This is a genomic window from Nostoc sp. (assembly GCF_036917815.1).
GTDB lineage: Bacteria > Cyanobacteriota > Cyanobacteriia > Cyanobacteriales > Nostocaceae > Nostoc.
The window spans coordinates 115,344-286,431 of the sequence record NZ_JBALEK010000035.1; the positions used below are offsets into that span (position 1 = coordinate 115,344).

Below are 171,088 nucleotides of genomic sequence, written 5' to 3' on the forward strand. Positions count from 1 at the left end.
GTCAGTAAACATCGCCGACAAATTGCCAATATCACCAATACCCGTTTGCACATCCCCTAAAGCGGAACGTAACTGATATATATCATCACTTCCTGTCAAGGCAGTTTTTACCTTGGCATACTGATTGGCAATATTTGCACCTAAAGAAGGTTTCTCACTCAGTTGCTGGAGATAGGTTTCTAGTTTTTCAATGTGGCGTTGTTTATTCCCAATCATCTCTTGAAAGAGTGATTTGACTTCGCTATCTGATTCTTTTTCCAAGTACTTATCCAATGCTTCCAGTGAATAACGTTCACCAGTCAGGGCAGTATTTAAACCTCTGCTAATATCACCTTTAGTTGAGCCGCCCCAAGCATCAGCTAGTTTCCACCATTCAGCAGTTGTATCTTTTTCATTTGGTAATGCAGCATCTTTGCCACCATAACCCAAACGACTCAAAATCGCTGTGGTGAAAATTGCCAAGTCTCCCGGTTCACGAGATGTAATCAAATTGCCATCAACTACCACCGGCTCATCTAAATAATTTCCACCGGCATTGGTGATGTCTTTGGCAATAGCGCTAAAACCAGTGACTTGTTTACCTTTGAGCAAGTCGCCTTCAATCAAAACTTGTGGTCCGTGGCAAACCGCAGCTACCAATTTTCCTTGTTGTATAGCCTCTTGTACAAAACGTACTGTATTGCGGTTGCGTCGCATTTTGTCGGGAGCCATACCACCGGGAATTATCACGGCATCAAATTCGGCTGCGATCGCTTCTGTCGTAGTAGCATCAGCTTGGATGCTAAGTTTGCCGCGTTTACCCTTATATTTTTCATTCATTCGGGAACCCAGGACTACTACCTCTATTCCGGCTTGTTTTAGTCCATTATAAGGAACTGTAAATTCTGCATCCTCTACTGCTTGTTCAATGAGGATGGCGACTTTTTTATTCCTGGGATGATTGTTATTGTCAGTCATAGATGGTATTACCTATTTATTTCTAGTATTTAACTAGCTAGAATATTTATCGATTAGGAGAGTTAAACAGCCAAGCTTTTTCTTTTTGACTAATAAAAAATAGTTATGAGTGAAAAGTTAGATCCTGAATCATTTCGGCTTGATAACTCCTAACTCATAACTAAAAAATTCTAACTACAAGTTGCTTGACCATGAATTTATACTTATAATGCTATGGTGCGATCGCTAGTTTAGCTTCGTTCCCAGGGGATAGATTATTTTCTCAGCTATACATCTCTAGTTAGACAAATTGGGGACGGGAAAACGTTATTGTGAGAATGCACAAAAGGACTAATATCATGGCAAAAAAAAACCCTAGTGACGAAATTAAAACCAATGATTTGCCACAAGAAATTACCGAATCTTACGGTACTGGTGTGAAAGACTTGCCAGGGTATAATATTGGTGGGCGCTCAATAGAAGCAGAAACAGACGAGTATACAGAAACTAGTCCTGAACTCACTGGTGGGGATGTTGATGCTTATTGGCAAGATGCAGATGCAGTTGGTGATGAAGCTGTTGGTGGTAGTGTTTCCACTCCCGACCAAAATGTAACTGAGGAGCTAGAAGCAGCAGTGGGGCTAGAAATGGCTGATTCTGAGTTTCTCCATACCAACGATATTTTAGAGGATCGTGATGGCGATCGCTGGGAGTTAGATCCAAAGTCTTCTGAAGATTATCAAAATCGGCGAGAATAAGCTCATTAACAATTGTACATTCACAAATCAGATATCGCTGTTCATCAATTTAGCTCTAAACATCGTTGTTAGGTATAAAATCAGTGGCAGGGGTTGTTGTTCTGGTGCGAGGCGTTTCCATTTTCCTTGCAATCGTCCATCGAAGCAGGGACGATTAGCCACCTGAGTCAAGCCATTTAAATTTGCCACTTGTTCTATAGCGGTTATTCTTTGGATGCAATCAGAGTAGATGTGTATAATTGAGCAATCAATTCCTCAGTAGGGGCAATTCATGAATTGCCCCTACGGTTGGTTGATGTAGGGGTAATTCATGAATTACCCCTACATCAAATTTTGATCAACGTATAATTAAATTCTGTCAATATCTAATGAAAAATCTGGGCGGTAATATTAAAAGTCTGCGTAATTTTATGCGGAAAGATCCGGGTGTGTCTGGTGATGGACAACGGATTGAACAGTTGGGCTGGTTGCTGTTTCTGAAAATTTTGGATGCTAGCGATCGCGACAAATCATTTTCATGCAATTATAGTTATTGAAAAATCTGGGAATTTAGCAGAGATTTATGAAAATTTAGATATCAATGATGAAAAAGAGCGTAGGAAGATGATTTTACCTAAAGTGGTAGGGCGATTTAAAATGTTAGCTGCTAAGGCTATTAATCAGAGCCGTGAAGTTGAAGGATCGTTTTGGCAACGTAATTATTATGAGCATATTATTCGTAGTGAGGAAGATTGTCAAAAAATCCGAGAGTATATTATCAATAATCCGATGCGATGGGAACTGGATGAAAATCATCCGTCTCTCGTTAAAATTAAGAAAAATAATCTTAAATCACGCACACAACCATCGTAGGGGCAATTCGTGAATTGCCCCTACGATGATAGCGATAAAAGCAATTAATTAATGAAAAAATATTCTAAAAAAACAATTGGTGAACTCTGTGATATTCAAAAAGGTGAAACAGGAATTGTCAGCGCAATCCCTGGGGAATATCCTCTTGTAACAACGGGAAAAGAGCGAAAAACATCGGCAACTTATCAATTTGATACCAAAGCCGTCTGCATTCCTCTTGTCTCTTCAAGCGGCCACGGAAAAAAAAGTCTTAATTATGTTCATTATCAGGAAGGTAAATTTGCTCTAGGAACAATTTTAGCTGCAATTATTCCAAAGAATAATACGGATATTTCTGCTGCTTTTTTACATCAATATTTATTGTTTTATAAAAATATAAAAATAGTTCCTTTAATGAGAGGTGCTGCTAATGTATCTCTTGCAGGAAAGGATATTGCAAAAATAGAAGTTCCAATTCCTCCCATTAATGAGCAAAAAGACTTTATTTTTTTGTTTAATAAACTTAAGAAATTTAATGACCTACTAATTCAAGAGTTCGATAGTCAAGAGAAATATATTTCTCAACTGAAACAGGCGATTTTGCAAGAAGCGATCGCAGGGCAACTCACGGCAGAATGGCGCGATCGCAATCCAATGCAACAGGGCAACCCAGATACCGATGCAGCCGCACTCCTAGCCAAAATAAAAGCTGAAAAACAACAATTAATTGCTAACGGAAAACTCAGAAAAGAAAAACCACTCCCCAAAATCTCACCCGATGAAGTCCCCTTTTGTGTACCTGATAATTGGGTTTGGTGTCGCTTGGGAGAGATTATCAAAGAAAACCCTAGAAATGGATATTCCCCTAAAGCTGTATCCTATCCAACTAGCGTTAAAACCTTAAAACTGGGTGCTACTACATGGGGTAAATTTAATCCAGATGAATATAAATATATTGATGAAGAGATTCCATCTGATTCTATTTTTTGGCTAAAAAAGAACGATATCTTAATTCAGAGAAGCAATTCGCTTGATTATGTTGGAGTAAGCGCTATTTATGATGGAGAAGATAATCAATTTATCTATCCTGATCTGATGATAAAAGTTCAGATGATGCAATATTTATCAATTAAATTTTCTTATCTATTATTATCATCTTCAATGACAAGAAAATATTTTAGAAATCTTGCGAAAGGCGCTCAAAAAAGTATGCCTAAAATAACTCAAGGTGTGGTTTTAAATACTTTATTTCCCCTTCCACCCCTTGCTGAACAAAAAGCGATCGTTGAACAAGTCGATTATCTGATGAAAATAATTGACCAACTGGAAGAACAAATCAAACACCGGAAAAAACTTGCAGAAGAACTCATGCAAACCGTCCTCCGTGAAGCCTTTGAATAACCTTCCACCTGTAGGGGCAATTCATGAATTGCCCCTACATTGATAGGCGTTCAGCTAAATCAACAAGCTATTAAAATTCAAATTGACTGGCAAGTTTTGTTATACCGATTAGCTCAATTAGACAAGTTGATTCAAAGCTTGATAGCGACCTAGCGCCAGCAAAGGAAAGTATTGTTGATAGAGATGATATTTGAGATAAAAATGGCAAGGGAAGCCAGTACCAGTAAAGTCCGCCTCAAACCAAGTACCATCCGGCTGTTGAGTTGTCACTAGGTAGTTAATTCCCCGTTCAATGGCATCAAGAACTAATTTACCACTAGCTTCACCTGCTGCTATCAACCCTATTATTGCCCAAGCAGTTTGAGATGCAGTACTATTTCCTTTTCCTTTGAGACTAGGATCATCATAGCTGCGGCAAGTCTCACCCCAACCACCGTCTGGGTTTTGACATCCCACTAACCAAGCGGCTCCCCGTTCTATACTGAGTTGATGCTTTTGAGGATCAATTAACGCCAAGGCTGACAAAACGCCACTGGTGCCGTAGATATAATTTACACCCCAACGACCAAACCAACAGCCTTCGGTTTCTTGTTCACGCAGAAGATAAGTTAGCGATCGCTCCAAATTACCACTATCAATTGACAAATCACAAGCACCCAGCATTTCTAGCACCCTAGCCGTAACATCTGCGGTGTTTGGATCAATCATGGCTTTCAAGTCCCCATAAGGAATCGAGTTAAGCCAATCTTGATCGTTATCCAAATCAAAAGCAGCCCACCCGCCTGGTTTACATTGCATAGATGCAATCCAGTTTAACCCACGAGCGATCGCAGCTTGCTTGATTTTCTCATTCGGAAGTTTCGCCAAATGTAGAGCCATCACCACCACCGCCGAGTCGTCTACGTCGGGATAAAAGCGATTGTCAAATTCAAAAGCCCAAGCCCCTGGTTTACCTTGGCGATTTTTGACAGCCCAATCTCCGTAGTCTAAAATTTGTTTTTGCAGCAACCATTCTCCAGCCTTTACCACAGCCGGATCATCTGGTGCAAAGCCAGATTCTACCAAAGCACGTATCGCCCAAGCTGTATCCCAGACAGGTGAAACACAGGGCTGTACTCGGTAGCTATCCTCGCTTTCAATGACAAAGTTATCAATTGCTTGCAAACCTCGTTCCACAATCGGATCGCTTCGGTCATAATCCAGACACCGCAAAGCCAGCATGGAATTTAGCATCGCCGGAATAATGCCGCCCCAGTCACCTGTAGCTTCTTGGCGCTCTAAAATCCACTTTTCGGCGGCTTTGATGCCTTCTTCACGAAAAGGTACTAAATTCAGATTTTCTGCCAGCTTGAACCCCCGATCGAGGGTGAGGAATAAATCTGTCCAATCGCCACTTTGGGGCAATTCCCACCGGACTCGATCAACACCTTCAAGGTATAGCTCATCTAAGTTGATAGCTGAGTCGGTGAGAAAAACAGGTTTGCGATCGCATACAATCAGTAATGGTACTGTACTGGAACGTGCCCAGCTAGACATCTCGTAAATATTGACAGGGAAAGCATTTGGCAACAGCATTACCCAAGCTGGTAGTGAGGGAATACCGCGCCAGTTGTAGCAGCCAATCAAGGCTAAGTGCAACTTGGTAAAAATCCGAGTTTTGCTGATTCCACCCCGTCGGAGAATAAAAGCTTGCGCCCGAATCATGTCCGGATCGGTTGCTGGTACACCTAGAAGTCTCAGCGCCATGTAAGCTTCAACCGAAGTGCTAATTTCTCCGCCATCACCATAGTAAAGTTCCCAGCCGCCATGCTGCCGTTGCTGTTGACGCAAATATGCTTCAACCTTGTGTAAAGGTCTGGTTTGGTCTGTTCCCCAAATTTTATGCAGCAGGACGACTTCAGCAGTGATGGTGACATTAGACTCTAACTCTGCCCACCAGTAACCTACGGGATTTTGAATCGAAAGCAAATATTGTTGGCTAGCGGCGATCGCTGTTGCGAGTTGATTGACTTCTACCCTGTCTTGTGTTTGCATCAAATACTATTTAACCTCAACACCCACTTATAAACACGGTAATACAATGAGTGAAAAAAATTTTTCCTCAATCAGTAGACATAGTATTCTGTCTGAGTCACTGAAAATTTGCAATAGGTCAGCCCCTTCGTAGGAATTAAAAATTAAATTCTTTTATTTTGAATTTTGAATTTTGAATTGGAGCAAAGCGACGGTCATGGATGTAATTGTATTAGGATTGATGCTCTTATCCTTGACAATTTGGTTAGGATTACTGTGTTTTAGGGGTCAGTTTTGGCAGTTAGACCAACAATTAGAGATTGGAGAAACTCCGCTAAAATCTTTGCCTGTGGTTTGTGCGGTAGTTCCAGCGCGTAACGAAGCTGAATTGCTACCAACCACCTTGCGATCGCTCCTACTTCAAGATTATCCTGGTTCTTTCAATGTCTTTTTGGTAGACGATCGCAGCACAGACCAGACAGCAAATTTTGCCGAAGGGGTTGCACACGCTGTCGGTAAACCCCAGCAATTGCATATTATCTCAGGTGAATCACTGCCTCTTGGTTGGTCTGGTAAACTTTGGGCAGTTGAGCAAGGTATAAAGAGCGCTAGTAAATTTGCACCTGACTATTTTTTGCTGACTGATGCAGATATCGAACACGATCCTGGTAATCTTCGCCGACTCGTAGCCAAAGCTGTGCAGGAAGATTTAGACATGGTTTCTGTAATGGTGCGACTTAGATGTGAAAGCTTTTGGGAAAAACTTTTGATTCCAGCTTTCGTCTTTTTCTTCCAAAAACTCTATCCTTTTCGCTGGGTGAATAATCCCAACAATCCCACAGCCGCCGCCGCCGGGGGATCTATTCTAATCGCCCGTGAAGCTTTAGAGCGAATCGGCGGTATTCAAGTCATCCGTCAAGCCTTAATCGACGATTGCGCCCTAGCTCAAGCTGTTAAGAGGAGTGGGGGAGTGGGGGATAAGGGGACAAGCCCAATCCCCAGTCAAGGGCGTATCTGGCTAGGATTGAGTACTTTAACTCTGAGTCTGCGTCCCTATGATTCCCTGGCGACGATTTGGGATATGGTTGCTCGTAGTGCCTATACCCAACTTAATTATTCTCGATTACTACTATTGGGGACTTTGGTGGGAATGCCTCTGATTTATCTAGTTCCACCGATGGGTGTGATTTTGGGCTTAGTTTGGGGTAATTGGACGATGTCTGGCGACAAGACGCATTACGTCTACGCACTTACAGGTTTATTAGGATGGTTATTAATGACCTTGGCTTACTACCCGACGATCCGCTTTTATAAATGTTCTCCTTGGTTAGCTTTTAGTTTACCTGCGATCGCCTTTATCTATACGCTGATGACTCTAGACTCAGCCCTACGTCACTGGCAAGGACGCGGCGGTGCTTGGAAAGGAAGAGTTTATCCCAACCCAGATAATTTCTAGTTAGAATAAAATTAAATTTCAAAATTCGGTAGTGCTAATCTAAAATTAAAGTAAGCCTAAAGTGGTTGATTAAAAGAGCTATGCCAACCGCAACACCAACAATTAATCCTGTTACTGTCCCTACAAAGCTGCCTTTTCTGGAGTCAATTTGTTGGCAGACTGCCGATGTGTATCGGTTTACTTCAGAACAAATGCTGAGTCGCTATGAGCGTGGTTGGCAATATCGCAACCTATTTAATAATCTTGAAGGTGAAGAACTCAATTTTCTTCAAGAACTTGCCAGACGCTATAAATCCTGGTTGCAAGTTTGTTTATGACCTTCAGGTTAGAACACCATAATCAAATTCTCACAGTTCTTGAACAGTTCTCAGACTGCGATCGCCAATACCTCAAGCATCAATTGAGAAGGCTGAAAAAGCATATCAGGTTATGCGCCCTTTGAAAAGAGCGATCGCACGCTTTCAGGAAAGACCAGATTACAGGGAGAAATGCTTTCTTGGTCTGCAAGTTGAGCAAGCTCAGATACCAAAAATTATCGACGGTATTGATTTACTCTCTACAGATTTAGGTTTATCTCACACTCCAAGGGCTTTTCGAGAACAACATGATATCCTTGCTGATTTAGAAACACAAATTAAAAAACAAGAAGATTCTTAAACGATTTATCCTCCATATCCAATGCCCAATGCCCAATACTTCTCTTCTTAGGCTGCGCCAACGGCAACTCTTGGAGACGCTACGCGTAGCAAGATCCCCGGAGGGGTACGCTCAGTACAAGTGCCCAATGCCCAATGCCCCTAAATCCTTGAAGCTGTTTCTTTAGTACTCGCAGTACCAACAGGCAATGGTTGAGCGGCTTTCAATACTGCATCCAGCAACCCTGGAAACAGCACCTCTAAATCTTCACGCCGTAGTATGTTAATATGATGTGTCCCTTCTTTGCGCGTCAAGACTATCCCCGACTCCCGCAAAATCTTAAAATGATTGGACATGGTGGATTTAGCGATCGCAAAATCAAATCTGGCACAGCATTGTTCCCCCTCAGTCGCCAGCAACCGCACAATCTCTAGCCGCACTGGATCGCCCAATGCATACAAAACTCCCGCTAAAGAAATATTTTTTCTATCTGGATGATAAATAAATCTCATACTTGCATTATCTCATCAGGTGGCATATATTTTTATTATTCGATATTATCGAATTATAGAATTAAATCAGGAAGGCAATTTATGTCATCCATTACAAATGTCACAGAAGCAACATTCAAGCAAGAAGTCTTGGAAAGTGCAATTCCGGTTTTAGTGGACTTTTGGGCACCGTGGTGTGGTCCTTGCCGGATGGTCGGTCCAGTGGTCGATGAAGTTGCTGCTGAATACGAAGGACAGGTGAAATTTGTGAAGTTGAACACAGATCAAAATCCTACTGTCGCCAGCCACTATGGAATTCGCAGCATTCCGACACTAATGGTTTTTAAGGGAGGTCGGCAGGTCGATACTGTCGTCGGCGCAGTTCCAAAAACTACCTTGAATAAGACCTTAGCACAGCATCTTTAATTTGAGTGGTGGGGACTGGGGACTGGGGATTGGGGACTGGGGATTGGAGATTGGGGACTGGGGACTGGGGATTAGGGAGAGACTTCTTCAATATTCTTTGTCCTCCTGATCCCTGCAAAGTCATGAGCGCCGAAAGTCGGCGCTCAGACTTTTCTCCTTGTCCCAGTACCTAGTACCTAGTCCCCAGTACCTAGTCCCCAGTCCCCTGCTCATTCTGTTTCAACTAACGGGGAAATAGTGAAATGGACTTGAAATTACATGGTAAATCCGCGTTGGTGAGTGGCTCTACCGCAGGTATTGGTTTAGCGATCGCTCTTGGGTTAGCTCAAGAGGGTGCATCAGTAATTGTCAACGGTCGATCTGAAGAAAGAGTAGCCCAAGCGATCGCTAAAATTCAGCAAAATACACCCGACGCGAAAGTTTCTGGTGTTGTTGCTGACGCAGCCACAGCATCAGGGATAGAACAACTTTTTCAAAAAGTTCCTCACGTTGATATTCTCATAAACAATGTCGGTATTTATGAGCCAAAAACCTTCTTTGATATTACCGATGAAGACTGGTTAAACATCTTTGAGGTTAACGTCCTCAGTGGAGTCCGTTTGAGTCGGCAATATCTGCAAAAGCAGCTAGAGCAAAACTGGGGGCGGATAATTTTTATCTCCAGTGAATCTGCGATTCAGATCCCAGTGGAAATGATTCACTACGGCACAACTAAGACAGCGCAGCTTGCCATTGCCCGAGGACTAGCAGAAATGACTGTGGGGACTGGAGTTACAGTAAACTCTGTCCTCCCAGGGCCAACCCGTTCAGAAGGCGTTGAAGAGTTTATCACCAAGCTGGCGCAGGAACGTGGTATTAGTCCAACAGAAGTTGAGGCTGAATTTTTTCAAAATGTGCGTCCAAGTTCCTTGATTAAACGTTTTGCAACTAATGAAGAAGTAGCAGCGATCGTAGTTTATCTTTCTAGTCCCGTAGCTTCAGCAACTAATGGTGCAGCTTTGCGGGTAGATGGTGGCGTTATTCGGTCGATTGTTTAGTAGACATAGGAGTGAAAAAGAATTGTTTTGACGTAGCACTGCTACGTCTCTAGAAGGGTTCTGGGTAACGCATATTTAATTTCACCAGATGTCTAGTTAATACCCTTTGTGTGGGACTGGGGAAAAGGAGAACAACCATACCCAATGCCCCATACTTCTCTTCTTAGGCTGCGCCAACGACTGCGCTCAGTACAAGTGCCCAATACCCAATGACTAAAATAATTTGGAGATAAAACCAATGACTACTGATATCAACTTATTCTCTTCTTATCAATTAGGGAATCTGGAATTACCTAACCGGATAGTGATGGCGCCCTTAACCCGAAATCGGGCAGGTAAGGGAAACGTACCATACGAACTTAATGCTACTTACTACGCTCAACGTGCTTCCGCCGGATTGATTATTTCCGAAGCAACACAGGTAACTCCTGAAGGACAGGGCTATCCCGCTACACCAGGAATTCATTCACCAGAACAGGTGGAGGGATGGAAGTTAGTAACCGATGCCGTACATCAGCAGGGAGGAAGAATTTTTCTGCAACTATGGCACGTAGGCAGGATTTCCCACCCTGATTTACAACCCAATGGAGCTTTACCTGTGGCACCTTCTGCTATTGCTCCGAAAGGTGAAGCTTCAACTTATGAGGGGCCAAAACCCTTTGTAACTCCCCGTGCTTTAGAAACTTCAGAAATACCGCAGATCGTCGAACAATACCGTCAAGGAGCGGCAAATGCTCTAGCAGCCGGGTTTGATGGCGTGGAAATTCACTCAGCTAATGGTTATCTAATAGATCAGTTTCTTCGGGATGGTACTAATCAACGTACAGATAAATATGGGGGTGACATTGAAAATCGTGCCCGATTCCTGTTGGAGGTGACAGAGGCGGTAACTAGTGTGTGGGATTCTAACCGAGTCGGAGTACGTTTTTCTCCTAGTGGGACTTTTAACGATATCCGTGACTCCAACCCCTTGGAAACATTCGGTTATGCAGCTCAAGCGTTGAACCAGTTTAATTTGGCATATCTACATATTTATGAGGCAACAGAGGCAGACATTAGACATGGTGGGGTAATTGTACCCACTAGTCATATACGCGATCGCTTTACAGGTACACTCATCGTCAATGGTGGTTATACTCATGAAAAAGGCGATGCTGTATTGGCAAAAAAAGCAGCAGATTTAGTTGCCTTTGGCACATTATTTATATCAAATCCCGATTTACCCAGACGCTTGGCTTTAAATGCACCACTAAATGAAGCAAATCAAGCAACCTTTTATGGTGGCGGTGAAGAAGGATATACAGACTATCCATTTTTGTCGGCTGCTAATTCCTATGGCGATCGCTAATCTGCTCTAATGGATTCACTGGCGATTACTCCACACATGAAGTTACTTGCTTGAAATAGGCACTGCGAGTAATTCAGTGGTAGGGATGGCGATGGAAGATTGAACAACTTTTTGCCACACTCAAAACAGCTTTCCTTGAGTTTAGAAGCAACTCAGTTAGAGTCTAGTGTTGCTATCCAACGCCTAACAATCCTTGCTTTGTCCATCCTGATTTTCTACAGTTAGAGCATCTATCGTATATCTAATTTAAAAATTGCGATCGCAACTAGGATTTTTGAGTCTAGGGAATGTCAAAATAATCCTAGATAATTTTTAAGCAACTAGGTGATCATCTTCTAATGACTCATTCCACTGATATCGCCACTTTAGCTCGTTGGATGGCAGCTGACTTTAGCAATCAAGAACAAGCTTTTGAAAATCCGCCTTTTTATGCCCATATCCGCGTCTGTATCCGTCCCCTTCCCTTAGAATTGTTCTCAGGGGTAAGTTTGTTTCTGGAGCAAGCGTATGATTTTATGCTCAATCAACCCTACCGAATGCGGGTAATGAAGTTGATTCAGACAGAAAACCACATTGCTATTGAACACTACACCGTTAAAGAAGAACAAAAATTTTACGGCGCATCTCGTGAACCCGAACGACTCAAAGAGTTGTCTGTTGAGCAATTGGAAAAAATGCCAGGTTGCAACATGATTGTAGAGTGGACAGGTAATAGCTTCAAAGGCAGAGTTGAACCTGGTAAAGGCTGCATAGTGGTTCGTGACGGCAAAAATACTTATCTGGATAACGAATTTGAGATTGACGCTAAAGAATTTTTTAGCCTCGACAGGGGAAGGGATTTAGACACCGATGAACGTCTTTGGGGTTCTATCGCCGGCCCGTTTCACTTTGTGCGTTGGAGTAATTTTGCCGATGAAGTCAAAGTGTAACAAGTGAGGAGTTAGGAGTTAGGAATGAGAAATTAAAACTCATAACTCTCATTAATCTGCTAAGAGTTGTTTGTAGCATCAAGTCAGCTTGCGATCAGAATTTTCTAGCGATCGCCTCAAGACTAGCAGAAACATCCAGTTAACCTACTATCTCTACCTCAGAATCCTATGCTATCATGGTTAAACTAGCATTCTATGGCTACTGAATGCCTACTAAGACATCTTAGGAAGATTAAAGTAGTTCAGGAAATCTTGCTGTGGCGGCATAGCCAAGTGGTAAGGCAGAGGTCTGCAAAACCTCCACCCCCGGTTCAAATCCGGGTACCGCCTTCTAAGAAATATAAGCACTACAGGGTTTTCAAGCCCTTTTTTATTGGGCGTTAAAGGCTTGTTTTCAAAGCCTTCAGAGATTTTTGGGGTTATTTTGGGTAAAGAACTGGGGTAAAAATGTAAGGTAGAGGTTTTTACCCCAATAGGTATTTCTGGGGTAAAACTGGGGTAAAGTGGAAAGATAAAGGTCTTTACCCCAGTTAATTACCCTTATGGAATCTCAAAAATCTCAAAGTATTGCCCGTCGGGGTTCAGTGCAGATTAAGAACTCTAACGGCAGTCTCCAATTAGTTTTTTCTCATCCTATTGTTACGCCGACGGGAGAGCTAAAAACCAAGCGTTTCTACCTTTCGACAAGGCACTACAATACAACTTTAGGAAGACATCAAGCATCGACTTTAGCGGCAACAATTCAGAGAGATATTGAGTATGGAGAGTTTGATGCCAGTTTAGCTAAGTACAAACCAGCAGTTTCATTAAGCACTGTTAGCCCGATTACGCCCATTAGTTCTTCAGTGAACCCCCAATATGACTTGGGAGAATTATGGGAAAAATACACTGAGTTTAAAAAACCACAGGTTAGTCCTTCTACTTACGCTGTTGATTATCGAAAGTATCGCAATCACATCGCCAGTTTCCCAAACAAAACATTGGATGATGCGATCGCAATTCGAGATTATCTGATTGCAAATCTCAGTGCTAATGCGGCTAAACGTACTTTGACAAACATAAATGCTTGCTGTGATTGGGCACTTAAAAGCCAGTTGATTACATCAAATCCCTTCCAGGGTATGGCAAAAGATATTCAGATACCGAAGTCAGAATCAGCAGAATATGAAATCAATCCATTTACTAAGGAAGAACGGGACAGGATAATTCAAGTATTTGAGGAGAGCAAACTCTACAGCTACTATGCTCCTTTAGTAAAATTATTATTTTTTACTGGGTGCAGACCATCAGAAGCGATCGCTCTACAATGGAAGCATATCAGTGATAGATACATTACTTTTGAGCAAGCAATTACCATCAGTACTAAAGGGTTAGCTCTGAAAGATGGATTAAAAACCCAAAGCCAAAGACGTTTTCCGATTAATAATCAGCAATGTGAAATTTTAGACTCTATCAAGCCAGAGAATTGTAACCCGGATGATTTTATCTTTAGAAGCAAGAAAGGCGGCATAGTAGACTTTGGAGATTTTCTCAATCATGCCTGGAAAGGTTACAAAAATCACCGTGGTACACATATAGATGGAATCGTAACTAAACTTGTAAAACAGGGTGTAGTCAGCGAATATCGCAAACCTTACCAATGCAGACACACTTTTATTACCCTTTGCCTAGAAGCTGATATTGATGCGAAGGATGTAGGAAGGTGGGTTGGTAACTCTCCAGAAATTATTTACAAGCATTACGCAGGTAATAAACGTAACCTACAGGTGCCAGAACTATAAATTTGTTGAATTAAAATATAGGCGATCGCCAGTCAGTAAGTCAAAAATTGCTAGTTCTTCTTCAGTGAGATTTTTTGCGATCGCTCTTTTATCTTCAACACCCAATTCTTGAGCAAAGTTAATCAAATCATTGAAGAATATCTGCACGTTGCGTGAGTCAGCATTGTATCGATCGCTGAAGGTGGTAGTGGTGGTGCTACACTGATCTCCATGATGATCGCTATTATGGCAGACTGCTCACAGCCCCAAGAACGGGGTGAAAGTTTTTGCTATATGCATACTCATTGAAAAACTTAAAAGTTAGGAGTGAAGAATTTAAACTCTTCACTCCTAACTTCCAAAAACGGGCGAGGAGGGATTCGAACCCCCGACACCGTGGTCCGTAGCCACGTGCTCTAGTCCACTGAGCTACACGCCCTCACCGACAATCTATATTAACACCTTCTAACCAAATGACGCAAGATAATTTTTCATCTAATTTTGACAACTTAACCCATCTAGATCATCAAGGACAGGCACAGATGGTAGATGTGTCTGATAAAGCACCCACCATTCGCCAAGCAGTAGCCGCCGCCAATGTGCGGATGCTGCCAGCAACCTTCGCTGCCATTCAAGCCGGAAATGTGCCAAAAGGGGATGTGTTGGCAACTGCAAGATTAGCTGGGATTATGGCAGCCAAGCAAACAGCTACTTTAATTCCTCTGTGTCATCCGTTGCCTTTGCAAAAAATCGCAGTCGAGATTATACCCGACACGCAACTACCTGGTTATCAAATTCAAGCCACAGTCAAAACCAAAGCTGAAACTGGTGTAGAGATGGAAGCCTTAACTGCCGTTTCTGTGGCTGCCCTGACTTTATACGATATGGCAAAAGCCTTAGAAAAGTCGATTCAAATTGAATCAATTCGTTTAATAAGTAAGAGTGGCGGGAAATCAGGAGATTATTAACAATTCAAAATTCCAGACATTTTCCGACTCTTATTTAGGCCACTCCTCACTCCCCAAGGGAATTGAAGAGTTTAATTTAACATTTGTAATAATTAGGGAAATAAACTCTCAATTGCGATTAACTTATGACTCCAGATGAGATTGAAACAGCTATGCTTGCAGCCTTTAATCGTTGTGATACCGCAAGCTGTCCTCTCACTGACACGCAAAAGCAGATATTACTGCAAGTTATAGAGCAAATTCAGGGAAATTCTACCTCTGGGATGTCAAATATTGCTAATCCCTTAGACGAACTTACCCCAGAGGAGTTAGAAGCGTTTTTACAATTTGTTAAGGATGAAGAACAACGCAACCGCACTTGGAAAGTGCAATTACTCAACGACTGGTTGCTGGAAAATGACTCGGGAACGGTACAATTTATTCGCCAACGCTATGGTTTACAGTGGCTCAATCGTGTTGAGTCATGTCATTTTGATAAGTATTCTTATTTTGAGGATGCACTAAAGTTAAGAGTAGGCGATCGCATTGAAGTTTCCAATGCATTATGGGAATGGGTGCAAGAAGATGGACCTTGTAAGCGGGAATGGTTTCCCTGTATGGTGATTAAGGTCGAGGAAATTAGCGATGTCTACGATGGGCTACGCCTACGCGATGATTTCTCTACTAATTGTGTTGTCCGCTTCTTCAACGGCGCTGAGTATGAAATTCAAGGCATCTATGAATGGAATCGCTATAACTGGCGCTGGCCTCAGAAGTACGTGTGATTACTTAACCTTTAGGTTGAAATAAAGTAATTTTCTACGCATCTAATAAATATTTCTACACCCATTGTCAAGGCGGTTTCGTCAAAATCAAATCGGGGATGATGATGGGGATACGCTAAGTCTGGGGAAATTACAGCGTGATCGCGTTGTACAATTGCTTGAGCACGAAGCCCAGGTAAGGAAGTTACTAAACGGGGTATACGAGGTAAATTTAATTTAAGTTAATAGGGATACTTAACATAATCTTTTCAATTTATAAAGGTTTTCGAGATTTGTAAAACAAATTAAACAGGGTAAAAAAACAGCTAATTTACACCTACTCAATTAATTCAAAAACTTCTCCACACATCTCACAAATATTTCCACACCCATTGCCAAGGCGGTTTCGTCAAAATCAAAGCGGGGGTGATGATGGGGATATGCTAAGTCTTTCGCGGGGTTAGCAGAACCTAAAAAGAAATAGCAACCAGGAACCTCTTGCAAGAAGAATGACATATCTTCAGCAGCCATAGTTTGGCATTCTGGCACAATACCCATTGGAGTTTCTACCACTTCTTCTGCTACAGTTCGCACCAATTCCGCCATTTTAATATCATTAATAACTGGTGGATAAAGTGACCAATATTCTAAGTCATAACTCGCACCATAACTCTGACAAGTTCCAGCAATAATCTGCTCGACACGCTCCTTGAAAAAACCTTTCAAACTAGGATTAAAATACCTGACAGTCGCACTCATTCTCGCTGTATCAGCAATCACATTCCGCTTGGTTCCCCCATGAAGTTCGCCCACCGTCACCACTGCTGAATCAATGGGATTAACATTCCGAGCGACAATGGTTTGCAGAGCATTCACAATTTGGGCAGCAACTACCACAGAGTCAACAGTTTGATGGGGTAGTGCGCCGTGTCCACCTTTGCCCAAAACTGTGCAGTTAAAGCATTCCACAGCTGCCATCAGCGCCCCAGCCCGGACACCCACTGTTCCTAAAGGCAAATTATTCCACAAGTGCAAACCAATAATCGCGTCAACATCAGGATTTTTCAGGACACCAGCTTCAATCATCGGCTTTGCGCCTCCTGGTGATTCTTCGGCTGGCTGAAAGATAATTTTCACCGTACCGGAGAAGTCTTGGCGATGCTGCTGGAGATAATAAGCCGTACCTAAAGCGATCGCTGTATGTCCATCATGTCCACAAGCATGCATCACTCCATCATGCTGGGATTTGTACGGCACTTCGTTGAGTTCTTGGATTGGCAAAGCATCCATATCTGCCCGAATCGCTAAAACTTTGTCATTGGGGAGTTTGTTACCTTTGATGGTGGCAACTATGCCAGTGTGGGCAATACCAATTTGATGCTCAATTCCCCATTCTTGCAGCTTTTGTGAGACCAACTCAGCCGTCAGTTTTTCTTGAAAACCCAACTCTGGTTGTTGATGCAATCGCCGCCGCCACTCTACTAATTGTGGTTGCAATGAGCGGATCGCTAGTCGGATGCGAGATAGATCAACAGAAGAGGAATTGGGAAAGGTAGAAACCATTATAAAGACAAACTAGTTTAAGTACAGCTAACGCAAGTTTATTTTCCCAGTTTATCTTCAGGAATGGGGAAGAATCAGCATCAGAATCTTTTTAGCGACTTCCAACAAATAAATTATCCAATCTTGTGGGGCGGGGAAGTGCGAGTGGAAAACACTATTTTTTCTTCGGCTGGCTTTTCTAAGAAATTTTCGGATAGTAATTTGGTCAAAGCATCAGGGTGTAATTGCCAGTTTAATAATCCCGATAACCCCATGACCAAGCCAAATATAGTTGGAACTAAGGCGGCGTAGAACAACCATTTTTTCTGAGATAGAGATGTAATGGCAAATAACGAGACAGAGAGCGATAAGCAGGCATCAGCTAAATCAAACTGGTCGTCATGGTAATTAAGCTGATCGTAGGTTGTTTGATCTTTTTCGGCAGCTACCTTCTGTTCCTGCTTTTTCTGGTCTTCTTTGTCAGCAATGAGTTGATAAGCGGCAATCTGTTTTTCATAGTCAGCCTTCACAGCAGCAGGTTGAGAAAGAGATTGCAATTTGAGTTGCACCACATTTGATTTGGCTATTTCTTCACGAATATTACGAGCCTGGTATAACGCCCAATCGTCAATTTTATTTGCTTGAGCTTGCTGCATTGCCTGAACCAGATTATCGTCTTTAACTTTACAGATGCCCATAAAGGTTGCTATCAATGCAACCGCAATTGCCACACCACTATTTAGACGACTTTTGCGTTTTTCGCGGTTAGCTGGCGTTTCGGGTTCCTCGTTGTCATCCTCAAGCAGGTCAATTGGGTTTATGTCCATATCGATTTGGGGACTGGGGACTGGGGACTGGGGACTGGGCAAGAATGGGGACTGAATCCACATACTTATCTTAAGAGTCCCCATTCCCTAGTTCAATTCTGCAACCAACCAGCCGTCACCGCAACTATCAAAAATACACCCATCGCCAAGCGGTAGAAAATAAAAATCAAGGTACTGTGTTCTTCCAGGTAGCGTAGAAGTCCCCAAATTGCTAGAAAAGCGGAAATGCTGGCGGAGATTAAGCCCACCAATAAAGTCAACCAACCAGCTGCACTCAGTCCTGCTTTGGTAAGAGTGTGGAGTTCTACGGCACCTGCCAAAATGACGGCTGGTAAGCCCAGCAAAAAAGAAAATCGGGCTGATGTCTCCCGTTTCATGCCCAAAAATAATCCAGCAGTGAGGGTGGAACCAGAGCGAGAAACGCCAGGTATCAGGGCAAAAGCTTGAGCAACCCCTACCCAGATGCCATCCCAGAGGGTGAGGTTGTCGAAAGTGCGATCGCGTCCTCCACGTTTTTCGGCGATCGCCAGCAATCCTGACATAATAATTGAAGCTGCACCAATCACTACTAACCCTCGTATTGGTGAGTTGCAGGCGTTAAGAATTGGTTTGAGTAGCACACCAGCTACAGCAATGGGTAAGGTTCCTACCAATAAACCTAACATCAGTTGCAAAGAACTAGATTGATAGTCTTGCCCGCTAATTGCTCTAACTGTCTCTCCGGTTAATTTTTTTAAGTCTTGCCAAAAATAGACTAAAACAGCCGTCAAGCTAGCTAACTGCATTGCTGCTGAAAAAGCAGATCCCGGATCTTTGAGTCCCAGTAGAGTTGGCACTATCCGCAAATGAGCAGTACTGCTAATTGGCAGTAGTTCTGTAATTCCCTGAACGATGCCTAAAATAATCACGTCAATCCAGCTAAGGTTAGCAAAGTCTAGATTCACTTCACTACCGTTGCCACAGACTGCACTCGCCACCGCAAAAGAAAGCATCATCATCTCAGGCGTAAATAATTTACTTTTAATCAAATACCGACAAATTAACTTATGCCAGTGACGTTTCTGTGACTAAGACATGGCACTTGGATGACAATCAAAATAAAGGAGGCAGGAGGCAAGTCTGAGTGGTTCACCTACTCATGTTTTGCACAGACGAAAGCTGCTATTGAAGTGGTGCTTTAGTCCCAAAGACGAAATAAGGCAGGTAAATCCTGCCTTGTGTGTCACTAGAGTTAGTTAATTCATCTTTCCTTACCATTGCACGTCTTGTTGACAAAGCTATTACCGAGTTATGTCAAAACTGTGACTGCACCAGTTTTAAAGGCGGCTTGGGCGATCGCGACAAAATGCCCAATGCCCACTTGCCCTGAGCGGAGCCGTACCACTTCGTGGAAGCAAGCTACGCGTAGCGTCTCGTAGAGAAGGGATGCCCAATGCCCAATTCACAGTGTCAGTGTCAGTGTTTCCCAATCCAAATCTGATGCTATTTGAGCAAGTTTATCTAAATCAGTTAGGTTATCTAAATAGGGTAAGCAGCCTAAAACTGGCGTGTTAGTAAGTGATTGAATCAATTGCGGTGGTGTCCAGTCAGCTATTTCTGCATCCGTTCGGGGTTGTACGCAGTTCAGCACAATGCCTTTGAGATTGACGCGCGATTGTCTAGCTAATGCTACGTTCGCCACTGCTTGAGCGATCGCACCTAATCTCACTGGCACTACCAATACCGTTGGTAATCGCCATTCCCCCGCCAAATCAGCTACCGTTAATTCCTCAGTTATGGGCGAACCTAACCCTCCTAAAGCTTCTACAAGGACAAAATCACGATGCGATCGCAACTTCGACAAAGCTTGCCAAACCACTGCTAAATCTACTCGGCGATTTTCTCGTGCTGCGGCTATGGGAGGAGCCAGAGGTGCTTGAAAATACAAAGGTGTAATTTCTTCAGCAGATTGCTCAAGGGCAAATAGCTTTTGATACCATTCGCGATCGCCAATCCCCGATTGAATCGGTTTCATGATTCCCCAGCTACGCTGCGGGTAATATTTTTGCCAATAGGCTGCTAAAGCTGTAGTTAAAACAGTTTTACCAGCTTCGGTATCAGTTCCAGTAATCAGTAGTGTGTCTAACATTAATTTCTTTGGCCAGTAAATGGTTGTGTTCCATCAACCGGCGGAAAAGTTGGCCTTTCACCAGTGGTGGGAATTGGCAGAGGTGTTTCTGTGGGAATTGGCAGGGGTGTTTCTGTGGGAATTGGCAGAGGTGTTTCTGTGGGAATTGGTAGAGGTGTTTCTGTGGGAATTGGCAGAGGTGTTTCTGTGGGAATTGGTAGAGGTGTTTCTGTGGGAATTGGTAGAGGTGTTTCTAATCCAACATTGAGATTGTAATTGCTTTGGGCAACTCCTGGAGACAGACTTAACTGTATAGTGTATCTACCAGTAACCAACAATGTGCCTTGATAAGATGTAACTTGTTGGGCAGTAGTATCAATTGGTTGTCCATTGGGACTTAAGACTGTTAACAAAATGTTGCTTCTTGGGTCAAGAAACGTGCTTAATTTAGCACCTCCCTGTCCAAAAAAGCTGTACTGGATGATTTGATTTGCTTTGATGGTATCTCTAACGGTGGTTGGGTTAGATGGTGTCAGCTTGAGACGCTTAGTAGATACAACAGGTTGATTGTTAGTCGGCGTGGGTGTGGGCGTGAATGTAGTACCACCAGAAATCACTGGTGAAGGGAAATTTTGGGGAAGCGTTTCAGCTGGTGCTGTTTTCGGCTGACTGCGGATGGAACTTACCAGTGCCCAAGAACCAAATCCCGCTACAATCACGACAGCAGTGCCAATTGCTGCGATCGCTAACGGATTATCCAAAACTGAGCTAGTGAGACTTGGTGGAATCACCGGATTGGGTTTCTGAGGCGAAGCTGGTGGTGTTACGACGTCAGGACGGCGACCAACAGCCATTGTCTGCAAATTGGACACATTTAGTTGAGGAAGACTGGGTTCCTCTAAAGGTTTTAGTGCTTGAGATACACTAGCAGCACTTTGATAGCGATCGCTCGGTAGATGATTCAACATTCGATTCAAAACTTGGGCAAATCGCGGATTCACCCTTACCCACCGTTGCCAATTCCAAGTTAGTTGGTTTTCATCAAATAGATCCCTTGGTTCTTTACCAGTCAGCAAAACTATTGCTGTCACCGCTAATGCATACAAATCACTACTAGGGTAAGCCCCCCCTGTTTGCATTTGTTCACTCGGAGAGTAGCCTAATTTTCCCACGGTGGTTTCTGGCATTGCCCTCTCTGGCGATCGTAAACGCGTCGCCAGTTCCTTTACCACCCCAAAGTCAATTAACACAGGTTTAGCGTCACTATCTCGCAAAATAATATTTTCTGGCGAGATATCTCGGTGAATAATCCCTCGACTGTGAATATGTTCTAAAACAGGCAACAACAACTCTATCAGCTGCAATACTTCAGCCTCCGTGAAGGCTTGACCAACAGCTTGACGTTCAGCCAGCAGAGTTCGGTACGTCTGACCTGCAACGTAGTCCTCCACCAAAAATAAGCGTTGCTCTTGCTCAAATCTTTCCCGGAATTTAGGAACTTGTGGGTGTTCGATTTGATATAAAATTGCAGCTTCTCGGTGAAAAAGCTCTTGTGCCTTCTCCCAAGCCAAAGCCTCTGTTGCTGTTGAAATCAACTCCTTGATCGCGCAAAGTTCGTTAAAGCGCCTCTGGTCTTCTGCAAGATAAGTTCTACCAAATCCTCCTTGTCCGAGAATTTGAATTATGCGGTAACGGTTTTGCAAGACAGTGCCAACTGTAATGGGTGGTTGCATGATCCATTGATTGAGTTTAGTAGCAACTGAGAACGAAGTCACCCACAAAGATTCAGTCCAAGAGGCGACGGACAGTTACCTGCGGCAATATTCTACTATACCCAACAAGCACATTCCCACCAGAGGAAGGTTATTTTCTACTGGATAACTTCAGAGTGACCAATCCCCAACTCAATTTTTCTTCCTAGGAAAACGATAGATTTTGAAATATGGAAAACTAACTTCAGAATCCAGGTTATACAAATCACTCATCTGTTTTTCAATCAATCCCTTGGGAAATAGATGTTCACGATTAACTACAATAAAAACTATATCCGCATTATTTGTTAATTTTTCAATTTTTTCGCCCAAACTTCCATTAGTAATCCCCTTTCTTAACTGATTACCCAAATCTCTTCCATCCCGAGTTAGAGTGTCACCGTAGTAGCTAAATAATCTGGGATTCGCAAATAAATATACAGATTGCGTAGAAGGAGAACGATTTTTGATCATGTACTGGACAGCAGAGCGATAGTCATCTTTCCGATAGTCGTCATTGAAGTAGTAGTTATAAAGAGAATAAATATTCAGAACTATCAGAGATATGACAGCGATTTGAGCAAACTGAGAAACTCCATAGCGCTTTGAGCTAATACCAGGTCTTTGACTGAAAGCGGATGGGATAAGTATGGCAAGTGGTAACCAAAGATAATAAGAGTGACGCGGTACCCAATTTAATTTGGTGACTATAGCTAAGAGCAATCCTAGTAAAAATGCCATGACAATAACAGAAGCAAAGAAGTAATCAGGATGCTGATCTCTGTTATTTTTTTTGTGTCTCAATAATACTTTTATTAAAGCCAGAACAATTACAGTACTAACAATCACCAATAAAAGTATCTGAGGCCAGTAACGAAGCACAACCTGTACTTTATCATCGCCGCGCAACTGCTCCGTTGAAGGACCATAAGTTGTCCCCACTAAAATTCCGTTTAACACAAAAATAATATTTTGAATTATGGGGAATCCCAAGCGAGAAATTGGAACGCTTTCCGGATCAGTTGCTCCAGGTAAAGTGAGGAGATATAAAATTGGCGGCAAAGATAAAAATCCAGCAGGAATCCACCATTGCAGCCATTGCCTTAAATTTCTATAGATGAAGATCTGAGAGAGGCATAAAGCTACAGTGGAAAATAAAAAGTTAATATTAGCAAAAATTCCTATGGCAGTAAAAATACTGAATAGCCATTTTGAAATACCTTGATTACCTTCATCTTTAACTAATACCGCACTGAAGAAATATAGTTGAAGTGAACCTATAAACATTGCTAATGCATAAATTCTGGCCTCTTGGCTGTAGTAAACACAAAAAGAACTGAATGTCACGATTAGCAGAGACCACAAAGCGTGCTTTTTTCCATATATCCGCAAAGCAGTAAAGAATATAAGGATTGTTGAGCCAATTCCTAAAATAGCAGAGAGTGAGCGAAGGGCAAATTCACTTTCACCAAATACCTGACGCCACAAAAACAGAACTATAAAATACAGTGGTTGAAATTTATCACTATTTCCTATGTGTCTAACTCTCGAAATGCTCTCTTGAAGTGTCGAGACATCAGAATTAGTTAAGCTCAAACCCTCATCATACCAAAGACTCTGGTTTGAAAGCATAAAAAAGCGGAGGAAAACACCCAAAAAAATAACTATTAAAACAGAGATATAATATCTCGACGATCTCTGATTTATGATTTTAATCATAATTTTATTTCCTCTGCATGACACCATAGAAATTACTGGGGCATACCTTCTTTCATACCCACTTGTGGGACAATGAATCAGGCAAATGCTTCAGAAGCACGTAATGAGTTAAAGCTAGTCTATTAATGATGCTAGGATAAGGCGTTTTATATCCTAGCACTTTTAATTACATAACTTAAATATTCTTGAAATACTAGTTAATGTTTACTTAAAGCGATCGCACAGATACCGCTCAACATCAAACCCGCTCCTAACCATTGGGAAATTAAGACTTTCTCTCTCAAAAATACAGCACCAGTGATCATTGTCAGTGTAATTGTTAATCCAATCACTACTGGATAGGCAACTGATAAATTCAGCTTCCCTAAAACTACCACGTAAAAAACCGTACTCAGACCATAAGTACAAATTCCTCCCAATAAATAGATATTTAAGGGATTTTGTCCTGCTCCTAGTTTCAATAGATTTTGAGCCAGTGTATTTAACCCCACTGTGATTAAAATCAGCAAGCTAAAAACTATCTGGTTATTCATAGTGAAAATTTACTCAATTTAGAAGGTGATATTTTTTGATCAAAAGAGCAACTTATAAGAAACTCTCATAGCCAGCGTTATCGTCAAAATCCCAAATTTCTGCTCCAGATGGATAAGCTATTTGCACCCATTTGCCAGCAAGTTTTTCCCACCATCGGGGTGGGTGCGGTAGGGTAGCAACTTGCATGAAGCCACATCCAGAAAGTAGTGCTCCCACAAAATCAGTATGTAAACTATCACCAATGACGAGTATGTGTTTTGCTGGTAAACGCATATAGGCTATTGCTTTACGAAATGCCGGAGGAAAGGGTTTTTTAGCTGGACTCAGCGCTGGAATATCAAGACGATGAGACCAATATTTGACGCGATAACGACGTTTCCCATTTGAGAGGATAAAAAATTGCAATCCGGCTAACTTTGCTTGTCTAATCCAATCTTCTACATAAGGAGATAGGTAACGATCGTCTTCAGAAATAATAGTGTTATCTAAATCAAGAATGATTCCTTTAACACCAGAAATCTTGATTTTCTCAATTTTTATTTCAGCTAGTGTATGGATACGTCGCGGAAGCCTATAGAGTTTCTCTTTAGATAGCAAATTTGGGCCACCTCATCAAAAAAGTTTTGAAATTTTTCATCTGCAAAGTCCCGAATTTCTGCCATGAGGCTAGTACAAGAAGGCAAAAGTAAAAAGAAAGAATGCTTATTTTGTAGGCTTTCTGGCTATTTAAAATGGTTGCTTTATTTCCGCCGTGTCGTACTAGGCTATCAACGAGATTTATTTTATCAGCCCTTGATGTTTGAGCAACAGAATAGCGAAGCAAGTTAACACCCAACCAATGACAGTTAACAGAATGGGCACATCTTTCAATAAAACTTCTTCTGGTCGTTCGCTGCGTCCACCTTGCTCAATAATTTCGTCACTGTAACTGGCAATCTCTTCAGGGTCACTCAGCAATTGATAGCGAAAAATTCCATACAAAACAAACGGCAAAGTCAGTAACATCCAGGAAGTGGAGGCGCCATGTAGATAGGGACCAGCACTCCAAAGAGAATATGCGACAACCGTACCAGTAGTCACAACATTTTCCATTCGACCCAGTAGAGGCAAGGAATAGTATTTGAGGACAGAGCGAGGCTTGTTGCCTTTTACTTTTGCTAACCGCAGTTCTGCTTTCCGCTTTTCAATTCCCAAGAATAGCGCCAGCATTGCAGTACACATTAAAAACCAAGATGATAAAGTAATACTGGTAGCAGCAGCACCAGCATAAGCTCGGAGAACAAATCCGGTAGCGATCGCCCCAATATCTAAAATCACCATCCGTTTCAGTCGCAGATTATACGCGACCTGCAACAGGGCGTATGCAGTTATGGCTGCACCCAACCGGGGCGATCGCAACCACGCAATCATCAGAGCGCCACCCAACAGCGCCAATGCCATCACCGTAGCAACACGGATGCTAACTAATCCAGCAGCAATTGGCCGTTTACACTTGACAGGGTGCTGACGGTCAGATTCAACATCTACGATGTCATTGATTAAGTAGAAGCCACTTGATGCACAGCAAAATAATCCAAATGCTAAGAGGCTACCTAGCAGAGATTGCAGATTGATGCTAAATGCAAAAAGTGGTGCTGCAAACACCACCAAGTTTTTTGTCCATTGTCGCGGCCGCATAGCAGCTAAGTAGTACCCCGACTTCTTAGAACTAGTTGCTATGGCAGTTAAAGATTTTTCTACTACAGAGGTACGTCGAGAGTCCATAAGTATGCCTACCGCTTCTATGTCTCAGCAGAAATTTAGATATTCAACAACTTTTACGGATTTAATTAAAAATTTTCTAGTAAAAATACTTAAAAGTCTTTACCTAGATGATGTTACCCCTATTAAGTATTTTTTAGGTATCAAAAAGAATATTTTTATTCAATCTTCATTTAAGCTTTATCCAATCTTTATCTAAAAACTTGCTCACCTATGGACAAATTGTGTTTGCTGGTAGAGTCTTCTAAGTTGTATAATTTTCATTTTTGTCCATGCGTAAGATATGGAATAATAAGCTACTACTTGAATACGTAGTCAAGGGTGCTATACTGTATGGGAACAAACTTTAATCTCACTTAAGTTGTAAATGATTTACTGTCAGCTATAAATGAGGTAGTTAGAAGAAGCAATCTATCACACCAATCTTTGAGAGATTGGGGTTATAGACCTCAAACCAACAAACTTGAACTATAGATATAGTGGACGGACTTGATATCGGTTAAGCTATCAATGGTTTGCCTGCCAAGAAAATTAGAGAGTTAGCGAATGATAATTTTATGGGAAAATGTTTAAATTTTGTATGGAAGCTTCAACAAAACTCACAGATGTTTTTTTAGGCGATTTCTCGGTTAAATCTATTAAATCTCTAATGATAATATTGCTATGAATGCACATAGAGGATCTGCTGTGCTCAGTTCTGCAACTTTCAAGGTGCAACCATCTGCAACAGGGCTGAACGAGAATCATCGCCTGCGGCTGTTTTCTGGCTCTGCCAATATACAACTGTCTCAAGAAGTCGCTCGTTATCTGGGCATGGACTTGGGGCCAATGATTCGTAAAAGATTTGCGGATGGAGAGCTTTACGTTCAAATCCAAGAATCGATTCGGGGTTGTGATGTCTATTTAATCCAGCCATGTTGTCAACCCGTGAACGATCATTTGATGGAATTATTGATTATGGTTGACGCCTGTCGTCGGGCTTCGGCACGACAGGTGACGGCAGTAATTCCCTATTATGGTTATGCGCGTGCCGATCGCAAAACAGCAGGACGAGAGTCAATAACCGCCAAGCTGGTTGCTAACTTAATCACCAAAGCAGGTGCCAACCGCGTTCTCGCAATGGATTTGCACTCGGCTCAAATTCAAGGCTATTTCGATATACCTTTTGACCATGTTTACGGTTCACCAGTATTGCTAGATTATCTAGCAAGCAAACAACTGCCAGACCTTGTAGTTGTTTCCCCCGATGTTGGTGGTGTAGCACGAGCTAGGGCATTTGCCAAAAAACTGGGTGATGCTCCACTAGCGATCATTGACAAACGTCGTCAGGCACATAATGTTGCAGAAGTGTTAAATGTCATCGGCGACGTTAAAGGTAAAACGGCAGTATTAGTGGATGATATGATCGACACTGGAGGCACGATCGCAGAAGGAGCGCGATTACTGCGTGAAGAAGGAGCGCGTCAGGTATACGCCTGTGCAACTCATGCGGTGTTCTCTCCACCAGCAATGGAGCGGTTATCCACTGGCTTGTTTGAAGAAGTCATTGTCACCAATACAATTCCCATACCAGAAAACAATCGCTTTCCCCAACTAGTGGTGCTGTCAGTAGCTAATCTCTTAGGAGAAACTATCTGGCGGATTCATGAAGATACTTCAGTTAGTAGTATGTTCCGCTAGACTGGAATTTGCGTTATAAGCCTAAAAAACCCACGCTGACCCTTTGATCGGGTACGGTGTGGGTTTTTAATTATTCACGCCGCTCTACTTAATCACTAGAAGCTATAGCCTAATCCGGCTTGGAAACTGACGGCATCAGCACCACTATTTCTGTAGGCGTCAATGCCCCATTTAGTATCGCCATAAGCAATGACATGGTTGCTAACTTCTGATTCAATACCAAGGGTGACTACAGGTGCATTCTGATTGCCCAATGGGGTTTTTTGACCTTCCTCAGTTACAAAAGAATAACCACCACCGAAGTAAACGTTAGTATTTTTGGCGATGGGGGCATCGTAAGTCACTATGGGCATAATTGCAGCAGCATCACCACCATACAGCGCAGAACCCCGTAATGAAAGAGGTGTCTTAGGAACGGCGTAACGTCCTTGGATATTACCACCAATTTGGGCTTCATCGTTTCCTTGTCCGCCACTGGTTGCACCAACAGCAATACCAGCACCAATATAGTCAGCGTTTGTGCCAGCTGTTTGAGCAGATGCAATGCCGGCTGAAAGGACAATGGAAGCAACAGCAAGTACAGAGGCAGCTAATTTTGTAAGTTTCATAGAATTAATTCTCACTAGAGTTAAGTAAAATCAATGTTCTCTAGTACTAGAATCTCTTTTTTTACAAAATGTCACCTCGCGCTCCTGGTTCCCCCAAGTGGCTGAATTATTTCTCACCCGGTTGGGTGTACCAAGTGAAAAATTCAAATGACAATTATTTCTTCAAAAACCTTTGACTGAGACGAGATATAAAAATATTCACCTCTGGTATTTTCAGCCAAGAAGCGATCGCAGCAAACACCGCAAGCCCCACGAAGCCAGATACACACAATTCCAACACCAGAATCAGTAAACCTTCTTTACCTAAGAATTGCTGAGAAATAACCAATGTCCCATAACTTGCAACCCCAGTGACAATGCTACCAGCAGCCAAACCCAAAATCGGCAAACTCCACTCCCGCCAAGGTAAACCATTGAGTTTGCGATCGAGCAACCATAACAGCATTAACATTGAACTGCAATTTACACCCACTGTCGCCAACACCAAACCGGGAGCGCCAAAAGGTTTCACGAAAAACCAATCTAATATGATGTTGAGCAAGATGTTAAAAATACTGATGCGAAAAGGTGTCTGTCCATCGCCCAAGGCATAAAATACCCGCACTAAAACATCACGCCCCAAATAGACAAACATCCCAATTCCATAAGAGACTAGCAATGATGAAACTAGCTCTGTGGCTTCTGGCTTGAAAGCACCGCGCTCATATACCACCTGCACAATGGGTACAGATAGCGCTACCATCAGCGCCCCTAGCGGTAGCATGGTAAAGGCTGTGAGTAGGAGTCCTTGGCGAATGCGCGATTTTAGCTCTGGCCAATTTTCGGGGCCGGCTAGTTTGGCAAAGATCGGTAATAGGGGCAGCAAAATAATATTAGAAATAATCCCCAAGGGAGTTTGGACTAATAGATTGGCATAGTTAAATCCTGCTGCCGCACCAGGAATCGGACTAGCAAAATAAAGGTCAGTGGCAACATTAATTGGCATCATTCCAGAAGAAACTGTTGCCGGAGTCATAATTCTAATTACTTCTTGAACGCCTGGGGATTTAAAATCAAACCGTAGGCGTAATGTGCCCAATCCTAACCGCCACTGGACAATTAACTGCACTAACCACTGGAGAACGGCTCCCGCTAAAGTTCCCCAAGCTAATACCATTCCACCAATTAAAGCGTATTCCGGTTTAATAATATCTTTGCCCAGTTGCATAGCCAAGATTCCCAGACCGGCAACAACGGTAATACTGGATAATAAAGGACTAATGGAGAGTAACCAATATTGATTGGCTGTATTGAGAGTACCGAAGCCAATGCCAATTAATCCGGCAAATAAAGCCATTGGTGCCATAATGCGGAGTTGTTGAATAGCGATCGCTCTGGTTGTCGGCTCCAAACCATGACCAACTAGATCAACGATCGCATCCGCAAATAAAATTTGAGCCACTGTCACCAATAACAGCGATCCCGCTACCAGCGTTGTCACGGTTTCTACTAGAGGAGCCGCTTCTTCTCGCCGCCGCTTGGCTAAAACACTGACAACTGCACTGTGTAATGGTCCATTTACACCACCAAGTAAGATCAATAGAAAGCCAGGGATAATATAGGCGTAACTATAGGCAGTGGCAGCAGCACCAACACCAAAAGCGGCAGCGATCGCTTGCTGCCGCACTAAACCGAAGATTTTACTAATTAATGTGGCTGCGGCAACAATGCCAGCAATTCCAGCGAAAGAACGAGAGGGTTTTTGGTCTTGTTGTGTCACGAATAATACCCGACAACTCTTGCAGAGTGCATACTTTTAAACATTTAACCTGAAATTCCCCACTCTGTCAGGTAATTTTTGATAAATTAGTCATTTTAAATGCATTCGCTAAGGGTGAAGGCGAAGCGATCGCTCTCTGAGATTGCTATGATACAGCGAATTACAAGTTGCGTCATTACGAATTACCTTAGCATCAGGCTTTATCGTGTCCGCGTACCCTTATGGAATTGCAAGAAATAAATTATTCATCTTGTGGGGTGGGCATCCTGCCTGCCCTGAAGATGGGACGGGTGGGAACACCCATCCCACAAGAAAATTTGGGATGTTTTTTTATTTGTGATATCATCTCCTGCTGATTACTTATTAAACCCGAAGAACCCCACCCCGCCAAAGCTACGCTTTGTCTCCCCTCCCGAAGAGCGGGGAGGGGTGCAATGACTGTGGGAATCATAACTATTTCAGGACTTACGCAAACAATAGCTATAACCCTGATTTTGAGGTAGGGGCAATTCATGAATTGCCCCTACAGCGTGCAGTTTTGCGTAAGTCCTATATTTATACGGACATGATATGAGTCCCTTACAGGGAAGCAAGCTAGGCGCAGCGTTTAATAGAGAGCGTCATTACGAATTACGAATTAGTTAAATTACAATATCCGCAGCAAACTTCCGCAAATTTTCCTGTCGCCACTGAGCATCGTTTTTGCGATTTGTCTGCAACTCCAAAACCCGAACTCCCTTACTTGGAAGTGGGTTTAATCTTTGCTGTAATTGTTCCCAAGAAGTAATTAATTCATGCTCCACATTATAAGTCGCGCACAACTGAGCAAAATCAATATCTTGGGGAGTGCCAAAAAACTCTTCAAATGGCGGCTCAAATTTGGCGATGGGTAACATTTCAAAAATGCCACCACCATTATTGTTAATTAATACAATTGTCAGATGCCCAACAAACTTATTGCGGATTAAAAAACCATTGGTGTCATGTAACAGAGACAAATCTCCTGTTAACATCACACTACTTTGCTGGCGATGGGCAATTCCTAAAGCTGTGGATAATGTGCCATCTATGCCATTTGCACCCCGGTTAAAGTGCGATCGCACTCTTAAATTATTCGGTTTCCAGAAATATTCCACATCCCGCACGGGCATACTATTGGCAATAAACAGAGGCGTTTCTGGCGGTAAAATCTGAGAAATTAACCAAGCGGCTTTACTCTCAATGATTTCATCTATTTTCCCCATAGTCTGGTCAACAATTAACCTAACCTTAGCTTCCGCATCACACCATTTCTTTCCATAGTCGGAGGATAAAGATAAATTTATCTCCTCTACTTTGATGTCTTCTACAGATATCCGTAAATGTGTTGTTCTTCCGTGCAAAGGATCAAGGTTTTGGTCACTGGGATCAATTACCCAGCGTCGCGGTTGGGTTGCATCTATCCAGGTACGCAATTCTTTACTAGTAGGCATTTCTCCCACCTGAATCACCATTTCGGGCGCTAACTGCTTTGCTAGTTGCTGGTTTCGCAAAATCAGGTCATAGGTGGAAATCAAATAGGGGTTGAGTTCAGCATAATTTCTGACTGGGGAAAGTCCCTCTGCTAGCACAGGCCATTTGAGAGTTTGGGAAAGGTGCGCGATCGCTCTACAATATTCCTGTGGTTGCTGTGGTTGGGCAACACCTGCGATAATTACGCCGCGATCGCATTCTTTCCAATCTTTGGGCATTGGGCATTGGGCATGGGGTATGGGGTATGGGTTAGCTATTCCTGCAAAGAAGTCTTTTAGGTGAAATTGTAGAGACGCTAAATTTAGTGTCTCTCCATCAGGAACAGGCGCTAAGGGATCGCGAAAGGGAATATTCAAATGTACTGGCCCCTTTGTCGGAGTTTGCGCTCTTTCCCAACTATGAATTACCACTTGTCGCAGATAAGCAAGCATTCCCAAATCAGCAGAGGGTAAGGCTAACTCTGTTTGCCAATTTGGGTAGTTTCCATATAATCTCAATTGATCTACAGTTTGCCCAGAATGACAATCTCGCAATTCTGGCGGTCTATCGGTGGTTAATATCAACAGTGGTACGCGACTATATGAGGCTTCAATGACTGCTGAATAAAAATTTGCTCCTGCTGTCCCAGAGGTGCAAACAACTACTACAGGGCGTCCGGTTACTTTCCCTTGTCCCAAGGCAAAAAAGGCGGCGGAACGTTCATCGAGAATGGAAATCGCTTCAATGTCAGGTACTTGTTGAGCAAAGGCGACTGCTAAGGGCGTAGAGCGCGATCCCGGACAAATGATCGCACAAGTCAATCCCAACCCCTTTAGCGTCTCTGTTAAAATATAACCCCAAAGTTGATTAATGTTCCTATAAGCGATCGGCATTAAATCAAACATAGCTATAAAACAATCGTGAACCACCACACACCAACCGCGCTTGTAGTATATAGGACTTACGCAAAACTACACGCGCTCAGGGGCAATTCATGAATTGCCCCTACCTAAGAATCAGAGTTTCAGCTATTGTTTGCGTAAGTCCTGGTATAGTGTAGGCTCTGCCAATTCATCGGGAATCTCCAAGATAACTCCGTAGTCCTATTGGTGTTAAATTCCATCCTTTCATTAGGAGTCATAGTTCCCAAGACCCAAACCTTTTATCCTGAGCGTAGTCGTTCGCGGAGCGTCTCGCAGAGAAGGGTTCTCTTGCAACCTGTACCTATTATCTTGGTTTTCGCTGACGGACTTGATGCTCAAGATGTACAATTCTACCAGAAAAAGAGTTCGTTTCCTCTCAAACTTTTATGGACTGCATTTATTTAACGGGAATTCGCTGCTATGGCTACACTGGGTATCTACAAGAAGAACAGGTGCTAGGACAATGGTTTGAGGTGGATGTCAAGTTATGGTTGGATATCTCCACAGCGGCCAAGACTGACGCGATCGAAAACACTGTAGATTATCGCAGTGTTATTAGCTTGATACAACATCTGGTCAAAACGTCTAAATTTGCTTTACTGGAGAAATTGGTAACAACGATCGCAGATTCTATCCTCCAAGAATGCGATCGTGTAATACAAGTGCAAGTCATTCTGAGCAAACCTGCCGCACCTATTCCAGATTTTGGTGGCAAAATTAGCATTGAACTGATTAAAAGTAAGTCTAATCTCTAAAATACAAAACGTGTTTTTTTCAATACCTATAAGCTAGCAAAGAGAGGCGGTTTAGGTAGAGCGTGGCAGTATCTCACAAAGAGAATCTTTCCTGCCATTGCCCCCAGCACCGGCTCGTTATCAAAAAACTAAAAAATCCTGTGATCTGCTGATGAGCATTTGACTTGCATATTTTCAGATCACAAGATTTGTGATTAAGTATTAACCAGAAGCGATAAATAGTTCTAAGTAATATCATCTCTCACCATTAACAATTTAATACAATTTCAGACCGAAATTTAGACTCTAACTGAAACAAAAAATATTTGAAAAGAAAGTGATATTAAACTTTTTAATTCGATAATGATTAATTTCTAGTTGTAATTTAGGCAATATTTATTTTTTATACACATACATAATATCTGACTTTTCACGCTATGTGGAAAAGCTAACGATTGACCTAACCCCCTAAACCGTTTCCCTACTAGCGTTGGGGGAAAATTCAAAGTCTCTCTCCTAAAAGGAGAAAGAAATAGAAGTGAGGTTTTCCAGATACCGTGAAAAGTCAGACAGAAGAGACGCTAGATTATTTTCTTTAAGTTAAATGAAAGTAGTATACTGCGTTTTTATCAACTTTTGTTCTTGATTAATTTTTACACAAGTACTATACTTGTTATTTATGCTTCGCTGAAAAAAAAATCATTGCATATTTTTGAAAATTAATTTTTGATTGCTCGTAATTACATGGTACTTTGTACTTGATGTTAATGGCATGATATTAACTGGATGAACTCATCAGAATTAGCTTTGATAAGTATATAAACTATCGGAGGTTACTAACATGATGCTATTTGATAGTTAGTCAGTTTTATATTAATTAATAAAACAGGGTATTTAGGGATTGTTTATGATAAGATAATGACCTTTAGGTTGAGTTAATACTCAGAACCAAAATCTGAACCTTAGCAAACAATTTATCATCAGATGTTCACCCGAAAAATCCTAGTTGTTGAGGATGAAAAAATCCTAGCCTCAAATATTAGAAGCAGTTTACAAAAATTAGGTTATTACGTTTCAGAAATAACTAATTCTGGTGAAGAGGCAATAAAAAAGGTAGCAGAAACTCATCCAAATTTAGTATTGATTAATATCTGTCTAGCTGGGGAAATTGACGGTATAGATGTAGCGGATATTATCCAGAATCACTTCCATGTGCCTGTAGTATATCTAACAGAGTATTCGGAATCTAAAAAATTGCAAAAAAATCAGCTAAGTGAGCCTTTTAGTTACATAGTCAAACCATTTATTGAAAGTGATTTACATTTTGCGATTGAAATGTCTTTGCACAAACATCAGAGCAAAAAGATGTTGATGTTACACGAAGAAAAAGAAAGGCTGAGGGCAATTATTAACAGTATGGGCTGTGGAGTGATTGTGACATCGGCAAATGGTTGTATTCAAATGATGAATCCCATAGCAGAACTAATCACTGGTTGGAAGCAAAGTGAAGCGTTAGGTAAAAATTTAGTAGAAGTGGTTAAATTAGTTGACAAAGATATAGGAGAAACAATTGGAAATTTAGCCACTTATGTAATCGAAGCAGGTGAAGTTGTAAACTTACCGGAAAACTGTATACTAATTACCAAAGATGGCAAAGAAATAGCCCTTGGGGATAATGTTGCACCCATCCGCGATCAAAATGGCCATATTACTGGCGCAGTTCTAGTTTTTCAAGACATCACCAAACGCAAGCAGACAGAGGCACAACTGATCCACAATGCTTTTTATGATGGGATGACAGCATTACCAAATCGGGTTTTATTTTTAGATCGTCTCAGACAAACCATTGAACGTAGCAAACGCAAAAGCGATTATTATTTTGCAGTTTTATTTTTAGATTTAGATGGCTTCAAAGAGATTAACGATCGCTTCGGGCATGGAATCGGGGATGATTTTTTAGTAGCGATCGCTAGACGCTTAGAGTCATGCTTACGTGGTTGGGATACTGTAGCACGATTTGGTGGTGACGAGTTTACTATTCTCTTGGAGGATATTAAAGATATTACCGACGCTACCAATGTTGCCAAACGTATTCAAGACTCCTTAGGATTGACACTAAACCTCAATGGGTATCAATTATCTACTACAGCTAGCATTGGTATTACTTGGAATTTTAGTAATTCTAATTATGATGAGCCTGCAACTGTGTTGCGCGATGCTGATATTGCTATGTACCGAGCTAAACGGCAGGGAAAAGCTACTTATACCATATTTAGTTAATTAGCCCCAGAAGTCAGTCATGGAAAAAACCGAAAAACAGAAAATGCTTGCAGGCGAATTGTATCTGGCGGAAGATCCAGAATTAGCTGCCGAAAATAAGCGAGCTAGCCGTCTGTTGCGAAGTTACAATTCTACAACCGAAGAACAGCAAGAACAACGGCAGCAAATTTTGCAAGAGTTATTTGGAAAGATCGGTGAGAAAATATTCATTGTGCCACCTTTTCACTGTGACTATGGCAGTAATATTTTCGCTGGCGACAGATTGTATATGAACTATGGCTGTGTAATTTTAGACTGCAATACAGTTCACATTGGCGAAAATGTCTTGTGCGCTCCTTATGTGCAAATTTATACGGCTTATCATCCTACAGAGCCAGAAATTCGTCTTTCTGGTAGAGAATTAGCCGCCCCAATTAACATTGGTAATAATGTCTGGATTGGTGGTAGTGCAATTATTTGTCCAGGTGTAACTATTGGTGATAATACAACCATTGGTGCTGGCAGTGTAGTTGTCAAAGATATACCTGAGAATGTTGTCGCTGTTGGTAATCCCTGCCGCGTCATTCGGTATTTATCCTAGAATTTAACGTGTCGCGGAAGTCCCCACCCTCAGCCGTAGGCAGGGTGGGGTAGTTCACAACTTGTAATCTCTAGCAATCCAATAGAGCCAGTCTGCGATCGCATCTTGAGTTTCACCGTCAGCATCAATAGCTGCTATTTCCGATAATTTTGCAGAATATACATCTTCATCCTTACCATTAATGTAAGCCACTTCTACAAGCATATCTTTTAAACATTCATCATCTGGGGCCATTCCCAGCACTTCGACTTGCTTCTCTTCGGTAGAAGCTGATTTTCGTCCCTTCTTAGTCCATTTAGCCAGAAAGGGAAAATTCAGAGTCTCTTCGAGGTAGTAGTACCAACCCATAGCCCGTTCTTCTTTGTCTTCAGCATCTATAATGATCTCTGTTTTAATGCGATGCTCTCGGTTTTCGTCGGGTTCAACACTAGGCATAAGATAACGCTTTGCGTATAATACATTTTGTTGACCAAGCCCCTTCGGGGCGGGAACAGGGAAGAGGGAACTCTTAACAGTGCAAGAATTAGCCCCGTTCGCGCAGCGTCTTTGCCAGGAGAAGATTTAGGGTACAGAGCAACTAAATTTATTTATGAAAGAAATAAAAACATTTTTTAAGGGGACGCGTAGCGCAAGAAAAAATACGTCCTTGTACAAATCCCCTAATTTTAATTATGGGGATTTCCCTGTTCCCTGTTGCCCGTTCCCTGTTCCCTTTTAAACTCTCCTGACTTTTTGTAAACTACCCACACTTACCTTCGGGTAAGTGTGGGTAGTTTACAGATTAAACAAGTCTCAAATCAGGATAATTTGCCAACACATCATCAGATGTCAGGGTATCATTCTCAGCTTGGGGAGTCCAAAGAACTTCAATTGCCAGAAGCTTGTCGCTAGGGATACTACCAATTTGCCGCAAAGCTTGACGCAAATCATCAGCGCTGTTAATCGCTGTGGGGATTTGAAACTTACCTAGTGTCGCCGCTAGCAAGGTGACAATAATGTATTCACCAGGGCCTTCGGTAAATAGGCGGGTGGGGTTGTCGAGTTCACCAGCCGGTGGTAAGGCATCTTTAGCAAGGGCTGCTTTTAGCTGGTTGTTGACATTAGAAAGAGTTTCTTCGCTAAACTTGCTGCGTTCTGCCAGTGACAGCCGATTAAACTGACCTTCTGCTGAATTTAAACTGGCTTGTTGAGTGCCACCACCTGCATATACAAAGTATTCGGGATGGCGGAGTAAAGCGAGGCTGGCTTCTTGGAGAACTTCTGCTCTGCCTTCTGGGGTGTTAGTATCAGCAGTTTCAGCAATGTGGTTGAGTTCATTTTGCAATTCCCGGGCTTGAGCTAACAAACCTACTTGCAAGCGAGTTACCGAAACCGGAGAGTTGCTGCTGTAATCTGCTTCTTCAGTTTCACCGCTAGAGACGCGGCGGAAGGTTTGCAATAAGAAATTAGCGATCGCCAAGAAGATTAAGATGGTAAATATACCACCAAATCCTCCCCCAATACCCCAGAAGGGAATTAGGAAGGGAAAGCCAAAGCCACCACCAAAGCCACCACCAAAACCACCACCAGGGTAGTATCCGCCCCCACCACCAGGAGGTGCATAAGTGCGGGTGGAAGGCGCTCTAAAGGAGCCACCACCAATACGACCCCCACTGCGGGCTGCTAATGCTCCATCGGCATGACCAAGAGCCAAAGCTAACACCAGGCTTAGGGCTAAGAAGGTTTTTAACAGAGGTTTGATGGTTTGTTGTAGTTTTTTATGCATAATACAATCGCTTGGAAAACAGAAATTATTTATGATTTATCCCCATGCTCTTAAGAGTCTTACGGTATGTCACTAAGACCAGCCCGTAACAGCAAGTTTGTAGCCTTAATTTTTAGAGGCTACATATTCAATTTACCGCGTCTTATCTTGGGTAGACAGCGATCGCAGGGGGGATTTCTCGACTGGGGAACCGTACCTGAAGACACGTTCACGATCGCAGAAATTTGCGATGTCTACGACGGGCTATTAGGCATCGCCCAATTGTTGCGACATCTTGAAATAGCACTTTCAGACTACAGTTTTGAATTATACAGACTATTTAGATTTTTAGTGATTATTTTGACTAATTTTTTTAATCCAGTGCTGAGTAAAAAACATGACTTACCCAAACAATAGCCGAAATCATGATTTTCAGATGTAGGAGCAATACCCTACGGGAAGCCGCTTTGCGTCTACATGAATTGCCCCTACATTATCACTTTTAAATACATCTAGTATACGTATATTTACGTCTAGATAGCAGCCTAATAAATGTCCATAATGCCTATCAATCAAACCATATAGACACCATATAGCTACCAAACACTTACCCAGTTTTTTGGCATTTTGGCACAACAGCCTAGAGTATTTAGGATATTCTTTGTATTGAAGTAGCTAAATTTCATAATTTTCACCACAGTTGTTCACTGAGCAATTTGGCTATAAGTACTAGCTTTTATTTATTGTTCATCATGCACATAAATTCTCAAGTAGTGAGAAATTGACAGCAAAAATCAAATCAATACAATTAAAAAAAACAATCTTTTTGGTCAATCTTCTAAAATCGGCTGTAAATTTGTCCACCACATTCGTTTTAAAAGAAATAAAATAATAATTAGTGGCTTTGAAAGTAATCCTAATTGCAAATAAATTAAAAATTATTTGAAATCTAGTCATCAACTTTATTATGGAACATATTTCTCAACTAACAGCCGAAATCAGAGACAAAGCTGTATACCCAGATATCCTAGTCATATCCCGGATCTTCCTACCGAAAGAAGCTGTAATTGGGGAATATATGTACAATCGCTGTCTCCAAGATCCAGAACGAGTGATTGTGCTGGCGGCTAGTTGCTCAGGAGATCAAGTATTTGATCGAGGTCAACAGTTTCCGATATATCGCTGGTTTTATCCTACATACTGGCATAGTAGCTTTTTAGGAAATATCCTAAAGCCTTTGGTCAATATCGTCTGCTCATTTGTACTAGCAATTAAACTCTATTTTCGCTATCACTACCGTTATATAGAATGGGGTCACGGCTATGATTTTCCTTCACTGTTGCTATTGAGCTATTTGTTACCTATTCGCTTTTTTATCTATCTGCACGGCAATGATCTTCTTTGTAGTTTACACAATCCTGTGCTGCGATCGCTATTTAGATTAACACTTCATAGAGCTGAAGGCATTGTTTGTAACAGTTCTTATACAAGAGACTATCTCCGAACCGCTTTGCGATTAGATACTCCTATCCACGTTATTAACCCAGTAATTAGACCAGAAAAATTTGGTAATAATCTAGCGAGTCCCAGTAGCCTTGATGATTTACGTGTTCGCATGCGTCAGACGTACAACATTCCCGAATCAGCAATAGTTATTCTCTCCATCGGCAGCTTAGTAAAACATCAAGGTTTCGACCGAGTAATTGATAACATCCCACTATTGCTAACTTTTGGGGTCGATGTCCACTATATAGTTTGCGGAGAAGGGTCAAGTGAATCGGAACTGAAATCTCTGGCCCATCGTTTGCGGGTAGATAAGCGTGTACACTTTGCCGGATATGTGCCAGAGCGAGAACTGGCAGGTTATTATGCAGCCTGTGATATATTTGCCATGCTGACTTTATTAGATACTAAAGCTAATAGTGTGGAAGGTTTTGGTGTAGTTTATTTAGAAGCAAGTTACTTTGGGAAGCCTGTAATTGCGCCTCGTTTGGGCGGTGTTCTAGACACAGTTCAGCATGAAGAAAATGGCATACTAGTTAATCCCAATTCTGGTTATGAAGTGTTTCAAGCTTTCAATCGGTTGTGCAAAGATCAGCAACTACGTGACCAACTTGGCCGCAAAGGTAAAGAATTAGCCAAGCGTAGAACCCTTCACAGATCGCTTTACAAATCAGAAGGCAGGAACGCGATTTGATGACAATTAGGAGTTAGGAATTATAGCAATCTTAAGTCAATGTGAGTTCGACAAGTCTTAGTCTTATTTTACCTCTCCCCCAGCCCCTCTCCGATGCGGAGAGGGGAGCAAGAAGCTGAACTTTTCGTTGCTCCTCCCTTTCTGTTTCGGAGAGGGAGGCTGATCGAACTCACGTTAGGGACTTCCAAATAAAAAAATGTCCTAAAAACTGACCCAAAAGCCTCTCTATTTCTCCTCTCTCTGTGTTCTCTGTGTCTGGAGTGGTTCGTTTCTTTGGATAATTTATTTCTTGGAAGTCCCTTAAGTCATGCTTGAACTAACCACCACCGACAATAGTGACAACTTCTAAGCGATCGCCTGTTTGAACTTTTGTTTCCGGCCAAAACTGGCGGTGTAAAATTTCGCCGTTATATTCTACAACCACTAAGCGGGGGCTAAAACCCAACTGTTGGAGTAAGTCGGGTAAAGAAGTTTGAAACGAACAGCTATGGGTTTCCCCATTTACCTGAATCGTAATCTCATTAGACATAATATGTGGGGCGTGGGGCATGGGGCACTTGTACTGAGCGCAGTCGTTGGCGCAGCCTAAGAAGAGAAGTATGGGGCATGGAGCATTGGGCATGGGGCATTGGTTATTTACTAATGACTAATGACTAATGACTAATGACTCTTTTAAAGTTCTGGTTTAATGCGATTGAGTTGGGAGAGCAGATATTGCGTCACGAGGGTAGGCTGTTCGGCTTGCATGAGCGATCGCACCACCGCTACACGTTCGCCTCCGGCATCGATCACATCATTAATATTATTGGCATCTATTCCCCCAATGGCAAACCAGGGAATTGAGCAGTTTTTGGCAGCATAGCTGACATATTCTAGTCCTGTTGCTGCTTTACCTACTTTCGTGGGAGTTTCATAAACTGGACCTACGCCAATATAATCTACACCTTGAGCAATTGCTCCTTGCATTTCTTCTTTATTTGTGGTAGAAAGACCGATCAAACGCTGGGAACCGAGTAATTGCCGAGCAATGGCAATAGGCATATCTTGTTGTCCTAGATGCACTCCATCGGCATCCACAGCTAAAGCTAAATCCACGCGATCGTTAACAATGAATAAAGCGCCGTAGATGTGGCATAATTGCCGTAATTTTCTCGCTTGTTCCAGACGCAAAGAATCATCACTGGTTTTGTCGCGGTATTGTAGAAGCGTTAATCCCCCTTTTAGTGCCGCTTCGACATTGTTCAACAAAGTTTCACTAGGGGAAGTAACAAAATACAAACGCGATCGCCACAACAATTGATGGCGCTGATGACCCATTAAACTACTTTCTAAGGTATAAACCTGATAGCGCATCTGCTTACAAGCTTTAGCCATATTTGGCTCATAAAGCTTGCTGTATTCTTCCAACACCCGTAATGCTTCTTCTATCCGGCAAAAGTTAGCTTGCAACACCGATTTGATACTAGCTCGTTGTTCTTCCTGAGGATGGGTTAACTCAGTTCCCGGATCGCCTGGTGTATCTCGCGCCGCCCGTAATTCCGAGGTATGCCACTTAGCTACCTCTTGTCGCAAGCGCTTACATTCCAGAGCTAACTGGGCATTATTCAACCCAAATCGACACCATTCCTCAACAATTCGCAAGCCCTCACGAGCGCGGTCTAAATTGGCATCTAAAATGCGGTAGACAACTTGCTGTATTTGCTCTTTCTGGCTGTATGGCTCGACCATTACAACAACCCCGTTAGCGCTTTCATCGAAGTGTGAATTATCATATATCCTAGTAACCATAGTTAATTAATTTGCTTTTTTTTACTCAATTTTTGCTAAATCTACGCAAAACAACGTAGTAGCCAGGGTTATAGTCAATTATCCCATGTTCTTATAGACAGCGATCGGGGTAGTTTGAGGCTACAGTTTAGCAGTAAGTTTAGTCAAGTATTTTAGGGTAAACGACAAGCTGACAAATCACCAGATGTCTAATGTGACGTAGCAGTGCTACATCTCTACAAGGGTTCTGGATAACGCATATTTAATTTCACTCATATATCTATTAGATATTATGAGTGAAAATGACGTAGGTACAATTTATCAATTGTGCCTACCAAGAATTTTAGGCAACACATAATTAATTTCTGGAGATGTCTAATATCATTTATTACTATGTATTAAACATCGCCAATCGGTAAATATGTGAGTAATATTATCGACATAATGGTTTCTCAGGTTTGAGTCAGCTATCACACCAGAGCAACTGTCCGAAAATATGTGAGTAATATTATCGACATAATGGTTTCTCAGAGTATAAGAATTTATTATTGCTTCTAAGGAGTCGTGTTAAATATGATTTTCCCTCGTGTGTTTACTGAGTACCCTAAATTAGATGTTCTGCTCACAAAGCTGAAGTTTCTGAAATCAGCAAGGCTTTTATTTTTTAGTTTTTCAGTATTATCTTTTACCGTATGCGTAGGAGTGGCAAGTATGGCGTTCCTGGGTAGCGCGTTAGCGCAGCTCGCCATTGGCGTTGGCGTTAGCGTCTCTGAAAGAGAAGCCTCTCGTAGAGAAGTCATCGCTCAGATTCCATTGACACCAGATTCAGCACCTCTGGGTGAGAAAACACTCTCTCAGGTTAACGTGCTATTTGTCAACCCAAATGTCGGAGATGACAGCAAAGGCAATGGCAGCGAATCCGCTCCGATGAAAACAATTACCAAAGCATTGCGATTAGCGAACGCCAATACTGTAATTATGCTCTCCACGGGCACTTATAGCGCCGATACAGGGGAGGAATTTCCCTTAATGCTGAAACCGGGTGTTTCAATTCAAGGCAACCCTAGCAATCAAGGTAAGGACATTATCATTCAAGGAGGTGGAGATTATCTGAGTCGCAGCTTTGCTGGTCAAAACGTTGCCATTGTGGGAGCAAATCAAGCCTTGCTCTCTGGAGTAACGGTGACTAACTCGAACCCCCGTGGTTACGGTTTATGGATTGAATCTAGCAATCCGGTAATCACGGAAAATACATTTACTGGTAGTACCCAAGATGGGATTTCTGTCAGTGGGAATGCTGTACCCACCATTAGTAAGAATTACTTTGATCGCAATGGAGCCAATGGCATCACAATTGCTGGTAACTCTAGTCCCCAAGTGAAAGAAAATGTCTTTCACCAAACGGGTTTTGGGATTAATATTGCCCAAAATGCGGCTCCTGTAATCATCAGCAATCAAATTCAGAACAATAGATCGGGAATTGTGGTACAAGCAAACGCCCGCCCGATTTTACGGAATAATTCTATTCAAGATAATAAAGAAGATGGTTTAGTTGCGATCGCTCAAGCAATGCCAGATTTGGGTACTGCATCGGAACCTGGGGGTAATCAATTTCAAAATAATGCCCGCTACGACATTAACGCCAGCGCTGCAAAACAGGTGATTTCTGCTGCTGGTAACAACTTAGTGAGCGATCGCATCACTGGCAAAGTAGATATTAACCAGACAACAGCACTAGCAACACCAAATTCTCAACCTGTTCCCAACAATGTCTTACGAGAAATACCAGCAAACGGGGAAATCACCTTCTCGGCTCCCGAAATCTCTGAAACTACCAATCAGCAAACCAGCAACAGCATTTCAGTAAATAATCCTGTTCCTACACGCTTAAACAGTAAATTACTACCATTAGTCCCAGCCAATGTACCACTTTCCCCGCCTATATCCAATCAACAACCACCCACCTCTGGAGTCGCCGGTTTTCCTACTCCTAGCAGCTTGTCAGGTAGACTCCCAACTGATACTCAAGTTGCAACTTCCAGTCCAACACAGCCGCCTGGTACACCAGAGTTAAATTATGTGCGGATTGATCCTAATACCATTGAGTTTACTAACCCTGAGTATCCATCCAATTCAGTTGCACAGCCACCAGTTCCAAGGATGAGGGAGCAAACACAGCAGCCATTACCAATACTAGAAAGTGCTGCCCCAGGTGCTTCAGCACTTTTACCACTTCCCAATCAGAATATCCCTATTGCCAATACTCGCAATATCCGAACAAGTTCTGCAAGTATTCCATATCGTGGTAACTCTGCGACACAATTTGGTATCCGTTATCGCGTGGTAGTCCCACTGTTCACTGATAAGGATCGAGATTTAGTGCGATTCATCGCTCCTGATGCGTTTCCCACAGTTTGGCAAGGTCAAAGAGTTATGCAAGCAGGAGTATTTAGCAGTGAATATAACGCTAAAGAAATGCTCAAAACACTCTCTAGCAAGGGTTTAAGAGCCATTATGGAGCCGTTGAATTAATTGGGCATTGGGCACTTGTACTGAGCGCAGTCGTTGGCGCAGCCTAAGAAGAGAAGTATGGGGCATGGGGCATTGGGCATGAGTCAATAATTCTCCCTCATCTCCCTAATTTCCCTGATCTTTCCTATTCCTGAAAAACCCTATCCCGGCTTATGATCCAAACGGGTGGCTTGCTCTAGGGCGGCTTTTTCTTTGGCTCGGCGGGCATAAGGTTGTAATTGAGTGCGATCGCAAGCGGTGAAAATACTCAGGTTTTCCAAGGCTATCCCCCGCATTAACATTTCTACGCGCCAGGTTTGTTGCGCCTGGGCGATCGCTGGCGTTTGTCCTTGGGGAGTTAACAAGCCCTCACTCCATACTTGCCAACGTGTCTCAAGCTCTGACTCCGAGAGGGGTTTACCTGTTTCATTCAGAAACATGGCTGTTTGAGTATCTTTACGACTTTTTAGCCATTTTATTAAGGGATTATTAGTAAAAGAACCGTAGCGTTTACCCAAAATCCACTGATTCAGAGGCACTTGACGGACAAATCCGGGGATTGTGATTTGCAGGAAGTGCCCTTGAGTATCGTAGATTTGGTGCGATCGCTCCAAGCTAATTATTTCTGTAGCAGATAACCCAGCTCCAAATAACACATAAGCTAAGGCATAATCTCGAATTCCCAACTTCCGGGCTTGTTGCAGAATTTCGTTAACTAAACTAGCTGGTAAATCAGCTACTTCTGTGGTATTAAAGCCTCCTTGTAAGCAGTTTGTTGCTGATTCTGCTGAGGATGACATGGCTCCATGTAAAAACAACTCCACCAAATTTTCCAGAAAATCATCCCGATCTTCCCAAAGTTCGTGAAATTCGCTGGTAAACTCAATTACGGCATATCCCAAAATCATTCCATTCAGCAAACTGGCTAATTTTTCTGCGGGTAAATAGGTGTTTAAGTGTCCTTGCTGGATTACAGTAGCTAAATACCGAGCTACATAGCGGTTTGCCTCTGTTACTCCCCTGCCTAGGGCGCGGCGATTTTCTGCCGGAAATTGGTCGGCTTCACCGACCACAGACCGGACGAACTCTGGCACTCGTTCTAATGCGTGTAAGCTATCACTTGCATAATCTTTAAGAGCTTGGTAGACATTGCCGGGAGGCGTTGCTCGTCGCACCAGCGACTCACCTAAATTCTTGAAGGCTGTAGACTCTTCCAATACAGCCAAAAGCAGTCCATGCTTATTGCCAAAATTCCGAAATAGAGTCACTTCGTTGACTTCGGCTTTTTCAGCAATTTGGCGGGTTGTAGTGGCGCTGACTCCGTGAGCAGAAAACAACTCAAGTGCAGCTTGAATCAGGCGTTGACGAGTTGAAAGCAGTTGAGATGACATAGAAAAATGCAAGTGGCACTTGCACGGAAATTAGAGTTCTGCTAGCATAGCAAATGTAAGTGATACTTGCTTTCCTCTACTGTAACGAACTGCTGTACAGGTCAGGTAAATCCCTGTGGGATTGTGCCCAAGAAAAAACAAATCGCTTTATTATCCATCAACAGGAATTTTTATGACCGCAAATTTTGGGGCGATCGCCCCTGAGAGAGGCAACTCACCTCAACTCAGTTGGACAAATGTGGTATTTTTTGCTGCATTTCATGCCTTAGCACTTCTGGCTCCTTGGTTTTTCTCCTGGCCAGCATTAGGTTTGCTAGTGTTTCTCCACTGGTTATTCGGAAGCATTGGTATTTGCCTGGGATATCACCGACTACTGAGCCATAAGAGTTTCCAAGTTCCTAAGTGGTTAGAGTATGCGATCGCCCTCATTGGAGCGCTGGCTTTGCAAGGCGGGCCAATTTTTTGGGTAGGTGGACACCGCCAGCATCACGCCCACACAGAAGATATTGACTTAGATCCCTACTCTGCCCAAAGAGGATTTTGGTGGAGCCACATACTATGGATTTTCTACCCACGTCCAGAATTTTTTGACTACGAAACCTATAAAAAATATGCCCCTGACTTAGCAAGACAACCCTTTTATTGCTGGCTGGATCGCTACTTCTTGCTGTTGCAAATACCCTTCGGCTTGCTGCTATATGCTTTAGGAGGATGGTCTTTTGTATTTTACGGAGTGTTTCTCAGATGTGTCTTGCTTTGGCACTCAACCTGGTTTGTGAACTCAGCATCACACCTGTGGGGTTATCGCACCTTTGATGCTAATGATGGCGCTCGTAATCTTTGGTGGGTATCCCTCGTCACTTATGGAGAAGGATGGCACAACAACCATCACACTTATCCCCACATGGCGAAATCTGGGTTGTCTTGGTGGGAAATTGATGTTACTTGGTGGAGCATCCTACTTTTGCAGACTTTGGGTTTAGCCAAAAAAGTTGTCTCACGCCCTCCTCAAGGTGCAACTCACGGCTAAATTGCAACTCAACATTTATGAATTTGTCAGGCCGACTGCTGATTTGGCGTCGGCTTACTAATTTTTATCAGAAAAATGGGTTTAAAACCGCGTGCTTCTAGCACGGCTTTATATTTACTAGAGACACGATCTCCGTTTTGTAGACAAGTTTGTTAAGGTTTAATCATGTATGCCATCAAACGAGAATTAAAACTGAATAAAGTTGAAACCTCCTTGATGCGTGGCAATGCTGGGTTTAAGCGATTTGTCTACAACTTTGGGTTGGACTTGCTCACTGCTTCTTGGAGTCTTGAAAATGTGAAAGCGTCTGACTCCAAAAGAATTGATGCCATCAATCACAAGTTAGCTAATGCTATAAGTAATAACTGTTTTTACGAAATCCGTCGTCAGTTTATTTATAAGCAAGCTCATTATGGAACAAAGGTAGAACTTGTAGATAGATGGTATCCAAGTTCTAAAACTTGTTCTAAGTGTAATTCTATCCAAGACATGAAGTTATAGCAGTTCCCATTCAGATGCAGTACAACGTTACATCACGAGGTGTAGGGGCACGGCAATGCCGTGCCCCTACGGGTGTACCTCACGTAAACGATAACTGCTATATCAGACCGAATATTTAATTGTAAAGTTTGTCAGCATTCTCAAGATCGTGATGAAAATGCTTCTATCAATCTTGAGAATGCTCCTAAAAATAAAGTACGGTTGGCTTGACCGAAACTTAACGCCTGTGGACTGTTGTAGCCGACTACCTTGGATGAAGCAGGAAGCAGACCCTCTAGGAATACTTATTTCTAGTTGAATGGTGAGACTTGAATAAGTTTAGCCAAGTTTTGTAGAGCAGATTGAAGGTATGTTTGGGTTAAGTGATTTGAAGCAGACGCGAGTTTATCAAGAAGGCAAGCAAGAAGGAGCGCGTGAAGAAAAGTTTAGAATGATACCTTTGTTATTGAGATTGGGATTGAGTTTTGAAGAAACAGCGAAAAAGCTAGGTTTGAGTTTAGAGGAGGTTCAGCAAGAAATGCAAAAACAGCCTCCAAGTCAGGATATATAGCGGTTCTCAGTTGAGTTAGTCCCCAACTCCCTCCCCGCTCTTCGAGAGGGGACTATGATGTACCTTATATAATTAGGAAACGCTACATAACCTACAATTAGCACTACTCGCAGATACCCCTAAATATTCCTCCTAATTTTCCATTCGCACAAGTTTTAATTTTTTCTATGATTTCGCTCTCTCCCATTCTTCAAGCTAGACTTTCCCAACCCTTAAAAATTGGCTCCTTGGAGGTAAAAAGTCGGGTTCTCCAGTCGCCTCTATCTGGGGTGACGGATCTGGTGTTTCGCCGTCTCGTGCGTCGCTATGCGCCAGATTCGATGATGTATACCGAAATGGTGAATGCTACGGGGTTGCATTATGTCAAGCAATTACCCAAAATCATGGAGGTAGATCCCAATGAACGCCCAATTAGTGTTCAACTATTTGATTGTCGTCCAGATTTCCTGGCAGAAGCAGCAATAAAAGCAGTTGCCGAAGGTGCTGATACTGTTGATATTAATATGGGTTGTCCTGTTAATAAAATCACTAAAAATGGTGGCGGTTCTTCGTTGTTGCGGCAACCGGAAGTGGCAGAAGCAATTGTGCGGGAAGTGGTAAAAGCTGTTGATGTCCCTGTGACAGTCAAAACCCGTATTGGCTGGAATGACAATGAAATTACCATTCTCGACTTTGCCAAGCGGATGGAAGATGCCGGGGCAAAAATGATCACAGTACACGGACGCACTCGCGCCCAAGGGTACAATGGCAATGCTCGTTGGGAATGGATTACCCGTGTAAAAGAAGTGCTTTCTATCCCAGTGATTGGGAATGGAGATATTTTTTCTGTTGAAGCGGCGGTGAGATGTTTAGAACAAACTGGCGCTGATGGTGTTATGTGTTCCCGTGGAACTTTGGGTTATCCATTTTTGGTGGGAGAAATTGATCACTTCCTGAAAACTGGGGAGATATTGCCGCCACCAACCCCAATTGGACGTTTGGAATGTGCAAGAGATCATTTACAAGCATTGTGGGAATATAAAGGCGATCGCGGTGTTCGTCAAGCCCGTAAGCACATGACTTGGTATGCTAAGGGTTTCGTTGGTGCTGCCGAACTTCGAGGACAGCTAAGTTTGGTTGAAAAAGTAGATCAAGGTTTGGCAATGATTGACCAAGCAATTGAAAAACTAGCTAATGGTTATGAATTAGAGGAAGAAGCCCAAGGTAGTTTGGTGATGCTGTGACGTGGTTAGCTTTTCAAAAGTATTACTGGGTTTTATAGCATTTCCCAAGCTAGTAAGGTACACCCGTAGGGGCACGGCAGTGCCGTGCCCCTACACCTTGCGATATAATGTTGTACCTCATCTGAATGGGAACAGCTATAGTGTAGCAGTAGACGAATTGTTGGGTTGATTCATGCGATCGCAAAACTGTTTCAATCCCTAATAGGGATTTTGGTTAATTGCAATATATTACAATCAGTAAGCTATTTTCGCTTATTCCCGTTTCAATCCCTAATAGGGATTTTGGTTAATTGCAATCTTTATTGAGATAATCTTCAATTGCTTTTATGTCGTTTCAATCCCTAATAGGGATTTTGGTTAATTGCAATTCGGGCTATCCACGCCGTGGTGTACAAATCGGAGAAAGGTTTCAATCCCTAATAGGGATTTTGGTTAATTGCAATTCAAATCCCGCTCTTTTTTTGCGAACTCTTCAGCAGTTTCAATCCCTAATAGGGATTTTGGTTAATTGCAATGCTATTGCTGTCTAGATTGTGGTAGTATTGAAGGTTTCAATCCCTAATAGGGATTTTGGTTAATTGCAATTTAGCCCGTTATGGACGGTGACAGCAAACGTCATGTTTCAATCCCTAATAGGGATTTTGGTTAATTGCAATAAATATGGTTGGCTTGCTCATTGTATAGATAATCGTTTCAATCCCTAATAGGGATTTTGGTTAATTGCAATACAATCATAAATTACCTCAGAATATAAATATAGAGTTTCAATCCCTAATAGGGATTTTGGTTAATTGCAATCCACCATTTACTGGTGGGCAGTGTCCAATTGGTTATGTTTCAATCCCTAATAGGGATTTTGGTTAATTGCAATCATAAGTAACGCTCTGAATAGCATTAGACGCATACGTTTCAATCCCTAATAGGGATTTTGGTTAATTGCAATTCTCTCACATCTCACATGAAGGGAATTTACTACGTTTCAATCCCTAATAGGGATTTTGGTTAATTGCAATACAGCTTAATTCCGCGATCGTGTCTTCGGGCGTACAAAGTTTCAATCCCTAATAGGGATTTTGGTTAATTGCAATTCACTGCATACCCGCTCATTGGGAGCTATCGGGGTTTCAATCCCTAATAGGGATTTTGGTTAATTGCAATAAGGGCAACTGAAATAGCCGCTAACGCGATTGGAGTTTCAATCCCTAATAGGGATTTTGGTTAATTGCAATGTTGTGGCCATGGCTGTGGCTCCCACATTGGGCACTGCTGTTTCAATCCCTAATAGGGATTTTGGTTAATTGCAATGTGAAAGTCGAGATGAGTGATGAAATTTACTTGGAGGTTTCAATCCCTAATAGGGATTTTGGTTAATTGCAATGGCCGAGAGAAATTAATCCCAGACTTAAAACGATTCGTTTCAATCCCTAATAGGGATTTTGGTTAATTGCAATTCAAACAAACGGTACAACTGAGATTGTGCCAGTAGTACGTTTCAATCCCTAATAGGGATTTTGGTTAATTGCAATGAAGTAGGGTCAGAACGTGATCTTCTCTCCTCTCCGTTTCAATCCCTAATAGGGATTTTGGTTAATTGCAATATTACCCGATCCACCAACGGCTCCGTTTTCGGGTGGTTTCAATCCCTAATAGGGATTTTGGTTAATTGCAATGGTTGGTTATTTTCATCAGCTAGATTTATGATTGGTTTCAATCCCTAATAGGGATTTTGGTTAATTGCAATAATTCGACTTTCACGGCACAGACAAAATTTTCAAAGTTTCAATCCCTAATAGGGATTTTGGTTAATTGCAATGCAAGCCCAGCCTGAGGGGTGTTGATTGGAGTTGTTTCAATCCCTAATAGGGATTTTGGTTAATTGCAATTTTATAATATGCCTCAGCCAGCTAAATTATTCTATGATTGGAGTTGTTTCAATCCCTAATAGGGATTTTGGTTAATTGCAATAGCTTGGTCGTTCATCAATTTAATTTCCCAATCAGATGTTTCAATCCCTAATAGGGATTTTGGTTAATTGCAATTTGTCGGTGGGATCATACGCAAAACCTTGGGTGAGTTTCAATCCCTAATAGGGATTTTGGTTAATTGCAATTCAAGGATGCAGAACTCAAGGTCGCCGTTACAGGTTTCAATCCCTAATAGGGATTTTGGTTAATTGCAATCTAATACAGATGTACTAGAAGCTAAAGTTTTGTTTCAATCCCTAATAGGGATTTTGGTTAATTGCAATACAATTGATGGACTCCCTCAACCATCTCAATTAGCTAAAGTTTTGTTTCAATCCCTAATAGGGATTTTGGTTAATTGCAATAAATCTCGCCGACCGGGAACAGGCGATACTCGATGTTTCAATCCCTAATAGGGATTTTGGTTAATTGCAATCAGCATATAAGCTGAGTTAAGAATAATAGCTATCCGTTTCAATCCCTAATAGGGATTTTGGTTAATTGCAATGTAGCCACGGCGGCCGACGGATCAACCCCAATTGTTTCAATCCCTAATAGGGATTTTGGTTAATTGCAATAGCATAGTAATAACAGGATAACCGGGTGCAGGATTGTTTCAATCCCTAATAGGGATTTTGGTTAATTGCAATTAGTTGTGCCAGTTACCATTCCAAGAGAAATAAGAGTTTCAATCCCTAATAGGGATTTTGGTTAATTGCAATTGTGGTGCATTTTTAGCGCGGTAAGTATCGAGCCTTTGTTTCAATCCCTAATAGGGATTTTGGTTAATTGCAATTTGATTGCCAGTGTACAATACGTTCCTTAATTCGTATTGTTTCAATCCCTAATAGGGATTTTGGTTAATTGCAATGTTTCGTTTGAGTTTTTCACTAATAGTTTTGCTGTGTTTCAATCCCTAATAGGGATTTTGGTTAATTGCAATCAGCAAAAAGAAAATACTGGTTAGGAAGGTTTTTGAAAGTTTCAATCCCTAATAGGGATTTTGGTTAATTGCAATTCAAAATCATAAGCGGTTACAGAAATTAATCTGTGTTTCAATCCCTAATAGGGATTTTGGTTAATTGCAATTTTCATGAATCTGTTGGAGCGTCAAATCTGGCATTGGTTTCAATCCCTAATAGGGATTTTGGTTAATTGCAATACAATATCGCAGTAGAGTACGGGCGGTGGTTGCGTTTCAATCCCTAATAGGGATTTTGGTTAATTGCAATCGCTGGCTTCTGAAAGCGCTGCTGTATTTGGTTTTCAAGGTGCAGTTGCGCGAGTAAGTGAATCATAACACAGGGAATAGTGATAGCACAAGATGTAAATCGCTGAAAGCCAGTCTCTGTAAGGTGCGCGGATGGTTTTAGAGTACGAAAACCCTGAAAGTCTTATACAGATGGAGCGTAGAGCCTTTTTTGCCTCTTCTCATTTTGTACACCTACCCATCCGCGCATAAGGCAAGAAAATTAGCCTAATTAGCGATCGCTACCACCATTAAAATAAGCGATCGCCTGACACTTGCACACCTTAATGTACCAAATCAGGGAACACCTCTTGTACAGCCGGATGGACTAAGTGATGATTCCGCACATTCACACCCTTAGCTAAGGCTGGGTTAACTTCCAGTGCCATAATTCCCAAATTCGCCAACTGGACAACATAAGGTAATGTACTGTTATTGAGTGCCTGAGTTGCTGTCCAAGGTACCGCTCCTGGCATATTAGGAACGCCATAATGCACTACGCCCTCTTCAAGGTATACCGGATTTGTGTGGGATGTGGCGTGTAAGGTTTCTATGCAACCGCCTTGATCAACGGCTACATCAACTATTACCGAACCAGGACGCATTTGTTTAACCAATTCGCGGGATACTAATATTGGTGCCCTGCGTCCCAGTACTAAAACTGCACCGATAAGCAAATCAGCTTCAATGACTGCAACTTCAATATGGGCTGAGTTGCTATAAAGCAATTCGACTCTAGAGCCAAAGAGGGTTTCTAAGTAAGATAAGCGATCGACACTCACATCTAAAATCTGGACGATCGCACCCACGCCCACAGCAATTTTAGCTGCTTCTGTGCCGACAACGCCGCCACCTAAAATTACTACTTTACCTGGTTTGACTCCAGGGACACCGCCCAAAAGCACACCTCTACCACCTTGCTGACGTTCTAGGAATCTCGCCCCAAATTGTACTGCAAGGCGACCGGCAATAACGCTCATGGGGGTGAGCAAGGGTAATTTGTTAGCGCCAGGTTGTTCTACAGTTTCGTAAGCGATCGCAGTTGTGCCACAATCAATTAAATGTTCTGTCAATTTGCGATCGGCTGCTAAATGTAAATAAGTAAATAATATCTGCCCCTTCTGCAAAAACTTATACTCAGATGTCAGTGGCTCTTTGACTTTAACAACCAATTCCCGATTCCAAGCCGTTTCTGATGTCGGGACAATTTCGGCTCCAGCACTTCTGTAGTCGTCATCTGAGAATCCAGCACCATTACCTGCTTGCGTCTGGACAAAGATGCTATGACCATTTTCCCGCAGCACCCGCACACTAGAAGGACTTAAACCGACCCGAAACTCTTGATCCTTATTTTCCTTGGGAACGCCGATTTCCATATATCGCCTCTGATAATTAATTTTTTTGTTTAACTGTAGCCTGCCAATCTCAAGCTTGCTACTTTCGTCTTCTTAGTTCCGTATTAGAGATAGCTAATCTTGTTCATTACCTCTAAACGACGTTCATTTATCTGTGAACTAGACCAGGGTGCTTCGGTTAAAAAGTGGTGTAATTGATGGTATTCCACTCAGATGGCGTTTTCTGCCATCTGAGATAGGTTTTTTCTCTCGCTTTCCCCCAATAATCCCCCTAAATAATGCCTAAACCCTCTTTTTTGGGCTTTATGAGTAAATGCTTCATCAAACCGTTGACACCATTTCTCAAAACACAGGGGCATGGCTGCGGGGGTTGTCTCTTTCATTGGGTGTTACTTCGACGTGAAAGCTATACTAGGATAGTATTATACTCTGTTTTTACCTTTTATTTTGTTTAAGTCCCACTAACAAAATCGCATTGCTCCCAGTTAGTGGACTGGCTCTCTAGGGAACTATAACTACAAATCAGGTTAAGGAAGTTGTAGTGATGAGAGTTGTACCCTTTCTATTGATATTAACAACTGGGTTCTTCACTTCGGGAATGCTGTTACCAGCAACGGCTCAGGTGAGATCCGATGGGACTACCAACACCATTGTCAACAAAAGTGGTAATAATTTTAATATTATTAACGGTATAAATCAAGGTAATAATTTATTTCACAGTTTCAGTAATTTCTCTGTGCCTACTGGCGGTTCGGCGACTTTTGATTTAACCAACACGCCAAATATTACAACCATATTTAGTCGAGTTACTGGTGGAAATGTTTCCAATATTAACGGATTAATTCAAACTCTCAACGGTAATAATGCTGTAAGTTTGTTCTTAATGAATCCTGCAGGGATTGTATTTGGTAAAGATGCCAGTTTAAATATTAGCGGCTCATTTGTGGGAACAACGGCGAATAGTATTAAATTTTTCGATGGGACAGAGTTTAGTGCTGTGAATGCAAATGCCAAACCCTTGTTAACGATGAGTGTGCCGATTGGGTTACAGATGGGACAGAATGCAGCACCGATGCAAGTGCAAAGCAATCTTACTGCAGGACTTGACCTGAGTTTGGAAGCCGGTCGCCTAGACTTGCAAGGGCAATTGGTAGCGGGGAGAGATATTACCCTCAAAGCCCAGAATACCGTGCAGATTCGGGATACCGTCACAACTCCATTCCTGGCTCAAGCAGGGAGAAACTTAACGATTCAGGGGAATCAGAGCATTGATATCCTGGCATTGAACCAGCCCAACGCGGCACTTCAGAGTCGGGGCAATTTGAGTTTGATCAGCAACGGTAATATTTCTGGCGATGCCCATTTTCTCAGTGGTGGTAATGTGTTATTTCAAACTTTGACTGGCGCTCCAGGTAAATTTGTCAGTCAGTTTGATCCAGTAATTTATGCCAATGGCGATGTAGTATTTGGTGACTACATGGGAGCGGCATTGAAAGTGGAGGCGACAGGGAGCATTGAGGGCGGGAATATTACCATTGTCAGACCCGATGCCACCATTCCCGTCAGCGATCCCGATTTTATAACTTTAACCACTCAGCCTGCGGTGATTTTGCGGGCAGGTGTGCCATCAATAGCTACATCAAATTTGCCACAACTGGGAGTAGGTGATATCAATACTAATTTCACGACGGGGACGGTGGCAGGGCTTCCTCCAGGCAGCATTAGTATTAGCAAGATCAACACGTCCAATGCAACGGGGCAAAATGGTGGTTCAATTACTCTAACTGCCCAGGGTGATATTACAACGGAATCTTTGAATTCGTCGTCGTCGTCGATTTTTGGCAATAGTGGGAATGGAGGAGCTATTACAGTTTCCACAACTAACGGTAATCTTTCTGTCAATACCGGTGTATTGTCAGCAGCAACTTCCATCTTTGGCAATAGTGGGAATGGAGGAGCCATTACACTTTCCACAACTAATGGCAATCTTTCTCTCAATGGCGGTGTATCTTCAATAACCTATTCTCTCTTTGGTCAATCATCTGGGAATGGAGGAGCCATTACACTTTCCACAACTAACGGTAATCTTTCTCTCAATGGTGGCGTATATTCAGACGCATTTTCTGTCTCTGGTAAATCTGGGAATGGAGGAGCCATCACACTTTCCACAAATAATGGCAATCTCTCCAACCAGGGTGATATTTATTCCCCTTCTTTCACAACAACAGGGAATACGGGAAATGGAGGAGCCATTACACTTTCCACAAATAATGGCAATCTCTCCAACCAGGGTGATATTTATTCCCAGTCTTTCACAATAACAGGGAATAGTGGGAATGGCGGCGATATCTCCCTTTCCACAAATAATGGTAGCCTCTCTAACCACGGCGATTTGTATTCCTTCTCCTTCTCAAAAACAACAGGAAATAGTGGGAATGGAGGCAATATCGCCTTTTCCACAAATAATGGCAATCTCTCCAACCAGGCCGATTTGTATTCCTTCTCCACCTCAAAAGTAGGGAATAGTGGGAATGGCGGCGATATCTCCCTGGCTGCCCAAAACGGCAGTATCCTTGGCAAAGCTAGCAGCTTGTATACTTTTTCAATTGCGCCCCAAGGAACCGCAAGCGATGGCGGATCTGTAACATTAGATGCTCAAAACCAGATATCTGGACTAACACTACTAACAACATCCTCTTCTGCTAAGGCGGGAGATGTGTCAATTGTGGGGCGAGGAGATCTGGCGATCGCTGATACCACCATCCTGACTAGTAAGCAAGTCACCGTTAACACACCATTCACGGGAGAGATCCCCATTACGGTGGATGGCACAGGGCGATCAGGGGATGTCAACATCAGCAGCGCGGGCAATCTCACCCTCAGCAACAGTTCCATTCAAAGCGACACCAAAGGCAACGACCCCGCAGGCAACGTCACCCTCACCAGTCCCGGATTGATTCGCTTTGACAACAGCCAAATTGCCAGTAGCACCAGCAATATAGGACAAGCCGGAGACATCAACATCAATGCCCCCAGTGTCAGCGTCACCGACAACGCCAAAATTTCCGCCGCCACCCAAGGCAGTGGCAGGGGCGGCAATATTAGCATCACCACCGGGCAATTAACCCTGCAAGATGGGGTGGAACTGACGGCATCCTCCTCTGGCAGCGGTAGAGCAGGCAATCTAATTATCGCCGCAGATGAGGTGACACTGAATCAGGGGTCAAGGGTGACTTCTAATACCTCTAGCAGTGGAGCGGCGGGAGAGGTGAAGCTGACAATACCGAATGGTTCACTGTCACTGCTCAATGGTTCCGAAATCTCTACATCTACTCAAGGCACCGGCGATGCTGGTAACGTGGGTATCACCGCCAATACTGTGACTGTCCAAGGAAGTAAAATTAGTAGCCAATCCTCTGGTAGCGGTAACAGTGGTTTGTTAGATTTAACCACGTCCCAACTGACATTAGCAGACAATGCCGAACTTTCCACAGCATCATCAGGGAGCGGTAAAGCGGGGAACATCAGCGTCCAAGCCCAACAAGTCACTCTTGGTAATGGCTCACAAATCACTAGTCGCAGTCAAGGTACTGGTGATGGTGGCACGATTCAAGTAGAGGCTGGCTCCCTGCTGTTAAATGGCGGTGCCCAAATCAACGCTCAAACCACCTCTGGCAATGGCGGTAACCTCATACTCTCCCTTGGGGATATGCTCCAGTTGTGGAATCAGAGTTTACTTTCTGCCGCAGCTGGGGGCAATGGCAATGGTGGTAATATTACCATTAGCAGTCCCTTCATTATTGGTTTAGGTAATAGTGATATAGTTGCTAATGCCTTTCAAGGTAATGGTGGCAATATCGAAATTACCACCAATGGTATCTTTGGGTTGAAATACCGCGATCACCTGACGAACGATAACGATATCACCGCTAGTTCCCAGTTTGGTGTCAACGGCACTGTGCAAATTAATCACATCGGTGTTGACCCCACCTCTGGCTCAGTGGAATTGCCAGTGAATGTTACCGATCCGTCACAGCAAATTGCCAGTGGTTGTGCTGCCAATCAAGGCAGTAGTTTTGTGGCTACAGGAAGGGGTGGGATACCCCAAAATCCAACACAGCAAATTGGGAGCGATGTCTACGACGGGCTACGCCTACGCCCTTGGTCTGATGTCCGTGATATCTCTGCATACCGCACAACACAAGCCTTACAAGCACAAATACCCAAATCTCCAGAGGTACTTGTGCAAGCTACTGGTTGGCGACGTAATGCTGATGGCAAAATCGAGATATTTGCAGATAAATCTCCTCTTCTGGTGCAACAACCATTAACTTGTGCTGCTGTGATCAAAAGTTAATATATCATCAATCATCCCCTATCCGTGAGAGGTTAAGGTAATTGCACTTTTGTCAAGAGGGTGCAGGAAAAGGCGATAAATCCAGCTTGGAGACTGGCTTTCGGAGATATTTAACCACGCCTAAGTCTTGATTCTCTGGGGCAGCGAAGTACTTAATCGGGTCATCCGCAATGCCATAGTCATAAGCGACACTAAAATGGTACAAACCGCGAAATATCATCTCCAAAGAAATGCGGTCAAATGGCAGAGATAATTCGTCTGCAACAGCATCTCCCAAGTCAACCAAAACAGCATAAAATAACCAAGTAGCCCAGACTTGTAACTTCACACCATTAATAGAACCAGTCCACAAATAAGATAGCCCCAGTAAGCGTTTTACTGCGTAAAAAGCTTCTTCAACTCTCCATCTTCGGCGATATAAATCTGCAACGACATAGGGAGGTAATATTTGGGGGTCGAGGACAGAAGTAATGTCAGAATAGCTAGTTTCACCAATTTCTGTTCTCAGTTTCTCAATTCAATCTGAGTAGCCCAAACTCTTACCCTTGACTATTGCCCCAGTATTTATACAATATATAAAGAATAGTAACAATTTATTAAAAGAGCGATTGTATAGCTCCCGACTAGGAAGCTTTTGCTGAATTTATCAAGTCATCTTGGCATTCAAGCACTGCAATCAGCTCACAAGCTACCCTGACTTCTCACGTCATCTGGAAAATTCAAAGTCTCTCTCCTTTTAGGAGAGAGAAATAGAAGTGAGGTTTTCCTTCCAGGTATAGAGTGAAAAGTCAGATAAGCTACGTAAGTGTTCGGTAAAAGAACGAGTATATTCCTTTAACTTTTACCGCTTATACCTGCTTGGCGTGACTTCTACCAGAAGTCTCATATCAAATCCCGTTTGCCGAAAAAAGGTTTCTGAAAAAATGACACAAACACAACCAACAATTACACCTAAACTAGAAGAGCCGAAGTTTGGCTTTAACGAATATGCCGAACGCTTGAATGGTCGAGCCGCAATGATTGGCTTCGCTTTGATGCTGGTGATTGAATATGTCACCAATCAAGGGGTGCTATCATGGCTGGGTCTGAAGTAGTGCCAGCAATAAGCACAAGGTGGAAGTTCTAAGCTAGTAGTTAAAAGAGTTTCAACCAGCTGGAACAACCAGTTGGTTTTGACTTCAATAATTAATAGGGAAGTACCTCACTCTAGATACAATTAAACTTATTCATAAATTCTTGCCCTAGAATGTAAGCAAGAGAGGAATCAAAATACCTATTAGTGATTGAAATATCATAGACTTGCAACTAGTAAGCTAAAAAACATCTAATTTGCATAATCGAATTCAATATAACTCTTGTGGGGTGGGCATCTTACCATTGGTGTCAACTTAGAGCTAGGGCGAATAGAATTCGCGGCTATACAAACTCTCGTCCGCCTACGCGGACTAAGAAAAATTAATGTTTTTAACCCGCGCAGGTGGGTTTCGTCTGTGTAGACAAGCCAGTGCGTTGGGCGGCTCCGCCGACTTGAAGCACCTGGCGCGCGGTTTCTAACCGCCCTTTTCACGTTAACTTGACACTAATGGCATCTTACCCACCCAGTATATGCAGTTTAAATGTGGAACAGCTTATATGCAAGGCAATTAATGATTAAACTTACTCCCTTACTAAAGAAAATCATAATTAGTGTCAGCCTTGGATGAGAAAGGCAAATTAGGGGTAAGGTATTCTTGGTAAATATACACAAAAGGTGAACTGGAACCAACCAAGCTGTGATGAATGCTGTATTACCTCGTTTTTTGAAGTCAACCTACCGAAAAGAGCCAATAATCAGTGTGTTGATGACGATGGGCGTTATGGATGCCCTGATTGGCGGATTGAATGATAGCTGGTCGTTGTTAGCTTTTGGTTTGGGAACCACAGGGATAACGCTAGGCTTTAAGTTGTGGCGTTTCCAGCAACGTCGTCCTCTCCCAGAGGAGCCTGTGGTGCAACATTATTTGCCCTCTCGTTCTTCTACTGCGCCTTTACCAATGTTAAGCGTTTCTAAGAGAAAACCACCTCTTTAGGATATGCAGAGTTATTACTTAAATAACTCTGTAAAATTTATCAAAACACCGTAATACCCCATCCCTCTACAGGGTGGGGATTGCAAGTTACGATTGACGATTACATCTGTAACCAATTTTTGCCGTAGGCAACATAGGGAACAGATGTATGAGGAATGAGCTATTTTTTAGCAGGTAACGCGAGGGTTTTAATATAATCTCTAAGGATTTCAGCCATAGATAGCTGTTTCTTCTCCGAGTATTCCTTGATAATTTGATTTGGTTAACTGGATCTATAATCTATAAAAGTGAGGAAAAAGAGTGAGTAGTAAGGGAAGAGGTAGCGGTAATTTTCTGCGCCCATATATTCTCCTGGCATTTATGGCAGCAGTCGCCCTTCCGGTGACTATCTGGGAAGGGTTTTCTATTCATCAAGCTCATGCTGCCACTGAATTAACGCCAGACTCCCAAGCTACCACCAGCTTTGCTAATGCCCAACTACTTTACACACTCAGAGGACATGACGGAACCGTTAAATCCCTCGCTTTCAGTCCAGATAGCAAAATTCTGGTGAGTGGAGGTGCAGAAAACGAGGGTATAATTCGCCTATGGAATCCAACAAACGGCAAAAGGTTGGGAAGTATTAATAAAGCACACAAAACAGCCGTAGAATCTTTAGTGATTTCGCCAGATGGTCAAACCCTCGCTAGCTGTAGTGATGACAACACGATTAACCTCTGGAGCCTGAAAAATTTCAAATTTACCCGCTCTTTTGTCGGACATACCAGTAACGTATTATCTTTAGCGGTATCTCCTGATAGTAAAGTTCTAGTCAGTGGAGGTTTGGATGGGATTCGTCTCTGGGATTTGCTACAGCAACGCCCTCTAGGGATTCTGGTGGGTTTTGATAATTTGATTTATACCCTGGCCATTAGTCCTGATGGACAGACTTTGGCTAGTGGTGATGATAAGGGTGTAATCAAGTTGTGGAATTTGAGTACTGGTAAATTAATCAGTGAATTTGTCGCTCATTCTAATGCTGTTAGTGCTGTCATATTTACACCAGATGGAGAAACTTTAGTTACTGCTAGCCGCGATCGCACCATCAAACAATGGAATATTAATACTAGAGAATTAGTCCGCACCCTTACAGGACATAATAACTGGGTAAATGCGATCGCCATTAATCCCGATGGACAAACCCTTGCTAGTGCCGGCAGAGATGGGATTAAATTGTGGAATTTAACTACAGGTGAGTTAATCAAGACACTGAGTGGACATACAGACTGGGTAAGTGCGATCGCTTTTAGTCCAAATGGTAAAATTCTTGCCAGTGGTGGATTTGATCAACAAATCAAGATTTGGGGCATTCCACTAAAACGTAAGTAATAGCGGTAGCTCATGGGTTTTCCCACGCGCTCGTTAGCGAGTAGCGTGTCGCAGACAAGACTTGCTAATGCTCCGCTAGTGTTAAGAGAGAAGAGGGCGCAGCCTAGTACGACACGGCGTAAATAAAGCAACCATTTTAAATAGCCAGAAAGCCTACAAAATAAGCATTCTTTCTTTTTACTTTTGCCTTCTTGTACTAGGCTGTTGTAGTGACTACCGCCCAGGTTTCCAGCCTGATGGTGATTTTTAGATTGTTTGCTAAAATTTGGTTTTGCATTTTCAGAGTTGTTATAGTAAAAAATCAACCAAGGCTCAGATCAAATTTTGCCAGAACTAGCCAAAATCAATGATGGTATCAACCAAAAGCGATGTCTACGACGGTCACTGAGCGCAGCCGTACCACTTCGTGGAAGCAAGCTACGCGAAGCGTCTCGTAGAGAAGTGCGGGCTACGCCTACACCAAATGTTGCATAACTGTGAATACTTGATGAAAATACAGCCAAGCTAATATCTGATCCAGAAAATTACTGTCAGTATAAACATAGGTAATTTCCAAATCATCTATGCAGCTACTTGCCCTCTAGACCGGAACAATTTCTGAACTTAGACAATCTTAGAAATGGTCATCGTCAGTAAATGCACTCAGGCAAAAGTCAATATCTCCTCTGAAGCAAAGGTTTCAACGGTGAAACGCTATTTGAAACGTCAAATAACTTGCTACTTAAATGATGTTTAATTTTCCCGAACTGTTTTTGATCCCCATTTCGATAGAATGACTAGGCAGAACCCTAAAACTCAAAACCGCTTTTGACTGCGACGCCCATGAATCAATTGAACAATGGTTTTACGCTATTTCTAAGTCTGCTAGTCGAGGCGATGCCTTTTTTGCTTCTTGGGGTTTTATTCTCCAGTTTGCTGCTGTTTTTTGTTGATGAGCGCAAATTAGTAGAAAGAATGCCCAAAAATCCCCTATTGGGTGCTTTAGTTGGTAGTATGATCGGCTTTTTATTTCCGGTGTGTGAGTGCGGGAATGTACCGGTAGCGCGGCGGTTCCTGATTCAGGGAGTACCCACACCTGTTGCAATTGGTTTTTTGCTAGCAGCACCCACAATTAACCCGGTGGTAATTTGGTCAACTTGGACAGCATTTCGAGATCAGCCAGAAATAGTGGTCTTACGAGTGGTATTTTCTCTAGTAATTGCCACAATTATCGGGTACGTTTTCAGTTTTCAAAAGGACTTAAATCCTATAGTCCAACCTGCGATCGCTCGTTATATGAAGTTTAATCCACCCACGCTCTCTGAAACCAAACGCCGTGGTAAGCGTTCCCAAGTAGAAGAGGAAGCAGCGATACCAAATATCTTGCAATCGGGGACTTATATCTTAGGAGGAAAAACAGGTGCGCCTCTGCGAATAGATGCTAATTTGGTACCGCCTACCTCAATGTCTACTTCCAATAAACCCCTTGCAGATAAACTGCGCCTAGTTGTGGATAATAGCATCCAAGAATTCCGAGAACTGGGCGGAATCATGATTTTAGGAAGTGCGATCGCTGCGGCTATTCAAATCCTCGCTCCCCGTGAATTAATTCTCAGTTTGGGTGCTGGGCCGATTACCTCAATTGTCGTCATGCTGATATTAGCAGTGGTGGTGTCAATTTGTTCTACAGTGGATTCTTTTTTCGCCCTATCTTTTGCCTCAACCTTTAGCAGTGGTTCATTGTTGGCATTTCTGGTGTTTGGGCCAATGATTGACATCAAAGGCATTGGTTTGATGTTATCGATTTTTAAACCGAAAACGGTTTTTTACTTATTTGCTTTAGCAGCACAATTAACATTTGTATTCACCCTTTTCCTGAACTTGCACGTCCTTTAAAAAATTAGTCATTTGTCATTTGTTAATGACCAATGACCAATGCTCAATGCCTAATGAATAACAAAAATCCCAAATCTAAAATCCCAAATCTGTTACTCCCTTGGCTGGATGCTATCGCAATTACAGCTTGGGGCACTTTGATGTTGAGATATTGGCTAACTAACAAGCTGAACCTGTTGATTCACCCAAATTATATTTGGTTCGTAGTGGTGACTGGTATCAGCTTGATCGTTATTGGTTTCTCGAAGATGCAGGAACTTTGGCAACGCCGTCGCCGTGATGTGACGCCAAATGCCCAGCATATTAGTTTATTTCCCCCTGGTTGGGGCAGTACTTTGTTGTTGACCACAGCAATTCTAGGTTTTATCATTACACCTCAAGTTTTTGCTAGTGACAAAGCACTACAAAGGGGTGTGACGACTGATTTATTGGGAAGTACGCGTGTCAAACCCCAATCCTTTCGGGCTACTGTTCGTCCAGAAGAGCGATCGCTTGTAGACTGGGTACGCACCGTCAATGTCTATCCAGAGCCGGATACATACAAAGGTCAAAAAGTCAAGGTGCAGGGATTTGTCATCCACCCGCCAGATATCGGAAAAGAATATTTGTTCTTAGCACGATTTATCTTAACTTGCTGTGCAGCAGATGCTTACCCTGTGGGATTGCCCGTCAAACTACAAAATAATCAAGAGACTTACTCTGCTGACACTTGGCTGGAAGTACAAGGACAAATGGTAACAGAAAATTTGGCTGGTAAACGCCAACTTACCATTGCCGCTACCTCTCTCAAAAAGATTCCTCAACCGGAGAATCCTTATAGTTATTAGTCATTAGCCCAATGCCCAATACTTCGGCTTCTCTACGAGACGCTACGCGAACGCTCAGTACAAGTGCCCAATACTTCGGCTTCTCTACGAGACGCTACGCGAACGCTCAGTACAAGTTCCCAATACTTCGACTTCTCTACGAGACGCTACGCGAACGCTCAGTACAAGTGCCCAATACTTCGGCTTCTCTACGAGACGCTACGCGAACGCTCAGTACAAGTGCCCAATGCCCCATAATCAATGAGTAAATTTAAAGCATTTATCCAACCACTGGATCGTATAGCGATCGCACTAATGCTACTGCTGAGTCTGCTGATTGGGTTAATCATCTTGCAAGGTGATGTGGTGACTGCCCGTGTCCGGGAATTTACCTGGCAAAATCAACAAATTGGGGCAGAAGATAACTCTTTCACCCTCACCTTCAGCCGCCCAATGGAAATCAAAAGCGTCGAGGATAACTTGAAAATCGAGCCACCTCTAGCAGGTAAATTCAGTTGGGCAGGGCGGCGGATGGTTTATACACTGGTGACACCAGCACCTTATGGTACGAATTATAAAGTGCAGTTACAGGGAGCCAAAGATAAGTTTGCCCAGCAAGAGGGCAACAATCGAGTCATACAGCCCTTTACAGGTAGCTTTCGTACACGCGATCGCGTCATCCTTTACATCGGAACCAATCAAGAAGAACAGGGGCGTTTAGTTCTTTACAACTTGACCCAAGAGCAAAAAAGGATACTTACCCCCAAAGACTTAGTAGTAATAGATTTTGAGTCATTTCCTGATGGGGAGAAAATTTTATTTTCTGCCCGCGCCGCAAACAATCAAGACTTACTTTCCGCCCAACTGTACACAGTGACAACGGGCGTTTCTGGTAAATCTGGACAAAAAGCAGAATCAGAAGGCAAAGTTGACTTGACTTTAGATAGTAAAGATTATCAAAACCTGAAATTTGACTTATCACCTGATGGGCAAACTATTGTCATCCAGCGCGGAAACAAAAATAATCCTGGCGACTTTGGGCTGTGGTTTATGCCAGCAACCAGTGACGCTTCAGGAGAAAAACCTGCCCTGAAACGTCTAAAAAGCCAACCGGGGGGAGACTTTATGATCACCCCAGATAGTAAAGCCGTAGCAGTTGCCCAAGGACAGGGAGCCGCAATTTTACCACTGCAAGGTGATGCGAGTAAACCCCTAGATTTTCTGCCGCAGTTTGGTTTGGTACAGGCTTTTTCCAAAGATGGCTCTCAAGCAGCGATGGTCAAGTTTAATACAGATTACACGCGAGATTTGTTTTTAGTGACAAACCAAGGTGTGCAGAAACAACTATTAAAAACAACAGGCTCAATTCTCAGTTGCCAATTTGACATCGCCTCACCCACCCTCTACTGCTTGCTGACACAGCTAGTATCCAAGGAACAATACATAGAACAGCCTTATCTGGTGGCAATTGATCTGAAAACTGGGCAACAGAAACCACTGCTAGTACTGCCTCCTGCTCAACGAAATGTGCAAATGAGTTTATCATCTGACGGTTTGGGCTTGTTATTTGACCAAGTAGTACCGCAGACAAACCCCCCAGCGTCATTACCCACAAATACTTTGAAAACTGATGATGGAGATACGATCGCTACTAGTAGCTTGTGGTTAATGCCTCTGTTACCCATCGCCGACGCTGCAACTGTTGAAATTAGACCAGAACAACTCCCCTTAGCCGGATTTCATCCTCGTTGGCTACCTTGAGAGCATAATTCCTAAGTCGATTTCGGAAGGTTAGCTAAGGTATCGCCACCAAAACTGGAGTTGAACTCAATGGAGTTCAGTTCCATCCTTACGGAGGAGATAGCGATCGCTAATCAACTTTAAAACTACTCTACCTATTTCTGGATGACTTTTCTCAATGACTGGTTGCACAATAACACCTTCCATAATGCAATCGGGACTGACTATACTATTGGCATTATTGAACTGAGACACCGCTTCCCAAGTGTAAGCGCCGATATAAAGCACAGGTACTCTCGGCAAAGCAAATTCCTCGCAAAAAGCCACAAAATCGTTGTAATTGAGAAAATAACTGCCGCGACGCACAGCAAATATAGCAATTCCAATGTTGCCATTATTTAAGCCATATTTGATATCTTGTACGCCGTAGATTTCTCCAAAAATCTGAGTTCTTGGCGGAAGTTTCTGGAAAGCTTCGTTTTCGTTGTAAGCACGAATATAAACTAATTTTTTGTTGACTTCGCTGTTTTTCCAGAAGTAATTATGACTGCCAATTTTAGTTATGCCATCAGCATCAACTAAGACAGTGAAGTTAGTTCCGTGCAACTTCTCTGTTACAACAACTTCCTCACCTTCAATTAGGATATTTTTGTAACGTTTTAGGTTTTCGGGACTGGGGAATTTGTAATGTCCAATAAAATTTTCTACTTCCCCACTCATCCCTTGAGGAATTGGATACTCATACTTTGTTACACCAAAATACTCGGTATAGTCGTCTCCGACATTTCCCATAAAGTTATTACCAACGGGAATAAGCAAACCCTCAGAAAAAATTCCGCGAAGTTTGGCAGCACGCAGTTTTTTTGAGTAGTAGTTACGAATACCAAACTCATCCAAAAAGTTTTCTGGAATCACACTATCAATAGGAAAGTAAAAAGCTAAATCTCCAGGGTGAAGATTACCTTTGACTATAATTACTTGATACCCCATATCTTGAATAGAGGCGATATCTAGCCTATCAGCATTGGGATGAGGATTAATGCTGTTGATTTTGACAACTTCAACTTTAAAAATACTCATAGTTCACCTCGTAATTAAGCGGAGATAATATTACGAATTACTACATTTTTTGATAATTTATCCAAGCTTCCCAAAAAATATAAATTGATAGTATTCCTAAGAAAATACGAAGCACTAAACCCACAGTATAATCTGGTAGTTTTGGCAATGTGCGAGTACTCATTTGAACGCCTAAAAGACCTCCACATCCTAAAACTATACCTTGAGTAAACAGGATATTTCCTTCTAATGTGTGTCCTGTGCAGGCAGCTAAACCAGTGATGACAATCACACCCAAACTAGTCTGAATTGCTACTTTAATTTCTTCTCCCAGTAGCAACATTTGCAGTGGCACCATAATCGTACCGCCACCTAAGCCAAATAAACCTGCTAAAATTCCTGCTGCTCCCCCAGTACCAATTTTAGAAACTACTGGGTTAAATACTGGGGCTGTATCCTCTTTTTCCTTGAAGGATAGTTGCTTGCGAAGCTCAATCAAATAGATATTGGCAAGTAGTATGATGCCAAATGTAAAGAGTATTATATAGGATGGAATTTTATTGGCGAAATATACACCTATTCCAGTAGTGAAAAAAGCTGGAATTCCTAAATAAATTACTCGTTTAAAGTCAAAGTAGCCCATCCACCAATTCTGTAAACTTCCAGAAATTGAAGTAATCACAATCGCAAGGCTACTAGTAGCGATCGCCTGAACGGGAGTATAACCTAGTGTGACTAAAAGAGGAATTGTAATAATACCCCCACCTATTCCTAAAAGTCCCGCTATGACTCCAGATATTAAACCCCCAGTCACTAAAATCAACCAACTAAAATCAATCATAAATTAGGTCTTTTTCTAGACAACTGATAGTGCTGAGTGGGCATTGGGCATTGGGAAAGAGGAGGCAGGAGGCAGAAATAAATTCTTTAATTTTGAATTTTGAATTGATTTCTCCCTCATCCCCGTACTGTCACTGGATGACTAACAACGCCTCCGTAGAGCAATCCCGAATCATTCCACGGAACTGTACTTGGTTGTGTATTTCCTAAATTGTCAGTAGCACGAACTTGGAGAAAATATTCCCCAGGAACTGGGTTCCATTCAATGTCCCAGCGTGTCCATGCAAATGGAAAATTTGGCTCTCTCAGTCGTGCTAATTGCCAAGTTTTGCCACCATCTAGGCTAACTTCCACACGCACAATCTTTCCTTTCCCAGACCAAGAACGGCCACGTAGTAGGTAGTTTCTCGCAGAAAGCGTAGCCGGCCAAGCCAACTCAAAGGCGCTTTTTACATTTTGATAGGTAATCAGCTTACCTTTATATGGGGCGATCGCTGGATAATCTGCACCAACCAGCACCATCTGCTCCGTTACCCATTGGGTATATATCGGCGTTTCGGAAACCTCAATGCGCTCAATCCATTTAACGTTGGCGTTTCCTCCCCAACCAGGGAATAAGACACGGCACGGTTGGCCATGATCTGGAGGTAATGGTTCTCCGTTCATTGCATAGACGACGAGGGAGTTATCTGCTAAGGCTTTGCTAATTGGAACTACACTACTGAACTTGGATTTATTTGTCTCCTTTGAGTCCAGCGAATCCACATCTGCGCCCTCAACGAGTACATCTTTCGCTGTGGATTTCAATCCAGCCCGCTCTAATAACATAGCAAGTGGGACACCAGTCCACTCAGCCACACCAATAGCCCCAAGCCTCCACCGTGTTCCGGGGAGTGGTATGTTGTAAGCTTCTTCAAAGAAGCGCCGACCATTAGCAGCACACTCAATGGCAGAAGTCACTGAGATAGATGGCATGGCGATGATTTCATCGTAAGTAAACTCACAAGGTGCAGAAACACCAGTTCCATGAATTTGCAAACGCCATGTAGACGGGTGAAAAGGGGGAGGAGTATGGCGGTTGTGAACATAGAACCAATCGTTTGGTACTAAATAACCACGCCCATACATCGCTTCCCAGTTCATCTCTAATGTGCCTTGGCTATGAGAGATATACCCTGGCGGCAATGGCTTAAGTATTTTGCTGCCTTTAGTTTTAACAACTGCCTGACTATGAGCAGCCGCAGGTTTAACTAACCCCCCAATGGCTGTTGCGCCAACCATAGTGGCTAGTATTTTCAGAAAGCGCTGGCGCGAAATACCCGCATCTGTACTTTTTTGCCAGATGCACTCATCAACCCGTGCCTGTAGATAATCCTCCTGGTCAAAGAGGTTTTCATCGCTCAAGCTATTACCTCCTTTTTATTTGTAATTAAGACACACAGAATAAGGCTTGATGAGGGAGATGAGGGAGAAATCAATTCAAAATTCAAAATGACGCTCTCTACGAGACGCTAAAAGCGTAGCAAGATCCCTGAAAGGGTACGCGGACTCGCTTGCCGCCGGCGCTAACAAAATTCAAAATTAAAGAATTTATTTCTGCCTCCTGCCTCCTGCCTCCTCTTTCCCAATGCCCTAAAAAAACTAGCTGCCTATCGCTGTCCAAACACCGGTCATCTCATCTTGTGTGTAGTTGGGTAAATAGTGAGCAAATCCGTTTTTAGCTATTTGAGCGATCGCATCTATAAAGCGATCGCAGTCTTCTAATGTATTATATACAGCAAAGCTGGCTCGGATAATACTAGGAATGTTGCGTGTAATTCCTCTGTCTACTTCCTGAGCAATTTCGCAGTCTTGCTCATCCGAAACATTCTTCAGTTTGCGAATATATTCATAAGTGCAGAAAGCCCCAGCCCGAACGCCAATGCCGTATTCTTGTGCCAGAATCTCTGCTACTAAGCGTCCATCAAACCCATCAATATCAAAGGGAATAACATGGGCTAAATTATCTCCGGGAATATGTAATTTAACACCAGGAATCAGCCTAAGGCGTGTATACGTAAATTCAACTAGAGAGTGTTCATACTGAGCAATGCGATCGCGCCCTAGTGTTTCGATAATTTCAATCGCCTTGGCAATGGCGATCGCACCCATTGCGTTTGGTGTTCCCGGATCGTGCGCCCGTTCTGTATAAAAACGTTTTATCTCTAGGTTTCTGGTGATATAAGGCAGGTTTCCACCCCCGATTTGATATGGGTAGGAGCTATCAAAAAATTCTTTTGGCCCCAGCAAAACCCCGGTTCCATAAGGGGCATACATCTTGTGTCCAGAGAAAGCCACAAAATCTAAATGACATGGGTCATCATCTGCACCCATATTTACTTGTTCATGCTGAATTAACTGACACACGTCGGCGAATATCTTAGCACCATACCGATGTGCTAAAGCCGCAATTTCGTAAATCGGAGGTCTGTAACCTGTAATTGTCGAAGCACCTGTAATAGTCACCAGCTTAATTTGCTCGGCTTTGGGGAGATTTTGGTGAGCCTTGAAGATATCTTCAATTTCTGCAACACTTACACTTCCATCGGGTTGAGTTCTATACTGCACAACTTCGTCTCTAGTAACCCAAGGCAGCAGGTTGGATGAATGCTCGATATCAGAAACTAAGATTTTCCCAGGTTTTTTTGCCCAAAGTGTGGCGGCTCCATTAATTGCTTCTGTTGTGTTCTTCGCAAAGATTACATAGTTGTCTGAAGATGACCCCACAAAGTCCCGAATGATGTTTCGACTAGCGTCATATTCTCGTGTAGTGATGATGGACTTTTGCCCAGAACCTCGATGTACGCTGCCATAAGTGTCAAGCATTTCATCCACATGCTGCTTGAGGGTTGCAAAGGGTGTGGTTGTCGCTCCATTATCCAAATTGACGTACTTTACATCATTTCCGTTAAGAGTTTTCACCTTGAAAGATAGAGACTCATCTGTAAATAACGGTCTGATTTCTTTGTCCCAAAAGCTGTCACAATTTTCTGCAAACATTGGTAATTGGGCAGCTTCTTGCTTGATTTTTGCACCCATTGCAAGTAAGTCGGTCATCTTCAGCACCCCTATTTTAAATTTTAGTTTTTTGGACAAGCCTAACTGCCACAACGCTTTTTTCGCGCCACAATTAGATCAATCGGCAGTAACCATAGTCTTTATAACTACTTTGTTACTAGTGGAAAACTCGGTCTTAATAACTATTCTTTAATAGAAAAATAAAAAAGTGTATTCGTATTAACACTTAATTAAAATATCAATACTGTAAATCAATATACAAGGTATATAATATTGATAAGTAGTTAAGTATACTTTAAACAATTTTCTTGTAGTCATTAAACAAACTTGACGTATTGAATACAAGTTGATAGAAAAAGCCGATCGCTAACTAAGTCTGGAATTGCTTACTAGGAATGTATTTACCGAGAAAAAAGCCAGTACTAAGTTGAGATTACTCTTTAAAAAAGCTTCATTAATTTACTTAGGTATATTATTACGTATTTAATAATGCTTTCTACGTATTTATTCGCATACATCAAGATTTCCTAACATTGCACTTCTGGCAAAAGCTCTTAGTTGTTTGCTGATATTAAATAGCGATCGCTCAGGATTACAGAATTATCATCGAATGGTAGATACTTGTACTGACATCTATCCTAGGTAAGAAATAAGTCAGTATAAAAATGTATTGAATAAGACATTTCTGATTTATTTCTGAAGACAGATGCGATTATAAATAATAAAGTGTAGTGTGAGGCAGCTTTTCATACAGAAAAACTTGATCAACCAATACAATTAAGTATCGGGTTTATCGAGGATGTTGGAGGCTCCAACGCTGGAGGCAGGAGGAAAACTGCCCTCTGTAACAGCCCGCGACCAGAGGGTCTTGGGTTTAAGACCCCCACTGAACAAGAGTTCAGGGCTGCTAAATCAGTAGGGGATTCGACCCCTACTGAAAAACTCCTTCTGCCTCCTGCCTCCTTCAACCTCTCTCCCGCCTATGCTCAAAGACGGCCGACTTCCCCTTCCGCCTCTTCTTGACGGGAAAGAGCATCATAGTGTTATAACGGCATGAGTCTAGATCCAAAATAGGGAACATCAATTGATGATTAATTGCTGGTGCTTGGAGAGAGTTAAACTTAGCTTCTAGAGCAAACCCTGATTAGACAACAGTTGATAAGCAATGCTAATGGCAGCACTGCTGAATATTTTTAAGCAGGTGAGTCAAGAGTGATGAATGAAGCTAACACCTCAAACAAGGGGGCTGTGACGGAATCCCTAAATTCTGCTAATTCGCCACAATCAGAGCAGGCGAGTTGTCCCTTTTACTCAGTTGTGCCTAATGACAGTATGGCAGTTAGACAACTGCCACTTCTCATGCCAGCTCAAGATACACAATTTTCACAAGATACCACCCAGCAAGACTGGGTTGCAGAGCCTGAAAGCGGCAAACAAGCACTTATTGACTCGGAATTTCAGAACCTGCTGGCATTGAATGAAGAATTACGTGGGGCTAACAATAATTTATATGAACAAGTGGAGCAGCTAAAAGACAACTTAGCTGAGTCAGAAAAGGTTTTGCAGTGGCAGAAAACTCGTTCCAGTGTTAGTGAGTCGATGCTTAACCAACATACTCAGGAATTGGCTGCTGCCCAACAACAGATAAAATCCCTATTTCAACAATTAGAAACTGCCGTACAAACTGTTCAACGCCAGGAACTTTTCATTGATAGTTATAAAACACAGCTCCAAATTAGCCAACAACGCCTTGCCCAGTTAGAGCGAGAGTGTACATTGCTACACACTAACAACAACGAACAGTCTCAGCAGCTATTGCAATCAGAAAATGCTTGTCGGGAGTTACGTACTAGACTGATGCGACAACAACGCCAGACGCTGCAATTCAAAGCAGCTCTGGAGAAATGTCTGGATACATCGGTTCCTAGCTATGATTCCCTGCAGGATGCTGCAAAACATCCTAAAGATATAACTAGTAGCCAAGGAAGATTTTCTAGAAAAGCTCGGTCTTTGTTTCCTAACGCCCAGCCAATAAAACCTTGGTCAGCTGAAGCAGAATCCTTGAGTGATGATCTAGATAATTCTTGGGGCGAACCTTCAGCACCAATCCCATTTCAAAGAAATGAAGCCACTCCAACAACCTCATCTCCTTGGAACTGGACAGTTAAGAAAGATACGCCAACACCAACACAAGCTGCGCCATCTCCAGAAATTGAGGATTCCCCACATCCAGAGGAAGTTGTTTCACCTTTAGGTTCATCAAATTTAGATCAGCAATTAGATAGTCTAATTCAAATGTTTTTCACCTCCCAGCCCGCATCTGCATCACCACCGCCTGTTGCGAAAACAGATGTAGGTGATGCGCCGATCTGGGAGACTTTAGCAACAATTCTAGAAGACGGTGAGGAGCAGTTGGAAGCAGAAATCAATCCTCCTACAACTACCTCCAAGAAGTGGAGGACAGATTCTGGGCATTCGCTGGCGAATAACTTACCAGTTTCTTCTACTTCACCTCACACCGAGACGCCTGTTGAAGAAACTGAAGATTACTGGTCAGAAGTTTCACAATTGACACAGTTGGAATTGTCGGCAACTAATTTGTCCCCAGAGTCATTAGGTGATAATACCAATGATGGCAATTCACCCTCACCGGTTGTTTATCCCCAGCGTCCACCCAAGGGGCGTAAGTCATTGGCATCTGTGGAACTGCCGAATTTTCGCCCTAAGAGTTAGGAGTGGGGAGTGGGGATGAGGGATGAGGGAGAATAATTAATGCCCAATGCTCAATGCCCAATGCCCAATGCCCAATGCCCAATGCCCAATGCCTAATTGAGAATCCTTGCTTCTGACTTGGGAATTATGGCTTCTGGGTTAGTTTTTGCTACTTGACTGCGCGATCGCGGTTTGCCTGTGGCGATCGCATAATTAATCGCTAACAGCCACAGCCACAATGCGGGATTTCGGGGTTCTAGCCAAGAACCTACCCGATTCAAGAAGCCCCCAAACCACGGACTCAGTAAAGCGCTAATCAGGGCATGACGACCGAAGTTAAAATAACTACCAAGCCATCTCAGCAAATCCCTGGGTCCAGCGAGTTCCCAAATCCATAAAAGTAAGGCAGGATTTTTTCTCGCTGCTTTCAGTGCTAGGCGGTTAAAGGTTAACCAATCACACTTATCTTTGATGAAATTATCTGCCACCTCTAAGGGTTCGTCTGCTAACAGCCCAAAAAAGGTGTTGAGCATGGCGTTAATTCGTTGGGGTGGTAAAAATTTCCCTGTGGGCACCATCATGCCTTTGGAAAATAGCCAAGTCACGGAAACGTTGCTTTGATAGGCGCGAATTTTGTTCAAGTGTCGGAAACTCAACAAGTCATGTTTGAGAGCAGTATCCAACAGGGTTGTTAAGCGTTCTAAGTTGCGAACTAGGGAACCAAAACCGGTGAACACGAGGGGAGACTGGAGTGATGCCGCATCACCGATGGCAATCAATCGATCAAAGGCAATTGTGCGATCGCTACTTCCCACACTAAAATGCCCCGGTATATACCCAAATGTCGGCTTCTTCCACACCAATTTGTCCATATCGCACCGACGATACTCTGGCAAAATCGTGAAAAAGTCTTCGTACATCTCTAGCAAGGAACCGGGATTTTCAGCATTGACTTCGTGGTAATGAAATAAATAAATCGTCAGTTCATCTCCTGCACCGGGAAACAATTCCCAAATCAGCTGCCTTCCCCGCGAAATATCCCCATGACTGTAAAGAACGTCCCCATATTGGGAATCCCATACCCCTGGCTCAAATCCGCTCTCAATTGCCGCTCCTACCGTCGGACAGACACTATCAAAGGCACGACCACCATTTAATTGCCAAGCGATGGGAGACGCAGTTCCCATTGCATCGATTAGCAGTCGTCCACTTACTTGTTTTTCAATTTGACTGGGTAAATGCTTGACTTTCAAAATGACTTGTGATATATCAATATCTGCACGGATAAATTCTGTTTCATCCCAAATATCACCGCCTGCCGCTTGCAGTTTTTGCCCACACATTTGGAGCCATTTTTCGGAATCTAAACCTAAATTTAGGACTGTGGGTGTGTGGAGGATAGGCGATCGCAGTTTCGATGGATTATTAGCATCAAAAAACTTATTGAATCCATCCTTGTATTCCCTGGCAATGATGGTTTCTAACTCAGTGGGGGTGACTAAACCCAGGTTAACCAAGCTTTGAATCTCATCGCGCGAAATATTCCATTCTCGGTTCATCCGTCCAAAGGGCATTCGTTCCACCAGCAAGACTTTATATCCCAATTTTGCCATCAGTGCTGCATGAATTGCACCTAGTGCGCCGCCGATGTAGATGATGTCGTACTGGGGATTAGTGATTGGGGACTTGGTATTGGGATTACCTTTTCCCCAGTCTCCAGTCCCCAGCGATGCACTGAGCTTGTCGAAGTGTCCCCAGTCCCCTTGACCAGAAAACACCACTTGACGCGGCTGCTGCGGGTTCCGTACTCCTTCGCGCCATCGTTGTTCCCACCAATAGGCACGCGTTAGGTCATATTCACCGTTGGGCATTTTCTGAAAATATTTGACGGTGAGGGGATAAACAGAGCCTAGTGCAGCAAAAATCGATTGCTGGGATAAATCAATTGCTGGCGGTTCTGGGTAATGATGCGGAAAACGGCTTCTAATTTCCTTGGTCAGGCGTTGCAGGATTTGTCCCTCACTGGGAAAGGGCCGTTCTGCCCAACGAAACACTTTCAGATAGGTAGTTCGTTGCACCGACCAGACAAATACCGAAAGTTCCGCAGGCAATTTTTCGGAAATAGCCACCCCAGCACTTGTATTTGCAGTGGGTATTTTCAAGCGAAAGCCTGACGGGGTAAGCACTTTTTCTCCATTTCCGGTTTCAAAATCTGTTTGTAACCAGCTACGCACAGTTGCTATATCCGCAGTTGGAACTTCTAAATAAAGAATTTCTCTCATCGTTTCCTGACATCTCCGTTCAATCTATTCACTAAGACAGATTTTATGAATGCACAAAGTAAGGTAAACTCCGCCCTATTAGTTTCGTAAAGATTCAGTGAAGAAATTTTAAGATTTTGTCAAACTTATTGTTCATTTTGTCAAACTTTAACCCCACGCCATGAATTATCCCATTCCAGACAGTCCCCAAGAAATTGTTGCCCTGCGACAACAGCCGATTGATGAAGAACTAGTTGCCGCCGCGATCGCTGGAGTAATTAGAATTGTCCGCGCTCAGGGTCAATCTTTGGAAGAATTAACCGCTCAGTTGCTAGCGGATGATCCACTGCTGGATCAGCAACAACGTCGCTGGTTGAGCAAATTAGTTGCCCAATCCTGGGAAAAGTTCTCCTAAAACCTTGTGTATGATCGAGTTTTTGTCGCAGCATTAGATTTCTAGGTTTGCACCTAAAGATTGGGATATTGGCGTTGGCTTTGCCCAACCTAGGCATCGCATTTTAGGTATAGGAGTAACAATAATTGTCGGTATGGGATTGGCAATTGGGTTGCTATTTTTGTATTCACGGCAGAGAAGCCACTAAATTAACCATATCAGCGTTTTACCTTGCTAATGAATTTTACAACCTTCTGAAACGGAAAGACCTGTGGTTTGTACCAGAGGTCTTTTTTGTGGATCAATTCTCATGCTGTTTGAGCAGCGCCTCGACACCTTAGCGAAATAAGTATTTTTGGCACATAGCTCAGTTGGGCGATCGCTTGCCCTCCTGCTCAAAAAGTGTAAAATATGTCCACACTAAATAATAGTTTTTGTCAAGCAGAAGTTTTTACCGCCGTTGACCCTTGAGAGTGCAACAACAAACCGTATTCCAATCCCTCCACCACCGCTTGATAGGAAGCCTCCAAAATATTGGTAGAAACCCCTACTGTTGTCCAGCGTTGACGACCATTGCCTGATTCTACCAACACACGGGTTTTCGCAGCAGTACCCGTATGTCCATTGAGAATCCGCACTTTGTAATCTGTCAAATCAAAGGTTGCTATTTGGGGATAAAAGTTAACCAAAGCCTTGCGTAAAGCTGCATCCAAAGCTGCCACAGGTCCGTTACCTTCCGCCGCCTCCAAAATATTTTTCCCGTCAACACCAATTTTGACTGTAGCTAGGGCATTGCTAGTTTCTTTCCCCTCAATCAAGTCGCAGTGGACTTGAAAACCTTTGACTTCAAAAAACTTCTGACGATCTCCCAAAGCTTCGTGCATCAACAGCACAAAACTGGCCTCTGCTGCTTCAAATTGAAATCCTTCACTCTCCAAATCTTTGAGGCGTTGAAGAATTTCCCTAGCCTCTGCCTTTTGCTGATCGAGTTCAATGCCAAAACTGCGGGCTTTGGCTAAAACATTGCTCAGTCCAGACTGTTCAGAAATCACAATGCGGCGACGATTCCCGACTTGTTCCGGTTGAATGTGTTCGTAAGTTAGGGGATTACGTTCTACGGCTGATACATGAATACCGCCCTTGTGAGCAAAAGCCGAACGTCCCACAAAGGGGGCGTGTTCATCTGGTGCGAGGTTGACTACCTCACTCACAAAACGACTAGCTTCTGTAAGTTGTGTTAGCTGGTCTTCTGTGATACAACTGTAACCCGCCTTCAGTTGTAAATTGGGAATTAACGAACAGAGGTTAGCATTACCGCAACGTTCACCATAACCATTAATTGTCCCCTGTACCATCTTTGCCCCTGCCATCACGGCGGCGATTGCGTTAGCAACCGCCATTTCCGAATCGTTATGAGTATGAATTCCAATTTGGGGCATTGGGGATTGGGTAGATTCTTTCCCAGTTCCCCATTCCCCATTACCCCTTATCCCCAGAGGGGACCCCACCTTCCCCATTCCCCATTCCCTAGTCACCCTGACCACATCTTGAACAATTTGGCTAATTTCGTGGGGTAAAGTGCCGCCATTGGTATCACAGAGGACTAGCCATTCTGCACCAGATGCGATCGCCACCTCTAATGTCTGTAAAGCATAATCTCGATTGTGCTTATAGCCATCAAACCAATGTTCAGCATCGTAGATAATGCGACGGCCTTGAGAACGGAGGTACTCAATTGTGTCGCCAATCATCGCCAAATTTTCTGCTAATGTCGTCTTGAGTCCGGTTGTCACGTGTAAATCCCAAGACTTGCCAAAAATCGTTACCCAGCGAGTTCCCGCAGCCAAAATATCCTGTAGCATTGGTTCGGTTGCGGCAGTGGAGTTGGGGCGGCGAGTCGAACAAAAAGCCACAATTTCAGCTTGTTTTAGGGGATTTTCTTGGAGTTGCCAGAAAAATTGTACATCCTTGGGATTGGCACCAGGCCAACCGCCTTCAATAAAAGGAATTCCCAGTTGATCGAGTCTACGAGCAATGCGTAACTTATCTTCTATCGATACAGATAGCCCCTCGCGCTGAGTGCCATCGCGTAATGTAGTGTCATAGAGCCAAAGTTGAGGTGAAGAATTTGTGGTCATAAAACTGGGACCGACGAGACAACTTTCAAGGCAATGTGTCAATATACAACAAAAAGCCAGTTTGGCAATTTAAAAATGCCTAAGGTAATAGCTGAAGGTAAAACAATTGATTGCGAACAGGGAAGCAATCTCCGAAAAATCTTGCTGCAAAATAGTATTGACCTCTACAATGGCGGTGCTAAGGTAATAAACTGTCGGGGCATTGGCAGTTGCGTTACCTGTACGGTTAAGGTAGAGGGCAAAGTATCAGCAGCGAATTGGCGCGATCGAGCGCGGACTTCGCTTCCTCCCCATTCTCCTACAACAGACTTGCGTTTAGCCTGTCAAACTCAGGTTTTAGGCGATGTGAAAGTGACAAAGTTTGATGGATTTTGGGGGCAAGGTTCTCGAATAGTGTGGACACCAAAAGGTTAAAAAGGAGTTAAGACAAGATGGGTAGATGGACACCCTTAATTTTAATGGCTGGAGGTTTGGCCATTTTGCTTGGTACATTACTAGGCATCAACTTTCCTATGGGGGTACAAACCGCTAACGCTCCCGGTGGCAAAGCAGCAAAAGTTCTACCAGCTAATATCAATGTTAATAGCACTGCTGGCAGCAAGAACGATGAAACTGCAACTGAAGGAAATGAAACAACTGAAACAAACGAAAATAAGCGCAGTATTGTAGCCCCAAGACCTGACAACAGGACTAGCGTTGCCCAGAATCCTTCCACTGACACAACCTCACCTGCTGACAATCCAACAGACAGCAATACAACAGACAGCAGTACAGATACTTCAGAAACAAACACGCCATCCAAATCCAGCGATACAAATCAAAGCAACGAACCAATTCGTGCCTTGTGGTAACGATAGATCCGTCTTTAGTGATGAGTTATAAGTTATGAGTTATGAGTTATAAGTTATGTACTAATGACTAATGACCAATGACTAATGACCAATGACTAGTGAGATTGTAATTATTGGTGGCGGCGTTATTGGTTTAGCGATCGCCATTGAACTAAAACTGCGCGGGACAAACGTCACCGTGCTTTGTAGTGACTTCCAGGCTGCTGCTACCCACGCCGCCGCCGGGATGTTAGCACCAGATGCAGAAAACATCCCCAATGGGGCAATGCGTTCCTTGTGTTGGCGATCGCGTGCTTTATATCCCGACTGGACACGCAAATTAGAAGAACTAACCGGCTTAAATACTGGCTACCGTCCCTGCGGTATCCTCGCACCCTTTTTTGAAGAGGTAGGGGGGCAGGGAGATGAGGGAGCAGGGGAAGTAAATTCTTCTTCATCCCCCTCATCCCCCTCATACTGGTTAAACAAAGAGGCAATTCATCAATATCAGCCAGGATTGGGAGCAGAGGTAGTTGGTGGCTGGTGGTATCCCGAAGACGCACAAGTTGATAATAAGGCTCTAGCTCACGTATTGTGGACGGCGGCTGAGTCTGTTGGTGTTGAACTCAAATACGGCATTACAGTAGAAGCATTGTTACAGCACCAAGGAAAAGTGGTTGGACTGCAAACCAATGCGGGAATAATTCGTGCCGCGCACTATGTTTTAGCTTCAGGTGCTTGGTCAAATGAATTGTTACCATTACCAGTGCGTCCCAGAAAAGGACAAATGCTGAGTGTGCGGATACCGGAATTGGTGCCGGAATTGCCTTTGAAGCGGATTTTGTTTGGGCAAGATATTTACATCGTACCAAGACGCGATCGCCTGGTTCTTGGAGCAACCAGCGAAGATGTTGGCTTTATCCCCAATAACACCCCAGAAGGCATTGAAAAACTACTACAAGCTGCTATCCGGCTGTATCCCCAACTAAAGCATTATCCCATCCAGGAATTTTGGTGGGGATTTCGCCCAGCCACCCCTGATGAGTTGCCCATTCTTGGTAGTAGCTACTGTCAAAATTTAACCCTTGCTACTGGCCATTACCGCAACGGAATTCTACTTGCGCCCGTCACAGCCGCCTTGATTGCCGATTTCATCTTGTCACAAAAATCTGACCCCCTACTTGCTAATTTTCAATATTCGCGCTTCCAGTCCAAGCCATCTACCTCCACCCCAATGCTGACTCACTCTGCCAATTTTTCCAACGGGCATCGTACCCCAGACGCGATGAATTGCGTCTCTACAAATTCCCCATTAATTATCGCTGGCAAAACCTTCCAATCACGCTTGATGACGGGAACTGGTAAGTATCGCAGCATCGAGGAAATGCAGCAAAGCATCGCCGCCAGCGATTGCCAGATTGTCACTGTGGCAGTACGACGGGTACAAACCAAAGCCCCCGGACATGAAGGTTTAGCTGAAGCCTTAGATTGGACGAAAATTTGGATGTTACCCAATACCGCAGGTTGTCAAACTGCTGAAGAGGCCATTCGGGTTGCACGTTTGGGACGAGAAATGGCGAAATTGTTAGGACAGGAAGATAATAATTTTATAAAGTTAGAAGTAATACCCGATCTTAAGTATTTACTCCCAGACCCAATTGGGACGCTGCAAGCAGCAGAACAATTAGTCAAAGAAGGCTTTGCAGTATTGCCCTATATAAATGCTGACCCCATGCTAGCCAAGCGCTTAGAAGAGGTAGGTTGTGCTACAGTAATGCCTTTGGCATCCCCGATTGGTTCTGGACAAGGGCTAAAAACAACCGCCAATATCCAGATCATCATTGAAAATGCAGGTGTGCCAGTAGTGGTAGATGCCGGTATTGGTTCACCCTCAGAAGCAGCCCAGGCAATGGAATTGGGAGCAGATGCTTTGTTGATTAATAGTGCGATCGCTCTTTCTCCAAACCCAGCAGCAATGGCTCGTGCCATGAATTTAGCAACAGTTGCCGGTCGTCTAGCATACCTTGCTGGCAGAATGCCCATCAAAGATTACGCCAGTCCTAGTTCACCTCTAACTGGGACGATTACTAGTTAGGGAATAGGGAATGGGGAATGGAGCTAAATTAAATACGAGAATACCTTGCTAAACTTAGCTATGGGTAGTTAAGATGAGCAATTTTTATGTGGAAGGTTGCAGACTTCGGAAAAATGGTAGGCGTTTCAACTTCAACCTTGAGACGATGGGAACGGGAGGGAAAGCTAATACCAGAACGCACTTTGGGCAATCAACGAATATATAGCGAACATCATTTATCTAGCGCTAAAAACTTGAAAACTGGTAAGTTTCCCCACAAAATCATCGTCTACTGTCGCGTTTCCTCATCAGGACAAAAGGGTGATTTGATTAGTCAAGTTCAGGCAATGGAACAGTTTGTACTCGCCCAAGGCGTTGCCATCACTGATTCAATCCAAGAAATTGGTGGTGGCTTAAATTTTAAGCGCCCCAAATTCTTACAGATTGTGCGTTTTGCCATTCAGGGAGAAGTCAAAGTAATATATGTAGCACACAAGGATCGACTTTGCCGATTTGGATTTGAGTTAGTCGAACAGATTGTGTTGTGGGGAGGTGGTTCAATTGTTGTTGCCAACGCCGAAACCTTGTCTCCTCATCAAGAGTTGACCCAGGATTTGTTGTCAATTATCCATTGCTTTTCGTCTCGTTTGTACGGGCTGCGAAAATACAAGTCTAAAGTAAAAAAGATTGTTGACGGTGTTGATCCTTGTACAGAATGAAGGATACTTAGTTTTCTAGACAAGTTTGTTAAGGTTTAATCATGTATGCCATCAAACGAGAATTAAAACTGAATAAACCGGACAAGGGTAATAACCAATGCCCAATACTTCTCTTCTTAGGCTGCGCCAACGGCAACTCTTGGAGACGCTACGCGTAGCAAGATCCCCGGAGGGGTACGCTCAGTACAAGTGCCCAATCCCCAATCCTCAATCCCCAATCCCCAATGTAACGATTTATCTAGCAGTTTAGGAGCGGATTTAGCATTTATGTAACATAAAATGAACAATAAATAAAGGTAAAGGAATTAGTTCATGCCCTATACAACCGAAGAAGGTGGTCGCCTGAATAATTTTGCCAAGGAACCGAAGATTTATGAAGCAGAACCTCCTACGGAAGGGCAAAAGCGAACCTACATCTTACTAGGAATCGCCGCTACAGCTTTGGTTGTCGGCTTAATTCTAGTAGCCTTCTTTGTTTCCCAAAACAGATAAAATTTCATCTTTATAGTTTTTCAGGTTCTGATTTTAATAGGGGCCTGATTTTTTATTTTTTGTTAAAATTGAATTAGAAACTAATGTATAATTAAATACTTTTTTACTTCTGCTATTAATTATGTCAAAGTTTAAATTCATAGGTAAGCAAGTTCGTAGTAAGGACTAAAGTCCTTATTTTCTAAGCACTAAAGTGCTTACTACAAACCCTCAAAACTAGCTTGACAAAGTACTAGACCTGAAGCAATACTGCGTAGGTTTTGAAGATTTTTCGGTTGGGTTGAACAGAGTGAAACCCAACAAAGCCCTGAAAATGTTGGGTTTCGTTCCTCAACCCAACCTACCCCTAGCTTGACAAAGTACTAGACATGAAGTACCAATTTATCTTGAGCAGTACAACATCGACTTAAAAATTATTTTTATAGATCGTGCGTAAAACCCTGTCCCCTTGTGGGCGGGGATGTAAGCGCGGTTAAATTAGGGGGTGACGCTCGTTCCTCGCTACCGCTTCGCTAACAATGCCCCCTAATTTAACACTATCCGCGTTGCTTCTGAGTTGCAATATATTGTTTAACCGCTTCCTCCGATGCACCACCAACAGACGAGTAAAACGTCCCATCACTCCACAATCCAGAACCCCAAAATCTACGCTTTTTTAAATCCTTGAATGTGCTGAATATATGCACAGCAGAGATTGATTTCATTGTTTTAGCAATAAGAACTGGTGCTGTTGTGTGGTCTGCTTGCACAAATACATGAACGTGGTCAGGCATTATCTCAATCGCGTGGAGTGTCCATCCGTAGGTTTGGCAAGTTTCACCAAGGATTCTTTTTAACTCTATCTCTATTGCCCCCTCAAGTACCTGATTACGGTACTTTGGGCAAAATATGATGTGGTAGCCAAGGCAGTGCTTGGCGTGGGAAGATGACAGAATTTTCATTGAATAGTGTGTATTTACAAAACATATAAATTTTGGGATAATTTGATTGTATCAAAAAGGAAAAACAAAATGGAATATGGAAAAAAGGTAAAAAGATCAGAGTCCTCTGAGACTGCCTATGCAGGTAAATTAGGGTTGACAATATTACAGCCCTTACAAGATTGTTCCGAGAATGAAATAGAATTGGGGTTTCTCCCTGAGTCTGAACCAGGAATGGTTTGTTACGAAATTCCCCAAGAAGATTACGTTTTGTTGGGTGAAGGGTAAATGAAACGCACTGTCTCTATCCCAGTCGAATTACCTGATGAAAGATTTTTAAATCTGATGAATCAGTGTGCATCAATATTTAATACACATATCGACTGGGCAATAGAGAAGAAAACATTTAATAAAAACAAGGCACACAAAGATTTGTACACCCTATTGAGGCTACAGTATCCGAGTGTGCCTTCTGCATTGTTACAGACCGTGAGGGATAATGCGCTAGAGGCAATCAAAGCCACTAAATTTAAACGTGTTCCCAGAAAAAAGCCAACATCAGGATTGAGATACGACAAGCGCACAATGACACTGCGCGGACATCAGCTAACCTTATCCTGTATTGGTAAAAGAGTTAAATTAATCCTAGAAATTCCTGCTTATTTCAAAGATATTTTTGAGACTTGGGAATTAAGAGGAGCAACCTTAACTTACTCAAAGCACTCAAAACAGTTCTGGGTTCGACTGGTTTTTGAGTCAGATAACCCTCAAGAAATTAGTGGAGGAATTCAGGGAATTGACCGGGGACTTTACCATCAAGCGGTAACTTCTGATGGTCAATTTTTCTCAAGTTCCCAGATTAGAAACATTCAAAGACGTTACTTATTCAATCGTCGTCAACTCCAACAAAAAGGCACTCGTAGCGCTAAACGTCGCCTAAAAGCGATGTCTGGACGCGAGAAGCGGTTCATGAAGGACACGAATCATTGTGTAAGTAAAAAGCTAGCTAACCAACCCTTGGTTGCGGTTTTTGTGCTTGAGGATTTGTCTAGCATTCGCACCCAGCGACGCGGCAAAAAAATGAATAAATGGTTGGGCAGTTGGGCATTTTACCAGCAAGAGCAGTTCCTTGCTTACAAGGCAGAAGCTTTAGGGAAACGAGTAGTACATCAAGATCCTAGATACACTTCCCAGAAGTGCAATATTTGTAAGCATATTAAGAGGACAAACCGCCATAAGTCTAAGTTCCAATGTAAAAATTGTGGACATCATACTCACGCGGATCTCAATGCTTCTAGAAATGTCCGTGATGATTATATTCTCTCCTCTACCCAAGGGACGGAGGAGCAGGGGTCAGTCAATACCCCGTATGTTTCAGGAAATCATGTTTCCTAGTTACAAGCCACATCACAAGAGTGGGTGTGGCAGTTGACTATGAGTTTAGCCCACTTGAATACACCCAGAAAGGTGATATTTACTACGTTTTGGCTCTTTAGCCGCTATGAGCGTGAATGATACTGCACACAACAATAATTCTACTTTTAATCGGCAAGTGTATCACCGCCTGAAACTTGCCCTAAGTCTTGGTTTACGACGACAAATGTTTTTAGCGGTATGTGATGATTTACACTTAAGAAATCAGGTAGCAGCCCGTTTACATTCTACATTGGCTTATCCTGTTGGACAGGTGCTATATCAGCCATCAAATGCTCAGGAAAATAGCACTCCAGCTTATCCGCGATTAGTCACGTTGCGTTTAAATTTAAACGATCCCAATCCCCTAATCCAGATTAATCAATGGTTGGCTAATTATCCACCGCCAATTGTTGGAGCATCAAAAGATACCCCTGGAAGGCCTTTTCCAGCACCAGCATTTCAGATTGTCGGCGTGGAGCATCTCACTAAGCAACCAGTGGCAACACAAAGGTTATTTTTGCACTATCTCCGCTTAAGTGAACAATATTTCTCTACACAAGAATCCAGCCGATTCCTAGAATCTAACTTGCTGTTGTGGATACCACGTCCTTGGTTATCTGCTATCAAGCAATCAGCACCACAATTTTGGCGATCGCGTACTGGCGTATTTGTGTTTGCTGGAGAACCCAAACCAGCAACTCAGAATTCGGGACATCCAGAAGGTTTTTCACGTTCTAGAAGCTTGGATTTAGGAAATATTCAGCAGTCGATTCCAGATGAATCAGTTAACCAAGCAGAACTCAAAACCGCAGTTACCGAGTTAAAGTTTGACAATAATTCCGATTTCGCAGCAGAGATCCCAGGGAATGGCCTAGATAAAACTCAGCAAGTTTCGCCGTCAACATCAGATTTATTGAAGGCTACACCACAAGAGCAGGAATTTACTAATAGGTCTGGTAGTGGGAATAATAATCAATGGCTGCCGTCTTTATCTTATATTAGCAGCGAGTTAAGGGAGCTAGTAATAGCAACAATCAACACAAGTAATGCTGAAAATACTGAAGATTATTTCCAACCGCAGCAGATTTTGTTGGAGATTGAAGAATTACACAAAAACCAAGTTCCAGGAGAGATACTGGCAGAAGCTTATCATCGGTTGGGCACTTTATACCGCCTTCGTATTGAGCAAGGAGAGTCAACCCTAGAAAATCTGATGGTGGCAATTATTGCCTATCAAGAGGCAATTAGCTATGACGAAAGCTCACCGCAACTCCCAGATATCTTGAATGATTTGGGTACACTCTACTGGATGCTATACCGCACACCACCCAATTCTGAGTCAGGACAAACTTATATAGAGCAGGCAATAGAGTTTTATCAGTTGGCGTTAAAGATGATTTCGCCTCAGATACATTCGGAAACTTACGCTCGTGTGCAAAATAATTTGGGGACGGCTTATGGTGATTTAGCTCGTTTTTCTCACCCATCTGAAAATTGGCAGCAAGCAATTTTAGCCTACAGTGAAGCACTCACCTACCGTACAGCCGATATGGACTCGTTAAAATATGCGGCTTGCCAGAATAATTTGGGTACTGCTTACTGGCATCTAGGGCAATACAACCAACCGATTGTGCATTTAAAGAAAGCGATCGCAGCTTACAACGAAGCACTTATACACTACAACCCCGAAGAGGAACCGCTCAAGTATGGCATGATTCAAAACAATATCGGTACTGCCTGCTGGCATCTGGCACAACACGAACAACCTGCCCAAAATCTCCAGCTAGCTATAGATGTCTACATTGAAGCTCTCAAGTATCGCACTCCTGCTAATGTTCCCAGTGCTTGCGCCGGTACACAAAATAATCTGGGAACTGCCTACTGGCATCTAGCCAACCTATCTCAGACAACTAAAGAGGCACGGCAGAAGTATCTGCAACTATGTATCAGTGCTTACGAAGAAGCTATAGCTTTGGCTCACTCACTTAGGGGTACTTCTTTAAGTTTTGATTTGCTTGCTTCTTATAACAACCTGGGACTAGCCTATTATCAGTTAGTAATAGATAAGTCTTTTAATGGCGATGTAGCAACACGTTCTCAACACTTAGAAACAGCATTAGATAACCATTTGCAAGCCTTAAACGGATTAAGTAAACAACCAGAGGCTTATCAAATAACCTTTACTTATGTAGTGAAAACTATTCGTGCTTTTCATCATCAATTAGGGATACAGGGACAAAATCTAGCTTTATCTAAGGTTCCTAGTTATTTGTTGCCAGAGATTTTGTCAAAATTATAAAAAACAATAGCTTGATATCAGCTTGACAATTAAGCAGGTAGGCAAGTAGAGTAGCGATGTCTACGACCGGCTATGCCTACGCAATAACCGTTTGACTAATTATGAAGTGGTGGGATTTTTTAACAATCCATAAAGATAGCTTAGTAAATATAAATTAGTCAATAAGATTTTGGAATAGAATATGAATATTTTATTAAGAAATTCAATAGAATATTGGCGTATTTTCCGTAAATTTACTAAGGTAGACTGAAGACCTACTTTAAAGAAGCTCCAGAATAATAATTAAAACCTAACTTATGAAACTAAATTTTGTTTTCGCTACTGCCATATCTAGTTTTTTTGTGAGTGCGACCACCGGACTTGGTTTCTCTGGCCAAGCAGATGCTCTAACTTTTTCTGGCATCTCTAGTGGTACATGGGGAGTACCTACTCCAGGAAGTGTAGATACGAATCCCGTATATACAGGCGTAGGAAGCAACCTATTTACTTGGGGTGATCCTAATATTTGTCCATACACTCTTATTGGGTGTACCGTAACAGGCTCAAATAAACTAACTTTTAATGGAAATTCATTTTCAGCTGATATTAACTCTGTATTCAAAATAGCTGAGTTAACTTACTTCAATGGGACAGTAATTCAAGGTACAAGCGTTCAATATGTACCTTTAAATCTCAATGTATCCTTCGGCCCTCCCGTTGGAACCAGCCAAGTTTTTGACTTTAACTTGCTTCTAGTAAATACACCGAATGATTCAACAGATCCTGAAACAAATGCAGACTTTGTATTTATAGACCCAAGTTTGAGTAATCAGAGTTTTACCTTTCAAGGCAATAAATACACCCTTGAGCTAACTGGCTTTAATCCAAACGTTCCCCAGATGAATATTAAGGCTCTTGAAGGGGGTACAACTACAACAGCTATTTATGCCGAAATCAAAAACATACCCGAACCTTCACTAGTAGCTGGTCTATCCTTACTAGGGTTATATCTCATATCTCGTAAAAATATCTTGGGGAAGAAATACTAAGTCACTAAGAACCGATGCCATTTTTGCCCACTGATGACGCGCTGATCGGCAAACTCTCTCAGGGTAAGATTAGCAGAGACAATGGGGCTATCATGAGTTACAGCATCCTCGGCTGTCAAACCTGTGAGTTTTTCTTGCACTCTGGCAAATTGAGCCGCATTACCAGCATTTTGTAACAAGAAGAAGCCAATTAACAAGTTCCAGAAGTTACCAAAGCTGCCAAATAATAGTAGGGGAACTATACCAGAAAGAATTGCTATCCAACCAAAGATTTGCCCAACTCGACTGGCAAAGGTTACACCTTTATAAGGATTACCTGTAATTTTCCAAACGATAGCTTTCAGTATATTTCCGCCATCTAAGGGCAAGCCAGGAATCAGGTTAAATAGGGCTAATGCCAAGTTAACAGAAGCCAAAACACCAAGAATTGCAGCTAACGGCCCTGATGCAGCAGTAGTAACACCAATAGCTGTAACCATACCGCATAATAGTAAACTAACTATTTGCCCAGCGATCGCTACCCAAAAAGCTTCACCTGGGGTTTTCGACTCTTTTTCTAAGCTAGCCAAACCGCCAAATATAAACAGTGTAATGGATTTGACATCAATCCCCTGACCAATTGCAACGAAACTGTGGCCTAATTCATGGGCGACGACAGAGGCAAATAACATCAGCGCTGTCATCAATCCTAGTAACAAAGCAAATCCCGCAGATAATTGGGGAAATTGTGCCGCCAATCCACTGCTATAGCTCCAAGTTACCAAACCCAGAACTAAAAACCATGACGGATGGATATAGAAGGGAATTCCGAAGAGATTACCAACGCGAATTGTGCCATTCATGCCGTTCACCTTTGATTTCAGCTTCGAGAGGTTTGCTTTCATCCTTCTCGATGTCTTTAGTGTAACGAAAGGTTAAGAGATTTTAATCTTGATCGGGGTAGTAGTGTCCGTCCCTAAAGGTGCGGTTATTGGCTACGGGCGGGCGAGACGGACACCCCACAAGAATTAGTTGAGTATTTTTTTATTTGTCAATCCCTAAAGGAGGTGAGTCTCTGGCTTACAGCAGTTTTCATGTATTTGAACCACATCTGTCGTAGGGGCAATTCATGAATTGCCCCTACCGCGTGGTATATTTAGCTGAAAATAGCTGTAAGTATGCACCTATACTGCAATTATCTCCATCTGCTGAGAACTTTTCTGCAACATTGGGGTGATTGTATCAGCAGGGACAGGACGACTGAAATAGTAACCCTGACCTTCGTCACATCCCTGCATTTGCAGGTAGTCAAGTTGTTCTTTGGTTTCCACACCCTCTGCCGTGATGCTCAACCGCAGGCTCTTGGCGAGGGCAATAATGGCATTGGTGACGGCGGCGCTATCAGGATTGGACATGACATCTTGCACAAATGACTGATCAATCTTGAGTATGTTCACGGGAAAGCGCTTCAAGTAGTTGAGGGAGGAATAACCGGTGCCGAAGTCGTCTAGAGCCAACCATATACCCAGTTCTCGTAATTGTTTTAAGGTTTTAACCGATCGCTCAATGTCACCCATCAAGAAGCTTTCTGTCACTTCCAGTTCTAGATAAGATCCTTGGAGTCCAGTCTCCTCAAGAATTTGGCTGATTACATCAACCAGATTTGATTGTTCAAACTGTCTAGCTGACAGATTTACAGATATCCGAATTGGGGTAAATCCAGCAAGCTGCCAAGCACGGTTTTGGGCACAAGCAGTTCGCAATACCCATTCACCAATTGGTATGATTAAACCATTGGCTTCTGCAATGGGAATAAACTTTCCTGGAGAAACCAAACCGAATGTAGGATGTTGCCAGCGAACCAACGCTTCCATTGCTGTAACTTCTCCACTCTCTAAATCAATCAGAGGTTGATAATAAACCAGCATTTCGTTGCGCCTAAGCGCCCCATGTAATTCATTTTCTAAAGTCAATCTCTCCTGCAACTGGGCATTAATTTCCGGCGAATAAAATTGATATTTACTACGCCCTTGCTGCTTCGCCTGGTACAGTGCTATATGACCCTGTTGCAAGAGTTGATCTACGCTATTACGATCATTTATTTCATTAATTGTGATGCCGATGCTGGCAGTAATATGAATCAAGTTCCCCTCTAGAGAGAAGGGTTTGCTCAGGGTACTTAACAGCAACTGAGATAGCTTAATCACACTTTCAAAAGAAACAATATCCAGACGGGCAATGGCAAATTCATCTCCACTTAAATGGGCAAGAATATCTGTTTGTGCCATGCAGAGTGATAACCTCTGAGCAACTGCTATTAACAACAAATTTCTTGTCTTATGCTCCAACCCATGACTCATAGCAGTGAAATCATCAATACCCAATAAAAATACAGCTACAAGGCGCTGGTTGTTTTTAGGTTGAGATAGACTCTGATGAAGGCGATCGCAAAATAAATCACGATTGGGCAATCCAGTCAGATCGTCATAATTAGTGATGTAGTGAATTAACTCATCTAATTTGTGAAGGGTTTGTGAGGTATTTGCCATCAATGTCCCCGCTTCATCAGCAAACTCTGTGGGCAATTCTGGTAGGGTTTTGGTGTTCAGATAATTTTGCAATGCAGCAGATGTCAAAATAACCGGGTTGAGGAGGTGGTGTAGTGCGTAGAGGGTGGCTGCCGTACCCGCTAAGGTAGCCGACAGAGCAATGATCATAACTCGCGCCGCCATCTCGAAAGAATAGGAGTTTGAGATGACGAAACTAAAGAGTAAGGTTAAAAGTGGTACATGAGTGCCCAAAAATGCCACCAACATAATTTTAGCGGTGTAACTTTTTTTGAGCCATTTGAAATGAGCTAGGAACGAGTATAAGTAGAGATTGTGATTGAGATTCATAAATTCTGTTCGATAGTTGGCAAATTAGTTCCGAGCTATCCTGACAAAAGAGTATTTTTGATTCACAATCTAGTGGAATTAGCTCTCGTTTAACCCAACCTTGATCAGGTCATATATTATGCTTCCCAAGATTAGTTTCTATTTGATCTGCATGACGATAAAGTTTCTGTAAAACTTATTGCATAAGCAATTCTACAATGAATATCTGATTGTATTTCTTGTTACGCTCTTAGTATTTATTAGTTTGTCTCAACGTGATATAAAAGCAAAAGTAACTACATAGAAATACAGATAACCACCGATAAATATATGTGGTTAGATTTTATAAAAATTAACTTATATACGATTCCTAAAATGAAGTACACCCTTCCATTGGCAGGGGGCTGCGGTGAATTACCCCCCTTAATCCCCCCGATGTATTGGGAGGAAACAGGAAATCTAATTCCCTCCCGAATATATCCTACGGTGTACACACAAGTCTTAAAAACCTAACTTGATAAGGCTTTATACCAATTCTGTATGAAGATGCGCTAAACCATATTTAAGTACAAGAAAGAAAAACGAACCGCATTCGCGCAGCGTCTCGTAAGAGTTGGACACAAAGAAAGAAAGAAAGAAGTTAAAAGGGTTTGGCGCAGCCTCACAAAGAAATGGTATTACTCGTTCCCAGACTCCGCCCATTGCTGTCAACTTAACGTGAAAGTTAGTTAAGAGAAAGCGTTCTAGAGTTGCCCTCATCCCCTTCCCCCTTCTCCCAAGATGGGAGAAGGGGAACTGGAGAATTATGCTCCCCTCTCCCAAATTGGGAGAGGGGCTGGGGGTGAGGGCAAAACTCATGCAGTCAGGAGATTTCAGCTTAACTTGACACCAATGGCGAGACGCCCACCCCACAAAAAGTAATTGAGTATTTTTTATTTGAAAGTCGCTTATTTTAGCTGATTGCCAGAAAAGAGCAGATTTGTAACTTGCTCTAACACCTTTAATGCTGTTAATGAACCTCGAATCAGCCGAGTAGCTGCAAGGGGTTGTCGAAGCATTGCAATCGCTAAGGGAAAAGGTTTTAAAGAGCCATCAGAATTAATTGCTGGTGTGAGATCGGGGATATTATGCTGACAATCGTCGCTGACTACTCGCAGCATTGCCACAGCTACCCCAGCTGCATTGAAAAACTCTAGGGCGGTAAATCCTTCCATATCAACAACATCAGCTGCCAAAGTCTCACCCAAACGGCGTTTTTCGGCGGCAGACGAAATTAGGCGATCGCTTGTTAGTGACTTGACTAAATTGAGTGGGGAGTTGGGAGTTGGGAGTCGGGAGTGCAATTCTGCTGTAAAACTGCGATCGCATTCTTGCTGCTTTCCCTGATAAATACAATCTTGATACAGCACAATATCACCAACTGTGTAGCGATCGCTCAAGCTGCCACATATACCCATAATCAGCACTCTGGATTTTGGAGCCAGAAATTGTCCATTTCCTGGGGATTGTTGCAAATATTTGAGTAAAGGTTTCATGCCAACAGGTATGGCTACTACCGTGGGGATGGAGCCAGGAAGGCCGCTTAATCCCCGACACACAGCTTGATATTCTGTTCCCTGAGGTACCAGAATTGTGTTAATGGGCAAAAAATTAGGCACTAGCCCTCTCAACAGAACCAAGTTTCATTTTTGAACTTTCCTTTTGCATTAAAGATTGGGTCATATCTGAGTAACAATAAATAATATTGCCCTTTACTAGTAACCAAAACTCGCAAAACCAAGGCGATTGCTACTGCCAAACATCTGGCTAGGATTGTGTTTTTGAATTTTGAATTGCTTAATAATTGTGTCACCCACACGATAATTTTCCAAGATGGTAAAGCTTCATAACTCCAAATCCGCACGAGAACTCTTCAACATTTCCAAATTGGCAATTCAATTTTCGTGGCTGACGGTGAGTTTTTGGATTGCCGTAACGGTAGCTGGTGTTCTGGCTTTCAGTTCCCTGAAGTATGCCTTGTTTCCAGATATTACCTTTCCAGTGGTGGTTGTGAATGCTACAGCCCCTCTGACAACTGCCTTGGATACAGAAGCGAAGCTCACCAAACCCCTAGAAGAACGCCTCCGTTCCCTAGAAGGGCTGGAGGATATCCGCTCATCTACCTATCCTAGTCAAACTGCTGTTAGCCTTTCTTTTGCCGTTGGGACGAATTTAGAAACATCGACGAAAAATGTTGAAACTGCCCTCAAGCAGTTGACTCTACCTCAAGGAGCGACTTCTAAAATTATTCCCCTGAATTTAAATGAGTCAGCCGCCATTAGCTATGCCATTGAGAGTCCCACGCGGAATCTCCAAGATTTGACGAAATTGGCACAAAATGACATTGTGAGTGCGATCGCTAAACTCCCAGGAGTCCTGAAAGTCTCACTACTAGGTGCTGCAACTGCAACTCCTCCCTTAAATCCAGCCAATGGGAGTGCAGCTGCTCTCCCCCAAACCGGGGCGACATTAGTCAGGTTTAATGGTCAAGATGCGATCGCATTTCAGGTAATCAAACGCGGTAGCGCTAACACCTTGGAAGTGGTGAGTCAGGTTGAGAAAGAAGTTCAAAGGCTACGCTCTACCCTCAAGGATGTCAAACTCACCTTAGCTGCCACCCAAGCAGAATATATCCGCCACGCCACCCAGTCAACCATTGATGCTTTGCTGGAAGCAGTCTTATTGTCAATAGTAGTAATTTTTCCTTTTTTGTGGAATTGGCGGGCAACTCTCATCTCTGCTTTGGCGATTCCGACATCTTTGTTGGCGACATTTATCGTCATGGCGATTTTCGGCTTCAACTTGGAGACAATCACCCTGCTGGCTTTAGCTTTGGTCATTGGTAGCATTGTTGATGATGCGATCGTCGATGTAGAAAACATCATGCGACACATTGAAGATGGGGAAACTCCTCGCCAAGCGGCGCTTTTAGCGACAAATGAAATTGGGTTGACAGTCACCGCCGCCACTTTGACAGCAGTAGCGGTTTTTCTACCCATAGGTTTGATGGGTGGGGTAATCGGTCAATTCTTCAAGCCTTTCGGCATCACTGTTTCAGCCGCGATGCTTGCTTCCATGCTAGTTGCTCGGACTTTATCGCCAGTTCTGGCCATCTACTGGCTGAAACCTAAATCGTCACTCTCACAGCATCGGGAAGCAAAAATCTGGGTAGCCTTTACCCAATTTTACAGAAACTTGCTGAGTTGGTCTTTGAATCACCGGAAGATAGTTATCGGGTTAGCTGTCCTCAGCTTCATTGCAGGTATAGCACTGATTCCACTAATTCCCAAAGGGTTTATTCCCAAACTCGATCGCGGCGAATTTAATATTGCTTATACGGCTCCTTTGCCGAGTATCCCCGATTTGGGCAGAGGGGAACAAGGAGGACAAAAAAGCGATATTCCCAATCCCCAATCCCCAATCCCCAATCCCCTGAACGATTCTCTTGAGGTTGCGAAGAAACTAGAAGAGGTTGTGAGAAAATCACCGGCAGTTGAAACGGTATTTACCACTGTTGGTTCTCGTGAGGGGGAGCCGAATAAAGGGATACTATATGTAAAGTTAAAGAGCGATCGCACAATCACAACTGCGGAATTACAAGATCAATTGCGCTCCTCCTTACCTGCTCTTTCTGGAGTAACTACTAGTGTTGAAGATATTCAATTTGTCGATTCCGGTGGTCAAAAACCCCTGCAAATAGCATTACAAGGTGATAATCTCCAAGCTTTGAGTAAAGCTGTCAAAGCCATTAAAGAAAGGATTCAGAGATTACCCGGATTCGCTGATGTCACAATTACAGGTGAAACGAATCCACAGGGCAAGGTTTTTCAAATTGAGCGTTTGAATAATCAGCGTGTGGCCTACATCAGTGCTAATCTTGGCAAGGATCTTTCCTTGGGTGATGCTACCGACAAAGTGGTGGCTGAAGCCAAGGCGGTGTTACCCTCCAATGTTTCCTTAAATTTAGGGGGAGACTCTGCCCGTCAAGGTGAAGTCTTTGGCAGTTTCGGAACTACTCTGGCTTTATCTGCCCTGTGCATTGTTGTAGTACTATTTTTACTATTCCAAACCTGGGTAGATCCTCTGGTGATTGGTGTCTCTTTGCCCTTAGCACTAGTGGGGGCAATGTTGGCGCTACTGATTACCAAGAGTGACTTTGGCATGATTTCATTGATTGGCTTCGTCTTTTTGCTGGGGCTAGCAAATAAAAACGCCATTTTGCTTGTGGATTACATCAACCAGTTACGCAACGCAGGCTTAGAGCGCACCGAGGCGATCCTCAAGACTGGACTAGTGCGCCTTAGACCAATTATGATGACCACCGCTTCCACTATTTTAGGGATGCTACCCATCGCTTTAGGTTTGGGTGCGGGTTCGGAATTGCGATCGCCTATGGCTGTAGCGATCGCTGGTGGATTAGTAACTTCAACTATCCTCAGTTTGATTGTTGTGCCAGTAGTTTACACCATTTTGGATGATTGGTTTCCCCGATTTAAGAAAAGGGGGACAGCTTGATGCAGGTTTTTGTCACAGGGGGTACAGGTTTTATTGGTGCCCACTTAGTGCGGTTGCTGCTGCAACAAGGTTACACAGTTAAAGCATTGGTACGCCAGAGCAGCAATTTGGAGAATCTACGCGATTTGGATGTGGAAATTGTCAAAGGCGATTTAAATTCACCAAATCTGTGGCAACAAATGGCAGGTTGTCAATACCTATTTCATGTCGCAGCCCATTATTCTCTGTGGCAAACAGACCGAGAATTACTCCACCGTCATAATGTCGTGGGTACGCGCAATGTGTTAGCAGCAGCTCACAAAGCTGGCATTGAACGCACCGTTTATACCAGTTCAGTGGCCGCAATTGGTGTAGGATCATCAGGGGAAGTTGTGAATGAAACACATCAGAGTCCCTTAGAAAAGTTGGTGGGTGACTACAAGAAGTCTAAGTTTCTGGCTGAACAAGAAGCAATGCAAGCCGTTGCTACAGGTCAGGAAGTAGTTATTGTCAATCCCAGTAGTCCTATTGGTTCCTTGGATATCAAACCTACCCCCACAGGTGATATAATTTTACGATTTTTACGACGGCAAATGCCTTTTTACTTGGATACTGGTCTAAATTTTATCGATGTGCGGGATGTGGCATGGGGGCATTTACTGGCTTTACAACGGGGTAAATCAGGCGATCGCTATATCTTAGGTCATCAAAACCTCAGTCTCAAGCAACTACTCGAACAACTCGCCGAGATCACAGGTCTAAGGGCACCTCAACAAACTGTACCTGCTTGGTTGCCCCTTAGTGTTGCCTGGGTTGATGAAAAAATTCTTACACCCTTGGGTAAATCGCCCTCAGTGCCATTGGATGGCGTGCGGATGGCGAAACAACCTATGTATTATGATCCGACAAAGGCTGTCCGAGAATTGGGTCTACCGCAATCTTCGCTGAAGGCGGCACTCAAAGATGCTGTGGATTGGTTTGTTGCTCAGGGTTATGTCAAATGAAAAAGATAGCAATTCACCTGTGGATGCAATACGCGCTAGGGTAGCACAAGTACCCAAACCGACAATGACTGTGGTGTTTTTATATAAAGAGGAGCGATCGCAACAATGGCAGTTAATATACAACAAGCGATGGATATTGGGAAGTATCTGGTTACACAGCGTTTGAAAGGACGTAAACGCTTCCCCCTAGTATTGATGTTGGAACCTCTTTTTCGGTGTAATCTTGCTTGTACTGGTTGTGGTAAAATCCAACATCCAACGGAAATATTAAAGCAAAATCTCACGCCAGAACAGTGCTTTACCGCAGTGGAAGAGTGCGGCGCACCAGTTGTTTCAATTCCTGGCGGAGAACCTTTACTACATCCCCAAATTGATCAGATTGTCCAAGGATTAATTGAGCGCAAGAAATATATTTACTTGTGTACTAATGGTTTGTTGTTAGAAAAGAGCCTGGATAAGTTTCAGCCTTCCCCTTATCTAACTTTTAGTGTGCATTTAGATGGAATGCGGGAGTTGCACGATCAGTGCGTCGATCGCAAAGGTGTTTTTGATATTGCTGTCAAAGCCATTCGCGCTGCTAAAGCTAAAGGCTTTCGGGTTACGACTAACACCACTATCTTTGAGGGGACCCAACCCAAAGATATGCAAGAGTTCTTCGACTTTCTGGAAACACTAAATACTGATGGGATGATGATTTCTCCCGGCTACAGTTACGAGTGGGCACCAGATCAAGATCATTTTCTCCACCGAGAACAAACCCGCGCCCTCTTTCGGGAAATTCTAGCTCCATACAAAGCTGGTGAAAAAAACTGGAACTTCAATCACAATCCGCTCTTTCTCGATTTTCTCACAGGTGAGAAAGACTACGAATGCACACCTTGGGGTAGCCCAAGTTATAGCGTTCTCGGTTGGCAAAAACCTTGCTATTTGCTGAACGAAGGTTATTACTCTACCTTCAAAGAATTACTCGCACAAACTGACTGGAGTCAATATGGCCTGAAGAGTGGTAATCCCAAGTGTGCAGATTGTATGGTTCACTGTGGCTACGAACCCACCGCCGCAATGGATGCAATGCAACCGCAAAATATGGCGCGTGCCCTTGGTAGTGTGTTTGGCAGGAATTAGAAGGCAAAAACCTTGCTAAATACGATGTGAGTTCGATGAACCTCTCCCTGTCTGGAACTAAAGTTCAAGTGAGTCCCTCTCCGACTCGGAGAGGGACGGTTATTGCATAGCAAAACCAGGGAGAGGTCTTTTTATTCCTCTATAGGGTGGGGTGGTTCACCGTCTGCCAGCACCACGATAAGGCACTTGAGGCACTTCAACGTCTTCTAGCTTTCTTTTCGGTGCAAAAACTTCTTGATGTTGCTGCTGCTGAATTTTTTCCTGTGCATACTTTACACGGGTGCGAACTCCCAGATCGACATCTGTATCAACTATTTGCTGAAGTCGATCTGTAATCCGCGACGCTTGATCGGGTAAAGTGACTGCTATGGCGTTGCCGCTTTGCGGGTTGTCGCTAGACATCGCTAATGTTTCTAAACTTGTCACTGCTGCATAGCGCACTACCCACTCTGGATCTTGAGAAATTAGTAATAGCGCCTCTAATACCTGAGTCTGAACCGATTGCACTTTCTCAGGCGGTACTTGCTGCCAGCGCAAAGTGCCTAATCCCCTAGCAGCTGCCCGCCGCACACTTAAGGAAAAATCGGTTTTTGCCGCCTCTAACAAGGTATCCAGCGCCCGGATATCGCCAATTCCCGCTAAGGCACGAATTGCCCAGGCTCTAGCACCGTAGTTGTAGTCATCAATTAGTTGCAAGAGTGGCGGAACTGCGGCTTCCCCGATGGCAATTAGTCCATCTACCGCCGCCACCGCCGCCCCTGGATTGTTATAACCCAAAGCTGCAATCAGGGTGGGAACAGATTCCTCTATATGAGCTGCTGCTAACTCTTGAACTGCGTCTACTAAGCGTTCTGAGGAATCTGCTTCTTGCACAGCACGGATCAATATTTGGGCAAGATCACTGTTATTCATCATAATTTTTCATGAGTGATTAGTGGTCAGCCAATTGTAGCTTAAGTTATCCGTAGTTGACATCATACACAAACCCCTAACCCTGATTTTGCAGTTGGGTTGGGGATTTATGTGTGATAAACATTTGGTTTAAACGTATTAATGACAACTAATTCCTGGAAAATTATGACTACAACAGCGAGTCCATCAAATTAATCACTTTAATCGCACCTGCTGACAAAGTGCTTGTTGCGGTGTGGTTAACTTGATATTCTAGCAATCCTTTAAGAGAAATTAGCTTCAGACTATTTTCGGCAAGAGTCTGGGCGATCGCATCTGCTGCGGGTAGATATCCAATGGCTCCCAAATCTGCTAACACTGCTCGACGCAATTGCAATTTCTCTCCCGCCAGAGCTTTTACCAACCGTTCTCCATAAACTGGTTCTTGGGTTAATTGATACATAGCTCGTGCGGCAGCATATTGCACCAATTCGATTGGATGCTCTAAGAATGGCTTTACCAAAGGGGTGAACTCAGTCGCCCTCAAGGTTCCCAAGGCTTCTAAGATGGCATCGTAGGGTTGAGATAAATCAGGCTGTTTTGATCCCAGACGCTCCCCCTGCAAGCCTACTTCTAATAGCTTAACTAGGGTGGGAATACAAACCGGATCGCCCAGCATCTCTAAAGATTGTGCCGCTGCTTCCCGCACATAAAAATCTGAGCAGTTTAAACATACAATTAAAGGTGATACTGCCTGGCGATCGCCTAGTTTCCCTAAAGCCCTAGCTGCGTTCCGTCGGAGAGGATATCCGCCTTCTGGTGTCCGATCGGCTTCGTCCTCTAAAGCTTTAATCAGTCCTGTAACCGCAGCTGCTTCACCGATCCGAAACCTACCCAACCACCAAGCAGCATAAAATCGCAGACCTAAATCTGCACTTTCAAGATTAGCGATCGCTTGCTCTACTGTCAAAGACTCACCGTTGGCAAAGTCACCTGTCGGTGATAAATCTTCAAATTTCTGCGGACTTGAATTCATTAGAAGAAGGAGGATCGCTTTGTTCGCTAGCTGTTTTAGCTTCAGGGTTCAATGGCTGAATGCTGACTATTTTGCCACCCAAGCGAGTAATCCTCTGCATTTCTTTATTCATCCGGTTCTCAGGTACTGTGAAGAACACAGTGGCACTAGAACGAATGGGATAGTTAGTTTTTTCGGTTTCTTCGCTTTGGCGCAGACCCACTACTTCATACCGGAAGTAACGACTACTCGTTCTACTACTAATTTGTCCAACCATAAAATTAACTCTCCATTTTAAGTTGTCATTAGTCTTTTGTCATTCATAATTACTCTTCGGCTTTGCCAGTTGCTCATGAGGGAAATCCCCTTGGCGCTAGCCTCTCCCTTTGGGAGAAGACTGCACTGGTTCACCAATGACTAATGACCAATGACTAATGACCAATGACCAATGACTTTAAAGTGGTTTCACGCTGGCGATTTTACCACCTTGTTTTACCACTCTCTGGAAGTAACTAGATAGTTCTTCATAAGGGATGATCACCGCTTGATTGACACGGCGTGTGCTAGGATACCCGGCGCCAAAAATGCCTGCCACTTCAATGCGGTAGAGTCTGCCATCTTTACCAAAAGTTCCTGCACCACCGAAAGTACTGTTGGGGGTAACGCCTTTTTCAGAAGCAACGTATGAGAAGCCTGAAGGACCGCCAGAGGGAGGAACAACGATGGATGCACTATTGCGACCTAGTTCGCTAGCAAGGCGCGAGGACTTCCCTTTGAGTTGGGAGGTATCGCTACTGGCATAGCCGCGATAAAGTTGGAATATCCGGCTAAATCCGACAGTTTTCTGTCCTGTTTGGGTTTTAAAGCCGCGATAGTAAGGCACTATATTTTCACCAAAGCTAGATTGATACTCTGGCGAATCAATATAAGAATCAATGTCGGCTTCAAATCCCTTGTTTTGGTACAAGTCCAAGTGATAAACCACCTCAGACTCATCATAAGGGGCACGACCCAACAAATGTTTATAGTTGAGTTCGATGACGCGAGTTTGGAAATTGTCGTAGAAAAATTTGGATTTGTAGAGTTCTGATTTAGCTACTTGACGCACAAACTCTTGGACTGTATTTTTTCCATCGCGCAAGATAGATTCAGCACTTGTGAGGCGATCAGATGTCAATATGTAGTTGTTGCCCAAAACCTGACGATAGACGGCAGCAATTACTCTCTCAATATCTTCTTTGGTTGCATTAGGACGCAATTCCACAGGAGACTGATCGCTAAAAGGTTCTGTTCCCAGACGGGAAGCTGCTGTTGTAATAGCCATTGGTAATTTTCCTTTTGTAATTGGTAATTGGTAAGGGGAGTCGGGAGTGGGGAATGGGGAGTGGTTAAATTCCCTACTCCCTACTCCCTACTCCCTACTCCCCACTCCAGTCACTATTTATACGGCTGTAATGCTAATCACCTTACTGCCTCTGCGGTTCAACTGCTGCAATTTACTTGAAAGTTGCTCGTATGGTACGATCAATTCCGCAGTACTGCGTCGCACTACAGTTGAGTTCGGGGAAGCTGCTTGTAGCACTCTGATGCGGTATGTTTCGCCGCGCCCACCTGTAGAGAGACCTGTTAAGGCTCCGGCGGACACTGGGTAAATGGGTGAAGCTAGATTCTTAGCCACTTCCCAGGTTAGGCGTCCTTGTTTTTGTCCTTGAGCGCGATCGCTATTGGCATAACCGCGATACAGTTGGAACAGTCGGCCAAATCCAACGTTTTTCAGTCCTACTTGGCTCTTAAAGCCTCGGTAGTAGGGCACAATGTTTTCGCCAAAACTCTCTTGATATTCTAATGAGTCAATGTACGAATTAATCTCAGTTTCGTAACCTTGTGAATTGTAAAGCTCAACATGGTACGATATCTCTGACTCATCTTCCGGGGCACGCCCCAATAAATGCTTATAATTCAACTCGATAAACCGAGTTTGAGAATTGGAGTGGAAAAACTTATCCCGATAGAGTTCTGATTGAGCAATGGCTTGCACAAATCCCCGAACTGAGATTGCACCTTGCTGTAACAGTGATTCCGCACTGACAAGACGCTCTCCTTCCAGGAGATATTCATTACCCAAAACTTGACGGTAAGCCGCCCGGATAATTACTGCCACGTCCGCTTCTGTTCTATCAGGACGTAGTTCTACCAGTGGCAAGTTTTCAAATGCTCCAATCCCTAATCTTGCTGCTTGTCCCAAAGCTGCCATATTTAACCTCCTCAGTTTTAACTGCAAAACTGAAAACTTTTTAGAAAATTTTTTTCTAGTCTTTTAACAGTTTCTTGAAAATAAAACTGCCCGGAGAGATAAGCAACTCATAGAACTTACTGGTCATAAGAGCTGATTTCCTCTCCGGGCTAAAGAAATACTCTAGCTTAGAGTATTGATTACATAGTCGATGTAGGAATTTGCTTCAACAGCTGGATCGCCACTGAGACCGTGGTTAGATTTGATGTACTTCAGAGCTTCAATGTACCAGCTAGGAGACAAATCAAAAGTCCGGTTGATTTCAGCCAAGCCAGAAATCAAGAAATCATCCAAGGGGCCTGTGCCACCAACAACTAAAGCATAAGTGATAATCCGCAAGTAGTAGCCGACGTCACGAACACACTTGCCTTTACCGCGTGCATCAGACGCGAAGTTAGGGCCTTGTTGTTGAGTGGTGTAAGGGAACTTGTTATACACTGCTTGAGCAGCGCCTTCGGTCAAGCGTTGAGCATTGGCGCTCAATGCTTTTGCTGCTTGTAAGCTAGCTGGTGCTTGGCGGAAGCGACCAAAAGCAACTTGAATTTCGGTGCTGCTGAGATAGCGACCTTGAGAATCAGCTGCTGAAATTGCTTCAGTTAGAGGTGTTTTTGTCATTTTGGTATTTCCCTTTTACAAACTTTTGGTTGAAATTTTGTTTTGTCCTAATGGACAATTATCTCAGTCAATAGCAGCAATATCTGCCTTAAGCTACTGCTGAAGCAGCACGATCAAAATAGCCAGCAATTTCAGACGCTAAAGCGCTGCAATCGCCTCTGGTGATGTTGTTGGTATCGTTAACGATGGCTAGGGAAGCTTGTTTCAGCTTCTGAATACCAACAGCTACTGATGCTCCTGGGGTTCCCAATGCTAGATATGTTTCGCGCAAACCATTGAGGGCACGGTCATCTAGGACGCTGGAATCGCCAGCAAAGATAGCATAAGTGATATAGCGAAGAATGATGTCCAAGTCTCTGATGCAAGCAGCAGCGCGACGGCTGGTGTAAGCATTACCACCAGGAGCGATCAATTGAGGTTGTTCTGCCCACAATTCACGAACCGCAGCAGCAACAAGAGCAGACGCATTGCTGGTAATCCGGTTAACGGAATCTGCACGCTTGTTACCATCTTTGACTAGTTCGCTCAATGCATCCAATTGTGCATCGGTGAGGTATTCCCCACGTGTATCAGCTTGGGAAACTACTTTTGCAAATGCATCTAAAACCATTGCCTTAAATCTCCTAATTTGCTTGGTTAAGAATAATTGGACTCAAAACTGAATGGTTACAGTTGATTTTTGATGTCAGCACTGCCTGACGAGTTACGAAAGGTTTAAAACAGACATCTCAAGAAATAAGTTTACGATCTCCAGGCTTTCAGATTAAAACTTTTGTTAGAAAACTTCAAACTTCTGTGAACGACTGGAAAACCTGATTAAGATGTTGTTTTTTACTTCTAAGTTCTCTTTATACAATGCTGCCGCCTCATTATTTATTACAAATTATTGTTATGTTTGTTAATTTAATTTACATAAGTTCACATTCTTGTGTCTGTTAGTTTGGCAAAAGTTGGTACAGCACGGCGGAAATAACTATCCAGTTAAAAAGCCAATAAAAAACTCCACGCCACTTGCGGGATGGAGTTTTTAGTCATTAGTCAAGGATCTCAAAGGACAAAAAATCGTCTTCCAAAAAGCTTCTGCATCTCACTATTTTGTCTTTAGAGCTTTGGAAGATGCGGGTTTAAAGCCCAGCGATATTAAAATCCTGAGTATACCCACAGTCGAAGCTAGTAGTGCTTTTCTAGAAGGAAAAATTCCGGTTTGGGTAGCTGGCGATCCTTATCTAGCTTTGGCTGAAAAAGCAGGTAAGATCCGAGTAATTAAGACTGCCGAAGGACTTGATACCCCTGGTGCATACTATGTTGGTGCAAGGAAGTTTGCGGTTGAGAATCCGGGAATTCTGCGAATAGTGATTGAGGAGATTGATAAACTCCAGCGTTGGGCTGAGGCAAATCCCAAAGAAGTAGCAAAAATTATCGGGCCAATCCAAAAACTACCTCCTGACATTATGGAAAAGGTAGTTAGCCGCCGCAGTTATGGCTTGAGAGGCATTTCCCCAGAGTTAATTAAGGAACAACAGCGAATTGCAGATTACTTCTATAAATATGGTGTGATTCCTAAAGATGTGAATATTCAGGAAGCTGTGCTGACACCTGAAGAGTATGCGGCAATTACTCCAGAATCAATTAGCCAAAAATAGGTTGAAGGGGCAAAAGCCAAATGCAATCTTTTGTAATGTTAATGTCTGGGATTGGATTCTTACAGCAGAATTCAGAATTCAGAAGTCCGAATTCAGAAGTAAAATAGGCTTTAAGCCAGGGTTTGAGACTTAGCTTATGTACAACACCCAACTTGAAATTTGCTGTATATCATGTCCAGCTAATTAGTTATGGTTGCCAATTAATTAAGATACACCTCCAACAGTAGAGCGATCGCTATCAAACGAACCAGACAATAAAGACTGAATTTCTCCCTGGATATTGCCACGGGCAGAGGGTTCGGCGAACTCTGCCATTAAAGGTGTGAAGTAGATATGCGATCGCTGTAAAAATCTTTCTAAAACCTGCTGACGACCTATGATATAATCTTCGTCTTTCACCCAGGCATATTCTTGACGAATAGCATGGGCATATTCTCCATACTGGACTTGGTTAGTAGCCAAAATCGCTAAATCTGCATCAAGTAAAACTTGGCTATCATAATCATCCACCGCAGCTTGGTGGTCTTTAGTATTCAAAATGAGACGGGTGACAGTAGTTATGATACTTTCTGAAATACCCAAATTACTCAGCAACTCAAAGGCATAGTCTGCACTTCGTCTTTCATTATCTTCAGCTTGAGAGTCATATACTACATCGTGAAACCAGGCAGCTAGTTGAACAGCAGCTAGGTTGTTGGTGTAGCCTTGCAAAATCTCAATTGTGCTGAGGACGCCATCAAGGTGTTTTAGTGTATGGTAATAGCGACCTGGAGTAGAGTAAGCTGCAACCAACTGATTAAAGGCTTTTTCAGCCCCTAACTCGTCAATACCAAAGGGTTGCAGTGTGTGTTGCCAGTTATAAAATAAAGTATCCATAAAGTTTTCTGTAGGCATAAAGGCAGTATACCCATTCTTAGTATTGGAAAAAACAAGTACATTCTATTAAAAGGGCATGGGGAAGAAGTTACCAATGCCCCAATCGGCGGGGCGGCTATCCCTCCATTGGTGTCAACTTCAGATAAAACTCCTTAGGACTTACGCAAGAGTTATGGAATAACGTAGACGCTTCTCTACGAGACGCTACGCGAACGGCTTGCCGCAGGCTACCGCAGAGGCTATAGAGTTGCCAGTGCGCCCTTGCGGTTAAGAGACTTGTACCCCTCCGGGGATCTTGCTACGCGTAGCGTCTCCCCTTCTCCCAAAGGGAGAGGCTAGCGCCAAGGGAGAAGCAACTGGCGCGACACAGAGAAATCAGAGTTTGAGAAATATTTTGGGTAAGTCCTATCCTTTAAAACCTCGTTTCCAGCCAGAGGCTGGAAATGCATCTCATTGGGCTGCGGCTGCGAGTCTTGAGGCGGAACCTCTTATAGGCATTCCCAGTCTCTGACTGGGAACGAGACAATCTCTAAAAGCTAGTTCTAGACTGGGTTCCACCTTAAGTTGACACCTATGCTATCCCTCTCTACCCACAATGGGATGGAGTTTCCCGGCGCTTTCAATGAATACAGCGTCAGCGCTTCGTTGATTTGGAATCGGTGGTTTATTTCCGCCGTGCTGTACTAAATATGGTGAGTGCGAAATGAAAGCGTCAAAATAGAAGACACAGGCTTTAGACAAAAAGCCTTGCCTTGATTAACGGAGTTTATTATCAGTGGTATTACAAGTACAAACAAGCACCTACGAAGCTAAAACCCAAGAAATTGCTAAACAACTTCTCGCAGCAACCCAGGAAAATCGTTCGTTCCTTTCTTCCCTACGGGATCAAATGCGCTGGGATGATAAATTACTAGCTTGGGCAATGAGTAATCCTGGGTTGCGGGTGCAACTATTTCGCTTTATAGATACCCTACCTGCTTTGCACAGTAAATCAGAAGTTGCCTCACATTTACAAGAATATCTCGGTGATGAGTCTGTAGAATTACCGGCAGCTTTGAAGGGAATGCTAAACTTTGCTAACCCCGACTCTATGCCCGGACAAGTTGCTGCTACAACCGTTGGTACAGCCGTTGAGACTCTTGCCCATAAATATATTTCTGGGGAAAATATTAAACAAGTCATCAAAACAGTTGAACGACTGCGAAAAGAAAAAATGGCTTTCACCATCGACTTACTTGGTGAAGCGGTGATTACCGAAGCCGAAGCGCAGTCTTATCTAGAACGCTATCTAGAATTAATGCAACAATTGGTGGAAGCATCGAAGAATTGGACAGCTATCCCAGCTATTGATGAGGCTGATGGGGAAGTTATCCCAAAAGTTCAGGTTTCTGTGAAGTTAACGGCATTTTATTCTCAATTTGATCCTTTGGATGCTAAAGGTAGTGAAGAGCGAGTTAGCGATCGCATTCGTATTTTATTACGTCGTGCCAAAGAGTTAGGCGCAGCTGTGCATTTTGATATGGAACAGTATGCCTATAAGGATATAACTCTCAGCATCCTGAAAAAACTGTTACTAGAAGAAGAGTTTCGGCAACGTACAGATATTGGCATGACAACTCAAGCATATCTGCGTGATAGCGAGCAAGATGTCAAAGACATAATTTCTTGGTTAAAACAGCGCGGTTATCCCCTGACAATCCGTTTGGTGAAAGGCGCATATTGGGATCAGGAAACTATCAAAGCAGCCCAGAAGCATTGGAAACAGCCAGTTTACAACGACAAAGCGGCAACTGATGCTAACTTTGAAACCATCACTCAGCTATTGCTAGAAAATCATCAATATGTGTATTCTGCCATTGGTAGCCATAATGTGCGATCGCACTCTCGCGCCATTGCCATCGCTGAAAGTTTAAATGTCCCCCGCCGTCGCTTTGAATTACAAGTCCTCTATGGCATGGGTGATAAAGTTGCAAAAGCATTGGTTGACAGGGGTTATCGGGTGAGAGTTTACTGTCCTTACGGTGAATTATTGCCGGGAATGGCGTATTTAATTCGCCGATTGTTGGAAAACACCGCTAATAGTTCTTTTTTACGCCAAAATCTCGAAAATCGACCGATTGAAGAATTATTAGCACCGCCAATCGTCAAGGAAGAGAACAACTCTTTAACTCCTAACGTAGAGACGCGATTAATCGCGTCTCTACAAACTCCTAACTCTCATTTCCTTGGTGCTGCTGATACCGATTACTCTGAGGAAGAGGTGAGAACAAAAACGGCGCAAGCTTTCCAAAGCGTTCGTCAACAGTTGGGTAAAACTTATTTGCCTCTAATTAATGGCGAGTATGTTAACACACCGGAATTTGTTGATTCTCTCAATCCTTCTAATTTCAGTGAGGTAGTTGGTAAAGTTGGGTTGATTAGCGTTGAACAAGCAGAACAGGCGATGCAAGCTGCGAAAGCGGCCTTTCCTGGGTGGAAGAAAACACCAGCAAAACAACGCGCTGATATTTTGCGGAAAGCGGGTGATTTGATAGAAGAACGCCGTGCCGAACTTTCCGCTTGGATGGTTTTGGAAGTCGGGAAACCAGTTAAGGAAGCTGATGGAGAGGTTTCTGAGGCGATAGACTTCTGTCGGTACTACGCTGACGAGATAGAACGGTTAGATGAAGGTGTGAATTACGACATACCAGGTGAAACTAATCGTTATATTTACCAGCCACGGGGAATTGTTGTGGTAATTTCTCCCTGGAATTTTCCGCTAGCGATCGCTTGTGGAATGACTGTAGCAGCTTTGGTTTCAGGCAATTGTACTCTCCTCAAACCTGCGGAAACATCTTCTGTAATTACGGCAAAACTCACAGAAATCTTGATCGAGGCTGGTTTTCCCAAAGGTGTATTTCAATACGTGCCGGGTAAGGGTTCTCAAGTCGGCGCTTATTTAGTAAATCATCCAGATACTCATGTCATAGCTTTTACGGGTTCCCAGGAAGTAGGCTGTAGAATTTACGCAGATGCAGCAACGTTGAAACCTGGACAAAAGCACATGAAACGCGTAATTGCGGAAATGGGCGGCAAGAATGCGATTATTGTGGATGAAAGTGCTGATTTAGACCAAGCTGTTGTGGGAGTAGTGCAGTCAGCATTTGGTTACAGTGGACAAAAATGTTCTGCGGCTTCAAGGGTGATTGTGCTGCAACCGATTTATGATACCTTTGTAGAGCGGTTGGTGGAAGCGACAAAATCCTTGAATATTGGGGAAGCAGAGTTACCGAGTACCCAAGTTGGGCCAGTAATTGATGCTAATGCCCGCGATCGCATCCGCGAGTATATTGAGAAGGGTAAGGCAGAAGCACAACTAGCCTTAGAATTACCATCACCCGAACAAGGATATTTTATCGGCCCAGTCATATTTAGTGAAGTATCGCCAAATGCGGTAATTTCCCAGCAAGAAATTTTTGGCCCAGTGCTGGCGGTAATTAGGGTGAAAGATTTCCAAGAAGCGTTAGCAGTCGCCAATGGAACTAACTACGCCTTAACTGGCGGACTTTATTCTAGAACGCCTTCGCACATTCAACAGGCGCAGTCAGAGTTTGAAGTCGGGAATTTGTACATTAACCGCAATATTACCGGAGCGATCGTTGGACGACAACCCTTTGGTGGATTCAAACTTTCTGGAGTAGGTTCTAAAGCCGGTGGTCCTGATTACCTCCTGCAATTCCTGGAACCACGCGCGGTAACAGAAAATATTCAGCGCCAAGGTTTTGCACCAATTGAAGGTGCAGATTAAAACAAGCAAAGTGGGCAGTGATGCCCACCTTTTTTGTCATTAAACTTTGATGGTCAATTAGTGTAACATCGATATCAAAGAAGATTACCATTGGTGTTGAAGTTAAACTTTAATCAAGTGGTATTATTCAGCAGTATCACAATGCTTAAATTCATGTAAACTCAAGTTTACTCAATTAAACTGTAAATAAATTAAAGAATATAAACAAAGCTTTATGACCAATTTAGTCATAAAAATTGCTGAAATACCTCAAGAACTTCCAGCAATTCAAGCAATTAGGATAGCAGTATTTCAGGAAGAGCAAGGGGTAGATGCGGCTTTAGAATTTGATGGTAAAGATGCGATATGCGAACATTTGATTGCTTATTTAAATGAGGAAGTTGTGGGTACCGCCAGAATTAGATATTTAGATGATAAAACTGCCAAAATAGAACGGCTTGCTGTTTTGTCTACAGCTAGAGGGCAAGGTATTGGTAAGAAAATTATGGAAAATGCCTTAGAAGTGATAGATAACAAAAATATTCCAGAAGTAGTGATTCATGCTCAAGAATATGTGAAGTTTTTATACAAAAAGTTGGATTTTGTAGAAGAAGGAGAACTATTTGAAGAAGCCAGTATTCCCCATGTGAAAATGAGAAAAAAATTCTCCCAACGAAAGTAAAAATATACTATATATTTTTACCTAATTGGTAATGCAAAAATGTATTTTTATGAGCAATTAACTCATTTAAAAAATGTCGTTCCGATTATCTATCCACTTGACTTGGTAGCCAATTGTGTGGAGATAATTTTGCAACATTGTGGCAGTTTTATCCTCTTCTTCTCCAGGCAAAATGGTTTCATTTCTGGGGATGGCTGGAGAAGAGGATAACAACGAGGACAAGTTAATATTTGCTTCCTCATCTCCCTCATCTGCCTCATCTGCCTCATCTCCCGGATACACTAGATTTGGTATAAACAGAGTGAACTGACTACCTGCTCCCAAAGTCGATGTCACGGTAACATCTCCACCATGTAAACGCGCTAATTTGCGTGTTAAAGCTAAACCCAAACCAGTGCCTTCGTACTGCCGATTTAACCGACTGTCAAGCTGTTTAAAGGGTTCAAATAGAAATTGAAACTGATTTGAATCTATACCAATTCCAGTATCGGAAACTGTAAATGTTATCCCTTCCGGTACTTTTTTGACTACCAGCGATATATGTCCGCCTGGGGTGAATTTAACGGCATTAGTGAGCAGGTTGAGTAACATTTGCTTGATCCGCCGCTCATCAGCAATACAAATATCCGCCTCGATGTCAATTTGATATGTGAGTTGCAATCCTTTTTCTAAGGCGCGATCGCGCACTGTCCATATAGCATAATTACATAAGTCGGACACTGACAAAGGTGACAATAATAGTTCCTCTTTGCCTGCTTCTACCTTAGATAAATCAAGGATATCGTTAATTAGTGCCAGCAGATGTTCACCACTACTATATATAGAATTTACATATTCGTTTTGCTTTTCATTGAGCGAGCCAACTATTTCTTGTTGCAGCAACTGTGACAAACCCATAATCGCATTGAGAGGGGTACGTAACTCATGGCTCATGGTTGCTAAAAACTCACTTTTTACCCGACTGGCAGATTCTGCTGCTTCTTGCGATGCACGTAGTTTCAACTCTGTCTGCTTACGTTCAGTAATGTCCTCAATCATTGCTAGAAAAAACTCAGGTTCACCATCGCTGCCTGGTATAACAGAAACAGAGATATGAGTCCAAACTAAGCTACCATTTTGATGTAGGCAGCGTCTTTCCATCTCAATGCGATGTCTTTCGACAAGCTCTTCCTCATGTTTTGAGGGTTGGAAGCCGTCCCTTGAAGTTGTCTTTAAATCTGTGCGAATTCCTGACATCAGTTGTTTGTAAAGTTTTAAATCCCCCCTTTCTGTGGAAATGTAATCGGTAAAGCTCTTGCCATATAGCTCTTCTCGGCTGTATCCTAAAATCTCGCACAGTGCCAGATTAGTATCAACTATCTGCGCTTTCATATCTATAAGTCCAATACCGATAGAAGAACGCTCAAAAATCGCTCGAAATTGCGCTTCACTCTTTCGTAGTGCTTCTTGTACGATGTTTCGCTCCCTCGCTTCTATAGCCAGCGTCACGAAATCTGCAATTGAGCCGACAAAAGTCTCTTCTTCCAAAGTCCATTGACGACCTTCGCCTATGTGTTCGTGACACACTACACCTATCAAACAACCTTCTAGCCAAATTGGTGCATACAGTATGGATGTGATGCCTAAAACTGAAAGATAAGACTCAGATAATTCTTGGGTTCTAGTATCGTTTCTGGCATCATCTGCGGCAATGGTACGTTCCTCTTCTAAAGCCTGGAAATAAGCCGGATAATTTATTTTTAAAAGCGAGTTACCAAAGGTATGCTCCTTAGTCTTCACATCATATAAATCGATGCATTCAATTTGGGAACGTTCTTCATTATAGAACCATACCCCAACTCGCTCCACCAAGAGCGTCTGAGCAGCAGTTTCTGTAATTTCCCTCAACACCGCATTGAGATTACCCTGCTGAAATGTCTTGCTTCTTGCCAGTTGTACCAGAGTCTGGCTTTGTTTTCGCCGACTATTTTCTCTGATTTGTAGAGCCTCTTGGGCCTCGTTCTGCTCTGTAATATCTATAGCTGACACCACCTGCATTAGTTGCCCTCAAGAAGAAATAATTTGGACTTGCAGTTCTACGGGAAAAGTAGAACTGTCTTTGTATAACTACAATTACTTGATATGGCTTTTCATAACCGGAAAGTATAATTTTTCTAATTAGAATTTATAATTCTGGCTAACGAGTTCAAGCTAGATTTTGCTGCTCATTTCTGTTACTTCATGCTAGTGATTTTTGCCAGGGGATATTTAACATTTCAAAGAATTTTTACTATTAAGTAATTCTTCTATCAAGTAAAGTTCCTGTTAATTAGTATAATATTTTGAATTTAATTATGGGGATTGGGAACTGGAAAAATTTTTCTTAATCCTAATCCCTAATCCTCAGTTAAAGTTATTGCTTAGTGCTGACTACCAAAACACTGTTGATTCTCCTAGAGAAAGATACCTAATGACTCAAATTTTGTCAAAATTAAGCTGACGGTAGCTTTTACGGAGGTGGAACGATGACGGATAGCAATGCAAGAATTGTTTCCTTGATTCCCGGTGGAACAGAGATTTTAGCGGTATTAGGGTTGGTTAATGCTATTGTGGGGCGATCGCACGAATGCGATTACCCTCCAGAAATCCACAATCGCCCCATTTGTACCCAAGCACGTTTAAAGTCTCATGCCTCCAGCAGCGAAATCAACGATGAGGTGAACAATTTATTACAATCTGCTCTCAGTATTTATGAAATCAAAACAGATGTTTTAGAGCAGTTAAAGCCTACCCACATTCTCACTCAAGATCAGTGCGATGTTTGCGCTGTCAGCTTACACGAAGTTGAAAAGGCGGTTGCTACACTCATTGACAGCAAACCTCAGATTATTTCTTTACAACCCAATACTCTCCAGGATGTTTGGGCTGACATTGAACGAGTCGGCAACATCTTTGGCGTAGACTCGGTAAAAATCTTAGAAAATTTACAAGCTCGCGTCAAAATTTGTCAGCAAAGAATCCAAGGACTTTCTTTACATGAAGTGCCTACTGTCGCCTGTATCGAGTGGACTGATCCTTTGATGGTTGCGGCGAATTGGATTCCTGAATTAGTTAACTTAGCAGGAGGACACTCTCTATTTTGCGCTACAGGTCAGTCGTCTCCGATCTTGCCTTGGGAAACACTTTTAATAACGAATCCAGATGTAATTGTTTTTATGCCTTGTGGCTTTGATTTAAATCGCACTCGCGAAGAAGCCAATTTGTTAACTCAACGTCCAGAGTGGGAAAAACTACACGCTGCCGAAGCTGGTAGGGTGTACATCACTGATGGCAATTCTTACTTCAATCGTCCAGGACCGAGACTGGTAGATTCTCTAGAAATTTTGGCAGAAATCTTGCATCCAGAAATTTTTCAATACGGCTACAAAGGAACTGGTTGGGAACCTTTGTAATTTAACTAGATTAAAACTAGCCCTTTCAAGGTGACTCATAAAATCTCTGTTTTCCTCTCTGCGTCGCGCCAGTTGCTACAAGTCGGGGAACCCGCCCAAGGCATTGGCAACTCTATTGCCTCTGCGGTTTAATAAATTACTTTTAAACCGCAGAGGCGCAGAGAACACAGAATACCCGGTTTTGGAAATGCCAAATTGGGCGTATATATGCCGCTTGCGTGGATAAGGATTCTTCATCGAATCGCTCTCGTGGCATGATTGTGCTTCGTAGGCAGGAGAAATTGACATCCTCACCGCCCTAAAAGGGACGGTGATTCTCTAGCAATCAAACAACCGTAGCTGTTCGTATTCTAGTCGGGTTGACAGTTCACCGGGAACAGCCGAAAGGGTGGTTCATCCAGCAGAAATCGCCTTGAACGCTCTCCATTCTGAATAAATTCCTTAAGGAATGCTGGGATTACTACCGTCAGTTACGGTATTTGTTCAGAATCTGTCGATGGTTCGTTGTTAAATAACAGCAAACGTGCAGCAAGAATGGCAAATCCTACAGCCGCGATCGCTTTTAACACGCGTGTAGGTAATAATTCGGCTACTGCACCCCCTGCTAATGATCCCAACAGGCTTGTCAACAGCAATGCCCCTGCTGCACCAAAAAATACTGCACGCAAAGAATTAGAACGCCCTGAAAGTGCGATCGCCGCAAGCTGACTTTTGTCACCCAATTCTGATAAAAAAACTGTAATAAAGCTCAGTCCTAAAAGATGCCAATCCATGTAATTAAGGTGGAGATGGGGGAGTGGGGAGATGGGGGAGATGAGGGAGAATAACTCCTGTACAGACGCGATTAATCGCGTCTCAACCTTGAAATACATCCCAAAACAGCATTAAGGAAATCACTAACAACATCACACCGGCTGATTTTTCTATAGTTTTCGGGCTGAGTCGGCTGGCTATCCAACTACCTAAAAGTACACCTAATAAGCTGGTGGTTATCAGCGCCGCCGCCGAGCCGATAAATACCACCCACGGCGAATGAGATTCTGCACTCATTAACAGAGTTGATAGCTGAGTTTTATCTCCAATTTCTGCCAGAAAAATAGTTACAAAGGTTGTACCAAAAACTACTAGCACTGATTGCTGCTTTTGAGGACTATCGGCAATTACAGGCTGAATTGGCTCAACTGCGATCGCCGGAGTTAAGTTAAAATCATTGCTGTCTTTCAGTTCTAGCTCAATCTCAGTCTGAGATATGCCAGAAATGCCCTTATATGCAGAGTCAAGTTTCACAGGTAGTAGTTTTGGTTGCTAGGGTGTTTTCATATTTCTATCATATTCTCAGATTGTTGTAATAAATTGCAACCCTACAGAATAAAATGAGTAGTGGGAGTGTCACAGCCCTACAGCTTGATCGAAGCGTAGTATTTCCAGACTGCGATCGCCATATACTCCTTCTATTTGCTGGCGACAGCAATCAATAGCAAAATCGTTAACTTCTTCTGGTTCAACCCCATACATATCTTGAAACACTTCTGATTCCACACGGCAGAAGCGAGGACGATTTGAGTAGATGCGACATTCTCGCGTGATCTGGTCGAAATTAACGCACCATCCCCCTTCGCCTACCATACTGAGGTAGAGTTCTAGTTCTGATGCTGAAAGATAGTCTTCCAAGTCGGGACGCTCTGCTGGATCAAGATTACAGCAGGCTCCACATTGCTTTACACATTGCCAAGTTGACATTTTAGACATCTCCAAATTAGTAATATTTTCTGGTAAAAGAATAGAAGGATGAGTTTTCGACTGTTGCAATTGCTCCTGACAATTACAAAGATAGGTCAGTGTTAAGCAAGATTTAATATTTTGTTACTACAAACAGGAAATTTATTGAGATGATTGTATAGAAAGATTTATTAGCTTTTAGGATTCCTTAATTATGAAACCTAATTTAGAGGATATCTCTGGCAGTTTTCCCCGCCGTCAAATTCTTAAAACTGCTCTTACCTTTGTGACTGGCTTAACCACGACATCATTGGTATCTTTTTTGATAACCAAATCCCCAAAGCCAGCACAAGCAATTGTTGTGCAACGACCAAATGAGTTTGAACTTGAGGGACAAGGTACTAACATTAAGTATTCAATTCTCAATCAAGTTCCACAGATTGATTACAGAACTAAGAACATTTCTGAGCATTTCAGTGGCGATCAAATTGAGACATTAGCTACTGATATCGGTACACTAATAACGGTAATTATTAGCAGACCGCCAAACCCTGACCTGGGAGGAAATATAGTCAAACTGAGCTTCCTCTTACCAATTATCAACCTAGCTATTGGGAGTCGAGAAAGTCCTGTCCAAACCGAAGCAATTTTAACTACTGAAAGAACATCAGGATTTATCCGTACTCCGTTGTTTGGACAATTACAGTCATATCAGACTATAGTACTCCGGGGAACCGCTAGATATAGATAAGGGCTAATTTTTAGCTGGGTGGATCATTAAGTGCCTAAAATCACACTAAAACACTTTTAAAACATCCTTTTAGCTTGACTTTATGCCCTGGGGCTGAAGCCCTTACTAGAAGGGAATCATTCTGGAAAAATAAAAAACTCCACGCCACTTGCAGGATGGAGTTTTTAGTCATTAGTCATTAGTACCAATGACTAACGCTCTTCTATGACTCTGGAGAGAGAATAATCCAGGCGATTAGAAATCGCGGCTACACAAGCAAAGTCCGCCTGCGCGGACTAACGTCAAAATAGGGTTTCAAATTTAATCTGATCAGAGTAATAAAAGAGCGCTAATGACTAAAGCGGCAGGGCGGCTATCCCTCTCCACCCACGTTCGCGCAGCGTCCCGTAGGGAGGGGATGGAGTTTACCGCCGCTTTCTATGAATGGCGATTAGCTGATCAAAAAAATGTCTTGCCTCAGGTCATGTCAATTGATTTTTTCTTGCTTGTGAGAAATCCGGGATTAGAGATTGGGATTGAGAAAAATTTTCCCAGCCCCCAGTCTCCCTATTTTACGTTTTTATATCTTTTCTTATAATTTTGTTAAGTAAATTAAATCTAAGAGACCATAGCCAGATATGATCGATTTCGGGTTTTGTAATTAAGTTATTGAATTTTTTAAGACAATTGAGAGGAGAAAAGGAAAAATGTTTGACGCTGTATCTGACTTGTTTAACGCTTTTATCAGTATCAATTGGGAAGTTATTTTCCAATTGCTCTCTGTGGCGCTAATCGTGATTGCTGGCCCAGCAGTAATCTTTGTGCTAGCATTTCGCAACGGCAACCTTTAAAAGTACTGAGTGCTGATTGAGAGTTAGGAGTGAGGAAGTGAATTTTATTCTCAACTCATAACTGATAAATCAGCACTCGTAGTCTCACAAGTGAGAAGTTGATTAGGAACTCCTAATTTCTAGCTCCTAAGAGGATGTTTGAAAAGTTTTTTTTATACGCCTAACCCTTGGAAATCCCCCTAAATCCACGCCACGTGCAACAAGAGTGGCTCGCCGCCCAACGCAGTGGCTCCCCGATAAATTGGGGGACTTTGATTCTTCCCCCTTTTTAAGGCAGGGCTGTTTCATTCGTTCAGATCAGAATTTTGTCAAGAGTATCAACCAGAAAATTTAGTGAGTTGGTAATCGAAAAATTACTGTTTCAATCGGTAAATTTAAGTGCGATCGCCTGGTTTTTGACCCAATTAGAGTGTTTAAAAACCTGATTTTTTTGACTGATACGCTTGTAAATTAAGGTCTTTTGGGGAATGAATCAGCCCTGCTTTTTAAGGGGGGTTAGGGGGGATCAACGAGTGCCTAAAATCACACCTAACTACTTTTCAAACAACCTCTAACTCCTAACTGATAAAGCCTGAAGCGCAGCTTGGATAATATTGTGATACAGTGGTTGAGAAATATCAACTTCTTTGGCGTTTTGACGATTAGTGCCCAGCAAACCAATTAGATGTCCTGGCTGCATAGCTAAGACTTTGCCTTCAGGATTTTTGATTCTTAATTCTGCTTCAATACCGTTTTTATAGAAACCACAAGTATAATGTCGCTGGTTGTACTCAAAAGTTGTGCTTGACGGGGTAGGTGGCGAAGCCAAAAATTGTTGAAGCTGAACTGGCAGTCTGACACCGATTAACTCTAGTTCGATGGTGGTGTTACCGTTAAAGTAATTTTCTCGCAGTTTGTAAGCGATATCCACTCGCAGTGGTAGTTGGAAATAGTCGCCCCAACGCCAAGCGATCGCTTTGATTTGATACTGCTGATGATCGATAGTTTGGGCAATTGTCAGTTTAATGTGACCTTTCCCAACGATTTTTTGCTCAACCACTTGGACATTAGGTGTCCAGAAAACTGGATCTGGGTTATCCATACCGCAAGGGTGTAGAGCGTTAAGCTGTTGATAAAGCTGCTGATTGATGTGATTTAGGTTGACTTCGGCATCAATTTTGAGCAGAGGTTTAAGATGTTGGGGTTCAAGACACTGGTTAGCAAACTCAATCAAACGCGATCGCACCATCTGTAAATTCTCTGCTGGTAGAGAAAATCCCCCGGCTGCTTTGTGTCCGCCAAATTTGCCCAGTAAATCGTGACAATATTCCAAAGCTTCAAATACATGAAACTCTGGAATTGAGCGTGCTGAACCGCGTATATGTCCCTCATCCTCGTAAGTACCGATGAACACGGGAACACCGTAGCGTTCCACCAAACGCGAGGCGACAATCCCAATAACGCCATGATGCCAATTGGGTTGAACAACAATTAATACACGGTCTTGCTGTAAAGATGCAACAAATTCTGTCTCTACATAAGCGATCGCTTCTTGTTCAATTTGCTGACACATCTCCTGGCGAGAGGCATTGATTTGTTCGCATTGCATTGCTCTTTCCAGCGCCACTCCCATATCATCTGTAGTCAGCAATTCAATCACAGTCTGGGGATCACCAATTCGACCAATAGCATTAATTCGTGGCCCCAGGCGAAAACCGATATCTTCAGGCTTGAGGGATTTGGGATTTTGGCTTTGGGATTTGGGATTGGCGATTTTCTCTTCTGCTCCCTCATCTCCCCTCGCCTGTACGCCACCTACCTGAATTAACGCCTGTACTCCGGGTAAGTTGGATTTGGGTAAATGCTGTAAACCACGTTTCACCCAACGGCGATTCACACCAGTTAAGGGGGCTAAATCTGCGATCGTTCCCAGTGTAAATAGTGCTAGCATCGGCTGGATCAAGCCCTTAGTTTCCCCTAGTTGTTGTGCTAGAGACACTGCCAAAATATAGGCGACACCAACACCAGCAACACCCCGATAAGGTGAGGATTCTGCTATCAGTTTGGGGTTGAGGATAGCGTTAGCTGGCGGTAATTTTTGAGGTACATCATGGTGATCGGTGATAATCACTGCTAGACCAAGTTCTCTCGCTCTTGCAACTGGTTCAAACGCAGAGATACCATTATCTACAGTGAGAATTAGTCCTACACCTTCGCTGTGAAATTCTTCAACTATGCGTTTATTAATACCATAGCCTTCATGCATCCGACTGGGAATAGCATAATCTACTTGTGCGCCTAAAGTGCGGAGACTACGCAAAAGTAGAGCAGTGCTGGTCATCCCATCAGCATCGTAGTCACCGCAAATAGCAATTTTAGTTTGAGTAGCGATCGCATTTTGCAACAATTCCAAGCTAATCGCCAAATCTGGGAAATCTTCTAACGGCGAAGGCAAAACTAAAGACTCTGGCTCTAAAAATGCTTGTACCTGTTCTGGTGTTTCCATACCCCGATTAATCAACAACTGGCTGACAATGGGTGAAAGATTTGTCAAAGCTGCCAGATTTTGGGCAAATTCTGGTTTTTGTGGATAAATCTGCCAGCGCTGATCGGGTAAGCGTCGGCGAGGCTTTGAAAGTTCAGATACAGGTCGCTCTAGCACAATAAAATTTAGGAGTTTTCAGTTAGAATCTAAAGTGACTAATTATTTATCGTTACTAATAACATTATTTGCTACCTATAACACAATACAGTTCAGAATGAGCAACAAAACACTTGTAGAGACGGCGATTTATCGCGTCTCTAAAACCAAAAATTGTTGCCAGTAGCCCTTCACCCAAGCGTATTGACCTATAACACGTTAATCCTACCATCATCCATAATATATAACGAGCGATCGCCAGGAGAGCGCCAAGTTGGACGAAGTTCCAGCCGCAATGTCCCAAAGTTAGGTTTAGAGACAATTGCTTGTAGTGATAAACCCTTTTCGCTCCAAAATATCAGAGATGTATTTGGCTCCGCACCCTCTATTTGTTCTAAACTTAATTTCTGCCCTGGACTCAAGGATATTGCATCAGTCCCAGAGGGTTTTTGGACTTTTATCAGGTTGGGTGTGCTATTTATAACTTCAAATCGGATGTATTGCCCAGGTGTAAACTGAATTGGGTGCGACCCACACTTAGAGGCACAAGTTCGAGCTAAGGTAGCACTGGGATTATTGATTGCTGCTACTAGAATGGTAGCTGTAACTAAAGCAAATGACAGAGGCTTAAACATAATACACAGTATAAGTACTAAACTGAAATTTTACTTAAATTTAGTACTATTAAGCCTCAGTATATTTTCCAGAATTACTTTGCTAATTCCCAGTTATTAAATTACGAATTATTTATTATAAACATCTCCTCTCGCACCAATGGCATAAATTTCGATGTCTTTGGAATCAATATCCACTGTAAAAATAATTCTGTTTTTACCTATACGTAGTCTGTAAAATCCCTCCCAATCACCTTTCATCTTTTTGATATCTAGTTCTGTAAACGGGATAATGCCTTGGTCTTCGACAGCAATAACAATTTGCCTTATTTGCTCCCGAATATTTTCGACATCTTCGGGATTTGCTTTTTCTAAAAACTTAATCGCTTTTTTGCGAAATTTTATTGCCATATCTTACCCAATCGGTCATATCAATTACTTCATCCTCAGCATGATCTGAAGGTACACCAAACTTGGCTTCAAGTTCGCGTTGCTCATCATCACTTATGTAAGGAATAAGAATTTGACAGAGGCGAAGTCTTTCTTCTTGCAGAACTTCACGCATAGTTTCTTTAATCAATGCTTTTAATTCTTGAATTTCCACTGTATGCCTTTTATTCATGCTGAGATGTATATATATATTACCTAGTCTCAGCTTTTAGGAGGGGATTTGTGTGAAAATAGCAGATTACAAAAGTTGGGAAATTTATTTCCAGGTATAAATTTCAGTACACAGAAGGATTTTTTAAGTGGGACATTGAGTTGACTAGATTTAGATAAAAGGGAAAAGGAATAATAGTTGCTCACAACTGAACCTGGCTTTTACCTTTCCCCTTCCTCTGTGATGTCTCTTTAACCGAAGCGTCCACTGATATAATCCTCAGCTTCTTTAGTTTGAGGAGAACTGAACATTTGAACTGTAGGATTAAATTCAACTAATTTTCCACGACGTTTACCATGTTCGTCAATTTCTGTATTGAAGAAAGCCGTGAAATCTGCCACTCTAGAAGCTTGCTGCATATTGTGTGTCACCATAATGATGGTGTATTGCTCCTTGAGTTCTAAGCAGAGTTCTTCTACTTGGCGGCTAGAAATTGGGTCGAGAGCAGAACATGGCTCATCCATTAATAATACATCTGGCTTCATCGCGATCGCACGCGCAATGCAAAGTCGTTGCTGTTGTCCGCCAGATAATGCAGTTCCCTTCTCTTTGAGTTTATCCTTGACTTCATTCCAGATAGCAGCGCGTCTGAGGGAATCTTCCACCAATTCATCAATGTTACCCTTATAACCGTTAGCACGGGGGCCAAAGGCAATATTTTCGTATATTGACTTCGGGAAAGGATTCGGTCTTTGAAAAACCATTCCCACTTGGCGGCGTAATTTGACCGAATTTATCTTAGGATCGTAAATATTGCGATCGCGATAATTCAGTCTACCCTCGACCTTAGCACCAGGAATTAAATCATTCATCCGGTTGAAGCAACGTAGAAGGGTACTTTTACCACATCCTGAAGGCCCAATAAAAGCAATAATTTGTTTATCAGGAATCTTCATATAGACATCTAAAAGTGCCAGAATCCCGCCATAGTAAACCTTCACACCTTCAACATGGAAAACGCCATTACCTTGTTCAATTGTGGCACTATCTGATTGACTTCTACTATTGCTATAAGTCATTTTGCTTATCTCCTAATATTTGTGAATGTATCCAATTAGATATTTAATTACCTAACGTATTGAAAAGCGTTGCCGGATATAAATTGCGACACCATTTAAAGCTAAAATCAAGAGTAACAATGCAATAATTGTGGCTGCTGCTGCATTAGCAAAACCTGGTTCAGGACGAGTAATGTAACTGTAAATTTGAATGGGTAATGCCATAAATCTCTGGAACAAACCAGGGTCAAAAGTGAGAAAACCCACAGCACCGACAACAATTAGAGATGCTGCATCACCAATTGCACGGGATACAGAAATAATCACCCCTGTCAAAATACCGGGAATAGCATAAGGTAAAACGTGGCTGCTGATAGTTCGCCATTTGGTGACACCTAAGCCATAAGAAGCATTTCTCAAGGAATCCGGGACAGCGCGAATTGCTTCTCTAGCTGTCACAATAATGACTGGTAAAGACAACAAAGATAAAGTCAATGCACCAGAAATTAAAGCAGGGCCAAACCCAAGCAAATAATTGAAAACTCCTAAACCCAGCAATCCATAGACAATAGAAGGTACACCCGCCAGATTACTGATATTAATCTCAATAATCGCTGTCCACCAAGCTTTAGGTGCATACTCTTCTAGATATAAAGCTGCTCCAACCCCAATGGGGACAGTGACTAAAATCACAACACTTCCTAAAAGAACGCTGCTGATAATTGCAGGACGAATACCACCTTGGTCAGGAAAACGAGAAGGAGTTTCAGTCAGAAAGCCGGGTGACAAAAATCTGCCTAATCCGTCTTTAAAAATATCAGAAAGCAGCAATGCTAGGACAAATAAACCAATCAACAATCCTAACAAAAAAAGTACTTCAAATACTTTCCCTAATGTCTCCCTACTTTCAACATTATCGGTAAATTCTGGCGCAGAATCTAGAGAATCATCTTGTTGATAACTTGTAGCCATAACTATTACTCGTATTTTTCTTTAAAGCGATTAGCAATCCAGTAACTAACAATATTTAAAATGAGGGTGATGACAAACAAAACAGCGCCTACAGCATATAAAGTCTTGAAATTGAGACTCCCGCGAGGGCTATCTCCCCCAGAAATTTGTGCCATGTAAGCTGTCATTGTTTCTATTGATTCCGCAATATTAATAGTCACCTTGGGCTGTAGTCCGGCGGCGATGAGGACAGTCATTGTTTCACCCACAGCGCGAGAAATACCCAAAATAATCGAGGCGATAATTCCAGAAAGTGCGGCTGGTAGAACTACTTGAAAAATGGTTTCCAGTTTAGTGATACCTACAGCATAAGCTCCTTCCCGTAAAGAACGGGGAACTGCTTTAATGGCATCTAAACTAATAGAACCAACAGTAGGAGTAATCATTATTCCCATCATTATCCCCGCACTCAAGGAATTGAATATTTCTACAGGGATAATATTCCGCAGTAATGGAGTTACAAACAACAGTGCAAAGTAACCATAAACTACAGTTGGTACGCCTGCTAAAAGTTCCACTGCTGGACGTAAAACTGCTGCTACTTTCGGTTGAGCATATTCACTCAAGTAAATGGCAGAAGATAAACCCAAAGGAATCGCAACTGACATCGCAATAGCTGTAGTCAAGAAAGTGCCATTAATCAAAGGCCAAATGCCAAAATGTCTATTTGCAAATAGAGGTGTCCACTTGGTATCTAAAAAGAATTGGGCAAAGGAAACTTCTTGGAAAAAACCAAATGTCTCTTGAAAGATAATTACAACAATGCCAAAGGTAGTTAAAACTGAAACTAAAGCACAAGTAAATAAAATTAGCGCAACAATCTTTTCCGAAATATCTTCAGATGGATTTTTATCAAGTGACTGTCTAGATGGGAGATAAGAATCTTCTTGAGAATTGAAATTTTGCATAAACAATTAAGTTTTAACTACACTCAGACTACAATGAATATGACATTTTTTAAATAAAGTTTGTGATTGGTTCACCTGGTTTGGCTTTTTTGAATTTTGTCCCAGTTTCACCCCTAGCAAATTTTTGTTTGACTTTGACATAAGCTGCATCTGGTAATGCCACATAACCAACACTATCTACCCACTTCCAAGAATTTTCTAGATAAAAATCTACAAATTCTTTGACTGCTGGCTTGGTATCTAAGGACTTTTTACTGATATAGATGAAGAGGGGACGAGACAAAGGTGTGTAGATATTTTTGATGACATTATCCACCGGTACTGGTTTTTCACACTTTCCTGTAGGACTTTCTACTGCAACCAGATTAAGTTTTTCTTGGTTTTGAATGTAGTAAGATATGCCGACATAACCTAATGCTGATACATCACCTGAAACACCTTGTACTAAAAGATTTTGATTTTGACTAGGTGTGTAATCTGTACGGCCATTCTTGGCTTTGCCAGTTACAGCTTGAGTCATATAATCAAATGTTCCAGTATCAGAAGCGGGAGCATACAGCTTCATCTTTTCGTTAGGGAATTTGGGATTAACTTGATTCCAATTCAAGATTTTACCGTCTGATTTTGCGCCCCAAATTTTGCCTAGTTCCTTAACAGTTAGACATTTGGCGAAGTTATTTTTACGGTTAGCAATGACAGCGATGCCATCTAAAGCTATAGGCAACTCGACAAATTCAATATTCTTACTTTTACATTTTTTTATTTCTTCATCTCTAATGGTACGAGAGGCACCAGCTATATCAATATCGCCATTACAAAACTTACTGAAACCACCACCAGTCCCACTTGAGGCTACACTAACTTTAGCTTCAGGTTTACCTTTGCCGTATTCTTCTGCAACTGCTAAAGAAACAGGAAAACCTACTGCGGCACCATCAATGCTCACCTGACTTTTCAATTCTTGTCCACTATTACAAGCAGTTATACTGCTGGTAATCAGCATTAAAGATGTTAGAAAAAAGCTATGCTGAAATCGGTTACAAAAGCTCATAAATTATCAATTTAGATAAAGTGACTGAGAATTTCTTGCCCTTGGCTATCTGCAAACTGTAGAGAATGCAGCATGAAAAAAAGATATATCATGCTTTGCTTGCAGCTTGAACTTTGTCAAAAATTGCCCCATCTCCAAAAAACTTTTTCTGGATAATATCCCAACCACCTAAATCTTCAGATGTGAATAAAGTTTTAATTGCTGGATGTTGTGATGCTACTTCTTCGGTAACGGTGGGGTTAACAGGACGATATTGTAATTTTGCAAATTCCCGTTGAGCTTCTGTAGAGTAAAGAAAATCAACAAATGCTTGTGCAACTTCTCTTGTATCGTGTTTATCAACGTTTTTATCAACTACCGCCACAGGATTATCAATGGAAATATTAACTTGTGGTACAACATAAGGCAACTTTGTCCCATTTTTACCTGCCAAAATCACCTCATTTTCGTAGTTGATTAAGACATCTCCCTCACCTTTTTGGAAAAATAAATCGCTAGCCTCACGCGCATCTTTCGTTAAAGTAGGGGTATTTTTATAAACTTTAGTGACATAATCTAGCGCTGTGGCCTCATCACCACCTGTTAGACTTACCGAACCCCAGAAAGCCAAGAATTCCCAGATAGCAATACCAGAAGTTTTTGGGTTAGCCGCAATTACTTTCACGCCATCTTTTGCCAAGTCTGCCCAAGTCTGGATGCCTTTGGGGTTGCCTTCACGAGTGACGATCGCAGCAACGGATCTACTAACGATACCACTTCTCGGTGCTTTGATTTCCCAACCTGATTTAATTAAACCGGCTTGCTGAATTTTGTTGACATCTAAGGGAAGCGCTAAATGTACTATATCTGCTTCTTGCGAACCGTCGATGACAGCAGCCGCTTGAGCTACAGAACCACCATAACTTTGCTCAAATGTAACGTTTTGGTTATGTTCTTGCTTCCACTTTGCCACAAATTTGGGAATTATCTGGTCATGAGCTGCTTTGGTGACGGAGAAAGAAACGAGTTTTAATTTAACATCATTTTTGCTAGCTGAACTGTTTTCAGAACAGGAGGCAACTGCTATACTAAAAAAAATACCTATTAGAAACAGACTCACAAAGCTTTGTAGAGTGCGTCCATTCAACCAACTTCTAATTGTGTGTTGATACCAGAGTTGTATACTCTGCAAAGCTTTCATCATATAAGCCTGTATCCCTTCACTCAGGAATTGACTTAATTGTGTCGGTTGTTGCGACTCGCTCATCAGAATTCACCCCTAAATCTACGGTATTTCTAGACGGATACCGTAATAAAATAATTATAGGGTACATAGAAGAATATTTATCATTTGACTTCAATTTTTTTTACTAATTGAGCAATTTATCATTAAAAGTGGCAAAGAAATCTGATTTACCAAGGCATTTCAAAAAACGAGTTTTTTCTGCTGGGAAGCGAAAAAATCCAGCTATATCAATGCATATTTTTAGCTAAAAGTATGTGATGATTAATACAAAATAGTGGTAGGATTTCAACAATTGGAGCCAGCAAAGCTGTTTTTAAAATACTGATGTAGCAACTGGTTGTCAGATATTGACTCTACTGATATAACAGATAATCAGGCGATAAGATTTAAGTACTCACCAGCTGAGTCAGGCGCTTCAATATGCGTAGCACGTCGTACAATTCATTTCCAGGATTTCGCATCAAAAAACCCTTTGATAAAGCATAACACGGTGGATTTACCTTCACTAATTTGACAAAAATAAACTCGCTTCCCGTGGCAATCATACCAAAACTAGGTTGATCGGTATACGGATTTCCTAACATATAAGCAAGAAGTTGTGCGAGTCCTTCTTCAATTGAAAAGGAAGCTCTTTTAGACTCAATAATCATCACCCAGAATTGCTCTTTCAAAACTAATGCATCCATTCTGCCTTTGATGATGACATCTTCATCTGGCACAGCAATATCTATAGATTCTTCTGATTTTACATAAAAGGGAGCTAGATAGAAATCCCCGATAAAAAGTAATGGGTCTACAATTGCCATTCTGACTACATCTTCTAGTAAAGGTGGGTAATTAAGAAGATTTAAATAACCAGTTTTCACCTTGTCTAAAAGTTGTTTATCTACATCATTAATTTCTAGTAAATTCTCTTGCCATTCATGAAAAAATGAGTCATCCAAAACTAACTGAATGCCAAACTTATCGATTAAATAGCGTAAGTCAGTATCCTTTGCTTGGATTATTTGCGTCATAGATTTTGGGGAGTGGAATATAGTAAATGAATTGGCTTTAGGGACTTCCAGATAAATAAATATCCCATCGCTTTTAAGGCAGGGGGCAGGGGGAGAAAAAGCCGTTTTGAAGGAGTGAAATTGGATAATTTATTTCTTGGAGTTCCCTTATCCTATTCATTAGTTGCTGCTTCTAGCCAAACTTCCACATCATTTGTTAGCAATTTCTGGGCTGCATCCATCATTGATGCTGCTATGTCTTTGAGGTCTTCACGATTGTTTAAGTAAGTTTTCAACGCTTCCATTGGGTCGATGCTGCTACTTGCGCTCAATTCAGGAATGCGGGGTCTGGCTAATTGACTTACTAATTCTGCTTGAATGGTATAGGTGTGAGCAAGATTTAAAGCAGTATGTAGAGAGGAACTGTCAATTAAATCCATTTGTTCAGAGCGGAGTTTGTAAATTAGCCGCACTACAGCATCTTCAATATCATACTTGGCGATCGCCTTCATTAACACCCCTTGCGGATCATCTGCTTTCGATATATCCACCTCAATGGTGCGGAAAGTCCGAACTGTTAAGGGACAAAATTCCCATTCAGCGCTTCCCCGTTCCAGTTCCAGCATCACATAGCCTTTGTCTTCTTTTTCTTCACTAAAATCTACCCGCTCAATACTCCCTGGATAAATTACCGGCGGGTTGTTGGATTTATTCAGATTTTGGTGGCGGTGGACGTGTCCCAATGCTACATAATCAAAACAAGGTCGTGTCAGCAAAGATAGAGGTAGAGTAAAGCCTTTACCTACTGCCAAAAAGCGTTCTGCGCCCAAGGTAGCATTGTCAGCCATCAAGTGAGCTAAAAGAACAGTTGGCACATCGGGGTCAAGACGACGAATTTCCCCTTCTATAACAACTCGCAGACGTTCCGTTAATAGTTGGTTAACTTCCGCCAAAGATAAACCTTCAGTCTCTTGGCGAGTCATCAGAGTCGAACGGGTCAACCAAGGGAGGGTAATTACTTGGACTTTGCCGTTGCGGGTTTGAATGCAGTGCGTAGTTAATGTATCACCCACAACAAATCCTGGTACTCCCAAGGTGCGGTAAATATTTAAACTCGCTCCTCCCTGTCCTTGCGAATGTTGGTCATGGTTCCCCACCAACAGCACTGTGGGAATATTAGCATCCATCAGACGGCGAAATTGGCTAGCAAAAGCTTGTTGTACATAAGGCGGTGGTGTTGCATCCGGGAAAGCATCACCACCAAATATCACCATATCTACAGTATCTGCGATCGCTCGGTCAATACATTTAGATAGTGTATTGACAAAATCCTCCAATCGTGTATTTAATCCAGTTGCGGGATTAATTCGTCCGTGGGAGAAGCCGCTTCCCATGTGGATGTCGGAGAGATGGAGGATTTTAATCATATTTGTCCTTTGTCCTTTGTCTAATACTAATGACAAATGACTAATGAGCAATGACTAAATATGAATTCCACATTCTGTTTTATCACTTCCCCGCCAGCGTCCGGCGCGTTCGTCTTCGCCTTCGCCTACTTTGGTGGTAATGGGTTCGTCGCCGATGCTGGGATAACCTTTATCGTGTAGAGGGTTGTAGATGACTCCATGTTCAGCTACGTAAACCCAACTGTCTTGGCGTGTCCAGGTAGCTATAGGATTTACTTTCAGCCGACCTTTACCATCAAATTCAAATATGGGCATATTTGCACGGGTTACTGCTTGGTCACGGCGGCGTCCGGTAATCCAAGCGATGCTGTTGAGTTCGTCTAGACCCCGTAGCAGTGGTTCAATTTTTGTAATGTGATGGAATTGGGCAATATCCTTGTCCCAGAGTTTATCGCCATATTTCGCTTCAAAGGCTTCGCGGGTGTCTACATCTGGAGTTTTGAAGGTTTGCAAATCCAGGTTGTAGATTTCTTTGGCTTTGGCAACCAATTCTAGGCTTTCGGCAAAGTGGTGCAAGGTGTCGAGAAAGATTACAGGAACGGGATGCTTCAGTTCACTGTAAAGAATATGAGTAATTATCATGTCATCCACGTTAAAGGCGCTTGTTTGCACCAGTTCCGTTGGGATATTTTCTATAGACCATGCCAGGATGTCTTTAGGAGTGGCAGTTTCAAATTGCTCATTTAGTTGCTCTAAGTCAAAAGCGATCGCTTGGTTTCTAGATGCCGTGGATACTGTCATGATAATCTTCTATTCAAATATTTTTACCTTGATTAATACTGATCTTATCCCATAAAGGCGCGTATTCCGCTCGGATATAAGGTAATCATTTTGTTCGGAAATTACTACATTATGGTATGGGCATTGGGCACTTGTACTGAGCGCAGTCGTTGGCGCAGCCTAAGAAGAGAAGTATGGGGCATTGTTCTATTTTTAATATTGAGTCAAAAATAATACATAAGTATAAATTACAGTATTTATTAAGAAATTTTACGGGAATTTAAGTTTTACAGTGCTTTTATAGATATTTATACTGATTTTGATATGGTTAAGGAACTATTAACAAAAAGGATTTTACTTAAATGAACGATTCAAAATTACCCAATGCTTTAGGACAATCTATGATTATGGGCGCTTTGATGATTTTAACCAGCGTTGGGATTATTACAATCATGAACTTTTTCTAAGATCAAGATTTCTAATTTTAGCAATAAAACTTCACATAGCCCGGCTCAAAACTGAGCGGGGCTTTTACTTTTCTGATGCACATATATCAGTGCATATTAAGCCTCTTCTGTAACTTTCGGCAGAGAATAATTTTTAAGAGGTGTTTTTACGTAGTTTTGCCATCAGAGAAATTCAAATAGGGAGGCGATCGCTATAAATCTTACGCTAGTAATGAAGAGTTTGTAGTAAGGGATCTGCGGGTTAATAGTGTCCCAACCAACCGGGTTTCGACACTTCGACTACGCTCAGTGCATCGCTGCGCTCAACCCTCAGCCGTCGAGAGTTGAGCGCAGTCGAAACTCGGTTTACTGGTACTTTATTTTCACGCAAGTCCCTAAGGATTTCAGTGCTTAGAAAATAAGGACTTTAGTCCTTACTACGAACCTTGCTTACTTTAAACTTGACCGACGCTCTAGTGGTCTGTCAAATTCATTTTGACGGTTAGAGAGACGCGATAAATCGCCGTCTCTACAGAAAATTTATTCGTCAATTAGTTCTTGACAGACCACTAGTGACCGACTGGCGCTTTTACTCCTGCACCGCCTTTGCCCAAGAATAATAATAGAGGTAATGAGCAAAGGAACCCTATGCCTACGACTCGAAAGCAATCTGCGTAAGATAAAACAGCAGCCTGAGTGTCTACTGTTTGACTTAATAAAGCTAGTGCTTGTTGTTGCGCTGTTGCCGCATCCATGCCTTGGCTTTGAAGTGCCCCATTGAGCAAGTCGAGACGCTGATTGGTTTCTGGATCATAAGGGCTAAGTTTTGATAACAGGATGTCTCGATGAAAAGTCTGTCTGCGGTCAAGCAGAGTAGTAAGTAGGGCAATGCCGATACTGCCACCTAGTTGTCGAGTCAGGTTGTAGAAACCAGAACCGGCAGAAATATCTTTTTTGGGTAGCGGCCCTAAAACTGCCAAACTCAAAGGGAGAAACATAAATACAGTAAAAGCTCCGCGCCATACCAATGGCCAAAATAAATCCTCTGTCCCGCTTTGTGGGGTAATTGCTGCTAATTGAAACATGACTCCAGATGAGCCGACAGCGCCGATCGCAATTAAAAATCGGGCATCAACTACACTAGTTAGTTTGCCTAATAAAACCATCCCGATGGCAGATGCTAAAGCCCCAGGTGCTAGCAATAGTCCTGTTTGTGTTGCTGTAAATTGCAGGACGCTCTGAGCAAAGATCGGCACAGCAAAGAGTGCGCCATAAAGCCCCATACCCACCACTGCTGAGAGAACGCTTCCCGCAGCTAAAGAACGGTGACGCAAAACTCTTAAATCCACAGCTGGGTGATCTGTTTTCAGTTCTCGCCAAATAAACAACCCCAAGCCCATAATACCGAGAATAGTTAGAGAGACGATGAAACTGGAGGAAAACCAATCATCTGTCTCCCCTTCTTCTAATACAGTTTGTATGCTACCCACAGCCACAATTAAAAACCCAATTCCCCACCAATCAACAGCTTGGTTTCTTGTATCGCCCTTATCCTTATTCTTTGGCAAAAACGCCAAAGACATCGCTACTGCAATGATCCCAAAGGGAATGTTGACAAAGAAAATCCAGCGCCAGCCTAAACCATCTACTAAGAATCCTCCTAAGGTTGGGCCAATTGCTGGCCCAGCTATCACACCCACACCAAAAACTGCTTGAGCCAAACCTTGTTCAGCTGGGGGAAAAGTCTCGAACAAAATCGCCTGGGCTTTCGCTAGCAACCCGCCACCGCATAAACCTTGGAGAATTCGAGCCACGATCAACATCGGCAGATTGAAGGATAGCCCACATAAAACAGAGGAAATCGTAAAACCAATCAGTGAGAAGATAAAGTAGGTTTTACGCCCAAAGTAATCTCCCAACCATGCAGATAAGGGAATTAAGACGACGTTAGCGATCGCATATCCGCTAACTACCCAGCCCACTTCACTGATAGTCGCACCCAAACTAGCTTGAATATCTGTCAGAGCTACGTTAACAATACTAGTATCAATTACTTCTAAGATTGCACCAAGAGAAGCCGTAAAAGCGATCGCCCACTTCAATGGGCCTTGGACATAACCAAATTGGTCAAGACTAGAAGGTTTAATGTTGGTAGCCATTATTTAGCACAAGTAATATTTGGGAGATGTCAAGCAATGCCTTGGTTGTCCAAAGCTAAAATTAAGTATTGTATATATACGCTACGGTAGCGTATCATATAAAAACGGTCAAGAGAGTTTTCCATGAAAAGTGGCAAAAATACCTATGCTACAGATAGATAGTTACTCCTGCTGTTTTCATGTATGAGAATTGAGTTATCGGGCTGATTTGTTTCCCAGATGCGATGTTCTATGCCCAAAGATGAAAGCAAATTGCCAATTAAGATATTGCTTGGGGATGATATTTTTATGAGTAAGCAAATTAACGCACCCTCTGGACGGCCACGCAGCATCCAGGCCGACCAAGCTATTCTGCAAGCGACTTTGGATTTGCTTGCAGAGGTAGGATATGAAAGCATGAGTATAGAAGCGATCGCTTCCCGTGCTGGAGTTGGTAAAACGACCATCTATCGGCGTTACACTTCCAAAGAAGAACTAGTTGCAGATGCGATAGAAAGTTTGAGGGAAGAATTACCGATCCCCGACACAGGTAGCTTTTGGGGAGACATGGATATCTTGATCAATAATGCCGCCAAAAAAATAGATAGTCCCCTTGGTCGTCAGACACTCGCCCTGATAATTAGTACAGCGTCTAGTAATCCTCAGTTTGCCGAGGTTTACTGGACAAAATATACCAAACTTCGACGTGAAGCCTTGTCTAAAGTACTTAAGCGTGCCAAGTCTAGAAGTGAAATTCACAAGGATGCCGACATTGAGCTAATTATCGACCTTTTAAGTGGGTCACTGTACTACGCACTTATTTTTAAACCCATCACCGAGCCAGTAGAAGCGTATATGCGCCGCACCATGAATCTTTTGCTCAAAGGTATTGGGAGTTAGGAGTTAGGAGTTAGGAGTTAGGAGTTAGCTTATATCTTGCACCAGGCGACTGGAAGTCGCGGCTACACAGGCAAAACCCACACTTCGACAAGCTCAGTGACCGCCTCCGTGGGTTAAAAACCCTTGATTTCCTCTTAGTCCACGGAGGTGGACGAAAGTTTGTATAGCCGCGATTTCTAATCGCTAGGGCTAGGTGCAAGATGTGAGTTATAGCGGTTCTCGGCCCTTGTGAGGTACAAGAACCCCACCCCCAACCCCCTCCCCGCTCTTCGAGAGGGGGCTATGATGTACCTCATCTGATTAATAAACGCTATAGGAGTTTGGAGTTATAAGAATTCTTCCCCCATTCCCTACTCCCTATTCCCCACTCCCCAATTCCAACTTGTTATCAAAATAGCTTTCCATTATAGTTCATAAATGAGATGATGGAGGAATTAGAGAAAAAGGTGGACAATTGTTATTTTTCTCCTTCCGCTTCTGGTTGCAGAATGGCATCACAGTATTGAATGAGGGTTGTCAAGCGATCGCTAATCGTTTGAAGTCTCCTTTGTACAGTAGATGCTTGCCGCGCTCCCTGGAAAAACATCACATCTATTTCCAACAGGCGCAATTGCTTGCTCATCTCCGTTTGATAAGACTGCACTCGCCAGTTTTCATCAGCCAAAGGCACAATCTGTTGCCCAAAAAATTGCTGCAACGAGGCTACACGCTCTCGCAGTAAGGGCGGAACCATTTGGGTAGTAGTGGCATCGGAGCGTAATTGCTCTAACAAGGTTACGAATACCACATATTTCTCACGGTTTAAAGACATCCAGTGCTAGTTAAGATAGTATTAATGTCAAGATTAATGTCAAGTAATTTTTCTTCTACAATAAACTTTCTTAAAGACTTATCACCATTAAAAGCCTCAAATTCTGGTTTGAGGCTTTGTTTGCCATCAATGGATCTTCTTTTTCTCTGATTCTCGGAGCTTCAAACTGGATGACTACCACCAGCAATTGGAGAATCATCCTCACACTGCTTTTTCTCCCCTTCTCTGGGCGACAGCATCTTTTCAGGGTGATGCTGTCAGTTCTATTTATCTTTCACTTATCTACCGATCCTATCCAAACCCAATTGTATGAGCAGTCTAGCTATAAATTCATCAGTTGATCTTGCCATTCCCGAATGGTTAAAAAAATGTTTGAAGGAGGCATCGACAAGTAGCGGTGTAGCTGAAGATGACCGAAGACATAGCGATACAGTCTTAATTGGTCGAGCATTTGAATTTGCTTACCAACTCCATCAAGGTCAATACCGCAAATCGGGAGAAGCATACATTGCTCATCCCATCGCTGTAGCCGACTTGCTGCGTGACTTGGGAGGCAGTGCTGCTATGATAGCAGCTGGATTTCTCCATGATGTAGTTGAAGATACAGAAGTTACAAGTCAAGAAATAGAAGAACGCTTTGGCCCAGAAGTGCGGCAATTGGTCGAAGGTGTCACCAAGCTTTCTAAAATTAATTTCACCAGCAAAACCGAAAGCCAAGCCGAAAATTTCCGGCGGATGTTTTTGGCAATGGCGCAAGATATTCGAGTCATTGTGGTGAAATTGGCAGATCGTTTGCATAATATGCGAACTTTACAATATATGTCAGAGGCCAGCCGCCGCCGCAGTGCCCAAGAAACGCGAGATATTTTCGCGCCCTTAGCCAATCGCTTGGGGATTTGGCGGATTAAATGGGAACTGGAAGATTTGGCTTTTAAGTATTTGGAACCGGAAGCTTTTCGCCAAATGCAGGAGTACGTTTCTGAAAAACGGACGGCGCGAGAAGAGAAATTAGCCAAAGCTACAGACATTTTGCGAGAACGTTTGCAGCAAACCGGCATCCACTTTCAAGATATCAGTGGTCGTCCCAAGCACCTTTATAGCATTTATCAAAAAATGCATCGGCAGCAAAAGGAATTTCATGAAATTTACGATTTGGCGGCGCTGCGAATTATTGTTCAAACCAATCAGGATTGCTATCGGGCGTTGGCGGTGGTTCATGATGCTTTTCGCCCAATTCCTGGGAGATTTAAGGACTATATTGGACTACCAAAGCCTAACCGTTACCAGTCGTTGCACACTGGGGTAATTGGCTTAACTGGTCGTCCTTTAGAGGTGCAAATTCGGACAATCGAAATGCATCATATCGCCGAGTATGGGATTGCCGCCCATTGGAAGTACAAAGAAACAGGTGGTTCTAGTATTAGCCATTTGACAGGGACAGATGACAAGTTTACTTGGCTGCGGCAGCTGCTGGAATGGCAAACTGATCTCAAGGATGCACAAGAATATCTTGACAGTGTAAAAGATAATCTATTTGAAGATGATGTCTATGTCTTCACTCCTAAGGGGGATGTTGTTCCTTTAAGTCCTGGTGCTACAACTGTAGATTTTGGTTATCGCATTCATACCGAAGTGGGGAACCATTGTTCAGGGGCGCGGGTGAATGGGCGAATGGTGCCACTCTCAACGCGGCTGCAAAATGGCGATATTGTAGAAGTTCTCACCCAAAAGAACTGCCATCCGAGTTTAGATTGGTTGAACTTTGTCAGAACTTCGGCGGCAAAATATCGAATAAAACAATGGTACAAGCGATCGCGCCGGGAAGAAAATGTCGCCCGTGGCCGGGAATTGTTAGAAAAGGAACTTGGTAAAACTGGTTTTGATAGTCTGCTAAAGTCGGATGCAATGGAGACTGTCGCCGAAAAGTGCAACTATCACAGCGTGGAAGATTTACTTGCTGGTTTGGGTTACGGTGAAGTTACCTTGAACCTAGTGTTAAATCGTTGGCGAGAAGTAGCGAAGGGACAACAACCACCTTCTACTGTGTCGCCATTTATCCCCAAAGAACCAAGTACATCAAAAGCTTTGCGAGATGTACCTCCAACTACTTCGCGCTCAACTGATTCGCCAATTTTTGGGGTGGAAGGGTTGGTGTATTATTTAGCTGGGTGTTGTACCCCGATTCCTGGCGAACCGATTATTGGTGTAGTGACGCGAGGTAGGGGGATTTCGATTCATCGCCAAGGCTGCAATAATCTGGAGTGTGTGGAGTATGAGCGCTTAGTACCAGTTAGATGGAACCCAGGTGCCGAAAATAGTGGTCGTCCGCATACGTACCCAGTGGATGTTCAAATTGAAGCCCTTGACCGCGTAGGGGTGCTAAAGGATATTTTGTCACGGTTGAGTGACCAAGGGATAAATGTCCGCCATGCCCAGGTGAAAACCTCTATTGGTCAACCAGCATTAATGGACTTAGGAATAGATATACGCGATCGCTCTCAATTAGAGCAAGTGTTCGTCCAAATAAAAAAAATGAGCGACATTTTGAATATCCGCCGCGTTGGTCAAATTGACGAGTAGGTGTCCTAATTAGTAGGGTGCGTTAACGCAGTCTAACGCACCAATTTAGGAGTCGAACGAACACTGCTCCGTTAAGAATATTCGTAGGTTGGGTTGGGCGGAGCGAAACCCAACAAACCCCGCAAAATGTTGGGTTTCCTTCCTCAAACGCCACTTGCTTCGGGAGCATCCCAAATGTGCAAAGCTATAAGAGAAGCAAAAGAGCGTGGTGAATTGCCACCTAAAGAACATAATCAGGAGAAATCAGTGTGACAGAAGCACAAATCCAAGATATTTACTCACGCCTGGACAGCCTCACTGTTGAGGTAAACAGTCTCAAAACACAAATTGGTGTAGTAGGTACAACACAGTACGCAGTGGTACAAATTCTTGATCGATTAGAACGAGTAGAAAACACACAAGCCCGACATAGCAATCAATTAGACAATCTGCAAATCGATGTAAATGAAATTTTGCGGATACTGCGCGATCGCAATGGGGGGAGTGGCTTGTGATTGTGGCAATGTCGGCTGCGGGCGTAGCCATCACTCTTCTCTTAAAAACTTTTTGGTTTACTTACTGAAAATTGGGATGCTCCCCTTAGTTCTCCCTTGGCGTAAATTTATAAAAGTTTGATAAAGTATGTCCAAACTTCTGGTTAGTCAATATCACACAGAAGTAGAAAGAATTATTCAATATGGCGGTTCACGTAAAGAAACATCGATTCGGGTTGCATTTCAAAACTTAGTCAATGAATATTGCAAACCTAGAGAATTTAGACTTATTCCCGAACTAGATTATAAAACACCTAGCGGCAAACTTGTTTATCCAGATGGTACTGTTAAAGATGCTTTGCGTTTGGATTGGGGCTATTGGGAAAGCAAGGATGAATATGACAATTTAGACCAAGAAATTAGCAAAAAACTCATAAAAGGCTACCCAGATAGTAATATTCTGTTTTAAGATTCCCAAACAGCAGTTTTAATTCAGAGTGGACAAGAAATCATCTGGGAGGGCTGCCACCTCCAGGGGCTTGATCAGAGGTAGAACCTCTCGGAATACATTCCCAGCCTGGAGGCTGGGAACGAGGCTACACAGACCTTTGGGCTGATATTAGTGCTATTCTATTGATTAGTGTGTCTATTAGTTACAATCCCCATGCAAAATGTATTTCCTGGTGAGGTATTCGCCAATACTGCTGATTTTGACAATGGTATTCGTCAAGTGTTACCGCGATACGATGAGATGCTGGAGGTAATTGCCCGTTGTCTACCTTCCACAAGTCAGCGGATTTTAGAATTAGGCTGTGGTACAGGCGAACTTAGTCTCAAGATACTCAATCGGTGTCCAGATGCTCAAGTCATTGCTCTAGATTACTCACCTCGAATGGTGCAATTTGCCCAAGATAAAATCACTGCATCTGGATATCAACAACGCTGGACTGGTATAGAAGCAGATTTTGGCACCTGGGCAAATAATCCAGAGAAGTTCGATATTGTCAATGGATTTGATGCTTGTGTCTCATCCTTAGCAATTCACCATCTTGAAGATGAGATGAAATTAAAGTTATTTGAGCGAATTGCTGCTAGCCTCACTCAATACGGCTGTTTTTGGAATGCAGATCCTACTTTACCAGAATCACCAGCTTTAGCAGAAGTTTACAAGGCAGCACGGGAGGAGTGGTTAGTTCAACAGGGAATTAATTTGACAGAGATTAGCGCTAAACGTGGTAACAGCACCACCCAAGGTTACTCTAGTCAAGACCAGCTAGCTTGTTTAGATGCTCATTTACAAATGTTGAGCAAAGCTGGATTTAAAACAGTTGCAGTACCTTGGAAATATTATGGTCTGGCGGTGTTTGGTGGCTGGCTGTGAAAATTTTAGATTTTGGATATTCGCCCGTCTCCAATGGGTATTTATCGGATTAGCAGCCTGATAGTAACAAAACAGTAATAAATAACATTATTTCTTTTGATAAGAACTAATATGTAAACGCATTAGGTCTGTAAAGGAGGTATTGCTAACTCACGCAAGGGTTTTGGCTGAAATTTATGGTAATTAAGCTTGCTTTGTGTTTTTATGCAATATTTCCACATCAGAAGTACCCCGTGAGAGTATTACCCATCCTCCACAGATTTATCCGAAAATACAGAGTAGAAAATCTTTTCAGAAAACAAACCAGGGACACGCGGTTTGGATTCGTTTTCCTGCTCCCTTATTTGCCATCACTTAGTTTCAAAAGGAGAATATCTTGGATGGCTCGAAATAAAAAGAAATCATCTGGGTTCAAGCATGAGCGATCCCTAGACTCTAGATGCCCTATTTGTTGTATTATCCCACCGCATATACTTAAAAATGTCGTGGTAAATGGCAATCCCCAGCAGCGTACTTGGGCTTTTCATACACTAAACATTTCGGCACAATTTCAGGGACGGAGAAATATTGTAGGTAATATCTCTTTTGCGCCTTCTCCCGGTGAAAAGCGCCGCACCATCTACGATGCCAAAAATGGACAGCAACTCCCTGGTACCCTGGTGCGTGGTGAAGGTGGACCTCCGAGCAGTGATCCCGCAGTGAATGAAGCCTACGATGCGGCTGGTGCTACTTATGACTTGTTTCATGAGATATTTGATCGCAATTCCGTTGATGATAAAGGACTGCGTTTAGACTCAACTGTGCATTATGGCGTTAAATATGACAATGCCTTTTGGAACGGCGACCAAATGGTTTATGGTGATGGCGATGGCGAACTGTTTCAACGCTTCACAAAGTCAATTGATGTGATTGGGCATGAGCTAACTCATGGTGTAACCCAGTATCAAGCTGGTTTACAATATTATGGCGAACCAGGGGCACTGAATGAGTCGTTTTCTGATGTCTTCGGTTCTTTAGTGAAACAAAAGGCCAAAAATCAGACTGCACAAGAAGCAGACTGGCTGATTGGTCAAGGTCTTTTGGTACCGACTATCAAAGGTGTTGCCCTCCGCTCCATGAAAGCACCAGGAACAGCATACAATGATCCAATATTGGGTAAAGATCCCCAACCATGTCATGTAAAAGATAAATATACTGGTACTGATGATAATGGTGGGGTACATATCAACTCAGGAATCCCTAACTATGCCTTTTATCTAGCGGCTGTTGAGATTGGTGGCTATGCTTGGGAAACAGTTGGTAAAATTTGGTACATAGCTTTACGCGATCGCTTGTCTGCCAAAGCAGATTTTAAAAAAGCTGCCAGCGTCACCATTCAAATTGCTGGCGAACTCTATGGTAATGGCAGTAATGAGCAAAAAGCTGTGCAGAATGCTTGGCAAAAGGTCGGGGTTGTTTAGAGAGACGCGATTAATCGCGTCTGTACAGGAGGTAGGAGTAGAGACGCGATTAATCGCGTCTGTAAATAGTCAGTACTCAGGACTGATAAATCTGTTGTTTGTTGTTGCTAAAGTGGGAGCTGAGAACTATCATCTCCCAATCTTTGTATTTACCCCAACTGAATAACACAACGGAGAGCAAAAATAATGCGAGTATCATTTGAACGCACAGGCGGCTTTGCTGGAATCAGCAAGAAGACAACCGTTGATACAGAAACTCTCCCGCCACATGAAGCTGCGACACTTCCCCGACTCGTGGAAGTTGCTGATTTATTTAGGCTACCGGAACTAATTACTTCGCTAAATCAAGAGAGCGATCGCTTTCAATATAAATTAACAGTAGAAGATAACGGTAAGCAGCATACGGTGACTGTTAGTGAGTCAGCATTGCCAGGAACCTTAAGACCCCTGATTGAATGGCTACAAACTGTAGCACAGAAAAAGTAATTTGCTTGTAATATTATCACACTGAAAATCTCAATCAAGTCCTCAAGCAAGAATACCCCAATGGGATTAATTTAATTTTCGACTGTGTAGGTAAAACCGTATTTGATACCTGCGTTGAAAACTTGGCAGTGCGGGGACGTTTGGTAGTAGTTGGTTTTATCTCCGAATACGTAAATAATATAGAAAAAATTACACAACCACGCCTTTACCACCAGCTATTTTGGAAAGCTGCTTCTGTAAGAGGCTTTCTCATGCCTCATTATCTTTGAAGCTCCGGCTTCAGCGAAGCAAGCCGGAGTACTTCACATAACACAGTATTAGTTAGTTTATATTCAGTCGGGGGTGAGAATGACACAAGATTCAGAAAATACTTTAAAAGTTGCTCGACAGGCATTTGAGAATCTGACGCATGGGATGGCAACTGGAAAGTGGGAAGCATTATTAGATATGCTCACAGAAGATTTTACCCTTTGGTTTCCAATGGGTAAATTCCACGGTTTAAATGTGGGAAAAGAGCGAGCTAGAGAATTTTTCGAGTACGTTTTTGAATCCTTCAGTCCTGGTTTGAACTTGACTAGTCTAGACCATGTTACTAGCAATGAAACGACGGCTGTCTTTGAGTTTCGAGATGAAGGACCTTTGTTTGGACAGCCTTACAAAAATCGGGTAGCAGTTTCCTTTGACGTGCGTGGAGACAAAATCTGTGGTTATAGAGAATACTTTGGCAGTGATGGAAAATCGTATTAAATAATTTGTAATATCATGTCCGCTTGATTACTTATCAAACCTGAAGAACCCCACCCCGCCAAAGCTACGCTCTGTCTCCCCTCCCGAAGAGCGGGGAGGGGATTAAGGGGAGCCAGTGCGGTCTTGGGGTCTCCCCAAGTGGAGCATCTGGCGTGTGGGGTGCAATGACTGTGGGAATCATAACTAATTATGTTATGCGGACATGATATAATTCGCAATTACGAATTACTTAATTAACTTTTGTTAATTTCTCTCAGGGTTGAGTTCGTTTATTTCTCTGCATTTAGCCTCTGCTGCTTGATATGCTGCCAAATAGTCTTGACCACCCAACATTACATCACCGTAATATTCATAAGGTGGATCGCCATAGATTGGCAATGGTTCATCTTCTGGATAATCTTCTTTGGATTCTTCAATGATGGCTTTGAGTTTTTTAACCGTCAGCCTTTGGGCTGCAAAATACCAGAGTTCTTCGGGATTTTTGTTCAGGTGCGGTAATGTGGGATCGATAATGCGGACATCGGGGGCATCGCCTAGCTCAATCCAACTGTGTTCAATCGGTCTGTATGGCTTCCCGACAAAAGCTAAAAATCCCTGAATATATCTTGCCCCCTCAGTGGACAATGCTGCTTTGTAAGCATTATCAAAGGGAGTGCTAGCCCTGCTGTTTATGCGTTCAGCAGCTTTGATTGACAGCGTTTCATCCAATATTTTGTTCATCAATAGCAAGGATTAGAGCAGCCATGAAAATATACTATCATTGCTACTTACCATTTTGCTTGGGCATTGAGCATTCACTAATGACTAATGACTAATGACTAATGACTGAGGTATCAAATTTTATCCGAACTGTTTTGGGACGACAGGGGCTTCCCCAACAAACCTGGCCAGAGGGCATATTAGTAAAAACAGTACTACGAGCGCCAATGACAGCATTAGCGCCAATTTGCACTCCCGGTCCAATAAAACAATCTGCTGCTACCCATGCACCATTCTCAATAATGATACTCGCTGTTTTCAACCCAAAGGCAGGGTCTTGGATATCATGACTACCAGTACACAGGTAACTTTTTTGGGAAATTACACAGTGTTCACCGATGCTGATTTGATCGAGGCTGTATAAAACTACGTTATCTCCAATCCAACTGTAGTTGCCAATAGTGACTTTCCAAGGGTAGGTGAAGCGGGCGGTGGGTCGAATTAATACGCCCTTACCGATACGAGCGCCAAATAGTCGTAGTAGAGCGCAACGTAGAATATTTAACGGTTGAGGAGTGAGAGGAAAGGCGATCGCTTGTACAAGCCACCATAATAAAACATACCAACTTGGACGACCCCGGTGAAACCAAGATTGGTCATATTTACGTAAATCTACAAAAGGTTGGTCATTAGTCATGGGTCATTAGTCATTGGTCATTGGTCATTAGTCAGGAGTACGAAACGCGATTAATCGCGTTTCTATAGGAGTTATGAATCAATGGTCAATAGCTTTACCTCTGCTCCTCTGCTTCCCTGCTCCCCGACTCCCTCTTTCGGGGTAGTTGCAGTATTTAAGTGACCACCACAGTTGCGTAATTCGTAAAGTTTAACGCCAATTTGATATTCATATTGACTCAATAACCGGGCATAAATATATCCTGCTTTGCCATCCAAAAAACCGCGTTGAATTATATAAAACAACACGAACCGCAAAAGGGGTTTAAATGGCAGGTGTACCCACACTTTTTTCAAAAAGCGCTTGCGTTGCACTGCATCACCAAATAGATTAGCGCCAATAGTACCGCTATCACTTTTACCTGTAAGAATATTAAAGTAAACCCTGGCTTCCCAGTTGGAATAACGGTTATGCCGTTCTAACCAGTGGTAAAGGTCACGGAAGTCTTCGTGGAGCATATCATTTTTGAGATACCCAACTTCCCCCTGCAAAATCACATGTTCGTGAACTTCGTTATCACCAGTATTGGGAATATCTTCTGTATTTAGATTTTCGTAGCGACCTTTTTGATGCTGAAATAAACGTAGATTCCAATCGGGATATTTACCACCATAGCGAATCCATTTTCCCAAGAAAAATACCCGGCGGTTGAGATAATAACCTGTATATTCTTTGTTTTGAATTGCTTGGTCAATTTCTTCCCAAAGTTCGGGGGTAATGCGCTCATCGCAATCTACAATTAGTACCCATTCGTTGCGAAAAGGTAGATTATCTAAAGACCAATTTTTCTTTTTTGGCCAGCGTCCATTGAAGTTGAATTGCACGACATTTACACCGTGGTCTTTGGCAATTTCAATGCTTTTGTCGGTACTTTCAGAATCTACTACAAATATTTCATCTGCTCTGCTGAGGCTAGCGAGGCACGCAGGCAAATTTACTTGTTCATTTTTTGCGGGAATTAGTACTGAAACTGGTATTTTAGATGACATATATTTAGGAGTTAGGAGTTAGGAATTAGAATGGACTGGATATGATTGCCGATTTTAAACCATTTCCAAATCGTAGATTTGAAGGTCTACAATCAGGTGGTGGTTGAATTTGCAACGGGAAAGCATTCTGAATTCCCCATTCTTCTTTATTTCTTATTTGATGTAGATAAAAGACCCTGAATAGCAGCATTTAAGTAACCAATCTGACCGTAAGCATAAACAAGTTTGTCAAACCGTTCTGCTGGATCAGAGAAATATTGCAATGCTTTATACAATCCGCGCACAAACCGTTCGCTACCTCGCTGCAATTGAGCGATTCCAGCTTTACCAGCGAGTTGTTCTCGATAGCATTCACTGATACCCTGCCACCAGCCTCGGTTTAAAAACCAGGAGCGTTGGAGGCGTTCTGGGGCTACATTGTGAGCGACTAGTGCTTCGGGAAGATAAGCAACTTGCCAACCACGCTGTAGAGCAAATTCGGTCATTTGCAGTTCTTCATTTGATAACAAATTTTTCCCCACTCGACCAAGATGAGGATCAAAACCACCAATTTCTTCTAGGAAACTGCGGCGGATGGAGTAATTTAAGCCTCTGGGTGTTGAGCCAGGTTGCTCAATGTAGATGTTACTGTCACCCAAATCGTATGCACCCAGATTTGCAGCTAGCCCTGGAGATAGCCACCGTGGGGGTTGGATTCCTGGAGGCCACAAAAGAGTGACTTTGCCACCTGCGATCGCTAGCTTAGAGTTATTGTAATAGGCAAAATATAAAACTTGTAGCCAGCCCTCGCAGGCAACGGCATCATCATCCAGATAAGCCAGAATATCACCACTCGCTACCTTTGCCCCGGTGTTGCGGGCGACAGATAAGCCAATGGTGGGTTCAAAGACGTACTTCAGGCGCTGATTGTGGCTCCTTTGTTCTACGACTTCACGAGTGCGATCGCTAGATCCATTATCAATTACGATAATTTCAAAGTCAGCAGCAAAATCCTGGGCTAAAAGACTATCAATTGCAGCCCCTAAATAGGTATCTCGATTGTGAGTACAGATGATGGCAGAGATTTGGGTGTCTGGCATAGATTTAATTTTGGATTTGGGACTTCGGCTAGGCTCAGTCGAACGATTTTAGATTAAAATCTTAAATCCAACGCACAGCTGCTGAGAGCTAATCTAAACCAAAAGTTACTGACCCACCAACCGAGTTTCTTCGGAAATAATCTTTAAAACTTTACGTTTGTTGAATATGACTGTGTAAAACTACAAGGGTTTGGGCTAGTTGACTAAGGCGGGTTTCCAAGGATTGCTTGCGCCCTAACAGTTGACGTAACTTTTGGTAACGAGCGATCGCCATGCTAACATTGGGAACCTGATCTGCTGGACATGGACGCGACCAGACTTTACCAGCATCGTCTACACCACAGAGGCGGTAGCCAGTAATCGATGATTGATAAGATACTTTCCCACCACTCGCGCAAATTTCTTCTACGTAGTTCATCAGGCGGTCAACTTCTGCATGGCGCAGTGTGGCTGTTCCTCCCGGTTCTGGTTCTTGGGGATTGGATTCTAACCAGCCATTGACAATTGGACCTTCTAAGTAAATATCCTGAATTTGCTTCAAAATATTTTGCAGTTCTATTTGCCAACCTGCGACAGTTTCCTGAATTTCTTGCAATAGATTCATCGCCAATGCTGGATTTGCACCGTGGCGATGGCTGCTAAAGCTCGGAGTTTTCAACTTGGGTAGGCTGGGTGTTCTACTACCATTCTCTTCTGCTTGAAAGGTTTGCACAGAGTCATGGTGAGGAAAGAAATTTTGTTCATGAGAATAATCACTTTCAGTATCTACACTGAGGTCAACTGTTTGTCCTTGTGTATTGAGTTCCCCATTCTGAGAGGATGGAGTTTCTGTACTTTCTGTGGGTTCGTTGGCTCCAACACTGATTCTAAAAGAGAAAGGCCGTTTTGTCGTCGAATCACCTGTTTCGGCGGCAGAGGCAGTGCCGCGATTCCCTAAATCGTGTAGAGTTGCTTCAATGCGTTTTAAGCCTGCGTTCATAAAGACATCCTAAAGTTTGCTGTCCCCAGTGGTATTGAACTAGGGACTGGGGATTGGGGACTAGGGACTGGGAAGATTTAGATGGCGATTCAGACCTTAACCAAATCTTACTCATATTTTCTTACCCAGTCCCCAGCAGTACCCACTACCCAGTCCCGGAGCGCCAAGGATTCCCCAACAAGCTTGGCCGAAGTCGGGGAATCCTGGACGCGACCTGTTGAATAATTGAGAGTGGGGTTGTTGGGGCATCAATGAAATGATGCTGGTGCTAATTTTATCCCTTAAAAGTTATTTGAAACCAAAAATCTCACCCATGAAGTAAAAAACTGCGGTGATAAATTGTAACCATAGGCATATTGTTAAAATACTCAGGAAACAACTTTGGGTAAAATCATCTTAGTAACAGGTCCAGCACGATCTGGTAAAAGTGAATGGGCGGAAACTCTGGCTATGCAGTCAGGAAAACAGGTTGTTTACGTAGCAACAGCCACCGATAACCCAGATGACCAAGAGTGGCATCAACGCATTTTAAAACACCAAAAACGTCGTCCCGAAGATTGGGTAACTTTACCTGTACCTGTGGAACTGTCTGCTACCCTGGCCGATGCCAAACCCCATACCTGCCTTTTAGTTGATTCTTTAGGAACTTGGGTTGCTAATCTCCTGGAACAGGATGAATCTAGCTGGGAAAACATCGTTACAGAGTTGTTAGAGACGGTGGAACTGGTTGCTGCTGATATGTTGTTTGTCGCAGAAGAGGTGGGTTGGGGTGTGATCCCAGCTTATCCCCTGGGGAGGACATTCCGCGATCGCCTGGGTTCTTTAGTGCGCCAGCTAAGTACACTCAGCGAAACTGTTTATTTAGTTACTGGTGGTCATGTTCTCAATCTCAGCATCCTTGGTTCGCCATTACCAAACAGAGAAGATGCTGGAACATTCAGAAGTCAAGATTCTTAACTGTTGATTCAAATTCATCCCTCCGGGTTCGGCAGTCACTCATGGGGGAAACCCCCAAGACCGCGCTGCCTCACCAAAATCTCAAATCTCAAATCTCAAATTGTCTTATGGCAACCAAACAAGAAGTTAGAGGATACCTTGCCTACTGGTTTCAGTTGGGTAAGAAAGTGATTACGGGCAACGGTAAGGCAAGTTTTTTGCCCCAGTCGGTGGTAAATGGCGATCGCTATAGTGAAGAATTTGAAGAATGCTGGCAGAAAATTATCTCACCAGATTCAGGTGACTGTTACCTAGAGGGTACTCATGAAACCATTGCTGAACTATTGACACCAGCATGGGATCTGCTACCTTGTGGCCGTTGCAGTATGCCAGTAGCCGCGCGAAACGTCGGTATGCCAGCGTTGTTATGTCCCTGTAACGATTTACCTAACTGGCCAAATACTGAATTACCAGCACCGCGAGAGCCAATTAAGACTCAAGACCAACTCAAAACAATTCGCGATCGGCTTGTAGATAATATTGCATAAACAAACAATCAATTTGTAAATCTGACAGTTTTTTCTAAATTATTTGATTATTTTAATTTTTCCTGTAGCGGCTTTTAGTCCCACCACAGTATTTTTCTATGTCCATACCAGCTAGGGTAAAAATAATTATTGGTTATTAACTATCCCAATCCCCAATCCCTAATCCCCAATCCCCAATCCCCAATAGACATCTCCAGAAAAGAAAAAAGACCCCTCTCCAAACCTCTCCCCGAAAGGTCGCGAGGCTTTAAAACCCCCCTTCCCTCGTAGGGAAGGGGGGAAGGGGGGTTAGGTCTGGGTGCAAATTTGTGGTATCTAAATCTTTTTCGGAGATGTCTAATCCCCAATCCCCAATCCCCAATACTTCTCTGCGAGAGGCTGCGCCAACGGCTTCTCTACGAGACGCTACGCGAACGCTCAGTACAAGTCCCCAATCCCCAAAATCCTAAGTATTTTACTCATTAACCGTGCCACTATAGAAAATAGAGCTGCAAATTGAGCAATAGGAAGACTAAAGAACACTGTGCAGATAACATTCTTAGGGACGAGTTCCGGTGTACCCACGCGATCGCGCAATGTTTCCAGCGTCGCCCTGAGATTACCCCAAAGGGCAGAACTGTGGTTATTTGACTGTGGCGAAGGTACTCAGCATCAAATAATGCGGAGTGAACTCAAAATGAGTCAACTTTCCCGAATTTTTATCACCCACATGCACGGCGATCACATCTTTGGGTTGATGGGACTTCTTGCTACTTGCGGCTTGGCTGGCAATGTGGAACGAATTGATATCTATGGGCCACCTGGCTTAAATGATTACATTCAATCCGCCTCACGCTACTCCTACACACACTTTTCTTACCCGATCAAAGTTCACGCCATCCGTCCAGGGGTAATTTATGAAGACGAGGACTTCACCGTTAGCTGCGGTAATTTGCATCACCGGATTACAGCTTTCGGCTACCGCATAGCCGAAAAAGACCGCACAGGACGCTTTGATGTGGAAAAAGCCAAGGAGTTGCAAATTCCTCCTGGTCGGATTTACGGTCAACTCAAGCGCGGTGAAACTGTTACCCTTGACGACGGACGGGTGATTGATGGCACTCAATTATGCGGACCGACAGAAATTGGTCGAAAGATTGCCTATTGTACAGACACAATTTATTGTGATGGTGCAGTGGAATTAGCTCATGATGCAGATGTATTAATTCACGAAGCCACCTTTGCCCATCAAGATGCAGATATGGCTTTTCAGCGATTGCATTCTACAACCACAATGGCAGCGCAAACCGCTTTAGCTGCTGGGGCGCGTCGGCTGATTATGAGTCATTTTAGTCCCCGCTATGCTCCCGGAAATACCTTGGAGTTGAAGGATCTTCTCAAGGAAGCCCGTGCTATTTTTCCCCGTACTGATATGGCCTACGATTTCATGATTCATGAAGTACCTAGACGACGGGAAGTAGAGTTAACTAAGGTAGGCGTTTAGATTTTGGATTTTAGATTTCCTATTGAACCCTTCTAAGGGACTGACAAATAAAAAACATCCCAAATTTTCTTGTGGGATGGGTGTCCGCACTCGTCCTATATTCAGGGCGGGCAGGATGCCCACCCCACAAGATGGATAATTGATTTCTTGTCAGTCCCTAATCTAAAATCTAAAATTAACCAGGCTCTATAGCAGTCCTAAATCATTCGACGCAGGGAACCTCTGCAACGCACTGGCTCCCCTACGTATCTTTTTAAAAATCAAATAGTAGTCCTATAGTATGGTTTAAATATTTTCCCCAGTGTGTTTCTTAGATTACAAGTCATTAAAATAACATGAGTATACAGTAATATTGTGAACCAGAGAATTTTTTACTAAAATACTTAGGAAAAATAATTAATTTTCCGTCAAGATTTTTATTCTTTAAATAAAATATTTATGAAAAATTTATTCTTCCAACACTGATTAAGAATTTATATGCATGAATTCATGAACATGAAAGCGCCAGTTGGCATAATATTGTGCCAAATGAGTTTGTCATCGTTGGAAGAATAATTAAGTATGTTGTTGTAGCTATTAGGTGTAGAAAAATCATTTCCCAGTTCTCATAAATCTTCCAAATAAATATAGTATTTCGATATTAGAGGAGTTTGATAGTGGCTAAGACTAGTCTGAATCAAGAGCAACAGGTTACTACTTCAGCACAAGGCGTAGTTGACATCAGACAACTATCTACTATTTTGCTTCGCCGACGCTTTCTGATCTTGGGAGTTTCCTGTGTAGTTATGTCAGCTGCTAGCCTCCTGGCTATCATTACCAAACCTACTTACCAGAGCAATATGCAGATATTGGTGAGTTCCAATTTATCGGAAGGGGCACAGTCAAATAATATCCCAGTCGGGGCAGATACTCAGGTTACTGATTCCAATTCTCAAGTTATTGATGACACTACTCAGATGAAACTCATGCGGAGTTCTAAGCTGCTCCAGAAAGCCTTAGATTTACTTCGTCCTGATTATCCTAATATTACCTTAGAAGATATCAATGGTCAAAAAGAACAGAGCAAAAAAGCACCTCTAGTAGTGACTCCAGAAAAGGGAGACATAGGAGCTAATAAAGTTCTTAATCAAGTATTTGAAGTTTCTTTTAATGATGACGATCCAGTGAAAGCACAAAGAGTACTTCAAGCTCTAGAAAAAGTCTATCAAAACTACAATAAACAGCAACAAAAAGAACGTCTTAATCAGGGACTGGCTTTTGTAAATGCTCGCCTACCTGAGATCAAAAAAGAGGTGAGTAAAGCTGATAAAAATTTGGAGCAGTTTCGCAAGAAACATAAATTTCTCGATCCCGAAGTTCAAAGTAAAATCTTGCTAGAATCTCTAGCCGATATTCAACAACAGCTACAAACCACTCGTGCAAACCTTCAAGATGCAAACGCTCGCTACGATAACCTAGAGCAACAAATAGCATCTTCATCCCACCAGAATACACTAATTTCTTCTCGTTTAAATCAGTCAAGCCGCTACCAAGCCTTATTGAGTGAAATTCAAAAGACGGAACTGGCTTTGGCGAAAGAGCGGCTGCGCTATACAGACGACTACCCATCAGTACAAAAGCTAAAACAGCAACGCCAAAATCAACTTTCGTTATTACGAGAAGAGGTGAAAGCTATTACTAGTAGCAGTGAGGGACAACCGCTATTAAAAGGGCAAATGCTAGGGGTTGATCCCACGCTAGTAGACGAGTTTATTCTGGTGCAGACAACCGTCTTAGGACTAACTGCTAATGAAAAGAATCTAGCCGAGTCAGAGCAGCGACTGCGCTCTGAAGTAAACAAATACCCAAGCTTAATAGCAGAGTACAACCGTCTGCTACCAAAGGTAGAAACTAGTCATAAAACCCTTGAACAATTGCTCCAGGCACAACAGTCCTTGGGACTAAAAATTGCTCAGGAAGGATATAACTGGCAAGTTTTGACAGAACCTACTCTGGGTACTTTTATGGGGAACAACAGATTATTCCTTTTGGTTGGAGGAGCCGTAATTGGGCCGATTTTAGGTATCTTAGCAGCCCTGATTTTGGAAAAATTTAATGACGCTATTTATTGTGCGGAAGATTTAAAGAAACTGACGAACCTACGTATACTGGGATCAGTCCCAAAACTACCATCGCGTGATGTCAAAAAGCGGCGACTGGGACTGCCTTGGAATGGGCGGCGAAGTTCAGATAACTCTGTAATAGAAGTCACTATTAATTTGCCCGTCCATGAAACCTTGGACATGATCTACCAAAATATTCAAATCTTAAAATATCCCTTGCCTTTCAAGTCGCTGATGTTTACTTCAGCACTACCAGGAGAAGGGAAGACAACCTTAATATTAGGGCTTGTGGCTAGTGCTACTCGGATGCATCGACGAGTATTAGTTATTGATGCTAATTTGCATAATCCTAGCCTGCACAAAATCCTGGAACTATCCAATGATTGGGGACTATCTCTGTTATTAGTTGATGAGACGACTACTCATTTTCAAGATTACATCCAGCCCATTCACCCTTCAATTGATATTTTGACTGCTGGTCCGGAACCAGAAGACACGGTGAAGTTACTCAGTTCGGAACGGATGAAAGAACTAATAGAGTTATTTGAGCAAAGTTATGACTTAGTACTGATAGATGCTCCAGCTATTTTAGGTACAGTTGATGCCAGGATTGTGGCATCTTTTTGCAATGGGATTGTGATGGTAGAGCGCATGGGTAAAGTGACGCGGACTGAACTGACTCAAGCTACAGAAATTTTGAGTAAGTTGAATTTAATTGGAATTATCGCTAATGAAGTGAGCAATTCTCAAAAGGTATTGGCATCGTAGAGCGAAGGAGGAAGGAGGTATTGGGCATTGGAAAGGCAAAGAGGAATTTTCCCCGTGCCTCTTACTACCTTTATCTGATTTCTACCTGATAGCTAAAGCAAAATGCATAATTAGTAGGAGGTGGCAACCTCCTGCGTTGGAGAAGTGTCTCATCTTAAAGTAGTAGACGCCATAGTTCAGAGCGTCAATTAGATACTAGTGTGATTAGATGATCAGCATGAAATTCCAACTTTACTTAGGCTCTTTATTTTCCCAGATTAAAGTACGTTATTGGTGGGTAAGTATCCTTTTGTGGATAGCTTTGGTTGCCCCAGCCCAAGCGTCTGTAATTCTGCGTGTGGCAATTGAGAGGGGCGTTAATCAGGTAAAAGTGGGCAGTTCCACCACTGGGATTGTCAAGGATAGTACTGGCCGGACTCTCGGACAGTTGCCAGCGATGAGTGCATATTATGCTCAAGCCGTTCCTGGTGGAGTGGCTTTAGATAAATGGCAGTCTGGTTTATTTTGGATTGAGCCAACTGGTAAAGGATTCGTTTATATTGGCGATCGCTGGTATCGGGGTAGAACTCTAGTTGTACCCACAGATAAAGGCTTAACGGCTGTTAATTGGGTTGATGACCAAGAGTATCTCTACAGCGTTCTCGGTGGCGAAATGGATGCTAGCTGGCCCCAAGAGGCGCTGAAAGCTCAGGCGATCGCAGCCCGTACTTATGCCCTCTACGAACGTGAAAAACAACGGAATAATCCCGTTTATGATTTAGGCAATACCCCCGATCGTTGGCAAATTTACAAAGGTGTCATCAGTGAAGCTCCTTCTACTTACGCCGCAGTGGATTCCACACTAGGGCAGGTACTAACTTACAAAAACCAGATTATTCTCTCAGTTTTTCATGCCTGTTCTGGGGGACACACCGAAAACGTGGAAGATGTTTGGGGAAGCAACGAGCCTTACCTCCGGGCTGTTCAAGACTACGATCAAAATATCAGCGAGTGTAATTGGGTGAAAACCTTCTCGCCCAGTGAAATTAGCGCTAAATTTCCTGAGGTGGGCAATGTCAAGGATATGATTCCAGAGACATACTCACCTTTCCGCAGTGTTAAAGTCCTGAAAATTGTCGGCAACAGGGGTACAAAAGTGCTACAGGGCGAGGAAGTGCGAACAGCCCTCAAGTTAAAAAGTACCCGCTTTACCGTCACCAAGGGAGCCGATGGTAGTTTTGTACTGCAAGGGCTGGGCTACGGTCATGCTTTAGGTATGAGTCAGTGGGGAGCGTACAATCTGGCTCGGCAAGGAGTGAACCACCTGCAAATTTTGGGTCATTATTATCAAGGTGTAGCCCTAACACCAATTCAGGCGAAGTAATCAGGGATTGGGCATTGGGCATTGGGCATTGATATTTCCCTTGTCCCCCTGCCCCCTGCCCCCTATTCCCCACTCCCCCTTTCTAAGCGTTTTTGCCATTCAGCATCAATTTGTGCAGAACGCTCAACTTCCTGGTCTAGTAAGTCAGTTTCGCTAGAATACACTAAATCTTCCTTGCTAATGACTTTTTCTGTTGCAAATTGTTGAGCATAGTCAATTTTTTGTTGCAAAGGTGCATCAGGACTTGCTAATATCCTGGCTCTGGAAAGGCGATCGCGGTTGCGATCGACAATTTGGCGATTACGCCACCGAATCCAGAAATAACGCAATAACGGTATACCTAAAAAACCTGCTCCATAAGCCAATAGCAGCCAATAAATTCCTTGGACAAAAGCTACCAGTCCACCGACTTGGGCGGCAACAGTGCCATCTCTCAACAAACTTCCCAATACTAAAGCACCAACGAAATTGAGTACACCCAATCCAGCACTCAGCGTAATTTGCCCTGAAGTTGCGGCACTAAAACGCCAGGGAAATTCCTCCAAGTGATCTGATATTGCATGACGGCGCTTTTTAACTGCACTCACCTGCAACTCTGGGAAGTAATAAACAATTTGTCCTTCTGGACTTACCCCCGGTTGCCCATTAAATCGGGTCAAAACAGGCAGCATATAATCTTCGTACTCTCTTGTATATCCCTCGCCAATGTTATCCAAATAAGGGGTAATCTGTTCTGCTACCACTGCGCCACGGTTATTCCGAATCACCGTAGCAATTTCTTGCCAACGACGTTCTTCTAAGTTGGCGTTAGGATTACCATCGCCAAACAAAAACGAAAACACAGCTTCAAAAAAATTCAGATTGCTTTCTTCCCGGCTTTCACGTCGCCGTTCCTGGTAGCGGTTGTCATAATTTGGGCTAAGATACCAAAATAAATTTGGAAAAAAGAAAAACCCCCCACCGCCGGAATTACTGCCCCGATTGTTACCGTTACGGTCTGAATTGGCATAGGTAATGATAATGTAGATGGTAACAGTTATCAGGGCGATGGAAACAGTTAAGAAAATTCCGAAAGAAATGCGAATCAGGTAAAACAGAACACTCCAGACTTTTTTCCACCATTCTTGCAATCGTAAGCGGAAGTACTTATTACGCAAAATTGCTCGAAAATTTTGCGGAAAAAGGTAAACTATATCACCTGAATCCGCTACCTGCAAATGTCCCCCAGCATCAGATGCTAGGGCTAACAAACTTTGATTAGCTTCAGCGACGTTCAATCCTGCCTGAGTTGCCACATCACCAACGGTGACACGGTAGCCCAGTTGTTCCACAGCTTGCATGATGGTGGGACTGGGAGCCATTGCTCTCCCTCCTGTTAAAACTTATTCCCCTTTTATTTCTTAAGTATAAAGTTTTATTTTGAGCGACTTGGCAGGGGTAGGATTAACAATTGAACGCACCCCATCTAAATCAGAGATTATAGATGGGGATTCTTGCGCTATAGCGCTATATATATATGTAGGGGTCTTAAACCCTTGAATTTACGATAACCCCACAAATGACCCGACACGCAACGTGTTATAATTATTTGCCTCAGCTTGGTTAACCAGCAAATTTTCTGCTCAAATATGGTTCAATACACTCTCGCTCAAAGCCCAGAAATTATCCTTACTGTTTCTGGAAAAGATTCGGCCAAAGCCCGTGATAAAGCAATGGATCAGTTGATGGAACTGATGGATGCAGGTAAACTCCCCACGGAACTGGAAGAAGGATTTGGTCCTCAACAATTGATTGAAGTTAAAGAGTCAACTATTGATACTGCTAGTGGTGAGGATACCATTACACAAGCTGTTCAGGTTCTGAGTAATCTGGCCACGCTGAAACTGAAAGTTCAGGAGTCACGATCTGAAGCCTTGGAAATTCGCAAAGCAGTTGATGTTCTGTTCACCGACGATTCCGTGACAGAAGAAGAAATTACTCGACTCAAGGAAGGTTTTAAAGTTCTCAAAAATTTTGCCCAAGCTAATGTGCGTTACCAGGAAGCCCGATCTAAAGCAGAACAGGCTCGGCAGATTCTAGATCAAGCTCTAAAATCGCCTGATAAGTAACATTTAGAGAGTTCAGATGCATTGAGACACATCTTAAATATGCAATTAAACGATCTAAAAGACAGGCGTAAAAGCCTTTCTTTTAGACTAACTGGGGCGCTAGGATTCGAACCCAGGGATGGCGAGACCAAAACCCGCTGCCTTACCACTTGGCGACGCCCCAATGACTTTACTCTAGTTAATATAGCACTTAGTCCTGGGTTAATGTCAAGTACTTTAATGGTTGATTTTAGATAATGGGTTTTTATCGCAGGACATTGCTTGCTTGGAATCGTTGCAATTAGTCTCTTTCAGAAGTTTGGGGTGAACCCTTGAATCTTTGTTGGCTATATCTAGGACTTACGCATTGACAGAGACAGCCAACTGTGAATGACCTCTCGTTACAAGGCAGAACCTTGTAATGCTCTTGTGGTGGGCTGCTGCCTCCCGTCAAACAAGCAAGCAGCAGCCCACCTTGATCGCATTCCCAGGCAGCAGGCCAGGAACGAGGCGGGGCAAGACTTTTAGTTTAACAAGCTGACTTTTCATATCATGGTCAATGTGTAAAGTGCGTAAGTCCTAATATCGTCAAACTCACGTTTCCTTAATGTCGCTAATGTCGTTCCAACTGTTTTCCTAGAAGTTGCCCCTAGCTTTGATATTTAAAGCTAGGGGCAGCTAGATCATTTCTTTTCAGGCCATTCGGTCTCACCGTATTTCCTTTTCGTTAATCCCCAGTTTCGTGAAGGAAGACCGCAGCAATACGACTTGATGATAGTAGTTGCTTCGTCGCTAGCCATATAAAGAGTGGAATGGTTCTAGCATAGCGTCCGCAAAGTCGGCGCGGTTCTTGAATCCATCGATACAGCCATTCAAGTCCTAAGTCTCGAACTATGCGGGGTGCCCGTTTGTGAATTCCTGCATAAACTGGGAAAACTCCACCCAGTCCAATCATTACAGCTTGTATTTTACCTTTATGTTGAGCTATCCAATTTTCTTGTTTGGGACATCCCAAAGACACTAAGACGGCGCTGGCACCACTAGAGTTAATTTTTTGAATCAAAGCTTCATCTTCAGTTTCAGTCAGGGGACGAAAGGGTAGAGGTTCCATCGCCGCAATCTTCATCTGCGGAAATTCCTGCTCTAACCTTTTTCGCATCCTAGAAAGAATTTCTGTTTGGGAACCTACAAAGAAAATACTAAGATTTTGTGTTTGAGTTAGCTGACATAATGCTAATAAAATATCCATCCCTGCCACACGATCTTGGTAAATAGCTCCCATTTTTCGCATCATCCATACCAGAGGCATACCATCAGGAGTAACTATATCTGCATTTCGTAATACTGTGGCAAAGTCTGGATTCCAATGAGCTTCAATGAGCATGTGTACATTGGCTACGTATACAGTTTTACTCTCATGTCTACTCCCCCACTTAAGCATTGTTTGTATCTGGTCGTCAAACCTTAAAGCAGTAATAGGAAAATCTAGCACTTTTTTAGTAGGTAGAAGCACTCTCGCCACCATCAATAACTCCTGTGTCCAAGAAAAAAATCCATAGATTACCTAGACCATTCCGAATATTTAATAACTCGGATTGGATGACTCATGACTTTTTGTAGGCTTGTGTCATCGTTGGAAGTTAACACATGGAGGTGCAATCGCCTTGTTAAGTGTACTTTTTGCTTAATCGGTAATACTAGAATTAGAATTTTTTGCTGTTGTGTCCTAGCTTACTGTTTTAAGCTAGGAATTTAAGAAGCCATGTCAGAAAATTCATGCTTTCTTCATAATTAATTTTTGATTGGTTCATGCAAGCATTACAATTGGGACAAAATTCCCTAATTAAGTATTGTTTACGCAACATTTATAACATACCTCGTGCAGTAAATGAAAGTATTATACACTCAGTATACTGTTTTCAATATGGAAGTATATACTTAAGTAATACCAGTTATTCATGAAGACGCGCTAAACCATATTAGGATTAAAAGCAATCTAAAATTAATTAAATTGACTCGTAGCAAGAGCTTTAGTCTTTCAAATTAGTATATTTTAAAGAATCGATAATAATTTTCTCTTATGAGTTTTCAAATTTATTAAAGATTTAATTTACTCTCTTTATTTATTAAAAAATCCCTAAATTTTATTTTTCCTGAAATAAAAACCCAAAAAATAAGGGGGAGATAAACTTATCTCCCCCTGTCTCTCGTTTTTGTTATTGTCTGGTTTGTTACTTTCTTTGAGTCTTTGTCGTAACATTTGCCTTTGCTTTTTGAGTTGTCGCTTCCTCGCAGAACCACCTCTACCTTTATCGTTCCTGCCTTCTTTACGGGGAGATTCCCATCTTTTGAGGCGCATAACTTTTTAACCTCTTCAGTTTTGTTTGGTAGTGGGCAGGAGGAGAATCGAACTCCTATGACCGCAAGGCCGCCACATTTTGAGTGTGGTGCGTCTACCAATTCCGCCACCCGCCCTTAATATGTAATCTTAACTATCATATCCTAATTAAGTGATTTTGTCACAAGTCTGAAAATTAATTATTAAATTTTTTTTGCTGGAATTCATAATGCTTTGTATGGGAATGGCTAATTAGGGGCTACTACCTTCAGTCAGACATTGAGCCAGAGACTCAATAAATGAATTCCCAGGTTCCGCCTGGGAACGAGGAAAACAAATAGCTTTTCAAGGTGCCATTTGGTAAATTAACTTATTAATGCTCTTCTATGACTCTGGAGAGAGAATAATCCAGGCGATTGGAAATCGCGGCTACACAAGCGAAGTCCGCCTGCGCGGACTAACGTCAAAATATTGAAGCATCGGTACAAACTAAACTTGATCAAACTGATGAACTTTGAGAAATTTTGGATAAGAATTTAGACATTTAGTTTATCTCTCTGGTTTAAAGGCGTGGTAAGGTCAATAAACTAGGGTCAAGATCCTCTACTTTGGCACAGCCGCTAAGTGCCATTGCCACATTTAACTCATCTTGTAGGAGTGAGATGACATGAGATACGCCGATTTGTCCTGCTACCGCTAGTCCCCACAAAATCGGTCGTCCAATCAATACTGCTTTTGCTCCTAATGCCAGAGCTTTGAGAATGTCTGTGCCTCTACGAATGCCTCCATCCAATAGCACTTCTACTTTACCATCCACTGCGGCTACGATTTCAGCTAGGGCTTCTATTGAAGCGATCGCACCATCAAGTTGTCTGCCACCATGATTGGAAACAACTATTGCTTTGGCTCCATATTCTACTGCCCGCACAGCATCATCTCCCCGTAAAACTCCTTTGATGACTAAAGGTAAGGGAGATAAGGACTGCAACCATTCCAAATCATGCCAAGTGACTGCGGGGTTTAGCTGTTGGGCAAAATAGGTAAATAATCCCGATTCGCCTTTTTCATGGGAAATATCTAGTCCTGAGATGGTGGCAAGATTAGCTAGATGTAAGTCTGGGGGTAAGGTAAACTCATTACGTTTATCTCTCTCGCGCTGTCCGAGAACAGGTGCATCTACAGTCAGACAAAGTGCTTTGTAGCCTGCTTTATAGGCTTTTTCTACCAAAGCACGAGTTAATCCCCGATCTTTATGGATGTAAAGCTGGAACCAGCGCAGAGAATCTGGAAACTGATTACATCCTGTCGCCACTTCTTCAATGCTTTTGGTTGCCATTGTACTTAACACCATGCCCACACCGGCTGATGCGGCTGCTAAGGCGGTGGCAACTTCTCCGTCTGGATGGGCTAGACATTGAAAAGCCATTGGTGCAATTAACAAAGGTAGTTGCAGGGGTTGTCCTAAAATAGAGGTAGTTAGATTGTGATTGCTCACATCGACTAATATCCGAGGCCGCAGCTTGATTCGCTCAAAGGCAGCACGATTATCTCGCAAGGTGATTTCATCCCAAGCGCCACTGCTATAGTAATCAAGTGTCGTTTGAGACAGACACTCTTGTGCTAACTTTTCGTACTCAAAAAGGTTAATCGGTTGAAAGCGATCGTTGTTGGATAAGTAGGTAGACACCAGTATCTCCGCGTGAGTTCTTCTAAAGGAACCTATCTAATAATTCTTCTCTAGAGAGTTGCAGTAATAAAGGAGTAAATTCTTCTGGAGATAATGCCAATAAAGGTTCAATAATTACTCTGAGTTCTGCATCTAAAGAACCAAAGCGAACTCGTAATAAATTTTCTATCACATTACGACGTTCTCCTTGGATTCCTTCTTGTTTAGATTCTGCTAATTTTTGCTCGTAAATAGGTGATAAGCGCATAATTAAATCTCTATCCTCTTCGTCTATATTTTGATTGAATTCTAAGGTAGTCTTTAAATTCAATAATAAATCAATCGCTTTGGAACGTAAGGGATTATTTTGGGGAAGTGCTTCTAGTTCATCTATAGCTTGTTGCTGGACTCTTCCCTTACCTAAAATTCTCAACCATAGTGTTTCTTCTGTACAGGGTAATTGGTGAATTGCCACAATTGCTGTTCTCAAATAATCACCTAAAAAATGTACTCCTATTCCCCAATTTTCTTCATCTAGATTAGTTCTAAAACCAGCCAATATAGATTCAGAAGCTGTAGGTGAAAAAATCCATAACCGTGGTAAGTCTGATTCTGTAATCCGGTTTTTATCACTTTTAGTCTGACGCTTTAATTCCGCGAAAACATCAAATAACTTATTCATGCAACTACGAACTTCTGCAATTGTAGCCGCATTTCTAAATGGTTCAATTAGTGCAGGTTCCGCCGCAATTTTTCCTAACAGCCCTAATTCTATTGTATCGCTTGTGGATTGGAATGAAGGGACAAAATAAACATCAATCTCTCGGATTTCTGCTGGAACTTTCCGACTTGTTTCTACTTCTCCCAATGGTTGTAACAATTCTTTAAGATAGTCTTTTGCAAACTGGTCGTAGGGAAACCTAGTCATTAGCTGATTTTTTTGGCTGTACCAGTATTTTACATGAGTAGGCGCAACAGCTTACAAACCAAGTCCGCCTACGCGGACTAAGGCAAAATTTTTGAAACCCCGGTGTAGCCGGGACTTCCAGATGCCCGGTGCAAGATATGGAATTCCAGGAAGTGCGATCGCATTTTCTGGAGTTCGCTTACTACTTACGGTAAACTGTACCCGTGCGATTCACAAAAAAGTGGTTGTGATTAGTAGCTCTACCAATTGCGCCATCCGCCTTTGGGTGCAACTTCCTTATCAGTAGACTTCAACCCGTGACTTTGTAACAGAGTTTGATATTCTGTGCTGCTTGCCCATCGGTCAATTTCTCGCGCCCGGAGTACTGGTACTGGATGGGTTAATTGGGCTGTACGGGCAGTTTTGACCATTTCACCCAGTTCTGTCTTGCTAATATCATCGTAAGCGCGGGCTTGGTCAATAAAGGCATCAAGATTAAGTTGTGGCGCTAGGGTGGGGGAACCACCAGCTAGTTTCATCAACACTGACATGACAACTTTGGGGTCTTGGGTTGCTAGTAATGCGGCGCGATCGCAGGTAAACTCAGCACAACGTACCCATTCTAAAAGCTGTGTCTGTATGGCTTGGGCAACAAAGGTTCCGACATTAGGCACAATGGCCGCAGCTAATATTAGTAAATTTACAGGGGTCAAGTAAACACTATGATCGCACTTGAGATGCCCCAACTCGTGGGCAATTACTGCCTGTATTTCTTCCGGTGTGAGCATATCAATCAGGGAAGTGTGTAGGACAACAAAGGGCTGCTTACCCCGCACAGCAAAAGTATAGGCGTTGGGAGCCGGATGTTGCCGGACGTACAACTGGGGAGGATCTATATCTAGGATTTTACAGGCATCTAACAACAGCTTGTATAAATTGGGCAGTTGCTTTTCACCCACCAAAACACTGGAGGCAATATTTTCTACATAGAAAACCTGTTCTGCCATTGGTCCGAGCCAATTTCGCACTAACATATCTATGCCAGGTATTTGCTTGAGGGTTCTGGTAGCTTCCAGGTCTAATGGATGACGAAATGAGTCAGCTTTTAAACCAATGAGCGGGGTTTTTAATAAGGACATAGTTCAGCAAGCTATAAAAAACACAACTATAGAATCTGGCTGGATGGATAAACAGCCTCCCACAGTTAGTATAACGATTTGAGTCGGGGGAGCAGGATTTTTGGGGTTTTGCGATCGCATACTCTCAAACCCCTATGGCTCTGGGTTTATATTGAAATAATCTGGATTTGTGTTACTCGGTGCATTGGCTTGGTTGGCTTTTCAGTGGTAATCAGTTGATCGGCTTTAATTTGCAGAGCAGCCGCCACATGAAGTGCATCCATCGCAGCTAAACCGTAAGTACAGGCAATTTGATCAGCATTCTGTATAATTTCCTCTAAATCAGTTGCCCAGTGGATGACAGCACTAAAAAATGTTTCGTAAAATTCTGCTTCGTCTTGTTGCTTGTTAAAAGTTGCTTTAGGCAAGACTTCTAACTGAACGAAGCGACTTGAGGCAAACTCCAGATTTTCATCGTTAAGAATTTGATTCGCTCTGATGCTGACTGACTGAATGCCACAGAAAGCGCTGATCAGTACACCAGAGTCTATGTACGTCTTCTTACGACTCACGGAATCCACCGCGACGTGCAGCAAGTTCAAGTTCAATTTCGTCTTCGTTGAGAAGTTGCAATCCAGCAGCGATCGCTCGTTGTCGGATTGACCATAATTTTTTGGCTAAGGGTGTTTGTGGCACAAAATCAGATTCGGGGGGTGTTGTTTCTGACTCAGATTTAAGTTGTTCAACAAACTCCAAAACTTTTTGTTGCTTTTGGGGTGTGAGTTCTCGCCAGTGTTCAAGTAGTTCAACTTCATTACCCATAAGTACAACGCTCGTGAATGATTTTTCTATTTTAGCTAGATCAGCAGAAGCCTTATTTTCTGTTCCCATCATTGAACTACCTAACAGTAATGCTACTGGTTACATTGATGATTAGAGTGTGTTATTTTTGTTAAATTCCGTAATTATCCTTAAAAATTATGTCAGAGCCTATTCCCTCTGGTGTGCCAATAGTTACTAGAAAAACTCGTGCGGAAAGTACAAACGTAGAAACTATTGTTGGACGCCTTCGCAGTAAACGGTTAATTATTCCTGATTATCAAAGAGATGCCGAACAGTGGAATCCCCGGAAAGAGTCTCTATTTATAGAGTCACTGTTGAACAACCTCACCATCCCAGCTTTTTTCTTTGCAGGTAAGGATTCAGACGGAGCAATTGAAGTTGTCGATGGACAACAAAGACTAAGCACAATTCTCAAATATTCCAACAATGAGTTCAATATAAGTTCAGATGAAGGAATTGTTTACCTTAGTCCACAAAGTACCCAGTATGTGGGCAAGAAATTCAATCAGCTTTCACCAAGTTTACAAAACGTTTTCAATGATTATCCTCTGACGATTATTTCTCTTCCTGATAATTTAGAACTCGGAACAAAACTAGAGATATTTCGCCGTATTAATGAAGGAGGAACACCTTTAACTGCACAGGATATCCGACTTTCTTACTATAGTGAATCAAAATCTGTCTATCTTGTACGTCTAGCAGGAATATATGCAAACAATGCATCTGCAAATCGTATGATTGAGTCAGCCGCTAAAAAAGGGGTAGATGATCCTTGGGCAAAAAATTTGGAAGCTTCTAATAGTTGGCAAGATTGGTGGGAGGGCAAAGCATTAGCTAAAGGACAGACACCTTCAGAAATGTTTCTCTGGTATCTTATTCTTGTTCATAGAGAAAAACTTAATTCTCTACTTTTAAATGCTAGTTCAATAAAGCATCTTCCAGTCAGTTTTCGTGGGACAACAGAAGAAGCACTGGATATATACTGTGCCCAATTACAATATACTGATCTACATGGTGGTACTGATGTTTTTCCTACTTGTGGAAGGGGTATGGAAGAAGACTTTGATCACTTTGCTAAATGGATTGGATTTATCCTCAATTCTCGCTTGTCTGGAATTAGTGTAGATAAGTACAAACAGACAGCACTAATGATTGCTGCCGCTGTTGAGCTAAAAATTCCCTTGGATAAATTAAGTCATGATGCTTGGGACACGATCGCACAGTTTCTGAAAGCACCACGTACTGCTGGTGAACAATGGCTTAAGGTCTAGGTGGATATCCAGAGCAAAAAGGTCGTTGGGGTGGTACAAAAGGTCAGAAGGCTCAATGTGATATGGCTGTAACGCTTTTATCACGTATTATTGAACGCTATAAGTAAAGATGAGATAAGCTATCACTTCTGCTAAATGCCGAGTGTTCATGACTTCTTTGCCACCCAATCTTACTCCATGTGATCCACACGCTCCTATTTTTCCAAGAAATTGGAAAGAGTCGTACTTTCGTAGAAATTATGACTTTAACAAAGGTGGATATGTTTGTTTAGACTGTAAAAAGATTTTTTCTGGTGTATCTGGTTTTCAAAAGTTACACGGTGATCACATTATTCCACGGTCTAGAGGAGGTCTAACTGTATGGGAAAACTTAACCTTGCGGTGTGGTCCATGTAACTTGTTAAAAAGCAACAAGTTATTTTAGGCATATCGCTCTAGTTGTTTTGGATCGTCAAAGAGCCACCACAGCAGGATATGGGTGTCGATGAGGTAGCTCATTCCCATTGCTGGAGTTCATCTTCTGGTAGTGGTTCAAAGAAAGCATCGCCGAGTTGTCCTTTCAATAAACCAGGGGTGCGGGGTTGTATACGTTCTTGACTTAAACCTAGTCGAAAGTAGTGAATTAGGTCATAAAGTTCTGCTAGTTTGTCTTCAGGAATGTCTTGCAATTCTTGGACAATCTTCTGGATCAGCATAAGTCAAACTCTTCGGTGGTTGTTAATCAATAAGTTAGGAATATGCAACTACTTTGTTGCTCAATTAAGGAATAAAATATTTTTTCTCGCTTTGCACCTTGGCGCGAAACTTTCATACCATTAATCAACAACGCTGAATTACTATTCCTGTAAAACAGTCTTTGATACAATCCTAGTTTTCTTCAGGTCTGCTTCCGAAAGTTCTTCTCCAGCTTGCAGACGAGTGGCGGAAGTTTGCAACACTGTCGCCGCCCCTTTATCTCCGATTTGTAAAGCGGTTTTAGCAGCAGTTTGCAGCATCGTGGCTGCACCAGTGCGATCGCCTTGTTGCAATTTCGCCTCGGCTAACTGAGTTTGGCGATACTTCGCTAATGCCAAAATAGATTGTTGTACCTGGGGATTGGAGTCCGGTTGATACGATCGCACCACATCTGCATACACTGGCACGAGGGACGAAAGTAAACCTTGTTCGTTAACTAACGGATCATCATAACGGATTTGCAGATGCCCGATCGCTTGTTTACCTTCTGGCAACTGTCCCAGATAAATGTTAGCCAAAACTACCCGTTCTACATCCTGCATCAAATCTCCCAAACGCACAGCAAAGCTACCATCAGTTTCGCGTTCCACTGGTAACTCAATTGTGTCTGGGGCAACTTGGGCAATGGGTTTCAATTCTGCTAGTCGGACATTTGGCACTAGAGATAACAGCAAGTAGGCATTTGTTAACCCAATAGATTGAATCCGGCCAAACAGGCGGCTAAATTGCTCTAAAGCTTCTTCAGGATGTTCAATATGGGCTAAAGTTCCACCACCGACATCAGCAATTTTTTCCAGCAAATCCTGATTCCAGCTATTGCCAAATCCGAAAGTGTTGATAGTTAAGTTTAGCTTGGCCGCCTTTTGCGCGAGTTGAAGACAACGCTTGTTGTCATCTCGCCCAATATCCCACTTCCAAATTCGCAAACCGCTTTCACCATGCCCATCCGTCAGCAAAAACGCCTGGGAAACAGCGCCTCTTGTACCCTTCATCAGTTCTGTAATTCCCAGTTCCAAACCCTCAGCAATTACAGTACCGCCGCTAGCAGTCAGTTTGCTTTTAATTTGGGATTTGATGCTTTCGGGGTCTTCGAGCAGTTGGTTGGGGATAATGACTTCCGCAGAACCGGAAAAAGCGACAACTGAGATGCGATCGCCAACTTTCAACCGATCGATTAACCCTTCCACTGCCTGGATCACCGTTTTAATTGGTTGTCCATGCATGGAACCACTTCTATCCAAAATCAGGCAGAGATTAAGGGGGAGATTTTGGTCAAACTCACCAGCGATGGCAAAAATCGTGATTGCTAGTTGACGTTGGCTACTTGTTTGAGCCACATCAACATTATTGTCATTTAACGCCGATAGCAATTTAACTTTCATTGAGGAGGGGTATCTTGCAAAACTGTTTTTGAGACAATTCTGGTTTTCTTGCGATCGCTTTCAGATAAATCCCCACCAGATTGTAGCTGGGTGGCAGAAGTTTGTAACACCGTCGCCGCCCCTTTATCTCCCATTTGCAAGGCAGTTTTTGCAGCCGTTTGTAACATCGTCGCAGCACCAGACCGATCGCCCTGTTGCAATTTCGTTTCGGCTAGCTGGGTTTGGCGATACTTCGCTAATGCTAAAATAGATTGTTGCACCTGGGGATTGGGGTCTGCTTGGTAATTTTTCTCTACATGGGCGTAAACTGCGATATTTGGTGTAAATAAACCTACCTGGTTGGCGGCTGGATCATCATAGCGGACTTGCACATTAGCGATCGCTTGTTCACCTGTTGGCAATTGTCCCAAATAAATATTAGCTAAAATTACCCGTTCCGCATCTTTCATTAAATCTCCCAACCGCACAGCGAAACGTCCATCTGCTTCTTGTTGGAATGGTAACTCGATTGTGTCTGGGGAAACTTGGGCAACCGGTTTGAGTTCTGCTAACCGCACATTGGGCATTAGGGAGAATAACAGATAAGCATTAGTCAATCCCACCGTTTGAATCCGGCTGAACAGGCGATTAAACTCATCCACTGCCTGTTCGGGTTTTTGAATGTAAGATAAAGTACCAAGAGCTGCATCAGCAATTTTTTCTAAAACATCTTGGTTCCAATTGTCACCAAATCCTAAAGTGTTCAAAGTCAAATTATAGCTGGCAGCTAATTCGGCGAATTTCAAACAGCGCTTGTTATCACCGTGTTCATTTTCCCCATCCGTTAATAGAAAGGCTTGGGAAACAGTATCTTTTTTGCCCTTTGCTAACTCCTCAATGCCCAAGCGCAATCCTTCATCAATAGAAGTTCCACCATCGGCAGCTAGGCGATTAATTTGATCTTTGATTTTCTCAGGATTTTCGATCAGTTGACTAGGTACTAAGACTTTAGCACGGTGATCAAAAACTACAACACTGAGGCGATCGCCAGGATTGAGTCTATCCACCAGACGATTCGCGGCTTTTTTGACCGTTTCTAGCGATCGCCCGTTCATTGAGCCACTATGATCGAGAATTAAGCATAAATTCAGGGGTACATGGCGATCTTGATCTTCTGCCTTCGCCGAAATCGAAATTCCCAACTGACGTTGACTATTCAGTTGATTCGCGTCCAAATTACCATCATTCAAGGCAGGCTGCAAACTAACCTTCATAACTTAAAGTCCCTATTCAGGATATACATATTAAAAAATAACTTCAAAGCACTACTTTAGCTCTACGGAAAACCTATCCAACCTAAATACATGAATATAATCAGAATATCTTAGAAGCCAAGCATTGGCAGATGCGAAGCCGCCTCAAGCATTAGGGAGAAATCCGCACCTTGAGTCAGGCTAGCATCGCGCTAGGATGTATTACAGTTAACGGCATACTTTCAGGCGATCAGTTGCTATGGACATTTCCCCAATCAAGGCTGTTCAAGCCCCTTATTACGGCGATAACTTCTACCGGACACCGCCGCCAGATTTACCTTCCCTTCTATTGAAGGAGCGAATTGTCTATATTGGGATGCCACTGGTGCCTGCTGTCACCGAATTGATCGTGGCCGAATTGCTGTTTTTGCAGTCCGACGACCCCGAAAAGCCGATTAAAATCTATATCAACTCCACCGGCACTTCCGGTTATAGTGGCGAACCCATTGGCTTTGAAACCGAAGCCTTTGCCATCTTTGACACCATGAAATATATCAAGCCTCCGATTCACACCATCTGCGTCGGTTCCGCGATGGGTATGGCAGCGATGCTTCTCAGTGCTGGTACAAAAGGTTGCCGCGCTAGTTTACCTCACTCCTCAATTATCCTGCATCAGCCCAAGAGCTACGCCCAAGGTCAAGCAACGGATATTCAAATTCGCGCTAGAGAAGTTTTGGTAAATAAAGGGGCATTAGTTGATATCTTGCATCGTACCACTGGACAGCCCCCAGAAAAAATTACGAAAGACATGGATCGTTTGTTATATCTAACACCTTACGAAGCGAAAGAATACGGATTGATTGACCGAGTTTTTGAGAAAGAAGAACTCGCAAATCCCCCACTTCCTGCCAGTGTCCTTTAATTTAGTTATGAGTTATGAGTTATGAGTTATTGAAAACTCCTAATTTTTAACTCCTAACTCCTAACTTTTCTACCGCCCCCAAATTATTAAAAACGGAGTAAATTATGCCTATAGGCGTTCCTAAAGTTCCTTACCGGATGCCCGGAGGACAATATACAGATTGGATTAGCATCTACGATCGCCTTTACCGAGAACGGATCATTTTCTTGGGGCGAGATATTGATGATGAAATCGCCAATCAAATTATTGCTGTAATGCTGTATCTGGACTCAGATGATCCAGGTAAAGATATTTATTTATACATCAATTCCCCAGGTGGGATGGTTACATCTGGCATGGCTATTTTTGATACCATGCAACATATCAAATCAGATGTGGTAACTATTTGCGTCGGTTTAGCTGCTTCAATGGGGTCTTTCCTGCTAGCAGCTGGCACCAAAGGCAAACGGTTAGCATTGCCTCACTCACGGATTATGATTCACCAGCCTTCCGGTGGGGCCCGTGGACAAGCAACCGATATCGAAATTGAAGCTAGAGAAATTCTGCGAATTCGTCACCAGCTTAATGGGATTTATGCCGATAAAACCGGTCAGACCATAGCAAAAATTGAAAAAGATATGGATCGTGACTTTTTCATGTCTGCTGAAGAAGCTAAGGAATACGGTTTAATTGACCGTGTGATTGAAGAAAGAACCTCGGTAGTAACTGGGGAATAGGGAGGCAGAGGGGCAGAGGGGCAGAGGGAGCAGGGGAAGAATTAATTAATTGCCCAATGCCCAATGCCCAATACAACTCTTGGAGAGGCTGCGCCAACGGCAACTCTTGGAGACGCTACGCGTAGCTTGCTTCCCCGGAGGGGTACGCTCAGTACAAGTCCCCAATCCCCACTCCCTTCTTTAAACACAAACTGTCAACATTGAACTTAAAAATAGCAAATTAGCCCTTATTATTAATAGTTTAGGCTTAAAGCTGATAGCTGATAGCCTCTAGCTGGATATTCGATAGCTCATAGCTCAAGATGGATCTGGGAGATTGCTACCGTTTATTGGGTTTAAGGTCGGGAGCTTCTTTTGCTGACATCAAAGCGTCTTACCGACGACTGGCGCAGCAATATCATCCCGATATCAACCCAGATGACAACAAAGCCAAAGATAAGTTTATTGCCTTGACAGAGGCTTACAAACTCCTGCTGACGGTAGTACTGCCAGAGGAAACTGCTGCCCATTCAAGTCAGATGCCAACCTCTGGACGTGATGATGCCAAGGCAACGCAACGGCAGAAAACACCAGTAACAACGGTGACAAGCCAAGAACCAGGGAAACTAAAGCCGCCTAACTTGTTAGAAATAGAAGAGCGGCTGAAATGGAAAACTTATGAGCAATTGCAGCGATTTTTGCAAGAAAGACGATTTCCTCAAGCGATCGCTCTGGCGGAAGCTTTGGCAGATCGTTTGTCAACAGATGCAGAAGTTCGCCAATGGCTAGCGATCGCCTATCAACTTTGGGGACGGGCGCTAATTTCCGAAAAACAACTCCTCAAAGCCAGAATTTATCTCAAGAAAGCTCTGAAGACAGACCCCCATAATAAAAGTCTTTGGTATGAAGTGCAGCGTGATTTCCAGCGCTTAGAGCAAATTTTTTAAATCTCGTTTTTAGTTCTAATTATTTCTGAGAAGGTTCTGCTACTTATACGGAAGGCGGGAGCCTTCCAGAGGGCATTCCCAGTCAGAGACTGGGAACGAGGTAGGAATTAGGAATTACCGCCAGCCGCGCAACACTGCCCCCAAAGTAGCAATTCCTTCGACAATCTTTTTGGTTGGTTGAAAGCTAAAAGCTAACCTGATGGCATCATCTCCTTGTCCATTGGCATAGCAGCGAGTCCCTGGTAGAAAGCTAATGCCGTGTTCAGTGGCAACCTTTAGGAGTGCTTTAGCGCTGATATCTGGTGGCAATTTACACCAAACGAAAAAGCCCCCACCTGGTCGTAAAGCAACTACATCACTAGGAAACTCGTGAGCGATCGCTTCTAACAACAAATTACACTTATGCTTGTAGCAGGCAATTAGTTCCTGAATGTGATCATCTAGTTTGCCTGTAGCACAGTAGCGGGCGACCACATGGCTGACAAACGGGCCCACAGGCCCCTCACTTTTGAACATTGCCAGCCGCTCAATAATTGCTGGATCGCCACAAGCCCAGCCCAGGCGGATACCAGGTGCAATGATTTTCGAGAAGGTACTCACGTATAACACCCACCCATCCTTGTCAAGGCTTGCTAAAGGGGGCACAGCTTCCCCTTGGAAACGCAAATCGCTGTAAGCATCGTCTTCCACCACTAGCACGCCATACTCAGCCGCTAATGCTACCAACTTTTGGCGGCGAAATAACGGCATAGTCGCGCCTGTGGGATTGTGAAATGTGGGGATGGTGTAAATAAATCGGGGTCGAATGCCCTGTTTCTTCAAGTCGCTCAATGTTACTTCTAGAGTGTCTACATCCATCCCCAACTCATCCACAGGAATGGTAATCAGGCGTGCGCCAGCGTGGATAAATCTACTAACTACTCCCAAGAAGGTTGGACCTTCCACAATTACCACGTCACCACGTTCGACAAACACATCTGGTAGCAAGCCCAAAATCTGACCAGATCCGTAGCCAATGATCAGGCGATCGCGATCGCCTGTGATTCCTTTAGCCTGCAACCGGAGGATAATTTGCTCATACAATTGGGGTGAAGGTGGCCCGTAATTGAGGGCAATGGGAGCCTCTTCTGCCAGCACAGAGGCACTTGCAGTAGCCAAGTCAGTATGGGGAAAAAGAATTGGGTCTGCTAGACCGTAGGCGAAGCTGACGGCGATGATTTTGGTTAACTCTGTACCATAAGTTGGTGGTGTCAGATTTCTAGCTCGTTCGGCGAACAAATCAGTAATTTGGTAAGCAGAAGTGGTAGAAGCCATAAGCAAGTCAAAATTGGGAGTTAGAATACAGAACACACAATAAGGTAATATTTTAAATGGGGATTAGCGATCGCTGTACGCGAAGACAACCAAAATATTAAACAATTCGATCTGTTTTAAAACCCATTCAGTATTGAAAATACTGCGGTAGATCGGATTTTTAATTCTGAGATAGCCGTTGTGCTTCTCGACCAATCCCGATAGTAAAAGCTCTGTCTGTTCTCGACTATCATCAGTAGACACAGGAGACTGGGAAACACAAACATGGCAAGAGTCGCTAGTGTCTTTCCTCTTTGCATCCCCCCATCCCCCCATCCCCCTATACTCTATTTCCTCTGCTTGCAATACCTGCTGATAAAGAGCTAACAACCGTCCGGCTTGTTGTTTGTTAAAAAGTAAGCGATCGCGAATAGTGCGGAAGTGTTCGGGTTCATCTTGTGATTCCCAGTGTTGGATAATGTGCGATCGCACCAATTCTTCTACCCAATACGCCTCAGTTTTTGGCGATAGGACAATTTTCCGATCTGATGTCTTTAAGGCAGTTTTGATAATTAACTGACAGAGTTTTTGAGTTAGAAACGGTTGTCCCCCTGTCCAGTAAATCACCTCTTGCAGTACCACTTCTGGTTGGCTGATTGCTTCCTTTAACCCATTCAGCAACGGGCTAGCTTCATGCAATCGAAAACCATATAACTCTATAGCAGTTCCAATGTTAAAAGGTGTCCGGCATTTGTCAGCAATTAAGTCAGATGGGCTGGCGACTCCAAACAATGTAAATCCCAGGCGTTGGAAATTTGGCTCGTGTATCTGCTGATTGTAGCAATGACGAATCCAGGCAAAAAAGTCATTGGCAGGAAAATTCAAACTCAGTAAACTATCAATTTCATCAATGAAGATGAAAATGCCTTTGGCTTGGACATCTCCTTCACAATCGCTATTCAGATTTGGCAGCAACACTTCTTCAACAAACTGGTGTAATTTTTGTACAGGAGAAAGACCTGCTTGCATATCCCACCATTGCTTAAAGTTGACGTGTTCCGCCAAATTTAACCCGTAGAATATGCTGACAATGATTCCTTTATACCATTGTGCTGATGTGGTATCCTCACTACCCAATTGAGTCACGTCTAAGTAAACACATTTATAGCCTTCTGACTTGAGACGATGACTTATTCGCTGTAGTAAAGATGACTTACCCATTTGGCGAGAGTTGAAGACATAGCAAAAATCACCACCTTTCAGACTGGTATAAAGTTTTTCGTCTGCCTGACGCACAACATAGTTGGGATCATCACTGTGGAGGCTACCGCCAACTTGGTATCTCATGTGAAATTGTGATTAGAAAAGAAAGATTTAACAATTCAAAATTAGCAATCCCCATAAATACATTTTGTTGCTCTGTATCCTTCAAATGCTGATGCAATGGTGTTTTAGTAGTAATGCACTGCTTTACTTAACTTAATAGTACAGCACGGCATAAATCGACCTACCATCTCAATTAAGCCAAATTCCTCAAGTAATTTCGTCTTTGTCTAACCATAGCTAACCTTGACCCGGAAAACATGGCAGATTAATTGAATAAGTACCAAAGGTCTGACAGGAAAACCATACTAATGAGAATTTGGACTACTACTGCTGTGCTAGCTTCTTTTTGGCTAATATCTGGAGTCATAAGTTCTGAGCCAATGAACGCTACTTCTGTTTTGGTAGAAAATGCCACATCATCTCCTGCGCCAACCAATACAAAACAGATTACCGTCAGTACCAGTCAGTTTGGGCTGAAGAGAGTTGACTCCAAAGGAAACGTTACCGTTTTTCAGACAACAAGAGTGCCACTTCAGCAAGGAAACATCTACGGATGGCGGATTAAACTCAAAGACTACCAAGGTGAAGTTAAATGGCGCGAAGTCTTGCATTTACCAAAACCTCCAGAAACTTGGGGTACAGATAACGGTGACGACTTCTCAATATCAGCAGACGGCACTACATCTGTGACACGGCGCACACAGTCGGCTCCAGAGGGTGTGATTGAGAATTTTTGGACGATCGCTCCTGGCGATCCAGTTGGTAAGCATAGAATAGAGGTCTATATTAATGACCGTTTAATCAGTACTTTCGAGTTTGAACTTATCCCAGTCAAATAGATGTGAAAGGATTGGGCATGGGGAATAGAGCATTATTTAATCAGCAATTTCTTGCCTAAAATACTTCAATCTTGAGCAGTTTGATCAAGTTTTTTCTGCAACCAAGCTTCAATTGTATCT

147 protein-coding genes, 4 tRNA genes, 8 pseudogenes and 1 CRISPR repeat array (1 of these 160 running past the window's edge) are annotated in these 171,088 nt (G+C 42.8%); of the genes and pseudogenes, 77 read left to right on the top strand and 82 right to left on the bottom strand.

Annotated features, from left to right (window positions below):
* Nucleotides 1-957, bottom strand: the 5' portion of a protein-coding gene (locus tag V7K97_RS09090; RefSeq protein WP_334800547.1) for a DJ-1/PfpI/YhbO family deglycase/protease. The gene continues 141 nt to the left of window position 1, outside the view; only the first 957 of its 1,098 coding nucleotides appear in the window; its start codon is at nt 955-957; the stop codon falls past the left edge of the window.
* Nucleotides 958-1,295: 338 nt separating this feature from the next.
* On the opposite strand from V7K97_RS09090, the gene V7K97_RS09095 reads away from it, so the two are divergent.
* Nucleotides 1,296-1,694: a DUF6335 family protein gene (locus V7K97_RS09095; RefSeq protein WP_334800548.1), complete on the top strand. Its 399-nt coding sequence runs from the start codon at nt 1,296-1,298 to the stop codon at nt 1,692-1,694.
* Nucleotides 1,695-1,721: 27 nt separating this feature from the next.
* Here V7K97_RS09095 and V7K97_RS09100 read toward each other — a convergent pair whose 3' ends face one another.
* Nucleotides 1,722-1,883: a hypothetical protein gene (locus V7K97_RS09100; protein WP_334800549.1), complete on the bottom strand. Its 162-nt coding sequence runs from the start codon at nt 1,881-1,883 to the stop codon at nt 1,722-1,724.
* A gap of 221 nt (nt 1,884-2,104) precedes the next feature.
* Here V7K97_RS09100 and V7K97_RS09105 point away from each other — a divergent pair, with 221 nt between their 5' ends.
* From V7K97_RS09105 to V7K97_RS09115, 3 genes are read left to right on the top strand one after another with little or no spacing between them, the layout of a single operon-like run.
* Nucleotides 2,105-2,230, top strand: coding sequence for a hypothetical protein (locus V7K97_RS09105; protein WP_334800551.1), 126 nt, complete (start codon nt 2,105-2,107; stop codon nt 2,228-2,230).
* Nucleotides 2,184-2,546 (top strand): transposase, encoded by a 363-nt coding sequence (locus V7K97_RS09110; RefSeq protein ID WP_334800552.1) that lies wholly within the window; start codon nt 2,184-2,186, stop codon nt 2,544-2,546. Before V7K97_RS09105 ends, V7K97_RS09110 begins: the two co-directional genes overlap by 47 nt.
* Before the next feature lie 51 nt (nt 2,547-2,597).
* Entirely contained in the window at nt 2,598-3,926 is a 1,329-nt protein-coding gene (locus V7K97_RS09115) for a restriction endonuclease subunit S (protein ID WP_334800553.1), read from the top strand.
* A gap of 117 nt (nt 3,927-4,043) precedes the next feature.
* Here the strand turns inward: V7K97_RS09115 and shc are convergent, their stop codons facing one another.
* Nucleotides 4,044-5,960, bottom strand: a complete 1,917-nt coding sequence (gene shc / locus V7K97_RS09120) for a squalene--hopene cyclase (RefSeq protein WP_334800721.1) — start codon at nt 5,958-5,960, stop codon at nt 4,044-4,046.
* 196 nt (nt 5,961-6,156) lie between these two features.
* Between shc and V7K97_RS09125 the strand changes: the two genes are divergently transcribed.
* From V7K97_RS09125 to V7K97_RS09135, 3 genes are all read left to right on the top strand, one after another.
* Nucleotides 6,157-7,395 carry a glycosyltransferase gene (locus V7K97_RS09125; protein WP_334800554.1) on the top strand — a complete coding sequence of 413 codons (1,239 nt, stop codon included), beginning with the start codon at nt 6,157-6,159 and terminating at the stop codon, nt 7,393-7,395.
* 80 nt (nt 7,396-7,475) lie between these two features.
* Nucleotides 7,476-7,712 carry a hypothetical protein gene (locus tag V7K97_RS09130; protein WP_334800556.1) on the top strand — a complete coding sequence of 79 codons (237 nt, stop codon included), beginning with the start codon at nt 7,476-7,478 and terminating at the stop codon, nt 7,710-7,712.
* Nucleotides 7,713-7,824: 112 nt separating this feature from the next.
* On the top strand, nt 7,825-8,052 hold the full coding sequence (locus V7K97_RS09135) for a hypothetical protein (protein WP_334800557.1): 228 nt from the start codon (nt 7,825-7,827) through the stop codon (nt 8,050-8,052).
* A gap of 140 nt (nt 8,053-8,192) precedes the next feature.
* Here the strand turns inward: V7K97_RS09135 and V7K97_RS09140 are convergent, their stop codons facing one another.
* On the bottom strand, nt 8,193-8,543 hold the full coding sequence (locus tag V7K97_RS09140) for an ArsR/SmtB family transcription factor (RefSeq protein WP_334800558.1): 351 nt from the start codon (nt 8,541-8,543) through the stop codon (nt 8,193-8,195).
* Nucleotides 8,544-8,624: 81 nt separating this feature from the next.
* On the opposite strand from V7K97_RS09140, the gene trxA reads away from it, so the two are divergent.
* From trxA to V7K97_RS09175, 7 genes and pseudogenes are all read left to right on the top strand, one after another.
* Complete coding sequence (gene trxA, locus V7K97_RS09145; protein ID WP_334800559.1) at nt 8,625-8,948, top strand: thioredoxin; 324 nt, start codon at nt 8,625-8,627, stop codon at nt 8,946-8,948.
* Nucleotides 8,949-9,190: 242 nt separating this feature from the next.
* Nucleotides 9,191-9,985 carry an SDR family NAD(P)-dependent oxidoreductase gene (locus tag V7K97_RS09150; RefSeq protein ID WP_334800560.1) on the top strand — a complete coding sequence of 265 codons (795 nt, stop codon included), beginning with the start codon at nt 9,191-9,193 and terminating at the stop codon, nt 9,983-9,985.
* Nucleotides 9,986-10,223: 238 nt separating this feature from the next.
* Nucleotides 10,224-11,333, top strand: a complete 1,110-nt coding sequence (locus tag V7K97_RS09155) for an alkene reductase (RefSeq protein WP_334800561.1) — start codon at nt 10,224-10,226, stop codon at nt 11,331-11,333.
* 13 nt (nt 11,334-11,346) lie between these two features.
* A pseudogene (locus V7K97_RS09160) lies at nt 11,347-11,546 on the top strand (IS4-like element ISSysp3 family transposase); the annotation flags it as partial.
* Nucleotides 11,547-11,671: 125 nt separating this feature from the next.
* Nucleotides 11,672-12,262 carry a chromophore lyase CpcT/CpeT gene (locus V7K97_RS09165; protein WP_334800562.1) on the top strand — a complete coding sequence of 197 codons (591 nt, stop codon included), beginning with the start codon at nt 11,672-11,674 and terminating at the stop codon, nt 12,260-12,262.
* Between the two features lie 259 nt (nt 12,263-12,521).
* A tRNA-Cys gene (locus V7K97_RS09170) sits at nt 12,522-12,592 on the top strand.
* Between the two features lie 212 nt (nt 12,593-12,804).
* Nucleotides 12,805-14,043 carry a tyrosine-type recombinase/integrase gene (locus V7K97_RS09175; RefSeq protein WP_334800563.1) on the top strand — a complete coding sequence of 413 codons (1,239 nt, stop codon included), beginning with the start codon at nt 12,805-12,807 and terminating at the stop codon, nt 14,041-14,043.
* Here the strand turns inward: V7K97_RS09175 and V7K97_RS09180 are convergent.
* Both V7K97_RS09180 and V7K97_RS09185 read right to left on the bottom strand, forming a co-directional pair.
* Nucleotides 14,038-14,190, bottom strand: a complete 153-nt coding sequence (locus V7K97_RS09180) for a hypothetical protein (protein WP_334800564.1) — start codon at nt 14,188-14,190, stop codon at nt 14,038-14,040. The two genes, V7K97_RS09175 and V7K97_RS09180, sit on opposite strands and share 6 nt — an antisense overlap.
* Before the next feature lie 197 nt (nt 14,191-14,387).
* Nucleotides 14,388-14,461: transfer RNA gene (locus V7K97_RS09185), tRNA-Arg, on the bottom strand.
* A 34-nt stretch (nt 14,462-14,495) separates the two neighbouring features.
* On the opposite strand from V7K97_RS09185, the gene moaC reads away from it, so the two are divergent.
* Nucleotides 14,496-14,990: a cyclic pyranopterin monophosphate synthase MoaC gene (moaC, locus tag V7K97_RS09190; RefSeq protein ID WP_334800565.1), complete on the top strand. Its 495-nt coding sequence runs from the start codon at nt 14,496-14,498 to the stop codon at nt 14,988-14,990.
* 125 nt (nt 14,991-15,115) lie between these two features.
* Nucleotides 15,116-15,754 (top strand): hypothetical protein, encoded by a 639-nt coding sequence (locus V7K97_RS09195; RefSeq protein ID WP_334800567.1) that lies wholly within the window; start codon nt 15,116-15,118, stop codon nt 15,752-15,754.
* Nucleotides 15,755-16,078: 324 nt separating this feature from the next.
* Here V7K97_RS09195 and V7K97_RS09200 read toward each other — a convergent pair whose 3' ends face one another.
* From V7K97_RS09200 to V7K97_RS09240, 9 genes are all read right to left on the bottom strand, one after another.
* The gene (locus tag V7K97_RS09200) at nt 16,079-17,296 is read right to left on the bottom strand and encodes a M20 metallopeptidase family protein (RefSeq protein ID WP_334800568.1); all 1,218 of its coding nucleotides are present in this window, start codon (nt 17,294-17,296) and stop codon (nt 16,079-16,081) included.
* A gap of 113 nt (nt 17,297-17,409) precedes the next feature.
* A complete protein-coding gene (locus V7K97_RS09205; RefSeq protein WP_334800569.1) occupies nt 17,410-18,102 on the bottom strand; it encodes a DUF4337 domain-containing protein in 693 nt (230 codons plus the stop codon).
* A 92-nt stretch (nt 18,103-18,194) separates the two neighbouring features.
* Entirely contained in the window at nt 18,195-19,130 is a 936-nt protein-coding gene (locus tag V7K97_RS09210) for an undecaprenyl-diphosphate phosphatase (RefSeq protein ID WP_334800570.1), read from the bottom strand.
* A 413-nt stretch (nt 19,131-19,543) separates the two neighbouring features.
* Nucleotides 19,544-20,230 carry a dethiobiotin synthase gene (gene bioD / locus V7K97_RS09215; protein ID WP_334800571.1) on the bottom strand — a complete coding sequence of 229 codons (687 nt, stop codon included), beginning with the start codon at nt 20,228-20,230 and terminating at the stop codon, nt 19,544-19,546.
* A complete protein-coding gene (locus V7K97_RS09220; RefSeq protein WP_334800572.1) occupies nt 20,230-21,942 on the bottom strand; it encodes a protein kinase domain-containing protein in 1,713 nt (570 codons plus the stop codon). The genes bioD and V7K97_RS09220 overlap by 1 nt, the downstream gene beginning before the upstream one ends.
* Before the next feature lie 171 nt (nt 21,943-22,113).
* Complete coding sequence (locus tag V7K97_RS09225) at nt 22,114-23,679, bottom strand: glycosyltransferase family 39 protein (protein WP_334800573.1); 1,566 nt, start codon at nt 23,677-23,679, stop codon at nt 22,114-22,116.
* 197 nt (nt 23,680-23,876) lie between these two features.
* Complete coding sequence (locus V7K97_RS09230) at nt 23,877-24,212, bottom strand: SMR family transporter (RefSeq protein ID WP_334800574.1); 336 nt, start codon at nt 24,210-24,212, stop codon at nt 23,877-23,879.
* A gap of 52 nt (nt 24,213-24,264) precedes the next feature.
* Nucleotides 24,265-24,810 (bottom strand): YqeG family HAD IIIA-type phosphatase, encoded by a 546-nt coding sequence (locus tag V7K97_RS09235; protein ID WP_334800575.1) that lies wholly within the window; start codon nt 24,808-24,810, stop codon nt 24,265-24,267.
* A gap of 180 nt (nt 24,811-24,990) precedes the next feature.
* Complete coding sequence (locus tag V7K97_RS09240; protein WP_334800576.1) at nt 24,991-25,977, bottom strand: decaprenyl-phosphate phosphoribosyltransferase; 987 nt, start codon at nt 25,975-25,977, stop codon at nt 24,991-24,993.
* 660 nt (nt 25,978-26,637) lie between these two features.
* Here V7K97_RS09240 and V7K97_RS09245 point away from each other — a divergent pair.
* Nucleotides 26,638-27,654, top strand: coding sequence for a ribose-phosphate pyrophosphokinase (locus V7K97_RS09245; RefSeq protein WP_334800577.1), 1,017 nt, complete (start codon nt 26,638-26,640; stop codon nt 27,652-27,654).
* A gap of 95 nt (nt 27,655-27,749) precedes the next feature.
* Here V7K97_RS09245 and V7K97_RS09250 read toward each other — a convergent pair whose 3' ends face one another.
* From V7K97_RS09250 to menD, 3 genes are all read right to left on the bottom strand, one after another.
* Nucleotides 27,750-28,262 (bottom strand): hypothetical protein, encoded by a 513-nt coding sequence (locus tag V7K97_RS09250; protein ID WP_334800578.1) that lies wholly within the window; start codon nt 28,260-28,262, stop codon nt 27,750-27,752.
* A 154-nt stretch (nt 28,263-28,416) separates the two neighbouring features.
* Nucleotides 28,417-30,021 (bottom strand): murein biosynthesis integral membrane protein MurJ, encoded by a 1,605-nt coding sequence (gene murJ, locus V7K97_RS09255; RefSeq protein WP_334800579.1) that lies wholly within the window; start codon nt 30,019-30,021, stop codon nt 28,417-28,419.
* A gap of 641 nt (nt 30,022-30,662) precedes the next feature.
* Nucleotides 30,663-32,417: a 2-succinyl-5-enolpyruvyl-6-hydroxy-3-cyclohexene-1-carboxylic-acid synthase gene (gene menD / locus V7K97_RS09260; RefSeq protein WP_334800580.1), complete on the bottom strand. Its 1,755-nt coding sequence runs from the start codon at nt 32,415-32,417 to the stop codon at nt 30,663-30,665.
* A gap of 404 nt (nt 32,418-32,821) precedes the next feature.
* On the opposite strand from menD, the gene folB reads away from it, so the two are divergent.
* The 3 genes from folB (at nt 32,822) to V7K97_RS09275 (ending at nt 36,029) form a co-directional block, all read left to right on the top strand.
* Nucleotides 32,822-33,190, top strand: a complete 369-nt coding sequence (folB, locus tag V7K97_RS09265; RefSeq protein ID WP_334800582.1) for a dihydroneopterin aldolase — start codon at nt 32,822-32,824, stop codon at nt 33,188-33,190.
* Between the two features lie 963 nt (nt 33,191-34,153).
* On the top strand, nt 34,154-35,449 hold the full coding sequence (locus tag V7K97_RS09270; RefSeq protein WP_334800583.1) for a GGDEF domain-containing response regulator: 1,296 nt from the start codon (nt 34,154-34,156) through the stop codon (nt 35,447-35,449).
* Nucleotides 35,450-35,468: 19 nt separating this feature from the next.
* On the top strand, nt 35,469-36,029 hold the full coding sequence (locus tag V7K97_RS09275; protein WP_334800584.1) for a sugar O-acetyltransferase: 561 nt from the start codon (nt 35,469-35,471) through the stop codon (nt 36,027-36,029).
* 54 nt (nt 36,030-36,083) lie between these two features.
* Here V7K97_RS09275 and V7K97_RS09280 read toward each other — a convergent pair whose 3' ends face one another.
* Both V7K97_RS09280 and V7K97_RS09285 read right to left on the bottom strand, forming a co-directional pair.
* Nucleotides 36,084-36,464 carry a calcium-binding protein gene (locus V7K97_RS09280; RefSeq protein WP_334800585.1) on the bottom strand — a complete coding sequence of 127 codons (381 nt, stop codon included), beginning with the start codon at nt 36,462-36,464 and terminating at the stop codon, nt 36,084-36,086.
* A gap of 346 nt (nt 36,465-36,810) precedes the next feature.
* A complete protein-coding gene (locus V7K97_RS09285; protein WP_334800586.1) occupies nt 36,811-37,794 on the bottom strand; it encodes a DUF1517 domain-containing protein in 984 nt (327 codons plus the stop codon).
* 66 nt (nt 37,795-37,860) lie between these two features.
* On the opposite strand from V7K97_RS09285, the gene V7K97_RS09290 reads away from it, so the two are divergent.
* Together V7K97_RS09290 and V7K97_RS09295 are read left to right on the top strand one after the other, a co-directional pair.
* Nucleotides 37,861-38,190: a hypothetical protein gene (locus V7K97_RS09290; protein WP_334800587.1), complete on the top strand. Its 330-nt coding sequence runs from the start codon at nt 37,861-37,863 to the stop codon at nt 38,188-38,190.
* A 550-nt stretch (nt 38,191-38,740) separates the two neighbouring features.
* Nucleotides 38,741-39,970 (top strand): glycosyltransferase family 4 protein, encoded by a 1,230-nt coding sequence (locus V7K97_RS09295; RefSeq protein ID WP_334800588.1) that lies wholly within the window; start codon nt 38,741-38,743, stop codon nt 39,968-39,970.
* A 316-nt stretch (nt 39,971-40,286) separates the two neighbouring features.
* Here V7K97_RS09295 and thiS read toward each other — a convergent pair whose 3' ends face one another.
* Nucleotides 40,287-40,499, bottom strand: coding sequence for a sulfur carrier protein ThiS (gene thiS / locus V7K97_RS09300; protein ID WP_334800589.1), 213 nt, complete (start codon nt 40,497-40,499; stop codon nt 40,287-40,289).
* 143 nt (nt 40,500-40,642) lie between these two features.
* Nucleotides 40,643-41,758, bottom strand: a complete 1,116-nt coding sequence (locus tag V7K97_RS09305; protein WP_334800590.1) for a thiamine phosphate synthase — start codon at nt 41,756-41,758, stop codon at nt 40,643-40,645.
* Between the two features lie 552 nt (nt 41,759-42,310).
* Here V7K97_RS09305 and V7K97_RS09310 point away from each other — a divergent pair.
* Nucleotides 42,311-44,269, top strand: coding sequence for a DUF1565 domain-containing protein (locus V7K97_RS09310; RefSeq protein WP_334800591.1), 1,959 nt, complete (start codon nt 42,311-42,313; stop codon nt 44,267-44,269).
* A 140-nt stretch (nt 44,270-44,409) separates the two neighbouring features.
* On the opposite strand, the gene V7K97_RS09315 is transcribed toward V7K97_RS09310, so the two are convergent.
* Nucleotides 44,410-45,639 (bottom strand): TetR family transcriptional regulator, encoded by a 1,230-nt coding sequence (locus V7K97_RS09315; protein ID WP_334800592.1) that lies wholly within the window; start codon nt 45,637-45,639, stop codon nt 44,410-44,412.
* Nucleotides 45,640-45,811: 172 nt separating this feature from the next.
* On the opposite strand from V7K97_RS09315, the gene V7K97_RS09320 reads away from it, so the two are divergent.
* The 4 genes and pseudogenes from V7K97_RS09320 (at nt 45,812) to dusB (ending at nt 48,943) form a co-directional block, all read left to right on the top strand.
* Nucleotides 45,812-46,669 carry an acyl-CoA desaturase gene (locus V7K97_RS09320; protein WP_334800593.1) on the top strand — a complete coding sequence of 286 codons (858 nt, stop codon included), beginning with the start codon at nt 45,812-45,814 and terminating at the stop codon, nt 46,667-46,669.
* Between the two features lie 216 nt (nt 46,670-46,885).
* Nucleotides 46,886-47,380: pseudogene (locus V7K97_RS09325) on the top strand (zinc ribbon domain-containing protein).
* 139 nt (nt 47,381-47,519) lie between these two features.
* A complete protein-coding gene (locus tag V7K97_RS09330; protein WP_334800594.1) occupies nt 47,520-47,720 on the top strand; it encodes a hypothetical protein in 201 nt (66 codons plus the stop codon).
* A 167-nt stretch (nt 47,721-47,887) separates the two neighbouring features.
* On the top strand, nt 47,888-48,943 hold the full coding sequence (gene dusB, locus V7K97_RS09335) for a tRNA dihydrouridine synthase DusB (protein WP_334800595.1): 1,056 nt from the start codon (nt 47,888-47,890) through the stop codon (nt 48,941-48,943).
* 188 nt (nt 48,944-49,131) lie between these two features.
* Nucleotides 49,132-52,139: direct repeats of the CRISPR family, unit length 37 nt; unit sequence GTTTCAATCCCTAATAGGGATTTTGGTTAATTGCAAT.
* Between the two features lie 301 nt (nt 52,140-52,440).
* On the opposite strand, the gene ald is transcribed toward dusB, so the two are convergent.
* Entirely contained in the window at nt 52,441-53,532 is a 1,092-nt protein-coding gene (gene ald / locus V7K97_RS09340) for an alanine dehydrogenase (protein WP_334800596.1), read from the bottom strand.
* Between the two features lie 92 nt (nt 53,533-53,624).
* Nucleotides 53,625-53,894: pseudogene (locus V7K97_RS09345) on the bottom strand (transposase); the annotation flags it as partial.
* Between the two features lie 161 nt (nt 53,895-54,055).
* On the opposite strand from V7K97_RS09345, the gene V7K97_RS09350 reads away from it, so the two are divergent.
* Entirely contained in the window at nt 54,056-57,868 is a 3,813-nt protein-coding gene (locus V7K97_RS09350) for a two-partner secretion domain-containing protein (protein ID WP_334800598.1), read from the top strand.
* A 64-nt stretch (nt 57,869-57,932) separates the two neighbouring features.
* On the opposite strand, the pseudogene V7K97_RS09355 reads toward V7K97_RS09350, so the two are convergent.
* A pseudogene (locus tag V7K97_RS09355) lies at nt 57,933-58,358 on the bottom strand (transposase); the annotation flags it as partial.
* Between the two features lie 433 nt (nt 58,359-58,791).
* Here V7K97_RS09355 and V7K97_RS09360 point away from each other — a divergent pair.
* From V7K97_RS09360 to V7K97_RS09390, 7 genes are all read left to right on the top strand, one after another.
* Nucleotides 58,792-58,962 carry a chlorophyll a/b-binding protein gene (locus V7K97_RS09360; RefSeq protein ID WP_012410338.1) on the top strand — a complete coding sequence of 57 codons (171 nt, stop codon included), beginning with the start codon at nt 58,792-58,794 and terminating at the stop codon, nt 58,960-58,962.
* Between the two features lie 681 nt (nt 58,963-59,643).
* Entirely contained in the window at nt 59,644-59,937 is a 294-nt protein-coding gene (locus V7K97_RS09365; RefSeq protein WP_334800599.1) for a hypothetical protein, read from the top strand.
* A gap of 360 nt (nt 59,938-60,297) precedes the next feature.
* Complete coding sequence (locus V7K97_RS09370) at nt 60,298-61,305, top strand: WD40 repeat domain-containing protein (protein ID WP_334800723.1); 1,008 nt, start codon at nt 60,298-60,300, stop codon at nt 61,303-61,305.
* A 324-nt stretch (nt 61,306-61,629) separates the two neighbouring features.
* Nucleotides 61,630-61,779, top strand: coding sequence for a hypothetical protein (locus V7K97_RS09375; RefSeq protein WP_334800600.1), 150 nt, complete (start codon nt 61,630-61,632; stop codon nt 61,777-61,779).
* Nucleotides 61,780-62,127: 348 nt separating this feature from the next.
* Nucleotides 62,128-63,180, top strand: a complete 1,053-nt coding sequence (locus tag V7K97_RS09380) for a permease (protein WP_334800601.1) — start codon at nt 62,128-62,130, stop codon at nt 63,178-63,180.
* A 32-nt stretch (nt 63,181-63,212) separates the two neighbouring features.
* A complete protein-coding gene (locus tag V7K97_RS09385; RefSeq protein WP_334800602.1) occupies nt 63,213-64,007 on the top strand; it encodes a TIGR03943 family putative permease subunit in 795 nt (264 codons plus the stop codon).
* A 240-nt stretch (nt 64,008-64,247) separates the two neighbouring features.
* The gene (locus V7K97_RS09390; protein ID WP_334800603.1) at nt 64,248-65,747 is read left to right on the top strand and encodes an Ig-like domain-containing protein; all 1,500 of its coding nucleotides are present in this window, start codon (nt 64,248-64,250) and stop codon (nt 65,745-65,747) included.
* Between the two features lie 66 nt (nt 65,748-65,813).
* Here the strand turns inward: V7K97_RS09390 and V7K97_RS09395 are convergent, their stop codons facing one another.
* From V7K97_RS09395 to V7K97_RS09410, 4 genes are all read right to left on the bottom strand, one after another.
* Complete coding sequence (locus V7K97_RS09395) at nt 65,814-66,806, bottom strand: RNA ligase (ATP) (protein WP_334800604.1); 993 nt, start codon at nt 66,804-66,806, stop codon at nt 65,814-65,816.
* Nucleotides 66,807-66,846: 40 nt separating this feature from the next.
* Nucleotides 66,847-67,626 (bottom strand): sulfite exporter TauE/SafE family protein, encoded by a 780-nt coding sequence (locus V7K97_RS09400; protein WP_334800605.1) that lies wholly within the window; start codon nt 67,624-67,626, stop codon nt 66,847-66,849.
* 116 nt (nt 67,627-67,742) lie between these two features.
* Nucleotides 67,743-69,029, bottom strand: a complete 1,287-nt coding sequence (locus V7K97_RS09405) for a sulfite oxidase (protein WP_334800606.1) — start codon at nt 69,027-69,029, stop codon at nt 67,743-67,745.
* Nucleotides 69,030-69,266: 237 nt separating this feature from the next.
* Complete coding sequence (locus V7K97_RS09410; RefSeq protein WP_334800607.1) at nt 69,267-70,721, bottom strand: aminotransferase class V-fold PLP-dependent enzyme; 1,455 nt, start codon at nt 70,719-70,721, stop codon at nt 69,267-69,269.
* A 1,176-nt stretch (nt 70,722-71,897) separates the two neighbouring features.
* Here V7K97_RS09410 and V7K97_RS09415 point away from each other — a divergent pair.
* Nucleotides 71,898-73,415, top strand: coding sequence for a hypothetical protein (locus V7K97_RS09415; protein ID WP_334800608.1), 1,518 nt, complete (start codon nt 71,898-71,900; stop codon nt 73,413-73,415).
* 92 nt (nt 73,416-73,507) lie between these two features.
* Here V7K97_RS09415 and V7K97_RS09420 read toward each other — a convergent pair whose 3' ends face one another.
* Nucleotides 73,508-75,676 (bottom strand): NAD(P)/FAD-dependent oxidoreductase, encoded by a 2,169-nt coding sequence (locus V7K97_RS09420; protein ID WP_334800609.1) that lies wholly within the window; start codon nt 75,674-75,676, stop codon nt 73,508-73,510.
* 160 nt (nt 75,677-75,836) lie between these two features.
* Here V7K97_RS09420 and V7K97_RS09425 point away from each other — a divergent pair, with 160 nt between their 5' ends.
* Nucleotides 75,837-76,070 carry a hypothetical protein gene (locus V7K97_RS09425; protein WP_334800611.1) on the top strand — a complete coding sequence of 78 codons (234 nt, stop codon included), beginning with the start codon at nt 75,837-75,839 and terminating at the stop codon, nt 76,068-76,070.
* Nucleotides 76,071-76,486: 416 nt separating this feature from the next.
* Here the strand turns inward: V7K97_RS09425 and cimA are convergent, their stop codons facing one another.
* Nucleotides 76,487-78,187, bottom strand: a complete 1,701-nt coding sequence (cimA, locus tag V7K97_RS09430; RefSeq protein ID WP_334800612.1) for a citramalate synthase — start codon at nt 78,185-78,187, stop codon at nt 76,487-76,489.
* A gap of 75 nt (nt 78,188-78,262) precedes the next feature.
* Here cimA and V7K97_RS09435 point away from each other — a divergent pair, with 75 nt between their 5' ends.
* From V7K97_RS09435 to psb34, 5 genes are all read left to right on the top strand, one after another.
* On the top strand, nt 78,263-78,601 hold the full coding sequence (locus V7K97_RS09435; RefSeq protein ID WP_334800613.1) for a 2Fe-2S iron-sulfur cluster-binding protein: 339 nt from the start codon (nt 78,263-78,265) through the stop codon (nt 78,599-78,601).
* Between the two features lie 17 nt (nt 78,602-78,618).
* Nucleotides 78,619-79,038, top strand: a complete 420-nt coding sequence (locus V7K97_RS09440; protein WP_334800614.1) for a hypothetical protein — start codon at nt 78,619-78,621, stop codon at nt 79,036-79,038.
* 91 nt (nt 79,039-79,129) lie between these two features.
* The gene (gene thiO / locus V7K97_RS09445; RefSeq protein WP_334800615.1) at nt 79,130-81,112 is read left to right on the top strand and encodes a glycine oxidase ThiO; all 1,983 of its coding nucleotides are present in this window, start codon (nt 79,130-79,132) and stop codon (nt 81,110-81,112) included.
* Nucleotides 81,113-81,198: 86 nt separating this feature from the next.
* Nucleotides 81,199-81,810: an IS607 family transposase gene (locus V7K97_RS09450; RefSeq protein ID WP_334800617.1), complete on the top strand. Its 612-nt coding sequence runs from the start codon at nt 81,199-81,201 to the stop codon at nt 81,808-81,810.
* Nucleotides 81,811-82,122: 312 nt separating this feature from the next.
* The gene (gene psb34 / locus V7K97_RS09455) at nt 82,123-82,302 is read left to right on the top strand and encodes a photosystem II assembly protein Psb34 (protein ID WP_334800618.1); all 180 of its coding nucleotides are present in this window, start codon (nt 82,123-82,125) and stop codon (nt 82,300-82,302) included.
* 536 nt (nt 82,303-82,838) lie between these two features.
* On the opposite strand, the gene tnpA is transcribed toward psb34, so the two are convergent.
* Entirely contained in the window at nt 82,839-83,243 is a 405-nt protein-coding gene (tnpA, locus tag V7K97_RS09460; RefSeq protein ID WP_334800620.1) for an IS200/IS605 family transposase, read from the bottom strand.
* Between the two features lie 69 nt (nt 83,244-83,312).
* Here tnpA and V7K97_RS09465 point away from each other — a divergent pair, with 69 nt between their 5' ends.
* From V7K97_RS09465 to V7K97_RS09480, 4 genes are all read left to right on the top strand, one after another.
* Entirely contained in the window at nt 83,313-83,510 is a 198-nt protein-coding gene (locus tag V7K97_RS09465; RefSeq protein WP_334800622.1) for a hypothetical protein, read from the top strand.
* On the top strand, nt 83,511-84,617 hold the full coding sequence (locus V7K97_RS09470) for an RNA-guided endonuclease InsQ/TnpB family protein (protein ID WP_334800623.1): 1,107 nt from the start codon (nt 83,511-83,513) through the stop codon (nt 84,615-84,617). It abuts the gene before it with no gap.
* Between the two features lie 106 nt (nt 84,618-84,723).
* On the top strand, nt 84,724-86,937 hold the full coding sequence (locus V7K97_RS09475; RefSeq protein ID WP_334800624.1) for a tetratricopeptide repeat protein: 2,214 nt from the start codon (nt 84,724-84,726) through the stop codon (nt 86,935-86,937).
* A gap of 296 nt (nt 86,938-87,233) precedes the next feature.
* Nucleotides 87,234-87,965 carry a choice-of-anchor K domain-containing protein gene (locus V7K97_RS09480; protein WP_334800625.1) on the top strand — a complete coding sequence of 244 codons (732 nt, stop codon included), beginning with the start codon at nt 87,234-87,236 and terminating at the stop codon, nt 87,963-87,965.
* On the opposite strand, the pseudogene V7K97_RS09485 reads toward V7K97_RS09480, so the two are convergent.
* From V7K97_RS09485 to V7K97_RS09495, 3 genes and pseudogenes are all read right to left on the bottom strand, one after another.
* Nucleotides 87,965-88,807 (bottom strand): annotated as a pseudogene (locus tag V7K97_RS09485) (site-2 protease family protein); the annotation flags it as partial. The gene V7K97_RS09480 and the pseudogene V7K97_RS09485 sit on opposite strands and share 1 nt — an antisense overlap.
* 321 nt (nt 88,808-89,128) lie before the next feature.
* Nucleotides 89,129-90,841 carry a putative bifunctional diguanylate cyclase/phosphodiesterase gene (locus V7K97_RS09490; protein ID WP_334800626.1) on the bottom strand — a complete coding sequence of 571 codons (1,713 nt, stop codon included), beginning with the start codon at nt 90,839-90,841 and terminating at the stop codon, nt 89,129-89,131.
* A gap of 926 nt (nt 90,842-91,767) precedes the next feature.
* Complete coding sequence (locus tag V7K97_RS09495) at nt 91,768-92,478, bottom strand: 5'-methylthioadenosine/S-adenosylhomocysteine nucleosidase family protein (RefSeq protein WP_334800627.1); 711 nt, start codon at nt 92,476-92,478, stop codon at nt 91,768-91,770.
* Nucleotides 92,479-92,692: 214 nt separating this feature from the next.
* On the opposite strand from V7K97_RS09495, the gene V7K97_RS09500 reads away from it, so the two are divergent.
* Genes V7K97_RS09500 through hpnH form a run of 4 tightly spaced genes read left to right on the top strand, consistent with a single transcriptional unit; the run spans nt 92,693 to nt 97,482 of the window.
* Complete coding sequence (locus V7K97_RS09500; protein ID WP_334800628.1) at nt 92,693-95,374, top strand: efflux RND transporter permease subunit; 2,682 nt, start codon at nt 92,693-92,695, stop codon at nt 95,372-95,374.
* Entirely contained in the window at nt 95,374-96,357 is a 984-nt protein-coding gene (hpnA, locus tag V7K97_RS09505) for a hopanoid-associated sugar epimerase (RefSeq protein ID WP_334800629.1), read from the top strand. Before V7K97_RS09500 ends, hpnA begins: the two co-directional genes overlap by 1 nt.
* Nucleotides 96,347-96,523: a hypothetical protein gene (locus tag V7K97_RS09510; RefSeq protein ID WP_334800630.1), complete on the top strand. Its 177-nt coding sequence runs from the start codon at nt 96,347-96,349 to the stop codon at nt 96,521-96,523. The genes hpnA and V7K97_RS09510 overlap by 11 nt, the downstream gene beginning before the upstream one ends.
* Nucleotides 96,463-97,482, top strand: coding sequence for an adenosyl-hopene transferase HpnH (gene hpnH / locus V7K97_RS09515; RefSeq protein ID WP_334800632.1), 1,020 nt, complete (start codon nt 96,463-96,465; stop codon nt 97,480-97,482). The genes V7K97_RS09510 and hpnH overlap by 61 nt, the downstream gene beginning before the upstream one ends.
* 156 nt (nt 97,483-97,638) lie before the next feature.
* Here the strand turns inward: hpnH and V7K97_RS09520 are convergent, their stop codons facing one another.
* The 7 genes and pseudogenes from V7K97_RS09520 to V7K97_RS09550 form a co-directional block, all read right to left on the bottom strand.
* On the bottom strand, nt 97,639-98,397 hold the full coding sequence (locus V7K97_RS09520; protein WP_334800633.1) for a HEAT repeat domain-containing protein: 759 nt from the start codon (nt 98,395-98,397) through the stop codon (nt 97,639-97,641).
* 166 nt (nt 98,398-98,563) lie between these two features.
* Complete coding sequence (locus V7K97_RS09525; RefSeq protein ID WP_334800634.1) at nt 98,564-99,409, bottom strand: HEAT repeat domain-containing protein; 846 nt, start codon at nt 99,407-99,409, stop codon at nt 98,564-98,566.
* Between the two features lie 46 nt (nt 99,410-99,455).
* Nucleotides 99,456-99,665: pseudogene (locus V7K97_RS09530) on the bottom strand (phycobilisome linker polypeptide); the annotation flags it as partial.
* Between the two features lie 177 nt (nt 99,666-99,842).
* Nucleotides 99,843-100,712 carry a phycobilisome linker polypeptide gene (locus V7K97_RS09535; RefSeq protein ID WP_334800635.1) on the bottom strand — a complete coding sequence of 290 codons (870 nt, stop codon included), beginning with the start codon at nt 100,710-100,712 and terminating at the stop codon, nt 99,843-99,845.
* Between the two features lie 117 nt (nt 100,713-100,829).
* Nucleotides 100,830-101,642 carry a phycobilisome linker polypeptide gene (locus tag V7K97_RS09540; RefSeq protein WP_334800636.1) on the bottom strand — a complete coding sequence of 271 codons (813 nt, stop codon included), beginning with the start codon at nt 101,640-101,642 and terminating at the stop codon, nt 100,830-100,832.
* A gap of 162 nt (nt 101,643-101,804) precedes the next feature.
* Nucleotides 101,805-102,296: a phycocyanin subunit alpha gene (gene cpcA / locus V7K97_RS09545; RefSeq protein WP_334800637.1), complete on the bottom strand. Its 492-nt coding sequence runs from the start codon at nt 102,294-102,296 to the stop codon at nt 101,805-101,807.
* Between the two features lie 88 nt (nt 102,297-102,384).
* Nucleotides 102,385-102,906 (bottom strand): phycocyanin subunit beta, encoded by a 522-nt coding sequence (locus V7K97_RS09550; protein WP_334800638.1) that lies wholly within the window; start codon nt 102,904-102,906, stop codon nt 102,385-102,387.
* Nucleotides 102,907-103,345: 439 nt separating this feature from the next.
* Between V7K97_RS09550 and V7K97_RS09555 the strand changes: the two are divergent.
* A pseudogene (locus V7K97_RS09555) lies at nt 103,346-103,939 on the top strand (ABC transporter substrate-binding protein); the annotation flags it as partial.
* 204 nt (nt 103,940-104,143) lie between these two features.
* Here the strand turns inward: V7K97_RS09555 and V7K97_RS09560 are convergent.
* Nucleotides 104,144-104,833, bottom strand: a complete 690-nt coding sequence (locus tag V7K97_RS09560; RefSeq protein WP_334800639.1) for an HD domain-containing protein — start codon at nt 104,831-104,833, stop codon at nt 104,144-104,146.
* A gap of 757 nt (nt 104,834-105,590) precedes the next feature.
* Between V7K97_RS09560 and pruA the strand changes: the two genes are divergently transcribed.
* The gene (pruA, locus tag V7K97_RS09565; protein ID WP_334800640.1) at nt 105,591-108,602 is read left to right on the top strand and encodes an L-glutamate gamma-semialdehyde dehydrogenase; all 3,012 of its coding nucleotides are present in this window, start codon (nt 105,591-105,593) and stop codon (nt 108,600-108,602) included.
* Nucleotides 108,603-108,816: 214 nt separating this feature from the next.
* Complete coding sequence (locus V7K97_RS09570) at nt 108,817-109,263, top strand: GNAT family N-acetyltransferase (RefSeq protein ID WP_334800642.1); 447 nt, start codon at nt 108,817-108,819, stop codon at nt 109,261-109,263.
* Nucleotides 109,264-109,329: 66 nt separating this feature from the next.
* On the opposite strand, the gene V7K97_RS09575 is transcribed toward V7K97_RS09570, so the two are convergent.
* Nucleotides 109,330-111,300 (bottom strand): ATP-binding protein, encoded by a 1,971-nt coding sequence (locus tag V7K97_RS09575; RefSeq protein WP_334800643.1) that lies wholly within the window; start codon nt 111,298-111,300, stop codon nt 109,330-109,332.
* 467 nt (nt 111,301-111,767) lie between these two features.
* On the opposite strand from V7K97_RS09575, the gene V7K97_RS09580 reads away from it, so the two are divergent.
* Nucleotides 111,768-112,694 carry a cobalamin-binding protein gene (locus V7K97_RS09580; RefSeq protein WP_334800644.1) on the top strand — a complete coding sequence of 309 codons (927 nt, stop codon included), beginning with the start codon at nt 111,768-111,770 and terminating at the stop codon, nt 112,692-112,694.
* 75 nt (nt 112,695-112,769) lie between these two features.
* Here the strand turns inward: V7K97_RS09580 and V7K97_RS09585 are convergent, their stop codons facing one another.
* The 4 genes from V7K97_RS09585 to V7K97_RS09600 form a co-directional block, all read right to left on the bottom strand.
* Nucleotides 112,770-112,982: a hypothetical protein gene (locus V7K97_RS09585; protein WP_334800645.1), complete on the bottom strand. Its 213-nt coding sequence runs from the start codon at nt 112,980-112,982 to the stop codon at nt 112,770-112,772.
* A gap of 182 nt (nt 112,983-113,164) precedes the next feature.
* Complete coding sequence (locus V7K97_RS09590) at nt 113,165-113,467, bottom strand: TMEM165/GDT1 family protein (protein ID WP_334800646.1); 303 nt, start codon at nt 113,465-113,467, stop codon at nt 113,165-113,167.
* Nucleotides 113,468-113,549: 82 nt separating this feature from the next.
* Nucleotides 113,550-113,981 carry a TMEM165/GDT1 family protein gene (locus V7K97_RS09595; protein WP_334800647.1) on the bottom strand — a complete coding sequence of 144 codons (432 nt, stop codon included), beginning with the start codon at nt 113,979-113,981 and terminating at the stop codon, nt 113,550-113,552.
* A gap of 102 nt (nt 113,982-114,083) precedes the next feature.
* A complete protein-coding gene (locus V7K97_RS09600) occupies nt 114,084-114,434 on the bottom strand; it encodes a YkgJ family cysteine cluster protein (RefSeq protein WP_334800648.1) in 351 nt (116 codons plus the stop codon).
* A 193-nt stretch (nt 114,435-114,627) separates the two neighbouring features.
* On the opposite strand from V7K97_RS09600, the gene V7K97_RS09605 reads away from it, so the two are divergent.
* Both V7K97_RS09605 and psb30 read left to right on the top strand, forming a co-directional pair.
* Nucleotides 114,628-115,164, top strand: coding sequence for a hypothetical protein (locus tag V7K97_RS09605; RefSeq protein WP_334800649.1), 537 nt, complete (start codon nt 114,628-114,630; stop codon nt 115,162-115,164).
* A 686-nt stretch (nt 115,165-115,850) separates the two neighbouring features.
* Nucleotides 115,851-115,994, top strand: coding sequence for a photosystem II reaction center protein Ycf12/Psb30 (gene psb30 / locus V7K97_RS09610; protein WP_442936923.1), 144 nt, complete (start codon nt 115,851-115,853; stop codon nt 115,992-115,994).
* Between the two features lie 550 nt (nt 115,995-116,544).
* On the opposite strand, the gene recJ is transcribed toward psb30, so the two are convergent.
* The 13 genes from recJ to V7K97_RS09675 form a co-directional block, all read right to left on the bottom strand.
* Nucleotides 116,545-118,635, bottom strand: a complete 2,091-nt coding sequence (gene recJ, locus V7K97_RS09615) for a single-stranded-DNA-specific exonuclease RecJ (RefSeq protein ID WP_334800650.1) — start codon at nt 118,633-118,635, stop codon at nt 116,545-116,547.
* Between the two features lie 188 nt (nt 118,636-118,823).
* Nucleotides 118,824-119,249 carry a hypothetical protein gene (locus V7K97_RS09620; protein ID WP_334800651.1) on the bottom strand — a complete coding sequence of 142 codons (426 nt, stop codon included), beginning with the start codon at nt 119,247-119,249 and terminating at the stop codon, nt 118,824-118,826.
* Nucleotides 119,250-119,357: 108 nt separating this feature from the next.
* Nucleotides 119,358-119,639, bottom strand: a complete 282-nt coding sequence (locus V7K97_RS09625; protein WP_334800652.1) for a type II toxin-antitoxin system RelE family toxin — start codon at nt 119,637-119,639, stop codon at nt 119,358-119,360.
* A complete protein-coding gene (locus V7K97_RS09630) occupies nt 119,608-119,832 on the bottom strand; it encodes a hypothetical protein (protein ID WP_334800653.1) in 225 nt (74 codons plus the stop codon). The genes V7K97_RS09625 and V7K97_RS09630 overlap by 32 nt, the downstream gene beginning before the upstream one ends.
* A 248-nt stretch (nt 119,833-120,080) precedes the next feature.
* Nucleotides 120,081-120,908 (bottom strand): phosphate ABC transporter ATP-binding protein PstB, encoded by an 828-nt coding sequence (gene pstB, locus V7K97_RS09635; protein WP_334800654.1) that lies wholly within the window; start codon nt 120,906-120,908, stop codon nt 120,081-120,083.
* 51 nt (nt 120,909-120,959) lie between these two features.
* Nucleotides 120,960-121,859, bottom strand: coding sequence for a phosphate ABC transporter permease PstA (gene pstA, locus V7K97_RS09640; RefSeq protein ID WP_334800655.1), 900 nt, complete (start codon nt 121,857-121,859; stop codon nt 120,960-120,962).
* Nucleotides 121,860-121,864: 5 nt separating this feature from the next.
* Nucleotides 121,865-122,806 carry a phosphate ABC transporter permease subunit PstC gene (pstC, locus tag V7K97_RS09645; protein ID WP_334800656.1) on the bottom strand — a complete coding sequence of 314 codons (942 nt, stop codon included), beginning with the start codon at nt 122,804-122,806 and terminating at the stop codon, nt 121,865-121,867.
* 49 nt (nt 122,807-122,855) lie between these two features.
* Nucleotides 122,856-123,857, bottom strand: a complete 1,002-nt coding sequence (locus V7K97_RS09650) for a PstS family phosphate ABC transporter substrate-binding protein (RefSeq protein WP_334800658.1) — start codon at nt 123,855-123,857, stop codon at nt 122,856-122,858.
* A gap of 88 nt (nt 123,858-123,945) precedes the next feature.
* Nucleotides 123,946-125,103 carry a sulfate ABC transporter substrate-binding protein gene (locus V7K97_RS09655; RefSeq protein ID WP_334800659.1) on the bottom strand — a complete coding sequence of 386 codons (1,158 nt, stop codon included), beginning with the start codon at nt 125,101-125,103 and terminating at the stop codon, nt 123,946-123,948.
* A gap of 365 nt (nt 125,104-125,468) precedes the next feature.
* On the bottom strand, nt 125,469-126,098 hold the full coding sequence (locus tag V7K97_RS09660) for a restriction endonuclease subunit R (RefSeq protein WP_334800660.1): 630 nt from the start codon (nt 126,096-126,098) through the stop codon (nt 125,469-125,471).
* A gap of 152 nt (nt 126,099-126,250) precedes the next feature.
* On the bottom strand, nt 126,251-127,504 hold the full coding sequence (locus V7K97_RS09665; protein ID WP_334800661.1) for an exonuclease SbcCD subunit D: 1,254 nt from the start codon (nt 127,502-127,504) through the stop codon (nt 126,251-126,253).
* Nucleotides 127,505-127,558: 54 nt separating this feature from the next.
* Nucleotides 127,559-128,284 carry a phosphoadenosine phosphosulfate reductase gene (gene cysH / locus V7K97_RS09670; RefSeq protein ID WP_334800662.1) on the bottom strand — a complete coding sequence of 242 codons (726 nt, stop codon included), beginning with the start codon at nt 128,282-128,284 and terminating at the stop codon, nt 127,559-127,561.
* Between the two features lie 994 nt (nt 128,285-129,278).
* Nucleotides 129,279-130,868 (bottom strand): DHA2 family efflux MFS transporter permease subunit, encoded by a 1,590-nt coding sequence (locus V7K97_RS09675; RefSeq protein WP_334800663.1) that lies wholly within the window; start codon nt 130,866-130,868, stop codon nt 129,279-129,281.
* Between the two features lie 288 nt (nt 130,869-131,156).
* On the opposite strand from V7K97_RS09675, the gene V7K97_RS09680 reads away from it, so the two are divergent.
* Nucleotides 131,157-131,747, top strand: coding sequence for a TetR/AcrR family transcriptional regulator (locus tag V7K97_RS09680; RefSeq protein WP_334800664.1), 591 nt, complete (start codon nt 131,157-131,159; stop codon nt 131,745-131,747).
* Between the two features lie 457 nt (nt 131,748-132,204).
* Here V7K97_RS09680 and patD read toward each other — a convergent pair whose 3' ends face one another.
* Nucleotides 132,205-132,558 carry a heterocyst frequency control protein PatD gene (gene patD, locus V7K97_RS09685; protein WP_334800666.1) on the bottom strand — a complete coding sequence of 118 codons (354 nt, stop codon included), beginning with the start codon at nt 132,556-132,558 and terminating at the stop codon, nt 132,205-132,207.
* A 309-nt stretch (nt 132,559-132,867) separates the two neighbouring features.
* Here patD and V7K97_RS09690 point away from each other — a divergent pair, with 309 nt between their 5' ends.
* The 8 genes and pseudogenes from V7K97_RS09690 (at nt 132,868) to V7K97_RS09725 (ending at nt 139,685) form a co-directional block, all read left to right on the top strand.
* Nucleotides 132,868-135,138, top strand: a complete 2,271-nt coding sequence (locus V7K97_RS09690) for a RelA/SpoT family protein (RefSeq protein ID WP_334800667.1) — start codon at nt 132,868-132,870, stop codon at nt 135,136-135,138.
* A gap of 248 nt (nt 135,139-135,386) precedes the next feature.
* On the top strand, nt 135,387-135,632 hold the full coding sequence (locus V7K97_RS09695; RefSeq protein ID WP_334800668.1) for a hypothetical protein: 246 nt from the start codon (nt 135,387-135,389) through the stop codon (nt 135,630-135,632).
* Nucleotides 135,633-135,759: 127 nt separating this feature from the next.
* Nucleotides 135,760-136,080 (top strand): hypothetical protein, encoded by a 321-nt coding sequence (locus V7K97_RS09700; protein WP_442936924.1) that lies wholly within the window; start codon nt 135,760-135,762, stop codon nt 136,078-136,080.
* Nucleotides 136,081-136,275: 195 nt separating this feature from the next.
* Complete coding sequence (locus V7K97_RS09705; RefSeq protein ID WP_334800669.1) at nt 136,276-136,992, top strand: class I SAM-dependent methyltransferase; 717 nt, start codon at nt 136,276-136,278, stop codon at nt 136,990-136,992.
* A gap of 380 nt (nt 136,993-137,372) precedes the next feature.
* Nucleotides 137,373-138,452: a M4 family metallopeptidase gene (locus tag V7K97_RS09710; protein ID WP_334800671.1), complete on the top strand. Its 1,080-nt coding sequence runs from the start codon at nt 137,373-137,375 to the stop codon at nt 138,450-138,452.
* A gap of 186 nt (nt 138,453-138,638) precedes the next feature.
* The gene (locus V7K97_RS09715) at nt 138,639-138,938 is read left to right on the top strand and encodes a protealysin inhibitor emfourin (RefSeq protein WP_334800673.1); all 300 of its coding nucleotides are present in this window, start codon (nt 138,639-138,641) and stop codon (nt 138,936-138,938) included.
* Between the two features lie 14 nt (nt 138,939-138,952).
* Nucleotides 138,953-139,201: pseudogene (locus V7K97_RS09720) on the top strand (zinc-binding dehydrogenase); the annotation flags it as partial.
* An 85-nt stretch (nt 139,202-139,286) separates the two neighbouring features.
* Nucleotides 139,287-139,685 (top strand): nuclear transport factor 2 family protein, encoded by a 399-nt coding sequence (locus tag V7K97_RS09725; RefSeq protein ID WP_334800675.1) that lies wholly within the window; start codon nt 139,287-139,289, stop codon nt 139,683-139,685.
* Nucleotides 139,686-139,928: 243 nt separating this feature from the next.
* Here the strand turns inward: V7K97_RS09725 and V7K97_RS09730 are convergent, their stop codons facing one another.
* The 5 genes from V7K97_RS09730 to V7K97_RS09750 form a co-directional block, all read right to left on the bottom strand.
* Nucleotides 139,929-140,405 carry a hypothetical protein gene (locus tag V7K97_RS09730; protein WP_334800677.1) on the bottom strand — a complete coding sequence of 159 codons (477 nt, stop codon included), beginning with the start codon at nt 140,403-140,405 and terminating at the stop codon, nt 139,929-139,931.
* A gap of 91 nt (nt 140,406-140,496) precedes the next feature.
* Nucleotides 140,497-141,081 carry a hormogonium polysaccharide biosynthesis acetyltransferase HpsU gene (gene hpsU, locus V7K97_RS09735; RefSeq protein ID WP_334800678.1) on the bottom strand — a complete coding sequence of 195 codons (585 nt, stop codon included), beginning with the start codon at nt 141,079-141,081 and terminating at the stop codon, nt 140,497-140,499.
* Between the two features lie 71 nt (nt 141,082-141,152).
* Nucleotides 141,153-142,109: a glycosyltransferase family 2 protein gene (locus V7K97_RS09740; protein ID WP_334800679.1), complete on the bottom strand. Its 957-nt coding sequence runs from the start codon at nt 142,107-142,109 to the stop codon at nt 141,153-141,155.
* A gap of 146 nt (nt 142,110-142,255) precedes the next feature.
* On the bottom strand, nt 142,256-143,188 hold the full coding sequence (locus tag V7K97_RS09745) for a glycosyltransferase family 2 protein (protein ID WP_334800680.1): 933 nt from the start codon (nt 143,186-143,188) through the stop codon (nt 142,256-142,258).
* Nucleotides 143,189-143,339: 151 nt separating this feature from the next.
* Nucleotides 143,340-144,167: a hypothetical protein gene (locus V7K97_RS09750; RefSeq protein ID WP_334800682.1), complete on the bottom strand. Its 828-nt coding sequence runs from the start codon at nt 144,165-144,167 to the stop codon at nt 143,340-143,342.
* Between the two features lie 381 nt (nt 144,168-144,548).
* On the opposite strand from V7K97_RS09750, the gene cobU reads away from it, so the two are divergent.
* From cobU to V7K97_RS09775, 5 genes are all read left to right on the top strand, one after another.
* On the top strand, nt 144,549-145,124 hold the full coding sequence (cobU, locus tag V7K97_RS09755; protein WP_334800683.1) for a bifunctional adenosylcobinamide kinase/adenosylcobinamide-phosphate guanylyltransferase: 576 nt from the start codon (nt 144,549-144,551) through the stop codon (nt 145,122-145,124).
* Between the two features lie 107 nt (nt 145,125-145,231).
* Complete coding sequence (locus V7K97_RS09760; RefSeq protein ID WP_334800684.1) at nt 145,232-145,651, top strand: hypothetical protein; 420 nt, start codon at nt 145,232-145,234, stop codon at nt 145,649-145,651.
* A 523-nt stretch (nt 145,652-146,174) separates the two neighbouring features.
* A complete protein-coding gene (locus V7K97_RS09765; RefSeq protein WP_334800685.1) occupies nt 146,175-147,134 on the top strand; it encodes a ribonuclease Z in 960 nt (319 codons plus the stop codon).
* 656 nt (nt 147,135-147,790) lie between these two features.
* The gene (locus tag V7K97_RS09770) at nt 147,791-150,004 is read left to right on the top strand and encodes a GumC family protein (RefSeq protein ID WP_334800686.1); all 2,214 of its coding nucleotides are present in this window, start codon (nt 147,791-147,793) and stop codon (nt 150,002-150,004) included.
* Nucleotides 150,005-150,221: 217 nt separating this feature from the next.
* Nucleotides 150,222-151,367, top strand: coding sequence for a SpoIID/LytB domain-containing protein (locus V7K97_RS09775; protein WP_334800687.1), 1,146 nt, complete (start codon nt 150,222-150,224; stop codon nt 151,365-151,367).
* Between the two features lie 62 nt (nt 151,368-151,429).
* On the opposite strand, the gene V7K97_RS09780 is transcribed toward V7K97_RS09775, so the two are convergent.
* Nucleotides 151,430-152,728 (bottom strand): hypothetical protein, encoded by a 1,299-nt coding sequence (locus V7K97_RS09780; protein WP_334800688.1) that lies wholly within the window; start codon nt 152,726-152,728, stop codon nt 151,430-151,432.
* A gap of 267 nt (nt 152,729-152,995) precedes the next feature.
* Between V7K97_RS09780 and V7K97_RS09785 the strand changes: the two genes are divergently transcribed.
* Nucleotides 152,996-153,475 (top strand): hypothetical protein, encoded by a 480-nt coding sequence (locus tag V7K97_RS09785; RefSeq protein WP_334800689.1) that lies wholly within the window; start codon nt 152,996-152,998, stop codon nt 153,473-153,475.
* Nucleotides 153,476-153,566: 91 nt separating this feature from the next.
* Here V7K97_RS09785 and V7K97_RS09790 read toward each other — a convergent pair.
* From V7K97_RS09790 to V7K97_RS09830, 8 genes are all read right to left on the bottom strand, one after another.
* Nucleotides 153,567-153,638 (bottom strand) — tRNA-Gln (locus tag V7K97_RS09790).
* A 543-nt stretch (nt 153,639-154,181) separates the two neighbouring features.
* The gene (locus tag V7K97_RS09795; RefSeq protein ID WP_334800690.1) at nt 154,182-154,979 is read right to left on the bottom strand and encodes a WecB/TagA/CpsF family glycosyltransferase; all 798 of its coding nucleotides are present in this window, start codon (nt 154,977-154,979) and stop codon (nt 154,182-154,184) included.
* 866 nt (nt 154,980-155,845) lie between these two features.
* Nucleotides 155,846-155,929: transfer RNA gene (locus tag V7K97_RS09805), tRNA-Leu, on the bottom strand.
* 425 nt (nt 155,930-156,354) lie between these two features.
* A complete protein-coding gene (locus tag V7K97_RS09810; protein ID WP_334800693.1) occupies nt 156,355-157,479 on the bottom strand; it encodes an alpha-hydroxy acid oxidase in 1,125 nt (374 codons plus the stop codon).
* A gap of 22 nt (nt 157,480-157,501) precedes the next feature.
* On the bottom strand, nt 157,502-158,386 hold the full coding sequence (locus V7K97_RS09815; RefSeq protein ID WP_334800694.1) for a hypothetical protein: 885 nt from the start codon (nt 158,384-158,386) through the stop codon (nt 157,502-157,504).
* Between the two features lie 239 nt (nt 158,387-158,625).
* Complete coding sequence (locus V7K97_RS09820) at nt 158,626-159,504, bottom strand: M48 family metallopeptidase (RefSeq protein ID WP_334800696.1); 879 nt, start codon at nt 159,502-159,504, stop codon at nt 158,626-158,628.
* A gap of 146 nt (nt 159,505-159,650) precedes the next feature.
* Complete coding sequence (locus tag V7K97_RS09825; protein WP_334800697.1) at nt 159,651-160,055, bottom strand: type II toxin-antitoxin system VapC family toxin; 405 nt, start codon at nt 160,053-160,055, stop codon at nt 159,651-159,653.
* Nucleotides 160,045-160,305 carry a hypothetical protein gene (locus V7K97_RS09830; protein ID WP_334800698.1) on the bottom strand — a complete coding sequence of 87 codons (261 nt, stop codon included), beginning with the start codon at nt 160,303-160,305 and terminating at the stop codon, nt 160,045-160,047. The genes V7K97_RS09825 and V7K97_RS09830 overlap by 11 nt, the downstream gene beginning before the upstream one ends.
* Before the next feature lie 158 nt (nt 160,306-160,463).
* Here V7K97_RS09830 and V7K97_RS09835 point away from each other — a divergent pair, with 158 nt between their 5' ends.
* Both V7K97_RS09835 and V7K97_RS31980 read left to right on the top strand, forming a co-directional pair.
* A complete protein-coding gene (locus tag V7K97_RS09835; protein WP_334800699.1) occupies nt 160,464-161,597 on the top strand; it encodes a DUF262 domain-containing protein in 1,134 nt (377 codons plus the stop codon).
* A gap of 148 nt (nt 161,598-161,745) precedes the next feature.
* Nucleotides 161,746-162,021 carry an HNH endonuclease gene (locus V7K97_RS31980; RefSeq protein ID WP_442938901.1) on the top strand — a complete coding sequence of 92 codons (276 nt, stop codon included), beginning with the start codon at nt 161,746-161,748 and terminating at the stop codon, nt 162,019-162,021.
* A 70-nt stretch (nt 162,022-162,091) separates the two neighbouring features.
* On the opposite strand, the gene V7K97_RS09840 is transcribed toward V7K97_RS31980, so the two are convergent.
* The 3 genes from V7K97_RS09840 to V7K97_RS09850 all read right to left on the bottom strand — a co-directional run bounded on the left by V7K97_RS09840 (nt 162,092) and on the right by V7K97_RS09850 (nt 164,967).
* Complete coding sequence (locus tag V7K97_RS09840) at nt 162,092-162,292, bottom strand: hypothetical protein (protein ID WP_334800700.1); 201 nt, start codon at nt 162,290-162,292, stop codon at nt 162,092-162,094.
* 141 nt (nt 162,293-162,433) lie between these two features.
* Nucleotides 162,434-163,714, bottom strand: coding sequence for a vWA domain-containing protein (locus V7K97_RS09845; protein WP_334800701.1), 1,281 nt, complete (start codon nt 163,712-163,714; stop codon nt 162,434-162,436).
* Nucleotides 163,711-164,967, bottom strand: coding sequence for a vWA domain-containing protein (locus V7K97_RS09850; RefSeq protein ID WP_334800702.1), 1,257 nt, complete (start codon nt 164,965-164,967; stop codon nt 163,711-163,713). Before V7K97_RS09850 ends, V7K97_RS09845 begins: the two co-directional genes overlap by 4 nt.
* Nucleotides 164,968-165,205: 238 nt before the next feature.
* Between V7K97_RS09850 and V7K97_RS09855 the strand changes: the two genes are divergently transcribed.
* The 3 genes from V7K97_RS09855 (at nt 165,206) to V7K97_RS09865 (ending at nt 167,510) form a co-directional block, all read left to right on the top strand.
* The gene (locus V7K97_RS09855; protein WP_069072491.1) at nt 165,206-165,868 is read left to right on the top strand and encodes an ATP-dependent Clp protease proteolytic subunit; all 663 of its coding nucleotides are present in this window, start codon (nt 165,206-165,208) and stop codon (nt 165,866-165,868) included.
* 104 nt (nt 165,869-165,972) lie between these two features.
* Nucleotides 165,973-166,584, top strand: coding sequence for an ATP-dependent Clp protease proteolytic subunit (locus V7K97_RS09860; RefSeq protein WP_334800703.1), 612 nt, complete (start codon nt 165,973-165,975; stop codon nt 166,582-166,584).
* Nucleotides 166,585-166,886: 302 nt separating this feature from the next.
* Entirely contained in the window at nt 166,887-167,510 is a 624-nt protein-coding gene (locus V7K97_RS09865) for a J domain-containing protein (protein ID WP_334800704.1), read from the top strand.
* 114 nt (nt 167,511-167,624) lie between these two features.
* Here the strand turns inward: V7K97_RS09865 and V7K97_RS09870 are convergent, their stop codons facing one another.
* Both V7K97_RS09870 and V7K97_RS09875 read right to left on the bottom strand, forming a co-directional pair.
* Nucleotides 167,625-168,824: an aminotransferase-like domain-containing protein gene (locus V7K97_RS09870; protein ID WP_334800705.1), complete on the bottom strand. Its 1,200-nt coding sequence runs from the start codon at nt 168,822-168,824 to the stop codon at nt 167,625-167,627.
* A gap of 63 nt (nt 168,825-168,887) precedes the next feature.
* On the bottom strand, nt 168,888-170,150 hold the full coding sequence (locus tag V7K97_RS09875; RefSeq protein WP_334800707.1) for an AAA-like domain-containing protein: 1,263 nt from the start codon (nt 170,148-170,150) through the stop codon (nt 168,888-168,890).
* 287 nt (nt 170,151-170,437) lie between these two features.
* On the opposite strand from V7K97_RS09875, the gene V7K97_RS09880 reads away from it, so the two are divergent.
* Nucleotides 170,438-170,968, top strand: coding sequence for a hypothetical protein (locus tag V7K97_RS09880; protein WP_334800709.1), 531 nt, complete (start codon nt 170,438-170,440; stop codon nt 170,966-170,968).
* Nucleotides 170,969-171,088: the final 120 nt, after the last annotated feature.

Bases quoted from the DNA above. Each gene is read 5' to 3' on its own strand.
- V7K97_RS09095 (WP_334800548.1), top strand. From the start codon at position 1,296: ATGGCAAAAAAAAACCCTAGTGACGAAATTAAAACCAATGATTTGCCA.
- V7K97_RS09105 (WP_334800551.1), top strand. From the start codon at position 2,105: ATGCGGAAAGATCCGGGTGTGTCTGGTGATGGACAACGGATTGAACAG.
- V7K97_RS09110 (WP_334800552.1), top strand. From the start codon at position 2,184: ATGCTAGCGATCGCGACAAATCATTTTCATGCAATTATAGTTATTGAA.
- V7K97_RS09115 (WP_334800553.1), top strand. From the start codon at position 2,598: ATGAAAAAATATTCTAAAAAAACAATTGGTGAACTCTGTGATATTCAA.
- shc (WP_334800721.1), bottom strand. From the start codon at position 5,960: ATGCAAACACAAGACAGGGTAGAAGTCAATCAACTCGCAACAGCGATC.
- V7K97_RS09125 (WP_334800554.1), top strand. From the start codon at position 6,157: ATGGATGTAATTGTATTAGGATTGATGCTCTTATCCTTGACAATTTGG.
- V7K97_RS09130 (WP_334800556.1), top strand. From the start codon at position 7,476: ATGCCAACCGCAACACCAACAATTAATCCTGTTACTGTCCCTACAAAG.
- V7K97_RS09135 (WP_334800557.1), top strand. From the start codon at position 7,825: ATGCGCCCTTTGAAAAGAGCGATCGCACGCTTTCAGGAAAGACCAGAT.
- V7K97_RS09140 (WP_334800558.1), bottom strand. From the start codon at position 8,543: ATGAGATTTATTTATCATCCAGATAGAAAAAATATTTCTTTAGCGGGA.
- trxA (WP_334800559.1), top strand. From the start codon at position 8,625: ATGTCATCCATTACAAATGTCACAGAAGCAACATTCAAGCAAGAAGTC.
- V7K97_RS09150 (WP_334800560.1), top strand. From the start codon at position 9,191: ATGGACTTGAAATTACATGGTAAATCCGCGTTGGTGAGTGGCTCTACC.
- V7K97_RS09155 (WP_334800561.1), top strand. From the start codon at position 10,224: ATGACTACTGATATCAACTTATTCTCTTCTTATCAATTAGGGAATCTG.
- V7K97_RS09165 (WP_334800562.1), top strand. From the start codon at position 11,672: ATGACTCATTCCACTGATATCGCCACTTTAGCTCGTTGGATGGCAGCT.
- V7K97_RS09175 (WP_334800563.1), top strand. From the start codon at position 12,805: ATGGAATCTCAAAAATCTCAAAGTATTGCCCGTCGGGGTTCAGTGCAG.
- moaC (WP_334800565.1), top strand. From the start codon at position 14,496: ATGACGCAAGATAATTTTTCATCTAATTTTGACAACTTAACCCATCTA.
- V7K97_RS09195 (WP_334800567.1), top strand. From the start codon at position 15,116: ATGACTCCAGATGAGATTGAAACAGCTATGCTTGCAGCCTTTAATCGT.
- V7K97_RS09200 (WP_334800568.1), bottom strand. From the start codon at position 17,296: ATGGTTTCTACCTTTCCCAATTCCTCTTCTGTTGATCTATCTCGCATC.
- V7K97_RS09205 (WP_334800569.1), bottom strand. From the start codon at position 18,102: ATGGACATAAACCCAATTGACCTGCTTGAGGATGACAACGAGGAACCC.
- bioD (WP_334800571.1), bottom strand. From the start codon at position 20,230: ATGTTAGACACACTACTGATTACTGGAACTGATACCGAAGCTGGTAAA.
- V7K97_RS09220 (WP_334800572.1), bottom strand. From the start codon at position 21,942: ATGCAACCACCCATTACAGTTGGCACTGTCTTGCAAAACCGTTACCGC.
- V7K97_RS09225 (WP_334800573.1), bottom strand. From the start codon at position 23,679: ATGATTAAAATCATAAATCAGAGATCGTCGAGATATTATATCTCTGTT.
- V7K97_RS09230 (WP_334800574.1), bottom strand. From the start codon at position 24,212: ATGAATAACCAGATAGTTTTTAGCTTGCTGATTTTAATCACAGTGGGG.
- V7K97_RS09240 (WP_334800576.1), bottom strand. From the start codon at position 25,977: ATGGACTCTCGACGTACCTCTGTAGTAGAAAAATCTTTAACTGCCATA.
- V7K97_RS09245 (WP_334800577.1), top strand. From the start codon at position 26,638: ATGAATGCACATAGAGGATCTGCTGTGCTCAGTTCTGCAACTTTCAAG.
- V7K97_RS09250 (WP_334800578.1), bottom strand. From the start codon at position 28,262: ATGAAACTTACAAAATTAGCTGCCTCTGTACTTGCTGTTGCTTCCATT.
- menD (WP_334800580.1), bottom strand. From the start codon at position 32,417: ATGTTTGATTTAATGCCGATCGCTTATAGGAACATTAATCAACTTTGG.
- folB (WP_334800582.1), top strand. From the start codon at position 32,822: ATGGACTGCATTTATTTAACGGGAATTCGCTGCTATGGCTACACTGGG.
- V7K97_RS09270 (WP_334800583.1), top strand. From the start codon at position 34,154: ATGTTCACCCGAAAAATCCTAGTTGTTGAGGATGAAAAAATCCTAGCC.
- V7K97_RS09275 (WP_334800584.1), top strand. From the start codon at position 35,469: ATGGAAAAAACCGAAAAACAGAAAATGCTTGCAGGCGAATTGTATCTG.
- V7K97_RS09280 (WP_334800585.1), bottom strand. From the start codon at position 36,464: ATGCCTAGTGTTGAACCCGACGAAAACCGAGAGCATCGCATTAAAACA.
- V7K97_RS09285 (WP_334800586.1), bottom strand. From the start codon at position 37,794: ATGCATAAAAAACTACAACAAACCATCAAACCTCTGTTAAAAACCTTC.
- V7K97_RS09290 (WP_334800587.1), top strand. From the start codon at position 37,861: ATGTCACTAAGACCAGCCCGTAACAGCAAGTTTGTAGCCTTAATTTTT.
- V7K97_RS09295 (WP_334800588.1), top strand. From the start codon at position 38,741: ATGGAACATATTTCTCAACTAACAGCCGAAATCAGAGACAAAGCTGTA.
- thiS (WP_334800589.1), bottom strand. From the start codon at position 40,499: ATGTCTAATGAGATTACGATTCAGGTAAATGGGGAAACCCATAGCTGT.
- V7K97_RS09305 (WP_334800590.1), bottom strand. From the start codon at position 41,758: ATGGTTACTAGGATATATGATAATTCACACTTCGATGAAAGCGCTAAC.
- V7K97_RS09310 (WP_334800591.1), top strand. From the start codon at position 42,311: ATGATTTTCCCTCGTGTGTTTACTGAGTACCCTAAATTAGATGTTCTG.
- V7K97_RS09315 (WP_334800592.1), bottom strand. From the start codon at position 45,639: ATGTCATCTCAACTGCTTTCAACTCGTCAACGCCTGATTCAAGCTGCA.
- V7K97_RS09320 (WP_334800593.1), top strand. From the start codon at position 45,812: ATGACCGCAAATTTTGGGGCGATCGCCCCTGAGAGAGGCAACTCACCT.
- V7K97_RS09330 (WP_334800594.1), top strand. From the start codon at position 47,520: ATGTTTGGGTTAAGTGATTTGAAGCAGACGCGAGTTTATCAAGAAGGC.
- dusB (WP_334800595.1), top strand. From the start codon at position 47,888: ATGATTTCGCTCTCTCCCATTCTTCAAGCTAGACTTTCCCAACCCTTA.
- ald (WP_334800596.1), bottom strand. From the start codon at position 53,532: ATGGAAATCGGCGTTCCCAAGGAAAATAAGGATCAAGAGTTTCGGGTC.
- V7K97_RS09350 (WP_334800598.1), top strand. From the start codon at position 54,056: ATGAGAGTTGTACCCTTTCTATTGATATTAACAACTGGGTTCTTCACT.
- V7K97_RS09360 (WP_012410338.1), top strand. From the start codon at position 58,792: ATGACACAAACACAACCAACAATTACACCTAAACTAGAAGAGCCGAAG.
- V7K97_RS09365 (WP_334800599.1), top strand. From the start codon at position 59,644: ATGAATGCTGTATTACCTCGTTTTTTGAAGTCAACCTACCGAAAAGAG.
- V7K97_RS09370 (WP_334800723.1), top strand. From the start codon at position 60,298: ATGGCAGCAGTCGCCCTTCCGGTGACTATCTGGGAAGGGTTTTCTATT.
- V7K97_RS09380 (WP_334800601.1), top strand. From the start codon at position 62,128: ATGAATCAATTGAACAATGGTTTTACGCTATTTCTAAGTCTGCTAGTC.
- V7K97_RS09385 (WP_334800602.1), top strand. From the start codon at position 63,213: ATGACCAATGCTCAATGCCTAATGAATAACAAAAATCCCAAATCTAAA.
- V7K97_RS09390 (WP_334800603.1), top strand. From the start codon at position 64,248: ATGAGTAAATTTAAAGCATTTATCCAACCACTGGATCGTATAGCGATC.
- V7K97_RS09395 (WP_334800604.1), bottom strand. From the start codon at position 66,806: ATGAGTATTTTTAAAGTTGAAGTTGTCAAAATCAACAGCATTAATCCT.
- V7K97_RS09400 (WP_334800605.1), bottom strand. From the start codon at position 67,626: ATGATTGATTTTAGTTGGTTGATTTTAGTGACTGGGGGTTTAATATCT.
- V7K97_RS09410 (WP_334800607.1), bottom strand. From the start codon at position 70,721: ATGACCGACTTACTTGCAATGGGTGCAAAAATCAAGCAAGAAGCTGCC.
- V7K97_RS09415 (WP_334800608.1), top strand. From the start codon at position 71,898: ATGAATGAAGCTAACACCTCAAACAAGGGGGCTGTGACGGAATCCCTA.
- V7K97_RS09420 (WP_334800609.1), bottom strand. From the start codon at position 75,676: ATGAGAGAAATTCTTTATTTAGAAGTTCCAACTGCGGATATAGCAACT.
- V7K97_RS09425 (WP_334800611.1), top strand. From the start codon at position 75,837: ATGAATTATCCCATTCCAGACAGTCCCCAAGAAATTGTTGCCCTGCGA.
- cimA (WP_334800612.1), bottom strand. From the start codon at position 78,187: ATGACCACAAATTCTTCACCTCAACTTTGGCTCTATGACACTACATTA.
- V7K97_RS09435 (WP_334800613.1), top strand. From the start codon at position 78,263: ATGCCTAAGGTAATAGCTGAAGGTAAAACAATTGATTGCGAACAGGGA.
- V7K97_RS09440 (WP_334800614.1), top strand. From the start codon at position 78,619: ATGGGTAGATGGACACCCTTAATTTTAATGGCTGGAGGTTTGGCCATT.
- thiO (WP_334800615.1), top strand. From the start codon at position 79,130: ATGACTAGTGAGATTGTAATTATTGGTGGCGGCGTTATTGGTTTAGCG.
- V7K97_RS09450 (WP_334800617.1), top strand. From the start codon at position 81,199: ATGTGGAAGGTTGCAGACTTCGGAAAAATGGTAGGCGTTTCAACTTCA.
- psb34 (WP_334800618.1), top strand. From the start codon at position 82,123: ATGCCCTATACAACCGAAGAAGGTGGTCGCCTGAATAATTTTGCCAAG.
- tnpA (WP_334800620.1), bottom strand. From the start codon at position 83,243: ATGAAAATTCTGTCATCTTCCCACGCCAAGCACTGCCTTGGCTACCAC.
- V7K97_RS09465 (WP_334800622.1), top strand. From the start codon at position 83,313: ATGGAATATGGAAAAAAGGTAAAAAGATCAGAGTCCTCTGAGACTGCC.
- V7K97_RS09470 (WP_334800623.1), top strand. From the start codon at position 83,511: ATGAAACGCACTGTCTCTATCCCAGTCGAATTACCTGATGAAAGATTT.
- V7K97_RS09475 (WP_334800624.1), top strand. From the start codon at position 84,724: ATGAGCGTGAATGATACTGCACACAACAATAATTCTACTTTTAATCGG.
- V7K97_RS09480 (WP_334800625.1), top strand. From the start codon at position 87,234: ATGAAACTAAATTTTGTTTTCGCTACTGCCATATCTAGTTTTTTTGTG.
- V7K97_RS09490 (WP_334800626.1), bottom strand. From the start codon at position 90,841: ATGAATCTCAATCACAATCTCTACTTATACTCGTTCCTAGCTCATTTC.
- V7K97_RS09500 (WP_334800628.1), top strand. From the start codon at position 92,693: ATGGTAAAGCTTCATAACTCCAAATCCGCACGAGAACTCTTCAACATT.
- hpnA (WP_334800629.1), top strand. From the start codon at position 95,374: ATGCAGGTTTTTGTCACAGGGGGTACAGGTTTTATTGGTGCCCACTTA.
- V7K97_RS09510 (WP_334800630.1), top strand. From the start codon at position 96,347: ATGTCAAATGAAAAAGATAGCAATTCACCTGTGGATGCAATACGCGCT.
- hpnH (WP_334800632.1), top strand. From the start codon at position 96,463: ATGGCAGTTAATATACAACAAGCGATGGATATTGGGAAGTATCTGGTT.
- V7K97_RS09520 (WP_334800633.1), bottom strand. From the start codon at position 98,397: ATGATGAATAACAGTGATCTTGCCCAAATATTGATCCGTGCTGTGCAA.
- V7K97_RS09525 (WP_334800634.1), bottom strand. From the start codon at position 99,409: ATGAATTCAAGTCCGCAGAAATTTGAAGATTTATCACCGACAGGTGAC.
- V7K97_RS09535 (WP_334800635.1), bottom strand. From the start codon at position 100,712: ATGGCTATTACAACAGCAGCTTCCCGTCTGGGAACAGAACCTTTTAGC.
- V7K97_RS09540 (WP_334800636.1), bottom strand. From the start codon at position 101,642: ATGGCAGCTTTGGGACAAGCAGCAAGATTAGGGATTGGAGCATTTGAA.
- cpcA (WP_334800637.1), bottom strand. From the start codon at position 102,296: ATGACAAAAACACCTCTAACTGAAGCAATTTCAGCAGCTGATTCTCAA.
- V7K97_RS09550 (WP_334800638.1), bottom strand. From the start codon at position 102,906: ATGGTTTTAGATGCATTTGCAAAAGTAGTTTCCCAAGCTGATACACGT.
- V7K97_RS09560 (WP_334800639.1), bottom strand. From the start codon at position 104,833: ATGCCTACAGAAAACTTTATGGATACTTTATTTTATAACTGGCAACAC.
- V7K97_RS09570 (WP_334800642.1), top strand. From the start codon at position 108,817: ATGACCAATTTAGTCATAAAAATTGCTGAAATACCTCAAGAACTTCCA.
- V7K97_RS09575 (WP_334800643.1), bottom strand. From the start codon at position 111,300: ATGCAGGTGGTGTCAGCTATAGATATTACAGAGCAGAACGAGGCCCAA.
- V7K97_RS09580 (WP_334800644.1), top strand. From the start codon at position 111,768: ATGACGGATAGCAATGCAAGAATTGTTTCCTTGATTCCCGGTGGAACA.
- V7K97_RS09585 (WP_334800645.1), bottom strand. From the start codon at position 112,982: ATGTCAATTTCTCCTGCCTACGAAGCACAATCATGCCACGAGAGCGAT.
- V7K97_RS09590 (WP_334800646.1), bottom strand. From the start codon at position 113,467: ATGGATTGGCATCTTTTAGGACTGAGCTTTATTACAGTTTTTTTATCA.
- V7K97_RS09600 (WP_334800648.1), bottom strand. From the start codon at position 114,434: ATGTCAACTTGGCAATGTGTAAAGCAATGTGGAGCCTGCTGTAATCTT.
- V7K97_RS09605 (WP_334800649.1), top strand. From the start codon at position 114,628: ATGAAACCTAATTTAGAGGATATCTCTGGCAGTTTTCCCCGCCGTCAA.
- psb30 (WP_442936923.1), top strand. From the start codon at position 115,851: ATGTTTGACGCTGTATCTGACTTGTTTAACGCTTTTATCAGTATCAAT.
- V7K97_RS09620 (WP_334800651.1), bottom strand. From the start codon at position 119,249: ATGTTTAAGCCTCTGTCATTTGCTTTAGTTACAGCTACCATTCTAGTA.
- V7K97_RS09625 (WP_334800652.1), bottom strand. From the start codon at position 119,639: ATGGCAATAAAATTTCGCAAAAAAGCGATTAAGTTTTTAGAAAAAGCA.
- pstB (WP_334800654.1), bottom strand. From the start codon at position 120,908: ATGACTTATAGCAATAGTAGAAGTCAATCAGATAGTGCCACAATTGAA.
- pstA (WP_334800655.1), bottom strand. From the start codon at position 121,859: ATGGCTACAAGTTATCAACAAGATGATTCTCTAGATTCTGCGCCAGAA.
- pstC (WP_334800656.1), bottom strand. From the start codon at position 122,806: ATGCAAAATTTCAATTCTCAAGAAGATTCTTATCTCCCATCTAGACAG.
- V7K97_RS09650 (WP_334800658.1), bottom strand. From the start codon at position 123,857: ATGAGCTTTTGTAACCGATTTCAGCATAGCTTTTTTCTAACATCTTTA.
- V7K97_RS09655 (WP_334800659.1), bottom strand. From the start codon at position 125,103: ATGAGCGAGTCGCAACAACCGACACAATTAAGTCAATTCCTGAGTGAA.
- V7K97_RS09660 (WP_334800660.1), bottom strand. From the start codon at position 126,098: ATGACGCAAATAATCCAAGCAAAGGATACTGACTTACGCTATTTAATC.
- V7K97_RS09665 (WP_334800661.1), bottom strand. From the start codon at position 127,504: ATGATTAAAATCCTCCATCTCTCCGACATCCACATGGGAAGCGGCTTC.
- cysH (WP_334800662.1), bottom strand. From the start codon at position 128,284: ATGACAGTATCCACGGCATCTAGAAACCAAGCGATCGCTTTTGACTTA.
- V7K97_RS09675 (WP_334800663.1), bottom strand. From the start codon at position 130,868: ATGGCTACCAACATTAAACCTTCTAGTCTTGACCAATTTGGTTATGTC.
- V7K97_RS09680 (WP_334800664.1), top strand. From the start codon at position 131,157: ATGAGTAAGCAAATTAACGCACCCTCTGGACGGCCACGCAGCATCCAG.
- patD (WP_334800666.1), bottom strand. From the start codon at position 132,558: ATGTCTTTAAACCGTGAGAAATATGTGGTATTCGTAACCTTGTTAGAG.
- V7K97_RS09690 (WP_334800667.1), top strand. From the start codon at position 132,868: ATGAGCAGTCTAGCTATAAATTCATCAGTTGATCTTGCCATTCCCGAA.
- V7K97_RS09700 (WP_442936924.1), top strand. From the start codon at position 135,760: ATGTCCAAACTTCTGGTTAGTCAATATCACACAGAAGTAGAAAGAATT.
- V7K97_RS09705 (WP_334800669.1), top strand. From the start codon at position 136,276: ATGCAAAATGTATTTCCTGGTGAGGTATTCGCCAATACTGCTGATTTT.
- V7K97_RS09710 (WP_334800671.1), top strand. From the start codon at position 137,373: ATGGCTCGAAATAAAAAGAAATCATCTGGGTTCAAGCATGAGCGATCC.
- V7K97_RS09715 (WP_334800673.1), top strand. From the start codon at position 138,639: ATGCGAGTATCATTTGAACGCACAGGCGGCTTTGCTGGAATCAGCAAG.
- V7K97_RS09725 (WP_334800675.1), top strand. From the start codon at position 139,287: ATGACACAAGATTCAGAAAATACTTTAAAAGTTGCTCGACAGGCATTT.
- V7K97_RS09730 (WP_334800677.1), bottom strand. From the start codon at position 140,405: ATGAACAAAATATTGGATGAAACGCTGTCAATCAAAGCTGCTGAACGC.
- hpsU (WP_334800678.1), bottom strand. From the start codon at position 141,081: ATGACTAATGACCAACCTTTTGTAGATTTACGTAAATATGACCAATCT.
- V7K97_RS09740 (WP_334800679.1), bottom strand. From the start codon at position 142,109: ATGTCATCTAAAATACCAGTTTCAGTACTAATTCCCGCAAAAAATGAA.
- V7K97_RS09745 (WP_334800680.1), bottom strand. From the start codon at position 143,188: ATGCCAGACACCCAAATCTCTGCCATCATCTGTACTCACAATCGAGAT.
- V7K97_RS09750 (WP_334800682.1), bottom strand. From the start codon at position 144,167: ATGAACGCAGGCTTAAAACGCATTGAAGCAACTCTACACGATTTAGGG.
- V7K97_RS09760 (WP_334800684.1), top strand. From the start codon at position 145,232: ATGGCAACCAAACAAGAAGTTAGAGGATACCTTGCCTACTGGTTTCAG.
- V7K97_RS09775 (WP_334800687.1), top strand. From the start codon at position 150,222: ATGAAATTCCAACTTTACTTAGGCTCTTTATTTTCCCAGATTAAAGTA.
- V7K97_RS09780 (WP_334800688.1), bottom strand. From the start codon at position 152,728: ATGGCTCCCAGTCCCACCATCATGCAAGCTGTGGAACAACTGGGCTAC.
- V7K97_RS09785 (WP_334800689.1), top strand. From the start codon at position 152,996: ATGGTTCAATACACTCTCGCTCAAAGCCCAGAAATTATCCTTACTGTT.
- V7K97_RS09795 (WP_334800690.1), bottom strand. From the start codon at position 154,979: ATGGTGGCGAGAGTGCTTCTACCTACTAAAAAAGTGCTAGATTTTCCT.
- V7K97_RS09815 (WP_334800694.1), bottom strand. From the start codon at position 158,386: ATGACTAGGTTTCCCTACGACCAGTTTGCAAAAGACTATCTTAAAGAA.
- V7K97_RS09820 (WP_334800696.1), bottom strand. From the start codon at position 159,504: ATGTCCTTATTAAAAACCCCGCTCATTGGTTTAAAAGCTGACTCATTT.
- V7K97_RS09830 (WP_334800698.1), bottom strand. From the start codon at position 160,305: ATGGGTAATGAAGTTGAACTACTTGAACACTGGCGAGAACTCACACCC.
- V7K97_RS09835 (WP_334800699.1), top strand. From the start codon at position 160,464: ATGTCAGAGCCTATTCCCTCTGGTGTGCCAATAGTTACTAGAAAAACT.
- V7K97_RS31980 (WP_442938901.1), top strand. From the start codon at position 161,746: ATGACTTCTTTGCCACCCAATCTTACTCCATGTGATCCACACGCTCCT.
- V7K97_RS09840 (WP_334800700.1), bottom strand. From the start codon at position 162,292: ATGCTGATCCAGAAGATTGTCCAAGAATTGCAAGACATTCCTGAAGAC.
- V7K97_RS09845 (WP_334800701.1), bottom strand. From the start codon at position 163,714: ATGAAAGTTAAATTGCTATCGGCGTTAAATGACAATAATGTTGATGTG.
- V7K97_RS09850 (WP_334800702.1), bottom strand. From the start codon at position 164,967: ATGAAGGTTAGTTTGCAGCCTGCCTTGAATGATGGTAATTTGGACGCG.
- V7K97_RS09855 (WP_069072491.1), top strand. From the start codon at position 165,206: ATGGACATTTCCCCAATCAAGGCTGTTCAAGCCCCTTATTACGGCGAT.
- V7K97_RS09860 (WP_334800703.1), top strand. From the start codon at position 165,973: ATGCCTATAGGCGTTCCTAAAGTTCCTTACCGGATGCCCGGAGGACAA.
- V7K97_RS09865 (WP_334800704.1), top strand. From the start codon at position 166,887: ATGGATCTGGGAGATTGCTACCGTTTATTGGGTTTAAGGTCGGGAGCT.
- V7K97_RS09870 (WP_334800705.1), bottom strand. From the start codon at position 168,824: ATGGCTTCTACCACTTCTGCTTACCAAATTACTGATTTGTTCGCCGAA.
- V7K97_RS09875 (WP_334800707.1), bottom strand. From the start codon at position 170,150: ATGAGATACCAAGTTGGCGGTAGCCTCCACAGTGATGATCCCAACTAT.
- V7K97_RS09880 (WP_334800709.1), top strand. From the start codon at position 170,438: ATGAGAATTTGGACTACTACTGCTGTGCTAGCTTCTTTTTGGCTAATA.